Source organism: Staphylococcus sp. GDY8P131P, assembly GCF_017891975.1.
In the GTDB taxonomy this organism is placed as follows: domain Bacteria; phylum Bacillota; class Bacilli; order Staphylococcales; family Staphylococcaceae; genus Staphylococcus; species Staphylococcus nepalensis.
Window position 1 is genome coordinate 1 of the sequence record NZ_JAESKF010000003.1, and the last position, 181,009, is coordinate 181,009.

176 protein-coding genes, 1 tRNA gene, 1 other RNA gene, 4 pseudogenes and 2 riboswitches are annotated in these 181,009 nt (G+C 32.9%); of the genes and pseudogenes, 115 read left to right on the forward strand and 67 right to left on the reverse strand.

Going from position 1 to position 181,009, the window contains the following annotated elements:
* Positions 1–21: 21 nt before the first annotated feature.
* Positions 22–276 (reverse strand): annotated as a pseudogene (locus KA894_RS03260) (FAD-dependent oxidoreductase); the annotation flags it as partial.
* A gap of 507 nt (positions 277–783) precedes the next feature.
* Between KA894_RS03260 and KA894_RS03265 the strand changes: the two are divergent.
* The gene (locus tag KA894_RS03265; RefSeq protein WP_103373417.1) at positions 784–915 is read left to right on the forward strand and encodes a beta-class phenol-soluble modulin; all 132 of its coding nucleotides are present in this window, start codon (positions 784–786) and stop codon (positions 913–915) included.
* Between the two features lie 184 nt (positions 916–1,099).
* On the opposite strand, the gene KA894_RS03270 is transcribed toward KA894_RS03265, so the two are convergent.
* Positions 1,100–1,708 carry a class I SAM-dependent methyltransferase gene (locus tag KA894_RS03270; RefSeq protein WP_119487947.1) on the reverse strand — a complete coding sequence of 203 codons (609 nt, stop codon included), beginning with the start codon at positions 1,706–1,708 and terminating at the stop codon, positions 1,100–1,102.
* A 299-nt stretch (positions 1,709–2,007) separates the two neighbouring features.
* Here KA894_RS03270 and KA894_RS03275 point away from each other — a divergent pair, with 299 nt between their 5' ends.
* The 3 genes from KA894_RS03275 to KA894_RS03285 all read left to right on the forward strand — a co-directional run bounded on the left by KA894_RS03275 (position 2,008) and on the right by KA894_RS03285 (position 4,307).
* Positions 2,008–3,195 (forward strand): FtsW/RodA/SpoVE family cell cycle protein, encoded by a 1,188-nt coding sequence (locus KA894_RS03275; protein WP_103373419.1) that lies wholly within the window; start codon positions 2,008–2,010, stop codon positions 3,193–3,195.
* Entirely contained in the window at positions 3,192–3,776 is a 585-nt protein-coding gene (locus KA894_RS03280; protein ID WP_103373420.1) for a phosphatase PAP2 family protein, read from the forward strand. The genes KA894_RS03275 and KA894_RS03280 overlap by 4 nt, the downstream gene beginning before the upstream one ends.
* A gap of 63 nt (positions 3,777–3,839) precedes the next feature.
* A complete protein-coding gene (locus KA894_RS03285) occupies positions 3,840–4,307 on the forward strand; it encodes a nucleoside deaminase (RefSeq protein WP_096811105.1) in 468 nt (155 codons plus the stop codon).
* Between the two features lie 86 nt (positions 4,308–4,393).
* Here the strand turns inward: KA894_RS03285 and KA894_RS03290 are convergent, their stop codons facing one another.
* Positions 4,394–5,179: a VLRF1 family aeRF1-type release factor gene (locus KA894_RS03290; protein WP_119487948.1), complete on the reverse strand. Its 786-nt coding sequence runs from the start codon at positions 5,177–5,179 to the stop codon at positions 4,394–4,396.
* A gap of 364 nt (positions 5,180–5,543) precedes the next feature.
* Here KA894_RS03290 and KA894_RS03295 point away from each other — a divergent pair, with 364 nt between their 5' ends.
* The 6 genes from KA894_RS03295 to arsB all read left to right on the forward strand — a co-directional run bounded on the left by KA894_RS03295 (position 5,544) and on the right by arsB (position 11,319).
* On the forward strand, positions 5,544–5,942 hold the full coding sequence (locus KA894_RS03295; RefSeq protein ID WP_096811103.1) for a hypothetical protein: 399 nt from the start codon (positions 5,544–5,546) through the stop codon (positions 5,940–5,942).
* Between the two features lie 42 nt (positions 5,943–5,984).
* Positions 5,985–6,302, forward strand: a complete 318-nt coding sequence (locus KA894_RS03300) for a general stress protein (protein WP_096811102.1) — start codon at positions 5,985–5,987, stop codon at positions 6,300–6,302.
* A gap of 17 nt (positions 6,303–6,319) precedes the next feature.
* Positions 6,320–7,216, forward strand: coding sequence for an ABC transporter ATP-binding protein (locus KA894_RS03305; RefSeq protein ID WP_119487949.1), 897 nt, complete (start codon positions 6,320–6,322; stop codon positions 7,214–7,216).
* Positions 7,217–7,218: 2 nt separating this feature from the next.
* Positions 7,219–8,808 (forward strand): ABC transporter permease, encoded by a 1,590-nt coding sequence (locus KA894_RS03310; RefSeq protein WP_119487950.1) that lies wholly within the window; start codon positions 7,219–7,221, stop codon positions 8,806–8,808.
* 904 nt (positions 8,809–9,712) lie between these two features.
* Entirely contained in the window at positions 9,713–10,030 is a 318-nt protein-coding gene (locus KA894_RS03315) for an ArsR/SmtB family transcription factor (protein WP_210133698.1), read from the forward strand.
* Positions 10,027–11,319 carry an arsenite efflux transporter membrane subunit ArsB gene (gene arsB, locus KA894_RS03320; protein WP_210133699.1) on the forward strand — a complete coding sequence of 431 codons (1,293 nt, stop codon included), beginning with the start codon at positions 10,027–10,029 and terminating at the stop codon, positions 11,317–11,319. Before KA894_RS03315 ends, arsB begins: the two co-directional genes overlap by 4 nt.
* 182 nt (positions 11,320–11,501) lie before the next feature.
* Here the strand turns inward: arsB and KA894_RS03325 are convergent, their stop codons facing one another.
* Genes KA894_RS03325 through cstR form a run of 3 tightly spaced genes read right to left on the reverse strand, consistent with a single transcriptional unit; the run spans position 11,502 to position 13,149 of the window.
* A complete protein-coding gene (locus tag KA894_RS03325) occupies positions 11,502–12,110 on the reverse strand; it encodes a class I SAM-dependent methyltransferase (RefSeq protein WP_103372681.1) in 609 nt (202 codons plus the stop codon).
* 23 nt (positions 12,111–12,133) lie between these two features.
* The gene (locus KA894_RS03330; protein WP_103372682.1) at positions 12,134–12,889 is read right to left on the reverse strand and encodes a sulfite exporter TauE/SafE family protein; all 756 of its coding nucleotides are present in this window, start codon (positions 12,887–12,889) and stop codon (positions 12,134–12,136) included.
* Positions 12,889–13,149 (reverse strand): persulfide-sensing transcriptional repressor CstR, encoded by a 261-nt coding sequence (cstR, locus tag KA894_RS03335; RefSeq protein ID WP_017722250.1) that lies wholly within the window; start codon positions 13,147–13,149, stop codon positions 12,889–12,891. Before cstR ends, KA894_RS03330 begins: the two co-directional genes overlap by 1 nt.
* A 138-nt stretch (positions 13,150–13,287) precedes the next feature.
* On the opposite strand from cstR, the gene KA894_RS03340 reads away from it, so the two are divergent.
* The 5 genes from KA894_RS03340 to KA894_RS14625 all read left to right on the forward strand — a co-directional run bounded on the left by KA894_RS03340 (position 13,288) and on the right by KA894_RS14625 (position 17,745).
* Complete coding sequence (locus KA894_RS03340) at positions 13,288–14,355, forward strand: DsrE/DsrF/DrsH-like family protein (protein WP_119487951.1); 1,068 nt, start codon at positions 13,288–13,290, stop codon at positions 14,353–14,355.
* Positions 14,356–14,388: 33 nt separating this feature from the next.
* Complete coding sequence (gene cstB / locus KA894_RS03345; RefSeq protein WP_119487952.1) at positions 14,389–15,723, forward strand: persulfide dioxygenase-sulfurtransferase CstB; 1,335 nt, start codon at positions 14,389–14,391, stop codon at positions 15,721–15,723.
* 17 nt (positions 15,724–15,740) lie between these two features.
* Positions 15,741–16,934 (forward strand): type II sulfide:quinone oxidoreductase Sqr, encoded by a 1,194-nt coding sequence (gene sqr, locus KA894_RS03350; RefSeq protein ID WP_096811094.1) that lies wholly within the window; start codon positions 15,741–15,743, stop codon positions 16,932–16,934.
* 239 nt (positions 16,935–17,173) lie between these two features.
* Positions 17,174–17,386, forward strand: a complete 213-nt coding sequence (locus tag KA894_RS14620; protein ID WP_229719029.1) for a hypothetical protein — start codon at positions 17,174–17,176, stop codon at positions 17,384–17,386.
* A gap of 80 nt (positions 17,387–17,466) precedes the next feature.
* Complete coding sequence (locus KA894_RS14625) at positions 17,467–17,745, forward strand: hypothetical protein (protein WP_242693564.1); 279 nt, start codon at positions 17,467–17,469, stop codon at positions 17,743–17,745.
* A 954-nt stretch (positions 17,746–18,699) separates the two neighbouring features.
* Here the strand turns inward: KA894_RS14625 and KA894_RS03360 are convergent.
* From KA894_RS03360 to KA894_RS03380, 5 genes are all read right to left on the reverse strand, one after another.
* On the reverse strand, positions 18,700–19,308 hold the full coding sequence (locus tag KA894_RS03360; protein ID WP_096811093.1) for a stage II sporulation protein M: 609 nt from the start codon (positions 19,306–19,308) through the stop codon (positions 18,700–18,702).
* 118 nt (positions 19,309–19,426) lie between these two features.
* Complete coding sequence (locus KA894_RS03365) at positions 19,427–19,666, reverse strand: DUF3923 family protein (protein WP_119488244.1); 240 nt, start codon at positions 19,664–19,666, stop codon at positions 19,427–19,429.
* A gap of 284 nt (positions 19,667–19,950) precedes the next feature.
* Entirely contained in the window at positions 19,951–20,211 is a 261-nt protein-coding gene (locus KA894_RS03370) for a hypothetical protein (RefSeq protein WP_103373720.1), read from the reverse strand.
* A 269-nt stretch (positions 20,212–20,480) separates the two neighbouring features.
* On the reverse strand, positions 20,481–21,254 hold the full coding sequence (locus KA894_RS03375) for an ABC transporter permease (protein WP_096811089.1): 774 nt from the start codon (positions 21,252–21,254) through the stop codon (positions 20,481–20,483).
* A 2-nt stretch (positions 21,255–21,256) separates the two neighbouring features.
* Positions 21,257–21,949, reverse strand: a complete 693-nt coding sequence (locus tag KA894_RS03380; protein WP_096811088.1) for an ABC transporter ATP-binding protein — start codon at positions 21,947–21,949, stop codon at positions 21,257–21,259.
* A 546-nt stretch (positions 21,950–22,495) separates the two neighbouring features.
* Between KA894_RS03380 and KA894_RS03385 the strand changes: the two genes are divergently transcribed.
* Both KA894_RS03385 and KA894_RS03390 read left to right on the forward strand, forming a co-directional pair.
* Positions 22,496–22,738 (forward strand): AbrB/MazE/SpoVT family DNA-binding domain-containing protein, encoded by a 243-nt coding sequence (locus KA894_RS03385; protein ID WP_096811087.1) that lies wholly within the window; start codon positions 22,496–22,498, stop codon positions 22,736–22,738.
* A gap of 55 nt (positions 22,739–22,793) precedes the next feature.
* The gene (locus KA894_RS03390; RefSeq protein ID WP_119488227.1) at positions 22,794–23,195 is read left to right on the forward strand and encodes a type II toxin-antitoxin system death-on-curing family toxin; all 402 of its coding nucleotides are present in this window, start codon (positions 22,794–22,796) and stop codon (positions 23,193–23,195) included.
* Between the two features lie 751 nt (positions 23,196–23,946).
* Here KA894_RS03390 and KA894_RS03395 read toward each other — a convergent pair.
* Positions 23,947–24,375, reverse strand: coding sequence for a DUF805 domain-containing protein (locus tag KA894_RS03395; RefSeq protein ID WP_242693563.1), 429 nt, complete (start codon positions 24,373–24,375; stop codon positions 23,947–23,949).
* Between the two features lie 566 nt (positions 24,376–24,941).
* Here KA894_RS03395 and KA894_RS03400 point away from each other — a divergent pair.
* Positions 24,942–26,933 carry a P-loop NTPase fold protein gene (locus KA894_RS03400; RefSeq protein WP_119488024.1) on the forward strand — a complete coding sequence of 664 codons (1,992 nt, stop codon included), beginning with the start codon at positions 24,942–24,944 and terminating at the stop codon, positions 26,931–26,933.
* A gap of 116 nt (positions 26,934–27,049) precedes the next feature.
* On the opposite strand, the gene KA894_RS03405 is transcribed toward KA894_RS03400, so the two are convergent.
* The 6 genes from KA894_RS03405 to KA894_RS03430 all read right to left on the reverse strand — a co-directional run bounded on the left by KA894_RS03405 (position 27,050) and on the right by KA894_RS03430 (position 33,772).
* A complete protein-coding gene (locus tag KA894_RS03405) occupies positions 27,050–27,598 on the reverse strand; it encodes a DUF1541 domain-containing protein (protein ID WP_096811084.1) in 549 nt (182 codons plus the stop codon).
* A 1,008-nt stretch (positions 27,599–28,606) separates the two neighbouring features.
* On the reverse strand, positions 28,607–29,464 hold the full coding sequence (locus tag KA894_RS03410) for an ABC transporter substrate-binding protein (protein ID WP_119488023.1): 858 nt from the start codon (positions 29,462–29,464) through the stop codon (positions 28,607–28,609).
* Between the two features lie 337 nt (positions 29,465–29,801).
* Positions 29,802–30,053: a hypothetical protein gene (locus KA894_RS03415; RefSeq protein WP_096811082.1), complete on the reverse strand. Its 252-nt coding sequence runs from the start codon at positions 30,051–30,053 to the stop codon at positions 29,802–29,804.
* 364 nt (positions 30,054–30,417) lie between these two features.
* Positions 30,418–30,687, reverse strand: a complete 270-nt coding sequence (locus KA894_RS03420; RefSeq protein ID WP_096811081.1) for a YrhK family protein — start codon at positions 30,685–30,687, stop codon at positions 30,418–30,420.
* A gap of 290 nt (positions 30,688–30,977) precedes the next feature.
* The gene (locus KA894_RS03425) at positions 30,978–32,381 is read right to left on the reverse strand and encodes an MDR family MFS transporter (protein ID WP_103373496.1); all 1,404 of its coding nucleotides are present in this window, start codon (positions 32,379–32,381) and stop codon (positions 30,978–30,980) included.
* A 491-nt stretch (positions 32,382–32,872) separates the two neighbouring features.
* A complete protein-coding gene (locus KA894_RS03430; RefSeq protein WP_107643845.1) occupies positions 32,873–33,772 on the reverse strand; it encodes a DUF5996 family protein in 900 nt (299 codons plus the stop codon).
* A gap of 279 nt (positions 33,773–34,051) precedes the next feature.
* Here KA894_RS03430 and mbcS point away from each other — a divergent pair, with 279 nt between their 5' ends.
* Positions 34,052–35,629: an acyl-CoA synthetase MbcS gene (gene mbcS / locus KA894_RS03435; RefSeq protein WP_115342462.1), complete on the forward strand. Its 1,578-nt coding sequence runs from the start codon at positions 34,052–34,054 to the stop codon at positions 35,627–35,629.
* A 220-nt stretch (positions 35,630–35,849) separates the two neighbouring features.
* Here mbcS and KA894_RS03440 read toward each other — a convergent pair whose 3' ends face one another.
* Positions 35,850–36,104: a hypothetical protein gene (locus KA894_RS03440; RefSeq protein WP_103373499.1), complete on the reverse strand. Its 255-nt coding sequence runs from the start codon at positions 36,102–36,104 to the stop codon at positions 35,850–35,852.
* Positions 36,105–36,285: 181 nt separating this feature from the next.
* Positions 36,286–36,900: a hypothetical protein gene (locus tag KA894_RS03445; protein ID WP_119488022.1), complete on the reverse strand. Its 615-nt coding sequence runs from the start codon at positions 36,898–36,900 to the stop codon at positions 36,286–36,288.
* A gap of 254 nt (positions 36,901–37,154) precedes the next feature.
* Between KA894_RS03445 and KA894_RS03450 the strand changes: the two genes are divergently transcribed.
* From KA894_RS03450 to ychF, 11 genes are all read left to right on the forward strand, one after another.
* On the forward strand, positions 37,155–38,186 hold the full coding sequence (locus KA894_RS03450) for an efflux RND transporter periplasmic adaptor subunit (RefSeq protein WP_115342461.1): 1,032 nt from the start codon (positions 37,155–37,157) through the stop codon (positions 38,184–38,186).
* Positions 38,183–38,863: an ABC transporter ATP-binding protein gene (locus tag KA894_RS03455; protein ID WP_115342460.1), complete on the forward strand. Its 681-nt coding sequence runs from the start codon at positions 38,183–38,185 to the stop codon at positions 38,861–38,863. Before KA894_RS03450 ends, KA894_RS03455 begins: the two co-directional genes overlap by 4 nt.
* Positions 38,860–40,035: an ABC transporter permease gene (locus KA894_RS03460; protein ID WP_103373503.1), complete on the forward strand. Its 1,176-nt coding sequence runs from the start codon at positions 38,860–38,862 to the stop codon at positions 40,033–40,035. The genes KA894_RS03455 and KA894_RS03460 overlap by 4 nt, the downstream gene beginning before the upstream one ends.
* Positions 40,036–40,501: 466 nt before the next feature.
* The gene (locus tag KA894_RS03465) at positions 40,502–41,347 is read left to right on the forward strand and encodes an ABC transporter ATP-binding protein (RefSeq protein WP_115342459.1); all 846 of its coding nucleotides are present in this window, start codon (positions 40,502–40,504) and stop codon (positions 41,345–41,347) included.
* Complete coding sequence (locus tag KA894_RS03470) at positions 41,344–41,970, forward strand: ABC-2 transporter permease (protein WP_115342458.1); 627 nt, start codon at positions 41,344–41,346, stop codon at positions 41,968–41,970. Before KA894_RS03465 ends, KA894_RS03470 begins: the two co-directional genes overlap by 4 nt.
* A 424-nt stretch (positions 41,971–42,394) precedes the next feature.
* Complete coding sequence (locus KA894_RS03475) at positions 42,395–43,921, forward strand: NADH dehydrogenase subunit 5 (protein WP_242692962.1); 1,527 nt, start codon at positions 42,395–42,397, stop codon at positions 43,919–43,921.
* A gap of 1 nt (position 43,922) precedes the next feature.
* On the forward strand, positions 43,923–46,529 hold the full coding sequence (locus KA894_RS03480; protein ID WP_207606701.1) for a DUF2309 domain-containing protein: 2,607 nt from the start codon (positions 43,923–43,925) through the stop codon (positions 46,527–46,529).
* 179 nt (positions 46,530–46,708) lie between these two features.
* Positions 46,709–47,077 (forward strand): Na-translocating system protein MpsC family protein, encoded by a 369-nt coding sequence (locus KA894_RS03485; RefSeq protein WP_096811074.1) that lies wholly within the window; start codon positions 46,709–46,711, stop codon positions 47,075–47,077.
* 1,096 nt (positions 47,078–48,173) lie between these two features.
* A complete protein-coding gene (locus KA894_RS03490) occupies positions 48,174–49,058 on the forward strand; it encodes a mechanosensitive ion channel family protein (RefSeq protein ID WP_096811073.1) in 885 nt (294 codons plus the stop codon).
* A 21-nt stretch (positions 49,059–49,079) separates the two neighbouring features.
* A complete protein-coding gene (locus KA894_RS03495; RefSeq protein ID WP_096811072.1) occupies positions 49,080–49,295 on the forward strand; it encodes a DUF951 domain-containing protein in 216 nt (71 codons plus the stop codon).
* Positions 49,296–50,393: a redox-regulated ATPase YchF gene (ychF, locus tag KA894_RS03500; RefSeq protein WP_119488017.1), complete on the forward strand. Its 1,098-nt coding sequence runs from the start codon at positions 49,296–49,298 to the stop codon at positions 50,391–50,393.
* A 105-nt stretch (positions 50,394–50,498) separates the two neighbouring features.
* Here the strand turns inward: ychF and KA894_RS03505 are convergent, their stop codons facing one another.
* Positions 50,499–51,005: a phenolic acid decarboxylase gene (locus tag KA894_RS03505; RefSeq protein WP_119488016.1), complete on the reverse strand. Its 507-nt coding sequence runs from the start codon at positions 51,003–51,005 to the stop codon at positions 50,499–50,501.
* A gap of 102 nt (positions 51,006–51,107) precedes the next feature.
* Between KA894_RS03505 and KA894_RS03510 the strand changes: the two genes are divergently transcribed.
* Entirely contained in the window at positions 51,108–51,614 is a 507-nt protein-coding gene (locus KA894_RS03510; RefSeq protein WP_259340357.1) for a PadR family transcriptional regulator, read from the forward strand.
* A 144-nt stretch (positions 51,615–51,758) separates the two neighbouring features.
* Here KA894_RS03510 and KA894_RS03515 read toward each other — a convergent pair whose 3' ends face one another.
* Positions 51,759–52,556: a GH25 family lysozyme gene (locus KA894_RS03515; protein WP_096811068.1), complete on the reverse strand. Its 798-nt coding sequence runs from the start codon at positions 52,554–52,556 to the stop codon at positions 51,759–51,761.
* A gap of 407 nt (positions 52,557–52,963) precedes the next feature.
* Between KA894_RS03515 and rpsF the strand changes: the two genes are divergently transcribed.
* The 6 genes from rpsF to KA894_RS03545 all read left to right on the forward strand — a co-directional run bounded on the left by rpsF (position 52,964) and on the right by KA894_RS03545 (position 56,046).
* On the forward strand, positions 52,964–53,269 hold the full coding sequence (rpsF, locus tag KA894_RS03520) for a 30S ribosomal protein S6 (RefSeq protein WP_096811067.1): 306 nt from the start codon (positions 52,964–52,966) through the stop codon (positions 53,267–53,269).
* A gap of 18 nt (positions 53,270–53,287) precedes the next feature.
* A complete protein-coding gene (gene ssb / locus KA894_RS03525) occupies positions 53,288–53,794 on the forward strand; it encodes a single-stranded DNA-binding protein (protein ID WP_210133700.1) in 507 nt (168 codons plus the stop codon).
* 49 nt (positions 53,795–53,843) lie between these two features.
* The gene (gene rpsR / locus KA894_RS03530) at positions 53,844–54,086 is read left to right on the forward strand and encodes a 30S ribosomal protein S18 (protein WP_042737618.1); all 243 of its coding nucleotides are present in this window, start codon (positions 53,844–53,846) and stop codon (positions 54,084–54,086) included.
* A 392-nt stretch (positions 54,087–54,478) separates the two neighbouring features.
* Positions 54,479–54,733, forward strand: coding sequence for a GlsB/YeaQ/YmgE family stress response membrane protein (locus KA894_RS03535; RefSeq protein ID WP_096811065.1), 255 nt, complete (start codon positions 54,479–54,481; stop codon positions 54,731–54,733).
* A gap of 135 nt (positions 54,734–54,868) precedes the next feature.
* Positions 54,869–55,399, forward strand: a complete 531-nt coding sequence (locus tag KA894_RS03540; protein WP_210133701.1) for a hypothetical protein — start codon at positions 54,869–54,871, stop codon at positions 55,397–55,399.
* A gap of 158 nt (positions 55,400–55,557) precedes the next feature.
* Positions 55,558–56,046, forward strand: coding sequence for a GNAT family N-acetyltransferase (locus tag KA894_RS03545; protein WP_119488029.1), 489 nt, complete (start codon positions 55,558–55,560; stop codon positions 56,044–56,046).
* Positions 56,047–56,373: 327 nt separating this feature from the next.
* Here the strand turns inward: KA894_RS03545 and KA894_RS03550 are convergent, their stop codons facing one another.
* Positions 56,374–56,709, reverse strand: a complete 336-nt coding sequence (locus tag KA894_RS03550) for a hypothetical protein (RefSeq protein ID WP_119488030.1) — start codon at positions 56,707–56,709, stop codon at positions 56,374–56,376.
* A 229-nt stretch (positions 56,710–56,938) separates the two neighbouring features.
* Here KA894_RS03550 and KA894_RS03555 point away from each other — a divergent pair, with 229 nt between their 5' ends.
* The 4 genes from KA894_RS03555 to KA894_RS03570 all read left to right on the forward strand — a co-directional run bounded on the left by KA894_RS03555 (position 56,939) and on the right by KA894_RS03570 (position 59,547).
* Positions 56,939–57,127, forward strand: a complete 189-nt coding sequence (locus tag KA894_RS03555; RefSeq protein WP_096811061.1) for a hypothetical protein — start codon at positions 56,939–56,941, stop codon at positions 57,125–57,127.
* A 201-nt stretch (positions 57,128–57,328) separates the two neighbouring features.
* Positions 57,329–58,642 carry a LysM peptidoglycan-binding domain-containing protein gene (locus KA894_RS03560; protein WP_096811060.1) on the forward strand — a complete coding sequence of 438 codons (1,314 nt, stop codon included), beginning with the start codon at positions 57,329–57,331 and terminating at the stop codon, positions 58,640–58,642.
* Between the two features lie 326 nt (positions 58,643–58,968).
* Complete coding sequence (locus KA894_RS03565) at positions 58,969–59,166, forward strand: hypothetical protein (RefSeq protein ID WP_096811059.1); 198 nt, start codon at positions 58,969–58,971, stop codon at positions 59,164–59,166.
* A gap of 144 nt (positions 59,167–59,310) precedes the next feature.
* Positions 59,311–59,547 carry a hypothetical protein gene (locus KA894_RS03570; protein WP_119488031.1) on the forward strand — a complete coding sequence of 79 codons (237 nt, stop codon included), beginning with the start codon at positions 59,311–59,313 and terminating at the stop codon, positions 59,545–59,547.
* A 310-nt stretch (positions 59,548–59,857) separates the two neighbouring features.
* Here the strand turns inward: KA894_RS03570 and KA894_RS03575 are convergent, their stop codons facing one another.
* A complete protein-coding gene (locus tag KA894_RS03575; RefSeq protein WP_119488032.1) occupies positions 59,858–60,649 on the reverse strand; it encodes a poly-gamma-glutamate hydrolase family protein in 792 nt (263 codons plus the stop codon).
* A 768-nt stretch (positions 60,650–61,417) separates the two neighbouring features.
* On the opposite strand from KA894_RS03575, the gene hypR reads away from it, so the two are divergent.
* Positions 61,418–61,852, forward strand: a complete 435-nt coding sequence (hypR, locus tag KA894_RS03580; protein WP_115342449.1) for a redox-sensitive transcriptional regulator HypR — start codon at positions 61,418–61,420, stop codon at positions 61,850–61,852.
* Positions 61,839–63,161: a hypothiocyanous acid reductase MerA gene (gene merA / locus KA894_RS03585; protein ID WP_115342448.1), complete on the forward strand. Its 1,323-nt coding sequence runs from the start codon at positions 61,839–61,841 to the stop codon at positions 63,159–63,161. The genes hypR and merA overlap by 14 nt, the downstream gene beginning before the upstream one ends.
* A 335-nt stretch (positions 63,162–63,496) precedes the next feature.
* Here the strand turns inward: merA and KA894_RS03590 are convergent, their stop codons facing one another.
* Together KA894_RS03590 and KA894_RS03595 are read right to left on the reverse strand one after the other, a co-directional pair.
* On the reverse strand, positions 63,497–63,673 hold the full coding sequence (locus KA894_RS03590; RefSeq protein WP_170006901.1) for a hypothetical protein: 177 nt from the start codon (positions 63,671–63,673) through the stop codon (positions 63,497–63,499).
* Positions 63,674–64,102: 429 nt separating this feature from the next.
* Complete coding sequence (locus KA894_RS03595) at positions 64,103–64,327, reverse strand: hypothetical protein (RefSeq protein ID WP_096811054.1); 225 nt, start codon at positions 64,325–64,327, stop codon at positions 64,103–64,105.
* A 293-nt stretch (positions 64,328–64,620) separates the two neighbouring features.
* Positions 64,621–64,717, forward strand: a riboswitch (guanidine-I (ykkC/yxkD leader).
* 54 nt (positions 64,718–64,771) lie between these two features.
* On the opposite strand from KA894_RS03595, the gene KA894_RS03600 reads away from it, so the two are divergent.
* From KA894_RS03600 to KA894_RS03610, 3 genes are all read left to right on the forward strand, one after another.
* Complete coding sequence (locus KA894_RS03600; protein ID WP_096811053.1) at positions 64,772–65,098, forward strand: DMT family transporter; 327 nt, start codon at positions 64,772–64,774, stop codon at positions 65,096–65,098.
* Complete coding sequence (locus KA894_RS03605) at positions 65,098–65,412, forward strand: DMT family transporter (RefSeq protein WP_096811052.1); 315 nt, start codon at positions 65,098–65,100, stop codon at positions 65,410–65,412. Before KA894_RS03600 ends, KA894_RS03605 begins: the two co-directional genes overlap by 1 nt.
* A 489-nt stretch (positions 65,413–65,901) precedes the next feature.
* Positions 65,902–66,528 (forward strand): LysE family translocator, encoded by a 627-nt coding sequence (locus KA894_RS03610; RefSeq protein WP_096811051.1) that lies wholly within the window; start codon positions 65,902–65,904, stop codon positions 66,526–66,528.
* A gap of 70 nt (positions 66,529–66,598) precedes the next feature.
* Here KA894_RS03610 and KA894_RS03615 read toward each other — a convergent pair whose 3' ends face one another.
* Positions 66,599–66,964, reverse strand: coding sequence for a DUF4870 domain-containing protein (locus KA894_RS03615; protein WP_115342447.1), 366 nt, complete (start codon positions 66,962–66,964; stop codon positions 66,599–66,601).
* 105 nt (positions 66,965–67,069) lie between these two features.
* Here KA894_RS03615 and KA894_RS03620 point away from each other — a divergent pair, with 105 nt between their 5' ends.
* A complete protein-coding gene (locus KA894_RS03620; RefSeq protein WP_115342446.1) occupies positions 67,070–67,648 on the forward strand; it encodes a histidine phosphatase family protein in 579 nt (192 codons plus the stop codon).
* Positions 67,649–67,939: 291 nt separating this feature from the next.
* On the opposite strand, the gene KA894_RS03625 is transcribed toward KA894_RS03620, so the two are convergent.
* The 10 genes from KA894_RS03625 to KA894_RS03665 all read right to left on the reverse strand — a co-directional run bounded on the left by KA894_RS03625 (position 67,940) and on the right by KA894_RS03665 (position 77,361).
* Positions 67,940–68,155 (reverse strand): hypothetical protein, encoded by a 216-nt coding sequence (locus KA894_RS03625; protein ID WP_096811048.1) that lies wholly within the window; start codon positions 68,153–68,155, stop codon positions 67,940–67,942.
* A 333-nt stretch (positions 68,156–68,488) separates the two neighbouring features.
* Positions 68,489–69,109 carry an NDxxF motif lipoprotein gene (locus KA894_RS03630; RefSeq protein ID WP_096823959.1) on the reverse strand — a complete coding sequence of 207 codons (621 nt, stop codon included), beginning with the start codon at positions 69,107–69,109 and terminating at the stop codon, positions 68,489–68,491.
* A 283-nt stretch (positions 69,110–69,392) separates the two neighbouring features.
* The gene (gene ahpF / locus KA894_RS03635) at positions 69,393–70,916 is read right to left on the reverse strand and encodes an alkyl hydroperoxide reductase subunit F (RefSeq protein WP_107643836.1); all 1,524 of its coding nucleotides are present in this window, start codon (positions 70,914–70,916) and stop codon (positions 69,393–69,395) included.
* A gap of 16 nt (positions 70,917–70,932) precedes the next feature.
* Positions 70,933–71,502, reverse strand: coding sequence for an alkyl hydroperoxide reductase subunit C (gene ahpC / locus KA894_RS03640; RefSeq protein ID WP_096811045.1), 570 nt, complete (start codon positions 71,500–71,502; stop codon positions 70,933–70,935).
* Positions 71,503–71,866: 364 nt separating this feature from the next.
* Positions 71,867–72,577, reverse strand: coding sequence for an ABC transporter permease subunit (locus KA894_RS03645; RefSeq protein ID WP_119488035.1), 711 nt, complete (start codon positions 72,575–72,577; stop codon positions 71,867–71,869).
* Position 72,578: 1 nt separating this feature from the next.
* Complete coding sequence (locus KA894_RS03650; RefSeq protein WP_096811043.1) at positions 72,579–73,427, reverse strand: ABC transporter ATP-binding protein; 849 nt, start codon at positions 73,425–73,427, stop codon at positions 72,579–72,581.
* 96 nt (positions 73,428–73,523) lie between these two features.
* The gene (locus tag KA894_RS03655; RefSeq protein WP_119488037.1) at positions 73,524–74,462 is read right to left on the reverse strand and encodes a LytTR family transcriptional regulator DNA-binding domain-containing protein; all 939 of its coding nucleotides are present in this window, start codon (positions 74,460–74,462) and stop codon (positions 73,524–73,526) included.
* Between the two features lie 252 nt (positions 74,463–74,714).
* Positions 74,715–74,918, reverse strand: a complete 204-nt coding sequence (locus KA894_RS14910; protein ID WP_390173768.1) for a hypothetical protein — start codon at positions 74,916–74,918, stop codon at positions 74,715–74,717.
* A gap of 42 nt (positions 74,919–74,960) precedes the next feature.
* On the reverse strand, positions 74,961–75,065 hold the full coding sequence (locus KA894_RS14915; RefSeq protein ID WP_232514185.1) for a helix-turn-helix domain-containing protein: 105 nt from the start codon (positions 75,063–75,065) through the stop codon (positions 74,961–74,963).
* A 304-nt stretch (positions 75,066–75,369) separates the two neighbouring features.
* The gene (locus KA894_RS03665; protein ID WP_115342444.1) at positions 75,370–77,361 is read right to left on the reverse strand and encodes a catalase; all 1,992 of its coding nucleotides are present in this window, start codon (positions 77,359–77,361) and stop codon (positions 75,370–75,372) included.
* A 336-nt stretch (positions 77,362–77,697) separates the two neighbouring features.
* On the opposite strand from KA894_RS03665, the gene nfsA reads away from it, so the two are divergent.
* Positions 77,698–78,453, forward strand: a complete 756-nt coding sequence (nfsA, locus tag KA894_RS03670) for an oxygen-insensitive NADPH nitroreductase (RefSeq protein WP_210133702.1) — start codon at positions 77,698–77,700, stop codon at positions 78,451–78,453.
* Positions 78,454–78,530: 77 nt separating this feature from the next.
* Positions 78,531–79,100 carry a hypothetical protein gene (locus KA894_RS03675; RefSeq protein WP_096811246.1) on the forward strand — a complete coding sequence of 190 codons (570 nt, stop codon included), beginning with the start codon at positions 78,531–78,533 and terminating at the stop codon, positions 79,098–79,100.
* Between the two features lie 311 nt (positions 79,101–79,411).
* On the opposite strand, the gene KA894_RS03680 is transcribed toward KA894_RS03675, so the two are convergent.
* From KA894_RS03680 to KA894_RS03695, 4 genes are all read right to left on the reverse strand, one after another.
* Entirely contained in the window at positions 79,412–80,794 is a 1,383-nt protein-coding gene (locus KA894_RS03680) for an L-cystine transporter (protein ID WP_096811245.1), read from the reverse strand.
* Positions 80,795–81,047: 253 nt separating this feature from the next.
* Complete coding sequence (locus KA894_RS03685; RefSeq protein WP_119488184.1) at positions 81,048–82,097, reverse strand: prolipoprotein diacylglyceryl transferase; 1,050 nt, start codon at positions 82,095–82,097, stop codon at positions 81,048–81,050.
* A 121-nt stretch (positions 82,098–82,218) separates the two neighbouring features.
* Positions 82,219–82,884 (reverse strand): hypothetical protein, encoded by a 666-nt coding sequence (locus KA894_RS03690; protein WP_119488185.1) that lies wholly within the window; start codon positions 82,882–82,884, stop codon positions 82,219–82,221.
* A 300-nt stretch (positions 82,885–83,184) separates the two neighbouring features.
* Positions 83,185–83,598 carry a general stress protein gene (locus KA894_RS03695; protein WP_096811037.1) on the reverse strand — a complete coding sequence of 138 codons (414 nt, stop codon included), beginning with the start codon at positions 83,596–83,598 and terminating at the stop codon, positions 83,185–83,187.
* A gap of 226 nt (positions 83,599–83,824) precedes the next feature.
* A riboswitch (purine riboswitch) is annotated at positions 83,825–83,927 on the forward strand.
* Between the two features lie 244 nt (positions 83,928–84,171).
* On the opposite strand from KA894_RS03695, the gene xpt reads away from it, so the two are divergent.
* The 4 genes from xpt to guaA are packed head-to-tail and all read left to right on the forward strand — an operon-like array spanning position 84,172 to position 89,084.
* The gene (gene xpt / locus KA894_RS03700) at positions 84,172–84,753 is read left to right on the forward strand and encodes a xanthine phosphoribosyltransferase (protein WP_096811036.1); all 582 of its coding nucleotides are present in this window, start codon (positions 84,172–84,174) and stop codon (positions 84,751–84,753) included.
* Positions 84,750–86,018 (forward strand): xanthine permease PbuX, encoded by a 1,269-nt coding sequence (gene pbuX / locus KA894_RS03705; protein ID WP_096811035.1) that lies wholly within the window; start codon positions 84,750–84,752, stop codon positions 86,016–86,018. Before xpt ends, pbuX begins: the two co-directional genes overlap by 4 nt.
* Positions 86,019–86,055: 37 nt before the next feature.
* Positions 86,056–87,522, forward strand: a complete 1,467-nt coding sequence (guaB, locus tag KA894_RS03710) for an IMP dehydrogenase (RefSeq protein WP_096811034.1) — start codon at positions 86,056–86,058, stop codon at positions 87,520–87,522.
* 20 nt (positions 87,523–87,542) lie between these two features.
* Positions 87,543–89,084 (forward strand): glutamine-hydrolyzing GMP synthase, encoded by a 1,542-nt coding sequence (gene guaA, locus KA894_RS03715; RefSeq protein WP_096811033.1) that lies wholly within the window; start codon positions 87,543–87,545, stop codon positions 89,082–89,084.
* A 93-nt stretch (positions 89,085–89,177) separates the two neighbouring features.
* Here guaA and KA894_RS03720 read toward each other — a convergent pair whose 3' ends face one another.
* Together KA894_RS03720 and KA894_RS03725 are read right to left on the reverse strand one after the other, a co-directional pair.
* On the reverse strand, positions 89,178–90,314 hold the full coding sequence (locus KA894_RS03720; RefSeq protein ID WP_210133703.1) for a site-specific integrase: 1,137 nt from the start codon (positions 90,312–90,314) through the stop codon (positions 89,178–89,180).
* 94 nt (positions 90,315–90,408) lie between these two features.
* Complete coding sequence (locus KA894_RS03725; RefSeq protein ID WP_210133704.1) at positions 90,409–91,086, reverse strand: helix-turn-helix domain-containing protein; 678 nt, start codon at positions 91,084–91,086, stop codon at positions 90,409–90,411.
* 163 nt (positions 91,087–91,249) lie between these two features.
* Here KA894_RS03725 and KA894_RS03730 point away from each other — a divergent pair, with 163 nt between their 5' ends.
* The 21 genes from KA894_RS03730 (at position 91,250) to KA894_RS03830 (ending at position 105,986) form a co-directional block, all read left to right on the forward strand.
* Positions 91,250–91,459: a helix-turn-helix domain-containing protein gene (locus tag KA894_RS03730; RefSeq protein WP_210133705.1), complete on the forward strand. Its 210-nt coding sequence runs from the start codon at positions 91,250–91,252 to the stop codon at positions 91,457–91,459.
* The gene (locus tag KA894_RS03735; RefSeq protein WP_210133706.1) at positions 91,460–91,720 is read left to right on the forward strand and encodes a DNA-binding protein; all 261 of its coding nucleotides are present in this window, start codon (positions 91,460–91,462) and stop codon (positions 91,718–91,720) included.
* 28 nt (positions 91,721–91,748) lie between these two features.
* The gene (locus KA894_RS03740) at positions 91,749–91,889 is read left to right on the forward strand and encodes a hypothetical protein (RefSeq protein ID WP_210133707.1); all 141 of its coding nucleotides are present in this window, start codon (positions 91,749–91,751) and stop codon (positions 91,887–91,889) included.
* The gene (locus KA894_RS03745) at positions 91,889–92,092 is read left to right on the forward strand and encodes a TscA family type II toxin-antitoxin system antitoxin (RefSeq protein ID WP_210133708.1); all 204 of its coding nucleotides are present in this window, start codon (positions 91,889–91,891) and stop codon (positions 92,090–92,092) included. The genes KA894_RS03740 and KA894_RS03745 overlap by 1 nt, the downstream gene beginning before the upstream one ends.
* Before the next feature lie 4 nt (positions 92,093–92,096).
* Positions 92,097–92,405, forward strand: a complete 309-nt coding sequence (locus tag KA894_RS03750; protein ID WP_210133709.1) for a hypothetical protein — start codon at positions 92,097–92,099, stop codon at positions 92,403–92,405.
* A 111-nt stretch (positions 92,406–92,516) separates the two neighbouring features.
* Entirely contained in the window at positions 92,517–94,859 is a 2,343-nt protein-coding gene (locus KA894_RS03755) for a phage/plasmid primase, P4 family (protein WP_210133710.1), read from the forward strand.
* 538 nt (positions 94,860–95,397) lie between these two features.
* The gene (locus KA894_RS03760; protein WP_210133711.1) at positions 95,398–95,862 is read left to right on the forward strand and encodes a hypothetical protein; all 465 of its coding nucleotides are present in this window, start codon (positions 95,398–95,400) and stop codon (positions 95,860–95,862) included.
* 12 nt (positions 95,863–95,874) lie between these two features.
* Positions 95,875–96,084 (forward strand): hypothetical protein, encoded by a 210-nt coding sequence (locus KA894_RS03765; protein ID WP_210133712.1) that lies wholly within the window; start codon positions 95,875–95,877, stop codon positions 96,082–96,084.
* The gene (locus tag KA894_RS03770) at positions 96,044–96,673 is read left to right on the forward strand and encodes a hypothetical protein (RefSeq protein ID WP_210133713.1); all 630 of its coding nucleotides are present in this window, start codon (positions 96,044–96,046) and stop codon (positions 96,671–96,673) included. Before KA894_RS03765 ends, KA894_RS03770 begins: the two co-directional genes overlap by 41 nt.
* 11 nt (positions 96,674–96,684) lie before the next feature.
* On the forward strand, positions 96,685–97,140 hold the full coding sequence (locus tag KA894_RS03775) for a hypothetical protein (protein ID WP_210133714.1): 456 nt from the start codon (positions 96,685–96,687) through the stop codon (positions 97,138–97,140).
* Between the two features lie 1,271 nt (positions 97,141–98,411).
* Positions 98,412–98,948, forward strand: a complete 537-nt coding sequence (locus KA894_RS03780; protein WP_210133715.1) for a pathogenicity island protein — start codon at positions 98,412–98,414, stop codon at positions 98,946–98,948.
* Entirely contained in the window at positions 98,945–99,259 is a 315-nt protein-coding gene (locus KA894_RS03785) for a hypothetical protein (RefSeq protein WP_210133716.1), read from the forward strand. Before KA894_RS03780 ends, KA894_RS03785 begins: the two co-directional genes overlap by 4 nt.
* Positions 99,256–99,597, forward strand: a complete 342-nt coding sequence (locus KA894_RS03790; protein WP_210133717.1) for a sigma-70 family RNA polymerase sigma factor — start codon at positions 99,256–99,258, stop codon at positions 99,595–99,597. The genes KA894_RS03785 and KA894_RS03790 overlap by 4 nt, the downstream gene beginning before the upstream one ends.
* A 58-nt stretch (positions 99,598–99,655) precedes the next feature.
* Positions 99,656–100,981 (forward strand): hypothetical protein, encoded by a 1,326-nt coding sequence (locus KA894_RS03795; protein WP_210133718.1) that lies wholly within the window; start codon positions 99,656–99,658, stop codon positions 100,979–100,981.
* A 225-nt stretch (positions 100,982–101,206) separates the two neighbouring features.
* Positions 101,207–101,782, forward strand: coding sequence for an ArsR/SmtB family transcription factor (locus KA894_RS03800; RefSeq protein WP_210133719.1), 576 nt, complete (start codon positions 101,207–101,209; stop codon positions 101,780–101,782).
* The gene (locus KA894_RS03805) at positions 101,782–103,011 is read left to right on the forward strand and encodes an MFS transporter (protein ID WP_210133720.1); all 1,230 of its coding nucleotides are present in this window, start codon (positions 101,782–101,784) and stop codon (positions 103,009–103,011) included. The genes KA894_RS03800 and KA894_RS03805 overlap by 1 nt, the downstream gene beginning before the upstream one ends.
* 96 nt (positions 103,012–103,107) lie before the next feature.
* Positions 103,108–103,578: a GNAT family N-acetyltransferase gene (locus KA894_RS03810; protein WP_210133721.1), complete on the forward strand. Its 471-nt coding sequence runs from the start codon at positions 103,108–103,110 to the stop codon at positions 103,576–103,578.
* Positions 103,579–103,603: 25 nt separating this feature from the next.
* The gene (fosB, locus tag KA894_RS03815) at positions 103,604–104,023 is read left to right on the forward strand and encodes a FosB/FosD family fosfomycin resistance bacillithiol transferase (protein WP_210133722.1); all 420 of its coding nucleotides are present in this window, start codon (positions 103,604–103,606) and stop codon (positions 104,021–104,023) included.
* A 12-nt stretch (positions 104,024–104,035) separates the two neighbouring features.
* Complete coding sequence (locus KA894_RS03820) at positions 104,036–104,482, forward strand: GNAT family N-acetyltransferase (protein ID WP_210133723.1); 447 nt, start codon at positions 104,036–104,038, stop codon at positions 104,480–104,482.
* A 166-nt stretch (positions 104,483–104,648) separates the two neighbouring features.
* Positions 104,649–104,969 carry a nuclear transport factor 2 family protein gene (locus tag KA894_RS03825; protein ID WP_210133724.1) on the forward strand — a complete coding sequence of 107 codons (321 nt, stop codon included), beginning with the start codon at positions 104,649–104,651 and terminating at the stop codon, positions 104,967–104,969.
* Positions 104,970–105,104: 135 nt separating this feature from the next.
* Positions 105,105–105,986: an AbiH family protein gene (locus KA894_RS03830; RefSeq protein ID WP_210133725.1), complete on the forward strand. Its 882-nt coding sequence runs from the start codon at positions 105,105–105,107 to the stop codon at positions 105,984–105,986.
* Positions 105,987–107,409: 1,423 nt separating this feature from the next.
* On the opposite strand, the gene KA894_RS03835 is transcribed toward KA894_RS03830, so the two are convergent.
* The 5 genes from KA894_RS03835 to KA894_RS03855 all read right to left on the reverse strand — a co-directional run bounded on the left by KA894_RS03835 (position 107,410) and on the right by KA894_RS03855 (position 110,247).
* Positions 107,410–107,637, reverse strand: coding sequence for a hypothetical protein (locus KA894_RS03835; protein ID WP_096811031.1), 228 nt, complete (start codon positions 107,635–107,637; stop codon positions 107,410–107,412).
* Positions 107,638–108,072: 435 nt separating this feature from the next.
* A complete protein-coding gene (locus KA894_RS03840) occupies positions 108,073–108,513 on the reverse strand; it encodes a hypothetical protein (RefSeq protein ID WP_119488056.1) in 441 nt (146 codons plus the stop codon).
* A 364-nt stretch (positions 108,514–108,877) separates the two neighbouring features.
* Entirely contained in the window at positions 108,878–109,045 is a 168-nt protein-coding gene (locus KA894_RS03845; RefSeq protein ID WP_096811029.1) for a hypothetical protein, read from the reverse strand.
* A gap of 418 nt (positions 109,046–109,463) precedes the next feature.
* Positions 109,464–109,592, reverse strand: a complete 129-nt coding sequence (locus KA894_RS03850) for a type I toxin-antitoxin system Fst family toxin (protein WP_269668797.1) — start codon at positions 109,590–109,592, stop codon at positions 109,464–109,466.
* Positions 109,593–110,034: 442 nt separating this feature from the next.
* Positions 110,035–110,247 (reverse strand): hypothetical protein, encoded by a 213-nt coding sequence (locus tag KA894_RS03855; RefSeq protein WP_103372913.1) that lies wholly within the window; start codon positions 110,245–110,247, stop codon positions 110,035–110,037.
* A 192-nt stretch (positions 110,248–110,439) separates the two neighbouring features.
* On the opposite strand from KA894_RS03855, the gene KA894_RS03860 reads away from it, so the two are divergent.
* The 5 genes and pseudogenes from KA894_RS03860 to KA894_RS03875 all read left to right on the forward strand — a co-directional run bounded on the left by KA894_RS03860 (position 110,440) and on the right by KA894_RS03875 (position 114,279).
* Complete coding sequence (locus KA894_RS03860) at positions 110,440–110,634, forward strand: hypothetical protein (protein ID WP_096811027.1); 195 nt, start codon at positions 110,440–110,442, stop codon at positions 110,632–110,634.
* Positions 110,635–111,586: 952 nt separating this feature from the next.
* The gene (locus tag KA894_RS03865; RefSeq protein ID WP_210133726.1) at positions 111,587–112,882 is read left to right on the forward strand and encodes a uracil/xanthine transporter; all 1,296 of its coding nucleotides are present in this window, start codon (positions 111,587–111,589) and stop codon (positions 112,880–112,882) included.
* A 196-nt stretch (positions 112,883–113,078) separates the two neighbouring features.
* Positions 113,079–113,237: pseudogene (locus tag KA894_RS14920) on the forward strand (gamma-glutamyltransferase); the annotation flags it as partial.
* Between the two features lie 15 nt (positions 113,238–113,252).
* A pseudogene (locus tag KA894_RS14780) lies at positions 113,253–113,678 on the forward strand (cupin domain-containing protein); the annotation flags it as partial.
* Between the two features lie 295 nt (positions 113,679–113,973).
* Positions 113,974–114,279, forward strand: a complete 306-nt coding sequence (locus KA894_RS03875; protein WP_096811022.1) for a hypothetical protein — start codon at positions 113,974–113,976, stop codon at positions 114,277–114,279.
* Between the two features lie 143 nt (positions 114,280–114,422).
* Here KA894_RS03875 and KA894_RS03880 read toward each other — a convergent pair whose 3' ends face one another.
* The gene (locus KA894_RS03880; protein WP_103372917.1) at positions 114,423–114,842 is read right to left on the reverse strand and encodes a YxeA family protein; all 420 of its coding nucleotides are present in this window, start codon (positions 114,840–114,842) and stop codon (positions 114,423–114,425) included.
* Between the two features lie 347 nt (positions 114,843–115,189).
* Here KA894_RS03880 and cspD point away from each other — a divergent pair, with 347 nt between their 5' ends.
* Complete coding sequence (gene cspD, locus KA894_RS03885) at positions 115,190–115,390, forward strand: cold-shock protein CspD (protein WP_019469926.1); 201 nt, start codon at positions 115,190–115,192, stop codon at positions 115,388–115,390.
* Positions 115,391–115,544: 154 nt separating this feature from the next.
* On the opposite strand, the gene KA894_RS03890 is transcribed toward cspD, so the two are convergent.
* The 3 genes from KA894_RS03890 to KA894_RS03900 form a co-directional block, all read right to left on the reverse strand.
* Positions 115,545–116,717, reverse strand: coding sequence for an MFS transporter (locus KA894_RS03890; protein ID WP_119488058.1), 1,173 nt, complete (start codon positions 116,715–116,717; stop codon positions 115,545–115,547).
* A gap of 379 nt (positions 116,718–117,096) precedes the next feature.
* Positions 117,097–118,530: an MDR family MFS transporter gene (locus KA894_RS03895; protein ID WP_096823958.1), complete on the reverse strand. Its 1,434-nt coding sequence runs from the start codon at positions 118,528–118,530 to the stop codon at positions 117,097–117,099.
* A gap of 610 nt (positions 118,531–119,140) precedes the next feature.
* The gene (locus tag KA894_RS03900; protein ID WP_096811018.1) at positions 119,141–120,760 is read right to left on the reverse strand and encodes a PucR family transcriptional regulator; all 1,620 of its coding nucleotides are present in this window, start codon (positions 120,758–120,760) and stop codon (positions 119,141–119,143) included.
* Positions 120,761–121,061: 301 nt separating this feature from the next.
* Here KA894_RS03900 and allW point away from each other — a divergent pair, with 301 nt between their 5' ends.
* The 3 genes from allW to KA894_RS03915 all read left to right on the forward strand — a co-directional run bounded on the left by allW (position 121,062) and on the right by KA894_RS03915 (position 125,517).
* On the forward strand, positions 121,062–122,552 hold the full coding sequence (gene allW, locus KA894_RS03905) for an allantoin permease (protein ID WP_119488060.1): 1,491 nt from the start codon (positions 121,062–121,064) through the stop codon (positions 122,550–122,552).
* Positions 122,542–123,903, forward strand: coding sequence for an allantoinase AllB (gene allB, locus KA894_RS03910; RefSeq protein ID WP_107643826.1), 1,362 nt, complete (start codon positions 122,542–122,544; stop codon positions 123,901–123,903). The genes allW and allB overlap by 11 nt, the downstream gene beginning before the upstream one ends.
* Positions 123,904–124,170: 267 nt before the next feature.
* On the forward strand, positions 124,171–125,517 hold the full coding sequence (locus KA894_RS03915) for an alanine/glycine:cation symporter family protein (RefSeq protein ID WP_096811015.1): 1,347 nt from the start codon (positions 124,171–124,173) through the stop codon (positions 125,515–125,517).
* A gap of 132 nt (positions 125,518–125,649) precedes the next feature.
* Here the strand turns inward: KA894_RS03915 and KA894_RS03920 are convergent, their stop codons facing one another.
* The 4 genes from KA894_RS03920 to KA894_RS03930 all read right to left on the reverse strand — a co-directional run bounded on the left by KA894_RS03920 (position 125,650) and on the right by KA894_RS03930 (position 128,514).
* Positions 125,650–126,237 (reverse strand): histidine phosphatase family protein, encoded by a 588-nt coding sequence (locus KA894_RS03920; protein ID WP_096811014.1) that lies wholly within the window; start codon positions 126,235–126,237, stop codon positions 125,650–125,652.
* Between the two features lie 131 nt (positions 126,238–126,368).
* Entirely contained in the window at positions 126,369–127,166 is a 798-nt protein-coding gene (locus KA894_RS14640) for a hydantoinase/carbamoylase family amidase (protein ID WP_245337189.1), read from the reverse strand.
* Between the two features lie 8 nt (positions 127,167–127,174).
* Positions 127,175–127,672 carry a M20/M25/M40 family metallo-hydrolase gene (locus KA894_RS14645; protein WP_245337190.1) on the reverse strand — a complete coding sequence of 166 codons (498 nt, stop codon included), beginning with the start codon at positions 127,670–127,672 and terminating at the stop codon, positions 127,175–127,177.
* 23 nt (positions 127,673–127,695) lie between these two features.
* Positions 127,696–128,514: an alpha/beta hydrolase gene (locus KA894_RS03930; RefSeq protein ID WP_096811012.1), complete on the reverse strand. Its 819-nt coding sequence runs from the start codon at positions 128,512–128,514 to the stop codon at positions 127,696–127,698.
* 173 nt (positions 128,515–128,687) lie between these two features.
* Between KA894_RS03930 and allC the strand changes: the two genes are divergently transcribed.
* The 9 genes from allC to KA894_RS03975 all read left to right on the forward strand — a co-directional run bounded on the left by allC (position 128,688) and on the right by KA894_RS03975 (position 139,173).
* A complete protein-coding gene (gene allC / locus KA894_RS03935; RefSeq protein ID WP_096811011.1) occupies positions 128,688–129,920 on the forward strand; it encodes an allantoate deiminase in 1,233 nt (410 codons plus the stop codon).
* Positions 129,921–130,044: 124 nt separating this feature from the next.
* The gene (allE, locus tag KA894_RS03940; protein WP_103372530.1) at positions 130,045–130,833 is read left to right on the forward strand and encodes a (S)-ureidoglycine aminohydrolase; all 789 of its coding nucleotides are present in this window, start codon (positions 130,045–130,047) and stop codon (positions 130,831–130,833) included.
* Between the two features lie 15 nt (positions 130,834–130,848).
* On the forward strand, positions 130,849–131,880 hold the full coding sequence (gene allD / locus KA894_RS03945) for an ureidoglycolate dehydrogenase (RefSeq protein ID WP_119488059.1): 1,032 nt from the start codon (positions 130,849–130,851) through the stop codon (positions 131,878–131,880).
* A 155-nt stretch (positions 131,881–132,035) separates the two neighbouring features.
* Positions 132,036–133,085 carry an ureidoglycolate dehydrogenase gene (gene allD / locus KA894_RS03950; protein ID WP_210133728.1) on the forward strand — a complete coding sequence of 350 codons (1,050 nt, stop codon included), beginning with the start codon at positions 132,036–132,038 and terminating at the stop codon, positions 133,083–133,085.
* A 15-nt stretch (positions 133,086–133,100) separates the two neighbouring features.
* Entirely contained in the window at positions 133,101–134,861 is a 1,761-nt protein-coding gene (locus tag KA894_RS03955; protein ID WP_107643823.1) for an acyl-CoA synthetase FdrA, read from the forward strand.
* A gap of 1 nt (position 134,862) precedes the next feature.
* Positions 134,863–136,128: a YlbE family protein gene (locus tag KA894_RS03960; RefSeq protein WP_096811006.1), complete on the forward strand. Its 1,266-nt coding sequence runs from the start codon at positions 134,863–134,865 to the stop codon at positions 136,126–136,128.
* Positions 136,125–136,895: an oxamate carbamoyltransferase subunit AllH family protein gene (locus KA894_RS14855; protein ID WP_096811005.1), complete on the forward strand. Its 771-nt coding sequence runs from the start codon at positions 136,125–136,127 to the stop codon at positions 136,893–136,895. Before KA894_RS03960 ends, KA894_RS14855 begins: the two co-directional genes overlap by 4 nt.
* A gap of 13 nt (positions 136,896–136,908) precedes the next feature.
* Complete coding sequence (gene arcC, locus KA894_RS03970) at positions 136,909–137,856, forward strand: carbamate kinase (RefSeq protein ID WP_096811004.1); 948 nt, start codon at positions 136,909–136,911, stop codon at positions 137,854–137,856.
* Between the two features lie 108 nt (positions 137,857–137,964).
* A complete protein-coding gene (locus KA894_RS03975; RefSeq protein ID WP_103373364.1) occupies positions 137,965–139,173 on the forward strand; it encodes a CynX/NimT family MFS transporter in 1,209 nt (402 codons plus the stop codon).
* 115 nt (positions 139,174–139,288) lie between these two features.
* Here the strand turns inward: KA894_RS03975 and KA894_RS03980 are convergent, their stop codons facing one another.
* Positions 139,289–140,515, reverse strand: coding sequence for a pyridoxal-phosphate-dependent aminotransferase family protein (locus tag KA894_RS03980; protein WP_096811002.1), 1,227 nt, complete (start codon positions 140,513–140,515; stop codon positions 139,289–139,291).
* 505 nt (positions 140,516–141,020) lie between these two features.
* On the opposite strand from KA894_RS03980, the gene KA894_RS03985 reads away from it, so the two are divergent.
* Positions 141,021–141,761, forward strand: coding sequence for an alpha/beta hydrolase (locus tag KA894_RS03985; RefSeq protein WP_119487920.1), 741 nt, complete (start codon positions 141,021–141,023; stop codon positions 141,759–141,761).
* A gap of 434 nt (positions 141,762–142,195) precedes the next feature.
* Here KA894_RS03985 and KA894_RS03990 read toward each other — a convergent pair whose 3' ends face one another.
* Positions 142,196–142,567, reverse strand: a complete 372-nt coding sequence (locus KA894_RS03990) for an iron chaperone (protein ID WP_096811000.1) — start codon at positions 142,565–142,567, stop codon at positions 142,196–142,198.
* Positions 142,568–142,886: 319 nt separating this feature from the next.
* Positions 142,887–144,191: a branched-chain amino acid transport system II carrier protein gene (gene brnQ, locus KA894_RS03995; protein ID WP_096810999.1), complete on the reverse strand. Its 1,305-nt coding sequence runs from the start codon at positions 144,189–144,191 to the stop codon at positions 142,887–142,889.
* 293 nt (positions 144,192–144,484) lie between these two features.
* On the opposite strand from brnQ, the gene KA894_RS04000 reads away from it, so the two are divergent.
* The 3 genes from KA894_RS04000 (at position 144,485) to KA894_RS14655 (ending at position 149,395) form a co-directional block, all read left to right on the forward strand.
* Positions 144,485–145,813: a sodium-dependent transporter gene (locus KA894_RS04000; protein ID WP_119487919.1), complete on the forward strand. Its 1,329-nt coding sequence runs from the start codon at positions 144,485–144,487 to the stop codon at positions 145,811–145,813.
* 385 nt (positions 145,814–146,198) lie between these two features.
* Positions 146,199–148,592, forward strand: coding sequence for a YSIRK-targeted triacylglycerol lipase (lip, locus tag KA894_RS04005; RefSeq protein WP_210133729.1), 2,394 nt, complete (start codon positions 146,199–146,201; stop codon positions 148,590–148,592).
* A 581-nt stretch (positions 148,593–149,173) separates the two neighbouring features.
* A complete protein-coding gene (locus KA894_RS14655) occupies positions 149,174–149,395 on the forward strand; it encodes a GNAT family N-acetyltransferase (protein WP_232165029.1) in 222 nt (73 codons plus the stop codon).
* 798 nt (positions 149,396–150,193) lie between these two features.
* On the opposite strand, the gene ilvD is transcribed toward KA894_RS14655, so the two are convergent.
* Positions 150,194–151,894, reverse strand: a complete 1,701-nt coding sequence (gene ilvD, locus KA894_RS04015) for a dihydroxy-acid dehydratase (protein ID WP_103373204.1) — start codon at positions 151,892–151,894, stop codon at positions 150,194–150,196.
* Between the two features lie 448 nt (positions 151,895–152,342).
* On the opposite strand from ilvD, the gene KA894_RS04020 reads away from it, so the two are divergent.
* Positions 152,343–153,122, forward strand: coding sequence for an arylamine N-acetyltransferase family protein (locus tag KA894_RS04020; protein WP_096810995.1), 780 nt, complete (start codon positions 152,343–152,345; stop codon positions 153,120–153,122).
* A 162-nt stretch (positions 153,123–153,284) separates the two neighbouring features.
* Complete coding sequence (locus KA894_RS04025; RefSeq protein WP_096823954.1) at positions 153,285–154,253, forward strand: LysM peptidoglycan-binding domain-containing protein; 969 nt, start codon at positions 153,285–153,287, stop codon at positions 154,251–154,253.
* Between the two features lie 187 nt (positions 154,254–154,440).
* Here the strand turns inward: KA894_RS04025 and KA894_RS04030 are convergent, their stop codons facing one another.
* Positions 154,441–154,710 (reverse strand): hypothetical protein, encoded by a 270-nt coding sequence (locus KA894_RS04030; RefSeq protein ID WP_115342432.1) that lies wholly within the window; start codon positions 154,708–154,710, stop codon positions 154,441–154,443.
* A 188-nt stretch (positions 154,711–154,898) separates the two neighbouring features.
* On the opposite strand from KA894_RS04030, the pseudogene KA894_RS14660 reads away from it, so the two are divergent.
* The 5 genes and pseudogenes from KA894_RS14660 to KA894_RS04055 form a co-directional block, all read left to right on the forward strand.
* Positions 154,899–155,264, forward strand: a pseudogene (locus KA894_RS14660) (NUDIX hydrolase); the annotation flags it as partial.
* Positions 155,265–155,566: 302 nt separating this feature from the next.
* The gene (locus KA894_RS04040) at positions 155,567–155,770 is read left to right on the forward strand and encodes an N-acetyltransferase (RefSeq protein ID WP_210133731.1); all 204 of its coding nucleotides are present in this window, start codon (positions 155,567–155,569) and stop codon (positions 155,768–155,770) included.
* A 668-nt stretch (positions 155,771–156,438) separates the two neighbouring features.
* The gene (locus tag KA894_RS04045) at positions 156,439–157,620 is read left to right on the forward strand and encodes an FtsW/RodA/SpoVE family cell cycle protein (protein WP_103373200.1); all 1,182 of its coding nucleotides are present in this window, start codon (positions 156,439–156,441) and stop codon (positions 157,618–157,620) included.
* On the forward strand, positions 157,617–158,189 hold the full coding sequence (locus KA894_RS04050; RefSeq protein WP_245337191.1) for a phosphatase PAP2 family protein: 573 nt from the start codon (positions 157,617–157,619) through the stop codon (positions 158,187–158,189). The genes KA894_RS04045 and KA894_RS04050 overlap by 4 nt, the downstream gene beginning before the upstream one ends.
* Entirely contained in the window at positions 158,186–159,100 is a 915-nt protein-coding gene (locus tag KA894_RS04055) for an LCP family protein (protein WP_103373198.1), read from the forward strand. Before KA894_RS04050 ends, KA894_RS04055 begins: the two co-directional genes overlap by 4 nt.
* Positions 159,101–159,442: 342 nt before the next feature.
* Here the strand turns inward: KA894_RS04055 and KA894_RS04060 are convergent, their stop codons facing one another.
* Positions 159,443–159,766, reverse strand: coding sequence for a PH domain-containing protein (locus tag KA894_RS04060; protein ID WP_096811244.1), 324 nt, complete (start codon positions 159,764–159,766; stop codon positions 159,443–159,445).
* Positions 159,767–159,788: 22 nt separating this feature from the next.
* Positions 159,789–161,270 carry a catalase gene (locus KA894_RS04065; RefSeq protein ID WP_107644280.1) on the reverse strand — a complete coding sequence of 494 codons (1,482 nt, stop codon included), beginning with the start codon at positions 161,268–161,270 and terminating at the stop codon, positions 159,789–159,791.
* A 757-nt stretch (positions 161,271–162,027) separates the two neighbouring features.
* On the opposite strand from KA894_RS04065, the gene KA894_RS04070 reads away from it, so the two are divergent.
* A complete protein-coding gene (locus tag KA894_RS04070; RefSeq protein ID WP_103372593.1) occupies positions 162,028–162,648 on the forward strand; it encodes a hypothetical protein in 621 nt (206 codons plus the stop codon).
* Between the two features lie 246 nt (positions 162,649–162,894).
* Here KA894_RS04070 and KA894_RS14785 read toward each other — a convergent pair whose 3' ends face one another.
* The 4 genes from KA894_RS14785 to gltC all read right to left on the reverse strand — a co-directional run bounded on the left by KA894_RS14785 (position 162,895) and on the right by gltC (position 165,994).
* Positions 162,895–163,017: a hypothetical protein gene (locus KA894_RS14785; RefSeq protein WP_255201761.1), complete on the reverse strand. Its 123-nt coding sequence runs from the start codon at positions 163,015–163,017 to the stop codon at positions 162,895–162,897.
* 122 nt (positions 163,018–163,139) lie between these two features.
* Entirely contained in the window at positions 163,140–163,916 is a 777-nt protein-coding gene (locus KA894_RS04075) for a YibE/F family protein (protein ID WP_096810986.1), read from the reverse strand.
* Complete coding sequence (locus KA894_RS04080) at positions 163,913–165,025, reverse strand: YibE/F family protein (protein WP_096810985.1); 1,113 nt, start codon at positions 165,023–165,025, stop codon at positions 163,913–163,915. Before KA894_RS04080 ends, KA894_RS04075 begins: the two co-directional genes overlap by 4 nt.
* An 81-nt stretch (positions 165,026–165,106) precedes the next feature.
* Positions 165,107–165,994 (reverse strand): glutamate biosynthesis transcriptional regulator GltC, encoded by an 888-nt coding sequence (gene gltC, locus KA894_RS04085; protein WP_115342429.1) that lies wholly within the window; start codon positions 165,992–165,994, stop codon positions 165,107–165,109.
* A 141-nt stretch (positions 165,995–166,135) separates the two neighbouring features.
* On the opposite strand from gltC, the gene gltB reads away from it, so the two are divergent.
* The 11 genes from gltB (at position 166,136) to recR (ending at position 180,652) form a co-directional block, all read left to right on the forward strand.
* A complete protein-coding gene (gene gltB, locus KA894_RS04090) occupies positions 166,136–170,638 on the forward strand; it encodes a glutamate synthase large subunit (RefSeq protein ID WP_119487915.1) in 4,503 nt (1,500 codons plus the stop codon).
* A 20-nt stretch (positions 170,639–170,658) separates the two neighbouring features.
* Complete coding sequence (locus KA894_RS04095) at positions 170,659–172,122, forward strand: glutamate synthase subunit beta (RefSeq protein ID WP_103372591.1); 1,464 nt, start codon at positions 170,659–170,661, stop codon at positions 172,120–172,122.
* Between the two features lie 60 nt (positions 172,123–172,182).
* Positions 172,183–172,275 (forward strand) — tRNA-Ser (locus KA894_RS04100).
* Between the two features lie 380 nt (positions 172,276–172,655).
* The gene (treP, locus tag KA894_RS04105; RefSeq protein WP_096810981.1) at positions 172,656–174,083 is read left to right on the forward strand and encodes a PTS system trehalose-specific EIIBC component; all 1,428 of its coding nucleotides are present in this window, start codon (positions 172,656–172,658) and stop codon (positions 174,081–174,083) included.
* Between the two features lie 318 nt (positions 174,084–174,401).
* On the forward strand, positions 174,402–176,036 hold the full coding sequence (gene treC, locus KA894_RS04110; RefSeq protein ID WP_096810980.1) for an alpha,alpha-phosphotrehalase: 1,635 nt from the start codon (positions 174,402–174,404) through the stop codon (positions 176,034–176,036).
* Positions 176,037–176,066: 30 nt separating this feature from the next.
* On the forward strand, positions 176,067–176,795 hold the full coding sequence (gene treR / locus KA894_RS04115) for a trehalose operon repressor (protein ID WP_096810979.1): 729 nt from the start codon (positions 176,067–176,069) through the stop codon (positions 176,793–176,795).
* Between the two features lie 98 nt (positions 176,796–176,893).
* Positions 176,894–177,162, forward strand: an RNA gene (gene ffs, locus KA894_RS04120) — signal recognition particle sRNA large type.
* A gap of 184 nt (positions 177,163–177,346) precedes the next feature.
* Positions 177,347–177,877, forward strand: coding sequence for a GNAT family N-acetyltransferase (locus tag KA894_RS04125; protein WP_107644277.1), 531 nt, complete (start codon positions 177,347–177,349; stop codon positions 177,875–177,877).
* Between the two features lie 59 nt (positions 177,878–177,936).
* Positions 177,937–179,646 carry a DNA polymerase III subunit gamma/tau gene (dnaX, locus tag KA894_RS04130; protein ID WP_096810977.1) on the forward strand — a complete coding sequence of 570 codons (1,710 nt, stop codon included), beginning with the start codon at positions 177,937–177,939 and terminating at the stop codon, positions 179,644–179,646.
* 87 nt (positions 179,647–179,733) lie between these two features.
* Entirely contained in the window at positions 179,734–180,051 is a 318-nt protein-coding gene (locus tag KA894_RS04135; protein ID WP_002484224.1) for a YbaB/EbfC family nucleoid-associated protein, read from the forward strand.
* 4 nt (positions 180,052–180,055) lie between these two features.
* Positions 180,056–180,652 (forward strand): recombination mediator RecR, encoded by a 597-nt coding sequence (gene recR / locus KA894_RS04140; RefSeq protein WP_210133732.1) that lies wholly within the window; start codon positions 180,056–180,058, stop codon positions 180,650–180,652.
* Positions 180,653–181,009 lie beyond the last annotated feature (357 nt).

Genomic DNA, 181,009 nt, shown 5'->3' on the forward strand with positions numbered 1-181,009 from the left:
ACAATTATACGGACTTTATCAAAATATACGTTCGTTTGTTTCATTTTGAAGTTCATCCCAAAGTGTTTGCGCTCTTAAAGCAAGTGGTACGTATTCTAAGCCTTCCCCACAGGCATGACGTATTAAACGTGTATCTCCACTGTGGCTACCATTTTCATGCGGTGGGTCAAAAGCATCAATCATCAAAGTTTTGACGCCATTTTTTGCTAAATAATATCCCGCTGACATCCCCATAGAGCCTGCTCCAACAACAATAACTTCATAATGATTTACCATTTTCATTCCCCCTTTGTCGAATTAAATTAAAATGATTTTAATTTGTGTAATTAACTTAAGTGTAATGGAGAGGAGACATAAGTGTAAAATTATAAAAAGAGATGACTGATATCACTAAAAGAGATGTCAAAATAGTGCTTTTTATTTTAAGTAGACAGGGTGAAGTGTCTTATAGAGATACGCCTCAACTAATGATGAGAAGATAGAGTTTAGATGAGGATTAAAAAATTCATTTTTGTGTTGGAAATGAATTTAACACTATTTTTGCTTAAGTGTTGGTTTTCAACGAATTTAATACAGTTAGGCATTTAAATAAATGAATTGAGAAAAATATAACTTTATAAACATTAGTTGTCATACAATTTAATTAAGCAAAACGTAAAGGGGTGTATTAACATGATGATTGCAGATATTATCGGTGGTATCATTAAATTAATCAAAACTTTAGTAGATACTTTCGCTTAAGTTACAAAATGAATTAAATCAATTTAAAGGAGTGCTTATATTATGTCAAGTATCGTAGAAGCAATTTCAAATGCAGTTAAGTCTGGTTTAGACCATGATTGGGTTAACATGGGAACTAGTATTGCAGATGTAGTAGCTAAAGGTGTAGACTTTATCGCTGGATTCTTTGGTTAACGAGCACATTTCAATTCAATTTATACTTAATTTTTCAGAATAATACTTAAACAAAAAACTACTGCTATCACACTATGAGTGTCGATTTGCAGTAGTTTTTGTTTGTTATAAATTAAAGAAGAAGTAGTATAAACAATGTATAAACATAAAAAATTATGCAATTATTTTTGTATATTTATACAGTTTATTTAAATTGTCCGGAGGCTATAAATAAACTGGCGTCTTTATTCATAAATATGTTTTGTCCATGGTAAAAAGTTTGGACATTGATATTTGAAAGCCCTAATTTAAATAATTCGCTACTGATGTCATCTTGTGCAAATCCATTATAGACTTTTGGATGGTAGACGTTTTTGTTTTTATCAAAATCAACTATAATGATTAGACCGTCTTTTTTTAAATAAGCTGCTAATCTTTGTAGTAGCTCCTTATAATTACCACTATGAAGTAATACAAGTGAAAGTATAATCACATCATATGATTGATCGACGATAGTTTGGTTTGAAGCTAGCGCATCACCTTTAATAGCTTCAATATGTTTCTTGCTTAATTTTTGAATTTTTGTATCACATATTTCAACCATTTTAGTTGAAGCGTCCAATATCGTAATGTGGTTGAAATGATGTTCAATGTTAAATGTGACAAGTCCAGTGCCACCGCCATAATCTAATAGGGATTGATAGGGTTGATTTTCTAATAACGTATTCACTTCGAGGGAGATGATTTCAGCTAGTTTAATTCTTTCATCATTATCATAATTTTGAGCGATTTGATTGAACTTAGATTGATTCAAGTTAAACATCCTTTTCTAATTCTAAAATAAATGTATATTCTATTTTTATAGTTATTATAGATACTTTAAGTCTATGATTTATTTTAGCATACTAAAAAGCTAATCACAACCACGCGAAATCTTTAATTTTTTGTATAGCTTTAAGTGTATATATATTTATTTGATGTATAATTAAAATTATAAAATAATTTCTCATAAAATATTAAATATATATTAAATTAGGTAGGCCTAAAGTCTGATTGAGTAGGCTGTGTTTATCTGATTTACTAGAGCGTGGAGAGTTATAATGAGGTGCAGAAATGAGAAAATTATTTAAAATAATAGGACCGCGTTTAAAAGGTTTAGATTATGGAATGTTAGTTAGCTTTATTATATTAGGCATTTTAGGTGTCATAATGATATATAGTGCAAGTATGGTATCTGCGTCTAAAGGTGCCTTAACTGGTGGCATTCCTATTGAAAGTAATTATTTTATGAAAAGGCAATTTATCTTTTTGGTTATAGGCAGTTTGGCCGTTATATTTATAGCAACATGCATCAATATAAATGTATTCAAAAGATCTAATGTACAAAAAATGATAGTTTTAGGAACGTTAGTTTTATTATTAATCACGATTTTAATTGGTAAAGAAATAAACGGTTCAAGAAACTGGATTAATCTAGGTATATTTAGTTTGCAATCTTCTGAATTTCTGAAATTAGCTTCGATTTTTTATCTTTCTTATATCATTAACCAACGCGTTACAAGCCGTAAAGATTATAGTTTGAAACATATGTTGTCTCCACTTGCTATATTAGGTGTTGGGTTATTACTTGTTTTAATGCAAGGAGATTTGGGTGGTACGCTTTTAACAGTAGCAATTATTGGTTGTATTTTAATATACTCGGATATAAAAAATAAGATAAAGTTTCAAATTAGCGTGATCACGCTAATTCCACTATTTGCGTATGGTGTTTATACGTTGATTTTTGATGCAAAAAATCTATATAGACTGAAAAGAATAAAAGTCATGTTAGATCCATTTAAATATGAAAACGATGCAGGTTATCAATTAACGAGTGCATTAACATCGATTGGCAATGGAGGATTAACTGGTAGAGGATTGGGTAATGGCATCGCTAAGTTAGGTTATTTACCTGAACCACATACCGATTTTATATTTACTGTTATCTCAGAAGAATTAGGACTGCTAGGTGTGTTATTTACATTAATAATTTATGGTTATATCTTAGTAAAAGGACTCATTTATGCGAATAAAACGAGTAATCAATTTTATAAATTGATTTGTGTTGGCGTTGTAAGTTACATATTTATGCAAGTGTTTATTAATTTAGCTGGTGTTTCTGGAATTATTCCATTAACGGGCGTAACCTTACCTTTATTAAGTTACGGGGGCTCTTCCATGTTGAGTATTAGTATTGCTTTTGGAGCACTTTTAGCAGTAGCTAGAAGAATTAACAATGAGAGAAAGGATGTTGTAAGATGACTCAATTTTTAAAAGCAGCCCTTTCAGCTATTTTACTTATTATCATTTTAATTAGTATTACAATAGGTGTTGCAAACCCAATAGATCAAACGGTTTACGATATGCTACATACATATTTAAATTCATCTATTTTAATCGATTATCTTTATTTTGTTTCGGTCATTTTTGAACCAGTTATTTGTTTGATTGTAATTTTATGTATATTAGGCGTCTTATTTTTCTATAATAAAACCAAATTTTGGTGGTATGGTTTCTGGTGTTTTTCAGTATTTTTAATAGGCACATTTATGAAATATGCAATTCAACGGTCAAGACCCTCAGCTGCATTTGATGGATATAGTTTTCCGAGTATGCACGTGTTAAGTGTATGTCTCTTAGTGAGCTTAGTCTTATTAATCAAACGGAATAAAATGCTATATTTAATTGCAATTGTTTTAGTTATATCAATTATAGCGTCTCGTATTTATGTAGGCGCACATTATTTTACTGATACGATGAGTAGTCTTTTAGTCATCTTTATTATGATTCAGTCACTTCAATATGGAAACCAAACAGACGAAAAACTGGATAAAGTGGAATAATTTGCTATGGTAAATATATAGTTTAGTTATTTAATAAAGTAGATGATAAAGGAGGGAATCTATTTGGATAATGAACGTTATTTACATAGAGCTATTGAACTTGCTGAAGCAGCTTTAAATAAAGGGAATGAACCTTTTGGCTCACTTCTCGTAGATATTAAAGGTAATATTTTATTCGAAGATTTCAATCGCATCAGTAGTGGAGATGCAACTGAACATCCAGAAATTGCTATTGCTAAATGGGCTGCGACGCATCTTACCCCTGAAGAAAGGAAAACAAGTATTGTTTTTACTTCGGGAGAACATTGTCCAATGTGCGCTACTGCACATGCACTCGTTGGATTAGATAAAATTGTGTATGTAAGTTCTTCGAATCAATTGGCTAGTTGGTTGGAAGAGATGAACGTTTCGCCAGCACCTTTTAAAAATTTGCCTATCGAAAGTGTCATTAAAGAAGCGAACGTTGAAGGTCCTTTTGAAGCCTTATCATCAAAAGTAAAAGACTTACATTGTCGTTACTATCAACAGTAAACATGAAGTCGTTTAGTATGAATTCACCCCCGTCACTGAAAATAGTGGAGGGGGTGGTTTTATATGTGATTTAATTTGAGATGAAATTACGTTTCCATCACTTTTTTAATAATTTCAGTAGTGTTTGATTTTAAGATATTACTCGGTGTCACTTTATCAATTTCTACATTAAACATAGAACGCAATTTTTCAACTTCTTCTTTTTCTCCAGCTAAATATAATTGTTGCCAACCGTTCTTTTTGGAAGTTTTTTCGACGATAGAGGTTAAACTTTTTAGCCAACGTTCTTGATTTGCCTTAACACGCGCTTTGAACTCATCTCTTTTGGCACCCCCTTGGGTGTAATCATCACCTTGTGGGCCTTGATGTTGGCGCCAATCATTCGTATCTAAATCTAAAGTATAGTCATATTCTCCGATAGCTATACCGATTTCAGTTTCTATCACACGCGCTTTGTCTTGTTGTAATACCACGATGCCAGTATATGGATAACGTTCTGTTAATGATTTCAATTGATCCAATTTAGGCGTATCACCCCAATTAAATTCAGTTTCAATGGGCACGTTAACTAATTGTTCAAACCATAATGACTCGTCTGAAGTGATAAACAATAGCACACCGTTTTTAAAGTCAGGTTCTAAATCCTGCAATCTTTTTTCCACTTTTTTAATAATATCTTTGGATTGGTTCTTTTCCTCATGATTATTACTGTTTTTTGTTCGCTTAGCTAAATCTTGCAAGGCATTTTTAAGTTCTATTTTCCACTTTTCTCCTTGCTCGGGACGTGTATCTAAATACAATGAGAATACTTTTTGGCCATTTTGTTTACCGTTGAATTGTTTCAATTGGTCAAGTTCTTGTTGTAAAAGCATCATCCATCACCCTTTCAATTACATTTACTCTTAAAATTACCTTTTTTATATTTTTTAAACTTTACGTTTATATATTATTGATTTATGAATTACTTTATTTATTTTGGGGAATAATATAAGCGTAAAACAAAAAAGTATTTATTTTTTATAATCAGGTTTTTAATAAACATTGAATACGGAAAATTAATTTATCTATTATTTGATGATTTGACTTTTTATATTTTAAAGTTTTTATAAGTTGAATTAGCCATGACGGTCGTAGGAAAAGCATTTTGAAATGTTTAACCCTATTATGAATGGGAAAATTAAATATATTAGTATCATGTTATAACCAAATGATATAAATCATTAAGGGGGTCTTCATATGGGTACACTCATTTTTCTTTTAGTTATAGCTATAATCGTTATTATTTATTTACTTGTAAAACAAAAATTTGCGAAAGATTTTCAAATTCAAAAAAGTAAAAGATACAGAGAAAAAAGAGTTATGGATTTTATCCATAACGCATATAAAATAGAAAAAATTGAAGCGATTCATCAAAAGCGTGATCATTTAGAACTCATTTATAATCGTAAAACTTTAGATGTGAAAAAAGAGCAAGTGATTTTCGTTGATGAAGCGGACCAAGAAAACGTCGAGTCTAAATTTAAGTTGACAGAAGATGATAATAAAGAAGACATGTTTGATAATATTTTAGAAAACACACATTTTTATATGACAAAAGAACGCTTTGATCATTTAATGATTCAATCTAAAAAGTAATTAATATTATGATGCGTGTATAGTTATAAAGGAGGCCTTTGTATGACGCCAGTGGTAAAAGGATATAGAATTGACGGTGACTTAGAAGTTGATGTTGTAGCACTACAAGATAAAGGTGTAGGTAGTCAAGATATGTACGTATTATCATTAGATAAAAGTCGTACTGACAAAATTGCTGAAGATACAGGAATTACAGGTATCGATATTGAAAAGGAAAACAACCCTGATAGAGTTGCTTTGAAAGAAAAACTTAAGGCAATTGGGGTAGATGATAATACTGTAGCCACATTTAAAAAGGATATGGACGAAGACAAAGTTTATCTAATCGTAACTGATTCCAGAGTGAAGGGATTATTGTAAAGTTTGTAGGTGATGAGATGGCATTACTCAAGGTTAGCAATCTTACTAAACGTTTCAACCACTTTCACGCTTTAAATGGCGTGAATATGGAGGTAAACGAGGGAGAAGTTTATGGATTTATAGGTCCGAATGGTGCTGGTAAATCAACGACGATTAAAGCAATTTTAGGTATGTTAAAGCCAACACAAGGCACGATTGAAATGTATGGCAAAGATGTGCATAAACACGCGGTTGAAGTGCATAAACATATCGCCTTTGTTCCTGGCGATGTTAACTTATGGCCCAACTTAACAGGCGGGGAGATTATTGACTTTTTCTTAAACTTGCACGGGCGTGCCAACCATGAACGGAAGGAAACATTGATTAAGCAGTTTGAGCTTGATGTCAGCAAAAAATGTAAATCATATTCAACTGGTAATCGTCAAAAAGTAGCGCTAATTGCAGCTTTTAGTATCGATGCAGATTTGTATATATTAGATGAGCCTACTTCAGGGTTAGATCCGTTAATGGAAGATGTTTTTCAAAAATGTATTGAAGAGATAAAAAGCCAAAATAAAAGTGTGCTCTTATCAAGTCATATTTTAAGTGAAGTAGAAAAGTTGTGCGATCGTGTAAGCATTATACGGAAAGGGCAAATTGTGGAAACTGGTACATTAGATGAAATGCGCCATCTTACAAGAATGCATTTTATTGTAGAGAGTACACAAGCTTTAAGTCACTTATCGCAAGTACCCGGGGTCCATAACTTAACACAAGAAGACGAAACTTATTATTTTAAAGTAGATTCTGAAAAAATTTCCGGGGTAATTAACTATTTAGGAAATTTTGAAATCAAACGCTTAGCATCCCAACCTCCAACTTTAGAAGATATCTTTAAAAGACATTATGAAGACAATGATAAAGTTGGTGAGTAAATATGAAATCAAACTTTTATCAAACAACTAAAATTTTCTTGTTCTATTTAAAAAGAAACCGTTTGAAAATGCTATTGTGGCTTGTTATTTTAGTAGGTTTGACATTAATGATTCCACCGGCTTTTGAATCGATGTATCCAGAGCCAGCTAAAATGACGCCTATTATTGAAATGTCTGAAAATCCAGCGATGGAAGCTATGCTCGGCCCAGGAGATTTTAGACAGGCCAATGTAGGAGTCTTATTTACCCATGAGATGATTTTATTTACTGGAATCATGTTAGCTATTATGAATATAACTATTTTAGCTAAAGACACGCGGGGTGATGAAGAAGATGGCAGGACAGAGATTTTGAATGCTTTACCTATCGGCAGACAAGCTACTGTATTAAGCCATTTAGCAATGTGTATGTTGCTCAACATTTGCTTTGCTTTATTAACTACATTAGGTTTAGTGTCGCTTGGTATTGAAAGCATAGATTTTTCTGGCGCCGTGATTTTTAGCGTGACGCTGGGTATGTTTGGTATTATGATTGCAACGTTTACTATTTTAATAGCCCAAATAGTAGCCACGAGCACTGAAGTAGTCGGTGCTGGCATTTCATTTTTACTAGTTATGTACTTACTACGTGCTTTTGGTGATGTAAGTAATGAGAAACTTTCGTTGATTTCGCCTATGGGCTGGTTATCAAGAAGCTACGCTTTTTCAGAGAATAACTGGTGGCCTTTTTGGTGGATGCTCATATTATCAATTATCGTAGTATGTCTTAGTTTTAAATTAAACGCAATGCGAGATATGAATGAAACTTTGCTACCTAAAAGCGTACATAGACGTCATGCAAAATGGTATATGAAATCTCCATTAGGTTTACAAATAAGACTTCAAAAATCAGCATTTATTTATTTTAGTATTGGCTTGTTTGTATTAGGTTTATCATACGGGTCTATCTTTGGCGATATAAATGACTTTTTTGAAAATAATCCTTTATTAAAATCTATGATACCTAATGCATCGGGGAATTATGCGGAACATTTTTTACCACAATTAATGTTAATCATGGCAATGGTCAGTACTATCCCCGCATTGATGACTTTATTTAAAGTTAAAAAAGAACAAGATAAAGGTTATACAGTTTTTGTATTATCCAAACCTCTATCACGCGGTAAATATTTGTTAAGTTTTTGGTTGCTTGCATTAGTAAATGCTGTTGTAATGTTGTTCTTATCCGGATTAGGTTTGTATGTTGGGCAATATTATGCTATGAAGGAGCCTTTCCAATTCGATACAATCATTACTTCGGCAATTGTCCATGTACCCGCTATACTTGTATTTATCGGCATAGGCACTCTTATCGTTGGGTGGGGCATGCGCTTAATCTTAGCGGTTTATGCTTTTTTAGCTTATACCTTTTTAGTTAACTACTTGGGTGTGTTGTTAAATATTAAAGCGTGGATGAAAGATATCACGCCTTTTAAACATATACCGCAATTGCCAATTGAAAATTTTCATATACAACCATTCATTGTTATGTTTATTATCTTTGTTGTGCTAAGTATTATAGGGTTTATTGGTTTTGGTAAAAAAGACTTATAGTTAACACGTTCTCAAAATTAGATGTTTATATGACGGAACTGATTAAGAAACAGGGTTTTACTAAAATTAGTCTATTGCTTTTTAAATATCAGCTTGTAAAAGCAACCTTATATGATTGATTTTCAAAAAAATATGTTAAGTGTGTTTTTGAGTAAAGCGAAACAAATTAAATTTTTGTTTCGTCTCTTTCGTGTTTTATAATCAAGAGAAATAGCGTTTTATAGTGTCGGTACATTGACGTAGTAGTATTATATTATGCCAATATACCGACTCTCTTTGTTTATACATTTTTTATGAAACGCCTCTCAATAGTATTGTAATGATTCTATTACCTCAATTGCCCTTTTCATGTGAAAATAACTTATATTCTACTTTAATTCAGGGTAGAAGCGCACAGTCATCGGCACCATGATTTTGGATTGTTTTTGATAATACCATTATAATATAGGTCTTTTATTAGCTTGTTGTTTGTATGTAAAATATACGTTTTCACTTGCTTTCAATATAACTGTTTTATAATTCCTACAATAATGAGTTGATGACGCATATTAAAAGGGTGATTCTATTAATAAGATAAACGGATGCATTCATTTTGGATTATGTGAGATTTTATGTAACTTCTTGTAAACCTTACGATAGGAAGTGTGAATATACACATAGTGGAAGTTAAATGAGTTAGATTTAAGCTATAAAATGGAACTAGTATAAGTCTAGTTGAAAGTAACAGAAATACTAAATGGTTTTACTTTTCTAACAAACGTAATTAAAAGTTTGGTTTGTATTTAAACGCAAATGAATTGAAACGAGATATCCACGTACTTTTTCAATAAACGCCTTTGAACAAAATGATATATACATCTATCTATATAGATGATAATCTATATAGTGTTCAGGAGGGATTATTTTGTCGTATAAAGCGTTATCGTCCATTTTAAAAATTTTGGGAGATTCAAGTAGGTTAGAGATTATTGATTTACTTTCATGCGGTGAATTGTGTGCGTGTGATTTACTGGAATATTTTAAATTTTCGCAGCCAACTTTAAGTCACCATATGAAATTATTAATCAACCATGATTTGGTTTCATCACGAAAAGAAGGTAATAAACGTATGTATAACCTCAACCATGATATATTAAAAGCAGTTATAGCCAATTTAAATACGATTCATTTAGCCGATGCTTCATGTGTTTGTAAAAATATACAATCAGGTGAATGCTTATGATGGATATTTTAGCAATTTGTATTTTTGTGGTTACTTTGATATTTGTGATTTGGCAGCCTAAAGGCTTAGATATTGGTATAACAGCGCTGATCGGTACCATCATTGCTATTATTACTGGTGTGGTAAGCTTTTCAGATGTACTTGAAGTAACATCGATTGTATGGAATGCGACATTGACATTCGTTGCAGTGATTTTGATTTCGTTGATTTTAGATGAAATAGGCTTCTTTGAATGGTCTGCAAGGCATATGGTCCGAGCTTCAAAAGGTAATGGATTAAAAATGTTTATCTTTATTATGTTATTAGGTTCAATTGTGGCTGCATTTTTTGCAAATGATGGAGCAGCTTTAATATTAACGCCTATTGTTTTAGCAATGGTCCGCAACCTTGGATTTAATAAAAAAGTCATATTCCCATTTATTATTGCGAGTGGATTTATTGCAGATACGACATCTTTACCATTTATTGTCAGCAATTTGGTTAATATTGTTTCTGCAGATTATTTCAACATTGGTTTTATAGCGTATTTTGGTCGAATGTTGATTCCAAATATTTTTGCACTTTGTGCAAGTATTTTAGTGCTATGGTTATATTTTAAAAAAGCCATCCCTAAATCATTTGAAACTAAAAGACTTTTAGCGCCTCAAGAAGCCATCAAAGATAAAAGGTTATTTAACATATCATGGGTTGTGTTAATCATATTGCTCATTGGTTATTTAGTAAGTGAATTGATTCATATCCCGGTATCAATGATTGCTGGCGCGATTGCATTACTATTTGTATTATTCGCACGTAAATCTAGCGCTGTACATACAAAACGTGTCATTAAAGAGGCGCCCTGGAATATCGTTATTTTTTCATTAGGTATGTATTTAGTTGTATTTGGTTTGAAAAACGTAGGTATAACTACTGTTTTAGCCGATATATTATCACATATTTCAGAGTATGGGTTATTGAACAGCATTTTAGGTATGGGATTTATTTCAGCTTTTTTATCATCAGTTATGAATAATTTACCAACCGTTTTAATAGACGCCATTGCGATTGACCAATCTGGTATAACTGGCATAATTAAAGAAGGTATGATTTATGCGAATGTAATCGGTTCGGATTTAGGCCCGAAAATTACACCAATTGGTTCTTTAGCAACTTTACTTTGGCTACACGTTTTGACACAAAAAGGTGTTAAAATAGGTTGGGGCACTTATTTCAAAACGGGGATTGTAATTACCATACCAGTGCTATTTCTTACTTTAATCGGGTTATACTTAACCTTAATTATATTTTAAGTGAGTGTTTATTCAAGACACTTTAAAAAGTGGGGGCCAGAAACGTTAATTCAAATCAATAAATCGAAAATCCCCAATGTTAACTATTAACACTGGGGATTTGATTTAAAAACAGATATGATTTATGAAGCCTTATTTTTAACCATTGCTAAGACTTGATATTGATTGTTTAGGATTAGATATTATATTTTCTCTACATGACCTTGAATGATAGAACCTGTGCCAGTATGTTTAATACCTTCATTACGATAGATCTCATGCTGTTCTAATTGATGAATCTTAACAGGCAAATGCTTTAAATAAGATTCGATTTCATTAATAGTATATAACATGGATTCGTCTTTAGGACCGCCAGTGCCATATGCTAATTGTTCTTTTGAATAAAACTCAAAGTAACTATAACCCCCTACGACTAATGATTGAACGAGGTTATTGAACATCTCTTGTTTGCCTTCATTAGGCACATGACCAAAGATATTAATACTATAGTCAAATGATGACTGAGGCGCTAAATTAGGCTTTGTGATGTCTCCATAGTTTGCATCGATATCAACACGTGCTTCACTTGCTAATTGGTATTGCTTATTAATTCCAACTTGTGACATATCATAAGTTGTTATATCATACCCAAGTTTTGCTAGATATATCGCGTTACGGCCTTCACCTTCTGCAAGTAATAAAATTTTCTCATTATTGTTTGTTTGCTTTTTAAAAATATCTTTGACAAATGAATTCGCTTCTTTGCCATAAATATATTCTTCTGAATCAAATTTTTCATCCCAGTGATTCAATTTAAAGCCTCCTTTTTAATTTATTAAAATACAAGTTGTATAATTGCGATTGCGATTAAGATACTGACAATGGTTTTTTGAACAGTATCAGGTACCTTGGCACCTACTTTTAGTCCTATAGGTGCAAAGAGCATGCTTCCAATTATTAAGAATATTGCACTTTCTAGAGGGATATAACCTTGTATGAATTTAATGATAAAAGCCCCTATTGATGATATGAAAGCAATGACGATACTGTTAGTCACTACTGTATTCATTGGCAATTTGAATAAAACTAACAATACGGGAATAATAATAAATGCGCCGCCTGCACCTACAATGCCTGATACTACGCCAATTCCAAATCCTACTAAGATAAGTAAAACAGGTTTGAACCTTACCTCTTGGGAAACAGATTTAACTTTAACAAACATTAATAATAATGCAACAATGGCGATGATTATATATATAGTGTTTATAAAAGTAGCGTTAAATAAATTAGCTAGCATTGCTCCGAATATGCTTCCAATAACCATACCTCCGCCCATATTCATTACAAGTTTAGGTGAGAATTCAGCTTTCTTTCTCGCCTTAAATGAGCCGCTGAGTGTACTAAAAAACACTTGGCTAGAAGTGAGACCCGAAGCAATATATGCGCTATAGACAGGAGCCCCTAATAAGGACGGTAACAACAAAATAGCTGGATAAATAATAATGGCTCCTCCTATGCCTACCAAGCCAGATATAAAACCTCCAAATATGCCAATCAACAACATAGTTATTATATTGAGCATGTCCATTATTTACTTTTTACCAATAAATTCACAGCTTCATTAATCATTTCTTGAGAACTTTCTCCCTTATCATCGGCTGCTTTTACACATTCTATTAAATTTTCACTTATAATAACACCCATCAAACGTTGGATTGAACTCTTTGATGCACTGAGTTGCGTAATGACATCTTTACAATCCTTTTCTTCTTCCATCATTTTAATAACGCCGTTTAATTGGCCTTGTATTCTATTGATGCGATTTACCATTTGTTTATTATAATCCATATTGGTTTCCTCCGATTTTAAATTGAATATATTTATAGTAATAAATTTATAGTAAATTGTCAAATACCTACCGGGGTATTTGACTTAGGTTGTTTTTACCTGTTACTATACCCCTATAGGTATCTAGAGGAGGAAAATATGAAACAATATCAAGAAGAACATATTAACGAATTAAGTAAAGTAGAGTTAGAGCAATTGGGGAAAAAAGGACAATTGATTGATGTTAGAACACCAGAAGAATATGAGTTAGGGCATATTACTGGCGCAATATTACATTCTGTAGAAAATATTGACACATTCGATAAGAACAAGGATAAAACTTATTATGTCTACTGCAAAAGTGGTAATAGAAGCGCTAAAGCAAGCGAATATTTAGCTAAACAAGGTTATGACGTTGTGAATTTAGACGGTGGTTATACAGCTTATGAAAAACAAAATATTAATCATGACGATGTGGTAGAAGATGGTAATAAAGCAATCAAACCGAGCCGCAAACAATTTAATTTTAATGGTCTTCAATGCCCGGGCCCTATAGTTAATCTTAGTAAAGAAATAAAAAATATTGAAATAGGCGACCAAATTGAAGTAACCGTTACTGATCCTGGTTTTCTTAGTGATATTAAAAGCTGGTCGAAACAGACAGGACACTCACTTGTTAAGTTGGAGGAAAATCATGATGGAATCAATGCTATTATCCAAAAAGAAAAACCAAAAGAACTGGAAGTAAACCATACTGTTAAAGGTACTACAATTGTGCTCTTTAGTGGTGAATTAGATAAAGCGGTGGCAGCAATGATTATTGCGAATGGTGCTAAAGCTGCAGGCAGAGATGTAACGATCTTCTTTACTTTCTGGGGGCTTAATGCATTAAAAAAAGCACAAGCAACGCATGTTAAGAAGAAAGGCATTGCAAAAATGTTCGATTTGATGTTGCCGAAGACGCCAGTGCGCATGCCATTATCAAAAATGAATATGTTCGGTTTAGGTAATATCATGATGCGTTACGTAATGAAAAAGAAAAATGTAGATTCTTTACCATCACTTATCAATCAAGCGATAGAACAAGATATTAAATTAATCGCATGTACGATGAGCATGGATGTTATGGGAATTACAAAAGAAGAATTAAGAGATGAAGTTGAATTTGGCGGTGTAGGCACTTATATAGGCGAAACAGAACAAGCGAGCCATAATTTATTTATTTAACAAATTAAATTTATTTAAAAAAGGAGTTTTTCTATGTTTTTCAAACAATTCTATGATAACCATTTATCTCAAGCATCTTATTTAATTGGATGTCAACGTACAGGGGAAGCGATGATTATTGATCCAATACGGGACTTAACAAAATATATGACAGTTGCAGATGACGAAGGTTTTACAATTACGAAAGCTGCTGAAACGCATATTCATGCTGACTTTGCTTCAGGTATTAGAGATGTTGCGGACAAATTGGACGTAAGTATATACGTTTCTGGTGAAGGTGACGATGATTTGAGTTATAAAAAGATGCCAAAACAAACTCATTTTGTTAGACATCAAGACACTATTTATGTAGGAAATATTAAATTAGAAGTCTTGCATACGCCAGGTCATACCCCTGAGAGTATTAGTTTCTTACTTACTGACGAGGGGGGAGGCTCTAATATACCGATGGGACTATTTAGTGGTGACTTTATCTTCGTTGGTGATATAGGTAGACCTGATTTATTAGAAAAAGCTGTTCAAATGAAAGGCTCAACAGAAATCGGTGCAAAACAAATGTATCAATCTATAAATAATGTTAAAGATTTACCAGATTATATTCAAATTTGGCCAGGTCATGGTGCAGGTAGCCCATGTGGTAAAGCATTAGGGGCAGTACCGATGTCTACGTTAGGTTACGAAAAAATAAACAACTGGGCCTTTAATGTAACTGATGAAGCAACGTTTGTTGAAACATTGACATCAAACCAACCAGCCCCACCGCATCATTTTGCCCAAATGAAACAAATTAACCAATTTGGTATGAGCATGTACCAACCTTATAATGTTTACCCTAGCTCAAACAATGAAAGAATCGCTTTTGATCTTCGTAGTAAAGAAGCTTTCCATGGCGGTCATACGCAAGGAACTATCAATATTCCTTATAATCACAACTTTATTAATCAAATCGGTTGGTATTTAGACTATGATAAAGATATAGACTTAATTGGCGATAAAGCTACAGTTGAAGAAGCAGTGCATACTTTACAATTAATTGGTTTTGAAAATGTAGCAGGTTATCGTTTGCCACAAACAACAATCATGACATCTTCTATTCACAGCGCGGATATGACTGGCAAAGAAACTCATGTGCTAGATGTGCGTAACGATGAAGAATGGAACCAAGGACATTTAGAACAAGCGGTGAATATCCCTCATGGTAAATTATTAAGCGCAGAAATTCCTTTTGATAAAAACGATAAAATATACGTTCATTGTCAATCAGGGGTTAGAAGTTCGATTGCAACGGGTATACTAGAATATAGAGGTTTTACTAATATTGTAAACGTTAGAGAAGGCTATCAAGATTTACCGTCCTCATTAAAATAATTTAAGGATGTGGGTAAATGATTAAACACTATCAAGTTGCTATTGTAGGCGGAGGCACAGCAGGTATCACAGTTGCTTCTAGATTATTGAAACAAAACCAACATTTAAAGGGCAATATAGCTATTATTGATCCAGCTAAAAATCATTATTATCAACCTTTATGGACTTTAGTAGGCGGGGGCGTTTCTAAACTAAAAAACTCTCGTAAAAGCATGAAGCATGTTATACCTAAAGGGACACAGTGGATTAATCAAGCTGTTTTAAGTTTTAAACCTGAAAGTAACAATATTACGCTAGGAGATAATACAACCATTAATTACGATTATTTAATTGTTGCTCCAGGGCTACAAATTAATTGGTCGTCTATTAAAGGGTTACAAGAGAACATAGGTAAAAATGGCGTTTGTTCTAATTATTCGCCAGAGTATGTAACCGAAACTTGGCGACAAATTTCTAATTTCAAAGGCGGTAATGCTATTTTCACGCACCCCAATACACCTATTAAGTGTGGAGGCGCACCGATGAAAATTATGTATTTAGCTGAAGATTATTTTAGAAAACATAATATCCGTTCAAAAGCTAACGTAATATATGAAACACCTAAAACTGCGTTGTTTGATGTAGAAAAGTATAGTAAAGAATTAGAAAAAATAGCTGAAGAAAGAGATATTATTGTTAATTACAATTACAATCTGATTGAAATTGACGGAGAGAAAAAAATGGCCAAATTTGAGCATATTAAGAATGGTGATGTAAAAACATTAGACTACGAGATGTTACATGTTACGCCACCTATGGGCCCTTTAGATGTGATTAAAAAAAGTGCGCTTGCAGATAATGATGGTTGGGTAGATGTAGATCCTAGCACTTTACAACACAGACAATATTCAAATGTATTTGGTCTAGGCGACGCATCTAACGCACCAACTTCGAAAACGGGTGCAGCTATCAGAAAACAGGCGCCTGTCGTGACACTTAATTTGTTACAAGTAATGAATAACGAAATGTTAACACATCATTACAACGGTTATACCTCATGCCCAATTGTCACAGGCTATAATAAATTAATCTTAGCTGAATTTGATTATAATAAAAAGCCACAAGAAACGTTACCTTTTAACCAAGCCAAAGAACGAAGAAGCATGTATATATTTAAAAAAGATTTGTTACCGAGAATGTATTGGTATGGCATGTTAAAAGGCTTTATGTAAAAATCAACTACTCAACGTAGTTGACGATTATTACCAATAGTTATATTAAAAAGAAGCGTGTAAGGCACATAATTGCTCAAGCGGTTCAAACATTTTATAAAACGGATGGTTTTTACTTTATTTATATAAAAACCGTCCGTTTTGTTATGTTTATACAGCAGAAACTTGGTGTAGATGTTATATTATGCCCAGGAAAAATGAATTAGGAAAAATGAATTATTTGAAAAGGATAGGTTTAATTGGCTATTTTATTATTATTTATTGAAACTATTTTAGTAACGGTTATAATGATTGGTAGTTTGGTAGGAATTTTAAGTAATCCTATTTCACCAGGAATTTTAACCGCATTTTGGTTTGCAAGTATTTTAGCGTTGATTGGTTCAATTACATTGAGAAAATTTTATAAAAGACGGTATAAAAAAGAAATTGCAATAAGAGAAAAAAGCCCTTGATTAGAAGAAAATGAATTTTTTTATCAAGCACCATTATATATATTTGATGATATGCACATAAAATACATGGTTTAACAGAAATGGCTTGGACGCTATATTTTAATAATAAAATTCAAAAATGGCTTAGTATTTTTGATATTGTATCTGCTTCCGGTTTAAAAGTTACATCACCGAACTATAATATTATTTTGAAAAGGATTAAACTGTGGTCTTTAAGGCCACATTATAGTGTATTGATTAATAACCAAGCAATTGGTCGCTTAGAGATGATAAAAATCTTAAAAGGCGGCATTAAGCAACAAACGTCCTATGCGTTTTTTGATAATAAGACTACATATTTATTCAATAATCCATACTGATCAACTGAGACAACTATTTCAAACAAAGAAGGAACAAAAATATTTTCAGCACGTCGCTCGTTTTTAGACTTAGGAAAAAATCTATTCACTCAACGTAGGGGTGAGCAACATCGTTTAATAATGGAATCTTCTACACCTCATCCTAAGGAGTTATGGGTTGCTTTATATATCCAAGTAATGATAAATAAACAAAAAAAGTGATATTGGAAGAAGTTAGTGTTATTTAATCAAAGTAGAGGGAGTCACCCTGTGTATATTGGTATAGATAATAAATAATTTTTTTAAATATTCTTTGGATTAGTTTACTATATTACAATTTATCGGAAGATATAGAGATATTAAAACAGACAAATTGTGCAACTATTTATCCGAAATCTCTAAATCTTAATTGAATTTTGATGTAGTATTAATTGTTGTATCTGCACTACAAAACTGTTTAATTAAAACTAAAATGAAAATCAACAAAGGTCGTTTACGATTTTGCCCACATTCTTTTTAGAACGCATAAGTGTGACCTTACGAGACTTAATTCGTTTATAACGACGACAAATAGACCTGTAAAACCATAATCGTTATGATAAAGTTTATTAAAAAAGAACTTTTATTATAGTTATATATATAATTTGTACTTTGTTAATATTAGTGTCTTTTATTTCTCTTTTAAAAAATACACTTAGTAATAATAAAGATAAACGGTTAGATGTTTTATCTAGTGGTTTACTCTTGATTTCACCAATTACACTTTTAATTTATGGCTTATCTTCTTAAATATAGAGCATAAGTTTTGTTTAAAGAATGTATTTATGCCGAGAAAATTTATTATGTGTTTAGAAGCACGCTTAATTAAACTTGCAGACGGATGCCGGCATAGTGTGAGCTGTTAAGCCAACCATTCGACAAGTTTGGGGGGTGTTAAGGATTTAGAAGTTCAACGTTAATAAAGCAACGTTGTATTTAAATAAATAAATTATATATAAAATCTGTTAAGTATGTTTCTATAAATCCTGCGAGTATGTATAAAGGTAAAGCAATTAGAAAGTAAATTTTAAAAACATTACTTAACGCCAATTTAAATGATAAATTTTGCTTTTTAGTTTTTCTAAAAATATTACTTATTTTTCTAATAATTGATTGGCTTACTTTATATAAACCACTGATAACAAGACACATTGCAAGTATTTCTATGATTGTATGCGGAATTGAAGATAATACCATTATGATACCTTTATCAAAATCAAAATGAACTACAAAACCAAATACTATTCCAGTGGTTATTGTTGTAGAAACTAAATTTAAAAAGTATAAAAATGGAATTGGAATTAAAGAAAATATAAACATTTGAAAGGGAACTTTAAAGCCATTATTTATAATATATTCCCAAACCTTGGTTAAGCCATTTGCCCTGGCGATGTTCCCATGTTGGCCATCTGTCATATTTTTGAAATTTTCGATTGACGGGCTGAAAATAACTGCTAGAACAAAAGTGATTAAGAAAATAATAGCTGTGAAGATGAATATTTTTATAGATCTTTTAGCGTAATTGGGATCTTGGATATTGAACATAATCCACCTCTTTTTGTTGGTTTTTGAAATGAGTTTTTTCGTGTCTTGATACTATATACAGAAATAATTCAAAGGTATTAAATTCGATTGGTTGTTGATATGACCGTTTTTTCTTAATCTAAGACTGATTTAATTTGTTTTTTGATAAGACTAAATTAGTGATTAACCATACTACTTGTATTGCAAATGGAAATAAAAAAGCAAAACCTAAAACAGCTATATTAGCCCACTTTAATTGCGTCGTTTGTATTGTTCCGCTAGCATCTATATCTCTCATCCAGAGTAAAATTGAGAATCCTATAAAACTTAAAACTTCAATAGCACTTATGATCCACCAAAAAATCCAAGAAATTTTCATTTTATTCACCTCCATTTTTAAAAATTTGAATTCAGGATAACTTATTAATTTTTTCAATATTCATCTCTTATTTTTAAAATTGATCTATTTGATTAAAGATAAAATCAACTATGTAATGGATGGCTAAACCGCATACAATAGCAATTATGATAAGGATAAATAAGTTCATTTTGTTATACATATCAGTAGCAGTGTAAATAAAACACCATACGAGTATTAGCATGGATTTTATCGTATTCTTTTTAGCTTCAAACATATATAACGCTCCTTTGTGATTTTGTAAATTAAGTTAAAAGTATGATAATTAAATAAAAAGTCAGTATAAAACTAGCAATCATTCCTATGGCGGATTTTAATATAATGTTTCCAATAAAATACGATATAAATGTCAAAAAAGCTGTAATAAGAGCTGTATTTTCTAAATTAGGAATACTAAAAGTTGATTTCAGTGAGTATATTACAATAGTCAAACATCCCAGAATGTTGCCTATGATACCAAGTGATTTTGCCTTAGGATGCGTTACTTTTTCTTCTTTATTAGCCATTATTTAATTCCTCATTTCTGTTTAGATGCAAAATAATCAGTTGCAAGGTTAAAAACAATAATGCAATCATCAAAAAGACAATAAACCATATATTATCTAAAGTATCTCTGTATCAGTAAGCTAAGAAAACAAAATAATAATCCTTATACTAAAATAAGTTATCTTTAAAATTAATCTTAATTTATGTTTTATTAACCTTTTTATTAAAAAAACACGCTCTTAATAGTGCTAAGAGCGTGTTTAGTTATACTATAATTTCGGTGCCAAAATTAGACGTTTTTCTTTTTGAAAACGAGGATAACTAGAGCTAAGAAAACTACAATATAAACAATATTGCCAATAAATAATTCATGCAATTCCAGTTTAGTAAATGATTTCATCATTTCATTATCTATAATTTGAGAACTTAAGTTCAACATATTAATAGGCAACCATTTTAACCATTCCCATTGATTAATTAATGCAAATAATATGCCAGAAACAATAGAAATAGCGAAATAAAAGATAATGCCAATCGCAATAGAAACGCCAGGACTTTTGAATATACAAGAGATAAGTAGCGTTAAGCTTAGTAATAACCACATGCCAACATAATTACCTAATGCAGTTAATAACATTTCTTGTAAAAGGGATAGGTTATCACCCGTTTGTTTTAAAATATTAATGTCAGAGAACATAGTTAAATTGATAACTAAAGAAATGATAATACTAATCACAAATATAATAAGTGAATAAATAAATAATGATATAAACTTACTTATGATAATGCTTGTTCTAGAATAATTTCGATATAATAAATTTTTAATTGTACCATAATGAAATTCCATTGTAATTATCGTACTTGCTTGTATAATCATGAGAAAGAAAATCCAAGAAAATGAACTATAACCTTGTTTGAATAGTGATTTTGACCCCATAATATCAGGGTAATTTTTACTTAGTACTGCTAACCCAATCATTAAAATAAAAATAAGGATTGGAATAATGATAGATGATTTTTTCTTGAACATTTTAAATAGTTCTTGTTTTACGAGTGTTGTCATGGTTAGGCTTTCTCCTTACGGTCAATAATATTAAGAAGTACATTTTCTAAATCATTTTCATCTGTTTGATTCAATTCATCCATTGTAGTTTCTCTAACAATTTCCCCTTTATCGATAATCAAGAGTGAGTCAGTCACTTTAACAAGTTCACTTAATATGTGACTAGATATAAGGAAAGTAACACCTTGTTCCCTTAAGTTAATAATTGCTTCTCTCACATCTTTTACAGCCCGAGGATCTAATCCATTCATAGGCTCGTCTAATACAACGAGTTGTGGATGGTTTAAGAAAGCAAGCGCAATACCTAATTTTTGTTTCATACCTAAAGAATAGGTTTTTGCTTTGTTATGTATAAAGTCTTCCATTTTTAGTTTTTCGATAATAAGATTTATATTTTTATTATCGGGGTCTTCATCGATTAATTTCATGTTTTCATAACCTGTTAAAAATGGGTATAATCCAGGAGCTTCAATCAACGCTCCTATATCGTTCTGATTAGTACTGATATGATTTTTCAAAGTACCAGATTGATAGTTAGAAAGCCCTAAAATAACTTTCATTAATGTGGTTTTACCAGCACCATTTCCGCCAACCAAACCTATAATATGTCCCTTTTCAAGTGAAAATGTGATGTCTTTCAAAATGCGTTTTCGTTTGATTTTTTTACTAATATTTTCCATAGATAAAAGTTCCAAAATGTAACCTCCTAAATTTTTTACGCCGATTAAAGGTTAACAAAAATAGTGATTAAAAGAAATAGTATTTTTATAAGAATAATATATTTTTTTTGTAAAAGAGAAATATAATTATAGTGGTCCAACATATTAGAAATAAATTGTTTTTATTTTAAGTAAGTATGTTGAATTTTATAAATAGGAGGTAGCTTATGCATTTAATTGTAGCGACTATTGCTGATTTGTTACTAGGCTTGTAGTTTCATAAATAATTTTATTTATGAAAGCTGAAATAACGTATTAATACTTGGAGAAATTGAGAAAGATACTGATAATTGTTAAAAAGAGTTTGTTAGTTTAGATAAAGAGATGTATTTATATAACATGTATATAGAACGTCCGACAGGTAATGTATATAGGAATTTTATTTATAAAGAAGCTTTTGAAGCTAAAGTGATTAATGAATTAAAGCTAAATTATTTTATTTACAAAAGATAGCGCATGATATATAGTGAAAGATATACAAAGATATATTAGGAAATACGATTTCGGAAGGGGATAACCAATATGGCAGTAACTAACACAAGAAAACTTAGAAAAATTGGCAATAGCAAGGTTCTAACAATACCAGAGGAAGTAATACAAGCTTTAGATATTAATGAGGGACAAAAAATCGCATTTAACGTTGAGAATGGTCAAGTGGTATTAGAAGCAGTTAAAACGGATAGTAACGAAATGGATATTTTAAGCATGGCCGATCAAGTAAGTAATCAGTATGATAGTGCTTTAAAAGATTTAGTGAATAGATAGCAGCAGGTTAATACGTAGATGTAGATGAATGATAAAGACTACTGGAGGACAGCATATGCAGTATTTAACAGAAAAAGACATTATCACACTAAATGTATATGTTATTAATAAATATAGCCCTAATGAGCAAATAGGCGTAAAAGAACCAAATGCTTTAAATATGCTAGTTAACGCACCTAAGCAATGTGTATTTGGTGAAGAACAGTACCCCACTTTAGAACTGAAAGCAGCTAACTTAGTTAGAAATTTAGTACAAAAACATGTGTTTTACAATGGTAATAAAAGAACAGCTTTAATGACATTGGTTGTTTTCCTTAAGATGAATGGATATCAGTTTAATGCTAGTAATGAAGAAGTGGCCGACTATATGGTTAAAATTGCTACAGACAACTTACAGGAAGCAGACATTAAGCAATGGATTAAAAAGTATATAACACTAATGAATGAAAAGGATTGATTATCGGGCGTTGCATATCCCCGTAAATATGTTTTGACTATACAGGTTACTAATGTATAGTCAATTTAATTAATAATAGTAATAGAAAGTGAAGTTCTGGAAGGAATTTAGAGAATATAGATAATGTAAAAGGAAATTATTTTTCGTATAGAAGAGTCTCATAAAAATATAAAATGAGTGAGTTAGATTATTATAAAAGAATTAAAGACGTATCTCATAAATTTCGTGAATTTAAATCAGCAACTATTAAAACATATATTAGTAAGACAGCAGACCTTCGGTATTTACAGAATTTGTATATAAAAGATAATTTGGAAAATTTAAAGAAGAGACAAAAGATATAAAGCTTTTGCCAGAAGCAAAAGTGAAGATAACACTTAAAGATATACAAGAGCAAAGCGAGAAAAAGTAGTTAAAAAAACATAGTAGATAAAGTTAAAGGCAAATTGAAGAAACGTTAGTTGAAGATTTTTAAAAAGAATCAAGAGAGATACTTTTGTTTATAGCCACTAAGGCGTTATGAAAATCATAAGAGAAAATACAGATACAAACATAAACAAATCCTAATACCCCCTCACCCCGCAAAAATTGAAAGATGTGGGGCGGGGGTAATTTTTTTTGAGATTTTGTAAATTAAGCAAAAAGTATAATAATTAAAAAAATAAGTATTACCTATAACATAAACCTAAGAAGTGTTTAGATTGTATGATAACGCAATACTTATACTTTTAGCTATATTGGGTTTGATAGGTTATATTTCTTTAGGGTCCTTACCATATTTATTTTCTTTTTTGGAACCATTAGTACAACAAATAGCTAAAGATATAATACACATTACTATGTATATAACCCCGATAATGACAAATAAAGTATACAAGAACGAGCCTGTATTTATTTCAGCTATATAGTTATTAGTGACACCTAGTATTATACCAAAAATAAAAAATATTATAGGGAAAAGCATAGACATACCTAAATCATGAAACCGTCGAACTGATACAGAAAAATTTGCGATATATGTAGCTATTGTAAAAATCCAATAAATAATTATAGCTAAAATGGAAGGTATAGGTATTATATAGTTTAAAACAGAAGCCACTAAAGAAATAATAAATGTCATTAGTGCTGGGTACCAAAATTCTTTACGTCTTGACCTCCCTTTTAGATTTAACCCATTCATCCAAAATAATTTGTAGTAATATAAGATGATTGATCACTCCTTTTTAACAAACTTGATCATAAAAAGGCTAAATTTTATTTGAAAACATTGACCGAAATATTCATTATTAACCAAATAAAAGCTCTGAAATCATTATTATTGCCTATAGGTAGATCATTAAACCAAGGGTACATAGATATATTTACTATAATAATTATCCCAAATATAGTGGTAAAATATCATAGTTCAGAAACATAAAACGATGCGATCCAAAATGTGATTGCTATTACTCAAAATATTATATCCCAAATAGAGAAAGGATATAAAAAATTAAACCCTACTTTGCTTTAGACGACAGTAAGGCTTGCATATGACGAACCATATTTTTAATTAATGAGTATGAGTGTAACATAAAGAATAATTTATATAAAATTTACTAGGTTGAGTTAATAGAAGTGGTTATTATTGAGTTGAGAACATAATATACAAAATAATTGGAATTTTTATATCCTTAGCACATTTAAACCTTAACTGCTTTTATAAAAGTTGGTAATTTTTTATAAAATTATATAAACGGAAGTGAACGAATGGAAAAATTTAAAGAAGCTATAACAAATTATATAGAGAAAGATGAAAATTTTGCAGTGTTTGTTGATGGAGGATGGGGAACAGGTAAAACACATTTCTTTGAGCATGATTATTTCTTAAATAAAGTAGGAGAAGATAATGATGAAATTCAAGAAATCCACGATAAGAAATGTTATAAGAAAGAATATATTAGCGTATATGGCAAGCATAGTTTGAAAGAAATAAAAGAAATAATTGTTACAAAAATTTTGAGCTATGTAGATGATGATGTAATTAGCGAAAACTTAAAACAAGGAATTAGTAATATTTTTAAAATGTTTGAAGTAAAGTTTTTGAATACTGAAAATATAACTGCTTCAATAGATGATTATTTAGAATCAAAAGCACGTGATAAAATTAAGGATAAGCTCAATAATAATGGAGGACGAGTCGTCTTTATAATAGACGATATAGAAAGATTAAATGATGGAATCAGTTTAAAAGAATTTTTAGGGTTTATACGTAATGTTTTATTAGACAGCTTTAACTGTAAAGTTATTATAATTGGTAATAAAGAAGCAATAACGAGTGAAAATAAAAATGAGATGAAAAATTATTGGGAGAAGGTAATCAGTAGAAATTTAAAGTTTCCAAGTAATTTAGAAGTAGGAAAGAAAATATTAAATAATGATTTGAGAAAAAGTTATTATAATGAAAATGAAATTCAAGATTTAATAGAATTAATTCAGGTTTCACCCTTGTCCACGTCTAAAGCAAATGTATTAAATCTTAGGACGTTAAATTTGGTAATAACAGATTTTAAAAATATATATGATCAATTAGAAAATTGTAATAAAGAACAAGTGAATACACGTATGTCTTTATTTATTTCTCTATTTATATTGCATAATATAAATAGAAATAATGTAATTGACAATGAAGAAAAATTCAAAGATATGAAAGTTCCTAATGGGTTTACTTTTATAAACTCTAAGAAAAAAAAACCATCACCTGAAGAAGAAATTTACCAAAAATATTTTCAAGAAAATGAAATTGCAAAAAAATATGCCTTTTTTTCAAGGGAATTAAACAATTATATTTTAGAAGGTGTTTTAGATATAGAAGAATATCAAAAAAAGCTAAACGATAATTTTAGTGAAAAAAATGCAGAGGAAGACGTACTGTATATATTAAGAAATTTTATGTTGTATAGTGAGGATAAAGTTAAAGGTAAAGAAAGTGAAGCAATTGATATAATAAAAGGTGGTAGATATTCATTTGGTTATCGTCTCAACATTTATATGAAACTTAAAGAATTATGCCTAAATGGCATAGTAACTTTAAATGAAAAAGAAATAGATGAATTAGAAGATTATTTACTTGAAAATTATGAACTACAAATAAGTGATAGTATAGAAGGAGAAGATTTATTAAAGCTAATAAACTTTCACTTTCCACAAAACCCTGAACTAATAGAATATAAAAATGAATTATCTGAAAAATTGATGAAGCAACAAAAAATATATATGAAAAAACAAGGGATATACCAACAGTATATTGAAGCTATATTAAATGAAGAGCGAAAAAAAAGAAGCGAGTTAGAAATGCAGTATAAAGAAATAAAAAACGTAGATATTTTCACTATATTTAATAGTTATATAAGCGATATAGAAAAAGAACTTCTCGGAAATAATGCTAAAATTATTTATTTAAATAGATATATTTACAATAGAACAGATATATTTATAGAAACTTTGGATAATATTGAACGATTTATTAATAATATAAAACAAATAGAAGCTCAAAATAAGGATAAAATCGCTAAATATAATTTTGATACATTACAAGGTACTCTGTCCAACATAAGAGAAAATACAAGGATAAAGCTAAATACCTGTGGTAAGAGAGGAAAGGAATATAAAATAAGCCCCGTGAAGATTTCTAATTTAAGAAATCTTTTCGGAGCTGAATTTTGGAGCATATGTTGCAAGAATTTCTCGTTTGTTAGCTAAAATTACCCACACATACTAAGTAAAGTGACAAAAGCAAATGTTATATTGTTGGTTTCAATAATCCATTTTTAAAAGTATAATCTTAAATAGTTAATTTATAAATGTTAGTAACATGCTTAACGTGATTTGAGTTCGTCGCTTGTCATCCATTTATGATTTTTAACCACTTCGTCATTTTCCGTGGATTCATAGTCTACCATATAAACGGTGGTGTTTTTTACATCATCTATTTTAGCCTTTGCACCTTTCATACCAGGCATGTGATCAGCTTCTAACTTAACTGTATCGCCTTTTTTGAGTCCGCTTTCAGGGGCGTTGGCAACTTCTTCATTAACAACCCATTTATGATTATTAACCTTTTCATCCCCATTTGTAGGTGTGTAGCTTACGACATAAGCATATGTCTTGTAAGCGCCTTTTACGGTAGCTTCGGCATTTTTCATACCAGGCATGTGTCCTGCTGTAATAGTAACTTCATCACCTTTTTTAAACTTACCATCATCTGTAGTCTTTATACCATTTGGAGCTTTACTTTCGCTTTTATGTGCCATATGTTCTTCTTGTTGTTGGTCTTTAGACTCTTGTTTTTCTTTTTCATTATCATTGGAACAAGCTGATAATACTAAACCTGATGCTAATATAATAAAGCTCAATTCTTTCATCATATTTAAAAACTCCTTCGTTTATTTTAATGTAAAAGCGTTAATTACTATGAGTATCGTGCTTAAAGATATTAATAATTGCGCCTGCAGTCTGTGGTAATATCAAACTAATAAAAGCTGATATATCGGACATAAGAGGGGCGATAACCACGTTATATCCTGTAGCACACGTAAATTTTGAGTTATTTTCCTCATCGTATTTATTACGATAACGTTGCTCACATTCATGTTGACTATGGGGGTTTCAGTTATTCGACACAATAAACCTCCTGAATTTTAATTTTTAAAGATATTTATAAGATAATGAGAGTATAACATATACCCTATAGGGGTATAAAGATTTCGCTTTTCTTATATTAATAAAACTAGTAATTAGTCGGTATCCAAGAAGATTATATAAACCGTTTAAATATAAAGAACTATATTGAGTGAAATGATGATTATAATTTATAAAAAAACACCTCTTTTTAAAAGAAGTGTTTTAGTCATTTAGAAATAAAATACCATACATAAAAATTATAAACATAAACAGCCACATAGTGATTTATCCTTTTGAACTATGGTTAGAGCTGTAATGCCAATAATCATTATATGTAACCATCAAGTAATTAAACAGCAAAATAAACCATGGAATTGTTTGTTTTTAGTTAACACAATCGATTGCTGGGAGTGGGCACATTCAGATGTTTACAGACGTTATAATAATGAAATCACCTATCTCTCGAGCGCCAAGTTGATTTAAAGAAAGAGGTATAAAAGGATGCTCATTTTCGTTCGCATTAAAGCGTCAATCATCATTGATTGTGTTATGATGCATCTACTTATTGGCATAGTAAATGAAATAAAAATTAGGCGACATTAGGCCAAACCAATAAAAATCCCCTCGCTACTCGCAGTAGTGAGGGGTGTGAATAAGCGAACACTTATTTTCGTTAAATATATTTAACATCACAGCAGTTGGAAGGTAAAAGGATAAAGTTTTTGATATTTTAACGCCGGTATAAATGCTGATTATTCTTTGAGGTTAGCTAAAGTTTCAATCATATCTTCAGAAGCTACTAAACCACGTAATTTAGCCCATTCATCTCTATTTACAAAATGCACTCTGTTATTTTTTACAGCGTCAAGATCGTCCCATTGATTACTATTTTGTAATTTGTTTAAGTCTTCATCATCATCATTTTCAACCATAACAATTAATCTTTCTGGATTAACATTAGCAAGTTGTTCATATGACATTTCTAAATAATCTGATTCTCTATATGCTGGTAATTTATCAGCAATTTTTTCGTTAAGTGCGTTTTTGAAACCTAATTTATTTAAAAATTCACCCACATATGTTTTATCTGAATGTGCAGTCACACCTTGTTCAGAAATTACAACTGCTAGGGTTTCTTTATTTTTATCTATATCAATTTGATTGTTATAGTTATTTATTAAATCTTTGTGACTATCTAAGCGTTCTTTAGCCTCTTTAGATTTACTAACTGCTGTACCAATACGTTGGAATACTTCTAATGATTCTTGGTAACCAGCGTCAAAGCTTCTAAATAAAATCGTAGGAGCTATCTCGCTTAATTCATTATATATATCGTCATGGCGATCAGCATCTCCGATAATAAGTTGTGGGGCAGCAGAACGAATTGATTCAAAATCTGGATCAACACGCGTACCTACTGAGACATAGTCACCGACTTCTTCTTTTATTGGTGATATTAAATTCGTACTATCATTATCATCAGCAATACCTTTAATGTCTATATCTAAAGCTACTAATGCATCAACGAATGAAAATTCTAAAGCTACTGCTGAATTAATATTTTCTGGTAATTCAGTAGTTCCTACATCATGTTTAAATTCGAAAGTCATCGTATTACCTCCTTTAGGTACTCATAGTATTAATATTCCACGTAGTTATTACATGAAACATAGGCTGTTTTTATTATATAAAAGTAAAAATGGTTTGTTAGCTGAATTATAGTATTAGTCAGTAATAAAGAATGCATTTATTTAGCCGAACTAAAAGACACTTAGATTTATGAAAGCAAAGCAAACGTCAATTTCTATATTATTTCAATAGAAATTGACGTTTGTACTTTAGGTAAATATATTTATATTCTAAACGCTTAATGTCACACAATGCATGTGATTGATAAATGCTATTTTTGGTTTCAAGCATTTTCGCCAAAGTGTATCATTTTAAAAGTTATGATTCATTAAGTTGCTCGTTGAGAGACACTAGTACAAGATCGTGTAAATTTTTGCGAAATACTGCTTCGTAATGATCTAGAAAGGCGTCAGTCGTTTTTCCCATAAATTCCTCGGCATCTGAAACTTGCTCAGGGACTAAATCATTAAAACGATTTTCAGTTTCTTTAATTGTCAGTTCTGCTGCTTTAGGGACTAATTCGTCATATTTAACCAAAACTTTTTTCATTATATCACCTGATTCTATCATTTTAGATATTCCACTTGTGGGCTTTTTATTTGTTTTGCTGATTTTCAATTTTTATCGAATGTGTCTGGTATTAACTTTTTTCGTTTTCTTATTATTCTTACAGTGTAATAATATACCGTGGGAGTAGCAATAATCCTGCTCACTAAAAATATAACTGTTTTCAGTTTATTTTTAGTTGTTTTAATATTTGATGCGCATCTGCCCGTGGTTTCATTTTTCGTCTTGAAACCATTGTTGAAAATTGCGTAATTAAATTTTTCATAAATTTATCTAGCAATGAGTTTCTAATCAATGCCTCCCTATTAGAGTAAATTTAATAAAGAGTGTATACAGCATTATCTATTTAGCAGAAAACAACTCAAACTTATAAATTTTTATCTTTCTTAACTTTATATATATGGATATCTCTAATAATAGTTATGATAGGTCTAATTAATAATTCAAAGCTACCAATGACAAATAGTACAGTGCCATAGAAAGTAGTGGATTCACTAAAAAATAAAAAACTACCAATGATAAAGCATAAGGCTAACAGGATATCGTTGATTTGATAAAGAAGTTTATAGAAAGCGTCAATTTTTATATCAAAGCCTAGAAATGTAAACTCTAATTCTTTTTTTGTGTTTTCATCCATGTAGTATCACCTCTAAATGATCGTATAACCCATCCACTAGAAAGCGTAACATAGCAAGATAAAATAAAAACTACTGTTAGTGCAAAATAGACGACTAACAGTAGCAAGTGTAAAACGAAAAATTATGTCAAGAGCTAGTATATGGTTACCCGTTCCTAATTAAAGCAAAACACTTTGGAATAAGGGTGGATGATAACCTTATTATTACTATGAATAAACCCTTGGTGCATTATGTTGCAGAAAAACCTCGTAAACTAAAATGTTTACGAGGTTTTGATAACGATTATGAATTATAATGTACGACGTTTTGGCTTACTGTCATCAGAAAGTTTAAATGATAATAGCAGTGCAATAACTGAAATAATTGTAGCAGTAATGAATGTGACGTTTACACCATGAATCATACCAACCATACCTTCTGAAGGTATTGCTGAAACAGACATCATAGTAATGAAAACTGCTGTACCAATTGCACCAGCCATTTGTCTAAATGTGTTGTTCATCGCTGTACCATGTGCGATCAAATCGTTTGGTAATTGGTTGATTGCTAATGTAGTCATAGGCATCATAACCATAGCGATTGAAACCATTCTGAATGCGTTTGAAGTAGCAAGATACGTAAAGCTTGTATGTTCTGTTAACACTGTAAATGGTAATGTTGAAATAACTAATACAAATAAGCCAATACGAGCGAGCCACTTGCCACCAAATTTATCGAATAGATAACCAGTAATAGGGTTCATCATACCCATAATGATTGCCCCTGGAAGTAATACTAAACCAGATTCTAATGCAGAGAATTCTAACATATTCTGCATGTATAGTGGTAAGATGATGTTCGTTGCGATTAATACGCCGAATACAAACATACTTAGTACAGTACCTAATGTGTAAATACCGTAACTAAACACTCTAAACTCGAGCATTGGTTCTTTTAAATTTAATTGGCGGCGAATAAATATAACGAGTGAAACGACACCAACAATGATAGGTACAATAAATTGAATACTTCCCCAACCTGCTTCACCAACAGAACTGAAACTATATAGTAATCCGCCAAAACCTAGCGTAGATAAGATAACTGAAGCAATATCTAATTTTGGATGCGTTGTTTCTGTAACATTTTTTAATAAGAAAATGGAAGCGATAATAATAACAATCGCGATAGGGAATACTACATAGAAGACACTTCTCCAAGATAGGTGTTCAACTAATATACCAGATAAGGTAGGTCCAATTGCTGGAGCAAATGCGATAACAAGTCCGAATAGACCCATTGCTGTACCGCGTTTTTCTTTAGGGAAAGTTAAAAATAGAATAGTTTGCATAAGCGGCATCATAATACCTGCGCCCGCAGCTTGAAGGACACGTCCAATTAATAGCATTGAAAAATCAATTCCAATAGCACAGAGTAGCGTACCTGCTGCAAAGATACTCATTGCAGTTAAGAATAGTTGCCTCGATGTAAAGCGCTCAATTAAAAATGCAGTGACAGGAATCATAATCCCGTTTACTAACATAAATATAGATTGTAACCATTGAACTGTACTTTCTGATACTTGAAGGTCTTTCATAATGGGTGGCAACGCTGTACCAAGTAAAGTTTGGTTTAAAATAGTTATAAAAGCCCCTGACAATAGAACTATAAACAGAGGGATTCTTTTTTCAATATGGAATGTTCCGGTTTCTGTCAATATACTCACTTCTTTCTTAACAAATTACACATCAAAACATTATATCACTTGTCGTATGTTAAAGCTAAAGGTTGAACTTACTTTTTAAAAATTTATTTATCATTGTGTTTAAATATGCATGTAAGTACATTTGCTTATATTGCAATACAATTCGAATTGGTTATTTAACATCAGTTGGTGTATGTAAAAAGATTATATATAAAGAAGGAAGCGGGAGAGAAACCATATTTTCCAAAATAGTTTCGGGGGCCCGCTCCAGCAAGAATAACTAGAAAAAATACAAGTACTATGCTGATTACCTTCATAAATGACTGCATGGATTAAGACGCATGTATAACTGGCTACCACTTTAAAAGAATAAGTTTTTTAAAATACTGTTATAGATTTATTTTTGAGAAAGTTTGCTGCTATCCAGTGTAATATTTTAAAAGAGCATATTACTTTAAGTTTATGTTCCTAAGATGCATCTCATAGTTAAAGTTACTCAGGCGTCACGATTTATCATCTAAGTAATTGGGTTTCATTTTTAAAGGCGTAAATGCATAATCGATATTTGTCCAATTTAAAAAATCTGCAAATTTTAAATAAGATGCTTTGAAAAATTGAGTAATAGTATCAACATGATGGTGATGGGCGTGCTCAAAAATAAACTCCATTAATTGTTTATCGAAATAACTATTTTCTGGGAAATGATGATCTGCGTTAAACGATTGGTCTGCAAAAGGGTAAGGTAAGACAAAACATGTTGGACCTTCAAACTGTTCATCACCAAACCAGAAACCAAATTCAATCATTTCTTCATCGAAGGCTGCGCGTTCAATGACTTTAGAATCATCTCCAAATGGTGCAGCTTTATCTTTTACAATAATGCATGAAATATCAAAAGTTCCCCAGAATAACCCCGGTTTTGATTTTCTTACTCTTAAGCTGTTAATAAAATTCGCTTCAGCATGATAGGCAAATTTCATTAAATCTAAAGCTTTTTCAGCTATTTTAGGTTCATAGTGATGATGTGTATCGTCTTTTTCAAACGGAATTGGATGAGTTACTTCTTGGGGCAGCGTATTGATTTTTAAGTTAATACCTAATTGGTTTAAAATCGTTTCAATTTGGTTGTAATAAAATTGTATTGTTTTTCCATTTTCTAAATCGATATCATTTATGTGTTGGTCAACTACTATTTCAATTTGATGTTGTAATAAATTAACTTCCAGTGAGAAGGTATGTGTTTTATAACTTAACATACCTGTAGAAAAGCCTTGAACATTTATATTAAGAGTGACGTGAGACCATTGAGGTTCTTGGTAATTTGCTTCTAATTTATATTTCCCCAAAATCTGTGATAATAAGTGTAGTGTATCTTTTTCATTTTCCCAATCTTTAATCTTCATAATGCCGCACCACCTAATAAAGTTTTTGCTATAAATGTCTTACCACAAAATACAAGTATGAAACCAATACGACAAATGCTTAGATGAAGTAAATTAGATTATCATTTGTTATAATGTTAAAATGATTTAGGTATATAAGCTAAGTGGATATGTAATAACTTTTTGTTCTGTTAGAAAGGCATACTCATGTGTTTTTATTTTCAGAATAATCAGAACCGATGTAATTTCATATTACATCGCATATTACAAAATTAATGATCGATTTAAGGAGAGTAACAAATGAATAAAGCAAATCTAATTGCTCCAGAAAAATACAATATAGTTAGTGAAATTGAAAAATATGCAACCAATCCATCGAAAAAAGCAATTATTTTCAGGGATCAAAGTGGTAAAGAAGAAGATACGACATATACCCAACTTATTAATAATGCTAATAAAATTGGACATATGTTTTTAAAATATGGTTTAAAAAAAGGTGACAAATTATTAGTTATGTTGCCACGTGCAATTAAGACATATGAAGTTTATCTAGCAGCATTAAAATTAGGTATTATTATCGTCCCTAGTTCTGAAATGTTGCGCACTAAAGATTTGCAATATCGGATTACGCATGGTGAAGTGAAAGCAATTTTAGCTACCAGTGACAGCGTTGAAGAATTTAAGGATGTTAAAGAATATGAGTCATTACTTAAATTTATTGTTGGTGACAAAGTAGAAAATTGGATAAACGTTGAAGACGAACAAGCTGAAGCTTCAGATGAGCTTACAATTGAAGCAACTTCAAAAGAAGATATTGCTTTATTATCATATACTTCAGGTACTACAGGAAATCCAAAAGCAGTTGTGCACTCTCATGGTTGGGGATACGCGCATTTACAAATGGCGCCTAAACATTGGCTAAGTATTGTAGAAGATGATACGGTCTGGGCAACTGCAGCGCCAGGTTGGCAAAAATGGGTATGGAGCCCATTTTTATCAATTTTAGGATCAGGTGCGACAGCATTTGTCTATAACGGTAAATTTAATGCAGAGACATATCTTGAATTACTAGAAATATACGACATCAATGTATTATGTTGTACACCAACAGAATATCGTTTAATGGCTAAGTCACCCAATCTAACAAATTATAAACTAGCACATTTGCATAGTGCCGTATCTGCAGGTGAACCATTAAATAAAGAAGTTGTTGATAAATTCAAACAAAACTTTAATTTAACAGTTAGAGATGGTTATGGTCAGACAGAAAGCACATTGTTGATCGGATTCTTAAAAGACACTGAAGGACGCCCTGGATCAATGGGTAAAGGCATTCCTGGTAGTTACGTTACAGTTATAGATGATGATGGTAACCCTGCACAACCAAATGAAGTAGGGAATATCGCAGTGCCGTTAGATTTACCTGCTTTGTTTAAAGGTTATTATAAAGATGAAGCACGTACTGCTGAGCCACAAATTGGTGAATACTTTATTACTGGTGATTTAGCGAAATTAGATGAAGATGGTTACTTCTGGTTCGAAGGTAGAAAAGATGACATTATTATCAGTTCTGGTTATACAATTGGGCCGTTTGAAGTTGAAGATTCACTTACAAAACATCCATACGTTAAAGAATGTGCAGTAGTAGCTAGTCCACATGAAATCAGAGGAAATATCGTCAAAGCATTTGTGATCTTGCAAGATCACATTACTGGGGACGAAAGCGTAATCAAAGAATTACAAAATTTTGTTAAACAAGACGTTGCACCTTATAAATACCCAAGAGCAATTGAGTTTGTTGAAGACTTGCCTAAGACCAACTCTGGCAAAATAAGACGTATTGAGCTAAGAGAAGCGGAAAAAGCGAAGTATTTATAATTTAATTCTAGTTTATGAAGGAAACATTTAAGTAGAATAACAATAGAAAAATCCCGGCATACTGTTTAACAGTGCGTCGGGATTTTTTGTTAATGGTTCATGTCATCAGATGGTTGGATTTATATATTTCGTTATGACGTATATAAAAACTATAACTTTGTTAATATATCGTAAATAAGCATATAAAACGATTAGATAAGTGTCTATTTACCTGGTGCACTTAAATAAAACCTATATTACTTATTAACAAAATGATACCAATTAATGTGAATATGATACCGCGAATCAATTGTTTCTCCCATAGATGTATCACACCACTCATGACAATCAATAGTGACATAATAATTGAAGCAATTAAGTATACAGTGTCATTAACGATATTAAACATATGTAAAAATAATGTTCCAAAACACAAGATGATTACAATAACTAAGCTTCTCAAAAGAAACTTGTCTATTTTTGAATTTTTGGCCATAAAGCGTTCCTCCTTAAGCCATTCACAAAATTCTATTTTTAGAATAAGTTTTAAACGAGTTGAATCATTAGTGAATATGCTTATGTAAAATATGTTTAATCGTTATTTTTACATAAGTAAACTTATTAATCAAAAAAGCCTGAAACATTGTTGTTTCAGGCTTTTTTGATAGAAATATTCATTATTGGAAACTTGCGCCTATTAAAGCAAAGCCAACTGATACGACAATGTAAGCAATTGCCCATATCATAGCTGCCTTTTTAGATAGGCGATTTGTTGCAAATAGCATAATACCAAAGACATATGCATCAATAAGTGTTTGTAAATTTAACGCACCTAGCATTTGGTTTCCTTTATCAAAAATGTTTAGGCTTGCAATGTTGTAATCTAACAGTGATAAACCTGCAACCCATTGAATCAATACAACAATTAACCCAACGATGCCAGTGATTAAAGAGAAACTTAACGTTGCAGAAAAGATTGATTTTGCACCTGCATCTGATTTCGTTATTTTGGAAATAATTAAAAAGATTACAAATGTAACGCCGATACCTATAATGCTACTAAAAGCGCCGCCAACAATGCCCACGATTAATCCGATCATGCCCATATCCATGTCCATGGCTTCTCCATTCACACCTGCTTCTTGATATATTTCATTATAATCAATTGACATGGCACCGATAGCTGCAGAAAGTGCTGCCACGATAATAGAAAGGATCAGTTTAAGCCCCCATTTAGGGTTTTCGCGTAAATTTGAAAAGTGTTGTAAAAATGGTAAATTAGAATTCTCCATCTGTCCCTTGCCCCCTATATGTATTGTTTCCAAATCATAACATTACCTACAATATTTTCAAACAGTTTTAAGAAAAAAATTAAATAAAATTAAAAATAATAAATTAACTTAGATTCACATTTTAACCTTACAATATTGTTAGGCTTATATTTTTAAATAAATATTGTGTAGAAAATCATGTTATGCATTATATTTTTTATTGTGTGTTTGTGATAGTATCTAAAATGAATATATTTTAAAGGAGTGTTTACTAATTGAAGAAAAAGTGGACGTGGGCCATCGCCGTTATTGTAATTATTTTATTAATTGCAATTGCACTTATTTTAAGACAAGCAAACAACAGTTCGAAAGATAATAATGGCTATGATACATATAAGGTAGAAAAAGAGAGCCCACTCAATTTAGAAGGTAAGGCGTCACCTAAATCAGTAAAAACATACAATAACAACAGTCAATTAGGTACATATGTAAGTACACAAGTTGATGACGGTCAATCAGTTAAAGAAGGCGATCCGCTTATCAATTATGAAATTAATAATAATAAGCGCCAACAATTAATTGATAAAGTGGATAGCGCTAAAAATGAAAATGAGAGAGCGGAAGCGCAGCAACAACTAAATCAATATGATCGTCAAGTTAATGATAGTATCTATGCTGCATTTGATGGCAAAATAGATATTAAAAATACGGATCACGTCTCAGATGGCGAACCTATTTTGCAACTTGTTGGAGATGAACCACAAATTAAAGCAACAGTGACTGAGTTTGATCTTGGGAAAATTAAAGAAGGCGATCAAGTAGACGTCAAAGTAACAAGTACTGGTAAAAAAGGCAAAGGTGAAATACAGAAAATTTCAGAATTACCTAAAAGTTATGAAGAACGCTTGAATAAAGGTGGTAGCGGCGCAGTAGCTACTGATTCAAGTAGTGAAGAAGGCGGCGGTACGCAAGCTTCAAACCCAGTTTCGGACCCAAGTAGTGGCGAAGACTCAGACACATCAAAATATACCATCGTTATTGATAATATCGATATTCCCGTACGTGCTGGCTATTCAACAGATGTCGAAGTACCATTAGATGCGATTAAATTACCAAAATCAGTATTAACGAAAGATAATAATGTATTTGTAGTAGGTAAGGGTAATAAAGTAGAAAAACGAGACATTAAAATTGATAAAGTTAATGGGGAAATTTTCGTGAAAGAAGGTCTGAAAACCGGCGATAAACTGGTTAAAAACCCTAAAAAATCTATGAATGATGGAGACAAAGTTGAGGTGTCATCATGATAGAACTTGTAGATGTCAATAGACATTTTCAAAATGGCGATGAGACAAACCATATTTTGAAAGACATTAATATTAGCATTCAAGAAGGTGAATTTATAGCCATTATGGGGCCTTCAGGATCAGGTAAAAGTACATTAATCAATATATTAGGTTTTATTGATCGAGGTTATGAAGGCGATTATTTATTTAAAGGTGAAAATTATAAAGAAAGTTCAGACAATGAATTAGCAGAAATCAGAAACAAGACGGTTGGGTTTGTGTTCCAAAACTTTAAATTAATTCAAAATAATACTGTTTTAGAAAACGTTAATATTCCTCTAGTTTATGCAGGACTTGGAGCACAAGCGCGTAAAACTAAAGTATCCAATACATTACATGATGTTGGGCTATACAATAAAGAAAATTTAGCGCCTAATCAATTGTCTGGAGGACAACAACAACGTGTGGCGATTGCACGTGCGATTATTAATAACCCTAAATTTATTATTGCTGACGAACCAACTGGCGCACTGGATTCAAAAACCTCAAAAGACATCATTGAATTGTTTATGGCATTAAATAAAGAGCATAATACGACGATGATTCTCGTGACGCATGACCGTAAAGTGGCAGACAAGGCAGATCGTATCATTCATATCCTCGATGGTCGTGTCCAAAGAGAAGAGGTGGTTGAATGAAGAACTTATCAAATATCATCGCTATTTCATTCAAATCCATTTTAAAAAATAAACGGCGTAATATCTTCACGATGATTGGCATTATTATCGGTATTGCTGCAGTTATCACAATTATGTCGCTAGGTAACGGATTTAAACAAACGGCCTCAGAACAATTTGAAGATACTGGCGCAGGTAAAGATTCAGCAACAGTGAATTATATGAAAAGTGATGGCGAAGGCGCAAAGGAAAATCCATTTAGTCAGCAAGATATAGATATTGCTAAACAAGTTAACGGTGTTACCGATGCAAAAATTAAAGAGACCGAAGACCAAGGTTATTCAGCTAAGATGACTAACGCGCAGAAAAAAGGCGATATTAGTATTTTAAAGAAAAAAGAAATGACGCGTCCTGAAAAAGGTGACGGTTTTAATGAAGATGATAATGAATTAAATAAAAAAGTCGTCACTGTGGATGATAAAATTGCTAAAGATGTGTTCAATAATGAGCCAATTGGTAAGACATTATATATTGACGATCAAGGTTTTAAAGTAGTAGGTATTGTAAATGATGCGATGAACCCATCAGCTGTAAATATGCCTGCCAACACATTTGACAGATATATGGGCTATTTAACACAAGATTACCCATCACTTCAATTATCATTGACAGATGACGCCGATAAAAAAGAAGTTGCAGATAAAGTGGCTAAAGCTTTGAATAAAAAAGGTTCAGGCGCAGGTGAAGGTAGTTATACTTATACAGATATGGAAGCGTTTATGAAAAATATCAACAAAGTATTTGATGGTATTACTTACTTTGTGGCTGCTGTTGCGGGTATTTCATTATTTATCGCTGGCATAGGTGTAATGAATGTAATGTATATCTCTGTAACTGAACGTACGGAAGAAATTGCCATTCGACGTGCTTTTGGTGCAAAAGGACGAGATATTGAAATTCAATTCTTGGTGGAAAGCGTTGTGTTATGTGTCATTGGCGGTATTATTGGTCTAATCATAGGAATACTTGTCGCAAGTCTTGTAGATGCTGTAACACCAGAATATATTAAGAGTGCGGTCAGTCTAAGCTCGGTTCTTATTGCAGTAGGTGTTTCAACGTTGATAGGCATTGTGTTTGGTTGGATTCCGGCACGTTCAGCGTCTAAGAAAGAATTGATTGATATTATTAAATAGTTACAGGAATAACTCGAAACTGAACCATACCTATATCAATGTCTCAGTTTCGAAGATGACGCTGATAGTAGGCGCCAGGTTGAAAGGTAGTCTTATATCAAACATTTGTAGAATGACTAAAGTGCTATAGATCGATAGGTTTTAGTTCATTTAATCGGCTAGTCGTAGTAGTTCTGCAAGTGCCATAGCGTTTGTGTTTGCTTCTTAGTTATTGAAGTATCGACGGGGTAATGCAATCTTATTAGTAATATAAGACGACTATCCCGTCTTTTTCTTTGTTTCACTAAATTTACGTTTGAATACACATGCAAGTTATACTTTATTAATACTTAAATCAATTTTTAATCGATTTTTTATAAAAATGTATTGTTTGTTTTAATGGATTATATTATGTTTAATTTATAAGTTGTTTAATGTTAAACCATTTATATTGTTTTAAATGATAAAAAAAGATAAGGGGATAACAATGACATATTTGCTAAATGTACAAAATTTAAGTAAAAGTTATGCTGATTCTGATTTTAATCTTAATCAAATTAATTTAACGATTGAACCTCACACAGTGGTTGGGCTTATTGGAAAAAATGGTTCTGGTAAATCAACGCTAATCAATACATTAGTTGGAAACCGGTTTGCAGATTCAGGTGAAATTCAATTTTTTGATGAATCTATAACGAACCGTGAATATACATATAAAGAACATATGGGTGTCGTGTTTGATGACCTTCGTCTTCCAAATAAACTGAATGCTAAAGAAATTAGCAAAGTATTTGCCAACATTTACCGTACTTGGGATGAAAAGCACTTTTTTGATATGCTTGAAAATTTTGGATTACCTAAAGAACGTCAAGTTAAGACATTCTCACGTGGAATGAGCATGAAAATATCGCTATCGATTGCATTGTCACATGATAGTAAACTTTTAATTTTAGATGAAGCAACGGCAGGGATGGATGTTTCAGGGCGCGAAGAAGTATTAGAAATACTTGAAGACTTCATAGATAAAGGTAATGGGATTCTTATTTCTTCACATATTTCAGAAGATATAGAAACACTTGCTGATAAATTAATATTTATGAAAAATGGTCGCATTTTATTGCAAGAACAAAAAGAAACGTTATTAAACGATTATGGCATTGTTACTTTTGAAGAGGGGCAATTTGATGTAAATCAAAGTGCTGTTATAGCTTATCGTATACATAAAGGCTCAGGTAAAGCACTGATCAATAACAAAGATGAAATAGATATAGCACAATCTATAGAACAAATTGATGACGCGACGAAAATATTAATGAGAGGAGAGTTAGTATGAAAGGTTACTTAATGAGTTATTATTTTACGAATAAAAAATCCATTTATACATATTTGTTATTAAGTATTCCAATTTGTTTATTTTTCTCATTTTCCAATCCATTAATCGCTAGTTTTATGCCTATGATCTTTTTAGTTTCTCCAGCAACAGATAATTTAAAGGATGAAAAGGATTCAAAATGGATGTATTTTGTGTCAACGTTACCTTATAGTCGAAATACTTATGTGGCAAGTCACTTTGCTTTTTACAGTATATTGGCACTCACGGGTATGATCGTGTCCCTTGTAATCAATGCTATTGTGGCAGATAGTATCGTTACAGGCATTAATTCTGCAATGCTGGGCATTGGATTTATTGCATTATATTCACTTATTTTCCCGTTTACTTTTAAAATAGGTGCTGAGAAATCTAATGTAATCTTTATGATTGTTTCTATTATAGTAGTGATTGTATTTTTCGTTTACTATTTTGGCTTATTAGCCTTATTCTCTGGTTCAGGGGATATGATAAGTGAAGTCAGTAAAAATCTTTGGTATGGTGGCACATTTGCAGTGTTCGGTTTAATCGTTATGTTGCTTTCGTTTATTACTTCTAAACATGTGTTTAAACATAAAGCATTGTAAAACAACGTAGTAACATGTAGTCTTTCTTGACAAACACGAATAATCGTTATATCTTATTAATATTGAAAACTAAAATGTTAGGCATATTATTCTCTGTTTTCTACGTAAATCATGCTTTAGCAAGTTGCTAATTGAACTGTATTGGTAAATTGAAAAAGTGTATGAATATCAGTGGAAATTAAGAATTGTACGTCTCACAGTACGACATTAAAAAATGAACTTCAACATAAATAAATATTTAATAGGTAGCAGCGCAAAACACAAAATGATGTGAGTTGTAATGAAGCCGACAATAATAATGAATCAATATCGATTTGTTATTAATTGTCGGCTTTTTCTATGGAAAATGTAAATCTCAACGATTATGCAAATGGACATTTTGCGCTGATGTAAATTTAGAAGTTGTATTAAAGGAGGTAGCGTGATGATCGTAATTAATACGAATGCATTGTTAGCATTGCTATTTATAACATTAATTGTTTCTATTTTGAGTAGTCTCTTTTTCTTAATCAAAAAAATCACACCTAAATATGCACGTATACATATTTATTTTGTAGCATTACCAGCTTTAGTTGCATGTTTAGGTCTTATTTTTTCGCAGAAAAATGTAGAAGTAGGTGTATGGCGTTCGGATGTATTGTCATGGTTAATGGCAGGCTTTGTTTTAGTCATCGGTTTGGTTATTCAACGCTATTGTATTCGCTATTTGGCAGGAGATAAAAGTTATAAAAAATATTTCACTTTATTTACTTTTACGACTACTTTTGCGGCATTAGCTTGGTTGACTGCAGACATGAGAATCATGGTAGTTTGTTGGGGAATCACATTATTAGGGCTTACGCTATTAATTAGATTGACAAATGCATGGCAAGTGACACGCATTGCAGCTAAGGTGACAGCAAAATTATTTTTATTAAGCTGGGTAGCGTTACTTTTAGGAGTATTATGGATTGGTATATTGACAGGGGAATGGCATTATTCTACTGCGCTAGATGAGACACATTTATCTATTATAAGCAGCTGGGGTCAATTCGGCGTTAATTTACTCATTGTTTTAGCAGTTATGATTCCAGCGGCGCAATGGCCTTTCCAACGTTGGCTAATCGAGTCAGTAGCCGCACCGACGCCAGTTTCTGCTATTATGCATGCTGGTATCGTTAACGCTGGGGGTATCATGTTAACAAAATTTTCACCAATCTTTAGCGGCGATATAGCAGCTATTATTTTATTGTTTTTTGCAAGTGTTTCGGTATTGTTAGGTGCAGGTATAAGCTTAATACATGTGGATTATAAGCGTTTACTAGTAGGATCAACGATTGGCCAAATGGGTTTTATGCTTATCCAATGTGCTCTGGGGGCATATGTTCCAGCTATTATTCATTTAATTTTACATGGTTTATTCAAAGCTACATTATTCCTTCGTTCTGGATCAGCGGTACGCCATTTTAGTGTGCCAAGTCGTGCAAATGAAAGAATGTCTTATGTATGGATTGTAAGTGGGCGTATTTTAGCAATCGTTATTGGATTAGGCTTTTGGTTAAGCGCGCCAGAAGAAGGTTACCGCCTTGTGAGTGGCCTTATCTTAGCTTGGTCGTTATCTGTATCGTGGACGCAGTTAGTTGCGTTTGGAGAAGGTCGTTTAGGGCGTGTTGTCGGTTTGACAGTATTAATTGTTGTCGGTGGTGTATACTTCTTAGTCCATCATTATTTTGCTGATGCATTATATACAATGACATTGCATAGTGCGCAACCTCCTACAATTATCGTGATTCTTGTAGCGCTTATTTTATTGTTAGGTAGTTTAATTAGTACATGGGTGGCACACAATCGTTCTACTGTAGCATTTTCAATTTTATATATGTGGATTGTGCGTTTAGGTGATGCAAAAGCTGAAACAGTTGAACGTCATCCTAATTATCTTAAGACTTATTTATCAAAAGGAGGCCGCTAAAATGGGAATGAATAAAGTCATAACAAACCAAAACCAGTATACGGATGATATCAATCATATCATCTCTGAAGCAAGCAGGGTCATTGTGCCTTTATCGCCTATTTCAGTATTTGCTGCAAGAAACCCATGGGCCAATTTAGAGCAATATACATTTGAAAATATTGCACAATGGTTGAAAAAAGTACGTGACGTAGATATTTATCCAACATTTAATACATTTAAACAGGCATATGAGCGTAATGAAATAGATGACCGTGAGATTGAACTTAAGTTACAACAGTGGTTAAAACAAATAAACCCTTCTATAGCTAAAAATCACGTTGAAACTTATGCTAGAAAATCTCTAGATTTAGCCCACTTAACAGTATTGAATCGTGTTTCAGAAAGTCAAGACATAGCAAACCATCGTACGAATGCATTAAATAAAACAGATGACATGAATACAACATCATTAGTGAGTACGTATATCACTGATAAAAACGATAAAAAATTAATAGATATAGTAGATTATCATGTAATTAAATGGTGTAAATTGTACCTTGACGATGCCCAATCGGGTTGGACAATGCCCAACCGTGACCAAGGGTTGTTTGTTGCATGGAGACGCCTTGTTCAACATGATCCTGCGTTATCTAAAAAACAGCGTACACGTCTGAAGACTTTACCAGATAGTGCTGAAGATTTACTTGAAGTATGTTTAGAAGCATTAGGAGTGTCGGAGGGCCAGATACAATCCTATTTAGAAAATCATTTATTAGCGTTGCCTGGGTGGGCTGGCATGATGCTATGGCAAGATGAATATCATCACACTGAATATCAATTGCTATTAGCCTATTTAGCGATTCGTGTTGGCTTAGAATGGGCTATCGTTCAACCTTATTTGCCTGCAACAGAGCCAAATTATGAATTTGAATATTCAGTTGATGAATTTAGGGAAAATTGGATTCATACCGATCTGTTTACAACTGAACAATGGGACCAGTTATCCGTATCTCAACAAAAGGTGTATATTGATTTTGCGATCCATTTTGAAACGCAAATTTGTAAAAAATTGTTACTAGAAGCTTGGGAAGCAACTTATGAAAAACAGTTAAAAACCGCTGTTGAATCGGAGCAAAACGTTGAGCACAAACAGCACACAACACAAGTGCAAATGGCATTTTGTATCGATGTGCGTTCAGAACCTTTCCGTCGGCAAATAGAAGCGGCGGGGCCATTTGAGACAATTGGTATTGCAGGCTTCTTTGGCTTGCCTATTGTAAAGGAAGCGTTAGGAAGTGAACATAGTCATCCTTCTTTACCTGTGATGAACCAGCCTCAACATAAAATTAAAGAGTACACACACGAAAAAGAACCTACTACTTTTCGCCAACATCAGCATATACTTAAATCAATAACGTATACATTTAAGAAAATGAAGCAAAACGCTTTGCCTAGTTTGCTATTACCAGAATTAAGTGGACCTTGGTTAACCCTTCAAATGTTTTCACGTAGTTTTACACCCAGACCTGTTGGTAAATTAATTAGAAAATTTTACGCGGGTTGGTTACAAAAACCAAATGATACAACATTATCATTGCAACATTGTAACCATACTGAAGAAGGTATGCCAGTTGGTTTTACAGAAAAAGAGAAAGTAGATTATGTGCATCAGGTGTTGCGTTTAATGGGACTGACTTCTCATTTTGCGCCGTTAGTGGTGTTATGTGGCCATGGAAGTCAAAGTGCGAACAATCCCTATGCTTCCTCGTTAGATTGTGGGGCGTGTGGCGGTGCAGCAAGTGGATTTAATGCAAAAGTATTGGCGCAATTATGTAATTTACCAGAAGTAAGGGCATCCTTATTAACTGAAGGCATCGTTATCCCAGAAGATACTGTTTTTGTAGCAGCAGAACATCAAACTTCTATCGATGAGTTAGATTGGATATATACGCCTAATTTATCTGAAACTGCGCAAAATGCTTTTAATCAAATACAAGCAGCTATGCCTGATATTAGCTATAGAGCAAACGAGCAGCGTTTGAAAGCTTTGCCAGACAATCATTTGTTTAAAAAAGACCCTTTAAAAGAAGTACATCGCTTAACAAATGATTGGAGCGAAATTAGACCTGAGTGGGGGTTAGCAAGAAACGCTTCATTTATCATTGGTCAACGTGACTTAACTAAACATAGTGATTTAAAAGGGCGATCTTTTTTACACAATTATGATTGGAAGCAAGATAGTGACGGTAGTATATTAGCTAATATAATTAGTGGACCAGCTACTGTAGCACAATGGATTAATTTACAATACTACGCTTCAACAGTAGCGCCTCACTACTACGGTAGTGGCAGTAAGACGACACAAACAATCACAGCTGGTATAGGCGTGATGCAAGGCAATGCGAGTGATTTATTGACAGGTCTACCTTGGCAATCTGTGATGTCAGCAGATAATGAAATGTATCATTCACCTATCAGACTCCTTATTGTCGTTCAAGCACCGGATGATTTTATTAGACAGATATTAAACGATAATCATGATTTTTATCAAAAAGTATTAAACAGATGGGTTAAATTAGCAAGTATAGATGCATTTGGTCAATGGCATGATTGGCCATTAAATTAATTTATCAAGATGATTTTAAAATGATATGGTGGCAGATAAGTGAATGGTTAAGGCAACTAGATAGATTAATTTCTTGGTAATTGCGCATAAGTATGGAGAAATACATGCAAAAATGATAATGTTAGCATTATTAAAATAATGTGATAAGACATTCTGATTCTATGGGAGATGCATACGACATGAAAACAACCAAAGGTGCCTATGAGTCTGAAATCAGTAAAGCAATTACACAATGGGAAAAAGATTTCCTTGGTCGTGGTTCGCTTTCTGTAAAAACAGATATTTTACGTGATATGATTATTGTGAGTTTACAAGGCGTTTTGACACAAGCTGAATATAAAGTTTGCGAAACGCATGAAGGATTATTAACAATTAAACGTACAAGATCAAAATTAGTAGAATCTGGTATTGAAGCACTCGATGATATTATTTACTCGATTACTGGTGAAGAAGTTAAAGGTTTTCACACTGATTTAAGTTCTAAAACAGGTGAACGTGTCATGATATTTAAACTTTTCAACAATCTTGAGAAAAAAATTGCTGAATAAATCCGTTATCAAATTTAGTGTTTTGAAATTTTGTATAATAGGATGTAGTAACAGATGGTTGTTGGTACAAGTATAGTTTCATTCAAGTTCATTACTGCTAACAATAAAAATGAGCCTAAGGCATAAAAGCTGCCTAGGCTCATTTTTATTGTTAGTCTCAAAAATAGAGTACCTACTGATGTAAGGGTCAGTAGGTACTCATAACCTATTGAAATCAGAAGTATCGTTTGTTAAAAGATGGCTATCCTCATATAAATAATTGGGTGTTAAAGAATCATAATTTTTATCCATGCTTTAAAATTATAAAGGTAAAATGCTTGAAACTAAGTCTAATACTGTTTGTAATAATCCTCCTACCATAATATCCCTCCTTTCAAATGTATGTAACCTTAATCTGAATACTTATCCATTGTAAGTATTTCATTTAAAAGAAACATCTACTATTTTAAAATATCTTTGAAAATGAGTTCAAGTATGTTTTCAATCATTTTAATCACTCCTTCATATTTAAAAGTAAAACGCGATTATTCAATTTGATCAAAAATTAATTTGAGAACTTGTTCTGCTAATGTTGCTAACATAGTGAACACCCCCTTTATCTGAATATTATAATAATTATATTGGTTTATGTTGAAAATCCCCTAGATGGCCAAAAAGTATTCCTGAGCGTTAATATAATAAATTAATTGAAATTAGAATGTATGTAATTATTATTTTAACTAGTGTAAAATGTGCTTGATAGATAAAGAAGTATATAAAATTGATATTGAGTAGTTGAGGGGGGTAAAGAAAATCAAAAAAATGCTTTATTTCAAAGTGTTTTTGTAGTAATATTACTTATTGGGTGTTAAAGAATCATAATTTTAAATTATGGTTCTTTTTCTTTTGTCTATTTTTAACTAAAAACATTAAAAAATATAGTGATAATTATGCTTAAACACTTTGCTAATCCTTATATTTTTAATAAACTAGATGAGGTTAACGTAGTGGCATAGATCATTGATAAGGTCGTAATTTAGAGCGAAAGTTGGATTTGTTTCAGCTTTAAAAAGGTTATAATAAACTAAAGTGACAATGTGTTAAGGAGGAAGTATAGTTGGATCAAGTGAAAAATATTCTATATTCGATAATAGAACCATTATTGAAACCAGAAACGTATCAATCATTACTCTCTAATCTAATAATGATTATTGTTTATGTAGTGGCTGCATGGATTATTTTACATTTTGTGAACAAAGGTATCGCACAGTTCTTTAAAATTCAAAATAAAGGCAAAAATGGTAATAAAAAGCGGTCAAAAACTTTAATATCATTAGTACAAAATGTAGTCTCGTATGTGGTATGGTTTATAGTGTTGACTACGATTTTAAGTAAATTTGGTATCAGTGTGGGAGGCATCATAGCAAGTGCTGGTGTTGTAGGTTTAGCAGTCGGTTTTGGTGCACAAACTGTAGTTAAAGATATCATTACAGGTTTCTTTATTATTTTTGAAAATCAATTTGACGTGGAAGACTATGTTAAAATTAGTAACGGTGGTGCTCCAGTAGCAGAAGGTACTGTTAAATCAATAGGGTTAAGATCTATGCGCATTAATACTATTTCTGGCGAACTGACGACATTACCAAATGGTAGTGTCGGTGAAATTACGAACTACTCTGTGATAAATGGTGAAGCGATCGTAGAAATCCCAGTTTCTATAGAGGAAGATATTGATAAAGTAGAAGAAGAATTAAATGCTTTCTTTGAAGCGATTCGTTCGAAATATTATTTATTTATATCTACGCCAGAGGTTGTGGGTGTAAATTCCATCACAAATAATGAAATCGTATTGCGTATTTCTGCAGAGACGATACCTGGAGAAGGCTTTACAGGCGCACGCATTTTAAGAAAAGAAATATTGAAACTATTCAAACTTAAAGAAATTAAAATGCCACAACCAATGATGGTAAAATACGAAGCCAATCAACAAAATAATGCGTAAGACGATCGGAGGTGTTACAGAATGACATCCAATTACGGTTTAAATGATATTGTAGAAATGAAAAAACAACATGCCTGTGGCACAAATCGTTTTAAAATTATTCGCATGGGTGCAGATATCCGAATAAAATGTGAAAATTGTCAAAGAAGTATTATGATTCCAAGACAAACTTTTAATAAAAAATTAAAAAAAATACTAGTATCTAATCAAGATACTGAAAACAAGGAGAATGACTAAATGGCTTTAACAGCAGGTATCGTTGGTTTACCCAACGTAGGTAAGTCAACACTTTTCAATGCAATTACTAAAGCTGGTGCACTTGCAGCGAACTATCCATTCGCAACAATTGATCCCAATGTAGGCATTGTAGAGGTTCCAGACAGCAGATTAGATGTATTGACGGATATGGTACAACCGAAAAAAACAATACCTACAACATTTGAATTTACTGATATTGCAGGTATTGTGAAAGGCGCTTCTAAAGGTGAAGGGTTAGGGAACAAATTCTTATCTCATATTCGAGAAGTTGATGCCATTTGCCAAGTTGTGCGTGCATTCGATGATGATAACGTAACTCATGTGTCTGGTAAAGTGAATCCTATAGAAGACGTCGAAGTGATTAATATGGAACTTGTACTAGCAGATTTAGAATCAGTTGAGAAACGCCTACCAAAATTAGAGAAAATGGCGAGACAAAAAGATAAAGATGCTGTAAATGAAGTTCGTATTTTAACAAGAATTAAAGAAGCATTAGAAGAAGGTGATCCAGTAAGAAGTTTAGAGTTCACTGAAGAAGACCAAAAATATGTGAATCAAGCACAATTATTAACATCTAAAGAAATGCTATACATCGCTAACGTAGGTGAAGATGAAATAGGCGATGAAGATAATGAAAAGGTTCAAGCAATTCGTGAATATGCAGATAAAGAAGATTCTGAAGTAATCGTAATTAGCGCTAAGATTGAAGAAGAAATTGCTACACTTGAAGCTGATGACAGAGAAATGTTTTTAGAAGATCTAGGTATTGAAGAACCAGGTTTAGATCGTTTAATTCGAACAACTTATGACTTATTAGGTTTAGCGACTTATTTCACAGCTGGTGTACAAGAAGTACGCGCTTGGACATTTATTAAGGGTATGACTGCGCCACAATGTGCGGGCATTATCCATACAGATTTTGAACGCGGTTTTATTCGTGCAGAAGTGACAAGTTATGATGATTACGTTGAATTTAACGGTGAAAATGGTGCCAAAGAAGCTGGTAAACAAAGATTAGAAGGTAAAGAATATATCATGAAAGATGGCGACGTTGTTCACTTTAGATTTAATGTTTAAATTTAAAACCCCTATATATTACGTATTTTGTAATATATAGGGGTTTTTATAATTTTAATATTTAATCATACGGCTGTCTTAAATATTAAAATTTGTACTTCTAACTTATTTTTGGAAATTTAATTTGTGCTGTCTGATATCTTCCGGCATACCTTCATATGGTGCTTGTGTAATAACTTGTTCATTATCCACGCCAGGTGCACCAATGTAAGTAATTTTTGCAAATTCTGGTACAACATATTTAGGGTACGTTTCATATTTTTCTCTAGATGTTTCCATTAAACCAATGAAATCATTTTGATAACAAACGGTGATATCTGGGCGCTCATGCACCCATTTTGGGAAGAAAATAACACCATGCATTAGATTTTGATTAGGGACAAAGTTTAATGAAACATCGGTACCAGTTGGCTCTGTCCAAGATATTTTATAAACGCCTTCAATGATTTCAACGATATCAGCTTCTTGGTCTTTTACCCATCTGCCTCCAACCATGCCTGAATGAATACGGTAATCAATGGTATGGTCATTTTTAACATACATTTCGTATTCCCATCCATTGTCATACGTATAAATCATATGCATTCCAATAAATTCTTTTAATGTAGACATGCTGATCGACCTCCTATATGTAATTACTTACATGTTTACTTTTACATGTTAAATCTGTATACTAATCATGTCAAATCAATGGGAGTGATTAAATTGAAAAATGTGCTTCAATACACAATTTTAGGTTTATTAAACCATCAAGCTTTAACAGGGTACGAAATTTATAAATCATTCAGTGAGGTTATAGGGGAGATTTGGTCTGCCAAACATAGCCAAATATATAATGAACTAAAAAAACTTTTGGAATCTGAACATATTTTTATTTCAGATGTAGATGAAACGAGTAAGGTAACAAAAAAAATATATCGTATTACGCCGTTAGGTCAGAAAACCTTATACCATTGGATTGAAACAGCAGATGAGGAAGAAAATAATAAAGACCCTTTTGCAATTAAAGTTTACTTCTATGATTATTTAAAGGCTGAAGAGAAGAAAAATCTTTTAGTAAGTAAGCAAACATATAAGTTAGAAAAGCTAAGTTACTTAGAGTCGATTTTTAAAAGTCTTGATTCTACTAAAGATGCTCAACATATTCGTATATTGAAAAAGGCAATACTTCGTGAACAAGCTTATATTGATTGGTTAGATTTTTGTTTGAGTGATATATAAATTAAAAAGAAAGACTTGAGCTTATATATGTGTACCCAAAATAAAAATAGGGCAGCAATCAATTTTAGAAACATTGGATTACTGCCTTGCTTCTTATATGTTGTGGATGTTTTTATAACACATTGTGCAGTTATTTTAAAACACTTATGATGTGAACCATGATGTATCTACACCAGGGCCAGTATAATTTGCATCTACATTTTGATTTAATTCAGGTGATGCGTAGCTATCTGTATATTGCCATAACACATGTTCTTGAGTTGGTTGTCCTGGATTATAATTAGCTATCCAATAGCCATCGTATTGACCAACAGATTCCGAAGCATGTTCTTTCATAAAGTTTTCATAAGAATAGAATAAGATTTTTTTATCACCAGCAAGGCTGCGCATTTCATCATACCATGCGGAAGTACTTTCTTCTGTCGTGCCAGATGTTACGGTGTTTTCTTCAAAGTCATTAATATAAAAGCTAGCTTTAGGTGCTCGGTTATATAATGTTTGTGCTTCATATCGTGCGTCCTCTGGATTTTCATACATGCTGTAGGAATAAACACCGAAATCTAAGTTATATTTATCTAACAAATTTGAATTGTGTTCTAATGTAGCGTCAACTTTTTCGGATCCGTATTGGGCGCGAATAATAATAAAGTCGTAATTTGATTTTAAGTCTTTTACTTGTTGAGCTGTTAGGTCACCTTGCCATTCTGATATATCTAAGACGCGTTCTCCAGCAGCTGTTGTGCCAGCTTCAGAACGAAAACTACTTTCAGGTTTTTCTTTTTGAGCTTTTTCTGGATGTTCGTCAAGGTATTTTTGGTATCCGTAGCCCATTGTGCCTTTTTGGTTAGCTGTATCTTCAGCTGCATGTGCAGCATTCAAAGTCATTGTAGTTGCAAATAGAATACTAATTGATAAAAACCCTTTTCTGATTATTGAACTCATATAAATCTCCTTTTTAAATATAGAATGATGTAAATAATGTAAGCGTTTTTTGCTACAAAAACATATAAAACAAGAACATATTTGACATGCTAGTAGAATTAAAATTATTTATCAAGTTTGTCTCAAGTGATTTTTAATTATATAAATAAGAAATTTTTATAAAATATAAATGGGGTTCATGATTTAAAGTATGCGTTTATTGTGATTTTGGAATTTCATTAAATGTACTCGTATTTCTAGATGTTTCATATGAAACATTCAATAAAAAATATACGTTTGAACGTCTGTTAATCATTGTAAAATGTAAAGGCGTGTGCTATAATTCTTGATTGTGAGTAATGAAAATTATTCCTTGCTTACCACATTAGATGGTGAGCCGTATAGACCACAAGGAGGTGCAATTATAAATGAGAACATATGAAGTTATGTACATCGTTCGTCCAAACATTGAAGAAGATGCTAAAAAAGCTGTTGTTGATCGTTTCAACGGTATCTTAGCTTCTCACGGATCAGAGGTTTTAGAAACTAAAGATTGGGGCAAACGTCGTTTAGCTTATGAAATTAATGATTTCAGTGAAGGTTACTACAATATCGTACGTATCCAAACTGAAGATAACGAAGCTACTGACGAATTCCAACGTTTAGCTAAAATTACAGATGATATCATCCGTTATATCGTAATTCGTGAAGACGAAGATAAGACAAGAAAATAATAAATGGGGGTCGTTTAAATGATAAATAGAGTTGTTTTAGTCGGTCGTTTAACGAAAGATCCAGAATATAGAACAACACCCTCAGGCGTGAGTGTTGCGACTTTTACTCTAGCGGTAAATCGTACGTTTACAAATGCGCAAGGGGAACGCGAAGCTGATTTCATTAACTGCGTTGTTTTTAGAAAACAAGCAGAAAATGTAAGCAACTACTTATTCAAAGGTAGTTTAGCTGGCGTTGACGGTCGCATTCAATCACGTAGCTATGAAAACCAAGAAGGTCGTCGTATATTTGTGACTGAAGTTGTCTGTGATAGTGTTCAATTCCTTGAACCTAAAAACCAAAATCAGCGTCATGCTCAAGAAGGAAATAATAATTTCCAAAACTTTGGTGGACAACAATATGGACAAAACACGTCTTCTTATCAAAATAATAACAATAATTCATCAAATCATAATCAATCAAACAACCCATTTGCGAACGCAAACGGACCTATTGATATTAGTGATGATGATTTACCATTTTAATTATAGTGAACATATAAAATATAAAATTTTTTAAAAGGAGGCAGTTACCATGGCAGGTGGACCAAGAAGAGGCGGACGTCGTCGTAAAAAGGTTTGTTATTTCACAGCAAATGGCATTACACATATCGACTATAAAGATACAGAATTATTAAAACGTTTTATCTCAGAACGCGGTAAAATTTTACCACGTCGTGTAACAGGTACTTCAGCTAAATACCAACGTATGTTAACTTTAGCTATTAAACGTGCACGTCATATGGCATTATTACCATATGTTAAAGAAGAACAATAATAAATATTGTATCTGTAAACCTCGTAGGCAGAAAGCTTACGAGGTTTTTGTATTGTCATTATTTTATAATGCGGACGAAGTAACTTAAATATTGTGTTATAGTTTAGTAGAAAAAATATCAATTTAAGATTTACATTCTTACTAATGCGTTTTATAATGTACTTTGCATGCCCTCGGGTGTGCGAAAATGAGGAGATGGGTTTTCTGTGTGCCCTTGGGTATGCAGAAGATTCATAACTCCCGTTATAAAGGCCCCTTTAATTAGGGGTCTTTTTTATTTAGCATTTTATAGCTATTTACGAATTAAAAGTATGTATGGTATTGTATTTTCATGTTGATTATCGCAATATTCGTGTATCTTAAAATTTATAGTTAAGAAGGAGATTATTCATATGAGTTTTATAATAATGATTATTGTCGGTGGTTTGATCGGCTGGATTGCAGGTGCTATTGTAGGTAAAGATATCCCAGGAGGCATCATTGGAAACATTATTGCTGGACTTATCGGTTCAGCTATAGGGAGCAGATTATTAGGTACTTGGGGACCAGTATGGGGCGGCGTCCCAATCTTCCCAGCGCTTATCGGCGCTATCGTACTTATTTTTGTAGTTTCACTTATTGTTGGGGCACTTAAAAAGAATAAATAAAGACACAATATAATGGAAAGCCAATGAATGATACAACAATTTCTTAATATAACGGGTAGAAAATGATGAACAATTGTAAAAAGCGTTGCGGTAATCAACGACCATCTCTAATTTTAAATTTAAAGGTGGCTTATTATGATTAATATCATTTCCGCCATTGGTTCTATAGGAACATTTATAATGGCATTGTTTTATTTTATTTCAGTTTCGATTCAATTATATCAAATGAAAATCACATTTATTCCTGCTTTAGGGTTTAATCAGATTCTACTTTCTCTAGATAAAGATAACCAATTACAAATGATTAATACAAGCGCTGATTCTCTTAATCATCAAGACTATTTAAAGATGTATAATTTAGGAGGCGGCGCAGCTAAATACATTAAGATTGAAATTTTGTTAGATGAAGATAGTGTAATTCAGAAAAAATATGTGAGTATTTTACCTAGTAAAGAAAGCTATTTGTTACCAATCAATAAAGATGTTTTCGATGAATTACAGTCTACGATTCAAAATAATGGTTATGAGTCTCATTTAAATATAAAAATTACTTATTACCATAATGTAAGTAGAAAAGAAAAAACGATTATGTTAAATGGTAAGCTAGATAGATTTAATACGTATGAAGAAAAAGCACTTTATGAATTACAATTTATTAATAAATAATAACTGATAAGTATATGCGTTTTTTATGTAAATCATTTAATGGACAACACTCATTTGCTAACTGATGACAGTTATGATGAGTGTTTTTTGTTATATTTTCTAACATTAATTTGCTGCTGGTTTACATTCAATATACAATAAGTGAGAGGTGATATTTTATGATACGACATGCACAACAAACAGACTTACAAGCTATTTTAGCTATTTATAATGATGCGATTTTAAACACTACTGCAGTTTATACATATGAACCAGTTACATTAGCAGAAAGAGAAGTGTGGTTTTATTCGAAATTAGAAAAAGCGGAACCTGTTTTTGTTTACGTTAAAAACGGTAAAGTGGTTGGATTTGCAACATACGGACCATTTAGGAATTGGGTAGCATATCAATATACAGTGGAGCATTCTATTTACGTTGCTCCCGAAACACGTCATGAGGGTATTGCTTCCCAATTATTAACTAAATTAATTGATGAAATCACAAAAAATAATTTTAAAACAATCGTAGCAGGTATTGATGCTTCTAATGTCGGGAGTATAAAACTTCATCAGAAATACGGTTTTGAAGCATGTGGGAATATAAAATGTGTTGGTTATAAATTTGAACAGTGGTTAGATTTAGCATTTTACCAATTAATACTAAAGTAAATCATAAAGCATATAAGTAGAGAAATATGAACATAATGAATGATAAAATTCAATAGTATGGTTGCGTCATTTTTTTATACATAAATGGAAATGTATATGCGAATTGAAGCGGAATAGGCTTATCTTTATGATTAATAAGTAATTAACGAATTAAATCATCAACTGTGGCCCCATGTATTTTAGCAAGTTTGAATGCCAAAGATCACGAAGAGTTGTATTGATTGTTTTCAATAGCATTAATAATTTGTCTAGATACATTCACGACTTGGTTTCATGTGAATTGAGAAATGCATTGCTATGACGATAAACGTTAATTTTATTTTTGATTTAATGACCTTTTGACATATATTTACGTCTAATATAGAAATAGTTCATAATAGCTAATGAGAAAATAATGAATATCATAGTTATTTCTGGATAGTTTCCAAATAGACTATGATTAAAATCCCACACATTTAATAAGCGCATGATAAGAATAAATAACAAACTATATACACTCCATACGCAGGTTCTTGCTAAAACCGCTAAAAACATTTTTCTTTGCCTCTCGTCAAATTGATCGTTTGGGTGGTCAGTTAGCTCTGAAGGTAAAAATTTATGAGACAAGACGTTCCAACTAGCTGAAAACAATAGAACTACAATAAAAATAATTAAATATTTCATATATGACACCTCGAAATTAAAATAGGTTTAACGTATCATTAACATAAAAAAATTGCGTAATATGTCAAATCTTTTTAACATTATCTATAGTCAATTTGAAATGTAAAAATCTGGTTATTTTAGTTTATAAAATGGGTATGAATAAATAAGCAGTGTAACTTATTCGTAAGGATATATTAAGGTGAATATTACTGAATAAGCGCATTTTTAACGATTTGGGGTGTTCGTGGTGTCTGTACTGATTTTGTTATTTCATGTAATCTGTTTAATCATTGTGGTAAGCGCTGGTATTGTAGCAATAAAAGAGTTTAAAAAACCTATGAATAAGCGGAACCAAAGGAAAATTGACTCAATATTAGTATTAGTGCTCATAGTGGCTTTAGTCGCGATTTTATCAAGTGTTTTTACAGATATATAATCAAAGTCGTTACTCGAAATGAGTAGCGGCTTTTTTTGTAAATAATTAAAATATAATTTTTGTTATTATAATGAGCCAAATAAAATAACATTTTGTAAATGTTTCAAAATTAATATAGAATAAATTAAAGAGGTTTTGAAAATGAATTTTTTTGAAATCGACATGTAATATGATTCAAATTTTAACTAGGGAGATGTTGTTATGAAATTTAGGTTTGGTGTTTCACTATTATTGGTTTCTAGCTTGCTACTTTCGCAAACGGCGATGGCTGCCCAAGATAATAATGAACAAAACACAGATAAAAGCAATAAGCAAAATAGAGAGGACACCAGCAAAGCGATTGATTATGAAGAAGCTCAAAAAATGAGCCCACAACAATTGAAAAATGCACTGACACCAGAAGATTTAAAATTACATAATAAAGTTGCAGAACATAATAGTACAGAGATGAGAAGTTTTGCTGCAAATCGTGCTTATCAAGATGTGAATACATATATAGCAAATAATAATATTAAGCCAGCGAAGATTGTTCAAGATACTAGAATAAATAATTTGCCACAGTATAGTTATAAGTCTGGCAAATACATTGGTGTAGTTATTCATGAAACGGCTAATCCAAATAGCACGATTGATGGTGAAGTGAATTATATGTACAACAATTACAATAGTGCATTTGTTCACGCATACGCGAGTAGTGATAAAATTATTCAAACTGCCCCAAGCCAATATTTAGCTTGGGGGGCTGGCGCAAACGCGAACCCTTATTTTTATCAAATCGAATTAACAAGGTCTAATACATTTGATGAATTCGCTAAATCTGTAAATAACCAGGCCTATTTAACAGCAAAAATGTTGAAAGCTAATGGTTTACAACCTTCTCTTGCAGATAACAACCAAGGTACAGGGACAATTATTAGTCATAATGCTGTAAGTCAGTATTGGGGTGGCACAAACCATACGGATCCTATTGGTTATTTTAGTCAATGGGGATATGACATGAACCAATTTTACAGTTTAGTACAAAAACATTATAAATCTCTTTCAGGTGACGATAGTGATGATGCTATTACTGGCAGCACATACAAAGTGACAAAAGGAGATACGCTTTACAGTATTTCAAGACGAAGTGGTGTTTCAATTGATAATATAAAAAAATGGAATAACTTAAGTAGTAACAATTTAACTGTGGGGCAAGTATTGAAGTTGAAAAATCCCGAAACACCGAGTGATTCGATTACTGGCGATACACACAAGGTAGTCGAGGGAGATACGCTTTATAATATTTCGAAAAGAAGTAAAGTGAGTGTAGATAATATAAAAAAATGGAATAACTTAAAATCAGATCATATTAGTAAAGGGCAAACTTTATACTTAGTTAAAACACACACTGTTAAAAAGGGAGATACGCTCTACAGCATTGCTAAAAAGCAAGGGACGAGTGTAGAAAAAATTAAAAAGGATAATAAATTAACGTCGAATAGTTTGAAAATAGGACAAATTTTAAAAATCAAATAAAAATTGCTACTGTCAATAAGGCCGAACATTTATAATGTCTCGGCCTTCAATATAATTTAGAATATGTGTATTTGAAATAGAAATAGTCCTTATATAAGCGTTTTACCTTCTATATTCAGTCTGTTCTAATCTTGTGTTAGTACTGTTTTTCTCTTTTTATTAAAGTTGTGGAATGTATCATGTCGTGTTAAATTAACTCTATGCATAGAAATTGAGAGACTAATATATACATTATTTCAAATATTAAAACGTAGGTGTCTAAGTTCAGAGAGTATGATTTAGAAAGATATCAAAATAATTAATATTGATATCGTAGGGGCATGTTTATGAAATATTTTAATCATTATTTTACGTTATTATATGCTTTTTTATTGATAGGGTCTATTTACCTTATTTTTGAATATACAAATTTAAAATCATTTGAAGGCAAGGGATTTTGGATTTATATTATATATATGATATTTGGTGTGTTGATTGGAATAATGAACCGTAGATATCGTATCAAAAAGGACATACATCAATAAAAAAATAAATGAACTTCATTTAGTGATAGCCAAAAATGAACAAGTGTATGTATAAAGTTTATGATTCAATCACACATATAGAGCACTTTACTTAGTTATAAAATATAAATCAAAAGATAATTATAAAACTTGAGGTGAAATGCTATGTTAACAAAAGGAATTAAACATCGACGTGTTAAATTATTATTTGATTTTATTGGAATTCTGTCTGCAATTGGCGTGTTGATTATTGTATTTATAAATAGTTACGTGGGTAATCATTCTGGGAATTTTAAATTAGGCTTCGACGTGTATGGTACAGATATGATTATAATGAATATCTTCTTATTAATTACGGTGGTGTGTGCAGTGATGTCTATTATTTTAAAAAGCATAAAATGATATTGGTAGTGTAGTAATTGTTAAATGCTTTAGACAAATGGTACACCATTTGAAAGATGCGTTATAGTGGGTATTCGTTAAATAGTTTGTAGAATAAGAAGAGCCTGGGGGAGCAATATATGCCCCAGGCTCTCAATATGCTTGGCTGTAGTAAACTAGAATTAAAATATACTAATCGTGACGTTTTTATAAGGCAACTATTAAAAAGTCTTAGCCTGTATAATACAAAATAACCTCAGTTAACGAAAATAAAATAAAGATACCTTCGTTGAATTTATTTTAAAATGAGTTATTTAATAAATTAAATTTTTTATGTTTGAGAGTGAATGCCTTTAGTGACAGCTTCTGCAAAATCATAAATAGATTGACGATATTTAGAAGTGTTCTCTCTCGTTTTTCTGTCTAAGTTATCTTTTTTGAAAAACGATTTTCTGATAGAAGTAGATATCTCAAGTTGTACACCAGAACCACTGTCGTTTTTATTAATAAAGTTATTATTTGAACTCCCGTCAATACGGTTGGGACTTTCCTCTACATTAAATCCTTCTTTTTCTAATTCTTTCTTAATTGAATCGGCCATTTTTTTATCCCGGCCACCAATATAAACTGCATTCTCATCGCTTTGAAAGCCATGTATAGAAATAGATTCTTTAGATTTATTACTCATTTCTTTTAATTTAGAATCATCAAAACGAGTAGAAGTAATATGTAATTGTTTATTATTTGATTTTAATAATCCTTCAAAGCTGTATAAGTTGAAATCTCCTTTTTTAGAGATAATCTTAGCTAATTCAGAAGTACCAGGTTCAATGCCACCACCATGGATAGCAGTGATTAATATATCTTTATTATTAGTTTTCTTAATGTTTCTTTGCCAATCGCTATTTTTCTCAGTGTCTGATTTTAATTGAGAGAAATTTTGGTATTTATCCTGATTTTGAGATTGGTCTTGGTTATGGGATTGATCTTGATGCTGGGATTGATCATGGTTCTGAGGTTGGTCCTGATTCCATACGTATGTGAAATATAAACCGAGTAATACTATGCCGACAATAACGAGCATAATTAAATAATATAAATAAGTTTTTAAGATGTTTTTCATAATTAGCTCCTAAATCTATATATTTAGTGATTGTTAAATTATAACAAAATTATTAATAATATATAAGTTATAAGTAATTTGCAATTGTATTACTGATTCCGTAATACCTAGTTACATTTTAGGGTATGACATAATACATAGCCAATAATGAAACAGTTGAAAATGAACATATGGTTGGTAGATAAAAGATTTATTTTAGGAGAAAGGTTGTGAATTTATTGGATATAGTAACGAAAATGTAAAACAATGTGCCTAGTGATAAAGTGTTTGAAGCTTTTGTAAATCCAGATTGTGTTGGAGGATTCTGGTTTTCCTCTGGCTCTGAGCGTTGATGTTAAGGAAAAACAACAACTTACGATATGAGGCGTATAATGCTGAAATTAATATATTTATAAAAAATATTGTTGAAAATGAAGAAATTAACTTTAAATGAGGAGCATCGCATTCAGTCACAATTCATTTTAAATGTAATAGTCATTACACGATAGTGACTACAAGAGAAAGTGGGTTTAATGGAAATGATGTGAAGCGCTTACTGGGACAAAAAGAAGGTGGATTTATATGTCAGTTGTTTAAAGATATATATGGTATACGATAATAAAATAAGAGGTGCATGATTATAAGTTCCATGAAGAGGAGAGATGTTAAATCATTTTGAACGCTTTTCGTTATAATATAGCAAAGGATTAAACAAATGATTTGTGTGAAATAAAATTGTATGTTTAAATGTAACTATAAAAGTTTCAATTAAAATCAAAAGGTGAGACTATGAATTTAGAATTTAATATAGCAGTACACTTATTATCATTTTTGGTAAAGCATTTTGATGAACGTTTTAATAGCACTGAATTAGCTGAACGTATTTGTGTAAACCCAGTGCAATTACGTAGGGTGACGCGTAAATTAAATCAATACCAATATCTAGAAACATCAAGAGGTAAGTTTGGTGGGTATCGAGCCAACATTACAACGGCTCGGGTGAATTTAGCTGAATTATTTATACTTTTTAATGAAGATAAATCGGAAGGACGTATATATACTGGAGATGAAAGCAATAATTGTGAAATATCTAGAGAGATTGGTAATACAATGTCTAAGTTCCACAAAAAGGAACAGCAGATATTAATCGATTATTATAAAGGTATTACAATACGTGATGTTTTAAATGAAACGCTTAAGGAGGATACTAATGAAACAATTTGATTTACTTATTATAGGATTCGGTAAAGGCGGCAAAACATTAGCCAAATTTGCAGCTGGACAAGGGAAAAGTGTCGCTGTAGTTGAAAAATCTAAGAAAATGTATGGTGGTACATGCATTAATATAGGATGTATTCCTTCTAAAACGCTTGTACACGAAGGATTAGAGCATGGTTCATTTGATGAAGCTTTTTCTAGAAAAAGCGACGTAGTTAATGCTTTAAATAGCAAAAATTATCATAATTTAGCAGATGATAACAATATAAGTGTCCTAGATTATAAGGCAGTATTTACGTCTAATAAAGAAATTGATTTATTAGATGAAGACGATCAAATACAAGAAACAATCACAGCAACTGACATTGTTATAAACACAGGTGCGAATCCCGTTATTCCATCCATTGATGGTGTAGAGACGTCACAACATTTATACGATTCTACAGGTATTATGGCGTTGACAACTCAACCTAAACAGTTAGTTATCGTTGGTGGAGGATATATTGCATTAGAATTTGCTTCTATGTTTGCGAATTTTGGTACACAAGTCACAATTTTAGAAAAACATGATGATATTATGCCTAAAGAAGATAAAGAGATTGTTTCTGAAGTTAAGAAGGATTTAGAAAATAAAGGCGTAAACCTCGTATTGAACGCAGATACAGAACGTTTTGAAGATACAACTTCTGGCACGATTGTGCACACTACGAAAGGTAACTATGAAGCAGATGCCGTATTATTAGCAACTGGCCGTAAACCTAATGTAGATTTTGGACTAGAAAATACGGACATCAAAATTGGTGAACGTGGTGAAATAAAAGTAGACAAACATTTACAAACTGATGTACCACATATATACGCATTAGGTGATGTGAAAGGCGGTATGCAATTCACTTATATTTCATTAGATGACTTTAGAATCGTCAAAGACCAGTTATTTGGGAAAGGCGAACGTACAACTGAAAATCGTGGCGTTGTACCTTATACAGTATTTATTGATCCTCCATTATCACGCGTTGGTTTGACAGCAGGAGAAGCCAAAACGCAAGGTTATCAAATTTTAGAAAATGCAGTTCCAGTTAATACAATCCCACGTCACAAAGTAAACAATGACACAAGAGGTTTGTTTAAATCAGTAGTTAACAAAGAAACAAATGAAATACTAGGTGCGACATTATATGGTTTACAATCAGAAGAAATCATTAATTTAATAAAATTAGCAATCGATCAACGCTTACCTTTTGAAGTATTGAAAGAGAATATTTATACCCATCCTACAATGGCAGAATCTTTTAATGATTTATTTAATATGTAGGTAGCAAACAGTAATAAGTATACATTTGCTAAGATTTGTATATAAGGACTACTAAGGTTTAGAGCATCGTATAAAGCAAGTTCATGCATAATAGAATACGACAGAAAACGTATGTTTCTAAAATGGTTTCTGTCCTATCTCGGTAAAGGTGACTAGAAAAAAAGCATGCAAGAGCTAAAATGCTTGCCATAAGTGCCTTCAACTTAATAAATTAAGAAGTGGTACTTTAAAAATTTAATATCAGTGTATTTTCATTCCAGTTATCTACTGCCAATATGATATTTAAGGCTGAGACATTGTACTAAATTTGTCTCAGCCTTCTTATATGAAACGTATTATATTATTGACTTAATAATCTGACCAATCAATCCAAAAATACCAATAACTAAACAAACAACGCCGAAGCTAACTAAACTTTGTTTTTTGCCCACGTTTTCTTTTTTTGGTATACGATTATTTAGGATGAGCAACACAATACCAACAATAATGAGTAATATTGAGATAATCCACATTTTGCGTCCCTCCTTATGTAATTTGATTATGACACATGCTCTTATTATATATTTACCCTTTTACTTTCTAGGATTAACGCATTCGTCTTGTTATTTATAATGATATTATGCATATTAAATTTAAAATACGGTTTATATATATTATAAATGATTATGTAAAGAAAGGGTATAGTTAGATATAAAACAAAAAAGCCAATAAATGTCGTGTTTTTAATGCGGTGATTTATGGGGCTATTGCAAATAAAGCCTATCCAAATTATGAAATAGAATATTAATATATCCAGGGACGTTCTCCTGCGTGTATTTAATTTTAAACATGATATCGAAAATTAAAAACAGATATGTTATTGGTGCTAATCAAAAATTAAAAGATGAGTATACTGATTCGTATGCATCAGTTATACTCACCTTTTTGGTCGAGGATTTAGATTATAAAATATTGTGGCTCACATCCTCGTGTGAATAGTTTTTTAATAATGAACAGCCTAGTGGATGTTGACCGTTATCTACATAGTGATTGATTTCCTCAAGTACATCTAAAATCTCGTATTCAGGTGTATTGATATCAAAAGTATATTTGAATATTTGTTTCTTGTCGGATAATACAGTAGCAATAAGTTCATCATTTTGCATTTTGTAATTTAATAATTTCATCATAATCCCTCGCTTTTATAAAAATTTATAGTTTAATTAATCAAAGTACTTAATTGAGAATGAGTTTCATCAATCACGCTATTAAATTATAATTATTATAATTTAATGCTTAGTATACATTAAAATTCATAAAATGTAGAGAGTTTTGACTCGAAAAATTATAAAAAAAGTGCAAAATTAAGCGTTAATCTTATGTTAAGCGTTTTCCTTATGATAATTATTATAATTTATGATAAAATTCATTTCTTAAGCTTGAATATAAAAGTGTAATTTGATATGATTTAAATAATTGAATAAACGCTTTCTAGGGTTCCACAACATTTTTGTTGGTTCGGTCCGAGAGAAAGCCACATATATGATGTGACACGGAAGGATAAAAGCCTGGGAGATAGTATGAACAACTATCTCCCGGGCTTTTTTAACTTTTTTAGGAGGTATCTTATTATGAATTGGTTAAAAATTATTATTGCAGCTGTCTTTGAAGTAGGATGGGTGATTGGTTTAACGCATGCTTCATCAGTATTTGAATGGATTTTAACTATCATTGCTATATTTTTAAGCTTTTACTTGCTTATTGAAGCATCTAAAGTATTGCCAGTAGGAACATCTTATGCAGTGTTTGTTGGACTTGGTACGACCGGTGTGACATTATTTGATTTTCTATTTTTTGGACAACCATTTAATTTAGGGAAAATTATTTTAATAATAACATTATTATTAGGTGTAATTAGCTTGAAATTAGTGACAACAAGTGATGGGGGGCGTTCGTAATGGCTTGGATTTTATTAATTTTTGCAGGTGTTTTTGAAATGTTAGGTATCACGTTTTTGAATGCTTATGTGCATAGTCGTAAATGGCGTTCGCTTGGATGGATGATAGCTTTCTTTGCAGTGAGTTTCTTAGCGTTATCCATAGCAATGAACCAATTGCCTATGAGTACGGCTTATGCTGTATGGACTGGTATTGGTGCAGTCGGAGGGGCTGTTTTAGGTATGCTATTTTATAAAGAGTCAACTGATATAAAAAGAATTATCTGTATTATTGTCATATTAGGCAGTACGATTGGTTTGAAATTAATAAGTTAATGTTTATTGTATCAATCAATATTAAGAAGATGTGTAATCCTCTTATTGGCTAATGTTAGTCTTTAATGTGTTTGATTTGCTTTGGAGGTTTAGAATAGAACTTACAGCTTACGCAATATGCGATAGTTTTTTCTAGACAAAATATAAAAAGATCGAAAAATAAAGATTAGCTTATTCTCGATTCATTGAGTTATTGCTAATAAAATAGAAGAGAGCAGGGTGAAAACTTTTGAGTAAAATCGTTTCTGTCCTGCTCTCTATTAAGTGTAATATGTTTATGAATATAAAAGACAAGTAGCCGATTCTCGACTACACAGGTAATATAGCATAATCGTTTAATTTGAATCAATTCAGACGGTGTATTTTTATAGTAAAATGTTTAAGGCCTAGCTTGTAATATACTTTCTTTGAATTATTAAAAAATAATGGACTAGCGTGTTGCGATGGTCAGTGCATCTTGATAACATAAACAAAGTGGAGGTGCATAGAATGGAAGGATTAGCCGCATTTATTACAATTACTTTAATGATTATTATCGTCCCTGGTCCAGATTTTTTTGTAGTAATGAAAAATTCGATTACTTCAGGTAAAGGTAATGGCGCAATGGCAGCGTTAGGTATCACAACCGGTCACGTTGTTTATTCTTTATTAGCGGTTTTTGGTATTATTTTTATATTAGCAAATATGTATTATGTATTCTTAGTAATTAAAATACTTGGCGCTGGTTATCTTATATATCTAGGGATAAAAAGTATTATAAGTGCACGTCAAGGTATGAATTTTTCTGTAACGCAAATCGAAGCGCAACAGTTTAGTTATTTAAGCTCTTATAGACAAGGCTTTTTGAGTACCATATTAAATCCGAAAGCACTACTCTATTACATAAGTATTTTACCGCAATTTTTAAGTACGGGTGAAGGCGTTACAACACAAATAGCCATACTGTCAGCGATTGTAACTACAGTTATTTTATTATGGTTTATTTTTTGTGTTTATATTTTTCAATATATCAAGCTACTTTTTGCTAATAGAAAAGTCAAAGCCATTTTTGATTACGCAGTAGGAACAGTTTTAATAGGTCTGTCACTTAACTTACTATTTAGTAAAAGTAGTTAATAAAAGCGAATATAAAAAGGGAGGATGGTTTCACGTTTATTAAGAACCATCCTCCTTTTTAAATATTATTTTACGGGTTAAAATAAGCATTTTCAGAAATTAGTACTTTAACACCGCGATAAACGTTTTTAATTGTATACCAAATGGTCAATATGATTAAAATGATAGAGAAAATAATAGCGATAACAGTAATCGTGTTTTGTTGCTGATTGAGGAGTGTGCTTCCTAAACCTAACGTAATTGCAATGAAGACTGGACCGATATATGTGATAATATGATAAAATAACGATTTAGCTGCATGCGCAGACGCTGGCTTATCAGCAAAAATCCAAATAATGATTGGTAAAATAATAGGTGCAAAAAATATACTAAAATAACTGATAGAAGATAGAACGCGACCGCCTTGTGTATCCGAATGTAATGATTGTTCATTCATTTTTATCACCTCATGTTAATCATAACAACAATAAAAAATGAATTATAGTCTATATGCTCCATCTAACAAAAGTGTTAGATGAGATAAAAAGGAGGATAAATCAATATGAAAATATACTTAATTCGACATGGTGAATCTAAATCTAATTATGATAAAAAAGAAGGGAATCATTATTTTTGTGGCCAATTAGACGTGCCTTTAACGGAAAAAGGAGCGCGCGGCGCACAACGATTACAATATCATTTTAATAAAATGAAGATTGACCATATCTATTTATCAGATTTAACGAGAACTAGGCAAACATATAATGCAATTTTTGATAAATTTATCCCTGCAACTGTGACCCCTTTATTAAGAGAACGTTCTTTAGGTATTTTTGAAGGTAAAAAAGTGAGTGAAGTTGAACAAGATCCTCAATATGCAGCATATTTTGGTAATGGCGCATATCATGCATTTAGACACAGCTTTACTCAAAAAGCGCCAGAAGGTGAAAGTTATGAAGATGTATTGAAACGTGTAGAAGCTTTCTTTAAAAATGAAGTAGACCCATCTTTAGAATCTATTGTAATTATTGCGCATCAAGTCGTAATCAGATGTTGCTTAGTATATTTAGGGTATGAAAATAAAGATACTGTAATAGACAAAAAAATAGAAAATTGTGTACCGTATGAAGTTGAAAAATAGCATAAGAATCTAAAGATAAATACTCACGGCCAAAATAAAAATAAAATGCACCTTCGTTAAATAAGGCGCACTGTTATATTTAAGTATTTTAATTTTGAACGTACATACTTGCCAATGCGTATGATTTGGTGCTGTAGTTTCTGATACAGACTTCTGTGGGTCTCAGTATGCTATCAATAGATGGCCAGGAATGAAAACACGCTTCAAGCTTTATATTTACATTAACTAGCCATCCTTGGCAGGGCGCAACTGAGCAATCATTTTAGAGAAATGTGAACTCTGCCCTGTCAGTTAATATCTTTTTGCTGCTGTTAAGCTATCATGAAATCCTTGAAAAATTGTGTGTATATTGTCTAAAAAACTACCGACAATAACTGCTAGTATGACGTAAGTTATACTTAGAGCAATTGATTTATATGAGATAACGCCATATGTTTCTTTCTTCTCAAAGAGATTAAAAGCTATGAAGACAGCAGCCATTGCACCTAGTAAAATAGTTATCACCATGGGTGCTACCTCCTTAAAATGGTTTCTCGACTGTGCTCCTACGTTTACTGTATTTGATCTTATACTAAAGGATAACAAACACAACTCTGAGAAAAAAAGACATATCATATTAAAAAACCTTACAATCATGTAAGGTTTTTTACAAATATAAGTCAATGTTTTTCGAAAAATAATGTGTAAGCGTTTAAAAAGCTTTATGAGACTGGAAATTAAAGATGTCATCGTTTTGTAATGCTATTGATTTAATCTCTTATTAAGTAAAGTAAATATGACATTTATTTAAAATAATGTTCACAATTATGATTATTATTTTCATAAAAATAAATAATGTGGTTATTTATCTACTGCGTCACTTTTTATGCCTTTTTCTTTAAGGAATTTTTTAATTTTTTCTTGTTGTTTACCATTTACATCTCCAGCGTATTCTGTCGATACATCTACAACGTTCAATTTGTTCTGGGGTTGGTAATTCACTTCTTCAATTTGTTTATCAGCATCTTTAATTGTGCTATTTAAAGCTGTGAAGTAAGTGATAATACGGTCAACATGGGTTTTATAACCTTTTGGTAAATGATTTTCTTTGACGAATTTCTCGAAGCGTACATCATTTTTGATAGCGTTGTGAGACAAATCTGATAATCTTTTTGCTTGAGCATCTGTAATTTTAGTATCAGTACCCGTTTGTTTATCTAGTTTATACTGTATTAAATATTTGTTGTCTATAATATCTGAGTTAACATCTAAATACTTTTTAATTGCTTTATTCATTTCCTCTTCACTAATGGCTTCATCTGTTTTATTCGAACTAAAAATGTCATTTTCTGTTAATTTTTTGACATCGGTAGGTGCGTGTCTGTCACTGTGTTGTTGGTCATCATTCGAATCTTCGTTAGAACATGCGGCGAGTATAGCAGTTAGCATGAGTACTAACGATAAAAATATACTTTTTTTCATAGAACGTACTACTCCTTTAATCATAGTCCTGTTTATATCATAATCTATTTGCTCTTGAAATTATAACTTAAGGGTATCATCTCAAGCTACTGATTTATATAGACGAATGATACATAAACGCACAATCTTTTGAACGAAATATAAAAGTGCAATCTGACTTAAACGATTTGTTATGGATGTTAAAACATCAAAACGGTACGATTTATTAACTGAAAACATAAAAAAGGAGAACCGATTTGGTCCTCCTAGAAAGTTATCTATTGATTTTAATAGGGCATGTAATTTAGTGACGAATAATATAATCAAATGCATTGAGTGCGGCATTTGCGCCAGCGCCCATTGAAATTATAATTTGTTTGTTACGATCGTCTGTTACGTCACCTGCTGCGAATATGCCAGGAATACTTGTGGCGTTGGTACGATCAATTATAATTTCATTCGCTTGATTTAATTCGACATAATTGTCAAGCCATTCTGTATTTGGTAGTAACCCGATTTGAACGAATATACCTTCCAATTCAACAGTATGGTCTTCGCCCGTTTCTTTGTCTTGGTATTTAAGACCAGTAACTGAATTTTCACCAAGCACTTCAGTAGTTTGAGCATTTTTAATAATTGTAACGTTTGGTAAAGAGCTCAAACGTTCTTGTAGTACGTCATCTGCTTTAAGGCTAGCGTTACGTTCAAATAGTGTTACGTGCTCTACAATACCTGCTAAGTCTATTGCAGCTTCAACACCAGAGTTTCCGCCTCCTACGACAGCGACGTTTTTATTTTCGAATAAAGGACCGTCACAGTGCGGACAGAATGCAACGCCTTTATTGATAAGCGCTTCTTCACCAGGTACTTCTAGTTTCCGCCAACGTGCACCTGTAGCAATGATAACAGTTTTACTTTGTAATTTAGCGTCATTATCTAAAGTAACAACTATACCGTTATCTGTTTTTTCAATGTCGCTCGCTCTGACACCTGTCATCATATCAACATTATACTGTTTTACATGATCTTCAAGTGCAGATGAAAACTTAGGCCCGTCTGTTTCTTTAACAGTGACAAAGTTTTCAATTGTTGCAGTATCATTCACTTGCCCGCCGATGCGATCGGCAACAATACCAGTGCGTAATCCTTTACGAGCTGTGTAAATCGCAGCACTCCCACTTGCAGGGCCACCACCAACGATTAACACGTCATAAGGCGCTTTATCATTAAACTCTGATGGGTCTACTTTACTGCCTAATTCAGTTAATATATCTTGAACAGTCATACGGCCATTACCAAATTCTTCACCATTTAAATAGATAGCGGGCACTGCCATGATATCTTCAGATTCATCTCTAAAGATTGCACCATCAACCATAGTGTGAGTGATATTAGGATTTAATAAGCTCATTAAATTTAAAGCCTGAACAACATCAGGGCATTTTTGACATGTTAAACTGATATACGTTTCAAAATTAAGCGGGCGGTCTAAAGCTTTAATTTGATCTATGACAGATTGTTCTTCTTTAGGCGCACGACCACTTACTTGTAATAAAGCTAATACAAGAGAATTAAACTCATGACCCATAGGTAAACCAGCAAATGTTACACCTGTGTCTTCATCAGGTCTATTAACAGTAAAGCTTGGCGTACGTTTTAGGTCTTTTGCTTCAATTGTTATGTTTGAAGACGCTGCAGCTACTTCGTCTAGCAATTCTTTTAATTCTTTAGATTTATCATCTGAACCAAGACTTGCACTTAGTACAACGTCACCTTCCATCAATTGAAGTAATTGTTGCAATTGTGATTTTAGCTGATCATTAAGCATTCAAATCAATGCCTCCTTAGATTTTACCTACTAAGTCAAGACCAGGTTGTAATGTTTCTGAACCTTCTTCCCATTTTGCTGGGCATACTTCACCTGGGTGTTGACGTACATATTGTGCTGCTTTAATTTTGTGTACTAATGTACTTGCATCACGGCCAATGCCGTCTGCATTAATTTCAGCTGCTTGAACAACACCATCAGGGTCTACGATGAATGTACCACGTTGAGCTAAGCCAAGTTCTTCATCTAATACTTCAAAGTTACGAGTGATTGTTTGTGAAGGGTCACCAATCATTGTATATTGAATTTTATTAATCGCTTCAGAATGATCGTGCCAAGCTTTGTGTACAAAGTGAGTATCAGTTGATACTGAATATACATTGACACCTAGTTCTTGTAACTTGTCATATTGTCCTTGTAAATCTTCTAATTCAGTCGGGCATACGAATGAGAAGTCTGCTGGGTAGAAGCAAACGACATTCCAAGCACCTTTTAAGTTTTCATCTGAAACTTCGAAAAACTCATCTTTCTTTGGATCATAAGCGTTAGCTGTGAATGGTAAAATTTCTTTGTTGATTAAAGACATGTAAAACATCCTCCTATTTAATAACTTATTGTTAATGTAAAATATTATTGATTAGATTATTATTATTTCTTAATTATAATAATTCTAATCTTTCATTTTCTATTATTGCATGTAGTACGTATTTCGTCAACAATAGAGGGCTTGAATCATAATAGATTTAAAGCGTGCGCGCTATTTGCGTTGACAGACAATTTGAGTCATGCTTACACATACAAAAATGAAAGCATATACATTGTTTATATAGTCTTTCATAAAATATAAATAACCTTTCAATTCTCAACTAAACATATGAAATTGAGAAGAAAGGCTATAGAATATTGATATAATGCGTTTGAAGTAAATTATAACGAATTTGTGAACATTCTTAACGCTTTCGGAACTTGTAATCATAAACGAATGTTAAAGTAATGATACTTACAATTAACCAAATCATTAAATAAATTAAAGTTAACGTTGCGTGATTTGTTTCTAACTCTAAAACGAGTCCGAAAGGTAACCAGTTTAATACTTTTTCAAAGAAACCTAAATCTAAGACATCCTTCATCATTTCAAATAAAGGTATCATACCAAATATAAAGAAGGGTAGCATTGTATACGTTGTAGCTGCTCCGGTACTGTTAGATAAAAGGCCTAATGTTAAGCCTAATATAAGATAGAAAAACAACATGATCACAAGTCCGATATAAGTTTGAAAACCAAAATGAATAGAACTACCAAGAATTAGGAGACTTAAGATAGTTGTAATGATAGTAAGTATTTTCATTATAATGGCTTTTGATAATAATATCTCAACTTTTGATGCGGGCGTTTCAATTAATCCTTTTAAAGTGCCTTTTTCATTTTCTTCAGCAAACATCGTAATGATTGTCGCAGTTGCCACCATCACAAACGCCATATTAACCACAATAAACTGCATTAGGATTGTGGCTGAAGTAGCGTTGCCTATTTCAGACATTATAAAACTGTAGAAAAAGCTAACAAACAATATAATGATTGGCATAAATATAATAGATGGGTTACGTATGGCTTCTTTTAGATCTTTTTCTAATAGGGCAGATAAACGTGTGGTATTCATATTAAACGAGCTCCTTTCCTGTGATTTTTAAGAATACATCACCTAATGTAGGTAAATCAGAGGAAATATATTTTAAATCATTAGCTTCTAACATATCTGAAATATATTGGGCTGATTCACTAGTCATGGGTAAAGTCTTGGACCGATTGTTTTTGTGCATCACTTTAATCGTATGATTCGAATGATTAAATCTAAAGTTATCAGGTGTATCGATTTCTTTTAGTATGCCAGATTCAATAAATGCGACGCGATGGCATAGATCGTTAGCTTCTTGCATATTATGCGTCGTTAAAAATATCGTTGTACCTCGTTCGTTGAGCGCTTTAAGCCCTTTGTGTATGTGTTGAATTGTTAAGGGATCTAATGAAGCAGTAGGTTCATCCAAAAACAGTAATTCTGGTTCGTGTATCAATGCTTTTGCTAATAAAACGCGCTGCTTCATACCGGCTGATAAATGTTTAACCAATGTTTTTTTATCTTGAGTTAAACCAATAAAATTTAAAGTGTCATCTATTTTTTGTAACGGCACATCATTTAATTTCGCAAATAATTTCAAATTATCTGCAATGCTTTGTCTTTCGTAAGCAGTACTGTGGTCAGAAAGTATACCTATTTGATCTATAAATCCATTAGAACCAATGTTTTCATTACGATAACCTAACACCGTTAGACTACCCTTAGACTGACAGTAGGAACCAGTTAGCATTTTAATTGTCGTCGTTTTTCCAGAGCCGCTTGGGCCAAGAAAACCGAAAATTTCTCCTTTTTTTACGGTGAAACTCATGTTTTGAACAGCATCTTTATTTTTAAAAGACTTCGTTACATTTTCCATTTCAATTACATTATCCATGAAAAAACCTCCTTTTGAAATCAACAACAGTTTATCGTTTACAGGAGCGCTGTACAGTCAAAAGAAGGTGAATTGTATCTATATCACAGTGAAATGTTACTCATAAATATTGAAAAATTGTTCAATATCCTTAGCTTTCTGTCTTGATAAAGGTATTAATGTATCTTTGGAAGTATTAATTCGAATAGAGTAACTATTTTTAGACCATGAAATAATTTCGGTAATTTTTTGTAAATTAATAATATACGAACGGTGGCATCGATAGAAACCATAAGGAATGATAAGCGTTTCTATATTTTGTAATGTCGTGTCATGAATATATTGTTCATCGCCCACATGAATGACTACTTTGCCATCTTGGCTTTCTAAATAATCAATATCTATAGGGTCAAGGAACATTGTTTTTTCATTTGTCTTTACTGTTAGTCTTCTGATCGGCTGACGACTTAAGTGTGTTTGATTTTCGGCAATAGATGATGCATACTTTTCAGAATTGTCGTTGGAAAGCGCTATGGGTTTGAATGAATTTTTGTTAAAACGATAGCAATATTCACTAATTAGAAGCGCTTCTTCAGTGTGATTTGTTAATGAAATAATGGTATTAGATGTACTTAACTCATTAAGTAAATTAATAATCGTATATTTTGTTTCAATTGTGACGTTTTGTAGGGGTTCTTTTATAATAAATTTTGATTCTGGCACTATCACAAGCTTAGCGATATGTAATAGCTTAAGTTCAGAATTAGAAAGTTTTTTAATTCGTTTTTGACTAAATATTGCGAGATTGCATTTGTGTATGATGGTTTCGCTAGCGAGACTGGAGCTATACCATTTGCACCAAAATTTAATGATTTCTTTGACTTTCATACGTTCTGGGAGTGGCTCGTCAAGCGTGTAAGTCTTAAAATGCGCGTAATTATGATTTAAGTTGATAATAGAATATTGAAGTTCGTTTTCTGTCACTATCGTAGCTAGGTGATGTTTGAGTTCAACTTCTTTATCAGCATATATAAACAATTTTACGTTATCAACCATAACTGACACCTCATTTAGTATATTTGTAACATAGTATAACAATCTTATACCGCTGTGTGTGTTCATTTCTAAAAGAAAATAAGAGAGAAATAACAAAAATGCGCTTTGTTACTTCTCTCTTATACTGAGGTAGTTTAATCTATAGCGCACGGAGGTGTTTGCTGCATGTATGATTTATAAATCTCCGTTTAACCAAAAGCGCATGATGTTTTATCTAATGTGTTGGAAACGAACTGTATGAGATTAGACAAATTAATGAAATGTTTGTAGCATCCACCAAATTGTAACAACGACAGGAAAGAAGAGCCACCAGTAATTAGACAGAAATTCCCAACCATCCATAGGATGGTGATTTTGGTTTGAAACAGGTTGTTGGTAGGTTTCGATAGTAGTTTCCTTAAAGTTTTTATCACCTTTAATTAGTTCATCTAGAGAAACATCGAATAAATCACTCATTTTAATGAACATATCAATACTAGGGTAGACTTTATTTAACTCTCATTTAAAAATACTTTGATGTGAAATGTTTAGTATTTCAGCTAGTTCGTCTTGCGACCCATTTTTGAGTTCGCGTTGTTCTTTGATGCTTGAACCAATTTCCATATTAACCACGCCTTGTATTCAAAAATAAAGTAATGTGAGTATAAAGTCACGCGCCTAATTATTTTCTACAAGGCAACTTGAGGTTGCGCTATTGCGCCTTTAGGATTTTTGAAACGTATGCGGGTAAAGCATCATCCATCTATGTCGCCGCAAGCTATAATTAATCTAATATCTACTTACACAATATTTTAATGGATAAAAGAAACGGAGGCGAGAAAAAATTAAAAGTAACAATTTAATTTCTTAACTCGCCCCCAGTAGGAAGGTGACTAACCTGTATATAGTTTGCTAGTGATTAAAAAGATTATCTGTCCCAATATCTTTTGCGTTCAAATGCTTGCACAATTGTTTGAGGGTCATCTGAAACAAAGACACCAGGAGCTTCTAAATTTAACTTAGCACCTGCTAAGCCTTGAGAAGCTGCTTGGTTCACCACTAATGGTTTATTGTGCTTATACGTGAGTTCTGCGAATTCTTCAACAGGTGGAAGAATGTCGCTGCCATCTGATAAAACGATTAAACTATCAAATAGTGTTGGATGAGCAGTATCAAATGTTTCCGTGATACCGAATTCTTCTGAAATATCTTTAGGGTGCTGTCCAACGAACGCATAATTCAATTTGTTTTCTGTAAATGTTTTAGCGTAAGATTTCAATGTATCCGCACTGATATCGCCATTTACTGCTACTGCTACAGAGTGACCAGCTAATGGAATATCTAGTGTTTCCATTGATAATTTGCTATCTTTTTCGTCTGAATTTACTTCTTCATTTACTTCAGGTACTTCGACACCTACATTTTTAGCTACACGCTCAGCTAAAGTGCGGTCTACCTTATTTAATTGGTTAACTGCATTTTGCTTAACCATAATAGAATCACACATGCCTATTTCAAATGAGAAACCATCTACAGTATGGTCAAATTCAGGTTGCGTTAAACTATTTAAATAAAGTTTAGCTTGGCTATAATAATCTTTGAAACTTTCGCTACGTTTTTGGATTTTACGGCCTTCGACTTTTTCTTGGTAGTGTTCATAGCCGCCTTCTTCTTTAGGTGTTGTATGAGGATCATTGTTGTTAAGTGCGTTTTTATGGTAAGCTACTTGTCCTTTGTTCACGTTCATTTGATGCATGGCATCTCTTTGGTTATTGTGTACCTCGTTAACAGGACGGTTGATTGGTATTTGGTTGAAGTTTGGACCACCTAATCTAGTGATTTGCGTATCTGTATACGAGAATAAACGTCCCTGTAATAATGGGTCATTAGAGAAATCGATACCTGGTACAATATGACCAGGATGGAAAGCCGCTTGTTCAGTTTCGTCAAAAACGTTAGTAACATTTCGATTTAATGTCATTTTACCAACTCTTTGAACTGGGACCTGATCTTCAGGCCAAATTTTAGTTGGATCTAAAATATCAAAATCAAAATCGAATTCTTGTTCAGGACGTATAATTTGGAGACCTAATTCCCATTCAGGGTAATCGCCTTTTTCAATGGATTCATACAAATCTTTACGATGGAAGTCTACGTCCTTACCATGTAACATTTGAGCTTCGTCCCATACTAAACCTTCTAAACCTTGAAGCGGCTTCCAATGGAATTTAACGAAATACGAGCCGCCTTCACTGTTCACTAGACGGAAAGTATGAATACCAAAACCTTCAATCTGTCTGAAGCTCTTAGGTATACCACGATCACTCATTGCCCACACAGTTGTATGTGTTGATTCAGGATTTTGGGCAAAGAAGTCATAAAATGTATCGTGCGCTGTACCACCTTGAGGCATTTCATTGTGTGGTTCTGGCTTAACTGCATGAATTAAATCTGGGAATTTGATTGCGTCTTGGATAAAGAATACTGGGATGTCATTTCCTACTAAATCAAAAATGCCTTCATCTGTGTAGAATTTTGTGGCAAAACCACGTACGTCTCTGACTGTATCTGGAGAACCTTTAGAGCCTTGAACGGTTGAAAATCTAACAAACACTGGCGTTGTTTTTTCGGGGTGTGTTAAAAAGTCTGCAGAAGTGTATTCTGATAAATCTTTATATACTTGGAATTCACCGTGAGCTCCAAAACCGCGTGCATGAACGACGCGTTCTGGGATACGTTCATGGTCGAAATGCATGATTTTTTCTCTGAAATGGAAATCTTCTAATAAGCTGGGGCCACGTTCTCCTACTGTTAAGGTATTTTCATCTTCGCTTATTTTGACACCATTATTCGTCGTCATTGCTTTTTCGTCATTGTCTTTTTCTACATTTTTTAATTGATCTTGTTTTTTGTTACTCAAAATAATTCCCCCCTTACATTATGAGTTCCACGTTAATGGGTTTAGAAAACATTTTAGTTGTAAATGATTGATTATATAATGAAGTTTTCATCAATATGATTTGAACATGTATAAAAAGCATTGTCACGCAAAGGAAAGCAGGTCGAAATTAATTTTTAACTATTATGTCATGCGTTTCAAAAATTCATTTACAAATATAGCACTAATTTAATTTATATCAGTATTCAATTATTTTGAAATAATAAAAAATGGGTAAACAGATAATGAGCAATTAAATACAAGCTTTGTTATCATTTAAATACTATAAACATTTACATAAAGAGGAGCGGATATGACATGTCTGATTATGTATACAACTTATTGAAAAAACATCATTCGGTTAAAAGTTTCAAGAAAGATCCTGTCTCAGAAGAGAGCGTTAAACAATTAATTGAAGCAGGGCAAAGTGCTTCGACATCCAGTTATTTACAAGCGTATTCAATTATCGGTATTGATGACCCTGAGGTTAAAGAAGATTTGAAAGAAGTCTCTGGTCAACCCTATGTAGTTGAAAATGGCTATTTGCTCGTCTTTGTAATGGATTATTATAGACATGCAATTGTGAATGAAAATTCTAAAAATGATATGTCGACGTCTTTTGAATCAGCAGAAGGACTATTAGTAGGTACAATTGATGCGGCATTAGTTGCTCAAAATATTGCTACTACGGCTGAGGATATGGGCTACGGCATGGTCTATTTAGGATCGCTTAGAAACGATGTTGAACGTGTACGTGAAATTTTAGAATTGCCAGAGCATACTTTCCCGTTGTTTGGAATGGCATTGGGTATACCAGCAGATAACGAAAATGGTAGCCCTAAACCACGTTTACCAATCGAGCATGTCTTCCATCAAAACAAGTATAACAGCGATAAAGAAGTGCAACGGAGAGCATTAAGTGCTTATGATCAAACAGTTAGTAAGTATTATGCATCTCGCACAAATGGAGAACGTAGTGAAACATGGTCAGAACAAATCTCTAATTTTATGAGTGCTAAACAGAGATTAGATATGTTAGAGCAATTGAATAAATCAGGTTTTATTCAAAAATAGTAAACTGACAACTTCTGTTGAACACCATTTAGGATGGGGAAAGTTCATCTCTTAGAAAGGGGTTGGTTATGTTGAGCATGTTTGACAAGTTATTTGGAAAGAAGACGCATGGAGATTCCAATGCAAATAAAAACTATATTTACTCTTCTAGCAGTAAACTAACCCCTCAAGAAGCTCAAGCCTATTGGGTAAAGATGGCTCAAAAATTAATCGTCGGAGCGATAAATTCAGTTGATCATACAGCAGAGCGCGTATTTATCCTTGTTTCGTTCAATGAGAATGACTCCACGATAGATATATTCTTTCAAATGGACGGCCAGTTAAGAATGTGGAATGATTTAGATAACCAAACGCATAAAAACATTATATCTAATAGCCTAATTTCACAAGCACCTAATCTCGTTAAGCATGTGAACTGCCTGTATGACAGTGTTGATATCACACGGCTTGCCTATTCACAAATTCAATATGAGTTCGAGAGTAAGGCTTGGTATTTACATGATATTAGTGAAGATAGTGCAGAAGCCTATTTAGATAAAAACCCAGCTTTTTTAAAGTGGTTTGATGATGTATCTAACACAATAGATTCAATTCCATTAGATGGTAAACAGAAAATTACTTGGGGTCCATTTAAACCTGAATATTAATGACTAAAAGCACGTTTCTTGGATATNNATATCCAAGAAACGTGCTTTTTTGATTATTAAAATAATATATAGTTTATATATTTAAGAAAGCATTATGAACATCTAAGAGCTAAAAAATAACAACTTATTCAATTGTTTATTAAAAACGTCTGCTTACATAAATGAATTGAAATCACCCTAGATAAAATTGATTTTAGACATAAAAATAACTCCTTCTAAAAAGTTTTCACTGTTAAGTGTCTACTTTAGAAGGAGCATCGTAATGGATGTCTTAGTTCTAATCTATATTCGGGGTAAAAGGTAATGATAGATTAGGAACTTGTAATTTCACCATAATCTTTGGAATGATAAGTGTCAGAATCTAAGTTGTTTGTTAGTTTAGCAGTGCCAGCACCTGCAAGCATAGAGTCGTTAACATTTAATGCGGTACGACCCATGTCAATCAATGGTTCTACAGAGATTAACACCCCTGCTAATGCAACTGGTAAGTTTAATGTAGACAACACAATGATAGAAGCAAATGTTGCTCCGCCTCCGACACCAGCTACACCGAATGAACTGATAATAACAATGCCAATTACAGATAAAATAAATTGCAAGTTAACTTCGACGCCAGCTGCTGGTGCTACCATGACAGCAAGCATCGCTGGATAGATACCAGCACAGCCATTTTGACCAATTGAAAGACCGAATGAAGCTGAGAAGTTAGCAATACCATCTGGTACACCTAAACGGTTTTTTTGTGTTTGAACGTTTAGAGGTAACGCCCCTGCACTTGAGCGAGATGTAAACGCAAATAAGAGTACTTCAGATGTTTTCTTAACAAATGTAACGGGGTTCAAGCCGATACCTGTCACGATAATCAAATGAATGATATACATAACAATCAATGCTGCATAAGATGCAATCACAAATTTACCTAATGTCCATATTGCGCCAAAATCACTTGTTGCGATGGTATTCGCCATGATAGCTAAAATACCATAAGGTGTTAAGCGTAATACAAAAGTTACGATAGACATAACAATACTATAAATAGCATCGATACCGCGTTTAAGTAAATGTCCGCTTTCAGGTTGTTTACGCATAACGCGTAAAAATGCAAAGCCGACAAACGCAGCAAAGATAACTACAGCAATTGTAGAAGTCGTACGTTGGCCAGTGAAATCTAAGAATGGGTTAGTTGGTAATAACTCTAAAATTTGTTGAGGTAACGTACTCGCTGTCATATCTTTAGCTTGGCTTGCAAGTTCACTACCTCTTGAACTTTCAGCGCTACCTAAATCGATTGTTGAAGCGTCTAAACCAAATACTAAGGCTGAAATAATACCAATGACTGCTGCAATTGCAACAGTACCGATTAAGAAAATGAAGATGTAAATGCCAATTTTAGCAAATTTTTCTCCAATTTGGATTTTTGTAAAAGCTGAAACGATTGAAATGAAAATTAAAGGTATAACAATCATTTGTAAGAATGAGATGTAGCCATCTCCAACGATACTAAACCAATCTGTTGTTTGTTTAGTAACCTTTGAATCCACACCGTAAATTAAATGGATAGCGATCCCAAAGACAATCCCAATGCCTAACGCTGTGAAGACACGTTTAGGAAATGAAACGTGTCTTCTTGCCATTACATATAAACCGATGAGGAAGGCCACAAAAATAACGATATTAAGAATTGTTAATAACATAAAAACAGGACCTACACTTTCTAAATTTAAATTAATTTTTTGAAATCCGATACGCATACTAAGGATAGTAGCAAAACAAATAATATTCAAGTCAATTACTCAAAAAATTTTAAGAAATTTATATAACACCCAATTTGTGGTAGTTGTATATAGGATATACATGCGGTTGGAACAAGGCATAAATGGATTGGAGTAGGGGGGGTTAAACATAAAAAAGCCATCCTAATTTTAGGATGGCGTGCTATTTTCACTATTATAAATTGAATAAACGTGCAAAAAATCCTTTGCGTTCTTCTTTAGGTTCTTCTTTAGCTATTGGTGAAGAATAAGAAGGTGTCTCTTGAGATGCATCTGTTTCTTGTCCTGGCGTATTTGATTCGTTAGTAGTTGATACGGTTTCTTCTTTATTATCGATGTCTGTAGGTTGTACACTTTCATCGTTTTCTTTATTAGACTCCGCATCGGCGCTTTGCTCTGATTCATCAGTGGATGCTTCACGCTTAGTTGCACCACTTTCAGGTGTTGCTTGGTCATTTTCTGGATTTGTTGATTGTTCAGAAGGTTGTTCGCTAATTTGAGTGATTTCTTCGCTTTCAGTTTGGATTGACGCATTTTTGGCACTATCGTTTGCAGCGTCATCAACGGACTTATCCGTTTCTTTATCGTCTGATTTTGCTGATACTTGCTCAGTTGTATTTTCTGTGAACGAAGTTGTTTGATCATCCGAAGTTGTTTGGTTAGTGTGTACTTGTTCTGTTTCAACATTGGATTTCACAAGTTCAGTTTGCTCTTTTTGTGAATCTTGGATAACACTCTGAGTAGATTTAATCTCATCTGTTGATGATTGAATCGCTTTTAGAGATTCTGTATTCTCTTCTAATTGAGATGTAATTTGGTTTTGCATTTTGTGCAATTCTTGTTGTTGATGATGAACTTGGTTAATCATTTGACCAAGCATTTGGCGCTCGTCACGCATTTTTTGGATTTCACTGCGTAAGTCTTCAATGAGTAAAGAAACATTTTGGTCAGAAGGAAGATTGTTATCATCATCCTTGACTAATACTTGTAAGAAGTCTTTTTCTTTTTCAAGTTCTTCGAAAGCCAAGTCATAACTATTCGTTTGTTTGACTTTTTCAGCGATATCTTGGAATAATTCGATATCTTCCTCTTGGAAATCTGTGGCTTCACGACCACGGTATTCAGTCTTGCTAAGTTGGTAACCGCGTTCTTCTAAATGCTGAACGATTTTACGGACTTGTTTTTCGCTTAGCTCAACGCGTTGTGCAAATTCTTTAGTTAACATAGAAATAAGTCCTTTCATCATAATTTTTATGTATACCGACGTTTGTCTTCGGTTAGTGAAACGTCAGCCTTACCTCTATGCTAGTCTAAACTGTTTTTATAGTGATTTCAAGTGGTGTCTTCTATGATTTACGTAAGTTCATCTCTTCTAATAACGGATAAATAATACTTCTAGAAATTCTATTAGCAAAGACATATTTTAAGATATAGTTAGATTTGATGCTTGGTCCGTAAATATCTTTAGTGAGCTCGATATTTGATTTGATATATAAATCTTTAGGTAACCCTTCCGAGAAACCGTCTGAATTGGGCGCTAAATAGTCAAGGTCATACTGTTTTTCGAAACCATGATTAAATAAGAAATCACGTCTATGGTTCAAAATTGCTTTTTCTTCTTCTGAAACTTGGTCAGGTTCTTTAGGCACTTCTAGCATAATAAAATTGACATCATGCGCATGTAATTGATTCGATAAATAACTAATTTCCTTTTCTATACGCCCTAAAGTTTTGGTGATTATTTCATCATGGTCTGGTTGATCGTTTGCGACGAGATAAATTAAAAAAGAAGAATTTGTAGTAGCTTCATAATGTGCTGTAGCCAAGCTGACAACTCCATTTGATTGTATCCCAACTAAAAAGATATAATCATCTTTGGTATGTTCATTTTTTAAAGATTGCTTAAATATTTGTTCATCTTCAGATAAATCAATGCCGAATTGTTTATCATATAACGCCAATGCGGCTTTGAATAACGGATCATCGATTGATTGAATCGTTTTAAATTCCATAGAAAGACGTCCCCCCAATAATAATGCGTTCATTATAACATAGTAAAACAGTGGACATAAGTTGCTTAAAGATTTTAAAAATAATTTTATGCGTTGAAGAAGTCAAAGAGGGGCGAGACAGAAATCAAAATAATTAAATTGATTTCATATGCTCGCCCCTAATAAAGGTGGCTAAAATTTTAAAATATCATATATGTATATTTTAAAAATGAGCCACTTATCATATAAGTTTAGTATATTGATATAAACATAGGTCTACCATTACTTAAGCCACTCAACGAGTATGAATGATTAAGAAGGTTAAGATTTTGGTCCTTCGGTCTCTTCTGAATAATGCGTGCCTTCAAAAAGATCAGTAGCATAAGCAGCGTTGGCTTCTTGAACTTCTTCATGAGAAGAACGATCCTTAGCAGCGATAATAAGATAATTATTATCTAAAATTTCTTTCTTATAACGCTCTTTATCATAATCACTAATATCATAATAAGATAAAACCACTTCTTCGCCATCTTCGCCAGTTAAAATTTTAGCCATTTTGTCACTAAATGAACCGCTTGTAGCTGTTAAGTTCACTTCAGAATCGTGTAATTCTTCGAAATGCAATTTAGTCTTACTTATAACTGAAATTTCGGATTCAGCATATCCTTCAGAAAGTTTCTTTTCAATTGTAGGCAGTATTTCTTCTCTACTTTGTATGATTGTAAAATCAGCCATTGTTTGTCCCTCCGTCCGTTTTTCTATTACTTCTATAATGTGTTCCCTATTAATGATTAGATAAAACGAATACAATTTTATTATATAATGAAGTTACGCATCTGACAATCTTGATTTTACAGTAAAGAAAACGTTTACTAAAGTACATATTTAATAATAAATCTATCTTTTTAAAACGCTTACTTATAATAATTGTATTGAAAACAACGCGAAAATTTGCTATCATCAGTTAATAATTTATCTAACTCATATAATCTAGAGGATACGGCTCTAGAAGTTTCTACCATGTTGCCATTAACGACATGACTATGAGTAACCAATACAATACGAGACATTCAACTTCAATCGTTTTAAAGTATGATTTGGGAAATGTACCTTTTAATTAGCACACTTATAAACCATTGTTGTTTTTCATTTTTACATAAATAGGGAAATGAATGTAGAAGCATTGATTAATGCAGCGCAAGTTGTAAGTTGAACATCACTTCTTTATAGTATTGCACGTTCACTCATAGATCCTGAAACTAGGTTAGTTTAGGATTTTTTTGTATACAAAATGAGGAGGTTTTTTGAGTGGATTTGTTAAAACGGAAAGTTGAGGCAGACGGCGTTGTTATTGATGAGAAGATTTTGAAGGTAGATGGATTTCTAAATCATCAAATTGATGCAAAGCTGATGCACGACGTAGGGCTAACGTTTTATAATCAATTTAAAGATGAAGGGGTTACTAAAGTATTAACCATTGAAGCATCTGGTATTGCACCAGCGATTATGGCAGCGATGCATTTTGATGTACCGTGTTTATTTGCTAAAAAAGCAAAACCAAGTACATTAACCAAAGAGGCTTACTACGCTGATATCCATTCATTCACCAAAAATACGACAAGTACTGTTATGGTTTCAGATGAATTTTTAGATAAAAATGATCGAGTATTAATCATAGACGATTTCTTAGCTAATGGCGATGCATCGTTAGGCTTAAATGAGATTGTTAAACAAGCAAATGCTGAAACTATAGGTGTTGGCATTGTAGTGGAAAAAAGTTTTCAACCAGGGAGAGCGCGTTTGGAAAAAGCTGGGTTGAAAGTTTCATCCCTATGTAAAGTTGCTTCTCTTAGTGGTAATAAAGTGACATTTGTTGAGGAACAATCATGAAAACCTTTATTTTAAGTTTACAACATCTCTTAGCGATGTACGCTGGTGCAATTCTTGTACCGATAATTGTCGGGACGAGCTTAGACTTCACGCCAGAACAAATTGCATTTTTAGTTACTGTAGATATTTTTATGTGCGGTGTGGCTACATTCTTGCAAGTGTGGAAAGGGACAGGTACTGGTTTACCCATTGTCTTAGGCTGCACATTCACTGCAGTTGCGCCGATGATTTTAATTGGCCAAACGAAAGGCATAGGCGACTTATATGGTTCCCTCTTTTTATCAGGTATATTAGTCGTTATAATCGCACCATTCTTTTCTTATTTAGTTAAATTCTTCCCGCCTGTTGTAACAGGTAGTGTGGTTACTATCATAGGTATTAATTTAATGCCAGTAGCAATGAATTATTTGGCGGGTGGAGAAGACGCTAAAAACTTTGGTGACGCTAAGCATATCATGCTCGGTGTTATCACATTAATTGTCATATTAATTGTACAACGCTTTACAGTCGGTTTCTTAAAATCGATTGCCATATTGATTGGTTTGGTTGTTGGCACCGTCTTAGCTTCAACGTTTGGCATTGTAGACGTTAAACAAGTTGGAGAAGCCCATTGGTTTGCATTGCCACAACCGTTTAGATTTTCAACATTCAGTTTTGATTTTGGTGCAACTTTAGTGTTCTTTATCGTTGCATTAGTCAGCTTGATAGAATCAACAGGTGTTTACCACGCATTAAGTGAAATTACAGGGAAGCGCTTAGAGAGAAAAGATTTTCGTAAAGGCTATACTGCTGAAGGTATCGCGATTATTTTAGGCTCTATTTTTAATGCATTTCCGTATACAGCATATTCTCAAAACGTGGGACTAGTATCATTATCAGGCGCTAAAAAGAATAAAGTCATTTATGGTATGGTCATCCTACTCATCATTTGTGGCTGTATTCCTAAATTAGGCGCTTTAGCTAATATGATCCCGCTGCCTGTATTAGGCGGCGCGATGATAGCTATGTTTGGCATGGTAATGGCATATGGTGTTAGTATATTAGGTAATATTAATTTCAAGAATCAAAATAATTTGTTGGTTATTGCGGTATCAGTTGGACTAGGAACGGGTATAAGTGCAGTACCACAAGCATTTCAAGCTTTAGGCGACCAATTCGCATGGTTGACTCAAAATGGTATTGTACTTGGTGCTATTTCAGCAATTGTTTTGAATTTCTTTTTTAACGGCATTAAGAATCAACAAAATGTAGAAACTATGGAATAATGGAGCTATAAAACAAATATTAGGAGGCTGTATTCATATGTGGGAAAATAAATTTGAAAAAGAATCTTTAACTTTTGACGATGTGTTATTGTTGCCAGCAGAATCAGATGTATTACCGAAAGAAGTAGATTTAAGTGTTCAATTATCAGAAGGTATTAAACTGAATATTCCTGTTATTTCAGCAGGTATGGATACTGTAACGGAATCTAAAATGGCTATCTCAATGGCGAGACAAGGTGGCCTAGGTGTTATTCATAAAAACATGAATATCGAAGATCAAGCAGATGAAGTCCAAAAAGTGAAACGTTCCGAAAATGGTGTCATTTCAAATCCGTTCTTCTTAACGCCAGAAGAAAGTGTGTTTGAAGCAGAGGCATTAATGGGCAAATACCGCATTTCAGGTGTGCCAATTGTAAATAATGAAGAAGATAAAACATTAGTTGGTATTTTGACTAATCGTGACTTACGTTTTATTGAAGATTTTTCTATAAAAATTTCAGATGTTATGACGAAAGAAAATTTAATCACAGCCCCAGTTGGTACTACACTAGATGAAGCAGAAGAATTATTACAACAACATAAAATTGAGAAGTTACCTTTAGTTAAAGACGGGAAATTAGAAGGTTTAATCACAATTAAAGATATTGAAAAAGTACTTGAATTCCCAAATTCTGCTAAAGATAAACTTGGCAGACTATTAGTAGGCGCAGCAATCGGCATCGCAAAAGATACCGATATCCGTGCTGAAAAATTAGTTGAAGCTGGCGTAGACGCATTAGTTATTGATACAGCTCACGGACACTCTAAAGGCGTATTAGAACAAGTTAAACATATTAAAGAAAAATTCCCACAAGTTACATTAATTGCCGGAAACGTAGCTACTGCTGCAGGTACGAAAGCTTTATATGAAGCGGGTGCTGATGTTGTTAAAGTTGGTATCGGTCCTGGTTCAATTTGTACAACACGTGTTGTTGCAGGCGTTGGTGTACCACAAATTACAGCAGTGTACGACTGTGCTTCAGAAGCGCGTAAACAAGGTAAAGCGATTATCGCTGATGGTGGTATTAAATTCTCAGGTGACATCATTAAAGCGCTAGCTGCTGGCGGACATGCAGTTATGTTAGGTAGCTTGCTTGCAGGTACTGAAGAAAGCCCAGGCGATACAGAAGTATTCCAAGGTAGACAATATAAAGTGTACAGAGGTATGGGCTCATTAGGTGCAATGGAAAGTGGTTCAAACGATCGTTATTTCCAAGAAGATAAAACACCGAAAAAATTCGTTCCAGAAGGTATTGAAGGACGTATTGCTTACAAAGGCCCATTACAAGACACAATTTATCAACTTATGGGCGGCGTAAGATCAGGTATGGGTTACACTGGTTCAAGTAACTTAGAAGCGTTAAGAGAAGAAGCTCAATTCACACGTATGGGACCAGCTGGTTTAGCAGAAAGCCACCCACATGATGTGCAAATTACAAAAGAATCACCCAATTATTCATTCTAAGTTAAAGGAGATTTAAATCTATGGAAATGGCGAAAGAGCAAGAGCTCATACTTGTTTTAGACTTTGGTAGCCAATATAACCAATTAATCACACGTCGTATACGTGAAATGGGCGTGTATAGTGAGTTACATGACCATGAAATTAGTATTGAAGAAATTAAACGTTTGAACCCGAAAGGTATTATCCTTTCAGGAGGACCTAATTCAGTATATGAGGAAGATTCATTCACAATTGATCCAGAGATTTACAATTTAGGCGTGCCTATTTTAGGCATTTGTTATGGTATGCAACTAACTACTAAGTTATTAGGTGGAAAAGTTGAACGCGCTAATGAACGCGAATATGGTAAAGCTGTGATTAACGCTAAGACAGATGAGTTATTCTTTGGATTACCTGAAGAACAAAATGTGTGGATGAGTCATTCAGACAAAGTCATCGAAATTCCAGAAGGCTTTGAAGTGATTGCAGACAGTCCAAGTACAAACTATGCAGCAATTGAAGACAAATCGCGTCGTATCTATGGCGTACAATTCCACCCAGAAGTACGCCACACAGAATTTGGCAACGATTTACTGCGTAACTTCGTACGCCGTGTGTGTGACTGTACAGGTGAATGGTCAATGGAAAACTTTATCGATATTGAGGTAGAGAAAATTCGTGGGCTCGTTGGTGACCGTAGAGTACTTTGCGCAATGAGTGGTGGCGTGGATTCATCCGTTGTTGCAGTGCTATTACACAAAGCAATCGGAGACCAATTGACATGTATATTTGTAGACCATGGTTTATTGCGTAAAGGCGAAGGCGACATGGTCATGGAACAATTCGGTGAAGGTTTTAACATGAATATTATTCGTGTTAATGCTCAAGAACGTTTTATGAGTAAATTACAAGGCGTATCAGACCCAGAACAAAAACGTAAAATCATCGGTAACGAATTCGTTTATGTCTTCGATGATGAAGCATCTAAACTAGAAGGTGTAGACTTCTTAGCACAAGGCACGTTGTACACAGATGTTATCGAGTCAGGCACGAAGACAGCACAAACGATTAAATCTCATCACAATGTAGGTGGATTGCCAGAAGATATGGAATTCCAATTAATTGAACCAATTAATACATTATTTAAAGATGAAGTACGTGAATTAGGTATTGAATTAGGCATTCCAGAACACTTAGTATGGAGACAACCATTCCCAGGACCAGGTTTAGGGATTCGTGTACTGGGTGAAATTACAGAAGATAAACTTGAAATCGTACGCGAATCAGATGCGATTTTAAGACAAGTCATCCGTGAAGAAGGTCTTGAACGTGAGGTTTGGCAATATTTTACTGTCTTACCGGGTATTCAATCAGTAGGTGTTATGGGAGATTACCGTACGTATGATCACACTGTAGGTATCCGCGCAGTGACATCTATTGATGGTATGACAAGTGACTTTGCCCGCATTGACTGGGAAGTCTTACAGAAAATTTCAAGCCGCATCGTAAATGAAGTAGACCACGTTAACCGCGTTGTCTATGATATTACTTCTAAACCACCAAGCACAATCGAGTGGGAATAATATATAAGAATAAGAAAAGAGTTAGAAACGTTGCTATAATGCACTTTCTAGCTCTTTTTATTTTGCCTTGAATACGTTTTGAATACGTTCAGTCTAAAAATTGATATAATTAGCAAATTTTTCGGCTACTTTATCACGTTGTTTTTCAGTAACGTGCGCGTATATATCCATAGTGGTTTTAATGTCACCATGTCCTAGTCTGTCTTGTACTTCTTGAATAGTCAGACCTGCTTCAAATAAAAGTGAGCAATGAACATGACGAAATCCATGTAACTTAATACGTTTTAAGTTATTATTTTTACATATATCATTTAAAGCTTTATTACAGTGTTCAGGATATAAAAGTTTATTAGTGGTAACATCTGTAAACACGTATTGCTTTTTGTTCATAGTATTGTGACCGAATTTTAATGACTCAATACGCTGTTGAGTTTTCCAGTGCTTTAATATATACAACGTTTTATCGTCAATACTGACTGTTCTAAGTGAAGATTTAGTTTTTGGTGCTTGTATGACTAATTTATAGTCTTTACCTCTTGCACATGTTTTGTTTACGGCTATAGTTTTCTTATTAAAATTAATATCTTCCCAAGTTAAAGCCATCAACTCGCCTCGTCTAAAGCCTGTAAAAGCCAAAGTTCTAAACATGGCATGATACATTGGTTTATCTTCTATAAAGCCTAGAAACGTCTGTAATTCGTCACTAGAGTAATAATTGAAAGAATCATCTTGTTTTGCTTCTTTCTTTCGTGGTTGTTTCGTATGTTTGAATGGGTTATCAGTGATAATTTTTAAATTTACAGCATAATCTAACACATTAGAAGCATATATCCTAATAGCTTTCATATCCTTATACTTCTTATTCCATTTATTAATGACTTTTTGACAATATGGAATAGTAATCTTCTTAACTGGTACATCTTTGAAGTGTTCTAAAATTGCAGTGTCAAATAGTGTGAGTACACGCTGGTACGTGCTTTCTCTTACAGTGTTTTGATATTGTTCTAACCATAACTCGTAAACATCTTTAAAAGTTGTAATCTCGTTATTTAGAAATCCATTTTGTTGTATTTCTGTTTGCAACTTAGCTTCTGCAATTTTTGCTTCTCTTTCAGATTTAAAACCACGTCTAGTAGTACGCTTTTGTTTTCCTGTAACTGGATCAGTACCCAAATATGCAACAAACATATAGGCATTAGTGCCGTCTTTTTTCTTATATTTCTTAATCATTTAAATCAATCCTTTCCTCTTTGCCCGCATGCGTGAGATTGGATTGACACACCAGGAAGGAATGGTTACCTCATGGTGTGATGAGAGATTAAGTTTAGATATTTTCGATTTCGATACTAGCTTTTTCAAAAATATCTTTGAATTTTTGCTTAGGAACATTGAATTTTTGATTTGATAAATCGTTACTAAAATCTTTTAATAACTGTTCTCTTAAAAATTGTATAGTTTTGTTTTTGAATATAATTTTCATTCCAACACTTAGTTTTTTGAAATATTCATTAAAAATTTCTTCATCTTCTTTTGTATCAAAATTCATTTGATAAATAATTTTAGAACTTTCTTCTAACCATTCACCTTCATCTTCATGAAAATCAATCCAAATTACTGAATCTATAATCTTAGTTTCATCTATAGCTTTGAAACTAACATCTAATAAGTACCTTGTGTTTTGTTCTGATATTTCGCAAATAGAACCAATATCAACATTGAATTTCTCTATATAATCTGGTGTTGTCTCAATGAAAGAGAAAATGTTATCTGTAGAATCTTCATCTATCGTGAAGTTTATGTCGAAATTAACTGATTCGAAAAATTCACTTACATTAATATTTAAAGCTTTGCATATCTTATTGATTGTTTCGATTTTTATCATTTCAGAATGATTGAAATATATCGGTGTTAGTGTGCTTCTTGCTATTCCCGTTAATGCAGAAAGTCTTGAAATCTTTATTTGTCTTTGACCAAGTAAATCAGAAAGTTTATTTCTTATCATTTTTTGATACCTCCATTGATAGAGTACTGTAAAAAGCCAAAATTAACAACTGATAACTTATTTTGTAGTGCATCTACTTCAAAAGGTATTGACTTTATAAAGTATAGTCTATATACTCATAATTGTAGTACATCTACTACAAAAAGATTCGGAGGTGGACGTGATGGAAAATAACTTTAGAATTTTATTAGCTATGAAAAAGCTAAGAGTTTCTGACGTTTATAAGGACACAGGTATAGCAAAAACTACTTTGTATGGGTTATATAAGGAAACAACTAAAAATCCAGATACTAAAACAGTAATGAAGTTGTGTGAGTATTTTGAAGTAACACCAAATGAGTTTTTTGGAATTGAAGAAAGTGTGGTGAATTAAATGAACCAATTACTAAGTAATGAAGCAAGTCAACAACTTGTGAGCGACATTGTAAGTCTTGCTGAGAAATTAGCAATAGAAAAGGCTAGGCAGTCACAGAAACGTTGGCTAAGACAAAATGAAGTCATGAAAGAGTACCGATGTACACATGGTGATATTACAAATTGGGAAATTGCAGGACTTCGCAAACGTAGGCAAGGTAAGTCATGGTATTACGATCGTAAGGATATTGATGGAGTATTAGAAACATTAAAACAATAACGCCCGCAGCGTGAGAGGAAGAAAGTCTATGAAATATCTACTATATATTTTATTACTATCACTGGTAACAGTATTACTCGGATTAGTATTTGATGTGTTTATAGCAATAGTGTTTTACGGATTTATGGCAGTATCAGGATTTAAATTTAAAAATTTGGAGGCCAAATAATGAATCAACAACAATTAGAAATTTTAACGTTAATATCTTATCAATTAAGAAAAAGTGTTAATGATCAATATGAATCACATGAGCATACAGTAACTGAAAATGGTAAAGAAACAACTTACCAAGTAAATAGAGAGCAACATTTAGAAGAAATAATGAAATGGGTAGTGCAACAATTAAATAATAACTTTAAATTGGAGGACTAGAAAAATGTTATACACAGAAAAAGTAGAAGAGACAGTGGAATATGCAGATTTGATAAATAAGGTTCAAAGTGTATTAGATTATATTAGTTCAGAAGATGAACAATTAAAAAATGATAAGGAGTTTGCAATGAAAAGTAATGAATCAATCGCTTATCAAATGATTAATAACAACATTAAGCAAAATTATATTCTTATATCTACTTTATCAGCGATCAGAAGTGATATTGAGAGTATGTATGATGAAATCCAAATGGATATTAATAAAGAAAAAGCGTCATCTGTAATGTCGGCAAACTCAACAGATAACGCATAGGTAAAATGTATAGGTTATGAAATAATACTATATTTCATTTATATATAGTATAACACTTCATGCCTATATATTAAATAAAAACTTTAAAATACGGGCGACGGGAGTGATTAAGTGGCTATAACAACATTAGATAAAATTGTAGAAGTAAATGCGCTAGAAATACCCGAAGAAATAAAAGAATTGCCACAGTGGGTATTATGGCGCGCTGAATGGGATAGTAAGCAACAACAATATAAGAAAGTACCGTATAGTACACAAGGTTATAAAGCAAGTTCTACAAATACTAATACATGGGTTAAATTTCAAGATGTAGTTTCACTCTTTGATAGCGATAAACAATATAATGGCATAGGTTTTGTATTAAGTAATAATGATAATTATATTTGTTTAGATGTAGATGATGCAGTCAATCCTAACACAGGTCAATTACAAACTGATCTAGCAATAGAAATGACTGAATTAACTTATTGTGAATTATCGCCAAGTGGCACAGGGTTACATTGCTTCTTTAAAGGTAAGTTGCCTGAAGAACGTAAAAAGAAACGTACAGATTTAGACATTGAATTATATGATACAGGGCGTTTTATGACTGTTACAGGTCATTCAATCGGACAAAGTGAAATTTGTGATGAACAGACTGTTATAGATAATATCATTGAACGTTATTTTAAAGCAGAATCTAAAAAACAAAATATAACAATAGCTAAAACTGGTAGTAGTGTTTTTACAGATGATGAAATTGTTAGAATGATGACTAAAAAAAGTAAATATAAGAAATTGCTTGCTGGTGAGTATGAGGATATTTTCGATAGTCCTAGTGAAGCAGTGCAAAGTTTATTAAGAGTATTAGCTTTTTATACTGGTAGAGATAAGTCACAAATGGAGAGAATATTTTTAACATACAATAATCTTACCGATAAGTGGAATGAATCTCGTGGCAATTCAACTTGGGGGAATAACGAATTAGATACAGCTATTGTAAATCAAGAAACGATTTATGAGCCTAATTCGAGAGGTACAGGTCAATCGCTTAGATATACGATATCGCAAATGCGAAAAGAAGAATTAGCATTTATGAAAGCTGAATTTGAAAAAGCTAAAGAAAATGGAGAAGCGTCCGGTCGACCACCCCAAACAATTAGCTCGAATAGATGTGCCGTATTACTTAATGATGTAATAAAATTTGTGATATTTGATTTAGAAGAAAATACAAAACTTGCAATGTACCAAAGTGAAAAAGGTATTTATACACAGAACTATACGATTATTAAACGCATTATTTCTTGGTTAGAACCTAAACACAATGATAAAAAGGCTTCGGAAGTTATATATCATTTAATTAATATGGTAGATGTTGTGGAAAAGACAAATCAACCACATTTGATACCAGTTAATAATGGTGTATTTAACCGAAAAACTATGAGATTAGAAGAATTTACACCTAAATATGTATTTACTACTAAAATTTCTACAAATTACGTGGGAAACCCTAAACAACCTGTAATTAATGGTTGGAGTTTCGATAACTGGTTAGATGAAGTTGCGTGCGGTGATAGAGAAGTTTTTACATTATTATGGCAAGTAATTAACGATTCATTAAACGGAAACTACACACGAAAAAAAGCTATATTTCTTGTGGGCGATGGTAATAATGGTAAAGGAACTTTTCAAGAATTACTTTCTAATTTAATTGGTTTTGATAATGTAGCAAGTTTGAAAGTAAATGAATTTGACCAAGAGTTCAAATTAAGTGTATTGGAAGGTAAAACCCTTGTAATTGGTGATGATGTGCCAGTCGGCGTAAATATTGAGGATAGTTCAAATTTTAATAGTGTAGTTACAGGTGATTCCGTTCTTGTAAATATAAAGAATAAGCAACCATATCGTACAATTTTCAGAACTACTGTAATTCAGTCAACTAACGGCATGCCACGATTTAAAAATAAAACAGGGGGAACTAATAGAAGGTTATTGATTGTTCCATTTAATGCAGATTTTAATGGTACGAAAGAAAATTCTGATATCAAAGACAAATACCTTGCTGATAAAAAAGTACTCGAATATGTACTTAACAAAGCTATAAATTTAAATTTCAATAAGTTTATAGTGCCTAGAGTATCTGCTGAATTATTAGAAGAGTATATTCAAGACAATGATCCAGTATATGATTTTAAAGTAACAGAGTTTGATAAATGGAGAATTGATAAAGTGCCTAAAACAGTTGTCTATTATAGGTATAAAGTTTTTTGTGAATATAGTGGTTATCGTCTACTTTCGGAAAGGAAATTTTATAAAAGCTTTGAACGTTATCTTGATAAATCTTGGAAGGTTGAAAGACCTAGATATTATTCAGTTAATGATTTACAAGTAAAGGTGGGTTATTTCGAACCTACACTTTTACCACATGGAGAACAAAAAATTTCATATGTGAACACAAAATTAAAAGTGGTATAAACAAGGTGTGCATGAAACTGTGCATGAAATAGCAAAAATAAATAAAAATTCGTGCACAGTTGAAAATGTATTGATATGACAGTGTTTATAAGGTATTTAATCACAATTATACAAGTTACTGTGCATGGAATATTTTAACTCGTGCACACCTTCAAACCGTTGGTAATACAGTGTTTATAGCCCTAACTGTGCATGAATTTTCAATTTTAAAGAAGTTAATATACAAATAACTAAAAGAAGTAGGACATTAATATATAAGAAGTTTTTTCTGGAATTTGGCGCACTCGTGCACAGTAAAGCATCATAACCCTTGTGAGAGTAGTGGTTAAGTGTGAGTACGAACTGTGCATGTTGTGCACGAAGTGGCGTTTTTGTGCACAAACTGAGTTAAGAAACGGACAAAAGGAGATCAAGAAAATGAGATACCTATACAATAGTGGCAACAGATATGGAACAGTAGTAACTAAAAATAATGTAAATCATGTGATTATAGAATTAACTTATTAAACATATTTCAAAATAGGAGGACTCATAAACTATGCTAATGCATTCAATACCAACTGATTCATTCGAGTTGAATAAGCAGTATCTCAACGTTAAAGATATTAAGAATTTAGAAAATGATAACAAACCTATTTGTCACATCTATAAAACACAGGGCAAGTACCAATATTTAGAAATAGACTTTATAACATGTGATTGGTGTTTATCTAGTCTAGGTCAGGCAACACTACAAGCTAGGTTAAACAATGAACTTACGTTTATGTGGTTAAGAGGCTGTACATTAAAACTAAATTATACAAGTGTAGGTAACATGACTATCTTTGTACGTGGTGATGATATAGCGATTAACTATTTACTAAAAGAAATTAGTAAACTCACTGTAGATGAAAAGTATTGGCAGAAATATAGAAAAGGTAACCATATGTTAGAAATTGATAGAAATAGTCATAATGTAATGCCAACACACCACATTAAAGGCAATACGCAGAAAATAAGTTAAGGAGTGTTCTCTATGAATCATAAACGTATAGCACATCAGATTCTAGCTCGTTTACCTACCCATGTGAACAATGTATCGAATAGGTATATTAGTGCTTTGATAAGGAAATATGCTAGAAAAGAGAAAGACTTTAACGAAATAAAACGAATTATAAATCAAAATCGAAAGAAGGCATTTAATTATGGCAAAAACAGTACAAGACAATACAATCAATATCTTTGATAATGGAATTTATGATAAGGGCGTTAGATCTAAAAAACTCAAGCAAGAATATAATCAATTAACGGAACGTATTAAAGATATCAGTCATAAAATAGAATATCATCGTAAAAATGACGATTATGCTGAAGCTACTAAATTGAAGAGACAACAGTCAGATTTAGAGAATGAGTTAGTTGAATTAGATGATAAACTTAATGAAGAAAATTTCAAAGTGACTGATGAAGAATTTAAAGAGTTCTATAAGGCATACAACGAAGAAATGTCAGAATTTAAGGCTGCACATCAAAAATTAGCGGAAGAAATGAATAATAAGCTAAATGAAGTGGCAGATATTTACCGTAAAATGGTCGAAAACAAAAATGAGGCAGGTCGACGTGTTTCTCGTGAACAATACGTTAAACAAGAAAAACTAGCGCCTAACGCAACTTACAATCATTATAAAGGACAAATTTTCGACCATGAAGTTAATTTGGATAAAGATAAACACGATACAACGCCTAGAGGTTATGCGTGGAAACTAGAGAAGAAATTAGGAGCTGTTTCTCGTGATGATTTCCAAAAATATTACTATGGTCATAAACAGTGGTAAGGAGGTCGCTTATGCTTAGAACAATTAAACAATCAGATCATAATATTAAATATAATAACGCTAAAAATCGTATTACATTTAAGGCGCTGGCTGAAGGTGCATCGGCTGAAATGAGTGATACAAAAGGTGCAGACACGACACATCAAAGTTTCAAATCCGTTGAGATAGGCAAAGGTGCTTTGGATGATGTTAAGGATAATGATAAATTGTGCGTGATGATGAATAACAATATGCAGGGAAATATACTCGCATCCATCTCAAGAGAGAACCTCATTGTTTTGAATAACAAAGGTGTATTAGGCCTAGCAATAACTGTTGATGAAAGACCTATATTGAAAGAATTTGTGAAGTTGGTACAGCAGAATAAGATTAAAAGTGTACAAGTCTACTCAGATGCTTTAACGATTCACAATAACCATATTGAAAAAGTAAATAATATTCGTGCGATTTCTATTAATACTAAGTAGTGAGAAGTAGCTTTATGACAGCGTTCATGTTATAATATAGATATTGAAGATATTTTAAATCTTTAATACTGAGCGCTCAATATTAAAGTCTAAATTAGCCATTGGGTATATTACTCCTTATTATTTTCATTAGGTTCTAGTTCTGTGTAATCTTGTGCACGTTGACGAAGGCCATCACTATTTAATTGGTGGTGGTCTTTTCTTATAAGTAACCAGATAGGCTAGATGAAAGTAAGGCTATGTTAGAAGTGGCAGATGTATTTAAGGCGTATCAATATATTAAAGGTATAGTTATAAAGAGACTGCACAATTAAGAACACAGTGATTAAGCTACCTATGTTAAAGGTCAGGCTATTAAGCATACAGCTTATAAGGTTGCTGCTTTAAGTGTGAGTATTAGATCCAACTAATGAGATAGTTCATCTAGAAGTTCCATTGTGATTGTTCATCAACATTCAAAGAGAAGAAACAAATTGTTATTGTTATTTGATTTCGAATTAAGAATGTTCAATCGATTAAGATAAATTGTTTAAGTTAATTCATTTGTTGATGTTCTTCTGTTAAGTTTGTTTGTTGATTGAGTTCAGAAGATAAAACTTTCAGTTGAAGATAAATGTTTTCTGTTGTTGAATTATTTCAATTGTGAAGTTCAATCATTAAATTATAAAAGTAAATGAGATTCCAATTACAAAACTTTGTGAATTAAATTTAAAAAACAAAAGTGAAATCGAAAACTATTTTTTAATTTGGAAAACAAAAAGTAAATAAATATAAATTAATATTATTAGATCATCATGATAAGTAACAATAATATGTTAACCAATAACTAGATGTAATGTGTTATGTATAAGTATCAATACTTTGTTTATATACAATCGTATTGTAGGCATTTAGAGAGCGTTATAGAGCATATACAAAAGGTTTGATAGCGTGAATCATAATGAGTATGAAGGACGTAAAAAACCATCTAATATGGAGAGTTATAGAGTGCTAATATAAATATATTTATACAAGAATAAGTTTCAAAATAATACATGCCAAAGAGTTAATAGTCAGTGAATATTACAACGGATGCAGCAAAACAAACGCAGATACTTTTTGGATTGAAAAATATAAATAATAATTTTAGAAAGTTTCTTGAAAATAAATTCGAAAATATTTTTAGGGGAGAAAGAAAACCCCCGTCACTCTGGGAACGGCGAACAACGAGTCGCACCTTTCTGTGACCAAATTCCCAAAATGAAAACTTTCACAAAGTCTGGAGGTCTATTATGGTTTTAAAGAGAAGTAAAAATATTCTATGGTATTACGAAGAACCTAAAATTACAGAGTACGAACTCCTAACACAATACTCACCGATGATGATTAACAGTAAAATTCGCACTATACAAGAACAGATTGATGCGATGTATCATTTGAACATGAGTCATATGTCTTGTGACGAGGTTGAGGGCGTAATAACTGTGTCATACCCTCTAGAGAAATTAGTGCTATGGATAATACAACAAAAAGATGAGCTTAATCGTTTTAAACGTAATAGTACTAAGAAACTCAATTTATTGAAAAAAATCATTCATAGCTATACACCCAGAGAACAAAAAGAAGTAATGAGATACTTTAAATCTAATGGTAGTGACAAGCCACATAACACGATAGATAAGCTACAGGAAGATTTATATAAGATACATCATCACAAGCGTTTAGAACGCAATAAACAGCGTCAAAAAGAGAGTGAAGTAATATATCAAAACTTTTTAGTCGAAACGAAAGCATCATTAAATCAAGAACGTGAGGAGTTAGTAATATGACTGATGTAGATTATCCTATTTTAGAACGAAACATGCGCAATTATCATAGCATGGTAGATACTTATAAGAATAAACCTAGTGATATGGATGAACTTCAATATATGAACCTAGAATCGATTGTAAAGGGCATTACAGAGGTATATAACAATTGTGATATAAAAGTGCAGCAGTTAATCAAATTGTCGTGGTGGAATGATAAGAAGTACACAGATAATGTAATTGCAGATGTATTAGGCGTGAGTGAACTAACTCTAAGACATGCGAGAAAAGTTATATTAAAACGTGTTGCAAAGGCAGTAGAATATGTATGAGGTATGATAAATCTACTGTAAAAGAGTTCATATTGAACTACCACAAAACAATAAATAATAATGATGCATATAATGAAGATATTGATATAGATGATTTCTTTAATGTGAACGATCAAGCAGAAACTCATGATATAGATAATAATGTTGAAGAAAGTATATTTTATAATGAATTAGAATCCGTTGTAGAGAGTGTAGCAACTGAAAAAGAACACAATTTATTTTTACTAATATGTAATGGTGTGAGCTTTGAAAAGGCAGGACATATATTTGGTGTCAAAGAAATAAGAGCTAAGCAAATGTTGAATAGATTGTTGGATAAGATAAGTATTAAAATATAGAAATCAAGTAATTTATGGTAATATATACTAGATTACAATGATTATGAGGTTACTATAGATGGAGATACTAAAAGATTTTGATTACGAAATGTTTATGATTGATGACTCTTTAAAAAAGATCGTTGATGAGATTAATGACCCAGAACAAATGGATATTATCGATAAGATTAATTATATAAGAAAAGACAAAATAAATAAATTCATTGACGAAAATGACTTAGAACAAAAATTTTCTTTAAAAGAAAAAGAAAAAATCGAAAATATAACAAAATATTTAATAAATAATAATGAATTGTTAAATGATATTCATTCTAATGCATTAGTAGAATTAAATAATGATGGAAAAATAGAATTTAAATTTAATCATAGAGACTTTCATAGGTTAGTATATACATCATCAAATAAATCTAACAAACCAAATAACAATTTTAAATTCAAATCATTTTTATATCATATATGTGCAGCTATAGAAAAATCTTTTAACAGTCTTGTCTATAATTTTTATAAAAAAGTGGATAAATCAAATAGTTTAGATGAAGTGGATATTAAATATGAATATATTAAAGAATTTTCCTCAAAAGATGAATTACAAGATTTAGCGATAGAAAAGAAAGTTAAACATATGTTTTATGGTGATTTTACTAAATGGAATGAAGAAATATTGAAAACTTTAAAGTTAAAGAAAAGTTTAGAAAAAGGTAAAAATTTTAAAGATAATATAAAGTTTATTGCAGATATGTTTGAAATTAGAAATTGTTTTATTCATAATGATGGGAAAATTTTAAGTAAACATAATAAGTTATTAAAAGACAATAGCATAATAGATGTCGATAAAAACAATGTTATTCAATTAAATGAAGAATATATTTATAAATGCATTGATATAAGTTATAGCTTTGTACTTGAAGTTACATATGAATATTATTTTACTAAGTATAGAAGTGATGCAGATGAATTGTTTGGTCAATTAAACAGTATTTTAGTTAAAAGGTTAGAAAATAATAAAGAAGCTATACCCAATGTATATTTAAAGAGCATAGAAAATGATAAAGTTAATGAGAAAAATAAAGGGTTTGCAGTTATTAATTATTGTTTGAATAAATATTACAATAATGAAGATTATATGGATGAGCTTAAGCATCATTCTTTTTTAGATGATTATTTAGACTGTAAAATGGCTAAATCTATATTGTTATTTGATAATGAAAGCTTGAAATTAGTAGAGAAATATATTGAAGATATAATAAAACATGATAAAATGAAATTGCTACTATTTTTAAACTTTTATGAATGGCCAATTATAAAAGTCGCTAAAGAAAATGATGAAAAGATTAAAGAGTTAATTGATTTTACATTCAATGAAATTTTTGGTGTAGAAAATTAGGAGGAATTAATATGGATACTAATATTAAATATATGGATGAGATTGAAGGAGTAACTTCAAAATAGTTATACTTAGCATGAAAAAGATAATATAATTATTTTGATTAATAGTCTGTCTATTTAACCACTCTTCGGAGTGGTTATTTTTATGTGCAAAATTAGATACATTGATTTAATTTAATTTATCGGTTAAAATAAATTAACCCTGATTAATGGAGGTTTTTATATGGGATATAAAAGATATGAGATTAATACATTTGAAGAGTTGAAATGTATATCAGATAAATTACGTATGGAAATTTCAATGTTACTCATTGAAAAAGAAATGACAGCTACTGAAATTGGAAAAAAGTTAGACATACCAAAAGCCAAAATTTTCTACCACCTCAAAGAATTAGAAAAATATAATATGGTGAAAATTAGTAGAAGTGAAGTAAAAGGAAGTAATGTATTTAAATATTATGTAGCTACACATAAAGGTTTTAAGGTTAATCCTACTTTATTGAATAGCTATCAAGATGAAGTGTCTAGTTCTACTAAAAGGATGATTACTTCACAAATACAAAGAACAATAGATGTTATGAATGATTATGGATTGATATATAGTGATGATCAAATTATATCTAAAACTGTTCAAGTGAGCTGGAGTAATAATCAATTTGAAGAATTTAATAAAAAAATTGAAAGTCTGATAGCAGAAATCGATGCGCAAGGAGGGGGTACAAAAAAGCAATATCATTATATAAACATTGTTGGTTTTGAGATTAGCGATAAAATATTTAATCGTAAGGATGATGAATAATGAAAGAAATCTTAAATGAAAGATATTTTATGCGTTTAATATTTGGCCGTCTTTTGACTAACACAGCAGACAGTGTTTATTTTATTACGACAATGTGGTTAGTTTATGATTTAACTAAAAGCTCATTTTTAACTGGAATGTTAAGCAGTTTAATACTGATTCCAAAATGTATGCAAATGTTTTATGGTCCTATTATTGATAACTTTAATGTTAAAAAGATGCTTGTTTATTCACAGTTAATACAGGCAGTATTAGTTGGCGTTATCGCATTATCTCTGATATTTAAATATGAAAATGTTATGTTAATCATTGTGTTAGTTGTTTTAGCTGCTTTAATTGGAGAAATTTCTTATCCAATCAGTAATAAGTTAGTACCAATATTATTACCAAAAGAAAAGATAGTTACTGGCAATTCTGTTATGGCTTTTTCTAATCAAAGTATGGACTTAGTTCTCAATACTGTTATAACAGTACTTATATCATTGATTAGTATTTATTCGTTATATATGATGAATACTATAATTTTTATAATTGCAGGACTTATATATTCAACGATAAAGTTAGTGACAAATAATAAAGTATCAAGTCAATTGAACATAAAGAAATATAGACGTTCACTATTAGAGGGGATTAAAATTGTCATGCATTCGCTATTGTGGGTTTTTTTAATTGGTGCATTTACTGTTAATTTGGGTATAGGAATGGTATATACTGCTTTGCCTGTATTATCACATTATTTTAATCAACCAATATATTATGGTTTGTTTTTATCAGCAATATCATTAGGTATGATATTATCAACATTATTTGTTAATTACGTTAAAAAGTTTCCGTTTGGTAAAATAATGGTGTTAACTTTTATTGTATCAGGAGTACTTCTTTTGTTAGGGTTTGTAGCTAATGTGAATGTATTTATTATTTTATTTGGAATTAGTTGGTTATCCGTTGGACTTGCCAATATACTTTTTTTATCTGTTAGTCAGGTGATTATTCCAGAATATTTATTAGGAAGAATAACTTCTATAACAAGTAGTGTTAGTGTCATTGGTCTACCATTAGGAAGTTTTATAGGAGGAGTGTTGTTAGAGTTTATAAATCCTATTTCACTAATTAGTTTAACAGGGGTATTTTTTATTTTTTTAGGTCTAATTTGGTTATTCTATTCAAATTTGTTTAATTTAAAACCTATAGATCAATTAACTCTCAAAGATTTCAATTTAGATATTTAAAGATAGATTGTGAATGATATTTAGACATGGTATTTTTGTTTTGAAATAATAGAATATTCTGTGAAATCATATGTAATTTTTAAGGGGAGAAATGTAATGATGATAACACTTGAAAAAATGAAGAAACAAGTTTTCGAATCCTATTATGAGGATAGTATAATTGAATATGCAGCAGAACACGTTAAAAGTGGCGATTGGGAGGAAGAGGAATCAATTGAAAGAGCTCGTACAGAATTTGAAAAGTTACTTCCAGAAGGTTTAAATACAAGTAATCAATATTTACTATCTGTGCTTTATAATAATATGTATATAGGTCACCTATGGTTACATATATTTGATGTTAAAGAACAAAAGAAATGTTTTATTTATGATATTAAAATTAAAGATACATATAGAGGACAGGGTTTTGGTACAAAAACGATGGAATGTATAGAAGAATACTGTAAAAATAAAGATGTAGAAAGTATTGGTTTACATGTATTTGGGCACAATAAGCGAGCTGTATCTTTATATAATAAAATGGGTTTCGAAACTACAAATTATCGTATGGAGAAAAAATTGAAGTGATTATATAATATGAAAGGATTTTTTTATGATTCAATCTATAAATCATGTGACCTATTCAGTGTCAGATATCAGTAAATCTATTAATTTTTATAAAGACATTTTAAAAGCAAAAATTTTAGTAGAAAGTGATAAGTCAGCTTATTTCACATTGGGTGGTCTATGGTTAGCGCTTAATGAAGAAAAGGATATACCTAGAAATGAAATTCAATACTCGTATACGCATATGGCTTTTACAATTGATGAAAGTGAATTTGGTGAATGGTACCAGTGGTTAAAAGATAATGATGTGAACATATTAGAAGGACGTAATAGAGATATAAGAGATAAACAATCAATATACTTTACTGATCCAGACGGCCACAAATTAGAATTACATACAGGTACATTACAAGATAGGTTAAATTATTATAAAGAAGAAAAGCCACATATGAAATTTTATAAATAAGTAGGTTATATTATGACAATAGAAGCAAGGTTATTTGAAGAACAAGATTTAATCAAAATTAAAGAATTGCTAGTTTTATATGAAGATTTAGGTTATCCAACAATAACAGAGGATTTAGTTAATCGTTTGAAAAAGATATACAGTCATGAAGATTATTATTTGCTACTTTTAATAAAAAATGATGTGATAATCGGGTTGAGTGGTATGTGCAAAATGATGTTCTATGAAAAGAATGGTGAGTATATACGTTTACTAGCATTTGTTATAAATTCTAATTATAGAGAAAAAGGTTATGGAACACTTTTATTAAAAGAGTCAGAAATTTTAGCAACTCAATTAGGATGTGAAGCAATTACTTTAAATAGTGGTGATAGAGAAGAAAGAGATAATGCGCATAGTTTTTATAAAAGTAATGGGTTTGAAAATAAATCATTAGGGTTCTCTAAAAATTTAGAATAAGATCGAAATGCATGAATAGGTATTGAACGCCAAGCGAACAACTATAAGTTTATTCATTTCTCGATGCAGCACAGGGGGAATGTCAGACATGAAAATTGGTTTAATAACGAGTAGAATGTTTAGTGTATTAAAAAACATAAAATATCTCTGAATAGGGTGATGTAAAATGATTGAATATGAACGGTTTCATTTGAAAAGTGAAAATAGATCTAAAAATAAAATTCTAGATATTTTGCATCCAAATTTTAAAGAGTTTGGGAAATCGGGAAAAGTTTATTATAAAACTGATATAAAGCAAACTCAACTAGATAATGATAATTATAAAATCAGTAATTTTGAAGAATATATATTGTCCGAAGATTGTATATTATGTACATATACTTTGCTTAACACAACAAATAACACTCTTACCAATCGAAGTTCTATTTGGAAATACTATGAAGATGATTGGAAGTTATTATTTCATCAAGGTACAGAAACGTATTAACAATAGAGTATAAATTAATTAGTTTCTTAATGTAGCATAGAGTAAATGTCAGAGAATGATTCGGAATAAAGTAACTATTGTTTTTACTACAATATACATACATAATTAAAAACAAAAAAAGTGATGGTGAAAAATATGACAAGGCTATTCGTAATTGGTAATGGTTTTGATATAAAGCATGATTTAAAAACGAGTTTTCAAAGTTTTAAGAATGAAGTAGCAAAAAATGATTTGAAATTATTTGAAACCATTAACGAAGCTGAAAAAAAATATAATGAACATAACCCATATAATACATCAAATGAATGGAGTGATTTTGAAGAACTTTTAAGGTATGTTGATTTCGCAAATAATAGTAGTAATTATACTGATGATTTAAAAAAATTGTTGGATCAAAATAATAATAGAAATATATTAAATAATAATAATAAAATCATTGATGATATCAACAAACAATTTAATAAATGGGTATCTAATATCGAATTGAATATTAATGGAAAGTCAAAGAAAATTAATAATGAAAATTGTTATTTATCATTCAACTATACTAGGGTGCTTCAAAAAAAATATAATATAAATAAAAAGAATATAAATCAAATACATATAAGCCAATCTTCAAGTAGACCTTACATATTTGGTATGAAAAAAATAGAAGAAGATAATAGTCCTTCCTCAAACTTTAAAAGCAGTATAGATGACATTATAAATGATGCTTCAAAAATTTTTGAAAAACCAGTGGATAAAATAATAGATGAAGGTTTAGTAAATTATAAAAATGTTACTGAAATATATTTTTGGGGGTTTTCATTATCTGATGTGGACAAACCATACATAGAAAAGATATTTGAAGATAATAAAAATACAATAGAAAAAGTTTATCTATGCAAACATCAATTTGATCCTAAGGTTGGAGAATGTTCAGAAAGCAATGATAAAAAACGCTATTATAAATTTTTAAAGGAACATAATTTTGAGGATAAACTTGAAAAATTTAATGATGAAATAAATGATAAATAGCATAAAGATAATGAAAAAATCGTTAGAATAGTAAAAGGATTATTACAAAAATTGACGAAAATGAATCAGCTCGTAATATATTAATCGTAACAAAGGCGTATGATTCTGTATTTAATAACCCCCATGTGACTAGAATAAAAAGTGCAACTAATATTGGTGGTCGTACATCATCTGTTAATACTTTTTAATAAGGATCTCACGCATACGGGAATGAATACGTAATTGAATACGTAAATATTAAAATGTTATTAATTAGTGCAAATGATGAATACAATAAAACACTGATTTATCAACTGTTTACAAGTATTACAAAGCTGTGAAAAATCACTACTTCATCGAGTGGGAATAATAGTATAGAATGATAAAACCCCTTAGGCATAGGCTTAAGGGGTTGTTTTTGTGTGGTTCTTTATCAAAGAGGATGGGTACAATTTTTTGATTACCAGATTTCGTAAAATGCTCTTATTTATTCTTTTCGAATCCGCAAATAATACGTATAAGAAGTATCACAAATATAACCGGCACAAAAATAGACACTACTAATAATGGGATAGCCATAAGTAGATCATTATAATCATATTTATAATGAATTGCCGAATTTCATAATCTGCTCCCAAAAAAGTTATATTATTTCTTTTTATAGTCATCTATAGTAATGCCATTATTCTTAACTTGTTTACTGTTTGCTCTAATTAATAAAATAGCATTTACTAGAATTAAAGTGGCTAGCGTTATTGATACTGGTAAATTCAAAGTATTAAAGAAATTTACTATTATTAAGATAATCATTAGGAGAATGTTGAGTGTGTGATGCACAATCATTGCTTTATTCATTTAAACTTTTCCTTTCTTTTTCTTTATGCAATATGCTCTTAAAATTAAGTCTACGATGTATAGTAAAATTTAAAGTAGCGTGTATGTGTACTGAAGTGCGTAGTTATGACTACTATTTGTTCTTCTTATTTTCAATTTTACTTTTACGTTTTAAAAGGTTACTTAATAACCTTGATATTTTCCATTCAAAAAAACTTGCTATAGCTACAACTATATCTATTGTTTTAATCACTAAACCAATAAGTATATCCAATTTTAGAACCTCTTTATATTTTTATGGCCATTTCGTACAATGTGTTCGATTATAGACACGTTAATTGGCTATTTAAAATAACTTGAGTATATTGCAATACCAATGAAAGCAGGAGCGATAAACCCATTACCAATGAAAGCGATATAAAATGTTTTCTTAGTCATAGGTCTAAGGCCGTTGGGCTTTACTTATTTTTTATTTTCCCAAAGAAATACGAATGTCCAAAAATAAACATAACCCATTATAAAAATAACCCCTAAAACAATAGCGACTGGTAAACGCATAGTAAATATCCTTTATGTATCATCAATTTAGTTTTTATTTAATGACACGGTCTCACCTTGAATTGTTTTTGGTTTTAGAAATCATATATGTATTTAAAAATAGTGTTAACATAGATGTAAAAATCATTAAACTGAATATAGATAAAGATAATGCAAGTATACTATCTTTGGTTAATATATTATAAATTGATAGTGCGATAAAAAATATATGCATAGGTAAGATAGTGAGGAAAATTGCTTTAATATTTGAGTTGCTTGTTCTCAATTTATCGTCTTTCATACCAATGCTCCTTGTCGCTTTTTAATAAACTACTTTGAAATAAGGCGTGTGTACGCAGAAATTCAAAGTGGTTTGTTATTTGATTTATTGTGCTTTATACTTACCTTTTTCCTTACGTTTAAATAGCTTGCCAATATATAATAAACTTTCTGGGATGACGCTCAATATGAAATCAATTGCTTTTATTAATATAGCTATGATCGTTTCTAATTTAAGACTCCTTTATGAAAGTGATTATTATGTCGTTTTATGTAATTTATTCTTGAAATATTTCGCTTCAGCATATAGCACAAATTACTACAAGATATGCCATTTGATTGATAGAATGCTACCATTTTTCAGTAACAGAATAGGTTTGCTAGTTCAGAACGATTTAAATTCTTTTTGTAACGCTCATATTATAGATCAGGAGCATGAACGAAATTAAAGGTAGGTTTAGTAAAGCCAATGTAGATTTTGTGTTTCTACAGTGTTTAAGTTAAATAATTTTGGATGGCCATTTATTCGTTCTTTGTAATAGGAGATATCCTTTGTATTTCTAACTAAAATATCCATGCCAGAGGGTGTGATAAGAGTGGCGCTAAATTTCATAATTAATAGGTCTGAATCTAAATATAACACCTTCCACTTACTAGTAAATGGTTTTAACCATCCTTTGCCTCTCCAAATAAATGACTCATTACGAAGTTTGTCATAGCCAGTAATACTTTTCAATTTATGATTTTTCTTATATTCTACTAAATCATTAAAAATGAGTGGAACATCCTTATGTAATGAATAAGTAATGGTAGGATTTTTATTTTTATCCGATTTCCACATGCTAAATGAAGTAGCAACAATTTTCCATTTTCCAGGAAGGTGTTTTTTATAATTCATAGGCTGTCACCTTTTCGCTAATTAAATTTGATTTTACAGCTAAACGCGGTACCAAAACTATAACAAAGGCATAGTTTATTAAGGCTTGCTTACCAAGTAGGATTATTTATGTGTATCTTCTATCGACAGACCATCTTCTCTTACTTTTTTACTATTAGTTCTGAATGAAAGCATAGCATTACTGAAAAATACAACGGTTTATATGATCGAAGTAGTTAGACCGCCAATATCTAAAAAATTCAAAGCGATTAGCGTCATCATAAGTACAATGTTGACTGTGTGGTGTAAGTATATCGCTTTATTCATTGTTTCCCCTCTAAATAAATGTTTGAATGGATCGCCATGACTAATCAATCTTTTAATTTCAAGATTGCGTTTTAACTTTATTATAAAGTATACCTACGCCATAACCACTGTAACCTATTTGATAATCAAATTTGAGAATTTCGATATAAGGGTTTTCTTCTAAAAATTCATTTACTTTTTTATTTAAGCCTTTTTCTGTCATCGCAGTAAAGTTTATAAATTTCATATGTGAACTCCTTTGCTATTGCTTGTTATTTTTATTATATTATACTCTGTTTTACCAAATTATTGTGCACAGTTTAAACCTAAAACTAATTACCTTAAACCATAACAAAATGTAAAGATTTAGCATAGTACTATTATTTTTGAAGGTATCATGAATAGCTTTCGAATTTTTGACCAAATCATTGGACTAGGGGTTTTTAATTTTTGTTATTAAATCGCTATTTTAATAGGTGTCTGACAAGAGGAAATACAGTCATTATTTATTGTGAATAATATCTTAAAGTGATTTGTATCGTTAACATAGAGAAGTAAACGTCAAAAAACGAGATGGTATAGTTGTAAAAAAGAGATATGATGATGGAATGCTATACCATTTTGCGTTCACCAGCCCCATCACGCGGTGCGATAGTGAGGGGTTTTTAGGTGTTGACTGATAAAGCCACCTGTTTTTCCTTCTTGTTGTGATTGCACACCCAATGCGTAAAATATGAAACGATACAACCGCTAATTGTTGTGATAATGATATGAACAAAGATGTTCATCAGCATAGCACCTCATCTCTACGTCAATTTGACGCCTGAGAGATAAGCGATTTCATTATTATACTGTCTTTAAATGAGAAAAATATTCCGTTTTTGATAAATGGGTTTGTACTCCATTTTTCTTTCTGTAAAACTAACTGATTTTAGTGATAGAAATAGAATGAACCACTTCCATAAAAACCAACTTGAGCAGGTCATAAATATTTAAAATTTAGGGGATAGCTAAATACGAATGAAGTATTTTCAAAAATATAAAGCGCTAGAAAAAGTATTTTTCCGGATATATTGTATTGAGAAAATAGTTTGCTCAGATAGAAAAATCCTGCTTTATTTAAAAGGTAAAGCATCAAACATTAACTTAGTATAAATATAAATAAAAGTAAATCTGCCACTAAATATCTTTACTCATTAACGTGCAAATAACTATACACTCAATTTTACTTACAAATTAGAAAATAGACATCTTCACTAATAATATATAAAACCCTATAGCCATGATGGCATATAAACACCACATAAAGCGAAATTGTTTACCATTCATAGGTGCTGCGTCTTCAGTTCTCGACTTTTTAATCAGCTTATTTTGTAATAGTATAGTTGAATTTGAAGCTGATACATAAACGAAAACAATACCGAAAAGTACGAGTAGCAATGGGTCCATATTAATCCTCCAATACCATTAAATTAAGGTGAAATATTTATAAAGTTTAAAACATTTAGCATTCATTTTAAAATAACATAGATAGTGTTCAATGATAATAAATATTTAAATTAATATTTATAACATATTTGTTTTTAAAAAATATTATGGTAACATGTGGGTTGAATTAAATGACACGCAGGGGGGTACATCATGGGTTTAGTACTATGGATTATCGTTTTAATTGTGAATTTTGTGGAAGCTTTGTATTTGTTAGTTCAGTACATTAGATTGAAAATGCGTAACGCACCAGACCAAGCGTATAAAGACTTAGTAAGTTCACCACTGTGGTTGCTCTCATTAATTATTTCAATTATATTATTTATCATTGGAAATATATTAAGCTAAAAATAAATGAGGGGTGACGAGATGGGATATTATTTTACGGGAAATAAAGTAATCATATATTTATTAACTTTAGTCTTATTACAAAAAATTATTTTTAGCGTATTTGGTATTCAAGGATTTTCCATAATAAGTTATGTCATACATATTTTACTGATCTCGCTAGGGTTAGTTATCATTGGTATCTATTCGATTTTTAGAAAACTTAATCATTAGCCTACAGATTTCGCGTTCATTTTGTTATAGGAATGATACTTTATTAATATAACGCAATGTGGAGGTCTAACATGAAATTATCATCTATATGAATCAGTATCATGACGGGATGAATTATGTTTTTAGTAACCTTTTACACGGGTAACCAAGATTTATTAACCTCAAGCATAGTAGGCGTTGTAGGTTTAATTGGAAACATACTGATAGGAATTGATGTCAAAAAGAGATTGTAGTTATTAACATTCTAACAATGGCAAACTTGGGGCTAGGACAAATGATAAACTGTACACAGTCAAGCTCGGACAACTAAATAATTAAAATAACTTAACGGTCGCATTCATAGCTAAGCTATGGATTCGGCCATTTTTAATGTTATTCGATTAGTATTATAAAAATAGATATGATTAGTTAATTCAATTACTGCGTGTTCATAATTTTTAAAGATAAAATTCTTTTTACCTTTATAGGTTTCACTTTTCAGTGACTACTTTAAAGGGAGCATACCATGGATGTCTCAGACTTATATTTTTGTGGAAAGTAAATAAATATTAAAGGTGCGATATCATGCTTTCTTTTAACCTGATTTATCATTTTAGATGCGTGAGATTGACATTTAATTTTCGAAATAAGACGTTAGTTTGATTACTATCATTTTTATTACATTTGTTTATTAAAGCAAACTAGTCATGTTTTGAAAAATTGTAATACGTCAATATCTAAATCAAAGGGGGAGATTGGGATGGATAAAAATCTGAAAGATAAAACAAATTGGCTAGGGGGATTGCAATGGTTTTTCTTCATCTTTGCAAACATTGTAATCATACCTCTAACGATTGGAGAAGCATTCCATTTAAGCCAAGATAAAGTAGTCGCTACATTACAATATTCATTTGTGATTACTGGGATTGCTTGTTTGTTTCAAGCATTTTTTGGACATCGCAGAGCAATTATGGAAGGCCAATCCGGTCTATGGTGGGGGATTATTTTAACGCTAGTAACCACATCTGCTGCTCAAGGTATATCATTACAAGAATTGGGCGGTAGTTTAGCTGTGGGCATTTTTATTTCTTCAATTATTACCATGCTCATTGGATTAACTGGCCTTGGCCCGATGATTGCAAAATGGTTTAATTCTGGGGTCATGGGAACGTTTATGTTACTTTTTGGATTTACATTAATTAATATCTTTTTGAAAGGTATGCTTGGACTCCCGTTTGGGAACCAAACTTCTAAAATTGATTTACCTATTGCGTTACTTTCATTTATTATCGCGATTATCGTAATTATTTTTAATATTAAAGCTTCAGCAAACATTCGTAGTTATGGCCTTTTAATAGGTATTATAATAGGCTGGATTGCCTTTGTACTTATTTTTGGTACAAATAAAAACATGGGTAGTGCATCATTTAGCTTTACATGGTTCCCTTTAGGTCATCCTACGTTTAATTTGGGCATTATTACGACTGCGGTGATAACAGGTTTGTTGAACTTAGCAAATACATTTGGTGCTTTGAAAGGTACTGATGATATGTACGAGAAAGAAACGACACGTAAACAATATCGCCATTCTATTACAATTAGTGGTTTTTTTACTGGTATCGCCGGGTTCTTAGGTGTTGTGCCTTATGCATCATTTGTATCCTCAATCGGGTTTTTAAAACAAACACAAATTATTACTAAGTTGCCATTTATTATTGGAAGTATCATCTTTTTATTAATTGGTTTGATCCCTCCTATAGGCGAATTTTTCTCAACAATCCCGTTGAGTATAGGTAGTGCAGTATTATTTGTTGCATATTTACAATTACTTAATTCTTCATTTGATTTCTTTAAAAAATTAAAATTTAACTCACTTAATATTTACCGTGCAGCGATTCCAGTGTTCGTTGGGACTGTAGTTATGATATTACCTCCAGAGACGTTTTCATCTATTCCAAGTATTATTCGTCCGATATTAAGTAACGGCTTATTAGTCGGTATTATTTTATCTTTATTACTAGAAAATATAATTCAATGGGATAATATAAAAGAATAAAATGTTTTGAAAATTTTTAAAACGGATAGATATAAAATAGGTTCTTTATAAGGGGATGAGGAATATGGATAATATGATTGATCCACGTATTGGGCAACCATTTGTTTCCAAAAACGCAGCTGTTGCATCGCCTAATAATTTAGCAACGGTAGCAGGAAACAAAATTATGCAACAAGGTGGAAACGCAATTGATGCTATGGTGGCGGTGAATGCCACATTAGGTGTCGTGTTCCCGCATATGACTGGAGCTGGGGGAGATGCTTTTTGGCTCATTTACGATGCTAAGACTCAGCAACAATACGTTTTAAATGCTAGTGGACATTCAGTCAATGATGTAGATATTGAGCATTATCAACAGCAAGATTTTATTGATAATAGAGGGGTCAACGCAGCAATTACAGTACCTGGCGCTTTAGTTGAAGTAGAACCAGGTGGCATTAGAGAAATGCACTGGCATCCTAATGCTTCAGAATGGCAGTACTATATCCAAGGTGAAGCAAAAATGACTGTCTTTGCTGCTGAAAGCCACGCGCGAACGTTTAATTATCAATCAGGAGATGTAGGCTATGTGCCATTTGCGATGGGCCATTATGTCCAAAATACGGGAGATACAACGTTGCGTTTCTTAGAAATGTTTAAAGACGATCACTTTGCCGATGTATCATTAAATCAATGGATGGCTAATACGCCTAAAGATTTACTGAAAGAACATCTACCTTTAGACGATGACTTTATCGAAAATAACTTGAGCCATGACAAACACCCTAATGTAAAATTCGATAAACAAGATGAATAAATTGGATGTCTAAATAGCGTTTTAGACCTCTAGCCTTCATGACTTAAGAGCGGTGTAAGCAATCAAATCTGAACTTTGTGTTTCTATTCCGCTCTTTTTGATTACTGATATTTAAATTAAAAAATTAAATTAGTGAGCATAACGTTTAAATCTTAAATTTGGGGTAAAATTGTAATATGTAACTTTTATATTTGGTGAGATAGGTTTGTATTTTACTGGAGCCATCTAAAATATAAATGTATAGAATGACCAATAAAGATTAAAAGTGATGTAACAATTGACGGGGGGTATAACAATGGTTAATGCTTATAATAAAGAGATTAAAATAGACAGAACAGATGAAATTCGCTCAGACGAAATTTCTAAAATGATAGAAGAAGGCGGACTTGGCGCTGATCAGTATTATGTTATCGATAAGCATCAAGCAGGTCACAAAAAATTGGTGGAGAATATCGATCAATTTCGTGAAGAATTAACGCAAATGGGCAATGATGAATTAGTAGACGTGTTGATTATTAACACACAGGAAAATACAAGTTCAAAGTATAGCCAAGCATTGATGATTATTAAACATGAAATTGTTAAGAGAATGAACACATAAAAGATGGAAACATAAAAATAACCCCACACTATTAATATTAGCGTGGGGGTTATTTTATGCATAAAATATTGATGTTAATCTGATTGAGTGGAAAGAAAACAATAAGTTGTTTTTAAATTTAGAATACAGCAAGGTTTGTGACATCACTGCTGGAGTTTATTAAGTGCCTTTTTAGGCACGTCGTGTTTAGGGATTTCTTCATAACTTTGTACGTGGCCAAGTTTAGCTTCTAACTTCAAGTAATGATTGGTTTTTAATGGTCTGTCATCAAAAGAATTGAAATCCATTGATTGTTTATTGCCTTTTGTATTATATCCATTCTGTTTATAATTATATGTGGTTATTCTTTCTCCATCGTCCATTTTTCTATGCGTAACTTTAGATGGTTTTTGCGTTTTTACATAATAATCCTCGTTTTGAATCAGTGGATTTAATTTTGCGAAATCTACTACACTGGCATTATCTGAATTTTTCTCTGCGTAAACTTTCCAAACAAAAAGGCCAACAAAGATAATTACAATTATAATAATAATACTCATCAGTGTTTTTAAAGGTTTATTCATATCTATTACCTCCTAAAAAGTGGTTAATTATAATGTAAAATTTATTTTCTTATTTTTCTATAATTTGAAGTAACAAAATAAGCATTTCATATAACAATTTTGTCATTCCTCTTTTGGTTATGAAAGTGAATATATCATTATCAACTTATTGTTTTAATAAAAAAACAAGTGCAAAACTTACCTATTTACAAATAAGGGTATACAAAAGCTAGAGTATTCGTTATAATAGGAATTAAGTAATTTAGTTCGTGAAATTGATTTGTAGTTTTATTCTTTTGAATTTACTCCTTTTGATTTTTTAGACAGATTACAAATATTCGTGCAAAAGCACATGGAGGATTTTTATTATGAATAACGGTACAGTTAAATGGTTTAACTCAGAAAAAGGTTTTGGTTTTATCGAAGTTGAAGGTGGAAACGACGTATTCGTACACTTCTCAGCAATCAACCAAGACGGCTACAAATCATTAGAAGAAGGACAAGCTGTTGAATTCGAAATCGTTGAAGGCGACCGCGGACCTCAAGCAGCTAACGTTATCAAATTATAATAACGCATAAAAAAGACGGGCACCGCTCGTCTTTTTTTATGTGTCTTAAATTAACTTTTAGGCACATTATCATGATTTGAACTATAAAGAAAAAGATGACTATATTACGGAACACTTCGTAATAAGTCACCTTTATGGGTGCGAAGATATGAAATCAGCTTGTGAGTTGTGATTTCTGGTTCGCATCTATTTTTTTGTTTCTAATAATAATGAATATAACATTGATTATACTGGCTAAAATACCAATTATTAATACATAATTTGATCCTAATCCTGTAATAAATAAACCACCTATAAAAGTACCTACAGTAGTACCAAAGTTGACAGCAGATAAATAGATACCGTTAGACAAATCAGGCGCATCAGGTGCGGACGAAGTAACCACGTATTGGGTAACGTTAGCAGAGATACCGGCCAGTGTTCCCCAAGCAATCGAAATAATCATCATTGGTATTAAGAACGAACCTAAACCAAACATAATAAGATAAATGACGATAAGTGCAAAAGGTAATGCTAGTATTGCTTTTTTAGGTATACTTGAAAGTAATTTACCAGCAATGATATTACCGATTATATTGGATGCACCATAAAGGAATAATATAATTGAAACAAAATCACCTGGTGCTTGCGTTACGATATTTAAAAAGTCTGTAAAGTAACTATAAACGCCAAATACAGCAGCGTTAAAAAGCGTGGATACTAGTATGGAAATCCATGTTAATGGACGTTTTAAAACACGTAATTGTGTACCATAAGTGATTGATGCTTTAGCAGGCATTTTTGGAACATAAATAAGTGTTAAAACAAGTACAGCAATATTAACAATAGCAAAGAATAATAGCGCAATTTGTAGGTTGAATTGTGTTGCTAAAAAGTTAACAATCGGCACCCCTACAACCATACCTGCTGAAACGCCGATGAATACACGGGCTACTGCTTTTGGTGCGTTTTCCGGTTTAACAGAATCAGAAGCTACTGAAAAAGCGAGTGAGATATAAACGGGATGGAAAATCGCCGGTATAATTCTTACGATTAATAAAACAGCAAAGCTCGTTGTAAACACAGAAACTAAGTTACTGATAACGAATATAACTAATACAATAATCATGACTTTTTTGCGTTCTACTTTAGATAATAGCAATGGCATGATCGGGCCGGATATGGCAATACCTATTGCAAATATTGAAACTAACCAACCTGCAGTAGAGGTAGTAACATCAAACTGTCTAGCAATTTCGGGTATTAAACCGATAAAACCCATCTCAGTATTTAATATACCAAAAACACCTATTGTTAGGATGAATATAATGAATTTGTTATTTTTCAAATCGATACGCTCCTAATTTAATAATTAATTATAGTGTAAAATTGATTTTTAGTTATAACAAATACTTATTGTTTATTTCTAGTTATTCACTATACGAATAACTATTTTTATAAATATTGGAAAGAGAAATTAATATATCAAGTAGTTTGAATATGTAGTTGTCGCTCTATATTTTGGGTTTAAGTCACGCTTAGAAAGATTTTTAGAAAGTTTTGAATTATAAATGTAATCAAGCAAATTGAAAAAGGACTAAACACTGTTAAATCAATGCTTAGTCCTTTTCGTCGGTTCTATTTTTACAAGAATACAATTTTTGAAATTTTCTTTTTCTATGGATTGCGTCCTTCGTTTTTATTATTTTGTTATAAATCCTTTAATATTATATTTCACGTGTATTTTCTGCTTTATTTTTTGTTTTTATAAGTAACGTTAAAATAAAGCCGATGATTAATAATATCGTAGTGAATGCAAATGCTGCATCAACACCTAGTACAGTCGCTTGTTGAGCAATATCAGTTTTTGTCTGACCTGGGCTAGGTGAATAATTAGTACGGACAATCGCCATAATGGTAATCATAATGGCAGTACCTATCGCGCCTGCAATAATTCTTAAAGAATTCATAATAGCAGTGCCGTGCGAAATATTCTTACTTTCTAGTGCATTAATGCCAATTGTATTAAGTGGCATAATAATGAGTGCTACAGCAAACATACGCACCGCATAAATGACAATAATGTACCAATAAGGTGTTTCTGAAGTTAAGAAACAATGGAGTATCGTCATAATAATTAACAGTATAAAACCAGGGATGGCTAATACTTTTAGTCCATATTTATCATATATTTTACCTGTGTAAACCGACATAAAGGCGTTGACTACTGCGCCAGGTAAAATAACGAGTCCTGAGAGTATTGCAGAGAGTCCGAGTCCAGATTGTACATAGATTGGAATTAATAACGCTGGACCAACAATACCAATAAATAACACCATTGAAGCAAATGATGATAGTGAAAATGTACGGTTTGCAAATACGCGCATATTTAATAGTGGATTATCAATTCTAATTTGTCTTGTGACGAAAACTGCAACAATTAGGATACCTACGATAAGTGAGATAATCACGATTGGTGATGAAAATCCTAAATTTCCTGCACTACTAAAGCCGTAAAGCATTAAACCGAAACCGAGTGTTGAATACACAACAGAAGTTTTATCCAACTGTGTATGTTTTGTTTCGTTGTTACTTTCCACAAAAATTGCACCTACAATGAATGCAATGATAGCAATGAGCGCTACTACTATAAATGGTGCTCTCCAACTAAATGTATCGATTAGGAAACCAGTTAAAGTCGGACCGATTGCGGGTGCTGATTGAGCGACGATACCAGTTAGTCCCATTGCAAATCCACGTTTTTCAGCTGGAAATAGCGTGAATACAGTGAACTGCATGAGTGGTAATAGTATACCTGCACCAATAGCTTGGATTACACGTGCAAACATAAGTAATGCAAATGTAGGCGACAGTGCTGCTATGATAGAACCGACTAGGAATGCACTCATAGAAAAGATATAGAGTGGTCTCGTGTGGAAACGATCCATTAGAAAGGCTGTTAATGGAATCATAATACCATTAACTAACATAAATCCTGTTATTAACCATTGAGCAGTGGTATCAGTTATCTTTAATCCCGTGATAATGGCTGGCAATGCCGTGTTAAGTAATGTTTGGTTTAACATTGCTACAAAGGCACTGCTGAGCATAACTAATATAATGGTATTTCTCTTTTTGTTAGATATAACATTCTCCGACATTATAAATACATCTCCTTTTTATAACATCCCATCGATAAATTTTAATCACTTTAAGTTAGCAAAGCAAACCATTCGGTTTAAAAAACTAATGTTTTTTTAAAATTATTTTTACGAAAATAATATGCAAATAAAATAGGTCGGAATCTGTTGTCTTTTTTATATTATGAATAATAAAATAGTTACGTTGGAAGAGATAGAAAAATTTACTTAAACAAGATGCGTCAATATATAAATAATGAAGTAGATAAGTTACAAATGAAGCTTTTACGGCGTGTTTGTTTAGGGGATCGTGCCAAGCCATCACTCCATATCTTGTTTTCAAATAGGTTAAAAAGCCGCTTTTTAATTTATTGAGAGAATTGCACTTATGTGTGAGTTTAGTTTTCCAATTATTTAACTTGGACGTTTTTTATATAAAAAAAGAGACCCGTTTGGGTCTCTGATCGCTTTATAAGCGCTAAAGCGGCTGTGTCATTTTATCTAAGCGTAACTTTACCTAATTGATACAACATACGCTTTTTGAACCTGTGTGGCTTCTGTTATGCTCTGCTTGCGTTACAATATATTGAAACCGTGTCAGTTTCTAGTTCGTCTTCATTATGTTGAAACGTTAATCAAAGTGAATCATTTCTGATACATATAACGCGATACGTATATTTAATGAATGGACAGGATCTTCAATATTAGTACCAATCATATTACTACATTTATTAATTCTATATTTTACAGTATTTCTGTGAATAAATATTTTATCTGCTGTTTTCGTAATATCACACTGATTATCCATATAAACTTTTAGCGTTTGTTTTAATTCCACATCTTTCTTTGTTTTTGGATAACTCAACGGTCCAAGCGTATGTTTAACGAATGGTAATAACTTTTCTTGTGGAATCAATTGTAGTAGCTCTTGAATATCTTTGGAATGATATTGTGAGATAAATGCTTTTGTGCCGCTAGGTAATTCATTTTCAAAGGCTTCGTTAGCTTCGAAAAATGAAGAAGGCAACTGTGAAAATTCTGTCACTTCATTTCCGATACCAAATGAAATGCTATCGTCAAAATATTCACTGTAACTTTTTTGGATTTTTTTAAGGTATTCATAGTAATATTCATGGCGATTTTGTAATAATACCGCAAACCGATCATTACTAGGTAATTTATAAACACTAATATAAGAATCGATATCCGTTAATTTATGCTTTAACCAAAGGAAGGTGAGGTGATGACGTTCATTCAAATAGTAGCTATTTTCTAAATTATTTTTTTCATCTATACCACAAATGATAATTTGATAATAATCAGAAGGATAAATATAGTACTGTCTTAATAATTCAGAATGCTTTTTAATAGAAAGCGTTTGATCATTTTGATTATTGACTAATGATTCGAAAAATCGATTGATATCATTTTCTTCCGCTTCTTGAATCTTTGTATTTTTGTACAAAGCAAAACTCAACACACTGACAACTTGTTCGATGGTTAATAAACTAAATGGATAAGATAATTTATTAACTTGAGAAACCATTAAATAATATGGGAAATAAGTGTAACCTAATACTTTAAAAATGACATGATCTCTATTTTCGAAGACTAAATTGTTCTTGTCATATGTGAGTGCATCTTGGTAGTGGTTCATGAAATATTTGATATGTTCAGTCATTAAAGCATTGCCTTGTCTATAATGACGGCTATACGCTTCAGGCGCTTTGAAAGGATCAAATAAAATAATCGGTACGCCAAGTAATTTACTCATGCGATCGATCATTGTATCGATACTAAAGCCCTTGATTAATAATTGATTTAATTCTTGTTGTACCTGTAAAGCATAATTCAGTTTACCTGTTTCAGAATCTGATATAAATGAAGAAATTTCATGCGTGATTTCACCTAGATTCCAACTTTCAGGAATTTCAATTAATGGAAACTCGATTGAATCAGCGAAATCTATGACATCTTGATTGATTTCATGTAAAAATCTTGAAACTTTAATACCTAATCCAGCTGTGTGGATATCATTTAAGTCTTTAATTAATTTTTTTAAGTTATCCTGATTATCTTGAAATAATACGCCTGTCGTTAGAATAAAAGAATTACTCGATGTGAAATGTTTGATATCATTATTTTCAGTGATGTCTAAATTGGTTACTTCTGCTGATAAATCTCCGTTGTTATTGATTAATTTTAAACCTTTAAATTGGGGAACGGATAAAATTTCATTTAGGGTAGTCATCATAATGTCCTCCGTTTCGAATTAACACTAACATAACGCATGCTAATGTGTATAAATATATATAATGATTCAATCTATCTATAGCAAAGAATTTTGTCGATTTGTGATAATGATTGTTCAAAATGTTCAAAAAATATAATTTATAAAATTAATTATACACATATTTTGTTCGATTCCTATAATTTTATCAAATAGAAATGTCATTACTAACAAAGAAAAACGCTTACATTCATACTACACTTATAACTGAAGATTATACATCTAGTTATTAGCTTATTAAAGCAAAGGAGATATAAAGAGAATGGGAAGACAGGCGAATGATGCGGCATTAACAGAATCGGTTTTCAAAGAACGCGGTTATAATGAAGACATAATGCCAAAGACATCAGCACAAAGAAATAACTCCGCATTTAACTTTTTTACACTATGGATGGGGGCTGTTCATAATATACCTAACTACACTGCTGTTGGGGGATTCTTATTACTAGGATTGTCACCATTACAAGTCATATTTGCATTAATATTGAGTTCATTTGTTATTGCTTTATTACTGGTTGGGAACGGCTATGCGGGTTCAAAATACGGCATCCCTTTTGCTATGCAATTACGTCATACATACGGTGATGTAGGCGCTAAGTTACCTGGTATCTTACGTGGTGTTGTAGCGGGTATCGCTTGGTTTGGTTTGCAAACGTTTGCTGGATCACAAGCACTATTAATTCTATTAAATAAAATATTCCCAGGCTTTGCTGATATTGGACAAGGTATATCAATCCTTGGTATCTCTGTTCCAGGACTTATCGCATTTCTAATATTTTGGGCTATTAGTTTCGCAATTGGCTTTGGCGGTGGGGATATTTTAAATAAATTCACTGCTATTTTAAATCCACTCATTTACATTGTATTTGGTGGTATGGCTATCTGGGGTGTTATGGCTGCAGGTGGCGTTGGCAATATTTTAGATTATGAAATTTCTACAAAATCAAGTGGTATTATTTACCCAGCAATTTTATCATTTATTTTAATTTTCAACTCATTATTAGGTGTATGGGCAGGCCCTGGTTCAAGCGTGTCTGACTTTACCCAAAACGCAAAATCTACTAAGACACAAGTTGTTGGGCAAATCTCAGGTATCGTAGTTGCACATATTTTATTTGCAATTGCGAGTGTGTTCATCATTATTGGTGGCTCAATTTATCTAGGTCATCAAGAATGGAATATATTAACGATTATTAATGAATGGGATAACTTCTGGGCCATTCTGATATCAACTGGCGTATTATTGATGACTACTATTTCAACTAATGCGACAAGTAATATCATCCCGGCAGCATATCAACTCAGCGCACTTTTACCAAAATGGATCAACTATCGCCGTGGTGTAGTTATCGCCTCAGTCTTGAGTGTTGTAATTATGCCATGGAAGATGATGGAAGAAGAAGACAGTATTTTCTTATTCCTAAATGCGATTGGTGCTATACTAGGTCCAGTAGCAGGTGTTATGATTGTGCATTTCTATATTGTGTCTAAATGTCACATTGATATAGATAAGTTGTATTTTGATTTGAAAGATAAAAACCACGACATACCACGTATTAATGTTTCTGCGTACATCGGAACGGTTGTTGGTGTAGTTGTTTCATTACTAGGCTTCTTACCAGCATTTACTGTGATATCAGACTTTTCATGGTTTATAGGCTTTATCATAGCCGGTGGTGTTTACTTAATTTTACATTATGTATTCCACGCAGATAAGAGAAAAAAAAGAGGAGTAGATTATAATGAAATATGATTTAATTATTAAAAATGGCTTGGTCATTTTAGAAGATGGGGAGCAACAAGTTGAAGTCGGCGTTAAAGACGGTAAAATTGCTGCTATTGGACAAGAATTAGGAGAAGCTGAACAAGTCATCGACGCACAAAATCAAATCGTTTCACCTGGCATGGTAGACGCACATGTGCATATTACTGAACCAGGCGGTGGATACCGTGATGGATGGGAAGGTTATGTGACAGGAACAAACGCAGCTGCTAAAGGTGGCGTAACTTCATTTGTTGAAATGCCATTAAACCAAGTTCCAGCTACAACAGACAAAGCATCTATCCAAGCTAAATTTGATGCAGGTAAAGATGAATTATTAGTTGATGTTGCAAGCTATGGTGGTCTCGTGCCGTATAACTTAAACGGCGGTATTCAAGAACTAGATGAAGCTGGTGTAGTTGCTTATAAAGCATTCTTAGCTACTTGTGGCGATCGTTCTATTGAAGGCGACTTTGAAAATGTTGACGATTATTCATTATACGAAGGTATGAAACAAATTGCTAAGACTGGAAAAATCTTATCAATCCATTCTGAAAATGCTACAATCACTGATCGCTTAGGTGAAATTGCCAAAGCAAATGGTGAAACTACATTAAGTGCTTATGTAGATAGTCGCCCAGTATTTACAGAAGTTGAACCTATTCGTAAAATTATCTTATTTGCTAAAGAAACAGGTTGTCGTGTGCATATCGTACATGTTGCTTGTGAAGAAGGCGTAGACGAAATTATTAAAGCACAACAAGAAGGTGTAGACATCACTTGTGAGACATGTACACATTATTTATATTTCTACAAAGAAGAATTAGATGAAATTGGTCCAGTTGTTAAATGTTCTCCACCAATCCGTGAACAATCACGTTTAGAAGGTATGTGGAACCGTGTATTAAATGGTGATATTAGCTTTGTAACTTCTGACCATTCACCATGTACACCAGATTTAAAAGATACTGACAATGCATTTGAAGCATGGGGCGGTATTGCTGGATTACAAAATAACGTAGACATCTTATTTGACGAAGGTGTCCAAAAACGTCAAATGTCATTACAAAAATTTGCTGATATTATCGCAACAGCACCTGCAAAACGTTTTGGTTTAGATACAAAAGGAAGCATTGCAGTAGGTAAAGATGCTGACTTCGTATTCATTAAACCTAATGCATCATATACGTTACAAGCTGAAGACTTAGCTTACCGTAACAAAATGAGCCCGTATATCGGCCGTGAAATTGGTGCTCAAGTTACACAAACTATTTTAAGAGGTCAAGCAATTTATAGCAAAGAAGCGGGTATTTCAGATAAACGTATTGGACGTTTTATCTAAGTATCATTTGACTTACCATAAATTTTAAAATAATAAATTTGAATCCCTTTCAAAGTTTTTCGCTTTGAAAGGGATTTTTCTATTTTCATAAAGTGTGAAGTTAGTTTGATTACTTAGCTCTAGGGAATAACATGACATATTATAGTTTTATAATAGAACATTTGAACACTTGATAATAAGTAGTGTGTACTTAAATTTATCGAAACAACACAAGTATATAAAATAACTAAAAGCATAAGATAATTAGAATTAAAGGGGCTGTAATCATTGGAAAAATTAGTGTCATTTTCGGATTGGCTTTGGGGGTATCCACTCGTTTTATTGCTTTTATTTGCGAGTGTGTTTTTAACCATTAATTTAAAATTTCTTCAATTTCGACATTTTTTTTATATGTTAAAGCAAACATTTGGTAGCGTTAATCAAAAACCTAAAGGGGAGGGGACCATCACGCCTCGCCAAGCATTAACTTCGGCCTTATCTTCTACTGTAGGTGCAGCCAATATTGTAGGGGTGCCTACTGCAATTATGATGGGAGGCCCTGGCGCAGTTTTTTGGATGATGGTTATTGCTTTTTTAGGTATGGCTTTAAAATTTAGTGAGAATGTCTTAGGGGTACATTATCGTGAAAAAAATAAAAAGGGTGAGTTTGTAGGTGGGCCAACCTATTATATGAAAAAGGGATTTAAAAATAAGAAGCTAGGTGCGATATTTTCTCTAGTATTTGCATTTGCATTAATGATTGAAATTGTTCCAAGTATCATGGTTCAAGGCCATTCTGCAGCGAGTACAATGCATGACACTTTCAATATACATATGGGTGTTTCAGGCGTTGTATTAGCAATACTTGCAGCCTTAGTAGTATTTGGCGGTGTGAAACGTATCGCTTCTTTCGCTGAAAAAATTGTGCCAATTATGGTCGGGCTTTATTGTTTTTTTGGATTTTTAATCATTTTGATGAACATTGGTCACGTGCCTAATGTTATTTTATTAGTCGTAGAACAGGCATTTAACCCAACGGCTGCTGTAGGAGGAACATTTGGTGCGGCGTTAGCGACTACAATTCGCTGGGGATTCGCCCGAGGTATTTATTCTAATGAAGCAGGGCTTGGCACATCATCGATTGCCCATGCGGCCGCTAAAACAGACCATCCGGTTCGACAAGCATTTTGGGGGATTAGTGAAATAGTCGTGGACACTTTACTCATTTGTAGTACAACTGCATTTGTGGTTTTGGTTTCAGGGGTTTGGAAAGCGAACGATGCCAAAGCGCAGTCTGCAGCACTAACCGCAAGAGCGTTTGAAAATTCATTTGGTGAATTTGGTAGCATGATGGTGTCTATTTCAATGATGTTCTTCGTATTCTCAACTGTTATTGTTGTCATTTTTTATGGATCAAGAATGGCGGAATTCTTATTTGGGCTCACAGCTGGGTGGATTATGAAGGGGATATACGTGCTCTCTATGATTGTAGGAGCATTAGGCGCAGCACAACAATTGTGGGACTTGCTTGACTTGGCGCTTGCTGTTGTACTGATCCCAAACGTCATAGCCGTACTTATGTTATCGCCAAAAGTAAAGTCATTAACTACAGATTTCTTTAAAAATTATAAGTAAATTTTAAGATTTAATCTAAAAAGTACCAAATCTCGCATACAGCGTTACTACCAAGTGAAACGTCGTGCTTCACTTTTAAGGTAGGTTAAACATGTATGTAAGGTATGGTAATTTTATGGATAAACGCCTGTGTTAGCTATTTGGGTGTTGCGTCGGTAAATGGTCAACGATATTATAATCTAGAATATTGGTTTGATTATTATTTATTTCTAACGTACTGAAACTACCGTTTATGAGTTTAGTTATCCCTGGGCTTATTTTTCCATTTGAAAAGTAATGAAAAATTGCTTTGATAAAAGCGCCGTGAGAAATGATTAAAATATTTTGATTAGCGTGGTCTTCATGCACAGTACGCATACCGTTTAAAAAACGGTCCGTAATCATTGACTCAGTTTCTTTGTTTGGATAATTGCGATCAGGAAATTGTAAGGCGCGTTCGTGTTGCGTAAGACCTTCTGCGTCACCAAAGGCAACTTCTATAAAAGAAGCCATTTCATAAAGTGGAATATCTAATTTTTGCTGGATAATTTGACCGGTTTCTTTGGCTCTTAGTAAGGGACTTGTAATAATAAGATCCCATTCATTTGGGGTTAAGCACTCGCCACATGCTTGTGCTTGTAATATACCCGATTCATTTAGTGGGATGTCAGTACGACCTTGTAATTTGCCAGCAATATTCCAATCTGTTTCGCCGTGTCTGATAAAACATATTTTTGTCATTATAATTCAACCTTTATTATGTGTTTTAGAGTGATGTGTGCCCTATACAGCTTGGCACTTTTTTCAATCATAATATATCTATATTCAAATAATTTAAAATACGAGCTACCTCAGATGATCGGTGTTAGAGGTCACTCGTATCGTTTGCTATTGACTTCAATTGTAAAATTAAACGTCTTTATGCTTCTAATGTGGTATCTGGTATCGATTTTAGCTAATTCAATTGTCGTTTCAATCAGGACATTAATACCTTTTTCAATTTCTTTATCTGTTACAGATTCTTTTGGAGAATGACTGATGCCATTTTTACAAGGAATAAATATCATACTTGTTGGACAAATTGGTGCGAAATTCATTGCATCATGGCCAGCACCACTGTACATATAACGATAATGATATCCCAATGTGTTACAACTTTGTTCAGAAATCTTTGCAATGGTTTGATTAAAACGACGTGGTTGGTCTTGTCCTAAATCTTCTAAGTCATAGCTTGTTTGTCGGTGATTTGTAATCGTATCGATATGCTGTTGCATTTCTTTGACGACGGTTTCGCGAACACCTTCGTCTTTACCACGTATGTCGATAAGCAGTGTAACCTCACCAGGGATAGCATTCATTGTATTTGGATAAACGCTTGCATATCCTACCGTTGTCACGATTCCTTTATCATGATATGCCCGACCTAAAGCTTCGATTTTTAAAATGATTTCGGAGGCGGTAGTTAGAGCATCGGTCCGCATTGGCATAGGCGTTGAACCTGAGTGACTTGTAACGCCTTGAATTTTTAATTTGAAGCGATGTGGTGCAGCAATATCCGTTACAATCCCAATATCTTTTTGATTATTTTCAAGAATAGGACCTTGTTCAATATGCAACTCTAAAAATGCTTTAATTTTATTTCTTTCAAATAGAGCCGCTTTGCCGTGCATATCTTGTGCTAAAGGGCCACAATGTCATAGAGTACATGACCATCATTATCTTTAATCGATTTCATATCTTCTTTGGTCATCTTACCAGTAAGATATTTGCTACCTAATGTCGCTTCGTTGAAACGTGTAGATTCCTCACAAGCAAAAGCGATAATAATAATAGGATGGTCTGTTTCGATATGATGTTCATTTAAATGTTCGACCACTTCAAGAGCACCTAACACACCGAGTAGCCCGTCGTATTGTCCACCATCTTTTACGGTATCAATATGTGATCCTAAAACAACTGGCTTTAGAGAAGGGTTTTTACCTTCTCGGCGTGCAATAACATTTCCAAAGAAATCAAAATAAACATCGAGACCCGCTTTTTGACACAGCATTGAAAATCTTAACGCAGCAACACGTTCAGGATGACTGAAAGCAATTCGGTTAATACCGCCGTTGTTTGGATTTCGCGCAAAATTATTAAATGTTTGGAAGTTCTCTATTACATTTTGTAAGTTCATCGTTTGTCCCCTTCGCTAATCTATTAAATTTGATTTAAAAATTGTACAGCTTGTTTGTATAATGTTTTACTCATTGAACTAACTTCACGATCAAAATCATGATTATCTTGGTTTAAAGTTTCAAAATGACTATTTGCAACTAATTTATGCACATGTTCACTTTCACTATAAGGCACATCAGGGTCTCCTGTACAGTGTACAATAAAGGTAGGAGGGAAATTTTTCAATACTTGTGGTGGGATATTGTAAGCACTATGTGTAGAGGACTCAATTCCCAGATAAGCAAGCCATTTCGCTTGACCACGAACATATAAATAAATAGGATACCTTGTTTGTAATAGGCCTGACGTTAGTGGGTGTGCTTGTATAAGTTGATTCAATATTGCAGGCGTGATTTGAGTAGATAAATCTTGGTATTGTTTATTTGGTCTTAAAAATGAGGGTACATGTATACGAGCGTAACCATAAAAATCAATAATCCCATCTATTTTACGATGACGTGCGACCATCATTGCTAAATAAGCGCCAGCAGAGCGACCAAAGGTAAATAAAGGTAACGAAGGATAAAGCGATTTGAAATGATCATAATTGCTGAGTGCATCTTCAATAATCGTATTGATATTACTTTCTGGAGCAAGTCGATAAGATACTAACGCGACATGATAGGATTCAGTCAAAATTTCAATATAATCTTGTGGTAAGTCATTTGGTTGACCAAATATGAGCCCGCCGCCATGGAAATATATAATCACACCTTTGGGGTTTTTACTTTTCGTTTTTATTATGGTATATGGTAATTGAAAGCCATCGCTTGATTGACAAGTTGCTTCTACTTGAGTCAAATGGGTTAACCTCCTGTTAGATATATTTTGCTAAATATAGTATCTCAAATAAAAAATAAGGCGTATTTGTATAAATCGAATAAAAGTAAAGCATATTATTGTTAGAATTGTGAATGATAAGTGTAATGTAAACGCTTATAATTGTATATGAAATGAAAAAGGAGTTGAATTACATGGACATCCGATCTTCTTTTGAGGCTCTAGACAAAAAATTTACTGCGTTTGGCGGTTTGACTGGTGGCGGGATTACACGCTTACTTTATTCTAAAGAATGGTCAAATGCGGTTCACGCATTAAAAGAAACATTAGAAAAAGATGGATTTGAAACACAGTTCGATAGTGTCGGTAACTTAAAAGGACGTATTGAAGGTAGCAAATATCCTGAAGAAACAATTATGTCTGGTTCACATATTGACACAGTAGTTGAAGGTGGCCATTTAGATGGTCAATTCGGTGTGCTAGCAGCAGTTGTTGCTATGCAGTCATTGAAAGCAGAATATGGACAACCATTACGTTCATTAGAAATACTAGCGTTAGCTGAAGAGGAAGGCAGCCGTTTCCCATACGCTTTCTGGGGAAGTAAAAACTTCTTCAACTTAGCTGATAAAGCTGACGTAGACGCAATTGCTGATGGCGAAGGTGTCGCTTTCAAAGATGCGATGCGTGAATCTGGTTTTGATTATCGTACAGAAGATAATGATTATAACTATATTAAATCATTTATCGAAGTCCACATCGAACAAGGTAAAGTCTTAGAAAATGAAAAAAAATCAATTGGTGTCGTTAATGGTATCGTTGGTCAAAAACGTTATACAGTTAACTTAAAAGGTGAAGCAAACCATGCTGGTACTACACCGATGGGCTTGAGACAAGATGCAGTGGTGGCATTTAGTAAAATTGCTAACCAATTAACAGATCGTGCAAGAGAAATAGGTGACCCATTAGTTATTACATTTGGTCGCGTAGATCCAGTACCTAATACGGTTAACGTAGTGCCAGGAGAGGTCACTTTTTCAATCGATTGTCGTCACATTAACCAAGATGAACTCAATCAGTTTGCTGAAGAAATTGATACATGTATCAAACATGTATCTGAAGAAGAAGGCGTTCAATATGACATCGACTTATGGATGGATGAAGCACCAACGCTTATGGATGAAAGATTAGTTAATGAAATACAAAAAGCTGCTGAAACAGTAGTTGGTGAATCAGAGTGGAAATTAATGTCTTCTGGTGCTGGGCACGATTCTCAAATTTTCGCTAAATATATACCAACTTCAATGTTGTTCGTACCATCAATTAATGGTGTGAGTCACAACGTTGAAGAAGAAACGAATGTTGAAGATTTAGTTAAAGGTATTGAAGTGTTAAAACAAGTATTATATCAACTTGCTTATCAAGCATAATATTTGGGAATAAGCAACTAGAACAACATCATTGAGCTATATAAATAAACATGGTTCAACAAACTTTTTATAGATAAAAGCACAAAAATTTTTAATACAGATAAAGAAAAGGAGCATTTTATTTATGGGTTATATCAATCATAATCAAGGTTATAGAGAAGGTTTATTAGAAACACGTTCAGTAATTAAAAAGGACAATTATGCAGTTATTACACCAGACGGTTTAGTAAATAACGTAGTACCTGGTTTTGAAGATTGCGACGTAACTATTTTAGGTTCACCAAGATTGGGTGCGCGCTTCGTAGATTACCTAGTAACATTAAAAAATCAAGGTGGTAACAGACAAGGATTTGGTGGTGACGGCGTTCAAACATTTATTTATGTTGAATATGGAAATATCAATGCATATGCAGACGATAAAAAATATGAACTAAGTGCAGGTGGTTATTTATACGTACCATCTCATCAAGTTATGACATTTGAAAACAGCAACCAAAACAACGACAGCCGTGTATTCTTATACAAAAAACGTTATCAACCATTAGAAGGTTATACACCAGAAGTTGTAACAGGTAACGTCAATGATATGGTTCAAGAACCATATGAAGGTATGGAAGAAGTGAAGATTCTTGATTTACTACCAAAAGAATTAGCATATGACATGAATATTCATATCTTATCATTTAAACCAGGTGCTTCACACGGCTACATCGAAACACACGTTCAAGAACATGGTGCTTACGTATTAAGTGGACGTGGCATGTACAACTTAGATAACGAATGGCAACCAGTTGATAAAGGTGATTACATCTTTATGGGCGCTTATGCACCACAAGCAACTTATGCTATTGGTTTAGACGAACCATTCGCTTACATCTATTCCAAAGATGCAAATAGAGATATAGAAATTTAAGGAAGGTTGTTAGTCATGGAAGAGGAAGCATTAGTATACGTCGAACGTGGTAAACTGCGCCAATTATTCAAAGAGAAACTAACACGTGCAGGTTTGCCTGACGCGCAAGCTGAAAAAACAGCGGACTTGATGATTTTTGCGGATGAAAGAGGCATTCATTCACATGGTTCCGTCCGAATGCAATATTATGCAGAACGTATTGCGAAAAAAGGTTATAACTTGGACCCAGATTTAAAATTCACTAAAACTGGTCCATCAGCAGGCACATATTTCGGCGATAATGCTGTAGGTCACTATGTTGCTTATGAAGCTATGGAAGAAGCCATTGGATTAGCAAAATCCAGCGGGATAGGTATGGTAGGTATCCAAGAAATGGGGCACAGTGGCGCAATCGGCTATTTTGCAGAACAAGCTGCAAAACAAGGTATGGTTGCATTAACTGTATGTCAGTCTGATCCAATGGTTGTGCCCTTTGGTGGTACAGAACCATATTTCGGTACGAATCCAATTGCTTTCGCCTCACCAAGAAAAAATGGCGAACCCATATTGTTTGATATGGCAACAACAGTGCAAGCATGGGGTAAAATATTAGATGCACGATCTAAACATAAATCAATACCGAATACCTGGGCAGTAGACAAACAAGGCGAGCCTACAACAGATCCATTCGAAGTAGCTGCGTTGTTACCTGTAGCTGGACCAAAAGGTTATGGTTTGATGATGATGGTAGATATCCTAGCAGGCACTTTACTAGGATTGCCATTTGGTAAGCATGTCACTTCAATGTATGAAGATTTAAGCCGATATCGTAGATTAGGACAATTTCATATCGTGATTAACCCAGCATATTTTGGTGACGAAACACAGTTTTTAACACAAGTTTCTGACATGGTAGATGAATTGCATGACATTGAACCTGCTAAAGGTTTTGATCAAGTATATTATCCAGGTGAGATTCAAGAAGAAGTTAAAAAACGTTATGCAGAGAGTGGCATTCCAGTTGCCCAAGACATTTATGATTATTTAATATCTGATGAGATATATTAGATAGGAATAAAAGAAGTGAACGAGATAATTTAATGTAATAAATGGTAACTTACGACATTTAGCATGGTGCGTCTTTAGTAACTTCTTTTTTTACTGCTTGAAAACACTTTGTTTATTAAAAAAATACACAATTTTTGTAATAAGGAGGTTGAAATATGCGCGTTTCTAAAAATGATTTATTCGATTTAATGAAAAATAAATTGGTTAAAGCGGGCTTAAATGAAGATGCTGCAAAAGATGTTGCAGATGTTTTAACTTTTGCAGATCACAGAGGTATTCACTCTCATGGTGCTGTTAGGGTGGAATATTATGCAGAACGTATCGCAAAAGGTGGTATTACTGCTAACCCGAACTACCAATTTGAACAAACTGGTCCTTCTACTGGTGTATTTGAAGGAGATAACGGTCCTGGACACCAAGCAGCAAAAGAGGCCATGGAGAAAGCGATAGAAATGGCTAAAGAAAACGGTGTAGCAGTTGTAGGTGTTAAACATATTTCACATAGTGGTGCGTTAGGTTATTTCGTTGAAATGGCATCTAATGCAAATATGGTTGGTTTAAGTATGTGTCAATCGGATCCAATGGTTGTACCGTTTGGTGGCACAGAACCTTATTTTGGTACGAACCCAATTGCATTTAGTGCACCATCTAACGATGATCGTATCATTACTTTTGATATGGCTACAACAGTTCAAGCGTGGGGCAAAGTGCTTGATGCTAGAGCCAAACACCAATCTATCCCAGATGCATGGGCAGTTGATGCTAATGGTGAGCCAACAACAAACGCAAGAGACGTTCATGCGCTTGTACCGGTTGCTGGACCAAAAGGTTATGGTTTAATGATGATGGTGGATATCTTATCAGGTAGTTTACTTGGCGTACCACACGGTGTGCACGTTTCATCAATGTATAAAGATCTAACTAAAGGCCGTGACTTAGGACAGTTACACATCGTAATCAATCCTGCATTCTTTACAGATTTAGATCAATTTAAATCACGTATTTCAACAATGTTAGATGAGCTTAAAGCACAACCAGCAGCAGAAGGTTATGGAGAAATATTCTATCCTGGTGAGCGTGGTCGCTTACGTAGTGAGAAATATGATGAAACAGGCATTGAAATTGTGGATGAAATTTACGATTACTTAGTGTCAGAAGATGTGCACTTTGATCGTTACCACGGAAAAAACAGATTTGCAGAATAATAACGGAGGAATAGTATGTTATATACAATAATTAAAGAAAACACGTACCAAGATTCGATTGTACTAATGTTATTATCGAATAAATTATCTGCTATTGATGGCGTGAACCAAGTATCAATTATGATGGGAACGCCTGCGAATAAAGACATTTTTAGATCTTCAGGATTTGATACTGAAGCATTAGATAATGCTAAACCAAATGATATCGTTGTCATTGTAGATACAGATGATGAATCAAAAGTAGACGAAGTAAATGAACAAGTAGATGCTGAGCTAAAAGGCAAAGGCGACGACGAAGATAAATCTCAAAAACAAGATGAAGCTTCAAACTGGAACCGCGCTTTAGAATTAGCAAATAATCCAAACTTAGCATTAATTTCAATCCCAGGACAATACGCTGCAATGGAAGCTGAAACTGCTTTAAAAAACAATTTAAACGTATTTATGTTTAGTGATAATGTCGCTAAAGAAGACGAAGTACGCTTAAAACAAATGGCGCATGATAAAGGGTTATTAGTTATGGGACCTGACTGTGGTACAGGTATTATCCACAGTTTACCACTTGCATTCACTAACATCGTTAATGAAGGAGATATCGGCGTTATCGGTGCTTCTGGTACAGGTATTCAAGAAGTAACAACCATCATTGACCGTGAAGGTAAAGGTGTTACAAATGCAATTGGTACAGGTGGCCGTGACTTATCAACAGAAGTCGGCGCTATTACAATGCTAGATAGTATTAAAGCGTTAAATGCTGACCCTAAAGTTAAAGTCATTACTGTTATTTCTAAGCCGCCAGCTAAAGAAGTTGAAGAAAAAGTATTAAATATGTTACGTAACATTGAAAAACCAGTGGTTACATTATTCTTAGGTGCTAAACCAGCATTTACTGAAGAAAATATTTATCACGCTTATACACTAGAAGAAGCAGCACGTGTATCTGTTCAATTATCTAATGATGAAACGCCTCAATTTAATCCATCATTTAAAGCAGACCTTGATATTACGTTTGCTGATAACCAAGATGGTATTAAAGGTTACTACTCAGGTGGCACGTTAGCATCAGAAGCTGCTATGTTAGTCAAAGATACATTAGGAGATAATTCAGGCGCAGAAACACCAGAAGGATTCTCTTATAAAGGTGGAAATCATGAAATCATTGACTTAGGTGATGATATTTATACGCAAGGTAGACCACACCCAATGATCGATCCTTCAAAACGTATTGAAATGTTAGAAACTTCATCAGATGACCCATCCACTGCTGTCATTATGTTAGATAACGTGATTGGTTACGGTAGTCATGATGATATGGCAAACGAACTTGCGCCTACAATCAAAGCGATTTTAGATAAAGTAAACGCTGAGGGCCGTTCATTGGCGGTACTTACTACAGTTGTAGGTACACAACATGATCATCAAGGTTATGATAGTCAAGTTAACACGTTAAAAGAAGCTGGCGCAATTGTTTGTGAAACAAACGACCAAATGGTTCGTACTGCACTTAATTTAGTAGGCAGCAGTGTTGAACAACCAATGTTAGAAACAAAATCATTTGAATCAGAACCAGTTGATTTAACTGTGGATGAAAAAATAATGAATTTAATCAACATGAAACCAAGCGTTATTAATATTGGACTGAAGAGCTTTACTGAAGCAATCCAAGCAAGCGATGCACCAGTCGTTCAATTTAATTGGCGCCCAATTGCTGGTGGGGATGAAAAATTAATGAAAGTACTTCAATTCTTAAACAATTATGAAGGAGAGACGGTATAAAATGGGTTACAAAACAATAGATGAAGCTAACCAAGCAGTCATTGACAAGATGATTGCAGCAGCGCCATTTTTAGTAGATGTAGTGCCTGCTAAATCTAAAATTCCTGAACTCAAAGAAAATGTATTATTACATGCTGGTCCACCAATTAAATATGAAAATATGACGGACCCAATGCAAGGTTCTTGTGTAGGTGCCATCCTTTTCGAAGGATGGGCTGACAATGAACAAGGTGCACGTAAGTTATTAGAAGAAGGACAGATTACTTTTATCCCATGCCACCATGTAAATACAGTTGGCCCAATGGGTGGTATTACTTCTGCTAATATGCCTGTACTTGTTGTTGAAAATAGAGAAACAGGTAATGAAGCGTATTGCCAAATGAACGAAGGTATTGGAGCGGTATTACGCTTTGGTGCTTACAATGAAACTGTAATCAATCGTCTTCACTGGATGAAAGATGTTTTAGGCCCAGTTTTAAGTAAAGCATTACACAAAATGGATGACGGTTTAAACGTAAACGTATTAATTGCTAAAGCTATTGCAATGGGTGATGAATTCCACCAACGTAATATTGCAGCTTCATTAGCATTCTTAAAAGAAGTGACGCCAATTATCTCGTCATTAGAAGATGTAGCAGCAGAAAAACGTACAGAAGTACTTCAATTCTTAGCAGATACAGACCAATTCTTCTTAAACGTAGCAATGGCTACAGGTAAAGCGATGATGGATGCAGCGCGTACAATCGAACATGGTACGGTTGTTACTGCTATGTGTCGTAACGGGGAAAACTTTGGTATTCGTATCGCTGGTATGGGTGACGAATGGTTCACTGCGCCAGTAAACACGCCTCACGGATTATTCTTTACAGGTTATTCTGCCGAAGATGCAAACACTGATATTGGTGACTCTGCAATTACTGAAACAATTGGTGTTGGTGGTATGGCAATGATCGCTGCGCCAGCAGTAACTCGCTTTGTTGGTACTGGTGGCTTTGACGACGCTTTAGACATCAGTAACGAAATGACTGAAATTTGCATCGGTGAAAACCCTAACTTTGCAATCCCTACATGGAATTTTAGAGGGGCATGTTTAGGCATTGATGCCCGTAAAGTTGTGGAAACAGGTATCACACCGGTTATTAATACAGGTATCGCTCATAAAATTGCTGGATATGGGCAAATTGGTGCAGGTACAGTTCACCCACCAATTGAATGTTTTGAAAAAGCAATTACTGCATACGCAGAGAAATTAGGCTTTAAAGCGTGATTTTTCGCGCAACTGCTATAGGCGATATTGCCAAGGAAATATTAGAAAATCGAAAGACATTTTATGTGCACAGTATTTTTAAAAAAGGCTTCAATATTGTAAATGATGCGCAAGAGCTTATATTTATAGGTACTGATGAAAACGGTATGTTTCCATTCGGTATATTAGTGGACCAACAAACGAAACATAGTTTGCTTAATGAAATTAAATTAAACCAACAACTCACAATAGGTCCTAACACGATTCATATAAGTAAAACATGCCAACTCGTTTGGCATGTTGCATCATTGCCATTTAAAGACCTCGTTGACAGTGTAAACACTGATAACCTTAAAGCAAATTTATCGACATATGATTTTACGATGTATGATGATGGTGACTTTGACCGCCAAACAATGAGCCGAATCATGTACGCATTAGAATATGAAGATGTTGAAACTATAGAACAATATTACCGCTATCTAATTGGTAGAGGAGAGGGATTAACGCCTTCTGGTGATGACATCCTAACTGGTATGTTGTTTATTCATTTTACCAATCCGTATATTAGAAAACCAAATTTAGAAAAATTAAAACAACTACTTAACGAATCATTAACGACGCTAGTAGGAGAAACTTTTTTAAAATGTGCACAAAAAGGATTATTCAGTTCAAAAATATCAAAGTTACAACATGAACCGTCACTGGAAAACATTGATCGACTGCTAAAAGTAGGCTCGTCATCAGGAAGAGACACAGTTTATGGCATGTTCGTAGCATTAACTTGAAGGAGTGAAACGTATGAGTAAGCGTGTTGTACTTGCTCTAGGTGGTAACGCAATTTTACAACCTAAACAAGAAGCGTCATACGAAAATCAATATAACAATGTGTATGCTGCTACACGTAAAATGGCAGAATTGAAAAAAATTGGACATAATGTTGTCATTACACATGGTAATGGGCCACAAGTTGGCAATATTATCGCTCAAAATGAAGCGGCAAAAGACATTGTCGACCCGCTTCCAATCAACGCTTGTAATGCTGAATCACAAGGTTTTATTGGTTATATGATGGAAGAAGCATTAAAAAACCATTTACATGCATTAGACATTCAAAGTGATGTTGTAACATTATTGACAATGGTAGAAGTAGATAAAGACGATAAAGCATTTGAAAATCCAACTAAACCTATCGGCGTATTCTTTGACGAAGTTGAAGCAAAACGTTTAGAAGAAGTGCATGGTTTTGTAATGGTAGAAGATGCTGGTAGAGGATACCGTCGTGTTGTTCCATCGCCAGAACCACTTGTAATCCACGGTGTAAACCAAATTAAAGCACTCATTGACCAAGCTATCGTTATTTCATCTGGTGGCGGTGGTATACCAGTTTACCGTGATGAAGAAGGAAGCATTCAAGGCGTTGAAGCGGTTATCGATAAAGACCGTTCTGGTTTGAAACTTGCGCAACAAGTTGATGCAGATACATTCATGATGTTAACTGATGTATCAAATGTTTGTGTGAACTTTGGTAAACCAAATGAAGAAAAATTAGAAACAATTTCAGTAGATGAAGCGAAAGCTTATGTCGCTGAAGGGCAATTCCCTGCAGGAAGTATGCTACCTAAGATTGAAGCTGCAATTCAATTTGCTGAAATGGGCAAAGAAGCGATTATTTGTTCATTAGATGATGCAATTGAAGCGTTGGAAGGTAAAGCAGGTACACGTATTTTATTAAATGCAAATCAATAATTGATTAGCTAATTATAAAACTGATACATGCGAATCGTTCAAATGATCTTCATTTGATCGGTTCGTTGTATTATTATATTAAAAGATTTTGAAGAAAGGTGGTATAAGATGACTGAACCCTATCGTATACATAGAATTAAAGAAAATTGGGGCGTAATTTTAGCAATCGTATTTATTGCTTCTACATTACGTGCGCCACTCACATCAGTAGGGCCTGTAGTTGATGAGATTAAGCATGTAATGGAAATTAATAACAGTGTTGCTGGCATCTTAACTACTATACCGCTAATTATTTTTGCTGTTGTTTCTCCATTAGTATCGCGAGTAACAGCACGCTTAACCATGTCTCGTACAATTCTTTATTCTACGATATTATTAATCATTGGATTATATTTACGTGTAGCGGGAGATTTCACGTTATTCATTATTGGTACATTGGTTTTAGGTATTGCTATTGCATTTGGTAATGTGGTATTACCAAGTTATGTAAAATGGTACTTCCCAATGCAAATTGGAGTCGCTACAGGTATTTACAGTGGGACGATGAATTTTACAGCTGGGTTAGGCGGTGGATTAAGTTTCCCACTATCTCAGTCACCACTTGGCTTTAGATTATCATTATCGTTTTGGATTATTCTTGCGATTATTGCAATTATCTTATGGATACCAAAAGCACGAAGTGGTGCTAAATTAGAAAAACAAACCATTGACGAAACACAATGGAAACAGCACAAAAAGATAAATATTGCTAAATCTAAATTAGCTTGGATGGTTGCTTTAACGATGGGGTTCCAATCTATGGTATTTTATACTGTTGTTGCATGGGTGCCATCTATACTTGTCGATAGAGGACTCGATCCATCGACAGCTGGGTATTTATTAATGCTCAACCAATTCTCACAAGTACCTATGACATTCACGTTTCCAATCATAGCATCTAAATTGAAAGACCAACGTATTTTAGTTGTGATTATTACTATTTTATTCTTGGTTGGTTTTGGCTTGTTCTTTACGCAATCATTAGTATTACTTATTATTGGTATTATTATTGCAGGTTTAGCTATGGGCGCATGCTTCAGTTTATGTATGACGTTCTTTTCTATACGTGCGCGAACAAGTGATGGAAGTATCTCTTTATCAGGATTTGGTCAATCAGTGGGTTATTTAATTGCTGCAGTAGGGCCATTCTTAATCGGATATTTACATGATTTTACAGGAAGTTGGGTGTCAGGCATTATTGCGCTGCTGTTAATGGCAGTACTATTCTTTATCTTTGGTTACCCAGCAGCTAAAAATAGAGTTGTAGAAGATGAATAATCAAATTAAGAACGAAATTGAAATATAACGATATAAGATAAAGGTACAACCCCATTCATACGAGCATGAGGTTGTACCTTTTATTTATGATGAAACTTATAAGTTAAATCTGTGTTTAAACTTCATTGCTGTCATAATAATTAACTAAAGTTTTAATAGCATCTGCTATATTTAAATGTTTGATATTCTCTTGTGAAAGCAGGTAAGCTGCAAAAGCAGATAGAAATGTTAAAATATTTTGTTTTTGTACGGCATATCCCATGATACCAATTCTCCAAATCTTACCTTGTAAATCGCCAAATGATCCTGCAATTTCTATGCCGTAATTTTTTAATAATCCATTTCTGAATGGAGCATCCTCTACACCTTCTGGAATATTTACACATATAACCATTTTCATTTCATTAGATTCATCGCCATAAATTTCTAAACCTAAAGCTTTTAGCGCTGCTTTTAATCCTTCTTGATGGAATGCGTGGCGTTGTGCGCGTGCTTCAATACCTTCTGACAATGCTAATTTCAAACCAGTATACAGTGCGTATATAGAAGTTGTGGACTCAGTATGGTGGTTTAGACGTTTCGGGCTCCAATAATCTTGTAATTGTGTTAAATCTAAGTAATTGCTTCGGATAAAGTGGTCTTGCTCTGTTGTTTCAGTAGAACGTATGCCAAGTTCTACACGTTTGCGTTCATTAATAGCATCGCTGAATCTATCATTAAAGGTAATCGGGGTGATACCTGAAGGGATAGATAAACATTTTTGTGCGCCGCCAATAACAGCATCTAGTTCCCAGTCGTCTACAGGAATAACCATGCCTTGATAGGTTGCGACAGCATCTACAACGGAATATATGCCTCTTTCTTTACATGCACGACCAATTTGGTCAATAGGTTGTAATCTACCGGTAGATGTTTCACCATGTACGATAGCAAGCACTTTGGGCTTATATTGGTCTAAGGCTTCAATGATTTCCGATTGATCAAAGACTTCACCCATTGGTTTGTGTATATTATGTACTTTGCCGCCTGCGCGTGTAACGAGTTCAGTAAATAAATAACCGAAGCGTCCAATTACAGGTACTAAGACTTCATCACCAGGTTTAACGATACTTGAAATCACAGCTTCTAAACCAGCTCGACTTGTACCATCAATTGGAAATGACCACTGGTTTTTAGTTAAAAATGATTTACGGATTAGTTCCATCGTTTGATTCATAATGTCTACAAACTCATAGTCAAATTGACCTAAAATAGAATTTGACATTGCTTGTGAAACACGGGGGTCTACGCTTACTGGACCTGGTGTCATAATTAATCGTTTGTTGATTTTCAAATCATCCATATTTATTACCTCATTTTCTATAAATTACGTCATTATATATTATACTGTATTAGAAGTATAATATATTCGTCAAAATTGATAATTATTTAACAATAATTTGTCAGAATATTACAAAAACAATATTTGGATTATCTGCTTTTATTTAAAATAGGCTTTATGATGATATTGAGTATTGAACTATTTTTATAATTTTAAAAACTTTATGAATGATTGAAAAACAATAAATAAAATTGTACACTATAAAAGCATGTCCTTGGCATGCAAAACAAACTATGGGTTTCTGTGAGCATGTTCTCGGGCATGTTTCCAGACTTCCTCATAGATGCAAGCTACTTTCTTTTAGAGAGTGGCTTGTATTTTTGTTTGAAAATACATAAAAACCGAACCGTTTGATAAGATGGATAATTACGAAATCATTTTATTTAATCTAGTAAATCTATTGCTTTGTATAGTGAAACTATTTCTATTACAATTATAATAATTTTAAAAGTTGGAGTGACAATTGATGATAAACGTTAAAGAACCTAATTCAATTTATTTGGAGGATACATCTTCTGAGCATGCAGTATTATTATTACATTCCTTTACGGGTACTGTAAGAGACGTAAAGTTGTTGGCTACAAAATTAAATAAAGCCGGCTTTACATGTTATGTGCCTTCTTATAAGGGACATGGACTGATGCTTGAATCATTAATGGCATATGATGCGACTGATTGGTGGCAAGATGCGCTAGATGGTTATCATTTTTTACAAGAAAAAGGTTATTCAAATATCAGCGTCTGCGGTATATCTTTAGGTGGCATATTATCTCTAAAATTGGCGGAAGAAAAAAAGATTGACTCAATTGTAGTGATGTCTACGCCATTTAGTAAAGACGACGCTGGGCTCATTGGTAGACTTGAATATTATGGTACGCGCATGGGCAATTTGGTTGGTTTATCTCATGAAGCAATCCAACAACAAATTGAAAAAATAGATGATTACGCACAGGGATTAGACAAATTTAAAGCATTAGTAGATCAAGCCATGGCAAATTTAAATGATATATCAACACCTATTGCTATAAAATATGGGGAACAAGATGAAGATGCTTACGAAACAAGCGCGAATTATATTTATAGGCAAATCGCACATAAAGATAAAGAAATTCAAGGTTATGCTACATGTAAACATTTAATGACATACGGCGAAGGCCATCTTGAAGTAGAACAAGATATTATCGCCTTTTTTGAAGACTATACTTAAAGAAATTGCTAAGGCATTGTAAAAAGCCAGTACGAATCCACACACCCATATGATATAGGATATCGGCGGTAGATGAGTAGAATGAAAATGACAGTCTCACTTTTAAGCGCTACTTCTAAAGTACTACTTCCTCATTTATGAAGACTAGTAGCACTTATGCATGAGGTTAGCTCATGCAATCTTATGAATATCCTTATAAAGAAATTGTGTCATAAACCCGTTTCTGCTTGAATAGGGATACTGATCATAGATGGCTAGGATGAAAATATTTTGTATTCTTTTTTCTAGCCATTTTCGGTTGATCGAGTAGAAAATCTTTAAAGCAAAATAAGTGTCTGAGCAACACACTGTTATTTAAGTTTTTAATTTCATTATAGATAAAATAGATTAACGATTTGAATATAGCTCAAGTTGTTAACCGTTTTAACAGAATATCACGATCTCCAAAAAGTAGTACAATCTGCTTTGTCTTCAATATTGAATTGAATGATAGACTTTAATAATGAATAATCAACATCTTGAGACCATTTAATACGGAATAAATTATTGGTTTGCGAATAAGCAGACGCATCAATTTGTTTTGTGAACTTAGCTATTGCTTTAGCTTCTGGTGCTACTGAAAAATGTTGTTTTGATTTACTGAAAGCGATGATAAACGTACCGTGGTGTGTAAACATAGGCTGGTGCCATTTTACAGTGGTTTCAAGTTTAGGAAACGTTTCGGAAACCCAGTTGAATATGTCTTCCATAGTTGCTTTTTGTTTGTCATTTTCCAGTGATTGTAAGAAATCATTAAATTCAGTCATAAAAAACGCTCCATTCTTAATTATTGATTTTTAGCACATGGCTTAATCATACTATACCAATGTTGCATAAATATATCGATTCAGAGAATAAATAGACAAAATGAAATAACAGATAGTCAGTATAAATTTATTTATATTAAGTTTTCAATCCACCCTACTAATGTAGGATCGCGGTATCTTTTTGGAAAATATAAACTTATCTTCTTTCTTCAACAATTTAAATAAAAAAAACACTTTCGTATAGGCGCATTGTTAATGTAAATGCTACGAAAGTGTTTTTTAAATCCTATTATGATAGGTCGTTTATTTGTACCTTAGTTTAAGTAGTTGCTGTATTTGATTTATTTGTAACATAATCGATGATCAAACCAATAATGAGTAATATAATAAATGGTACTAACCAAGCTAATTGAATATCAGCTAATGGTAAGTGCATGTATAGCACGTTAAGCAATTTAAATAAATTAAAATCATTTAGTATTTGCAATAAAGAAATGATCAATGTTGCAATAGTTGGTATGATAAAGCTATATTTCATTTCAAATGGTATAAAGATACTTAACAGTGAAATGAGCACTAACACGATAGACGTTGGATAGATAAATGTTAGTAAAGGCACCGCAATTTCTAAAATAAGCTCTAAACCTAATGTTGATACAAGAAAGCCTAATAATGAAAAAATGAGTACAAATACTTTATAAGAAATTTTTGGTAATTTTTTCATAGCGAAAGCAGAACAAGCATTTACAAGCCCGATACACGTTGTTAAACAAGCTAAGATTACAATCACGCCGAAAATTAAGTTACCGAAAGTGCCAAACACACGTAAAGAGTTAAAAGTTAAAATATCCGTGCCATCTTTAAAGCCAGCTTGATCTGTTGTTGCACCTACATAAGCTAATGCGAAATAAATGATTAATAACAAAATCGCAGAAATAAAACCAGCTTTAACTACATTTTTAACAAGTAATTTTTGGTTATTGACGCCGTTCAATTTAAAGCTTTGAACAATCACGACAGAAAAGGCTAATGCCGCAACGAGATCCATTGTGAAATACCCTTCTAAAACACCAGAAATAAGAGGCGTTTGAGCGAAATCACCGCCAGATTCACCAATTGAGCCCTCAGGATTAATGATGACTAAAATACATAAAATCGCAATAATACAAATTAAAATAGGTGTCAGGTACTTACCTAAATTGTCTATAATACGGTTTGGGTATAGCGCGATTAAATAAACAATTAAGAAAAAGACTGCTGAAAATATAATTAAAGTAAATTGGTTATGTACCGGCAAAACGTTTCTTGTCCCGATTTCATAAGCGACATTTGCGGCACGTGGAATACCGTATAAAGCGCCAATAGATGCATAAATACAAATAGCAAAAATAGTGCCAAATAAAGGATGTACTTTATTACCAATACTTTCAACACCGCCATTCATATAAGCAACGACAATAACAGTTAAATATGGTAATAGAATACCAGTAATTGAAAATCCTATCATTGCAACCCACATATTTTCTTGAGCTGTATATCCTAACATAGGTGGAAATATGAGATTTCCGGCGCCAAAGAAAAATGAGAATAACATAAGACCAGAAATCAGTATGAGTCTATTCATTTTTAATACCTCTATTATTTATATAATTAATTGTTGCAAAACATACATTAATATAACATAAAAGTTATACGAATTCAATGAAATTTCAGAAAATTAAACACTTGAAATTGGTCAGCATAGCTGTGTATAAGTATTTATATTAAATACTTAAACCTTGTCATATCATATGATAAAGAGGACATAGCATAATTACCTATTGAGCTCAATTCAAAAAAATGTTATAGTAGTTCCTATGTTACATAAACGCTTTAACGTGATAAAGTTTAATGAAAAAATAAAGGATGTATGGACTTATGCATAATGAATCACAATGGAAGTCTTCGATGGGCTTCATATTAGCGAGTGCGGGCTCTGCTATAGGATTAGGTGCAATGTGGAAATTCCCATATATGGCAGGTATATATGGGGGCGGCGCATTTTTATTAATGTTTTTAATATTTACATTGTTTGTGGGTCTTCCATTATTAATGATGGAGTTTACAGTAGGTAAAATAGGCAAAACCTATACAACTAAAATTTATGAAAAATTAACAAATAAAAAATGGTTGAATATTATTGGTTGGAACGGTAATTTGGCTGTATTTATATTATTTGGATTTTATAGTGTTATCGGCGGTTGGATTATCATTTATATTTTCAATGTGGCGCTTCAAATATTGTCATTGAACGCAGGCCAATTAGGACAAATTCAATTTGAATCGATTATTAGCAACCCATGGTTAACAATCGTTGGTCAAGGCATATTTATTTTATTAACGATGATTATCGTCATGATGGGTGTAGAAAAAGGATTAGAGAAGGCATCCAAATTTATGATGCCATTATTATTTATCTTTTTAGTTATCATAGTAACTAAGTCTTTATCTCTTGAGGGTTCATTTGAAGGATTGAAATATATATTACAACCACGTGTAGAAGACATATCCATTGAGGGCATCTTATTTGCACTTGGTCAATCATTCTTTACACTTTCCTTAGGAACAACAGGGATGATCACCTATGCTAGCTATGCGTCCAAGGAAATGACAATTAAAACATCGGCTATCTCGATAGTAGCGATGAATATTCTTGTTTCGATACTAGCTGGTTTAGCTATATTCCCTGCGATTTCAGCTTTTGGTTATAGTCCAACTGAAGGTCCGGGTTTATTATTTAAAGTATTGCCAAAAGTGTTTGATCAAATGGCATATGGTCAAGGATTTTATTTAATCTTTTTAATATTATTCTTATTTGCAGCATTGACGTCTTCGATTTCATTACTTGAACTCAATGTCTCAAACTTTACGAAAAATGATAATTCAAAACGTAAACCTGTGGCATTTTATACGAGTTTGCTTGTTTTTATCATCAGTATTCCAGCGACATTATCATTTGGAAGTTTGAGCCATATCAAGTTTGCTGCAGGAACTATTTTTGATAATATGGACTTTCTTGTTTCTAATATTTTAATGCCTTTAGGTGCGTTAGGCACTACGCTTGTGGTAGGTCAATTATTAAATAAACAAGAGTTAAAAGCACACTTTGGAAATGATAGATTTAAATTATTTATACCATGGTATTATTTAATTAAATTTATTTTACCAATTGTAATTATATTAATATTTGTTGTGCAATTTATATAGAAATAAACTCGTGCGAACGTCCCCGTTTATTAAGTATTCATGGAATGTGATCTGCTTAGTAGAAGGGGGCGTTTTATTTGATAAAATGTCAAATCAGCGCAAAATATATGTTTAACATTTATGTTGTTGACTATATTTTGTGTTTTTAGTATAATTTAATCAAATTATTTATTAAAAATTGAGTATAGTTTAAACCACCTATTTTTAATAGATAATTATTTTTTTATATTTTTGAAAGCGCTTTCTATTGAGGAGGTTAAACGTTATGAAAGCAATTATTGGTAAGTTTTTTGAGTTAATTCCACGCTTTATATTGAATTTGTTCATTTAGGGAAAAAGAAGCTTATTTTAATCGTCAAAATTTATTAATCAAGAGGTGTTATGTATGGAGCCAAGAAAAAATAAGTACAGTATTCGTAAATTCACTTTTGGCGCATCATCTATTTTAATAGGTTCATTGTTATTGATAGGTATAGATAATAGTGTACAAGCTGCAGAGACAAATAGCCAAATGAGTGAAATTGAGCGTCAAAATGACAAGGATAATATTGAGGGAATTAAAAGTAGTGGGGCGACAGGGGATGCACAAAGTCATATATTGGTTAATGAAAAAAATGATTTGAAGAATGATGAACAAACTTCAAGTGAACACAGCTTACATAACGATAAAACGAATGTTGAACTGGAAGACGTGGGTGAAGGGACATTAAACAAAGAAGCCCCAGAATATAACGAGAATGACAGAAACAAAACAAAAGCCTCGAACGAAGTAGACCCGGAATATAACGAAAGCGATAAAACTAAAACAGAACCATCGAACGAAGTAGGCCCGGAAAATAATAAAAATGACAAAAACAAAACAAAAGCCTCGAACGAAGTAGACCCGGAATATAACGAAAGCGATAAAACTAAAACAGAAGCCTCGAACGAAGTAGACCCGGAATATAACGAGAATGACGAAAACAAAACAGAAGCCTTGGACGAAGCAGCTCCGGAATATAACGAGAATGACAAAAACAAAACAGAAGCCTTGGACGAAGCAGCTCCGGAATATAACGAGAATGACAAAAACAAAACAGAAGCCTCGGACGAAGTAGACCTGGAATATAATGAAAGCGATAAAACTAAAACAGAAGCCTCGGACGAAGCAGCTCCGGAATATAGCGAGAATGACAGAAACAAAGCAGAAGCCTCGGCCGAAGTAGGACCGGAAAATAATGAAAATGAGAGAAACAAAACAAAAGCCTCGAACGAAGTAGACCCGGAAAATAATAAAAATGACAAAAACAAAACAGAAGCCTCGGACGAAGCAGCTCCGGAATATAACGAAAGCGATAAAATTAAAACAGAGCCATCGAACGAAGTAGACCTGGAAAATAATGAAAATGACAAAAACAAAGTGTCGGCAGTTGACGGAAGTACCATGCAATCGCATGTAAATCAACCAGTTCAATTTGAAGATTTAAAAAACAATCAAATAGGCAGTAAAGAAAGACAAAGCGATAAACCAAAAGATGAACAGGACAAAAATTTAACTTTACTTAAGAAAAATGCAATGGCAACTACAAATAATCAAACCGAGCAACAAACCTATGAAAAAGCAGAAGAACAACCTACAAAGAAAGCAAAACAAAGTCAATATAACAACGAAGATCCTATTATTTTAGTACATGGTTTTAATGGATTTACAGACGATATTAAGCCTTCAGTTTTACCTCATTATTGGGGCGGCGATAAATTAAATATCCAACAAGACTTAGAGCAAAAAGGTTATAACACGTATGAAGCAAGTATCGGGGCTCTTAGCAGTAACCATGACAGAGCAGTAGAGCTGTATTATTACATTAAAGGCGGCACGGTAGATTATGGTGCTGCACATGCTGAAAAATATGGTCATGATCGCTACGGAAAAACATATGAAGGTGTATATAAAGATTGGCAACCAGGTCAAAAAGTACATTTAGTAGGTCATAGCATGGGCGGCCAAACGATTAGGCAAATGGAAGAATATTTGCGCAATGGTAACTCAGAAGAAATTGAATATCAAAAACAACATAGTGGAGAGATATCTCCTTTATTCCAAGGTAATCACGATAATATGATTAGTTCTATTACGACATTAGCTACACCACATAATGGCACACATGCTGCAGATGAATTAGGAAACGAAGCATTAATTAGACAAGTAGCATTCGATTATACAAAATTAAAGGGTAATAAATATTCAAACGTTGATTTTGGTTTAGCACAATGGGGGCTACAACAAAAAGACGATGAGACGTATAGTCAATATGTTAATCGCTTAAAAGATAGCAAATTATGGACCACAAATGACAATGGTTTTTATGATTTAACAAGAGCAGGCGCCACTGAATTAAATAAAAAGACATCATTAAATCCTAATATTGTTTATAAAACATATACAGGTCAATCTACCAGGGATGGACTATTTGGTAGACAAAAATCAGATATTAATATGTTTTTAGGTATGGTACTTACAGGTAATGTGATTGGAAAAGCAGCAGAAAAAGATTGGCGTGTGAATGATGGGCTGGTTTCGACGATTTCTGCTCTCCATCCATTTAATCAGAATTTTGTTGAAGCTTCGGATAATATCAAAAAAGGTGTTTGGCAAGTGACACCGATTATGCATGGCTGGGATCATGCAGATTTCGTTGGCCAAGATAACAATGATACGAAGCGTTCACAAGCAGAATTAAGTCAACTTTATGAGCAAATTGCATCAGATTTAGTGAAGAATGAAGCGTTAGAAGCTTAACATAATGAAATAAGTATATTTAAAGAAAGTGAGGAGAAAATGATGAGTGGAGATTTCTTAGATCTAATAGGTTCATTATTCAATATTATTAAGACTTTATTTTCATAAATAATAAAATATGATATATAGCGTTGAATAAAAAATAATTGCGTTGACTAATAGGATACGTGGTGCACTTTATGATTCATACACTTAGTCAATTTCATTTAATATTAAGAAGCATCTTGACCACGAAATATAAGCAGGAGGATAGGAAATCAAACGGAATGTTTTCGGTTTCTTATCCTTGTTTTTAGAGAAAGGGTATGATGAGCATGGCATTTTCACGTGGTGAATTGATAACTATAGACGCATTTCTAATGAAAGAATTATATTTTTGGAAATATAAAGAACTTAAACAGAAAGCTAAAAAATAGAATTCCCCCTATATTAAAGCAAAATACATGACTGAAAATGAATTTCGAGAATACGTAAAAAAACCATTTCTATATTTCAAATAATATTGAAAGCATGTCGGCAATTGCAGTTGATGGGCATTTTAGAGGCACAGTAAATATTTATTGGATTGATGAAAACACGAATTGGTTAGAAGTAGGCGTTGTATTTGTGATAATAATGATTGGAAATCTGGCATTGGCACAGAAGTTTTTAAAATATGGATAGATTATTTATTCAAACAAAATTTTATACATAGGCTGGGTATTTCAATTTGGTCTTGTAATAGACGGATGATAAAGCTAGCTGAAAAAGTAGGCATGCAAGAAGAAGTATGTATTCGTGAAGCTAAAACAGTCAATGGTTAATACTTTGACGCGATTAAAATCGGTGTTTTAAAAATAGAATGGTAAGATTGAACAACTCAAAACATACTTTCTAATTTTATGAAACTAGATACAAGATAGATATCTAATTTTTGAGTAACATGGCTTGTCTTGTTAGAATATTAAGATTTAGAAAAGCAGAACAAAAAACTAAATTCACGCAACATTACTACTAGGAGCAAGTGGATTATATGCGTTTTATAAGTAGTGTTTTTAAAGGTAATTACTAGAAAAATGCTATAAATCTATTTATCAATGGAATCAAAAAAGAATCTGATACATGGCGTATCAGACCCTTTAGAGAGATTAGAAATTATTTGCCTGTGAATAAACCAACGATTTTTTTGATGATATCAATGATAAAGCTCATGTATCTCACCTCGCTTTTATTTGTTAACTTCACTATAAAAGAATTGTGCAAAATTTTGTTTGAAAATCCCTGAATAGCAAAAAATTATTCTGAAATGACAATTAATAAAAAAATAAAACAATAGAGAATTCAAAAGTGTTCTAGATAGCTTTATATTTGAGTACCATATTATTTAACAAGTTATATTGGTTTTAAAGTAAGATTCAATAATGTTTTTAAAATGAAAATGAAGAACTTAAGAAAGAGAAATTATATAAGTTACTTTGAAATAAAATGTTTCAAAATTTAAAATTCGCTTTTATACAGATAAAGGCAAATGAGTATATAAAAAATATTATAGTTATTAAAGAAATACAAAAAGCATTACCATCATATATAAATTTGATGATAATGCTTAAAATATTGATCAATTAATCTGTAATCGCCCCTTTAGAAGCAGATGATACGAGTTTAGCATATTTTGCTAATGTACCGCGTGTTTCTTTTAATGCAGGCGCTTGCCATGCCTTGCTACGACGTTCTAGCTCTTCATCAGGCACGTCAAAACTAATTTCTAAATTTTCAGCGTCAATTGTTATGATGTCATTTTCTTCAAGTAGTGCCATAGGTCCACCAACTTGAGACTCTGGTGCCGCATGGCCTACTACAAGGCCATGTGAACCCCCTGAAAAACGCCCATCAGTTAATAATGCTACAGATTCTCCTAATCCTTTACCTACTAAAATGGAAGAAGCTGATAACATTTCCGGCATGCCTGGCGCGCCTTTTGGTCCAGCATAGCGAATGACTACCACATCCCCAGGTTTGATATCATCTCTCAATATTGCTTTAGTTGCTTGTGTTTCAGAATCAAACACTTTAGCAGGCCCTTTAATATATGTGACACTTAAACCTGAAATCTTAGCTACTGCGCCTTCAGGTGCTAAATTTCCTTTCAAAATTACAAGTGGTCCAGTAGGATGTTTCGGTTGGTCAAAATCAATGATTTCTTTATTGTCAGAAAGACTTGGTTGCTGTTCTAAATTTTCAGCCACTGTTTTACCTGTTACAGTTAAACAATCACCATGGATTAAACCATTTTCGTGTAGTAACTTCATAACGCCTGGCACACCACCGACTTCATCAAGGTGTGCCATAACGTACTTACCGCTCGGTCTTAAATCAGCGATGTGCGGTACGCGTTTACGGATTTTTTCAAAATCATCAAGTGTCAAATCTACGTCGATTGTATGGGCGATAGCTAATAAATGTAAAATGGCATTTGTAGAGCCACCAAGCGCCATGACTACAGTGATAGCATTTTCAAATGCTTCTTTAGTCATGATATCTTTAGGATAAATGCCTTGTTCTAATAAATGATAAACAGCTTTCCCTGCTGCACGGCTATCTTTAGATTTATTTGTAGATACAGCTGGATGTGACGCGCTTCCAGGTAAACTCATGCCCATCGCTTCTATAGCAGAAGACATCGTATTGGCTGTAAACATGCCTCCGCACGATCCAGCTCCAGGACATGCTGCACATTCTACTTTATGTAATGCTTCTTTATCTATTTCTCCATTGTTGTATTGACCCACGCCCTCAAATGCGGATACAGCATCCAAATCTTTCCCATCTAATTTTCCGGGTAATATGGTACCACCATATACAAAAACAGCTGGCAGATTAAGGCGGGCGATACCAATCATACAACCTGGCATATTTTTATCACAGCCACCAATTGCTACTACGCCATCTAAATTTTCAGCACTGACTACAGATTCAATTGAATCTGCGATGATTTCACGACTGGGGAGTGAAAAGCGCATGCCATCAGTACCCATAGAAATCCCATCTGAAACTGTAATGGTGTTAAAAATTAATGGCGAAGCACCTGCTTCACTTATACCACGTTTAGATGCACGTGCAAGACCATCAATATGCATATTACAAGGTGTAACTTCGCTCCAAGTACTAGCGACGCCAATCATTGGTTTTTCAAAGTCTTCATCTTCAAAACCAAGTGCTCTTAAATATGCGCGATTTGGCGTACGACTTATTCCTTCGCTAATTACTTTGCTTCGGATTCGCAAATCTTTTGGTTGTTCATTATGCGATTTTTCTTTACTCAAATAATCTCCTCCAAAAATCAAATATCTATATATTGTGAATAATCTGAAAAATTAAGCTATAAAATATCATGTTTGATGATATATGTAAAAAACATATTATTGAACCAAATATATAACATGGTACTTTTATTAATTTTACTGAATTTTTGTATAACTGTATAGACATATACAATATCTATTTATGTAGTTGATGTCAATATTAAAAAGTTGTTTATCGTGTGCGTGACCGTTTATTATATGAGTTGATAGCAAATATATTAATGAAAAGTGTACATTGATTTAAGCGTGTATGAATGAAACAGTCATAAAGGCTTATAGATTGTAAAAAATAGGGCTCGTACGTTTTTTAATCATATTTTTAACAATATAGTTTGAAATTTATCGAGTGGTTTGATGTGCAACCTTATTTTGAATGGAAGTAAGCATAATAGGATTTTGGAGGGTTCGTATGACGGATTTTAAAGTATTAGAAAATTACCTGAGCATCGATCATCAATCGTACAGTGATATTAATTTGGAAACTTTAAATCATTATATTGGTAGTTATGTGCTCAATGTACCTTTTGAGAATATAAATGTTCAAAATAGACAGCCTATCGCGTTAGATAATAAATCCATGATAGAAAAAATTGTTGATGAACACAGAGGTGGTTTTTGTTACGAACAAAACAGGTTATTTTATCAATATTTAAAAGCTAAAGGTTTTGAAGTATATATAGTGTCTGCGACAATTAAAAACGGCTCGAGTTGGGCTATGGAAGGTTCACATATGGCATTGATTGTGATTTTAAATCAGAAAAAATATTTAGTGGATGTTGGCTATGCTGATGTACCAAAAGCAGCAATCCCTGTTTCATCCCCAGATACAATAGTGGATGATGTGAATGGTAAATTTAAAGTAAGTAAAAAAGATTTTCAAACATTTGAAATGAAAAAAGAAGTCCAAAAGGATTGGCAAATACAGTATCAATTTAAAGATAATCCCAAAGTATTGGATGATTTTGCAAAAGGCATTGCGTTCAATCAATATAATGAGGAATCAATATTTTTACAAAAACTTATTATTAGCAAAGCTAAACCATATGGTAGAGTGACAATGTCCAATGACCATCTTACGATTACAAAATATGGAAAAAAAGAAAAGTTACGTGTCACACGGCAGAATTATAAGCAATTTTTGCAGCGATTTTTTAATATAACTGATATTAATATACAGACGTTAGAATGAAATTTATGTATCGCCTCCTACATATTTCAACAAAATAACAAAAGTTTTGTTTTGTAATAATAATGTCATACAAATTATATACAAAATGATTAAATTGAATTGTATAATAGTAAGAGTCATAGACATAAAATGTATCGGATTTATATTGGGAGGTATACATAAGTGCGAAAAAAAATAATAGCGACTGCAATTGGGACAGGTGCGTTAGCGGCTTTTAACGCTACCAGTGCAGATGCTGCTACAACGTATAAAGTTAAAAGTGGAGATTCACTTTGGTCAATAGCAAATAAATATAATATTTCAGTAGCAAAGTTGAAGTCTTTAAATCATTTGACGTCTAATGTGATTTTTCCAAATCAAACATTGAAAGTTTCAGGGTCAACAAGCTCTAATACTTCAACTAGTGGTTCAAGCAGTTCGACATATACCGTGAAGTCAGGAGATTCATTATCATCTATTGCTGCTAAGTACGGAACAACGTATCAGGATATTATGCGTTTAAATGGATTGTCAAATCACACTATCTATCCTGGCCAAAAATTAAAAGTATCTGGTTCGGCTGCCACAAGCGGTTCAAATACTTCAGGTAGCACGAACGGACGTACGATAACTTATACGGTGAAATCAGGTGACTCATTATCAGTCATTGCAGCAAGATATGGAACAACATATCAAAAAATTATGAGTTTGAATGGTCTTACAAATTTTAACATTTATCCAGGTCAGAAATTGAAAATATCTGGTACAGCTAGTTCAGGTACATCTACGGGTTCAACTGGGTATCAAACACCAGTATTTAATCATTCTAACTTGTACGATTGGGGACAATGCACGTGGCACGTATTTAATAAACGTGCTCAAATTGGTAAAGGTATTAGTACATATTGGTGGAATGCTAATAACTGGGATAATGCTGCACCAGGAGATGGTTATACTGTAGATCACCGGGCGACTGTGGGGTCAATCTTACAGAGTGATATGGGGTATTATGGTCATGTAGCATTTGTAGAATCTGTAAACTCAAATGGCAGTATTACTGTTTCTGAAATGAATTATAGCGCTGCGCCAGGTGTTGTTACATATAGAACAATACCTGCGTCTCAAGTAAGTTCATATAAATATATTCATTAATGAATTGAGATACATTGAACAAATGTAATAAATAATAAAACCTTCACTGTTTTCATTAAATAAAATGAAAATAGTGAAGGTTTTTGCTTTTTATTACAGATAGATACATCATATTAAAATTGTTTGCTTTATAAATGTAACAAGTGCGCTATAGTATCCATCGTCTTATTTATTGGCGTTTTATAATTTATGGTTCATGACGTAATGACTTAATACGTTTTGCAGTTGATAACAACGTGCTTGCAAGTGTAAATGTTGAAAAGATTTTAACGAACTTCTTAGGTGATTTTAAGGCAGTATAAAAATCTAGTAGCGCACCAACACTTGTAATAGCCATGCTAACATAAAGTAATTTTTTATTTTTGGATTGATATGCATACCAGTTAAAGCCTTCTACAGCAATACCTGCAAAATTGATTGTATTAGATATGCGGTTAAGTTTTGATTTTTTAGCCATTTGTGAAGTCCTCCGTTTATAAAATAGATTGATTTATTATAACATTAATCGTAGAGAAGTCTGTAGTGAAAAACATTAATGAGCGACACACAGACGTTTGCTTGAATAACGGGTTATGGTAACATAAGCGCTGAAAGAAAAAAATAGTTTGCATTTTAGTGAGATGCTTGTCTAGGGAGATGTTAACGATGATAAAATGTGTATGTTTAGTAGTTGAGTCAAACGATAAGTTGTTATTAGTACAAGCAAGACATCGGAAGAAGTACTATTTTCCAGGTGGCAAAATAGATCCAGGTGAATCAATGGTACAAGCTTTGAAAAGGGAAATAAACGAGGAGTTACAATTAGATATCCCGGCGTACACATTTCGCTATTTAGGTACAGTTATAGGAGATGCTTACCCTCAAAAAGATACTAAAACAGAGCTGAATTGTTTTTCTACTACGCTAGATATTGAATGGTCATCGATTAAACCAGCGCAAGAAATAACTGCATTAAAATGGTTTGATAAAAACGAGTCTGAGCAGATTGCGCCTGCTGTAATAACATGGATTGCATTTTCAAAACAAAAAGACTTAAGCTCTGAGGTTATCTTGACGGCCTATGATTCGTCGTTACATGATGATGTAGCAAACTTGAATATAACGAAAGACGACCGAAAATTCACAAAAACGCCTTTGGAAAATATTGAACTAGCTATGCACGATAAAGAACGTCATCCAACATTAGTATATAACGTTGAAAAGCAATGTATTGGTTTCTTTACCTTGCATGGAGGCAAGGGCGTAGCGCCATATACGGAAAATCCTAAGGCGATTTTTTTAGATCGTTTAGTATAGATTATAAATACCGTGGCATGGGGTATGGAAAACAAGTTATACAAGCATTACCACAATATGTTATGCAAAATTACCAAGACATCAACGAGATATACTTAACGGTGAATACCGATAATACTAAAGCACGAACACTTTACATGCAATGCCGATACCAATATATCGGTGATGATTTGTTAGAAGGGCGACCCGTCAATATTCTGAAGAAAAAACTGTCAAATTAAGTCAATGAGAAAGCATGACAGCATTCATATTTTTCTAAAATGAATTTCATCCTCCCTCAGAAGTTTAATGACCAGGGAGAAAGAATATGAGCGTTAAAGTTCGCGGGTAAGTGTCGCTAGCATAACAATTGATAACCTTTTTGTATTAACTATACCCTATATATACCATACTTGTGACTAAGTTATAATTATGGCTCAGTCACTCTATAAAACGGATGATTTTTACTTTGTTTACGTAAAATCATCCGTTTTTCTATATTTAATTAAGTAGCTGAGTGAATTAACTTTTCTATATAACAACCTTCAATGTTAAATCCACTCACAATATAACTTTTTGTGAAACGACGAAGCGCTCATAACTGGTTAAATTTAAAACATTTTAACATTTATTGTATATTCAAAAAATTTTATTTACTTAATATTCAAAGGATTTCATTAATTTTAGGATGCTTGGTTCGATGTCTCACAATAATGTATTTTTTAAATATTAGTAAAAACATAAGGTAATAAGTCTATGTATATTTTTTAACAGACAATCAGCAATGGTTATATATGTAATTTGAATTTAAAACATTAACTTTTTAGATTTAGGTAAACCTAAAAAATATTGTCATATAGGCTAAAACATGTCAGAATTGTAAATGTAATTTTAAGAAAGGGTTAAGTTAATGTTAAAAATAATAAAGAGATTTAAAGCGCGTTTTAAATATTTGGACTTAGGCATTTTATGTTGTTTTATAATTTTAAGTATTATTGGTGTCATCATGGTTTATAGTGCAAGTATGGTTTCGGCTTCAAAGGGGTCTTTGACTGGTGGAGCATCGATAGAGGCTAACTTTTTTATGAAAAGACAATATATTTTTGCTATTGTGGGATTTATTTTAATGCTGTTTATCAGTCTGTATTTTAATATTAACGCATTAAAAAAAGCAAACACCCAAAAGTTTTTAGTTCTAAGTACAATCGTATTACTTTTCCTAACGCTTTTAATTGGTAAAGATGTGAATGGCTCAAGGAATTGGATTAACTTAGGATTATTTAGTGTTCAGTCTTCAGAATTTTTGAAATTAGTAGCTATTTTTTATCTTGCATTTATTTTGGATAAACGGTTAACAAACAAACGAGATTATAAAATTAAAAACTTAGTTCCCCCACTAGGTATTCTAGGTGTCGGTTTAGTACTTGTACTCATGCAAGGTGATTTAGGCGGCACGTTACTAAGTGTTGCAATTATCGCTTCGATATTAATGTATTCTGATATAAAAAATAAAATCAAAATTCAAATATTAGCTGTTACATCTATACCAACACTCATATACATATTTTATACATTGGTTTTTGATTCTAAAAATTTATATAGAATGAAACGCATCAAAGTAGTTTTAGACCCATTCAAATATGAAAATGGTGATGGGTATCAACTGACCAATGCACTTGTATCTATTAGCAATGGCGGTATTTTTGGACGTGGATTAGGTAATGGAATTCTAAAATTAGGTTACTTACCAGAGCCGCATACAGATTTTATTTTCACAGTTATTTCTGAAGAATTAGGTCTTGTTGGCGTACTACTCATATTATGTATGTATGGTTACATTATATTTAAAGGTTTTATATACGCTAATAGAACGAATAATCACTTTTATAAACTGATATGTATCGGCGTGGTTAGTTATCTATTTATGCAAATATTTATTAATATGGGTGGCGTTTCAGGATTAATACCGCTAACGGGTATCACCTTACCATTATTAAGCTATGGAGGGTCGTCTATGTTGAGCGTTAGTATCGCTTTAGGTAGCATGTTAGCCGTTATTAGAGAAATTAAAAAAGAGGAGCGTTACAAATGAATAAAATATATGTCTCAATATTATTATATTCGGGACTTATTCTGCTTATATTATCAATAGCAAACGGATTTATGTTCAATATAGATGTTTACGTGCATCACTTTTTAAAACAATATTTATCGAATGATTCAATTGCACAAACACTGAACGTTATAGCTCATATTTTTTCTCCGTTCAATTGTTTATTATTTGTGTTAATTATTCTGGCTTTCCGCTTTTTTATAAATAAAAAGCAATTTATGCTATATGGTTTTTGGAGCTTTTCCGTTTTTTTTATTGGAACAATATTGAAGTATACAGTTGGACGGTCAAGACCCTCTTTGCAATTTGATGGTTATAGTTTTCCGAGTATGCATGTACTAAGCGTGAGCTTATTAGTCAGCTTAATTATTTTTATTACGAAAAATAACTGGTTTAAAAGTATTGGCATTGTATTAATCGTAACGATGATGGGGTCGAGAATTTATGTTAATGCACATTATTTTTCAGACACATTAGGCAGTTTAATTATAATCACAATAATGATAATGAGTTTGAAACTAGCAGAGGAAAGGGGGGGGACAATATGAAACTAACAAGAAAAGGTAAGGTATTAATTATCATACTGGTCCTTGTATTAATCGTTTTAGGATATTTTACTTATAAATTGATCCATTTAAACCAATCTATACATGACCCACAGAATACTGGAAAAGAATCGAAAGCAACCCAAGAGAAAATAAAAGCAAAGAAGCCAATTTCTATCGCGATATTCGGCGTTGATTCAGATGTAGAGCGTGAAGCAGACAATATGGGTCAGCGTACAGATACACTACTCATCGCATCTATCAATCCTGAAAAGAAAGAAACAAAATTGATTTCTATACCTAGAGACATGAGTAGTGATATCCCAGGCGTGGAAGGTAATGAGAAAATTGCACATGCATACGCTTATGGAGGTCCTAAAGTAGCCATGGACACAATTAGACAAAATCTTGATGTACCAATAGATAGTTATGTCACTGTCGATATGGATGGATTTAAAAAAATGATTGATATCTTTGATGGAGTGAATGTCACGAGTAATGCCACTTTTAATTATAATGGCTCGAGTTTTAAAGAAGGCAAAAAAGAGAATTTAAGTGGTGATTCAGCGTTAAATTATGTAAGAAGTCGTAAAGAAGAAGGTGCTGGTGGCGATGAAGGCCGCACAGCAAGACAACGACAAGTAATTGACGCATTAGCTCAATCTGCTCGTGAATCTTCAAGCATATTTAAACTAAATAAAATACTTAAGGTGAGTGAAAAAAATGTGAAAACAAACCTTAATGTGGCAGACCTGAAATCGTTATATTCAGGTTATAAAGAGGCGGTGCAATCGATGGATAAAATGTCTATTGATGGTGAAAATTTAATAGAATCGGATGGCGTTTGGTATTTTGAACCAGACCAAGCAGATATGACTGATAAAGTGAATGAATATAAAAGCAACTTAAAATAAATTATGATACGTGAGCACGTACTTTTACATTATGGCAATAATAGAATTTATATGCCATTCATATTCAAGAAAAATACAAATGTTAAAATAAAATAGCCTTTCATTTTTGAATGAAGGGCTATTTTTATTTTGAAAATCTTTTGGTTTTGGATAAATATGTTTGACCGGGGGTGTATTTCTAAATTATAATTTTTCGGTCATATTCGTCATCTGGGCATCGCCAGTATATTATAAAATCTATATGATGATATTAATACAGACGGAAACAAGCCGCACTAACCATTTTATATATTGTTTACTTAACTGCGTAGTGTCCGTTTGCGCATACAAAAGGTATATCCGTTATGACGATGCATTAATATAGTTTATAAATTTTTCTGCATCAAGCTTATTTAAATTTTTAATAGGAAAAGTACCAATACTAAAACGCATTGTTAGCGTATCATCATCTAATTGAACATTTTCTATTTCATCATAACGGATATTTCTATAATAAAATTGGCCATCCATATCTACATTTAAGATAAGACGTTCATTTGTTGCAATATAAGCAGCATTATATGTTTTTACAATACCGTTGATAGGGTATTCCATTTTCCCTAAAATGGCAGGTCCTTTTTTCTCAGTTGGAAATAAATCTTCTGGGTTTACGTTATCTAATATCATATAATCACCTTTTCCTTTTATATTAGTCCGCGACATCTAAGTCCACTTCATTAATATCAATGCCCATAGCTTCGGCTACACCTTGACCATATGCTGGATCGGCTTTATAGCAATGTCTAATATGACGGTGTTTCAATGCGTCGGTAACGGGACTCATTTCATTCGCAGTATTTTTAAATAATGTTTGTTGTTCTTCAGATGACAATAGACGGAATAATTTACCAGGTTGTTCAAAATAATTATCATCATCTTCACGGAAGTCATATTCATATGCTTGTCCTTGGATATCTAAAGCTGGTTTTTTGTATTGTGGTTGATCTTCAAATGCACCATTACTATTTGGATAATAATGTGTACTAGCGCCCTGATTATTATCTAAGATACGCATTTGACCATCTCTACTAAATGGACATATGTTTTCTATACCGACGCCTTTAGGTTGATTAACTGGAATTTGCCAATGGTTAACACCTAAACGGTATCTCTGAGTATCTCCATATGAAAATAGTCGGCCTTGTAACATTTTGTCTGGTGAGAAATCTAAACCTGGGACGATATTTGTTGGTGCGAATGCAGCTTGTTCAACATCTTGGAAATAGTTTTCAGGATTTCGATTTAATTCGAATTCACCAACTTCAATTAATGGATATTCATCTTTATACCAAACTTTAGTTAAATCAAAAGGATTGTCTTTATGGTTACGGGCTTGTTCTTCTGTCATCACTTGGATGTACATTTTCCATTTAGGGAAATTGGCTTGTTCAATATTATTAAATAAATCTCTTTGAGAAGAATCTCTATCTTTAGCCATCACTTGTTCGGCTTCTTCTGCAGAATAGTTCTCTATACCTTGTTGTGTTCTATGATGGAACTTAACCCAAAAACGTTCGCCTTTATCGTTGTACATAGAATATGTATGAGAACCAAAACCATGCATATTTCTAAAGCCTTTAGGGATACCACGATCTGTCATTAAGATTGTAATTTGGTGCAATGCTTCTGGTAATAAAGTCCAGAAATCCCATTGTGCTTGTGGATCTTTCATATTTGTTTTTGGATTACGTTTTACAACGTGATTTAAGCTAGGGAATAATTTAGGATCTCGGAAGAAAAATACTGGTGTATTATTACCAACTAAATCCCAATTGCCTTCGTCTGTATAGAATTTTAAAGCAAATCCTCTGATATCACGTTCTGCATCACCTGCACCACGTTCTCCAGCTACAGTTGAAAATCTGGCGAACATTTCAGTTTGTTTACCAACTTCAGCAAAGATACTTGCGCAAGTATACTTTGTAATATCATTTGTTACTGTAAATGTTCCGAATGCGCCTGACCCTTTCGCATGCATGCGGCGTTCAGGTATGACCTCTCTATCGAAATGAGCCATTTGTTCAAGAAAATAAATATCTTGCATTAATAAAGGACCTCTTGGGCCTGCTGTCATGCTGTTTTCTCTATCTGTTACGGGCGCTCCAAACAGCCCTGTTAATTTTTGTTTCATTTTATATCTATATCTCCTCTCAATAGATGTGAATACTATTGTAATAATTACTTTTTAATAATTATTCTAATTTATTATAGCAGTAAAAACGTTAAAATGTGTGTATAAATAATGAACAAATAATTCTAATTGATAATTTAAAATGATAAGTGAAAATTATACTTAATTTAATTCATTTTTAATAAAACAATTATGTTTATTTAAATATGTAACTCTGATATGGTTAGATATTGATTGTTAAATAGATTAAAAATGACATTGTCATATTAAGGAAATGATTTTTATGAATGTATAAGCCGTAGCATTAAAATGTTTTAAAGTATTAGATGGATTCATTAGCTAATGCATAGCTAAAATCCAATCGTGCTATATTTATCTGAATTTAAAAAAATTTAGTTGTTATCCTCATTTTGGTTTATTCAAAAAAACAGCACAGCGTGTTGATTGCTTTCCGAAACCATACGTGTAAGTTATGTACAAGGTAAAAAGGGTACCATAGTTGAAGGTATTTTAGTAATAGTATCAGCTGCAATGTGTGCGTGGGTTATGCTTTGTGCGAGCTTAATTCGTCAATAGTTAGCATGACTAGAAATCGTAGAATCAATCCATTTTTATTAAAATCATATCTTAAAGTTGAAAAATAGCTATCAACTTCGGCACTTCACATTTGATGTGGGGTGTTTTTCTATGTATACCAATAACGTCATCGTGGTGTCCGTCTATTATGAGGAGCAACAATTTAATGGGAGGTTAATTTATGAATATACAGATAAACAATATCAGTCCATTTAATATTATTTGTGAAAGTATTTATGAAGAAACGAAACCTTTTACATATCATGGATTGATAGACTATGGGAGGGCGTATTATTATTTGAAAGATACGTCATTAGACTATATTTCCACAAGTGTCATTACTCGATACGAAAAAGGCGATAAAGACGCATTTAAATCTAGATTTGCTCATTTTGGAGAGACTGAAAAGATTTGTATTGAGAAACTAGAAGTCATCTCTTCATTTGAAAATAAAGGGGTTATGACTATTATGTTTTGTGATATTATGTTAGCACTTCTAACTAGAAGTTTAGCGAATGAAAACCATATAGAAATCAAATTTATAAACACATCAGATTTAATCAAAAATGGGGAAATAGTAAATGTGTATCATAGTGTGTTACCTAAATATGAATTGACGTTAGCGCAACCTAGTAGTTCGAGAATATCTTTAGAAGGTAGACGTACTAAATCAAATATTGATTTTTACCAAGATGTTTATTATATATTTCCTGTAGAAACTAGAGAAGCAGATATAAGATATTATACAGAGCTACGAGATAATAAAATTGAATTATTAAATCAAAAATTAAAAACGCTTTAAATATCTAATTTTATCAAGATGCAACCTTTATAGAAAAGGACGCACGCATAAATAAAGATTGTGACATTAAAAATGCATAAATAAAGTAAATTTGCTTAATAAAATGATCATAATAGATTATTAAACGAATAAAGCGCAATTATGATAAGAAAATCTAAAATAAAGCTGCTGATTTCCTATAGGGTTTAGGAATCAGCAGCTTTATTCTGTATATATAAAGTATAATACTTAAGATATTTCATTGTTTTAAGTGAAAAGGGTTTTAATAAACCGAATAAATGCACCAAATATTTCAGGTATAAAAGTAACACTCAATTCTGTTTTTGCTTCTTTTGATGATTTTTTTCCACGCTTTTTATTTGATGTCATAATAACCCCCTCTTTGGCTATTTTGAAATTTTTTGTTTGAGATATGCACTATAATGACATGTAGTAGATACTATATACAAATCAAATATAGAGCGCTGATTTAAATGGTATCTAACGATAAATTACCGCGAATCATCTATTCGGAAAGGCTTTTGGTGTTTAATTAACAGTGCGGTTAACCAAGCAGTAATCGGTATACTGATTGCAACAGCAATCCCGCCTAAAAGGATAGAGATAAATTCTTGTGCAAAGATTTTGGAATTAATAATATGGCCAAATGAATAGTTAAGTTTGAAGAACCAAAAGAATAACGTGAGTTGGCCGCCGAAATAGGCAAGGTAAATCGTATTTGCTGAAGTAGCTAAAATTTCTCTCCCTACACGCATGCCAGATTGAAAGAGCTCTTTTTTTGTTAAATTGGGATTAGTTTCGCTTAATTCGTACATGGGCGAACTGATAGTGATAGCCAAATCGATGACTGCTGCAATCACTGCAAGCACTATGGTAAAGACCATAAATTTTACCATATCAATCCCAATATTCATGGAAAAGACATATGTCTCATCTTGTTCTTCAGTTGTGAATCCTTGCAAATGCCCGATGGATACAGACAAATAAATACCGATAATCAAACATAAAGTGGTAAGGATTGTTGCATAAAATGCTGCTCTGGTCTTAATATTGTAGCTGTTTAAAACAAATAAGTTACATGCTGCAATCACAATACAAAATATCAGTGTTACTAGGTAAATAGGTGCCCCAAGCATAATGAGAACCACAGTGATTAATAATATAACAAAGTTTAAAAATAATGTTAAATAGGATATTACACCTTTTTTACCTCCAAAAATTACCATTAATATGAAAAGTAACAGCCCTAAGATCGTTATAACGCTCATGGATTAGCACCTCGCATTTTAAACCATAATTGCATTAATAAAATAGTAATCGGAATAGTTAATACAATACCGATACCGCCTGTAATTGCCCGGGAAATTTCTAATGACCAATTCATAGATATAGTGTAAGTGACTGTATTTTCATTTTTTAAATATATAAGAAACATCGGTAAACTACCTGATAAATATGAAAATAATAAGATGTTGGTCATTGTGCCCATAATATCTTGGCCAATATTGCGACCAGCTAACGCCCAACGCGTCATGCTTATATCGGGTGTTCTACGCAAAATTTCCGTCATCCCGCTAGCAATTGTAATAGCTACGTCCATTACGGCCCCGAGCGTTCCGATCATCACTGATGCAAGAAAAACTTCTTTAGGTGGTAAAGTTAAGAAACTCATTGTTTCAAATTTTAAACCTGCGCCGTCAGTTAAGTTAATGGCGAGCTGTGTAACGCCTACACAAACAAACGTGCCTAATAATGTGCTGACTACTGTGACTAGCGTGCGCCATCGCCATCCAGTTACTAACAACAAGGTAAATATGGTAGTTAAAACAACGCCAATACTCATCAGCATAAATAAATTTAAACTAGGAAATTTATTATGCAAATAGATAGCTAATAGCACTACAATAGTATTGAATACTAAAGAAAGGATTGATTGTAATCCAATCTTTCTACCAACAAGTAATACAGTTAATAAAAATATACCGGTCATCATCACAACTAGACTATCCCGCTTTTTTTCTGTGATGTATGCATCGTCTAAATGTTTATCGATGTGCAATAAGACTTTGTTATGTTTAGAGAACGCCTCGCTGTCAGCCTGTGAGGCTATGTAATGATGTGAAATTGTTGTCGTTTGACCTTTGAATTTTCCATTTAAAATTTTAAGCGTCAGTGTTTGGTTGTATTTTGTATCTTTATTATGATTATCATCTGTAATATTTGTAGTAGATTCGTTTTCTATTTTTGTAATTTGCCCAACAGGTGTATCGTAAAATGTCTCGTTGAAAAAGGTGAAAATAAATAAGCCTACAAACAAGATGAAAAATAACAATATAACCCAATCAAAAGGGCGTTTTAATAACGTTTTGACAGACATTGTTGTATCTCAGTCCTCTCTATTTAGACAATGCGATTATACGCTCCTTGAGATTTGAATTCAAAAATTTTATGGATATGATTAATGATAAGTTGCGCTTCTGCTTAATAATTTATCAATCATACCTAATAATAGTGGAAAGTCATGTTTCTGATTATCTAATCGAAATACTTGGCAAATCGTTCTTTTTAATTCTGTATGCTCTAATGACACTTCCAGCCATTTTTGCGGATTTTTCGTTAGTAGATGATAAGACGACGTTACTATAAACCCACGTTCTTTAGTTAAGATATATTGAGCTATTTGAGGGTGTGTGATTGTACGTATAGGTGATTTGATTGTCTTTGTTAAGGTTTGCTTGATTCTTGGCGGCAATGGATATAATTCATAAATTGATTTATTAGAAAGCTGCACTAAAGGTGGATTAGTAGCTAATGTAATTGGGTCATTTTTAGGTACATAGATATGAAAATTTTCTTCGAATAAGGGACTAACTTTTAAGGCACGGTGCTGTTTGAGTTCCTCAGACATGTCAGTAAAAGCAATATCGATTTTGTCCGTGAGTAGGGCAGGTAAGATAGCTTCTTCTTCCATTAAAATAGGTTGGATTATAGCTTCACTTTCATTTTCAAAGGATTGCATTAATAAAGTGATTACCTGTGTAATATAACTTTCAACGTAACCAATGCGTATAATATAATGGTCCGTTTCAGATTGGTTATGGAACAAACGAACTGTGTTATCAAGTTGATCTATAATTTTTGTTGCTTCCGAAAATAATTGTTTACCTTCTTCAGTGATATGGATATTGCGCCCTTCTCTATTAAATAATGTGACTTGTAGCTCTTTTTCTAAAAGTGTGATTTGTCTGCTAATCGCAGATTGAGCGATATTTAATTCAAGCGCCGCATCAGATAAATGTTCTCTTTTCGCGACTTCTATAAAATACTTTAATTGTTTGATTTCCATATAACCAACTCCATCATTTCAATTACATTCTAATTATTAGAATAATATCATCTATTTTATATATTGAATAGATAAATGGATTACTTTATAGTGTACCTTACTTATTAAATATTCAGAATTTTCGTAAAAGGGGTGAGGGCCATGCTCGAATATGGTAAGCAATTAGGGCTATATGATAGCCGCGAAGAACATGATGCATGTGGTATAGGGTTTTATGCCAATATGGATAATCAGAGAAATCACGATATCGTTGAAAAATCATTGGAAATGTTACGTAGATTAGATCATCGTGGAGGTATTGGTTCAGATGGGATTACTGGTGACGGGGCCGGCATTATGACAGAAGTGCCATACGAGTACTTTGCAATGAAAGTGGATTTCGATTTACCAGATGAAGGTCAATATGCGGTGGGCATGTTTTTTACTAATGAGAAGATAGCTGGTTCTCAACATGAAGCACAATTTAATGCGCACTTTGAAGCGGAAGGTTTAAGTGTCCTTGGCTATAGAAATGTTCCTGTAGATACGAATGCAATTGCCTCACACGTTGTTGAAACAATGCCGCATATACAACAAGTATTCATTGCGCTAAACGATGCTGCACATATAGACAGAACATTATTTTTAGCGCGCAAACAAATTGAAAATTATGCTGATCAACAACGCTTGAATTTATATTTTACAAGTTTATCGCATAGAACAATTGTATATAAAGGATGGTTGCGCTCAGACCAAATTAAAACATTATATCAAGATTTAAACCATGATGCGTATGTTTCAAAGTTAGGACTTGTGCATTCGCGTTTTAGTACGAATACTTTTCCGAGTTGGAAACGTGCGCATCCTAACAGATTACTCATGCATAACGGTGAAATTAATACCATTAAAGGTAATGTGAATTGGATGAGAGCAAGACAAAACGATTTAATTGAAACAATCTTTGGTAATGATAAAGATAAAGTGAAAGAAGTACTTGATGAAGATGGTAGTGACTCCGCCATTGTAGATAATGCATTAGAATTTTTATCGTTAGCTATGGAACCTGAGAGAGCGGCAATGCTGATGATCCCGGAACCTTGGTTATACAATAAAACCAATGATACTAACGTGCGTTCATTTTATGAATTTTACAGTTATTTGATGGAACCATGGGACGGTCCTACAATGATTTCTTTTTGTAACGGAGATAAAATAGGAGCATTAACAGATAGAAATGGTTTAAGACCAGGTCGTTATACAATTACCAAGGACAATTATATCATCTTCTCATCTGAGGTTGGTGTGGTAGATGTACCAGAAGACAATGTTGCATTTAAAGGTCAATTGAACCCGGGAAAGTTGTTGCTGGTTGATTTTAAACAAAATAAAGTGGTTGAAAATAATGAATTAAAAGCACGCATTGCAGATGAACATCCATATGACAGTTGGCTACACCAATTTAAAGTAGATTTAGGTTTATCTAAAGTATCATATCAAAACTCTGAATGGAGCGATGAAAGTTTAGCACGTTTACAAAAACAGTTTGCTTATACAAAAGAAGAAATGGATAAATATCTGACAGAAATTGTTGAAAATAAGAAAGATCCGATAGGCGCAATGGGGTACGACGTGCCAATCGCTGCTCTAAACGAAAAAGACGAAACATTATTCAATTATTTCAAACAATTATTTGCACAAGTTACAAACCCTCCTATCGATGCGTATCGAGAGAAAATAGTTACGAGTGAATTATCTTATTTAGGGTGTGAAGGTAATTTGCTGAAGCCTAATGAAAACGCGTTAAGTCGTATCCAATTAGCGCGTCCAGTTTTAACTGAAGCACAACTTGAAGTCATTGAACAAAGTAGGTTTAATGTGACGCATTTATCTACGGTTTACCAAAATGATTTAGAAACAGCATTGGATGTGTTGGGAGATAAAGCAATTCAAGCTGTTAAAGAAGGTAAAGAAATTATTGTGTTAGATGACAGTTATTTAGTTAATACAGATGAAGGTTATGCGATGCCGATACTGTTAGCGGTAAGTCACATTCATCAGTTACTAATTAGAGAAGGATTACGCATGCGTACGAGTATAGTAGCATTATCAGGTGAAACGAGAGAAGTGCATCATGTTGCTTGTTTGTTAGGATATGGTGCAAACGCAATTGTACCGTATTTAGCGCAACGTACAATTGAGCAGTTGGTCCAAAACAAACGTTTAGAAGGGGATATTTCTGAAAATGTTCAAACTTATACGGATACATTATCAGAAGGTGTCATCAAAGTTATGGCCAAGATGGGTATTTCGACTGTTCAAAGTTATCAAGGGGCGCAAATTTTTGAAGCAGTAGGTTTATCTTCTGAAGTTGTTGAAAAATATTTCACGGGCACACAAAGTAAACTTTCAGGTATATCTATAGATATGATAGATGAGGAAAATAAGTCAAGGCAAACACCTACAAGCCAATATATAGAATCAGGAAGTACATTCCAGTGGCGTAAACAAGGTCAACATCATACTTTTAATCCGACATCTATACATTTGTTGCAACATGCATGTCGTTTAAATGATTATGAAAAATTCAAATCATTTTCACGTGAAGTTAATCACAAACGTACCGATCACGTTCGTCACTTGATGGAATTTAAAAAGCAAGAAGCTATCGATATAAGTGAAGTCGAGCCTGCAAGCGCTATTGTTCAACGTTTTAATACAGGAGCAATGAGTTATGGTTCGATTTCGGAAGAGGCACACCAAACATTAGCTGAAGCGATGAATCAAATGGGTGGTAAAAGTAATAGCGGTGAAGGTGGAGAAAACCCGGAACGCTATATTATAGATGAAGAAGGACGTAATCGTTCTAGCGCAATCAAACAAGTTGCATCCGGTCGTTTTGGTGTGACGAGCGATTACTTACAACACGCTAAAGAAATTCAGATTAAAGTTGCGCAAGGCGCTAAACCAGGGGAAGGCGGACAATTACCAGGTGCTAAAGTATACCCATGGATTGCTGAAGTAAGGGGGTCAACGCCAGGTATTGGCTTAATATCACCACCGCCGCATCATGATATTTATTCAATTGAAGATTTAGCACAATTAATTCATGATTTAAAAAATGCAAATAAAGATGCCAATATCACAGTGAAACTTGTTTCAAAAACTGGCGTAGGCACAATTGCAGCAGGTGTTGCTAAAGCATACGCGGATAAGATTGTTATTAGTGGCTATGATGGCGGCACAGGCGCTTCACCAAAAACGAGTATTCAACATGCAGGCGTACCATGGGAAATTGGTCTGGCAGAAACGCATCAAACCTTAATGATGAACGGTCTTAGATCGAGGGTGACGGTAGAAACAGACGGGAAGTTACTCACAGGTAAAGACGTTGCTTACGCATGTGCATTAGGCGCAGAAGAATTTGGTTTTGCTACGGCGCCATTAGTGGTGCTTGGATGTATTATGATGCGCGTATGTCATAAAGATACTTGCCCTGTAGGCATTGCTACTCAGAACCAAGATTTAAGAGCTTTATTTAATGGCAGAGCAGATCACGTGGTCAATTTTATGCACTTTGTTGCTGAAGAATTACGAGAGATTTTAGCTGGACTTGGCTTGAAATCCGTAGATGAACTTGTAGGTAGAACGGATTTATTAGCACGTAAAAATAATCTGGCTAGCAGCCGCCCTAAAGCTGCATCGATGAACGTTGAAGCATTGCTATATCAACATAAAGGTGAAAGATTTAAAAAATTCGAACAAAATCACCATCTCGATGAAGGATTTGATTTAACAGCGTTGTACCCAGACGCGCGAACAGCGATTGAAAATGGTCAATCATTTATTGGTCAATACTTATTGAAAAATGAGCAACGTGATGTAGGTGTTATTACCGGTAGCGCCATTACAAGAGCCCATGGCAAAGAAGGATTGCCTGAAGATTCAATTTACGCTAAGACAGTGGGGCATGCAGGGCAAAGTTTGGGTGCATATACGCCGCATGGTTTAACCATTCATCACACAGGAGATGCTAATGATTACGTAGGTAAAGGTTTATCTGGTGGTAAAGTGATTGTTAAAGCACCAAACCAGCAACGTGAAGACGAAATTATCGTGGGTAATGTTTGCTTTTACGGTGCTTCACACGGCAAAACGTTTATAAATGGTAAAGCAGGCGAGCGTTTCTGTATTAGAAATAGTGGTGTACAGGCAGTTGTTGAAGGCATAGGTGACCATGGTCTTGAATACATGACTGGTGGCCGTGTCATCGTTCTTGGGGATGTAGGAAAAAACTTTGGACAAGGTATGAGTGGTGGCGTGAGTTATATTTTTCCATCTGACTTAGAAAAATTTAAATCAGAAAATCAACTTGATAGCTTGGATCTTGATTTCATTACTGTAGCAGAAGAATACGAAGTTTTGAAGTCTATGTTAGAAGGACATGTGCAATACACAAATAGCACAAAAGCGAAAAAAATCCTAGCTGACTTTGAGCATGTCGCAGATAAAGTCGTTAAAGTTATCCCTAAAGAATATAAACTAATGATGCAAAAAATCGACTTGCAAAAGCAAAACTCAGATGAACTTGATCAAGCTTTATTAAATGCTTTTAATGATAAGCGCACATATATAGAATCAGAGCAACAATTGACTGCTGTATATTAATACTAGAAGGGGGATTTATCATGGGTGAATTCAAAGGATTTATGAATTATGACAAACAACAACTGCAGGAGTTATCTTTGGTCGATCGTTTGAAGCATCACGGTGCGTTTCAACAAAGATTTACGAAAGACGAAGCGGCACAACAAGGCGCCCGTTGTATGGATTGCGGGACACCATTTTGCCAGACAGGGGAGCCTTTCGGCAGAGAAACAATTGGGTGTCCTATTGGCAATTACATTCCAGAATGGAATGACCTTGTCTATAGACAAGATTTCAAAACGGCCTACGAGCGGTTAAATGAAACGAACAATTTTCCGGAATTTACAGGGCGGGTCTGTCCAGCACCTTGTGAGCAATCTTGTGTCATGAAAATCAATCGTGAATCAGTTGCTATTAAAGGAATTGAAAGAACTATTATAGACGAAGCCTTTGAAAATGGTTGGGTAAAACCGACAACGCCAGAACATCGTAAAGATGAATCAGTTGCTATAGTGGGTAGTGGGCCAGCTGGTTTAACTGCTGCTGATGAATTAAATAAATTAGGGTATAACGTAACAGTGTATGAGCGCGCACATGAAGCTGGTGGCTTACTTATGTATGGTATACCTAATATGAAATTAGACAAAGATGTAGTGCGTCGTAGAATAAAAGTGATGGAAGAATCAGGTATTCAATTTGAAACAGATACAGAAATTGGCGTAGACATTAGTAAAGAAACACTTAATGAGGAATATGGTGCTATTATTTTATGTACCGGTTCGCAAAATGCGAGAGATTTACCTCTAGAAGGACGTATGGGGTTCGGTATTCACTTTGCAATGGATTATTTAACAGAACAAGCTCAATACTTAAACGATGAAATTAAGGAACCATCTATTTCTGCAGAAGGTAAAAATGTAATAGTCATCGGGGCTGGAGACACTGGGGCAGATTGTGTTGCTACGGCATTGAGAGAAAATTGTAAATCTATTGTTCAATTTAATAAGTATACAAAGCAACCTGAGGCAATAGAATTTGATGAAAACAGTTACTGGCCATTAGCAATGCCTGTATTTAAAATGGATTATGCACATAAAGAGTACGAGGCGCGTTTCGGATTTGAGCCACGTGCATATGGCGTACAAACAATGCGTTATGATGTTGATCGAATTGGAAATGTGACCGGCGTTTACACACAGATCCTTGAAGAAACAGATGAAGGCATGGTGGTTGTCGATGGTACAGAACGTCACTGGCCAGCAGATTTGGTATTGTTGTCCATAGGGTTTATTGGCACGGAAACTACAGTGCCACACGCTTTCAATATCCAAACTGAAAGAAATAAAATTATCGCAGATAACAAAAATTTCAAAACGAATCAATCAAATATTTTTGCGGCAGGTGATGCAAGACGAGGCCAAAGCCTTGTTGTTTGGGCAATCCAAGAGGGTAGAGCAGTTGCTAATGCGGTGGATGGATACCTAACGGAAAAAACGTTGGTGTAACATTTTAATTATAATTGACTTTTGCAATACACTATAATATTATAATTAATGTGTTTATTTGGAGGAATACCCAAGTTCGGCTGAAGGGATCGGTCTTGAAAACCGACAGGGGCTTAACGGCCCGCGGGGGTTCGAATCCCTCTTCCTCCGCCATTATCATTAAAAACCAAGACTAATTAATAGAGTAGACAAACAATTCATATGTATATGAATTGTTTGTCTTTTTTGTTTTGAAATGGGTATTTTAACATAACTATAACTCCAATAGTTTAACTTGTAACTAATTTAATGTGGTTCGTGTGCGTATCTATAAATGTTGAATTATAGTAGATAATGTATTGTTTGGCAGATTATATTGTTAAGCACAAATAAATAAAAGGTGGTTGATTTATACAAGGTCGTGAATGTAAATCAAATGCTATATTTGGTCTCGCTTCGGTCTTTTTTTATCTCTCTTTATGAAAGCCTTTGCAAAACTTGTATAGACAAGTTATAATCTGGATAACATAGAAAAATTAAGGGAGTGAATCATCATGGCTGTTAAAAAGAAAGATGTTCAAGATATCGTCGAAGCTATTGGGGGCAAAGAAAACTTGGACACAGCAACACACTGTGTAACGCGTTTACGACTTGTTTTAAAAGATGATGATAAAGTTGACAAAGATCGTTTGAATAATAACGATTTGGTTAAGGGTCAATTTAAAGCAGACAATCAATATCAAATTGTTATTGGACCAGGCACAGTAGATGAAGTTTACAAGCAGTTTATTGAAGAAACTGGGGCTGAAGCGTCCTCGAAAGATGACGCGAAAGCTGCAGCTGCCAAAAAGGGGAATCCAATTCAAAGATTGATTAAGTTATTGGGAGATATCTTTATTCCAATCTTGCCAGCTATTGTAACAGCTGGTTTGTTACTAGGGATTTATAATGTGTTAACGATGGAAGATTTATTTGGGAAACAACCACTCGTTGCACAATATCCACAATTAGGTGATATTGCGGATATTATTAATGTTATTGCGAATACTGCTTTTATCTTCTTGCCGGCATTAATTGGTTGGAGTAGTATGCGCGTATTTGGTGGTAGCCAAATACTTGGTTTAGTATTAGGGTTAATTTTAATGAACCCACAGTTGGCTTCACAATATGATATTGGTAAGGGTGATATTCCGGCTTGGCATATTTTTGGTTTAGAAATTAAACAATTGAATTACCAAGGCCAAGTATTACCGATTTTATTAGCGTCTTATGTATTAGCGCAAATTGAGAAATTCTTAAATAAATATGTGCACGATTCAATTAAAATGTTAGTTGTTGGGCCTGTGGCCTTATTAATTACTGGCTTCTTAGCATTTATCGTTATTGGGCCAATTGCATTATGGTTAGGAACAGGTATCACGAATGGAGTAACATTTGTCTTTGAACATGTAGGTTGGTTAGGCGGTGTAATATATGGCTTGTTCTATGCACCGTTAGTGATTACTGGATTGCACCATATGTTCTTGGCAGTTGATTTCCAATTGATGGGAAGCAGCCTTGAAGGCACATATTTATGGCCAATCTTAGCAATCTCTAACATTTGTCAGGGGTCAGCAGCGTTTGGTGCTTGGTATGTTTACAAAAAACGAAAAATGGCCAAAGAACAAGGTCTTGCAATGACTTCTGGCGTTTCAGGTTTCTTAGGTGTTACTGAGCCAGCATTATTCGGTGTCAACTTACCGTTGAAATATCCATTTGTAGCAGCAATTTTAACTTCCAGCGTGATAGGCGCCATCATAGGTGCAAGCGGTGTTTTGGGTAAAGTAGGTGTAGGTGGTGTGCCAGCCATTATTTCAATTCAAAGCAATTATTGGCTTGTGTATGGTATTTGTACGATTATTGCTATGGTTGTGCCAGCAATTCTAACAGTCGTGTTCTCTAAATTTAGTAAAGAAGAAGCGAAAGAAATGGTGGAAGAATAAAGAAACTATATCGTTAAGGGTAATTAAGACGCTATGCATCGATAATCATCAATGATATTTGTAGTAGAAGGCTGAAATGAAAATGAGTTTATAACATCGTTTTATAGAGCGGCTTCTTGATTTATTAAGTTAACTTTACTTATTTGTAAGTGTTGGCTTATGCCGTTCTTAAGAAGGCGGGTAATTCTTGCACAAACTTAATAAGTTACGTTAGTGCTTGTCTTTTTATCAAGGCGAGGCAATAAAATCTTTAAAGAAACACAGATTGCTGTCTCGTCTATTGGTTTTAAAAATATATTAAGAAAAGGTGGTAATTATGTGGTTGTAAATGATTGGAGAAAGTCGGTAGTTTATCAAATTTATCCCAAGTCATTCAATGACACTACTGGTAATGGTGAAGGCGATCTACGTGGTATAATTGAAAAATTAGATTATCTACAATATCTAGGTGTAGATTATATTTGGTTAACGCCCGTTTATGAATCACCTATGAATGATAATGGTTACGATATTAGCAATTATTATAAAATAAACGAACAGTTCGGTACGATTGATGATTTAGAAACTTTGATAGCTGAATCACATAAACGTGATTTGAAAGTAATGATGGATATTGTTATTAATCATACTTCTACAGAACATGAATGGTTTAAACAAGCTTATTCCGGCAAAGAAAATCCTTATAGAGATTATTACTTCTTTAGAAGGTCAGCAGATAATCAACCGCCTACCAATTGGGAATCTAAATTTGGTGGTAATGCTTGGGAATATGATGAGAAGACAGATGAATATTACTTGCATTTATATGATGTAACACAGGCAGATTTGAATTGGGATAACCCAGAAGTACGCCGAGCGCTTTATAAAGTGATTAATTATTGGATTGATTTTGGCGTGGATGGTTTTAGATTCGATGTTATCAATGTTATTTCTAAGGGTGAGTTTAAAAACTCATCAAAAATCGGTAAAGAATTTTACACGGATGGACCACGTGTACATGAATACTTGCATGAAATGAATCGACAAACATTCGGTGATAAAGATATGATGACAGTTGGAGAAATGTCTTCAACCACAATTGATAATTGTATTAAATATTCAAATCCTGAACGACAAGAATTAAGTAGTGTGTTTAACTTTCATCATTTAAAAGTGGATTATATAGATGGAGAAAAATGGACCAACGCGAAGTTAGATTTCCATCAATTAAAAAATATATTGATGGAGTGGCAGACAGGAATCTATAATGGTGGCGGATGGAATGCGATTTTTTGGTGTAACCATGACCAACCTCGTGTTGTAACAAGGTTTGGAGATGATTCGACGGAAGCGTTACGCAAAAGTAGTGCGAAAATGCTTGCTATAACGTTGCACATGTTACAAGGCACGCCATATATTTATCAGGGTGAAGAGATTGGTATGACAGACCCTCATTTCGATAGTATAGATCAGTATCGAGATATAGAAACGCTCAATGCTTATAAAAGATTGAAAAATGAAGGCTACGCAGAAGATGAAATATTAACGATTTTAGGACAAAAGTCCCGTGATAATTCAAGAACACCTGTACAATGGACAAGTGGTGAAAATGCTGGCTTTACTTCTGGCACACCATGGATAGATATCCCAGACAATTATGAAAATATTAATGTTGAAGCGGCTATCGAAGATGACCAATCTATTTTACAAACTTACAGAAAATTAATTCAATTACGACATGAACACGATATTATCACTTATGGCGATATTGAACCGCTTTATATGACACATGATAAATTGTTTGTTTATAAACGCCATTATAAAAATGAAACTTGGTTAATCATCGCTAATTTTTCAAAAAACAAAGTTGCGATACCTGAGGGTTTAGATGTTGAAGGAGAAATCGTTTTACAAAACGGTTCTATTGTCAATGGATTGATAGAAGGCTTTGGTGCGATAGTGGTCGCACAATAATTTAGATTAAAAGGCAGTGAGTGATATCACATGACAAAGAAAAAATTTATTTCGATATATGAAAATTTACGCGCTGACATCATAGAATCAAAATTGCCATATGGTGCTCAATTGCCCTCTGAAAATGAATTGGTAATAGATTATAGTGCCTCTCGTGAAACAGTTCGCAAAGCATTGAATTTACTCGTTAGAGACGGTATGATTCAGAAAATAAGAGGCAAAGGTTCTGTTGTTATTTATCAAGGTGTCACAGAGTTTCCGTTTGCTAATCTAACAAGTTTTAGAGAAGTGCAACGTGGGTTAGGGCTAAGCCACGAGACAGACGTTCGGTTACTGGAAAGTGTATCTGCTAGTGATTTTCCAGAGGTAAAAAAAGCATTGAATCTTCGCTCGAGTACAAAATTATGGCATATTATCCGGACAAGAAAACTTGATAACCGTGTGAAAATTATCGATGAAGATTATTTAGTGAAAGACATTGTGCCTGATATCACTTTAGATATCGCTAAAGATTCGCTATATCACTATATAGAGCAAATACTGAAATTAGAAATTAGCTACTCAAATAAATCGATTACTTTTGAATCATTTGGAAATTTAGAATACGAAGTATTTGGAGATGTAACACCCCCGTATACCGCCACAGTGAGAGGTATTGTGCATTTAAAGGATACATCGAAATTCCAATATAATATTTCTAAACATTTAGCAACTGAATTTAAGTTCAATGATTTTTCTAGACGTCATAAAATTTTATGATCAATGGTAAGGCTATGATATACATTAATAAAATAAGTTAAAATTAATGGATGGTATGACTTGCAATCAGCCGACACATTATAGTATGATATATCTTGCCGTGCTAGGTGGGGAGGTAGCGGTTCCCTGTACTCGAAATCCGCTTTACGCGAGACTGAATTCCTTCGCTAAGGCTACGTTTTTGTGAAGTCTGCCCAAAGCACGTAGTGTTTGAAGATTTCGGTCCTATGCAATATGAACCCATGAATCATGTCAGGTCCTGACGGAAGCAGCATTAAGTGGATTATCGTATGTGCCGTAGGGTTGCCGAGATTTAGCTGTCGACTTTGGTAACGTTTATGATACGTAGTCGAAGCGAAGGTGCCGGTTTTAAATTTTAAATTAATTCAATTAACTAATAAATAAGGAGTGACTTATCTTTTGATAGCAGTCACTCTTTTTTTATATTAAAATAATAATAATCCTTTGATGTGTATAATTGGAATTAGTTGAAACCTAATTTGAAAGTGTGCTGTCGAAGATTAAATTCAGTAATTTACGGGGGAGTGCTCATGCAAATTTATTTAAGTACTTTAACTGAAAATGATTATGATACAAGTTTAGACGAAATAAAAACTGCTTTTAGAAATGTCGCAGCCTCCAACCACGATGAGCAAGATTTAGTTCTGAAAATCAGGGAGTCAGCTGAATATAATTATGAATTGGAAGTTGTCGCGAAAACAGACGACGGTGATGTAATTGGCCATGCAATGCTCTCAGAAATAAAAATCATAAATGATGAAACGCGTTATACAGCTTTAGCTTTAGCGCCTTTAACTGTATTGCCAGAATACCAAAACAAGGGAATCGGTAAAGCGCTTGTGCAAGCTGTAGAAGAACGTGCTAAGGCACAAGAATATACTACTATTATTGTACTGGGGGATCCTAATTATTATGGGAAACTAGGTTATGAAGAAGCAAGTAAATACGATATTGCTAGCCCGTTTGGCGTGCCTTCAGAGCATTTTATGGTTAAATTCCTATGGGATCAACTTGTAGAACGGCCTAATGGCGATGTAGTTTACCCAGAATCATTTAATTAATATTCAAAGTGTAAAACACAATGATATAATAGTTATTGAATGCTATTGGAGGTGCGAAAGTGAATTATCAAGCTTTATATAGAATGTTTCGGCCGCAAAGCTTTGAAGATGTAGTAGGTCAGGAACATGTAACTAAGACATTGCGTAATGCAATTTCAAAAGGTAAACAATCACATGCGTACATTTTTAGTGGGCCAAGAGGTACAGGTAAAACAAGTATTGCAAAAGTGTTCGCTAAAGCGATTAATTGCCTTGAACATACGGATGGCGAACCTTGTAATGAATGTGCTATTTGTACGGGGATTACACGTGGAACGAATTCAGACGTGATTGAAATAGATGCCGCTAGTAACAATGGTGTTGATGAAATAAGAAATATTAGAGACAAGGTAAAATATGCACCTAGCGAATCGAAATTTAAAGTATATATTATTGATGAAGTTCATATGTTAACCACAGGGGCCTTCAACGCTTTGCTTAAAACATTGGAAGAACCACCAGCTCATGCAATATTTATACTTGCGACGACTGAACCACATAAAATACCTCCGACAATCATATCAAGAGCGCAAAGATTTGATTTTAAAGCAATTAGCCATGATGAAATTGTAGAACGATTAAAATTTGTAGCAGATTCCCAAACAATAGAATATGATGTATCAGCATTAGATTTTATTGCTAAAGCTTCTGAAGGCGGTATGCGGGATGCGCTAAGTATCATGGACCAAGCTATTGCTTTTGGTGATGAACACCTTACATTGCAAGATGCTTTGAATGTAACAGGAAGTGTGGATGCGAGCGCACTAAATGACTTACTTAAAGAGGTAGTTGAAGGAGATGTAAAAAGCGCCTTCTCAACCTATCATCAATTTATCTCACAAGGTAAAGAAGTAAACCGTCTTATTAATGACATGATTTATTTTGTGAGAGATACAATTATGAATAAGACATCTAACATAGAAACTGAACACGATGCGTTGATGCATTTTGATTTAGACACACTTTACAAAATGATTGATGTTATTAATGATACACTTGTTTCAATTAGATTTAGTGTGAATCAAAGTGTGCATTTTGAAGTCCTATTAGTGAAATTAGCTGAGATGATTAAAGATAAATCGGAAAATGTTCAAACTATTGCTACTACAAGTGTGGCTAGTGAACCTAATAACGAAGTATTATTACAACGTATGGAACAACTAGAAAATGAGCTGAAAACATTAAAAAACCAAGGTGTATCAGTTAATAATGTTAAATCGCAATCTAAAAGAACAGCTAGCAAAGGGACTCAATCGAAGAATGCTTTTTCAATGCAACAAATTGCGAAAGTGCTAGATAAAGCAAATAAAGAAGATATCAAACAACTAAAAGATCATTGGCAAGAAGTTATAGATCATGCTAAAAGTAATGATATGAAGTCATTAGTTAGCTTACTTCAAAGTTCAGAACCAGTAGCAGCAAGTGAAACACATGTGTTGATTAAATTCGAGGAAGAAATACATTGTGAAATTGTAAATAAAGATGATGAAAAGCGTGAGAATATAGAAAATGTTGTTTGTAATATCATTGAGAAAACAGTGAAAGTCGTCGGTGTGCCTGCTGACCAATGGATGAGAGTGAGAACGGAATACCTTCAGAATCGTAAACAGGGTACGAGCGAAGAACATAATGCTTCAACCACAACCCAGTCAGATGAGGAAGCCGACGTAGTCCAAAAAGCTAAAGACCTATTCGGTGAAAACACAGTGAACGTCATAGATGAAGAGTAAGACATGACAATGAATTAAAAGGCATGTATAATGAAACAAAAGATTAATTACAATCAGAGAGATTGAAGTTTTAAGGAGGATAAACATATGCGCGGTGGCGGAAATATGCAACAAATGATGAAACAAATGCAAAAAATGCAAAAGAAAATGGGTGAAGAGCAAGAAAAGTTAAAAGAAGAGAAAGTACAAGGTACAGCAGGTGGCGGTATGGTGACTGTAACGGTATCTGGCCACAAAGAAGTGCTTGATGTAGAAATTAAAGAAGAAGCAGTTGATCCAGACGATATCGAAATGTTACAAGATTTAGTGATCGCTGCTACAAATGAAGCGATGAACAAAGCTGATGAACTTACACAAGAACGTTTAGGTAAGCATACACAAGGCTTAAATATTCCTGGTATGTGATAGTATGCATTATCCAGAACCAATATCCAAACTTATCGACAGTTTCATGAAACTGCCAGGCATTGGGCCCAAGACAGCTCAACGTCTGGCGTTTCATGCATTAGATATGAAAGAAGACGATGTCGTACAATTTGCTAAAGCCTTAGTGGATGTAAAACGAGAACTTACCTATTGTAATGAATGTGGCCACATAACAGAACAAGATCCATGTTATATCTGTCAAGATAAACAGCGCGATCGTTCCATTATTTGTGTAGTAGAAGATGATAAAGATGTTATCGCTATGGAAAAAATGCGTGAATATAAAGGTCTATATCATGTCTTACATGGTTCGATATCTCCAATGGATGGTATAGGACCAGAAGATATCAATATTCCAAGTTTGATCAATCGCTTGAAAAATGATGAAGTAAAAGAATTAATTTTAGCGATGAATCCTAACTTAGAAGGTGAATCAACTGCGATGTATATATCGAGATTAGTTAAACCGATAGGTATTACTGTAACTAGGTTAGCCCAAGGACTTTCTGTCGGTGGGGATTTAGAGTACGCTGATGAAGTAACATTATCTAAAGCGATTATGGGCAGAACAGAGATGTAACAAAAATTAACTGTATATTTAGAGTAAAGTAAAACCGCTTTTTTAAAGTGGTTTTATTTTTTTAAAAAGAAAATTAAAAAAACGTAAAAAAGAATAAAGTTTGGTTTATAGAATTTAAAACTGATTGTTTTAATAAATGAAACGACAAAAAGTATATTATAACGAACGATATATATCATTTGCTATTGAAAGTATGTTTATTTTTGTGAACTTCCTTGTGACTGGGAGGGAAAGTGTAAATTTTACTGTTGTTTAAAGTGCATTAAGCGTGTATAGTATTTACTTGTCGGACGAAACAAAACGACAAACACAAAACAACAACTTAAAGACAAGTTGAAAATTAATTTTAAAAAGTGA

Excerpts from the sequence above, each read along its gene's own strand:
- KA894_RS03365 (WP_119488244.1), bottom strand. The coding sequence starts at position 19,666 with ATGAAAATTTCTTGGATTTTTTGGTGGATCATAAGTGCTATTGAAGTT.
- KA894_RS03620 (WP_115342446.1), top strand. The coding sequence starts at position 67,070 with ATGAAAATATACTTAATTCGACATGGTGAATCTAAATCTAATTATGAT.
- KA894_RS03630 (WP_096823959.1), bottom strand. The coding sequence starts at position 69,109 with ATGAAAAAAAGTATATTTTTATCGTTAGTACTCATGCTAACTGCTATA.
- sqr (WP_096811094.1), top strand. The coding sequence starts at position 15,741 with ATGATTAAACACTATCAAGTTGCTATTGTAGGCGGAGGCACAGCAGGT.
- KA894_RS03275 (WP_103373419.1), top strand. The coding sequence starts at position 2,008 with ATGAGAAAATTATTTAAAATAATAGGACCGCGTTTAAAAGGTTTAGAT.
- KA894_RS04055 (WP_103373198.1), top strand. The coding sequence starts at position 158,186 with ATGAAACTAACAAGAAAAGGTAAGGTATTAATTATCATACTGGTCCTT.
- KA894_RS04135 (WP_002484224.1), top strand. The coding sequence starts at position 179,734 with ATGCGCGGTGGCGGAAATATGCAACAAATGATGAAACAAATGCAAAAA.
- KA894_RS03765 (WP_210133712.1), top strand. The coding sequence starts at position 95,875 with ATGAATCATAAACGTATAGCACATCAGATTCTAGCTCGTTTACCTACC.
- KA894_RS03855 (WP_103372913.1), bottom strand. The coding sequence starts at position 110,247 with ATGGACCCATTGCTACTCGTACTTTTCGGTATTGTTTTCGTTTATGTA.
- KA894_RS03725 (WP_210133704.1), bottom strand. The coding sequence starts at position 91,086 with ATGATAAGAAATAAACTTTCTGATTTACTTGGTCAAAGACAAATAAAG.
- KA894_RS03605 (WP_096811052.1), top strand. The coding sequence starts at position 65,098 with ATGGCTTGGATTTTATTAATTTTTGCAGGTGTTTTTGAAATGTTAGGT.
- KA894_RS03390 (WP_119488227.1), top strand. The coding sequence starts at position 22,794 with ATGCAGTATTTAACAGAAAAAGACATTATCACACTAAATGTATATGTT.
- KA894_RS04060 (WP_096811244.1), bottom strand. The coding sequence starts at position 159,766 with ATGATATTAGATAACGTAAACCCAGAAGATTTATTTCCAACTGAGAAA.
- KA894_RS03780 (WP_210133715.1), top strand. The coding sequence starts at position 98,412 with ATGGTTTTAAAGAGAAGTAAAAATATTCTATGGTATTACGAAGAACCT.
- KA894_RS14625 (WP_242693564.1), top strand. The coding sequence starts at position 17,467 with ATGGCTTGGACGCTATATTTTAATAATAAAATTCAAAAATGGCTTAGT.
- ssb (WP_210133700.1), top strand. The coding sequence starts at position 53,288 with ATGATAAATAGAGTTGTTTTAGTCGGTCGTTTAACGAAAGATCCAGAA.
- KA894_RS03595 (WP_096811054.1), bottom strand. The coding sequence starts at position 64,327 with ATGAAATTATTAAATTACAAAATGCAAAATGATGAACTTATTGCTACT.
- KA894_RS03610 (WP_096811051.1), top strand. The coding sequence starts at position 65,902 with ATGGAAGGATTAGCCGCATTTATTACAATTACTTTAATGATTATTATC.
- arsB (WP_210133699.1), top strand. The coding sequence starts at position 10,027 with ATGATGGATATTTTAGCAATTTGTATTTTTGTGGTTACTTTGATATTT.
- recR (WP_210133732.1), top strand. The coding sequence starts at position 180,056 with ATGCATTATCCAGAACCAATATCCAAACTTATCGACAGTTTCATGAAA.
- KA894_RS03825 (WP_210133724.1), top strand. The coding sequence starts at position 104,649 with ATGATTGAATATGAACGGTTTCATTTGAAAAGTGAAAATAGATCTAAA.
- KA894_RS03880 (WP_103372917.1), bottom strand. The coding sequence starts at position 114,842 with ATGAATAAACCTTTAAAAACACTGATGAGTATTATTATTATAATTGTA.
- KA894_RS04050 (WP_245337191.1), top strand. The coding sequence starts at position 157,617 with ATGAATAAAATATATGTCTCAATATTATTATATTCGGGACTTATTCTG.
- KA894_RS04065 (WP_107644280.1), bottom strand. The coding sequence starts at position 161,270 with ATGAAACAAAAATTAACAGGGCTGTTTGGAGCGCCCGTAACAGATAGA.
- KA894_RS03800 (WP_210133719.1), top strand. The coding sequence starts at position 101,207 with ATGGGATATAAAAGATATGAGATTAATACATTTGAAGAGTTGAAATGT.
- KA894_RS03975 (WP_103373364.1), top strand. The coding sequence starts at position 137,965 with ATGACTGAACCCTATCGTATACATAGAATTAAAGAAAATTGGGGCGTA.
- ahpF (WP_107643836.1), bottom strand. The coding sequence starts at position 70,916 with ATGCTTAATGATCAGCTAAAATCACAATTGCAACAATTACTTCAATTG.
- cstR (WP_017722250.1), bottom strand. The coding sequence starts at position 13,149 with ATGGATTATAATAAACAAATGGTAAATCGCATCAATAGAATACAAGGC.
- KA894_RS03680 (WP_096811245.1), bottom strand. The coding sequence starts at position 80,794 with ATGTTATTAACAATTCTTAATATCGTTATTTTTGTGGCCTTCCTCATC.
- KA894_RS03980 (WP_096811002.1), bottom strand. The coding sequence starts at position 140,515 with ATGGATGATTTGAAAATCAACAAACGATTAATTATGACACCAGGTCCA.
- KA894_RS14785 (WP_255201761.1), bottom strand. The coding sequence starts at position 163,017 with ATGACATCAAATAAAAAGCGTGGAAAAAAATCATCAAAAGAAGCAAAA.
- KA894_RS03790 (WP_210133717.1), top strand. The coding sequence starts at position 99,256 with ATGAGGTATGATAAATCTACTGTAAAAGAGTTCATATTGAACTACCAC.
- guaB (WP_096811034.1), top strand. The coding sequence starts at position 86,056 with ATGTGGGAAAATAAATTTGAAAAAGAATCTTTAACTTTTGACGATGTG.
- KA894_RS03395 (WP_242693563.1), bottom strand. The coding sequence starts at position 24,375 with ATGAATGGGTTAAATCTAAAAGGGAGGTCAAGACGTAAAGAATTTTGG.
- KA894_RS04045 (WP_103373200.1), top strand. The coding sequence starts at position 156,439 with ATGTTAAAAATAATAAAGAGATTTAAAGCGCGTTTTAAATATTTGGAC.
- KA894_RS04030 (WP_115342432.1), bottom strand. The coding sequence starts at position 154,710 with ATGGCTAAAAAATCAAAACTTAACCGCATATCTAATACAATCAATTTT.
- KA894_RS03760 (WP_210133711.1), top strand. The coding sequence starts at position 95,398 with ATGCTAATGCATTCAATACCAACTGATTCATTCGAGTTGAATAAGCAG.
- KA894_RS03560 (WP_096811060.1), top strand. The coding sequence starts at position 57,329 with ATGAAATTTAGGTTTGGTGTTTCACTATTATTGGTTTCTAGCTTGCTA.
- KA894_RS03730 (WP_210133705.1), top strand. The coding sequence starts at position 91,250 with ATGGAAAATAACTTTAGAATTTTATTAGCTATGAAAAAGCTAAGAGTT.
- KA894_RS03360 (WP_096811093.1), bottom strand. The coding sequence starts at position 19,308 with ATGTTCAATATCCAAGATCCCAATTACGCTAAAAGATCTATAAAAATA.
- KA894_RS03740 (WP_210133707.1), top strand. The coding sequence starts at position 91,749 with ATGAAATATCTACTATATATTTTATTACTATCACTGGTAACAGTATTA.
- gltC (WP_115342429.1), bottom strand. The coding sequence starts at position 165,994 with ATGGAAATCAAACAATTAAAGTATTTTATAGAAGTCGCGAAAAGAGAA.
- KA894_RS04020 (WP_096810995.1), top strand. The coding sequence starts at position 152,343 with ATGACGGATTTTAAAGTATTAGAAAATTACCTGAGCATCGATCATCAA.
- brnQ (WP_096810999.1), bottom strand. The coding sequence starts at position 144,191 with ATGAATAGACTCATACTGATTTCTGGTCTTATGTTATTCTCATTTTTC.
- KA894_RS03385 (WP_096811087.1), top strand. The coding sequence starts at position 22,496 with ATGGCAGTAACTAACACAAGAAAACTTAGAAAAATTGGCAATAGCAAG.
- KA894_RS03600 (WP_096811053.1), top strand. The coding sequence starts at position 64,772 with ATGAATTGGTTAAAAATTATTATTGCAGCTGTCTTTGAAGTAGGATGG.
- KA894_RS03570 (WP_119488031.1), top strand. The coding sequence starts at position 59,311 with ATGTTAACAAAAGGAATTAAACATCGACGTGTTAAATTATTATTTGAT.
- fosB (WP_210133722.1), top strand. The coding sequence starts at position 103,604 with ATGATTCAATCTATAAATCATGTGACCTATTCAGTGTCAGATATCAGT.
- KA894_RS03895 (WP_096823958.1), bottom strand. The coding sequence starts at position 118,530 with ATGTCGGAGAATGTTATATCTAACAAAAAGAGAAATACCATTATATTA.
- KA894_RS04095 (WP_103372591.1), top strand. The coding sequence starts at position 170,659 with ATGGGTGAATTCAAAGGATTTATGAATTATGACAAACAACAACTGCAG.
- KA894_RS03590 (WP_170006901.1), bottom strand. The coding sequence starts at position 63,673 with ATGTGGATTATCTCAATATTACTCATTATTGTTGGTATTGTGTTGCTC.
- KA894_RS03475 (WP_242692962.1), top strand. The coding sequence starts at position 42,395 with ATGATCGTAATTAATACGAATGCATTGTTAGCATTGCTATTTATAACA.
- KA894_RS03460 (WP_103373503.1), top strand. The coding sequence starts at position 38,860 with ATGAAGAACTTATCAAATATCATCGCTATTTCATTCAAATCCATTTTA.
- KA894_RS03485 (WP_096811074.1), top strand. The coding sequence starts at position 46,709 with ATGAAAACAACCAAAGGTGCCTATGAGTCTGAAATCAGTAAAGCAATT.
- KA894_RS03690 (WP_119488185.1), bottom strand. The coding sequence starts at position 82,884 with ATGGAATTTAAAACGATTCAATCAATCGATGATCCGTTATTCAAAGCC.
- allB (WP_107643826.1), top strand. The coding sequence starts at position 122,542 with ATGAAATATGATTTAATTATTAAAAATGGCTTGGTCATTTTAGAAGAT.
- KA894_RS03465 (WP_115342459.1), top strand. The coding sequence starts at position 40,502 with ATGACATATTTGCTAAATGTACAAAATTTAAGTAAAAGTTATGCTGAT.
- KA894_RS04000 (WP_119487919.1), top strand. The coding sequence starts at position 144,485 with ATGCATAATGAATCACAATGGAAGTCTTCGATGGGCTTCATATTAGCG.
- KA894_RS03720 (WP_210133703.1), bottom strand. The coding sequence starts at position 90,314 with ATGATTAAGAAATATAAGAAAAAAGACGGCACTAATGCCTATATGTTT.
- pbuX (WP_096811035.1), top strand. The coding sequence starts at position 84,750 with ATGAAAACCTTTATTTTAAGTTTACAACATCTCTTAGCGATGTACGCT.
- KA894_RS03515 (WP_096811068.1), bottom strand. The coding sequence starts at position 52,556 with ATGAGTTCAATAATCAGAAAAGGGTTTTTATCAATTAGTATTCTATTT.
- KA894_RS03300 (WP_096811102.1), top strand. The coding sequence starts at position 5,985 with ATGACGCCAGTGGTAAAAGGATATAGAATTGACGGTGACTTAGAAGTT.
- KA894_RS03745 (WP_210133708.1), top strand. The coding sequence starts at position 91,889 with ATGAATCAACAACAATTAGAAATTTTAACGTTAATATCTTATCAATTA.
- KA894_RS03785 (WP_210133716.1), top strand. The coding sequence starts at position 98,945 with ATGACTGATGTAGATTATCCTATTTTAGAACGAAACATGCGCAATTAT.
- KA894_RS03575 (WP_119488032.1), bottom strand. The coding sequence starts at position 60,649 with ATGAAAAACATCTTAAAAACTTATTTATATTATTTAATTATGCTCGTT.
- KA894_RS03990 (WP_096811000.1), bottom strand. The coding sequence starts at position 142,567 with ATGACTGAATTTAATGATTTCTTACAATCACTGGAAAATGACAAACAA.
- allW (WP_119488060.1), top strand. The coding sequence starts at position 121,062 with ATGGGAAGACAGGCGAATGATGCGGCATTAACAGAATCGGTTTTCAAA.
- KA894_RS03960 (WP_096811006.1), top strand. The coding sequence starts at position 134,863 with ATGGGTTACAAAACAATAGATGAAGCTAACCAAGCAGTCATTGACAAG.
- KA894_RS03445 (WP_119488022.1), bottom strand. The coding sequence starts at position 36,900 with ATGGAGAATTCTAATTTACCATTTTTACAACACTTTTCAAATTTACGC.
- KA894_RS14915 (WP_232514185.1), bottom strand. The coding sequence starts at position 75,065 with ATGGAAATTGGTTCAAGCATCAAAGAACAACGCGAACTCAAAAATGGG.
- arcC (WP_096811004.1), top strand. The coding sequence starts at position 136,909 with ATGAGTAAGCGTGTTGTACTTGCTCTAGGTGGTAACGCAATTTTACAA.
- KA894_RS03410 (WP_119488023.1), bottom strand. The coding sequence starts at position 29,464 with ATGACTTTCGAATTTAAACATGATGTAGGAACTACTGAATTACCAGAA.
- KA894_RS03480 (WP_207606701.1), top strand. The coding sequence starts at position 43,923 with ATGGGAATGAATAAAGTCATAACAAACCAAAACCAGTATACGGATGAT.
- lip (WP_210133729.1), top strand. The coding sequence starts at position 146,199 with ATGGAGCCAAGAAAAAATAAGTACAGTATTCGTAAATTCACTTTTGGC.
- KA894_RS03455 (WP_115342460.1), top strand. The coding sequence starts at position 38,183 with ATGATAGAACTTGTAGATGTCAATAGACATTTTCAAAATGGCGATGAG.
- KA894_RS03290 (WP_119487948.1), bottom strand. The coding sequence starts at position 5,179 with ATGCTTTTACAACAAGAACTTGACCAATTGAAACAATTCAACGGTAAA.
- gltB (WP_119487915.1), top strand. The coding sequence starts at position 166,136 with ATGCTCGAATATGGTAAGCAATTAGGGCTATATGATAGCCGCGAAGAA.
- KA894_RS03865 (WP_210133726.1), top strand. The coding sequence starts at position 111,587 with ATGGATAAAAATCTGAAAGATAAAACAAATTGGCTAGGGGGATTGCAA.
- KA894_RS14910 (WP_390173768.1), bottom strand. The coding sequence starts at position 74,918 with ATGAGTGATTTATTCGATGTTTCTCTAGATGAACTAATTAAAGGTGAT.
- allC (WP_096811011.1), top strand. The coding sequence starts at position 128,688 with ATGGACATCCGATCTTCTTTTGAGGCTCTAGACAAAAAATTTACTGCG.
- KA894_RS03770 (WP_210133713.1), top strand. The coding sequence starts at position 96,044 with ATGGCAAAAACAGTACAAGACAATACAATCAATATCTTTGATAATGGA.
- KA894_RS04075 (WP_096810986.1), bottom strand. The coding sequence starts at position 163,916 with ATGAGCGTTATAACGATCTTAGGGCTGTTACTTTTCATATTAATGGTA.
- KA894_RS03400 (WP_119488024.1), top strand. The coding sequence starts at position 24,942 with ATGGAAAAATTTAAAGAAGCTATAACAAATTATATAGAGAAAGATGAA.
- KA894_RS03685 (WP_119488184.1), bottom strand. The coding sequence starts at position 82,097 with ATGTTAACTAAAGAATTTGCACAACGCGTTGAGCTAAGCGAAAAACAA.
- KA894_RS03985 (WP_119487920.1), top strand. The coding sequence starts at position 141,021 with ATGATAAACGTTAAAGAACCTAATTCAATTTATTTGGAGGATACATCT.
- KA894_RS03505 (WP_119488016.1), bottom strand. The coding sequence starts at position 51,005 with ATGTCTACATTAAAAGAATTTATTGGAATGCATATGATTTATACGTAT.
- KA894_RS03565 (WP_096811059.1), top strand. The coding sequence starts at position 58,969 with ATGAAATATTTTAATCATTATTTTACGTTATTATATGCTTTTTTATTG.
- KA894_RS04080 (WP_096810985.1), bottom strand. The coding sequence starts at position 165,025 with ATGTCTGTCAAAACGTTATTAAAACGCCCTTTTGATTGGGTTATATTG.
- KA894_RS03820 (WP_210133723.1), top strand. The coding sequence starts at position 104,036 with ATGACAATAGAAGCAAGGTTATTTGAAGAACAAGATTTAATCAAAATT.
- KA894_RS03920 (WP_096811014.1), bottom strand. The coding sequence starts at position 126,237 with ATGACAAAAATATGTTTTATCAGACACGGCGAAACAGATTGGAATATT.
- KA894_RS03370 (WP_103373720.1), bottom strand. The coding sequence starts at position 20,211 with ATGGCTAATAAAGAAGAAAAAGTAACGCATCCTAAGGCAAAATCACTT.
- KA894_RS03405 (WP_096811084.1), bottom strand. The coding sequence starts at position 27,598 with ATGATGAAAGAATTGAGCTTTATTATATTAGCATCAGGTTTAGTATTA.
- allD (WP_119488059.1), top strand. The coding sequence starts at position 130,849 with ATGGAAGAGGAAGCATTAGTATACGTCGAACGTGGTAAACTGCGCCAA.
- nfsA (WP_210133702.1), top strand. The coding sequence starts at position 77,698 with ATGTCTGATTATGTATACAACTTATTGAAAAAACATCATTCGGTTAAA.
- KA894_RS04070 (WP_103372593.1), top strand. The coding sequence starts at position 162,028 with ATGAATATACAGATAAACAATATCAGTCCATTTAATATTATTTGTGAA.
- KA894_RS03415 (WP_096811082.1), bottom strand. The coding sequence starts at position 30,053 with ATGATAGAATCAGGTGATATAATGAAAAAAGTTTTGGTTAAATATGAC.
- allE (WP_103372530.1), top strand. The coding sequence starts at position 130,045 with ATGGGTTATATCAATCATAATCAAGGTTATAGAGAAGGTTTATTAGAA.
- KA894_RS03850 (WP_269668797.1), bottom strand. The coding sequence starts at position 109,592 with ATGCTGATGAACATCTTTGTTCATATCATTATCACAACAATTAGCGGT.
- KA894_RS03900 (WP_096811018.1), bottom strand. The coding sequence starts at position 120,760 with ATGACTACCCTAAATGAAATTTTATCCGTTCCCCAATTTAAAGGTTTA.
- KA894_RS03750 (WP_210133709.1), top strand. The coding sequence starts at position 92,097 with ATGTTATACACAGAAAAAGTAGAAGAGACAGTGGAATATGCAGATTTG.
- merA (WP_115342448.1), top strand. The coding sequence starts at position 61,839 with ATGAAACAATTTGATTTACTTATTATAGGATTCGGTAAAGGCGGCAAA.
- KA894_RS03830 (WP_210133725.1), top strand. The coding sequence starts at position 105,105 with ATGACAAGGCTATTCGTAATTGGTAATGGTTTTGATATAAAGCATGAT.
- KA894_RS03840 (WP_119488056.1), bottom strand. The coding sequence starts at position 108,513 with ATGAATTATAAAAAACACCTTCCTGGAAAATGGAAAATTGTTGCTACT.
- KA894_RS03540 (WP_210133701.1), top strand. The coding sequence starts at position 54,869 with ATGATTAATATCATTTCCGCCATTGGTTCTATAGGAACATTTATAATG.
- KA894_RS03625 (WP_096811048.1), bottom strand. The coding sequence starts at position 68,155 with ATGGTGATAACTATTTTACTAGGTGCAATGGCTGCTGTCTTCATAGCT.
- KA894_RS03535 (WP_096811065.1), top strand. The coding sequence starts at position 54,479 with ATGAGTTTTATAATAATGATTATTGTCGGTGGTTTGATCGGCTGGATT.
- KA894_RS03470 (WP_115342458.1), top strand. The coding sequence starts at position 41,344 with ATGAAAGGTTACTTAATGAGTTATTATTTTACGAATAAAAAATCCATT.
- rpsF (WP_096811067.1), top strand. The coding sequence starts at position 52,964 with ATGAGAACATATGAAGTTATGTACATCGTTCGTCCAAACATTGAAGAA.
- mbcS (WP_115342462.1), top strand. The coding sequence starts at position 34,052 with ATGAATAAAGCAAATCTAATTGCTCCAGAAAAATACAATATAGTTAGT.
- KA894_RS03295 (WP_096811103.1), top strand. The coding sequence starts at position 5,544 with ATGGGTACACTCATTTTTCTTTTAGTTATAGCTATAATCGTTATTATT.
- KA894_RS03845 (WP_096811029.1), bottom strand. The coding sequence starts at position 109,045 with ATGAAATTTATAAACTTTACTGCGATGACAGAAAAAGGCTTAAATAAA.
- KA894_RS03860 (WP_096811027.1), top strand. The coding sequence starts at position 110,440 with ATGGGTTTAGTACTATGGATTATCGTTTTAATTGTGAATTTTGTGGAA.
- KA894_RS03440 (WP_103373499.1), bottom strand. The coding sequence starts at position 36,104 with ATGGCCAAAAATTCAAAAATAGACAAGTTTCTTTTGAGAAGCTTAGTT.
- KA894_RS03875 (WP_096811022.1), top strand. The coding sequence starts at position 113,974 with ATGGTTAATGCTTATAATAAAGAGATTAAAATAGACAGAACAGATGAA.
- ychF (WP_119488017.1), top strand. The coding sequence starts at position 49,296 with ATGGCTTTAACAGCAGGTATCGTTGGTTTACCCAACGTAGGTAAGTCA.
- ahpC (WP_096811045.1), bottom strand. The coding sequence starts at position 71,502 with ATGTCTTTAATCAACAAAGAAATTTTACCATTCACAGCTAACGCTTAT.
- KA894_RS03280 (WP_103373420.1), top strand. The coding sequence starts at position 3,192 with ATGACTCAATTTTTAAAAGCAGCCCTTTCAGCTATTTTACTTATTATC.
- KA894_RS03420 (WP_096811081.1), bottom strand. The coding sequence starts at position 30,687 with ATGGATGAAAACACAAAAAAAGAATTAGAGTTTACATTTCTAGGCTTT.
- cspD (WP_019469926.1), top strand. The coding sequence starts at position 115,190 with ATGAATAACGGTACAGTTAAATGGTTTAACTCAGAAAAAGGTTTTGGT.
- treR (WP_096810979.1), top strand. The coding sequence starts at position 176,067 with ATGACAAAGAAAAAATTTATTTCGATATATGAAAATTTACGCGCTGAC.
- KA894_RS03650 (WP_096811043.1), bottom strand. The coding sequence starts at position 73,427 with ATGGATAATGTAATTGAAATGGAAAATGTAACGAAGTCTTTTAAAAAT.
- KA894_RS03495 (WP_096811072.1), top strand. The coding sequence starts at position 49,080 with ATGACATCCAATTACGGTTTAAATGATATTGTAGAAATGAAAAAACAA.
- KA894_RS03305 (WP_119487949.1), top strand. The coding sequence starts at position 6,320 with ATGGCATTACTCAAGGTTAGCAATCTTACTAAACGTTTCAACCACTTT.
- allD (WP_210133728.1), top strand. The coding sequence starts at position 132,036 with ATGCGCGTTTCTAAAAATGATTTATTCGATTTAATGAAAAATAAATTG.
- KA894_RS04040 (WP_210133731.1), top strand. The coding sequence starts at position 155,567 with ATGGGGTATGGAAAACAAGTTATACAAGCATTACCACAATATGTTATG.
- KA894_RS03655 (WP_119488037.1), bottom strand. The coding sequence starts at position 74,462 with ATGGTTGATAACGTAAAATTGTTTATATATGCTGATAAAGAAGTTGAA.
- KA894_RS14645 (WP_245337190.1), bottom strand. The coding sequence starts at position 127,672 with ATGAACTTACAAAATGTAATAGAGAACTTCCAAACATTTAATAATTTT.
- KA894_RS03795 (WP_210133718.1), top strand. The coding sequence starts at position 99,656 with ATGGAGATACTAAAAGATTTTGATTACGAAATGTTTATGATTGATGAC.
- guaA (WP_096811033.1), top strand. The coding sequence starts at position 87,543 with ATGGAAATGGCGAAAGAGCAAGAGCTCATACTTGTTTTAGACTTTGGT.
- treP (WP_096810981.1), top strand. The coding sequence starts at position 172,656 with ATGGCTGTTAAAAAGAAAGATGTTCAAGATATCGTCGAAGCTATTGGG.
- KA894_RS03615 (WP_115342447.1), bottom strand. The coding sequence starts at position 66,964 with ATGAATGAACAATCATTACATTCGGATACACAAGGCGGTCGCGTTCTA.
- KA894_RS14640 (WP_245337189.1), bottom strand. The coding sequence starts at position 127,166 with ATGCACGGCAAAGCGGCTCTATTTGAAAGAAATAAAATTAAAGCATTT.
- KA894_RS03550 (WP_119488030.1), bottom strand. The coding sequence starts at position 56,709 with ATGAAATATTTAATTATTTTTATTGTAGTTCTATTGTTTTCAGCTAGT.
- KA894_RS03375 (WP_096811089.1), bottom strand. The coding sequence starts at position 21,254 with ATGACAACACTCGTAAAACAAGAACTATTTAAAATGTTCAAGAAAAAA.
- KA894_RS03810 (WP_210133721.1), top strand. The coding sequence starts at position 103,108 with ATGATGATAACACTTGAAAAAATGAAGAAACAAGTTTTCGAATCCTAT.
- KA894_RS03430 (WP_107643845.1), bottom strand. The coding sequence starts at position 33,772 with ATGAAGATTAAAGATTGGGAAAATGAAAAAGATACACTACACTTATTA.
- rpsR (WP_042737618.1), top strand. The coding sequence starts at position 53,844 with ATGGCAGGTGGACCAAGAAGAGGCGGACGTCGTCGTAAAAAGGTTTGT.
- KA894_RS03775 (WP_210133714.1), top strand. The coding sequence starts at position 96,685 with ATGCTTAGAACAATTAAACAATCAGATCATAATATTAAATATAATAAC.
- KA894_RS03805 (WP_210133720.1), top strand. The coding sequence starts at position 101,782 with ATGAAAGAAATCTTAAATGAAAGATATTTTATGCGTTTAATATTTGGC.
- KA894_RS03695 (WP_096811037.1), bottom strand. The coding sequence starts at position 83,598 with ATGGCTGATTTTACAATCATACAAAGTAGAGAAGAAATACTGCCTACA.
- KA894_RS03330 (WP_103372682.1), bottom strand. The coding sequence starts at position 12,889 with ATGGACATGCTCAATATAATAACTATGTTGTTGATTGGCATATTTGGA.
- KA894_RS03310 (WP_119487950.1), top strand. The coding sequence starts at position 7,219 with ATGAAATCAAACTTTTATCAAACAACTAAAATTTTCTTGTTCTATTTA.
- KA894_RS03645 (WP_119488035.1), bottom strand. The coding sequence starts at position 72,577 with ATGAATACCACACGTTTATCTGCCCTATTAGAAAAAGATCTAAAAGAA.
- KA894_RS03835 (WP_096811031.1), bottom strand. The coding sequence starts at position 107,637 with ATGAAAGACGATAAATTGAGAACAAGCAACTCAAATATTAAAGCAATT.
- KA894_RS03675 (WP_096811246.1), top strand. The coding sequence starts at position 78,531 with ATGTTTGACAAGTTATTTGGAAAGAAGACGCATGGAGATTCCAATGCA.
- hypR (WP_115342449.1), top strand. The coding sequence starts at position 61,418 with ATGAATTTAGAATTTAATATAGCAGTACACTTATTATCATTTTTGGTA.
- KA894_RS03265 (WP_103373417.1), top strand. The coding sequence starts at position 784 with ATGTCAAGTATCGTAGAAGCAATTTCAAATGCAGTTAAGTCTGGTTTA.
- KA894_RS04125 (WP_107644277.1), top strand. The coding sequence starts at position 177,347 with ATGCAAATTTATTTAAGTACTTTAACTGAAAATGATTATGATACAAGT.
- KA894_RS03545 (WP_119488029.1), top strand. The coding sequence starts at position 55,558 with ATGATACGACATGCACAACAAACAGACTTACAAGCTATTTTAGCTATT.
- KA894_RS03955 (WP_107643823.1), top strand. The coding sequence starts at position 133,101 with ATGTTATATACAATAATTAAAGAAAACACGTACCAAGATTCGATTGTA.
- KA894_RS03340 (WP_119487951.1), top strand. The coding sequence starts at position 13,288 with ATGAAACAATATCAAGAAGAACATATTAACGAATTAAGTAAAGTAGAG.
- cstB (WP_119487952.1), top strand. The coding sequence starts at position 14,389 with ATGTTTTTCAAACAATTCTATGATAACCATTTATCTCAAGCATCTTAT.
- KA894_RS03735 (WP_210133706.1), top strand. The coding sequence starts at position 91,460 with ATGAACCAATTACTAAGTAATGAAGCAAGTCAACAACTTGTGAGCGAC.